A 227405-nucleotide genomic window follows, 5' to 3' on the forward strand; every position below is an offset into this window, starting at 1 on the left:
TCACCATTTTCATTCCGTTCCTGATCATCGACCTGGTGGTGGCCAGCGTGCTGATGGCCCTGGGCATGATGATGGTGCCACCGGCCACCATTTCCCTGCCGTTCAAGTTGATGTTGTTCGTGTTGGTGGATGGCTGGCAGTTGATTATCGGGTCGCTGGCGCAGAGTTTCTTTGTTTAAGCCGGTTATCAAAGCACGGTCGCTATGAAAGCACGGTAGGAGCGACTTCAGTCGCGATGGTTTTTGATCGTGACTTTATCGCGACTGAAGTCGCTCCTACGGGTTGCGTTGGGAGAAACAAATGACACCGGAAACCGTCATGTCCATCGCCTACCAGGCGATGATGACCACGCTTTACCTGGGCGCGCCGCTGCTGCTCACGGCGCTGGCCGTTGGTTTGCTGGTGAGCCTGTTCCAGGCCGCCACCCAGATCAATGAGATGACCCTGTCGTTCATTCCCAAGATCCTGGCGGTGTTCGCGGTGCTGGTGATCACCGGGCCCTGGCTTCTCAGTCTGATCACCGACTTCACCCGCACCCTGTTTCAGAACATTCCGTTTCTGATCCAATGATCGGGGTTTCCTTCGATCAACTGCACGCCTGGCTGACCGCCTTTCTGTGGCCGTTCATGCGCCTGTCCGGATTCTTTCTGGCGGCGCCGCTGCTCGGCCACAGCGCCGTGCCCCGCCAGGTCAAGGTGGGCCTGGCGGTGTTGATCAGCGTGGTGGTGGCGCCGCTGCTGCCGCCCATGCCGGCGGCGCCGGTGTGGTCCTGGGCGGGGCTGGGGATCGTGGTCGAGCAGTTGCTGATCGGCATCGCCATGGGGCTGGCGTTGCGGGTCACCTTCACCGCCGTGCAGGCCGCCGGCGAATACATCGGCCTGCAGATGGGGCTGGCGTTCGCCACCTTCGTCACCCCGGACGGGGTCAACACCATGATTCTGTCGCGGCTGTTCTACATGATCACGCTGCTGATGTTCCTGGCGGTGAACGGCCACCTGATGGTCATCGATCTGCTCGCCACCAGCTTCCGCACCCTGCCCATCGGCACCGCCGGCCTCAACCCGCGCGCCTTTGAAATGCTGGTGCGCTACGGCGGCACCATCTTCGTCTCCGGTCTACTGCTGGCCCTGCCCCTGGTGGCGCCGCTGCTGATCGTCAATCTGTCCCTGGGCATCCTCAACCGCTCCGCGCCCCAGCTCACCGTGTTCTCGGTGGGCTTCCCCACTTCCCTCACCCTGGGTCTGTTCCTGCTCACCGTTTTGATGACCGACTTCGGCCGCTTTTTGCAGGGGTTGTTCGGGCAGGGTTTGGATTTTCTTCAGGCGTTGGTTGTGGCTTTGGCGGGGGGTTAAGCAAGCTGCAAGCCAGGATAGCGTTTCGGCTGGGTTGTGCCGGTCAAGGGGCCAGTTGAAAGTTAAAAGTTGAAAGGTCGCGGCTGGGAGGCGGTGCCGCGGCCTGCGGCCGGCGGGCCTTTGGCTTGAAGCTTGGCGCTTGAAGCTTGAGGCCCGCCGGCCGACCGGCTGTTATAGCCGATCGAACAGGCTGGTTCCTTTGATGTCCACGAAGGCTTTGCGGGCGGCTTCCAGGCTGACCTGGCGCAGGCTGTATTCGGACACCACTTCGGCGAAGGTGGCCGGGTTGCTGAGGTCGCCCATCAGGTTGGAGAGGTTTTCGGTGTAGTTGAGCTTGCGGTTGGCGCCCACCGAGTCCACCACGTCCAGTTCGTTGAGCCGTGCCCCCACCGAGGCGCGCACGGTGAGAACGTTGTCCAGGCTGTTGTCCAGTTCGCGCATTACCGTGTTGATGGTGTTCGAGCGGGCCGCCTTCTGGGCGTCGGTGCCGGCGGGTTGTTCGAGCACCGCCAGGGCTTTTTCGAAGGTCTTGAACAGGTCCGTGTTCATGTTGCTGGCCCGGTCCATGGTCACGCTGTCGTTGTCCGCCGGGGTGCCTTTAAGGGTGATGGACAGGCCGCCCACGGTGATCGGCGCGCCGTCCTCGTAGGGCTGGGGCGCGCCCCCGTTGACGGTGTAGGTGGTGGCGCCGGCGGCCACCTGGAAGTCGATCTGGAAGGCGTTGCCGAACGCCGGGTCGCTTTCGTCGATGATGCGCGGCCCGTTGAAGGTGACGTTACCGGCGTTACCGTCGGCGGCCTCGGCCACATAGCCGGCGCTGCTGTGAACGCTCTGGAAAATGGTCTTGCCGTTATCGGTCACCGGCAGCGTGCGGGAGGCGTCAATGCGTTGCTGGCGAACATTGGTGTCGCCCACGTAGCTCACCGAACCGTCGGCGGCGCGCACGAACGGCTCGCTGGCGTCCTGGTAGCCGCCGAACAGGTGGCGGCCATTGCCGTCGGTGGCGTTGGCCTGGCCAATCAGGGTTTCGTAGATGCCACGCAGGTCGCTGGCCACGGAATCCCGGTCCGCGTCGCTGAGGGTGTCGCTGGCGGCGCGGATCATCTGGGTCTTGGCGCTGGCGATGGCGTCGCCGACGCTGTCCAGCACGCTCTCTTCCTGGGACAGGGCGTTGCGGGCACTGACCCGGGCATCGGCGTACTGGCCGGTGACCGCCAGGGACTGGGCCACCTGCACCGCCCGGGAGGCGGCCTGGGGATCATCGGACGGGTTGACCACCCGACGGCCGGTGGCGATCTGCTGGCCCACCCGGGTGAACTCGCCCTGCTGGCGGTTGAGGGCGCTGAGGCTCTGTTCGTACATGGTGACGGTGCTGATACGCATGTCTGGTTCCCTGTTAACGCAGGCCGAGAATGGCGTCCATCAGAGTGGCGCCGGTCTGAATCACCTTGGCGTTGGCCTGATAATACTGTTGGTAACGGATCAGGTTGGCGGCTTCCTCGTCCAGGTTGACCCCGGACTCGGACTGCTGCACCGCCCGCAGCTGTTCGCTGAGGCCCTGCTGGGCCTGCAAATTGGCCTTGACGATATTGGTGCGGTTGCCCACATCGCCGACCATGGAGGCGTAGGCGCCGTTGAGCGTGGCGCCGCCGCCCACCAGCAGGGCGTCCTGCAGGTCCTGCATGGCCAGGGCGTTTTCGTTGTCGCCACTGCCGCCCCCCTGGCCGGCGGCGATCAGCGCGGAGTCGTGGATCAGGTTTTCCATCTTGCCGGCGGCCTGGCGGGTGGGCTGCAGGGTGAAGCGGTCGCCGTCGCTCAGGGTGCCGGCATTGCCGATGGTGACCACGGTGCCGCCAATGGCCATCTCGCCGTTGCCGTCCAGGGTGGCGGTGAAGCGCTCGCCAGTATCCCGGCGGGTGACCTGGAATTCACCGGCGGCGGCGTCACTGACCACCAGGTCGAAGTCGCTGGCGGTGAGTTGACTGATGTCGCCGTAGACGGCGCTGATCGAGGCGCCACCGGTGTTCTTCTCATTCGTGAAAGCACGGGGCTGCCCCACCTCGAACAGAGCCTGCCCGGCATCCCCGTTAAGGTCGGTGCCGGCCTGGTGCTGGTCGTTGAAGGCGCTGGCCAGGGACACCGCCAGCCGGCCAAGCTGGTTCTGGGTCTTGTCCAGGGTTTCGGAGCGGAACGCCAGCAACCCGCCCAGGGAGCCGGCTTTCAGCCCGTCTTCCGCGAGTTCGTTGATGTTGCCGGCGGAATCCCGGTAACCCACCACCGTGCGGGTCGGATCGCCGGAGGAGGTGACCGCTTCCAGGGAGAAGCTGCGGGTGCCGGCCACGATCGGCTGGCCATTGCCGATGGACAGGTTGTAGGTGCCGCTTTCCTGCACGGTCAGACGCACATCCACCCGTTTACTGATGTCGGCCACCAGCTGGTCACGCTGGTTGAGCAGGCTGTTCGGAGCCTCCCCGTTCTTGGCCTTGGCCAGGGCGATCTCCCGGTTCAGGGAGGCGAGCTGGTCGGCGCTGTTGTTGATCTGGGTGATCTCATCACGGATCTTGCCGTCGATGCCGTTTTGCATGTCCTGCAGGTAGGAATGGAAGGCACGGAACTGGGCCGTCAGGGTATCGGCGGCGCCCATCACGCCCTGGCGGGCGGCGGGATCGGACGGCGTGGAAGCCAGATCCTCCATGGACGAAAAGAATTTTTGCATCAGCGGCGCCAGGCCCGCGTCCTGATCCGCCAGCAAATTGTCGATCTGGCTGATCTGGGTCTGATAACTGCTCAGGCCGCTGGCTTTGCTGTTGGCGGCGTTGAGCTGATCGGCCACGTAATGGTCGAACTGGCGCTGGATATCATTGACCCGCACCCCGCCGCCGGCATTGCGCTCGCCCAGCACGGTCAGCTCCCGGTTATAGCCCGGGGTATAGACGTTGCTGATGTTGTTGCTGGTGGTGTTGAGCGCGTTCTGCGCGGCGTTCAGACCGCTCAGACCAATGGTGAAAAGACTCATGTCCGCCTTCCTTTATTCGATGTACCGGTTATCGGCCCGGACGCCGTTTTCTTTAATCCGGGATCGCGGCTGAAGCCGCTCCTACGGCGCGGAAATCGGGGCAGTGGTTTCCGCCGCGATCAGGCGTTCATCACCCGCCATGGCGCCGATCTGATCCATCAACCGCACCAGTTTGTCCGCGTAGGCCGGATCGGTGGCGTAACCGCCGCGCTGCAGGGCGCGGGCGGCGTCGGCGGGATCAGCGGCGGCGGCCACGCCGGCATAGCGTTGGTTGCCGGTGAGCAGGCGGCCGTGGTCGGCGAACGCATCCTGATAGGAGTCATACACCCGGAAGCGTTCCACCCGCCGTACCCGCTGGCCGTCGATGTATTCATGGGTGGTCACTTCGGTGGTGCGGCCGCGCCACCCGGAACCGGCCTTGATACCGAACAGGTTATGGCTGTCGGCGCCGTCCTCGGTGGTGATGCGGTGGCGGCCCCAGCCGGTTTCCAGAGCCGCCTGGGCCAGGATCAGCGGTGCCGGCACGCCGGTGCGGCGGGCCGCGTCCCGGGCCGGGGTCAGCAGCTCATTGATGAAAGCTTCGGGGGCGGACTGGCCCGCCGACGCCGGGGTATTGGCGGCGGCCCGCAGCGGCGGGCGCGGGGCATCCACGGCGCGCCGTTCAACCGCGTCCGCGGCGGGCCGGGCCGGGGCCGCTGACGGCGCGGCGGCGCCGGCCGCCGACACGCCGGGCAGTGCCCGGGGCGTGCCCTGGGCGATGTCCGCTTTGTCCACGTACTTGGAAAGCTGCGCCACCAGTTGGTCCGCCAGCCCCACGCCCCGGCCGGCCAGGTGCTGGGACAACTGCTGGTCGTAGAGGGATTCGTAGAAGCGCATCTGCGAGCTGTCGGTGAGACCGGAGCGTGGCACCGCGTCACGCATGGCCTGGATCATGCGGTGCAGGAACAGCCCTTCGAATTGGTTGGCGGCCTCGCGCAACTGGCCACCCGGGTCCCGGGCGGCGCCTTGCTTGAGGCGCTCCAGGCCCTGCATGTCCAGCGCGAAACGCGCCTGGGTGGGATCGCCGTTGATCATCAGATGATCTCCAGTTCCGCGCGCAGGGCCCCGGCGGCCTTGAGCGCTTCCAGAATCGACATCAGGTCCTGGGGCGTGGCGCCCAGGGCATTGAGGGCATCCACCACTTCCATCAGGTCGGCGCCTTCCACCATTCTCAGGGTGCCCGGTTGCTGACGGATGCTGATGTCGCTGTCCGGCACCACGGTGGTGTCACCCTGGCCGAACGGTGCCGGCTGGCTGACGCCGAAGCGGGTGTCGATCACCACCGACAGGCTGCCGTGGGCCACCGCCGCCGGCTTCAGGGTGACGCGGCCGTTCAGCACCACCGAGCCGGTACGCGCGTTGATCACCACCCGGGCCGGCGCCTCCGTGGGCGTCACGTAGACGCGCTCCACCCGGGCCATGAACGACACCCGGTCGTCGGCGGTGGTGGGGCCCTGCAAACGGATGGTGCGGGCGTTGGCGGCGCTGGCCACGGTGTCGCCGAATTCCGCGTTAATGGCGCGCACGGCGCGCTCGGCGGTGCCGAAGTCCGCCTCCCGCAGTTGCAGCTCCAATATGCCGTTGGCTTCGCCCAGGGCCAGCGGCACTTCCCGCTCCACCTGGGCACCGTTGGCGATGCGGCCACTGGCCTGCTGGTTGATCTGCACGCTGCTGCCACCGGACTCGGCGCCGGCGCCGCCCACCAGCAGGTTGCCCTGGGCCAGGGCGTAGGTGGCACCGTCGGCGCCTTTCAGGGGGGTCATCAACAGGGTGCCGCCGCGCAGGCTGCGGGCGTTGCCCAGGGACGACACCACCACGTCGATGCGCTGCCCCGGCGCCGCGAACGGCGGCAGGTTGGCGGTGACCATCACCCCGGCCACGTTGCGCAGCTGCATGTTGGTGCCCGGCGGAATGGTGATGCCGAGCTGGTTGAACATGTTGGTCAGGCTCTGGGTGGTGAACGGCGTCTGCATGGTCTGGTCACCGGTGCCGTCCAGGCCCACCACCAGGCCGTAGCCGATCAGCACGTTGTCGCGCACGCCGGCGAAGTCGGCCAGTTCACGCAGTGACTCGGCCCGTGCCACCGGCACCGCCAGCACCGTTAGCGCGGCGGCGGTGAGCAGCAACCGGCACAGCCGTTTCGGAAAAGATGCCATGGAGCCCGGCCCTCGCCGTCAGAAAGGGGAAATGTTCAGGAAGAAACGTTGCAACCAGCCCATGGTCTGGGCCTCGTTGATGTAGCCGTCGCCCACGTACTCGATGCGCGCGTCCGCCACCTGGGTGGAGGCCACCCGGTTGCCGGCGGTGATTTCCATGGGGTCCACCACGCCGGAGAAGCGAATGAACTCGGTGCCCTGGTTGATCAGAATCTGCTTCTCGCCGCGCACCCGCAGATTGCCGTTGCCGAGTACCTCCAGCACGGTGACGGTGATGGTGCCGCTGAAGGTGTTCTGCGCCTGGGAACCACCGCCGCCCTGGAAGGTGTTCTGCCCGGTGACGTCGAAGCCATAGTCGTTCAGATCCTCCAGCCCCTTGGGCACCGCCGTGGGGGTGAGCGCCGCCGAGCCGTTCCGGTCCGCGTTGCTCTGCGAACTCTTCGAGGCGCTGACCTGTTCGTCGAGCACCACGGTGAGCATATCGCCGATCATCACCGGACGGCGGTCCTCGAACAGCGGCCGGTAGCCGCGCCGGGCCTGGAACAGGGAACCGTTGGGCTCCGCCGGGGGCGGCTGGGGAATCGCCACCTTTTCCTGCTCCCCCACCACCGAGGGCCGGGGCAGCTGGGCACAACCGGACAGCGCCAGGATGGCGATAACAACGGGGACCATTACAGGGGCGACGGGCTTCATCCGCTTCATCCGTTCAAGATCAGAGCTGGGCCAGACGCGACAGCATTTCGTCGGAGGTCTGCACCGCCTTGCTGTTGATTTCGTAGGCGCGCTGGGTCTGGATCATGTTCACCATTTCCTCCACCACATTGACGTTGGAGGTTTCCACATAGGCCTGGTAAAGGCTGCCGGCGCCGTTCAGGCCGGGGGTGGTTTCGGTGCGCATGCCGGAGGCGGAGGTTTCCAGGTACAGGTTCTCACCCACGCTTTCCAGGCCGGCCGGATTGACGAAGGTGGACAGGGTCAGCTGGCCCACCTGGGTGCTCTGGTTGGAGCCCGGCTCGGTGATGGTCACCAGGCCGTCCTTGCCCACCGTCACCGACAGGGCGTTGTCGGGAATCAGCACCGCCGGTTCCAGGGGGTAACCGCTGGAGGTCACCATCTGACCGTTCTGGTCGAGCTGGAAACTGCCGTCACGGGTATAGGCGATGTTGCCGTCGGGCATCCGCACCTGGAAAAAGCCCTTGCCGTTGATGGCCAGGTCCCGGGAGTTGCCGGTGTTTTCCAGACCGCCCTGGCTGTGCAGCCGTTCGGTGGCCACCGGGCGCACCCCGGAGCCAACCTGCATGCCGGACGGCAGATTGTTCTGCACGTCATTGGCGCCGCCGGGCTGACGCAGGTTCTGATAGAGCAGATCCTCGAACACGGCGCGGGTTTTCTTGAAACCGTTGGTGCTGACGTTGGCCAGGTTGTTGGCGATTACGTCCATCTTGACCTGTTGGGATTCAAGACCGGTTTTCGCCGTCCACAGTGATTTAATCATGGCGTTTCCTCGTGCTTAACTCAGTTGATCGACAGCAGGCTGTTGGCCCGCTGGTCGTTCTGGTCGGCGCTTTCAATCACTTTCATCTGCATTTCGTAGCGGCGACCGTTGTCGATCATCGCCACCATGCTTTCGATCGGGCTGACGTTGCTGCCTTCCAGGGCTCCGGACACCAGCTTTGCTTCCTCGTCGCGGCCCAGCGGGTTGCCGTTGGCGGCGCGGAACAGGCCGTCCTCGCCCCGGCGCAGATCGCCGGCATCGCCGTCCACCAGCTTGAGGCGGCCAATGCGCACCAGCGCGTCCGGGTCCTCGCCGGCGCCGATGGCGCTGAGCGTGCCGTCGGCGCCCATCGACAGGCTGGCGCCCAGCGGCACCAGGATCGGGCCGTTCTCGCCGACCACCGGGCGGCCGGCGCTGGTCAGCACACCGTCGCCGTTCACCTGCAGGTCGCCCCGGCGGGTGTAGGCTTCGCCGCCACCGTCCGGCTGCACCGCCAGCCAGGCATTGCCCTGCAGCGCCACGTCCAGATCCCGCCCGGTGGCGTTCACCGGGCCGGCGCTGAAGTCCGACCCGGGGGTCGAGGCCATCACCGAGGTGCGGGTGGGCAGCAGGCCATCGCCCTGCACCGGCACCGCCCGCAGCGCGTGCAGCTGGGCGCGGAAGCCGGCGGTGCTGGTGTTGGCCAGGTTGTTGCTCACCACCGACTGGCGATCCATGGTTTGCTTGGCACCGCTCATGGCGGTGTAGAGGATGCGGTCCATGGGATTACCTCAGGTTGACGGCGCTCTGCAGCACTTCGTCCTGCACCTTGATGGTCTGGGTGTTGGCCTGGTAGTTACGCTGGGCCACGATCAGATCCACCAGCGCGGAGGTCAGGTCCACGTTGGAGTTCTCCAGGGAACCGGGCTCCAGGCTGCCGAACTGGCCCTGGCCCGCCAGGCCCAGCAGTGCCTGGCCGGAGGCGCCGCTTTCCACCCAGGCGTTGTCGCCCACCATCTCCAGGCCTTCCGGGTTACGGAAGTTGGCCAGGGCGATGGTGCCCAGCACCTGGGATTTCTCGTTGGAGTAGTTGCCGATGATGTTGCCGACCTCATCGAAGGTCACGCCCACCAGGGCGCCGGCGGTGTAGCCGTTCTGGGTCAGGGAGTCGAGCGCGAAGTCCTGGCCGAACTGGGTGGTGCCGTCGAAGTCCAGGCTGAAGTTCAGCGCATCGGCGCCACCGCCCGGAGTGAAGGTGTAGTTGCCGTAGTTGCTGGCCACTTCGTCCAGGGTACCGTTGCCGTTGAACACCAGCTGGCCCACATTGGCGTTGTCCGGGTTGCCGTCCACCGCCACCCGTACTTCCCAGGTGTTGTCGGCGGTCTTGGTGAAGTAGGTGGTCATGGTGCGCTGCACGCCCAGGGAATCGTAGGCGGTGCCGGTGTTGGCATAGGTATAGCTGTCGGAATCGGTGGCGTCGAACGGCACCGTGGCACGGTCCACATTGGGGCTGGTGGCGTCCAGGTTGAAGGACGCCTTCACCGCGCTGGTGGGTACCGCCTGCATGGAGCCGGCGGGCACCTGCAGCACGCCCGGCTGGCCGCCGGTGCCGACCCCGGCGGGGAAGCCGGTGAGGCGCGCGCCCTGGGCGTTTTCCAGGTAACCGTCGGCGGTCAGGGAGAACTGGCCGTTACGGGAATAGACCACCTGTTCCCCCTGCTGGAAGCGGAAGAAGCCGCCACCATTGATGCCCAGGTCCAGGTTACGGCCGGTGGATTCCAGGGTGCCGTTGGAAAAATCCTGCAGCACCGCCGCCACCCGCACGCCCTGGCCGGCCAGGGCCCCGGTGTACACGTCGGCGAACTGGGTGGTGGAGCCTTTGAAGCCCACGGTTTGAGAGTTGGCGATGTTGTTGCCGACCACGTCCAGGTTGGTGGCGGCGGCATTAAGACCGCTCAGTGCCTGTGAAAAACCCATCTGTCTGCTCCTCGGAGTTGCGGAATGCGGGTCAGAGAATCTGGCGGATATCCGCCAGCTTCACCGGTTCGGAAATGCCGCCCAGATCCAGGCGCGGCGCCCCCTGGGGGTCCAGGCTCACGCCGTTCACCAGGGCATAGTTAAGCTGCGTGACGGGCACGTCCTCACCGTCGGCGGTGGCTTCCACGGAAACGCTGTAGGCCCCCTTCGGCGCGATCTCGCCGTCGTCCATCTCACCGTTCCAGGTGAAGGATTCCACCCCGGCGTCCATGGCGAAGGGATCGAACCGGCGCACCACCTCGCCATTGCCGTTGCGAATGGTGATGCGGACTTCCTCGGCGGCGCCGCCCAGTTCGATACCGAACGGCGTGGAGGAACCGTCCTCACCCATCAGAATCCGCTCGCCGGGCACCAGCACGCCCTTGCCGATCAGACCGGCGGCCTGGATCGCCTGGCCGGCGTCCAGCTGCCCGGTGATCGCTTCCAGGGTGGTGTTGAGTTCCTTGATGCCGCTGACCGTGTTGATCTGCGCCAGCTGGGAGGTCATCTCCGCGTTCTCCATGGGGTTCATGGGGTCCTGGTTACGCAGCTGGGTGACCAGCAGGGTCATGAAACTGTCCTGCAGATCGTCGGCGTCGGTGCCGTAGCTGGCGGCGGAGGCGGCGCGGCCGTTGATGGCGTTAAGGGTGCTGGTGTCGATGGCGCTCATCAGTTCTCTCCCAGGGTCAGCGTCTTCATCATCAGCTGCTTGCTGGTATTGAGGACTTCCACGTTGGCTTGATAGGAGCGGGACGCGGAGATCATGTTGACCATCTCGTGCACCGGTTCCACGTTGGGCATGGTCACGTAACCTTCCTCGTCGGCCAGCGGGTGCCGCGGCTGGTACTCCCGCCGCATCGGCGCGTTGTCCTCCACCACGCCGCGCACCGCCACGCCGCCCACGCCGCTGCCGTTCTGGTCGCGGGCCTCGAACATCACCTGCTTGGCGCGGTAGGGCTGGCCATCCGGCCCGGCCACGCTGTCGGCGTTGGCCATATTGCTGGCGGTCACGTTCATACGCTGGGCCTGGGCACTCATGGCCGAGCCGGAAATCTCAAAAATCGAAAACATGGACATGGTTGTCTCCTTGGGCGCTGGCCGTTATTCCGACTGCATCGCCGACTTGAGTCCCTGGATGCGGCTGTTGAGCATGGACAGCGCGGTCTGGTAACGCACCGAGTTGTCCACGAACTGCACCCGTTCCACATCCATATTGACGGTGTTGCCGTCCAGGCTGGGCTGGTCCGGCACCCGGTAGAGCAGATCCCCCACCGTCGAAGAGGGGCCGTGGCCGGCCAGGTGCCGCGCCGAGGTGGTGCGCATGGCCAGACCACCCTGGCCGGGCTGTTCCGGGCCCATGGCCCGGGACAGCTCACGGCCGAAATCAAAATCACGCGCCTTGAAGTTGGGCGTGTCGGCGTTGGCGATATTGTTCGCCAGCACCTGCTGCCGTTGGTGGCGCAGCCCCAGCGCCTGCTGGTCGTAGTCAAGGGCGGCGGCGAGCCGGTCGATCATGCCGGGACTCCTCGATCAAAAGGGAATGGACCACTGCCATACTGGCAACAAAGCGGTCCGTGCAAAGGCGAAAACAAACCGCGATTTGCCCCCCATTTCCAATCTTCGTCCGTTCGCCAACGGCCTAGAATGGACCCATGATTGGTGAAACCCCCGGAGGCCCACACCCATGTTCCGTTGCCTGGCGCGCCTGCTGACATTGATACTGTGCCTGTGCCTGTGGTGCGGCGCGGCGCCGGGCGCCGATGCGGCCCCGGCGAATAGCGACGATCCGGTGGCGGAGGTGGCACGGGTTTTCCTCACGCAACGGGCCCAGGCGCTGGACGGCACCGTGACCGTGACGGTGGCGCCGGCCACCGCCACCCTGCCGCCCTGCCCGGCGCCCCGGGCGTTCCTGCCCGGCCAGGGCCAGCCGCTGGCCGGCCGGGTGACGGTGGGCATACGTTGCCAGGACAGCGGCGCCACGGTGCGCTATCGGCGGGCACGGGTGTCGGTGAGCGGCGACTACTGGGTGACCGCCCGGGCGCTGGACGCCGGCACGGTGATCGGCGCGGATATGCTGGAACAGCGGCACGGCGATCTGGCCGGGCTGCCGGACCAGGCATTGACGCGGCGGGACCAGTTGCTGGGGCTGGAGACGCGCCGGCCGCTGGCCGCCGGCGTGGTGCCGCAAAGCCACCAGCTGCGCCGGCCCCCGCTGATCGAACGGCGCCAGCCGGTGACCCTGGTGGCCGGTGGCGAGGGGTTCCGGATCACCCGCGAGGGCCGGGCCCTGGACGAGGCCGGCCTGGGTGGCCAGGTGCGGGTGCGGCTGCCCGACCGTCAGGTGGTCACCGCCCGGGTCACCGGCCCCGGCGAAGCACGGGTACAATATTGAGTGGCCGGGATTGAAGCCCCGGGCCTTTGAATATGCAAAATGTGACCTTGGTCACCCGCGACCGTTAAAGTTGGAGCGCGCCCGGCCGATACTCGGAGGGAACGCGTGATGGAGGCTCTCCCTTGAAAATCGACAACATCTCTCCGCTGACCCAACCCGGTTCGGTAGTACCCGGCAAGGCCAGCGACAAGGTCACGGCGCAAGGCACCCCCGCGGAAAAGGGCGCCGGCGAAATCGCACACCTGCGGCCGCCCACCGGCGACGGCCAGGACATCGACACCGCCCGGGTGGAGGAACTGCGTCAGGCGATCGCCGACGGCACCCTGGAAATCCACGCCGACCGCATCGCCGATGGCCTTATCGACAGCGTACGGGATATGCTTGGCGAAGCCGACGGTCAGGAAGGCTGATATGGGCCTGGCGGCGCACCTGCGCGATCACCGCGCCCGCCTGGACGCCCTGGTCACCTTGCTTGACCAGGAGCGCGCCCTGCTGGCCGACGGCCGCGTGGACGGCGAGCAGCTGGCCCGGGTGGCCGAGCACAAGAGTGCCGCCCTGGCCGAGCTGGAGCGGTTCGAACGGCACCGGCGCCAGGTGCAGCAGCGGCTCGGCTACAGCGACGACCGGCAGGGCGACCAGCGCGCCGCCGCGGACGCCGGGTGCGCCGAGCTGTGGCATGGTATTCTTGATGCCGCCCGTCACGCCGCGCGGTTGAACCGTGATAACGGCACCATGATCGGCGTGCGCATGGAGCACAACCAACGCCTGCTCAACGTGTTGCGGGATCAGGCGGAAGGCGGGCTGTACGGCCCGGACGGCCAGGCCCGGGGCAACGGCCGTCGGCTCGACCAGCGCGTCTGACTTCGAACATCAGGAATTCCGCTTCGTGAGTAAAACCCGCGTTCTCCTTGAGAAAGAACAGAAGCTCGAGGTACTGCTCGCCTGTCGCCCGATCTATACCCGGGGCCAGGACGTGGCGGCCCTGCAATTGCTGGTGCAGGGAGAAAACGGCAAGGAGGCCTCCCTGGCCGACCTGGAGCACAGTGGCCCGATCATCCTCGGCACCTACACCTCCCTGTTTCAGAAAGGACGCATCAAATCGGTGCCCAGCTTCCTGCGCGTCACCGAGGAAATGCTGATGTCGCCGTCGCTGCCCTCCCTGCCGCGCCGGCAATACATCCTGGAAATTCCCGGCGAACTGGTGCTGACCTCGGATCTGGTGGAGCGCCTGCGCGACCTGGCACGCCGGGGCTACCGGCTGGCCCTGGCCGACTATGACCCGGACGACGACGAGCTGGACGTGCTGCTCGACATCATCCATATCGTCAAGGTCAACACCCGCGCCCTGGACCAGGCCGGCGTGGAGCGCGCCGCCGAGCGCCTGCGCCGCCACGGCGTGGAGCGGCTGGCCGACCACCTGGACGACCGGGAGGTGTTCCGCCGCTGCCTGGATCTGGGGTTCGACTATTACCAGGGTGATTTCCTCAGCACCCCGGAACCGGTCAAGGGCAAGAAGATCGCCGCCAGCAATCTGCTGCTGCTGCAGCTGCTCTCCGAACTGCACAATCCGGATGCCTCACCGGCCCGTCTGGAACAGATCGCCATGAAGGACGCGCAGCTTACCTGGCGCATCCTCAAAAGCGTCAATTCCGCCGCCATGGGGCTGCGCCGGGAAGTGAACACCCTGTCCCACGCCATCGCCCTGCTGGGGATGGACGAACTGCGCCGCTGGGCCAATCTGTTCCTGGTGGAGGGCGCGCCGGACAAGCCGGAAGCCCTGGCCCGGGAGATGCTGATACGCGGGCGCATGTGCGAGACCCTGTCGGAACTGTGCGACCGGCCGGACCCGGTGGACCACTTTATCGTCGGCCTGCTGTCCCAGCTCGACACCCTGCTGGACATCGGCATGGAAGAGCTGATGGACCAGGTGCCGCTGAACCAGTCGATCAAGCTGGCGCTGCTTACCCGCGCCGGCGGCCTGGGGGAAATTCTCACCGAGGTGGAGGCCTACCAGGCCGGCCGTTTCGACGAGCTGCACCTGCTCAAGGAGCGCGCCTACTACGAGGTGGCGTACCGGCACAGCGTGGCCTGGGCTCGCCAGGTGCAGCAGGTGATGCGCCTGCCCCGTCGTTAAGGCCGCTGTCCGCGCAGTCAGCGGCGGCCGGGCCGGCGGGCCATGTCCGGCCGCCGTGTCCATGCTACAGTGGCGCGCCACGCCCGTATCGACGGATGCCACAACAGCAATAACAAGGATGCCCCATGCGCGCGCTCTCCCTGGCCGGTCTGCTGGCCCTGATGACCCTGCTGGCCGCCTGTAGCCAAAGCCCCGACGGCGACGTTGTCCGCGATGCCCTGAACCGGGAATTGCAGGACGCCCACCTCAATGAACTGCTGGAAGTCACCGAGGTGGAAGTGGTCAAGACCTACCCCCAGGAAGACGAAAACCAGTACACCCTGGACGTGCTCTATACCCTGGAAGCCCGCCAGGGCCTGTCGGAATATACCCGCACCATCAAGCAGGACGAGGAACGCAACGCCATGGACCGGTTCGCCATGATCATGGCGCTGGCGGCGGTGCGGGTGGAATTCGGCAACTTCGAGGCCGGCGATACCTTCCGCCAGGAGCGGCGGCTGGACCTTCAGCGCGGCGAGGACGGCTGGCGCATTCCCCGCCCCGGCAAGTGATCGCCCCGGCGTTATTTATGAGCGCCGGTGATCTCCACCATCATCAGTACCGCGTCCTCGCGCTCCTCGCCACGGGTGCGGTAGTAGGCCTTGCGCCGCCCGGTCTCCTGAAACCCCAGTTCCCGATATAGCCGCCGCGCCGGCTGATTGCCGTCGCGCACCTCCAGAAACATCAGCGACAGGCCGGCGTCGTCGGCCTCGGCCAGGGCCTGGCGCAGCATCCAGCGGGCCAGGCCCCGGCGCTGCCAGGCCGGCGCCACGGCGATGTTCAGCAGATGGCTTTCGTCGAGCACGCAGGAAAGAATCATGAAGGCCACCGGCTCGCCGTCCACCGTCGCCACCCGGCAGCGGTAGCCACTGTGCAGACAGTCGCGGAAATTGCCGGCGGTCCAGGGGGTCGGCTGGCTGGCCTCCTCGATGGTCAGCACGGCGTCCAGATCGGTGCTGGTCAGGGTGCGCAGCCGCGCCCCACCGGGGCCCTCGATCATACCCGGGCCCCGCCGAAGCCCTCGCTGCGCATGGCCCGCCAGCTGGCGCTCTTGTGCCGCACCGGGTCAGCCAGCATTTCCTGCAGGGAACTGACCGCCAGGGCCGGCCGGTCGCCGAGGCGAAACCCTTCATAGCGGCCGGCGTCGAACAGCGCCCGGCTCAGTGCCTCGCCCACGCAAAACAGCACCCGCTGGCCGCCGTAGCGGCCGGCCAGGCCGTCGAGAAAGGCGCGCAGGGCCTGGCCGGCCTCCGCCGCCGTGGTGGGCTGACCGGCCAGCGGACAATAGAAGCGCCGGGGCCGCTCCGGGGTAGCGCCGTACACCGCCAGCAGCGACGCCGCCAGAACCCCGGTGTGGCGGCCCAACTCCGGGGCCTGGGCGTCTTCCTGCTCAAACGCCACCCAGGTATCGCCGGCCAGATGCACTTCCAGGGTGAACACCAGCGCCTGGTTCTGGCCGGTGGATTGCGAGCGGGCCGGCGCCGGCGGCGCGTCCGTCCGGGCCGGAGTTTCCACTGGAGCGGAGGGCTCTTTTGTCCGAGCTGAGGGCTCTTCTATACCGGCTGAGGGCTCTTCTGTCCGCGCTGAGGGCTGTTCTATCGACGCTGAAGGCTCCTCCCGCCGATTATCCGCCGGTCGCGGCACCGAGGTGGCGGGCACCGCGTCGGCCATGGGCGTGGGCCGGTGGTCGGTTTCCGCCTCCCAATCCAGGGCCTCACTGGGCGCGGCGCCGGGCAGCGGCACCCGCGCCACCCAGGGGGTCAGCCCCAGGGCTCGCAGATAGCTTTGGCGTTGCGCTTCGTTCATGGGCGGCTCGGCGAAAAAACGGATGACGCGCAGCTTAGCAAATTCATGCCGGCGGCTGTATCGCGGAACCCGCAAAGCGGGCGCGCAGGCCGATGGCCGCCGCCAGCAAGGCGCCGCTCAGGGCCCCGTAGAGGTGGGCGTTGACGTAGACCCGGCCGTGAATCCAGTGGCGCAGATAATCCAGGTCGTAGCCCGGCGTCTGCTCCCAGATCAGCCGGCCCACCACCAGCGCCAGCACCAGCGAGTGCAGCCCCGGGTGGCCGCGCCAGCCGAGCAGCAGGCACAGCACCAGCAACCCCTGCAGCAGCCCGGACAGGCCCACATACCAGTCCAGCGCCGGGTCCAGCAGCAACATGGCCAGGCTGGTGAGCGGCGCGCACACCGCCAGCCACAGCCAAAACCGCCGGCGGTCCAGCAGATCGCGGAAAAACCACAGGATCAGCCCCAGCCCGGCCAGGTTCATCAGCGTGTGCCAATGATTCAGGTGCACCAGATGCGCGCTGAATAGCCGCCACAGCTGCCCGTCCAGCAGCGCCGCCCGTTCATAGCGCAGCAGCGGGTTGACCCACTGGTGGGCCAGGCCCAGCAGCAGCACCAGGGCGGCGAACAGGCCGGCATGGACAAGCAGTTTCGGATCGCGGGGAGTCATCGGCGCAGGATACGCAGTTTTATCGCCGGACGGGAGCGTCGCCGGGCATTTTCACGGCCCGCCCCCTGCACGCGAGCGCCCGGCTTGGGTAAAATCGCCTGCTCCGCCCGTACCCCTGGGCACCAACGACCGCAAAACGGGTTTTCCATGTCTTCAAATGCTTCCCCCGCCACCGCCGGCAAGGCCGCCCGTATCGGGCTCTGGTTGGGCCCTCTTTGGTTGCTCATCACTCTGCTGGCCCCGGCGCCGGCGGGCCTCTCCGACCCGGCCTGGGCCTGTGTCGGCCTGGCCCTGCTGATGGCCACCTGGTGGGCCACCGAGGCGCTGCCGATCCCGGCCACCGCCCTGCTGCCCCTGGCCCTGGCGCCGCCCCTGGGCATCACTGAAATGGGCCGCACCGCCAGTGCCTACGCCAACCCGGTGGTGTTTCTGTTCTTCGGCGGCTTCCTGCTGGGCCTGGCCATGCAGCACTGGCACCTGCACCGGCGGCTGGCCCTGCAGGTGCTGCGTCTGGTCGGCGCCAAGCCACGCCGGCAGATCGGCGGCTTCATGATCGCCACCGGCTTTCTCAGCATGTGGGTGTCGAACACCGCCACCGCCATCATGATGCTGCCCATCGGCATGTCGGTGATCAGCCTGCTGGACGGCGGCGACGAGCGCGAGGTGAACCGCTACGCCACCGCCCTGCTGCTGGCCATCGCCTACGCCGCCAGCATCGGCGGCGTGGCCACCCTGATCGGCACGCCGCCCAATTCGCTGCTGGCCGGTTACCTGAGCGACAACCAGGGCATCGAGCTGGGCTTCGCGCAATGGATGATCGTGGGCGTGCCGATCAGCGTCACCATGATGCTGTTCGCCTGGTGGTGGCTGACCCGGGGCGGCTTCAAGCTGGACAACGAGAACAGCGACACCATGATCCGCGACGAACTGGCCAAGATGGGTCCGATCAGCCGCGCCGAAAAGCGGGTGGCGATCATCTTCGCCCTGGCGGCGCTCACCTGGATCGCCCGCCCGTTGCTGGTGCACCGCTACGGCCTGGATTGGCTCAGCGACACCGGCATCGCCATCGCCGCCGGCCTGCTTATGTTCCTGATCCCCAGCGGCGGCCGCCGCGGCGAACGCCTGCTCACCTGGGAAGCGGCCCGCGACCTGCCCTGGGGGGTGCTGCTGCTGTTCGGTGGCGGCCTGTCCCTGGCCGCCGCCATCTCGGACTCCGGCCTGGCGCAATGGATCGCCGAACAACTGCAGGTGCTGGAAGGCTTCCCGATTCTGGTGCTGATCGGGCTGGTGGTGCTGGTGATCCTGTTCCTCACCGAGGTCACCTCCAACACCGCCACCGCCGCCGCCTTCCTGCCGCTGCTGGGCGCCCTGGCGGTGTCGCAGAACATCTCGCCGCTGCTGGCCACGGTGCCGGCGGCCCTGGCCGCCAGCTGCGCCTTCATGATGCCGGTGGCCACGCCACCCAACGCCATCGTGTTCGCCGCCGGCCACATGCGCATCCAGTCCATGATCCGCGCCGGCTTCGTGCTCAACCTGGTGGCGGCGGTGCTGATCACCCTGCTGGCCCTGCCGCTGATGAAGTTGATGTAGGGAGGGCCGGGCCCTCCATCGGGGCCGCGTCGCGCGCGGCTCCGCCTTCCGGGAACGCCGTGAACCCGTCCATGGGGGCTCCCTTTCGAACGTCCTGTTCTCAAGGGTCCCGGACGAGACGCTACGAGGTAGCGCCAAGCGCGGCTCCGTAGGTTGTCGTTGTTGTAGGAGCGACTTCAGTCGCGATAAGGCCGCTTACGCCCTTGTTCGATCAGTGCAGACCGGACGCGGCATACACACTCTGGCCACCGCCGTAATAGCTGGTCATCAAGTGGTGGAACGCCGCTTCGCATTTTTCGTTATAAAGCGGCTCGTCGAAGCTTGAGGGCAGACCCAGGTCGAAAGCGACCTCAAGGGTGCGGCGAACATCGCCCTTGGCCTGGGCTTTCTTGCGCCAGTCCAGTACCAGCTTTTCCTTTTTGAGGGTCGCCAGCAGCTCACGACACATACCCTTCACTCGCGCCACTTCCTTGTCGCTCATCTCCGGTGCGGGCTTGGTGATGATATCAAAAAGGGCCAACTCCTCTTCGGTCAGCCCCTCACGGATGGCCCGTTGGTCTTCCTGCTGCAGCTCTCCGGTGAACGTCATGAGTTGCTTAAAGAACGCCTCGATGTTCAGGCTTCCGGCGTTGTACTTCTCAATCAGCTCCTGCAACTTTTCCATGAAGTCGGAGCGGCTCGGATTCCTTGCCACCATGCTTTCCAGCTTCCGGTTCAGCAGCGCACGCAGTTTCTCGGCCTCGGTACGCTTCTTGCCCTTGTCGAATCTTTCCTTCAGCTTTTCGAAGTCGATCTTGCTAAGATCGAAAAGCTTCTCCTGGTCGGTTTCCTCAATGAAGTAGGGCACTGGGGCCACCGACTGGTCGAGCAGATCGTCAACCTCCTTCATCACCTTGGAGATATCCACCTCAGGGTCCAACGCCTTGATCTTCTGAGCCAGCACCGAGAGCAGCACCGCATCGGGGGCCAGCGCATTAGCCGACGGATCAGGGAGGATGGCCCTGAAAACCCGTGCATTGGCTCTGGCAAGGTTCAGGAAAGCCTTTTTGGTTTCCTCGTTCTCCAGCAGTTTCTCCACTGCATCATCGAGCAAGGCCACCTTGTTGAAGCCCGTGGCGGCCTTGATCGCCTCGGCGTCGATCTGCCTCTCTGTCAGGAAGGCGATCCCTTGGGCGAGCAAATGCTTGAGGTATTCCACCAGCTCGCTCTTCTGGTGGATCGGCGTGCCGCCGTCCGTGGGGGATGAACCATCGTAGCTGGCACCCGGGTCGGCAATTTCGGGGGAAGCACCACCGTAGATAGCCAATGCGTCCTGCAGCCTGCGAAAGACCCCGGCATAATCCACGATCAGCCCCGCTTCCTTGCCGGGGTACTTGCGGTTGGCCCTGGCGATGGTCTGCATCAGGGTGTGGTTCTTCATCGGTTTGTCGAGGTAAATGGTGGAACAGGAAGGCACATCAAAACCGGTGATCCACATGGCGCAAACGAACACCAGCCGTAGCGGTCCGTCCGGGTCCTTGAACTGCTCATCCAGGTCTTCCTCCACCAGGCGCTTACGGTGGGGCACGATATCCAGCCCCTTGTCCGCCAGCTGCTTCACCTCGTTTTGCCCCTGAGACACCACCACCGCAATGTCGGTGCTCTCCAACACCTTGATCTTATGCTTGAGCGCCTCCTGCTGGTCCTGGGGCGCGGATGCCAAATCGTCCTGGAGGCGGGCCAAATAGCTATTCCAGTGGGCCTGTACCTTGTCGTACATCCTCACGGCGGTGGCCTTGTCAATGCAGACCATCATCGCCTTGCCCTGGTGGCCCCTACCGACAAAATGGCGCACCAGATCCTCGGCGATGGCTTCCAGGCGATCATCACGGGTGATCAGGTGATACTCACGGGCGAACACCCGTTCGACTTTCTTTTCCTGATCCTCGTCCAACTCAGCCTCTTCCAGCAGGCGGGTCAGGTCGTCGTTGAGGCTCTCGTTGATCAGTTGCAGCTCGGGAATGCGGTTCTCGTAATAGAGCGGCACCGTGGCCCCATCGGCGATGGACTGGCCAAAGTCGTAGACCGAGATGTAATCACCGAACACCTCCTTGGTCTTCTCTTCGCCGGCCATCAACGGCGTACCGGTGAAGCCCAGAAAGGCCGCCCGGGGCAGCGCGGCTCGCATGTTCATGGCCAGGGTGTCGTACTGCGACCGGTGCGCCTCGTCGGTGATGACAATGATGTCCTGGCGATCGGAAAGCTTGGGGTAGGTCTCCCCCTGCCGGGTGCCGAATTTCTGGATCAGCGTGAAAACGTAGCGGTGATCCTCGCCGAGCAGTTGCTTGAGGTGGGCCCCGCTCTCGGCATGAGCCTCCACCTCATTGACCGCGCCGGTGGCGACGAAGGTCTTGTAGATCTGATCGTCCAGATCGTTGCGGTCGGTGACGATTACGAAGGTCCAATTGCCGGGAATGGTGCGGTGGATCTTCTGGGTGAAGAACACCATGGAAAGCGACTTGCCCGAACCCTGCGTATGCCAGAACACGCCCAGACGCCCCGCCTCACCGGCAGCACGATCCTTGATCCGCAAAAGCTCGGCGATGGCCTTGTTCACCCCGAGGTATTGGTGGTTTTTAGCGATCTTCTTGATGGTGCCACCCCGGGCCTCCTCGAACACAGTGAAGTTCTCCACGATGTCCAATAGCCGCGCTGGCTCAGCGATACCCCGGATGGCGGTCTCCAAGGACACTACGCCCTTCTCGCCCTCATCGTTGATACGCTTCCACTCGAACAGGTGCTCCCAGGGCGAGAAAGTGCCACCGACCAGTGTTTGGCTACCATTGGAGAGCATCACCAAGGCGTTGTAGGTGAACAACTGGGGGATCAGCGAGCGGTAGTCTGTGAGATTGTTGTCGTAGGCGGCCTTGAGGGTCTTATGGCTGGCCTTCAGCTCCACGAACAAGAGCGGCAAGCCGTTAACGAAGCCAACCAGATCCGTGCGCCGGGTATGCAGCTCCCCGCGCACCCAGAACTGGGAGGCCAGCAGAAAGTCGTTCTGCTCGGGTTGATTCCAATCGATCGCCCGCACCGTCTCGATGGAGGTGCCATCGTTGTCATCCGCCATTTCCACCTTCACACCATCCTTGAGCAGCCGGTAGACCTCCAGGTTGGCGTTAACCGCAAGCAGCGTGGCGCGGTCGCGGGTGAGCGCTTCGATGGCCTTTTCCATAGCCTCGCCAGGCAACCCGGGATTGAGTTTCTCCAGGGCCGCCCGCAGCCGAGGCACCAGCACCACCTCATGCTGAGTCTGCCTTCCCTCGCTAGACACCGTACCCGACCATTCCCCGTGCAGATTGGCGGTCTCCCAGCCCAGCTCAGCGAACAGCTTGATGGCGGGCTGCTCGACCAGAGCATCCTCGGAGTAGGCCTGCGCGGGGGATGGCGGGGGTGTCATGCGGCTTCGACCTCCTTGTCGTCGGGCATGGGGATGTCGGATACGTCGATCTCGCCCGAGACCAGCTTGGGCAGGAGCAGGTCGCGTTGGGCATGGAGGTTGCTGTTCTTTAGTGCCAATGTGCGTGCTTGCTTGAAAAACGGCGACACGAAACGCTGGAAAGTTTCCAAGGTCGCGCTGTCAGGTTGAACCACCGGAAAATCCACCAAACTCTCGACCCGAACTCGCTGCCTTCCAGTAGCACCTGACATGCTTTTGATAGCGACATCACGGAACCGGTCACTTCTCGCGAGTAAGTAAACCATTTCTGGGCACAAACTGATTGAACGCAAAACGATGAATTCGGTGGAACCACAAGCGGTTGGCTGGTCTTCAGGAAGGAAATCAACAAATCCGGTCTTTCCGTTCTCTAGACAAGGCGTAATCCGAGCAACCAGGGTATCGGCATTCTGAAATTTTGCACCACTGTTGCCGGGTTTCCTCTCCAAGTTGCCAACAATCATGCTCGATTCTGATAACGCGCGCATCGGCACAAACCACTTCTCTCCGACCTTGGGAACCTTTGTGCGTGGATTTAAAGCTACCGTATCCTCAAGTCGACGAACCTCCCACCCCTGAGGAATCTCCCCAAGCTCACTCTCCTTGAAGCTCACCTCATCATGACCAGGGAAGCGGAAGTGGACGAACCACTCCTCGTACAACCGCCGAGCCATTTCCTCAAGAATCTCGATGCGGCGCATGTTGTTCTCGATGAGGTCGTCGTAGGCGACCAGGATGGAGGCGACTCTTTCCTGTGTCTCATAATCAGGCGCAGATACTTCTAGCTGATGAAGATGGTTCCTGTTTAGTCCCGGTACAGCTCCTGCTGCATTGCTACTTGCAAGGCCAAGAGAGCCTAAGAAATATGCAATAAACCTTGGATGATTTCTCTTGAAGTCCCTCACATACAAGCTGGTGTTGAGCGGCCAGAAGTCTTCTTTGAGATAGAAAACCTGTCCCAATGTGCCATATCGGCCAGTCACGACTCCGGGGGCTTTGACCTTGGCTTCTACATGCGTACCGGAAATTCCGCTGGACGAAACTATAGGATAGTCCCCAGGAATCCTGGAAGATGTTGGAAGATCATATCCCCTTTTCAGCTCGACGAGATCACCAAGCAAACACTTTTTCCACTGGCCACTCATCATTGCACTCCGATCAGAGCAGATGTGTTCAGTGCAATTCTCTCCTCTAGCTCTTTCGCCTCAGAGTTCAGCACCTCCAGCTCCTCAGCCAGTTCGTCCAGCCTCTCCGTGAAGTCCACATCCTCGGCTTCTCTTGCCGCTGCCCCGACATATCGACCTGGGTTCAGCGACCAGCCCTGCGCCTCGATTTCATCGCGAGTCGCTAACTTGCAGAGCCCAGGCACATCGGCATAGCCCTCGGCCAGCCCCTTCTCGGCCAGCAGCGGCTCATTGCCCTGACCCAGCTCGATGTCTTCGCCACGGTAGAGGCGGACAATATTGGCCAGGAACTCAATCTGCTCCGGCAGCCAGTCGCGGTGCGCCCGGTCGATCTGGTTGTAGATGTGGCGGGCGTCGACAAACAGCACCTTGTCGCCCCGCTCGGTCTCGCTCTTGGCGCGGTCGAAGAACCAGAGGGTGCAGGGTAACGTGACGGTGTAGAAGAAGTTCGTTCCCACCGAGACGATCACGTCCACGGCACCGGACTCGATCAGCTTCTGGCGGATTGCCTGTTCGCTGCCCCGGGCGTCTCCCGCCGAGTTGGCCATTACGAATCCGGCCCGCCCGGTAGGATTGAGCGAAGCATAGAAGAGTTGAATCCAGAGGTAGTTGGCGTTGTCGGTCTTGGGCAAGCCAAAAGGGAACCTGGGGTCGCCCTCCAAGCGCTCCTTGTCCACCCCCGAGACATTAAACGGGGGGTTGGCCATCACGAAGTCGAAGAAACCGTCCCCGTTATGGTGGATGACGCCGAAGGGGTCCTCGTAGTAGGTGTTGGACACCCGCACATCGCCGGAGAGGCCATGCACCGCCAGGTTCATCTTGTTGAGGTTGACGGTGGTCTGATCCTTCTCGGTGCCGAAGATGGAGATTTCCTCCATGGCGGCCTTGTGGTGGCGCTGCACGAAGTCCGCCGAGTGCACGAACATGCCGCCGGAGCCACAGGCCGGGTCGAAAATCCGCCCGTGGTAGGGCTCGATGATCTCCACGATCAGTTTGACGATGGACTCCGGGGTGTAGAAAACACCACCTTTCTGGCCTTCCTTGAGGGCGAAATTACCGAGAAAGTACTCGTAAACCTTGCCAAAGGCATCCCCGGACAGGTCCACCGGGGCGAGCTGCTTAAGCAACTCCTGCAGCACCCAGTTTTCCAGGCCGGTATAGTTGCGCGGCAGAGCGCCCTTGAGATCGGGATTCTCCGCTTCGATGGCCTTCATGGCCTCGTTGACGGCCTTGCCGATGTTGTCGCCCTCGGTAAGCGACAGAAGATAGGAAAATCGGGCAGTCTCCGGCAGGAAGATGACCCCTTCGGCCAGGTAGTCGTCCTTACTTACCTTGCGGCGGCGGCCGGAACCCACAGGCCCGATCCGCTCCTCGGCGGCGGTATAATTCCTGTCGGCGTACTTCAGGAAGATCAGCCCCAGCACCGGGGCCGAGAATTCGGCGGGCTTGAGGCCGGTGTTGGCCCATAGCTGGTCAGCCGCCGCCCATAGGCGCTTCCCCACGTCTCCGTTCACCAAGGTGTACTGCTCCTAATGCCTATTTATCACAGGGTGTGATAGTAGCGGTGCATGTCAGCCCTGCAAAGGCCGCCATACGGTTGCCTTGTATGAGGGCTGGTCGGGCGGCATTTCGCTTCGGCGACGATCTTGGGCCGTGCCGGCTTCATCGCGACTGAAGTCGCTCCTACAGCAGCGTGCAGTGCCACAGCGGGACGCTTGCGCTACCTCGAAGCGTCTCGTCGTGGTCCCCCTTCCGGGACCCTGAGAACAGGACGTTCGAAAGGGAGCCCCCATGGACGGGTTCACGGCGTTCCCGGGAGGGGGACCACTACGAGACGCGGCCCGGATGGAGGGTTCGACCTCCGCTTACAGCTCACGGACAAGCAGGCATAAAAAAACCCCGCCGAAGCGGGGTTTTTTATTGGGTCGGTGTGACCGGGGAGGCTTACATCATGCCGCCCATGCCACCCATACCGCCCATGCCACCCATGTCCGGGGCGCCGCCGCCGTTTTCTTCCGGCTTGTCGGCCACCATGGCTTCGGTGGTGATCATCAGGCCGGCGATGGAAGCCGCCGCCTGCAGCGCGGAACGGGTTACCTTGGCGGGGTCCAGGATGCCCATTTCCAGCATGTCACCGTACTCGCCGGTGGCGGCGTTGTAGCCGTAGTTGCCGGAACCGTTCTTGACTTCCTGTACCACCACGGACGGCTCGCCGCCGGCGTTGTGGACGATCTGGCGCAACGGGGACTCGAGGGCGCGGATCACCAGCGCGATGCCGGCGTTCTGCTCTTCGTTGTCACCTTTCAGGTTGCCAATGCTGGTCAGGGCGCGCACCAGGGCCACGCCGCCGCCGGGCACCACGCCTTCTTCCACCGCCGCACGGGTCGCGTGCAGGGCGTCGTCGACGCGGGCTTTCTTCTCTTTCATTTCCACTTCGGTGGCGGCACCGATCTTGATCACGGCCACGCCGCCGGCCAGCTTGGCCACGCGTTCTTGCAGCTTCTCGCGGTCGTAGTCGGAAGAAGAGTTGTCGATTTCCTTGCGGATCTGCTCGACACGGGCGTCGATGTCGCCCTGCTCGCCTTTACCGCCCACCACGGTGGTGTTTTCCTTGTCGATGTTGACCTTCTTGGCGGAACCCAGGTCTTCCAGGGCTACGTTTTCCAGGCTCAGACCGACTTCTTCGGAAATCACGGTACCGCCGCTGAGGATCGCCAGATCCTGCAGCATGGCTTTACGGCGGTCGCCGAAGCCGGGCGCTTTCACGGCGGCGCACTTGATGATGCCGCGCATGTTGTTGACCACCAGGGTGGCCAGCGCTTCGCCTTCGATGTCCTCGGCGATGATCATCAGCGGACGACCGGCCTTGGCCACGTTCTCCAGTACCGGCAGCAGTTCGCGGATGTTGGAGATTTTCTTGTCAACCAGCAGGATGTAGGGGTCTTCCAGCTCGACCTGCATCTTTTCCTGGTTGTTGATGAAGTACGGGCTCAGGTAGCCGCGGTCGAACTGCATGCCTTCCACGACTTCCAGTTCGTTGGCCAGGGACTGGCCTTCTTCCACGGTGATGACGCCTTCCTGACCCACTTTCTCCATGGCCTGGGCGATGATTTCACCCACGGACTTGTCGGAGTTGGCGGAGATGGTGCCCACCTGCTCAATGCTCTTGGTGGTGTCACACGGGGTGGACAGGGACTTGATCTGCTCGACGATGGCGTCGGTGGCCTTGTCGATGCCGCGCTTCAGGTCCATCGGGTTCATGCCGGCGGCAACCGCCTTGAGGCCTTCGTTAACGATGGACTGGGCCAGTACGGTGGCGGTGGTGGTGCCGTCACCGGCTTCGTCGTTGGCCTTGGAAGCCACTTCCTTCACCAGTTGGGCGCCCATGTTCTCGAACTTGTCTTCCAGTTCGATTTCCTTGGCCACGGACACGCCGTCCTTGGTGATGGTGGGCGCGCCGAAGGATTTCTCCAGCACCACGTTGCGGCCTTTCGGGCCCAGGGTCACCTTGACCGCGTCAGCCAGGGTGTTGACGCCTTTGGCCATGCGTTGGCGGGCGGCATCACGGAACAATACTTCTTTAGCCATTATCTGTTACCTCTGCAAATTCGTTGTTACCGGCCAATGGTCACCGGCACGACCGGAGCGGGTCCGGCGGCCTTGCCTCGACGGTCGATCAGCCTTCGATGACGGCCAGGATCTCGGCTTCGCTCATGATCAGCAGCTCTTCGCCATCCACCTTCACGGTGTTGCCGGAGTACTGACCGAAGATCACCTTGTCACCCACCTTCACGTCCAGGGGGCGCACTTCGCCGCTGTCCTGGATCTTGCCGTTGCCGGCGGCGATCACTTCGCCACGGGACGGCTTCTCGGCGGCGGAACCGGGCAGCACGATACCGCCGGCGGTCTTGGTCTCTTCCTCCTCGCGGCGCACCAGCACGCGATCATGCAAAGGACGGATTTTCATGGTCTCCATTCTCCAACGTCGTATTCAAAGGTCAGCGGGATTACCCGAAAACCGGAAAGGAGCTTGCGCGGCGTTGCCCGGAGGCTCCTTAGCACTCTCTCGGTTTGAGTGCTAATCATAGTGACCGCGACTTGCCAGTCAATAGGGGGCGCACCGAAAGGTGTACGCCACCGTGTCCCGCGAGATGGGGGCGGGATGCGTGGTTTCAAGCGGCAAGCCTGCCCGCTCACTCCAGACCCTCCCCCTGAATCCTGTATCCTGCTTCCTGCACCGGGCGGCCCCGCCGCCCTTCCGTCCGACGAGGAGCAACCCATGGATCTGAACAACAAAGTGGTGGTGGTTACCGGCGCAGGGCGCGGGCTGGGCCGCGCCATCGCCGTGAATCTGGCGGGCCGGGGCGCGCGGCTGGCCTGCGTGGACCTGAACCAGGACGACCTGGACGAGACCCTGGCCCAGTGCGAGCGCGCCGGCGGCGCGGCCCGGGCCTACCTGGCCAATGTGGCCCGGGAGGAAGAGGTGGTGGCCCTGTTCGAGCAGGTGGTGGCGGATTCCGGCGCCCTACACGGGGTGGTCAACAACGCCGGCATCACCCGCGACGGGCTGCTGGTGAAGTACAAGGACGGCGAGCTGCAATCCAGCATGAGCCTGCAACAGTGGCAGGCGGTGATCGACGTGAACCTGACCGGGGTGTTCCTGTGTGGCCGCGAAGCCGCCCGGCACATAATCGAGACTGGCGCCGACGAAGGGGTGATCGTCAATATCTCCTCCATCGCTCGCCACGGCAGCTTCGGGCAGACCAACTACGCCGCCGCCAAGGCCGGGGTGGTGGCCATGGCCGAGGTCTGGGCCCGGGAACTGGCCCGCTACAACATCCGCACCGGGGTGGTGGCGCCGGGCACCATCAACACCGACATGATCGCCGCCATGAAACCGGAAGCCCGCGACCGCCTGGTGGCCGGGGTACCGCTCAAGCGCCTGGGTGAACCGGAGCACATCGCTCTGTCCGTGCGCTTCATCTTCGAGAACGATTACTTTACCGGCCGGGTGATCGAGACCGATGGTGGATTGCGGTAGAAGACACAAGTTGCAAGTTACAAGTTGAAGAGAGGTTGGGTGCGGCGGAAGGATTCCTGGTCCGCGCCCCTTGCGTTTGATCCAAAATTCGCACTGCAAGTACGCAAGACCTTCCGCTCACGCCAAGCCCGACCCTTGTATCCTGCATCCTGTATCCTGCGTCGGGGCGGCTTAGCCGCCCCTGTCCCTTTTCACTTTCAACTTGTAACTTTCAACCCCATGACCCCTGAATTCCGCGACGCCGTCTACCAGATCGTCGGTGCCATCCCCGCCGGCACCGTGGCCAGCTATGGCCAGGTGGCGGCGATGGCGGGCTGGCCCCGTCATGCGCGCTTCGTGGGACGGCTGATGAGCACCCTGCCCGAGGGCACCGCCCTGCCCTGGCACCGGGTGATCCGTGGCGACGGCGGCCTACCCCTGGCGGGCACGCCCAGCGGCGAGCTGCAGGTGCGCCGGCTGGCGGAAGAAGGCGTGGCGGTGGTGGGCAACCGGGTGCCTCGGCGGTGTTTCTGGGTGCCTTGAAAGCGGATCGCGACTGAAGTCGCTCCTACAGGGAGGCGCTACCAAATGTAGGAGCGACTTCAGTCGCGATCCGCCTGCGCCGCCGGCGGGTAGCGCCGGCGTATCCACCACAGCGTCAGCAGGATCGCCGGCACCCCCAGCAACGCCGCGTAGTTGAAGAACACCGGGTAACCGGCGGCCTTGACCACCTCGCCGGAGAAGCCGCCGATAAACTTACCCGGCAGGGTCATCAGGGAGCTGAAGATAGCGAACTGGGTGGCGCTGAAGTTGCGGTTGGTCAGGCTCGACATAAAGGCGATCAGGGCCACGTTGGAGAAACCACCGAACAGGTTATCGGCGCTGATCACCGCCGCCAGCCAGGCCAGCGCGCCCCAGCGCACCTGTTCCGGGTCCAACGGCAGCCCCAGCACCGGCAGTATCGGCAGCGGGGTCACCGGCGAGTAGGCGGCCATCACCGCGAACAGCATATTGGTGGCGGCCACGCCCACGGCGCCCACCAGCATGGAACGCCCCAGCCCCCAGCGCAGCACCGCCAGGCCGCCCACGGCGGAGCCCAGAATGGTCATGAAGAAACCGAAGAACTTGGCCACCGTGGCGATTTCGTTCTTGGTGTAGCCGATGTCCAGATAGAAGGGGTTGGCCATCACGCCCATGGTGATATCACTGATCCGATAGATCGCCACCAGCGCCAGCAGCCCCAGGGCCAGAGCCCCGTAGCGGCTGAAAAAATCCCGGAACGGGGCGATCAGGGCGGTTTCCAGCCATTGCGCCGGCTGCCGGCCGAAGCTTTGCCGGGGCGGGGTGTCCGGTTCACGGATGATCAGGGTGGTGATGACGCCCACGCCCATCAGCCAGGCCATGGCGTGGTAGGCCCCGTTCCAGGAGTCGTAACTGGCGATGTAGAAGGCGCCGGCGCCGGCCACCAGCATCGCCACCCGGTAACCCAGGATATAGGTGGCGGCCATGGCGCCCTGGAAGGATTCGTCGGCGGAATCGATGCGGTAGGCGTCGATGCAGATGTCCTGGGTGGCGGAGCAGAACGCCACCAGCAGGGCCAGTTGCGCGAACCGTTCCAGATGGCCCACCGGCTCCACCAGGGCCATGGCCGCCAGCGACAGGCCGATGCCCACCTGGGCCAGCAACATCCAACTGCGCCGCTGGCCCAGCAGACGCCCCAGCAGCGGCAGCTTGAGCCGGTCCACCACCGGCGCCCAGAACACCTTGATGGAAAACAGAATGCCCACCCAGCTGAAATAACCGATGGCGGCCCGGTCCACGTCCGCGTCCGCCAGCCAGGCGGACAGGGTGGAAAACACCAGCAGGTAGGGCAACCCGGCGGAAAAACCGAGGAACAGCATCACCAGAACCCGCGGGTGGCGGTACAGGCGCCAGGCGGATCGGAGGGTATCACGCAATTCAGGCATCGGGGCTCAGTTCCATCAAAGCGCTCATGGTCCCGGTTTCCCGGGCCGGGCACAACCGGCGACGTGCCCCTTCGCACCACCGTGGCGTCCGCCGCCGGCAACGCCTAGCATAGCGCCATGATCTGCTCCCCGGACGTTCCTTTCTGGTATCTGGCCGGTGCCGGCAACATGGGCACCCTGGCCGCCTGCTACCTGCGCGCCGCCGGTTTTCCGGTGGCGCTGCCCCGGCGGGACGGCGGCCCGCCGGCGCCGTTGCGCAAAACCCTGACCTTCGAGGATGGCCGCGCGCCGCTTGCCCTGGAACTGCCGGCGGCCCCGGCGGCGCCGATCCGGCACCTGGTGGTGGCCTGCAAGACGCCCTACTCCGATGCCGCCCTGGCGGACCTGCCGCTGGCGCCGGACGTCACCGTGCTGCGGCTGCAGAACGGCCTGGGCAGCCTGGACGGCCGGCTCCCGGAGGGTGCCGACCTGATCGAGGTGGTGACCACCTCGGCGGTGAAAGGGCGCCATCCCAGCCATCATCTGGTGGCGGAGAACCAGACCTGGATGGGCCGCGCCCGGGGCGGGCCGGCGCCGGCCTGGTTCCAAACCCTGGCGCGGCACTGGCCGGGCCTGGAGTGGGCAGAACCGATCCGCGACCGGCAATGGCGCAAGCTGGTGGCCAACGCGGTGATCAATCCGCTCACCGGCCTGTACGACGTGGCCAACGGGCGGTTGCTGGAAGACCCGGAACTGAGCGCCCGGGCCCGGCGGCTGGCGGACGAGGCGGACACCCTGCTGGGCGCCCTGGACCCGGCCTGGCCCGGCGGCTCCTGGGATCAGGTGGCGGCGGTGGCCGCCGCCACCGCCGGCAATACCTCCTCCATGCGCGCGGATATGCAACGGGGCGCGGGCACCGAGATCGACGCCATCAACGGCTGGTTGTTGCGCGAGGCCCGGCGGCTGGGCCTGGAGCTGCCGGCCCATCGGGAGGTGGTCGCCGCCGTGCGGGGCCGCACCCTCTCCGCCCCCTAGGTGCGGTCGGGCGGCGTACCGCTTCAGCGGCGATTAGAGCGGGTGGCGACGCCAGCGTTGATCGCGGCTGAAGCCGCTCCTACACCCGGCGCGGCGGCCGGACCTTAGCGGTCCCGGCGCGGCAGCCACTGGGGTTCGGGTGTTTCAGTGCGCTGGTTGATCAGGCGCGCCATCACGAACAGCAGGTCGCCCAGGCGGTTGAGCACCGCCCGGCTCACCGGGTTGATGTCGTCCACGGCGGCCAGGGTCACCAGGTCCCGCTCGGCGCGGCGGGCCAGGGCGCGGCAGTGGTGGCACCAGGCCGCGTCCGGATGGCCGCCGGGCAGCACGAATTCTTCCAGGGGTGGCAGCTCCGCATTCAGGGTGTCCGCCTGGGACTCCACTTCCACCAGGTCCCCGTCGGTGAGGGTGCTGGTGCCCGGCACCGCCAGCTCGCCGCCCAGATCGAACAGCAGCTGCTGCAGGTTTTCCAGCAGCCGGTCCAGGTCCGCGTCCAGCTCCCGGGCGCGCAGCACGCCCAGCTCGCTGTTCAACTCGTCCAGGGTGCCCAGCGCCTGGATACGCGGGTGATCCTTGGCCACCCGCGACCCGTCCGCCAGACCGGTCCGCCCATCGTCGCCGCTGCGCGTGATCACGCGGTTGATACGGGTTTTGGCCTTGCCGTCATCGCTCATAACATACCGTCCGGGTTGGCTGTCAGTGGGCATTTATTAGACCTGGATAGGGGGGAAGTTGGAAGGTCGGTATTCTCAGTTGAAAGTTTAAAGTTAAAAGTTGAAACGCGGGGCCGCACCGGGGGTACTGACAGCAGCGGTGCCCGCGCTCATAAGGAGAGCCAGCACCGATGGGCCGCCCGGCCGTAGGCCGCGGGAAGGCCAGGCGGCGGCGACCTTTCAACTTTTAACTTTAAACTTTCAACTGCCGCCCCCTCCCCTCCACCCCCAAGATATTGAAAGAATGTGCAAGACACTGGGGCCGGCGAAGCGCGCCGACTAAACTGACCGCTCATTCCCGGCCAGGCCTCCGCCGTCATGGGCATCCGCAAAAAACTCTTTGTGACTTTTCTGGCTACCTTTCTGGTGCTGATTCTGGCCGCCGGCGGGTTCTTCTTTTTTGCCTTCGAGAAGAGTCTGAGCAAGTACATCGACGAACGTCAGCAGGCCCAGGTGGAGCGGCTCGCCGAGCATCTCGGCGTGCTCTACACCCAGCGTGGCAGCTGGCATTTCCTGCTCGACGAGCCACGGCTGCTGACCCGGCTTTACTGGCTGGCCGGTGACCGGGAGGCGCGGCTGGAGCGCGACGGCGGCCCGCGCCGTGACCGGGACGCGCCGCGCCATCTGACCCTGCTGAGCCCGGACAAGCGCCCCCTGCTGGGTCCGCCACCGCCTTCCCGCCTTAGCGAGCAGGTGCCGATCCGGGTGGGCGACACCCTGGTGGGCTGGCTCGCCTACCCCGACCAGGAGGCGATCCGCGACAAGCTGGACCAGCGCTTCCAGGAGCGGCTACTGCGCTTTATGTCGACCATGGCGCTGGTGGGGCTGGCCCTGTCGCTGCTGGTGTCCTGGCTGCTGGCCCGGCACCTGGTGGCGCCGGTCACCGCGCTGACCCGCCATACCCGGCGGCTGCGCGAAGGCGAGTACGAGGCGCGCCTTACCAGCGCCCGCCGCGACGAGATCGGCCAGCTGATCCATCACGTCAACGGTCTCGGCGAGCGCCTGGATCAGGGCCGGCGCGCCCGGCAGCGCTGGTTCTCGGACATCGCCCATGAACTGCGCACGCCCCTGTCGGTGTTGCAGGGTGAACTGGAAGCCATGGTGGACGGCGTGCGCCCGCTCAATCAGGACGGCATCGCCGCCCTGGAATCCCAGGTGCGCCAGCTCACCCATCTGGTCAATGATCTGCACGATCTGGCCCTGGCCGATGCCGGCAACCTGCGCTATCACTTCCGCCAGGTGGACCTGGATACGCTCTGCGAGGATGCCCTGGACGCGCTGCGCCCGGCCCTGGGCCGGCGCCGGGTCACGGTGCACACCACCCTGGCGCCGGCGCGGCTGGGCGGCGATCCGGTGCGCCTGCGGCAACTGCTGGACAATCTGCTGCAGAACAGTCTCAAGTACACCGACGAGGGCGGCCAGCTACGCCTGGACTTGGCCGCCGATGGCGATCAATGGTGCCTGACCCTGGACGACAGTGCCCCGGGGGTGCCCGACGAGGCGCTGCCGAAACTGTTCGACCACCTGTACCGGGTGGAGAGCTCGCGCAACCGGGAGACCGGCGGCGCCGGCCTGGGCCTGGCCATCGGCCAGCGCATCGTCGAGGCCCACGGCGGCACCATGAGCGCGGATCACAGCCCGCTGGGCGGCCTGCGCATCACCGTGCGCCTGCCGCGCGGTTCGTAGGAGCGGCTTCAGCCGCGATTGGCCGGGGCCGACCACATCAATCGCGGCTGAAGCCGCTCCTACGGGGGGTGGTGCGGAGACCGTTTCCATGTCGGATCGGGTTCACTGAAGGAAAATAGCATGGCGAACATTCTGATCGTGGAGGACGAGCCCCGGCTCGCCCAGCTGCTGGCCGATTACCTGCGCCACAGCCATTTCGAGCCGACCCACACCGCCAGTGCCCGGGAGGCGGAGCAGCGGGTGCGCGACGGCCACTTCGACGCGGTGTTGCTGGACCTGATGCTGCCGGACGGCGACGGCATGGAGGTGTGCAAGGCGATCCGCCGTTTCTCCGACGTGCCGGTGCTGATGATCACCGCCCGGGTGGAGGAAGTGGACCGCTTGCTGGGTCTGGAGATCGGCGCCGACGACTACATCTGCAAGCCGTTCAGCCCCCGGGAAGTGGTGGCCCGGGTCAAGGCGGTGCTGCGCCGGGCCCGGGGCGAACAGCGCGACGACCGCCCGGGGCTGGTGCTGGACCGGCACCGTTTCGAGGCGGTGCACGAAGGCGCCCGGGTACCGCTTACCGCCATCGAATTCGAACTGCTGGCCACCCTGGCCCGCCAACCCGGCCGCATCTGGAGCCGCGACCAGCTGATGGACGTGATCTATCCGGACCACCGGGTGGTGTCCGACCGCACCATCGACAGCCATATCCGCAAGCTGAGACGCAAGCTCAGCGAAGGCCTGACCGGCGAGCACGATTGGATCGGCAGCGTCTACGGGGTGGGGTACCGGCTGCAAACGCCGGACGACGACGTTTAGCAACCCATCGCGACTGAAGTCGCTCCTACAAACCCACCCCCTCTGTAGGAGCGACTTCAGTCGCGATACGCGGGGGGAGGTGTGGTGTACGAGCGATGTCAGTCGCGATCAGCGAGGGTGTAGGAGCGACTTCAGTCGCGATGGGTTTTCACGTTTCCTGCATTCTGTCTGCACATTTCCCGGCGACACTGATGTTGAATCAAGTCGCTTCAAGGAGAAGCCCCATGAAGAAAATCACTACCCTCGCCCTGGCCCTGGTCACAGGGGCCGCTCTCGCCGGTCCGGTAATGGCCGCCCCGAAACCCGGCCCGAATCCGGATCGTATGGTCGAACACATGGCCAAGGAGCTGGACCTGAACGCCGACCAGCAGGCGCGCATCAAGACCATCATGGAGGAGCAGGGAAAGAAGATGCGTGCGCTCCACGATGAAACCGAAAGCCGGGTCAAGGCGGTGCTGACGCCGGAACAGCAGGCGAAAGCCGAGGCAATGCGCGACAAGCGCCGGGAGAAATGGGAAGAACGGAAGGAAAAAATGCAGGAGCGTCGCGGTAAGGAATAAACCGGTCGCGTTGCAAAAAAATCGCGGCTGAAGCCGCTCCTACACAGACCGTAGGAGCGGCTTCAGCCGCGATGGTTTTAACGACCCGGCGTTACAACAAAGCCCGCCGCATATCGCTCAGCAGCTGACTCAGATAGCTGGTGAAGCGGGCCGCGTCGGCGCCGTCGATGACCCGGTGATCGTAGGACAACGACAACGGCAGGGTCAGGCGCGGCTGGAACGCCTTGCCGTCCCACACCGGTTTGGTGTCGGAGCGGCTGACACCCAGGATCGCCACCTCGGGCCAGTTGACGATGGGGGTGAAGGCGGTGCCGCCAATGCCACCCAGCGACGAGATGCTGAAGGTGGCGCCCTTCATGTCCGCCGGTGACAGCTTGCGGTCCCGGGCCTTGCCGGCCAGCTCGCCCATTTCCAGGGCGATTTCCTTAAGCCCTTTCTTGTCGGCGTCGCGGATCACCGGCACCACCAGACCATTGGGCGTATCCACGGCGATGCCGATGTGCACGTAGTCCTTCATGATCAGGGCTTCGCCGCTCACTTCCAGGGAACTGTTGAAGCGCGGAAATTCCCTTAGCGCGTTGGCGCAGGCCTTGACCAGGAACGCCAGCATGGTGAGTTTGACGCCTTCTTTTTCCAGGGCCTTGTTCTGGCTCTTGCGGAAGGCTTCCAGCTCGGTGATGTCCGCTTCGTCGAACTGGGTCACATGGGGAATGGTGACCCAGCTGCGGTGCAGGTTCCTGGCCGCCACCTTGCGCAGCTTGTTGAGCTCCTGACGTTCCACCGGGCCGAACTCGCTGAAGTCGATCTCCGGCAGGTCCGGCGCCCCGCCACCGGCGGCGACGGGCGGATTTTCCAGCCGCTGCTTGATCAGGGCGTGCACGTCTTCCTTGAGAATGCGTTCCTTGGGCCCGCTGGGCGCCACGTCCGCCAGATCGATGCCGGTTTCCCGGGCCAGCTTGCGCACCGCCGGGCCGGCGTGCACCGAGGCGGACGGTTTGCCCTGGGAGCGCTCGGGGGTTTCCGGGGGAACGTTCTGACGGCCGGCTTCCGACGGTTTCTCGTCCAGATCGGACTTCCGGGAGCCGCTGGATTTGGCGGCGCCGTCTTGTTTGGAGGCCGCTTTTTCCGATGCCTCTTTCTTCGCGGCCGGTTTCTCCGACGCGCCTTTATCGGACGATTTCTCTTCGCCAGCCGACCCGTCGCTCTGGCCGCCGCCGGCGGTTTCCAGTTCCAGCAGGTCGGTGCCGGTGCCGATCTTGTCGCCCACCTTCACCAGCAGCTTCTTCACCGTACCCGCTTCCGGACAGGGCACTTCCAGGGACGCCTTGTCGGACTCGATCACCAGAATGGTCTGCTCGGCCTCGACGCTGTCGCCCTCGGCCACGTTGATCTCGATGATCTCCGCTTCGTCGATATCGCCCAGGTCCGGTGCCGGCACCGTGCGGGTGCCGCCTTTGGGGGCCGGGGCTGCGTCGGCGCTGTCGTTGTCGGCGCTGTCGTTTTCGCGACTGAAGTCGCTCCTACCGGCCTGCTCATCGGCCACGGACTCTTCTGTAGGAGCGGCTTCAGCCGCGATATCCGCCTCGCCGCCGTCCTCACCGGCCACGTCCAGCTCCAGGAGCGGGTCGCCCTCCTTCACCTGGTCACCGGCTTTCACTTTCAGTTCCAGGACCGTGCCCGCCTTGGGACAGGGTACTTCCAGCGACGCCTTGTCCGATTCCAGCACCACGATGGTGTCTTCGGCTTCGACGCTGTCGCCTTTCTTAACGGATACCTCGATAACGTCAACAGGATCACTGCTGCCGATATCGGGTACCCGGATGGTTTCCTTGCTCACAGGTCACTCCTTCTGAGAGTTCAGTGCGTCACCGGATAGGGTTTTTCCGGATCAATACCGTATTTCTTGATCGCCTCCTTGACGGTGGCGGCGTCCAGTTCGCCCTGGTCGCGCAGCGCGCTCAGTGCCGCCAGCACCACGAAGTGGCGGTCCACCTCGAAGAAGCTGCGCAGCTTGGCGCGGGAGTCGCTGCGGCCGTAACCGTCGGTGCCGAGCACGGTATAGGGTGCTTTCACCCAGGGACGGATCTGGTCGGCGTAGGCCTTGATGTAGTCGGTGGAGGCGATCACCGGTCCCTGGCGCTTGTCCAGGCACTGTTCCACCCAGGTGGGCGCCACTTTCAGGTCCGGCTTGAGCAGGCGGTCGCGGTCAGCGCGCAGCCCTTCCCGGCGCAGCTCGTTGAAGCTGGTCACGCTCCAGACATCGGCGGCCACGCCAAAGTCCTCGCGCAGCAGTTCGGCGGCCGCTTCCACTTCACGCAGAATGGTGCCGGAGCCCAGCAGTTGCACCCGCTTGGCTTTCTTGCCGCCCTTGCCCTTGCCTTCGCGCAGCAGATACATGCCCTTGCGGATGCCTTCCTCGGCCCCCTTGGGCATGGCGCCGTGCTGGTAGTTCTCGTTCATCAGGGTGAGGTAGTAGTACACATTCTCATGGTCCTGATACATGCGGCGCAGGCCATCGTGCAGGATCACCGCCAGCTCGTAGGCGTAGGTGGGATCGTAGCTGATGCAGTTGGGAATGGTGCTGGTGAGGATGTGGCTGTGGCCGTCCTGGTGCTGCAGGCCCTCGCCGTTGAGCGTGGTACGCCCGGCGGTGCCACCCAGCAGGAAGCCCCGGGCCTGGCTGTCGCCGGCGGCCCACCACAGGTCGCCGGTACGCTGCGGCCCGAACATGGAGTAGTAGATAAAGAACGGGATCAGCGTGAAGTCGTGCACGCTGTAGCTGGTGGCGGCGGCGATCCAGGCGCTCATGGCGCCGGCCTCGTTGATGCCTTCCTCCAGAATCTGGCCCTTCTTGTCTTCCCGGTAGAACATCATCTGGCCGGCGTCCTCGGGCTCGTATTGCTGGCCCTTGGAGGAGTAGATGCCCAGTTGCCGGAACATGCCCTCCATGCCGAAGGTGCGCGCCTCGTCGGGAACGATGGGCACCACCCGCTTGCCGATGTTCTTGTCCTTGATCAGGGCGCTGAGCATGCGCACGAACGCCATGGTGGTGGACAGTTCCCGGTCGCCGCTGCCTTCCAGGAAGTTCTGGAACATATCCAGGCCCGGCATGGTCAGCGACTGGCTGGCCTCGCGCCGGCGCACCGGCATGTAACCGCCCAGCTTTTCGCGCTGCTCGTTCATGTAGCGCATTTCCGGGGAGTCGTCGCCGGGATGGTAGTAGGGGAAGTCCTTGAGCTGTTCGTCCTTGAGCGGAATGTCGAAGCGGTCGCGGAATTCCTTGAGGCTGTCCAGATCCATTTTCTTCATCTGGTGGGCCTTGTTGACCGCCTCGCCGGCGCCGGTGGCGTAGCCTTTCACGGTCTTCGCCAGGATCACCGTGGGCCGCCCTTCGGTGTTCACCGCCTCATGATAGGCCGCGTACACCTTGAACGGGTCGTGGCCGCCGCGGTTCAGGCGGTACACGTCCTCGTCGCTCATGTGCTCGACCATTTTCTTCAGCTCCGGGTATTTGCCGAAGAAATGCTCGCGGGTGTAGGCGCCGCCCTCTTTCTTATAGGCCTGGTATTCGCCATCCACCGCTTCTTCCATGCGGCGGCGCAGCAGACCTTCGCTGTCTTTCTCCAGCAGCGGGTCCCAGAGCCGGCCCCAGACCACCTTGATCACGTTCCAGCCGGCGCCACGGAACAGGCCTTCCAGTTCCTGGATGATCTTGCCGTTGCCGCGAACCGGGCCGTCCAGACGCTGCAGGTTACAGTTGACCACGAACACCAGATTGTCGAGCTGCTCGCGGCCGGCCATGGACAGCGCGCCCAGGGATTCCGGTTCGTCCATTTCGCCGTCGCCGAGGAAGGCCCATACCTTGCGTTTGCGGTCGGGGATCAATTCCCGGTTCTGCAGGTACTTCATCACGTAGGCCTGGTAAATGGCCTGCATCGGGCCGAGGCCCATGGACACCGTGGGGAACTGCCAGAAATCCGGCATCAGCCAGGGGTGCGGGTAGGAGGAAAGCCCCTTGCCGTCCACCTCGCGGCGGAAATTGTCCATCTGGTCTTCGCTGACGCGACCTTCCAGATAGGCCCGCGCGTAAATGCCCGGCGCGGAGTGCCCCTGGTAATAGACCAGGTCACCGGGATTGTCGTCGTGGGGAGCGTGGAAGAAGTGGCTGAAGCCAATGTCGTAAAGGGTCGCCGAGGACGCGAAGCTGGCGATGTGGCCGCCCAGTTCGTCGTCGTTCATGTTGGCTTTGGCCACCATCGCCAGGGCGTTCCAGCGGATCAGGGAACGAATCCGGCGTTCCATGTAGATATCGCCGGGAATCGGCGCTTCGTCCTTGGGCGCGATGGTGTTCAGGTAGGGCGTATTGAGGTGGGCGCGGATGGCACCCTGCTCCTGGGCTTCATTGGTGAGGGTTTCCAGCAGCCAGACGGCGCGTTCCGGTCCCTCCCGCTCAAGCACCGATTCCAGCGCCTCAAGCCACTCCCGCGTTTCCGCCGGGTCCGAGTCATCGAAGAAACTTCTTTTTTGCATGGGCGTGCGTCCTTTATCGCGTTGCCAAGGCCGGCGCGGGATCACCACACCGGCAAGGATAAGGAAACGGCCTGGGTAAATAGACCGTCTCGGTATACTACCAGTTTGCGTGACTGCCCGGCCACGCACCGCCGGGCCGGAAATTGCAACAAGATCGCCGGCCCGATCCGCCGGCTCAGGTGGGCAGCAGCACCCACAGGGCGGCGAAGATCAGCCACACCGCCAGAGCCCGCAACAGCAGGCCCTGCAGGGCTTCCAGGCGGTCCACGCCATGCTGGAACGAGGGCTCCCGGGGTGCCGTTTCCCGGGCCAGGGCGGCGGCGGCCACCGCGCCGAGCAGCTCGTGGCCGTCATCGAGCCGCCACAGACGGCCGGCGGCGGCGCCGATCACGGCACCAAAGTGCCCCACCAGAGCCAGGGCCAGCACGGTCAGCCGCGCCGGTATCCAGCACAGCGCCGCGTCCAGGCTCCGCGCCCAGTCTCCGGCCTGGGGATCCCGGCGCAGCCAGGCCCGGTTGAGCACCAGCAGCACCACCGCGCCGAAGCCCAGCACCGACAGCCAGAACACCACCGCGAACAGCAGGGCCGCCTGCTCCAGCACCCGGGCACAAAGGCCGTCGAACCAATCCCCGTCGCAGGGGCCGGCGGGCTGGTCGAAGGACTCGGCGGCGCCCGTCGTGAGGCCCTCCTGATCCTGCATGCGGCCCTTGACCAGCAAGGTATCCAGGCGCCGGAATTCGCTGTGCACGCCCACCAGCCACAGCAACAGGGGCGTGCCCAACAGCAGCGTGGCCAGGCCACCACCGACACCATGGAACCAGGCGAACAGCAGGGCCACCAGCAGCGCCGGCAGGGCCACCGCCAGCCACCAGCCGACCACGCCACCGGGGGCCAGGGCCGCCAGAAAACGGCGGTGACGATCATCACGGCTCAGCCAGGCGGGCCAGCCACCATCCCGGCGGCGCAGGGCCAGCGCCAGCAACAACACCAAGAGTTTCATTATCGCGGATCTCCGAACGGACCGTTTTCCGCATCATACGGCACCGGCCGGCGAGCCGCGATTGCCGCCACCGGGCGGCGGATGCAGTGTAGGAGCGGCTTCAGCCGCGATCCGGCGCCGCACGGTGTATCGCGGCTGAAGCCGCTCCTACCTGGGCGACAGGCGGGTCCAGTCGAAGGCCGGGCCGGGGTCGGTTTTGCGGCCCGGGGCGATGTGTTCGTGGCCGGTGAGGGTATCCCGGGAGAGCCGGGGATAGTGGGCGATCAGGGTGCCCAGCAGCCCGTTCAGCCGGTGGTACTGGGCCTCTTCGTAGGGAATATGGTCGGCGCCCTCCAGCTCGATGCCCAGGGAGAAGTCGTTGCAGTTGTCCCGCCCGCGCCAGCGGGACACACCGGCGTGCCAGGCGCGCTGGTGGCAGGCCACGAACTGGACCAGCTCGCCGTCCCGGCGGATCAGAAAGTGGGACGACACCTTGAGGTCGCGGAGGGTCTGGAAATAGGGATCGGCGTCGCTATCCAGGCGGTTCTGGAAAAACGCCTCGATCCACGGCCCCCCGAACCGCTCCGGCGGCAGACTGATATTGTGGATCACCACCAGGGCGATATCCTCCGGGTCCGGTCGCTCATTGAAATTCGGCGACGGCACCCGGCGCGCCTGGTCGATCCAGTGGTCGGTGAGGGTCAGCATGGGAGGTAGTTTCGGGTGGCAAGCGGCAAGCTGCAAGCGCCGGGCAGCCCCCGGCGCAGTTGAAAGTTGAAAGTTGAAAGTTGAAAGTTGAAAGTTGAAAGTTGAAAGTTGAAAGTTGAAAGTTGAAAGTTGAAAGTTGAAACGCGGCATGGGTTTGGTGGGGCGGCTAGGGTGTGCCCCGCGTTCACCGGGCTACAAGCTACAAGCAGACCTTCCGGGTCGGCTCTTTTAACTTTTAACTTTCAACTTTTTCAACTTTCAACTATCGCCAACCGTTCCCTGATGCCGCCGCCGCAGGTCCCCGATCACCGCCTCCAGCGCCCGGTCGAACAAAGCGCCTTCCTCGATCAGGCGCACTTCGCCGCGTTCCAGGGCGGCGGCCAGGCCGGCGGCGGTGTATTCGCACAGTTTGATGCCACGGCGGTTAATAAAGACCAGCTTGGCGCCGTCGCGGATATTGGCGGCCAGCTTGGCCCGGCGGGCTTCGTCGCCGTCACCCAGTTCCACCCACTGCCCGGGGCGCAGCGCCCGGGCCCGGACCACCTGTTCATGGTCGTCGGGCAGCTCCGGGGTTTCCGGAGGCGGCGTGCGCACCGTCTCCGGCACCGTGACCCGTTCGGTTTCCAGTCCTTCCAGCAGCGCATTGTGCACGCCGGCCAGGTCGTCCAGCAGGGCGCGGGCTTCCACCGGGTCGTACTCGATGCCGCGCAGGCCATGCTCCAGCGCCCGCCGCAGCTTCGGCGCCAGGTCGCCGAGCCGTTGCAGATCCGCCTGCCCCCGGTGGGGCAGCACGCTCCAGATCACCGCGTCCACCACCTTGGCCTGGCGGCGCCAGGCGTCGCTGTCCGGGCCCTCGCGCAACCAGGTCAGGTAAAGCACCTGCTGCCAGCCCTGGCGCAGCAACCGCACCACCACGTCGGGTACCGAGCGGCCGTCCAGCCGGCCGGCCAACAGGGTCTGCACCGCCGCGCCGGCCTGCTCGGCCAGCGCCTTGCCCTCTTCCGCCTCGCGGACCCGTTCGGCCACCCGCTCGGCGCGGTCGTGCTGGGCGCGGAAGTAAGCGTCGAACTGGTCGAGCAAATCGCGGAACAGGCCGGCGTCTTCGTCGTAATCGTCGATGATGGCGTGCACTGACCGGTGGATGTGCTGATACAGCTCATCGTCGCGGCCCTGCTGGGGGTCCCACTGGCTGCCCGCCCGGGCCAGGGTGTTGAGCAGCAGCCGGGCTTCGTGTTCCTCGTTGCTGAAAAAGGTCTTGTCGGCGATGGCGACCTTGAGCAGCGGAATCTGCAGGCGGCCGATCAGGGCCTTGATCTCCGACGGCAGGCCGTCGTCGTCGAGAATGAAATCGAACAGCATGGACACCAGGTTGATGACATCGTCATCCGCCTGTTCCAGGGCGTGGATGGCCTCGCCGTGCTCGCCGTCCAGCAGCTCGCTGAGTTCACCCTTGAGGTCACGGTCAACCGGCGGCGCCCCTTCCAGCGCCTGCTCCAGCCGCTGCAGCCGGGTCAGCAGGCCAAACAGGTCCTGGCTGCTGACCGCTTCCACATGGGCGTCGCCGGCCAGCGGCGCGCCGTTGAAATACGCCACCCCATTCTGCAGCACGGCCATGCCGGAGGCCGGCGGCGGGCCCGCCGGGGCGCTGATACCGGCCGGCGCGCCGGGGACCGGCCCCAGACCGCGCAGGGTGGTGAGCAGCTCCTGCAGCAGGCCGAACATCTGGTCGTCACCGGCCGGCGCCCCGCCGGCGGCGGAGCCTGGCGCCGCCGTGGAGGTGTCGGCGCCGGGCTGGCCCTGGGCCGGGGTCCGTCCGCCGGCGCCGGAGGGCGCCGGACGGGTGCCGGTGGGCAGCGGCGCGCTCTTCATGGTCGGCAGCACCCCGGCGTCGGCCATCAGGCGATTGGACTCGGTCACCAGGGCACAGGCCTCATCCATCACCACCCGCTCGAACAGCTTGATCACGATCAGGCGGGCGCGGATATCCAGGGACAGCCGCTCCAGACCGGCGGCGAAGCAGACCGCCAGGTTGCGCGGCTCCAGCGGGTTGTTCTTTTCGGTAATGCGGCGCTGCCCCTCGAACAGGTATTCCACCCGGTGGCGGAAAGCGCCCAGGGCGTCCTCGCAGCCGTTGCGGGCGCGGCGGCCCAGGTTGTCCAGGGCCACCGAGATTTCCAGCTCGTCGTGCTGGACCAGGGACAGGTTCTCCACGTCCACCGGGTCGCTGACCCGGGGCCCGGATTCCGGGTTCTGCCCGGTGGCCTGAAACAGATCGATCAGGGCGCGGCGGAAACCGGCTTCAATGCCGGTGCGCTGAATGCGCAGCTCTCGCATGGCATCGAAATAGCGATCCCGCTCACTGTCGGTTTCTTTCTCCGCCAGGCCGAAAAGGGTGTCATCGGCGCCATCCAGCATGTCCGACAACATCACGCCGCAGCGTTGAACCACATGGTCCCGCACCCCTTCCAGGGGACGGGGCAAATCGCGGACAGGGCGCGCCTGTTCGGCGCGCTTGCCGCCTTCCACCGGTTTTAATCGCGTTACCTTGGCCATGGGTCAGGTCTTCCTTCGCGCGTGGCGATGGTCGTGGCGGAGAGGGAGAAAGGATGGCACGGGGACCCGGGGGTGCCCGTCGTCGTCGCTAACGTATCGCTCAAACCTTCCTCACACGGATAGCACGGTAGCACGCCGTCCGCATCGGTATATTGAACCAGTTTGCACCTTCACCCTTTTATCTGATGATTGCGGCGCCGCTTTCACCCGGCGGCGGATTTACCTACTCTTGGGTCCGTCGCCGCGCAGCCGATGGGCGCCGGCGCCATCCCATAATAATGCCCACCAGTATCGGGGAAGGTCCACCCATGAGCGAACTGATCACCACCCTGAAGGCCATCAGCGAAGTGCTATGGGGTTGGCCGGCGCTGATTCTGATCGCCGGCACCGGCATCTATCTGACCCTGCGCCTGGCGTTTCTGCCGCTGCGGCGGCTGGGCTTCGGCTTCCGGCAGATCTTCGCGCCATCCACCGGCGAGGGCACCATCGCCGCCGGCGCTGCCCTGGCCACTTCGCTGTCGGCCACCATCGGCACCGGCAACATTGTCGGCGTGGCCACCGCCATCCACTCCGGCGGCCCCGGGGCACTGGTATGGATGTGGCTGATCGCCCTGGTGGGCATGGCCACCAAATACGCCGAAGCGGTACTGGCGGTGCACTACCGGGAGAAGGACAAACGTGGCCAGTATGTGGGCGGCCCGATGTACTACATCCGCAACGGCCTGGGCCAGAACTGGGCCTGGCTGGCGCTGATCTTCGCGTTTTTCGGCATGTTCGCCGGGTTCGGCATCGGCAATACGGTGCAGGCCAATTCCGTGGCCCACGGCCTGAGCAGCAGCTTCGGCGTGCCCACCTGGGTGACCGGCCTGGTTCTGGCGGTGCTGGTGGCCCTGGTGGTGCTGGGCGGGGTCAAGCGGATCGCCCGGGTGGCCACCTTTATCGTTCCGTTCATGGCCCTGGCCTACCTGTTGGCCGGCCTGGTGGTGCTCGCCGACCACGCCGCCCAGCTGCCGGCGGCCCTGGCCCTGTGTTTCAACGACGCCTTCACCGGCACCGCCGCCGCCGGTGGCTTCGCCGGCGCCGCCGTCAAGGAGGCGATCCGGTTCGGCATGGCCCGTGGCATTTTCTCCAACGAGGCCGGCCTGGGCAGCGCGCCCATCGCCCATGCCTCCGCCAATACCGACCACCCCGCCCGCCAGGGCAGCATCGCCATGCTGGGCACTTTTATCGATACCATCGTGGTATGCTCCGTCACCGGTCTGGCGATCATCGCCTCCGGCGCCTGGACCAGCGGTGAAAAGGGCGCGCCCCTGTCCACCCTGGCGTTCTCCAGCACCTTCGGCGATTTCGGTGACGTGGTGGTGGTCTGCGGCCTGGCGGTGTTCGCCTTCACCACCCTGCTGGGTTGGAGCCTGTACAGCGAACGCTGCACCCAGTATCTGTTTGGCGAGCGGGCGGTGACGCCGTTCCGCGTGATCTGGGTACTGATGGTGCCGGTGGGCGCCGTGGTCGGCCTGGACCTGGTGTGGGCACTGGCCGACATCATGAACGTTCTGATGGCCGTCCCCAACCTGATCGCCCTGTTATTGTTGGCACCCGTGGTGGTGCGCCTGAGCAAAGAGTTTTTTGAACGACATGAGTGATACCGCCCCCCAGCCCGAGACAACGCGGACCGGCATTCCGCTGCCCGAGTACGCTCGGCGCCATCTGCAACGCACCGTGGCGTTCGCCATCGAGGAAGACCTGGGCGACGGTGACCTCACCGCCGGCCTGATCCCCGAACACGGCACCGCCACCGCCAGCATTCTCACCCGCGAACCGGCGGTGCTGTGCGGCAGCGCCTGGGCCGAGGAAGTGTTCCGCCAGCTCGGCGGCGTCACCCTGGAATGGCACGCCCACGACGGCGACCTGCTGGAGGCCGGCACCACCTTCTGCACCCTGCGCGGCAATACCCGGCGCATTCTCACCGGTGAACGCATCGCCCTGAACTTCCTGCAGACCCTGATGGCCATCGCCACCACCGCCCGCCGCTACGCGGACGCCGTGGCCGGCACTCGGGTGACCATCCTGGACACCCGCAAGACCCTGCCGGGCCTGCGCGATGCGCAGAAATACGCGGTGCTGTGCGGCGGCTGCCAGAATCACCGCCTGGGCCTGTACGACGCCTTCCTGATCAAGGAAAACCACATCACCGCCTGCGGCTCTATCACCGCGGCGATCCGCGCCGCCCGCGAACAGGGCCCGGGCAAGAAGATCATCGTGGAAGTGGAAAATCTGGACGAGCTGCGCGAGGCCGCCGCCCTGGAACCGGACCAGATCATGCTCGATAACTTCAGCCCGGCGATGATCGCCGAGGCCATGGATCTGGCCCCGCAAAGCGCCCTGGAGGTATCCGGTAACCGCACCCTGGAGGACGCCGTCGCCCTGCCCGGCCAGCGCGACCTTTACCTGTCCTCCGGCGCCCTGACCAAGAACGTGCAGGCGGTGGACCTGTCGCTGCGGCTGGTCGCCCCACCACTTTGACGGGCAAGCAACGACGGGTAGTATCAGAATCTCGACTTGCCTCCCGATGGCGAACCTTATGGGCCATGATCTTGATGCGCTGGTAGACCTGCTCCGCGATACCGTCGCCGAGCTACGCGCCGTCTTCCTGTTCGGCAGCGCGGCGGACCACACCGACGGCAAGGACAGCGACCTGGATATCGCACTTTTAAGCAACCAGCCCCTTGATCCCCTGCTGCTATGGGAGCTGTCCTCAACGCTGGCTGATCTGGCCGGATGCCCGGTGGATCTGGTGGACCTGAGACAGGCCAGCACCGTCATGAAATATCAGGTGGTCAGTAAAGGACAGGTGTTGTGGCAGGCCGATCATGCCGGCGACCTTTTTGTCTCCGTCGCCCAGCGCGAATACTGGGACTGGGAAATTACCCGGCGCCCGATTATGGAACGGATCCGGGAAACGGGGTCCGTCTATGGTCGATGACGTTATTGTCAATAAAGCCGCCACCATTGAGCATTGCTGCAATCGGGCCCGGGAAGAGTATCGCAACGCCGGCCGGCATTTTCCGCAAGATTTCACCCGGCAGGACGCGGCGATTCTGAACATACAACGTGCCTGCGAAGCCGCCATTGATCTGGCCGCCTACCTGGTGAAACGGGATCGTCTGGGCGTGCCGCAAAGTTCCGGAGACCTGTTCAACCTGCTGGCCGACAGCGCTTATATCGAAGGCAGGCTGGGCGAAGTGCTCCGGAAGATGGTCGGCTTTCGAAATACCGCCGTGCACAATTATCAGAAGATGCAGCTGCCCATCGTGGTGGCCATCATCGAGCGCCACCTGGATGATCTGGTGGAATTCGCGCGTATCGCACTGCAACAACCGGACTGACCCCAGTCGACCGCTTAAAACCCTGTTAAACCGCGACACCGCCCGCTGGCTCACCGGCGGGCGAGCTTCTATGATAAAAGCCTGTGACAGGCTGGCCTTTCGCCAAGGAGCCCCACCATGCGACCGCCTTTTCCCCGTACCCTCGCCACGCTGACCCTCGGCACCCTGCTGCTCAGCGCCTGCGCCTCCACCGACCGCGTTATCGTTGATAAGCAGAACGTGGACGAAGCCCGATACCAACAGGATCTGGCCGAGTGCCAGGCCACCGCCGACCAGGTTGGCACCGGCCGTGACGCCGCAGAAGGCGCCGTGGGCGGCGCCGTCATCGGCGGCCTGCTCGGCGCCATCTTCGGCAACTCCGGCACCGCCGCCACCATGGCCGGCGGCGGCGCGGTGGTCGGCGGCGCCAGCAAGGCCGGCGGCGCCCAACAGGAGAAGGAACAGGTGCTGAAGAACTGTATGCGTGGGCGGGGTTATCGGGTGTTGAACTGAGGTGAAATCGCGCCATTGAGGCGCTGATTACCCGCCATACCCGCCCTGTTCGCGTGTTTCCACGATTCGGGTAACATGAGAACGACACTCGGTATAGCGAATCCGGCAATGCGACTCAGCGACACCCAGGTCGAAACGATCAAAAGCGCCGTGGCGGAAATTTTCGGCACCCAGGCACGGGTGCGCCTGTTCGGGTCGCGACTGGACGATCAGGCCCGCGGCGGCGATATAGATCTGATCGTCACCCTTCCACACCCCTGCACCCAACGTGTGGAAAAAGAGTTGAGACTCGCCGCCCGGCTGCAACTTCGGCTAGGCGATCAGCCTTTCGACATTCTGGTGGTTGACCCGGATGTTGTACTCAACCCCGTTCACGACCACGCCCTGGCCACCGGACGACCTCTATGACGGACACCAAATCGTGGTCGCAGCTGCTTCCAGTGGATCGTCTGCTGTGGACCCTGGATCTGGTCCAACGGGAGGGTGCGCACCTTCTCTATAGCTGGCGAAGTCTATTCTCGGGCGATCTCGACCCTGACCTGAACTGGGTGAAGGCCCTTGAAGAGCACCCGGAGGAGGCCGTCCGACTGGAAGCCTTCGTGTCCCGGTTTGGCCGAATGCAGGACACGATGGCCGATAAGCTGATTCCCCGATGGCTGGACGCGCTTGCCGAATCACCCGGTAGTCAGATCGAGAACTTGAACCGTGCTGAACGGCTTCAAGTTATTGAAAGCACCGAGGAGTGGCTGATGGCCCGCAAACTCCGCAACCGGCTGGTGCATGAATATATGCGTAACGCTCGGGATTTCGCTGAAGCACTCCAGCAAGCTCGGAGCCAGTCGTTGATGCTTATTGACAGTTACAACCGTCTCCGCGCGGACATTATCAAGCGTCTTGCCATTAACGAAGATCGGCTTCCTAAGCCTCTCTGAGCCGCCCTTGGTAAGCAAAAACCACTATACAATCATCTCGTTACGGTGGTCCGACCCTGAATTACTGCCCTGAATTACTCTGAATTACTGAATGACTCCTGCATGCGCGGGCGCGGCTATCGGGTTCTTAGCTGAGCGCCGGCCGGCGATAACCAGGTTTCCGTGCCACCCTGTAACCAGAACCTGGGCTTTTGCAGTACCTGGCCATCAATCGCCTGCCAGTAGCTGATAACCATGAACAGGTAGCAGGCCGCCAGCGCCGCACCGGCCAAGGTGCCGGTGATCAACCGGGCGGGCGGCAGGGCGGGCGCGGCCATCGGCCAGGACGACGCCACGAACCCTACCGCGATCGTCACCATCAACATGGTGGCCGGAATCATCGGCAATCCGCTGAATTGGCTGTGTACCGCGAACGCCACCAGAACGGCCAGCCCCGGCAGCCCCACCGGGTTGGCCATGATCCGCTCCCTGGCCCGCCAGAGAACGGCGCCCATGAACGCCAGAATACCCAGAATCAGCGCCGTGCAAACAAAGCCCACTTCGTACAGCGTGGTCAGAATAGTATTGTGGGCGTGCCCGAGAAGCTCCCCGGAGATCCCCGCATAACTTAGCGGGCCATGCCCCAGCCAAGGAGATTCCAGGGCCCCGTTCCAGGCCTTCAGGTAAAGCTCAATACGACCGCTGTCTTCGGTGAGCGGCCGCGCACTTGGAAAGGCATGGGCACTGGTCAGCAATAATGCGATACGCAACAGCCCGTAAAGCAGCAAGCCGCCTGCCACGGCGACCAACTGGCCCCGCAGGTAACCGCTCACCTGTTTTTGGTGCCGGTGCAGCAGACACAAACCCGCCACCACCAGCCAGGCCAGAAAAGAACCTCGGGAACCGATCGCCAGCAAAAGAAACGCGATCCATACGGAGAGCAGGTTAATGATGTGGCGGACCGCCCGCCGCTCTGCTGGAAAGGGCGAGGCAAGGCCTGGCAGGATCAACAGGGTCGCCAGCAAAAAGCCGGCGGCATGATTGACGTTTGAAAAACCGAAGACCAGGTACACCTTGGAAAACACGCCGGAGAGCGCCAGCGCGGCCGCGCCGAGTACGGAATAAAGCAGATAAACGCCGAGCCCGAACAGTACCGTGGCCGAGAACGCCCTCTTGAGCGAAACACCACTCCCCGCCCAGGCGTGCCCGAACCCCACCATCAGGGAAATATACAGAACGGGCCGGAGAACCGCTGCCCACAGGAAGCTGACACCATAGGCATGCCAGGCTGAGAGAAGCGCACCCAGCACCACCGCCAGGACCACGACGGAGAGCACGGGACGATCAGCCCATCGTGCCACCAGATAAGGAAAGGAAAGCGCCCCCGCAAACACCAGCCAGAACACCTCCACCCAGCGCTGGAAGTCGAATTCCTGGACCGACACCACCCTCAACCAGGGCTGAAGAATGACCAGCAGCCCGGCGGCGACAGTGAAAAGCAGGGCCGCGCCAGCCCACCGAAATGGCCGCGACGGGGACAGAGCGGTCAGCCCCCGTCCTTCAGTGACTCGACCATTTTGCTGATTACCGACACCGGCTGGTAGCCACTGACCACGGAGCCGTCCTCGAAAATCAGGGTCGGGGTACCTTGCAGACCAATTTGCTGGCCCAGCAGGTACTGCTGTTTGACCGGATTATCGCAGGCCGGGGCCTTGATGCGATTATCATCCATAGCCCTGGAGAACTCTTTCCGGCGGTCCTTGGAGCACCAGACAGCCACCATGGTATCGAAGGCGTCCGACTTCAGGCCCTGCCTCGGGTAAGCCAGGTAGCGCACGGTGATACCCGCCTCATTGAGGTCTTCCATTTCTTCATGCAGCTTGTGACAGAAAGGACAGGTGGTATCGGTGAAGACGGTAACCACCGCCTTCTCATCGTCAGCGGGGAACACGATCATATCGGACTCGTCCAGGCCGGCGATGCTACGGGCAATACCTTCCCGTTCCTGCTGGTCGGTCAGATTGATGGTTCCGCCGTCGGTGGCCTGATAGAGCCGGCCATGCAGGAAGAAACCACCGTCCGCACTGGCGTACAGAACCCGGCCACCTTCCAGACCAACGGTGTAAAGCCCTGGCATTTTGCTGGGCTTGATAAACTCGATTTTGGCGCCCAGTTGGGAGCGCTCCATGGACTTCCGGATAATCTCGGCGTTGTCGTCGGCCAGTGCCAACCCGGCAAAGCCGCCTATGAACAACAGCAGAAAAATTCGCATATCCTCTCCAAATAAAAAGGCGCCTCAAGGGCGCCTTTTTATTTAACACTCAGGGATTAAGAACGGAAGTTAGCCGGCACATATTTCGGCTCACAATCGGAGCTGCCGGTCCAGCCGGTGATCGGGCTGCCGTTGGCATCCGCGCCGACCGGAGTCAGGACCAGATCACAGGCGGTACCCACGCCGGCGCCAGCTTTCACTTTCACGCGAATGTCGGTGCCGTCAACCACCGCGTCCTCGCAGTACTGGGAACCATTGCTAGCGGTCTGAGAGGTACATCCCGCAACGGAAGCGGAGGTCGGCATGGAAGTCTGGGAAGAGTAGTACTCGGTAACCGCGGTCTTACAGGCGGAAATCATGCCCACACACTCGCTCACCTTGGCGCGGGTGGTGTAGTCCTGATAAGCCGGCAGCGCCACGGCCGCCAGAATGCCGATGATCGCCACCACGATCATCAGTTCGATCAGCGTAAAACCCTTCTGCACTTGTTTCATAACAGTCTCTCCGCACTGGAAACTTTTTTATACGTGCTCACCCCCGAGGCGAGCGCCTGCATCCACTTTATGCAGCTATTGGGCCAACTCCTTCACGCCCGGTTTGTCCGGCATCGCGGGGCGCATAGGGCCTGTCGGGGTGCCTTTTTTTGTCACCCGGTGACAGGGTTTGTCAGGTGCCTTGACCTTCAGCGTCAGCTTCAGGCGTCTTCGCAGCTGTGTTCGCCAAATGTCTGATTACACGCCCTTTACAGCTTCCGGCAAGGCTGCCAATCTCTTGCCCGGGGGTAAGACCTTTTTCCCATAACCAGACTATTGTTCCGACCATCGCCCATGAATAGTTCCGTATCGTCCCTGAGCGGCCTCGCCCGCCGCCTGGTAAAGGAAGGACATCTGTCCATGGAGGCGGCGCAGACCGCCACGACGGAGGCCCGCGATGCCAGGACACCCCTGGTTCATCATCTGGTGGCCACCGGCAAGGTGCCGGCCATGGCCGTGGCGCGCTCGGCGGCGGAGGAGTTCGGCGACCCACTGCTCGACCTGAATGCCTTCTCCCGGGAAAACGTGATCAAGGACATCGTCGACCCCAGGCTGGTGACCAAGCACACCATCCTGCCCTTGATGCGCCGTGGCAGCCGCCTGTTCGTGGCGGTGTCCGATCCCACCAACCTGCCCGCACTGGAAGAGATCCGCTTCAACACCGGCCTCAATGTGGAAACGGTGATCGTCGAGGACGACAAGTTGCGGCGCTGGATCGACCAGGTGGAGTCGGAGCAGGAAGGCAAGGCGTTCGAGAACCTGGACGATGATCTGGACAACCTGGAAACCGCCGATACGGCGCCGGCGCCCAGCGGTGGCGAGGACGCCGGGGCCGGCGCCGATGACGCGCCGATCGTGCGTTTCGTCAACAAGCTGCTGCTGGATGCCATCAAGGGCGGCGCCTCGGACCTGCACTTCGAACCCTATGAAAAGAACTACCGGGTGCGGTTCCGCCAGGACGGCATCCTGCAGACCGTTTCCAAGCCGCCGGTGAACATCGCCAGCAAGCTGGCGGCCCGCCTCAAGGTGATGGCGCGCCTGGATATTTCCGAGCGGCGCGTGCCCCAGGACGGGCGCATCAAGCTGAAGATTTCCAAGACCCGGGCCATCGATTTCCGGGTCAATACCTGCCCGACCCTGTTCGGCGAAAAGATCGTACTGCGTATTCTGGACCCGGAAAGCGCCAAGATGGGCATCGATGCCCTGGGCTATGAGCCGGAACAGAAACAGATGTACATGGACGCCCTGGAAAAACCCCAGGGCATGATTCTGGTCACCGGCCCCACCGGCTCGGGGAAAACCGTTTCTCTTTATACCGGCGTGAATATTCTGAACACGCCGGAGCGCAATATTTCCACCGCCGAGGATCCGGTGGAGATCAACCTGGAAGGGGTCAACCAGGTCAACGTCAATCCCAAACAGGGGCTGGATTTTTCCTCCGCCCTGCGGGCGTTCCTGCGTCAGGACCCGGACGTGGTGCTGGTGGGGGAGATCCGTGACCTGGAGACCGCGGAGATCGCGGTGAAAGCCGCCCAGACCGGTCACCTGGTATTGTCCACCCTGCACACCAACAGCGCTCCGGAAACGCTGACCCGGCTGCGCAACATGGGCGTGCCGTCCTTTAATATCGCCACCTCGGTGATCCTGATCATCGCCCAGCGCCTGGCTCGCCGGCTCTGTGAGCACTGCAAGGAGAAGGTGGACGTGCCCGCTCAGTCCCTGCTTGAGATGGGTTTCACGGACGCCGACCTGCAAACCGGTTTTACTGTGTACGGCCCCCATGCCGAGGGTTGTGATAAATGCAGGGGGGGCTACAAGGGGCGAGTGGGGATCTACGAAGTCGTCCGCATTACAGACGGCATCAGCCGCATCATCATGGAAGAAGGTAATTCCATCCAGATTGGCGATCAGTGCCGTCGGGAAGGCTTCAATGATCTTTACCGATCCGGCCTGATCAAGGTCATGCACGGTGTCACCAGCCTTGAGGAGGTGAGCCGCGTGACCAGCGGCCATTAATCGGGGGCAAGGGTAAATACATGGCGAAAACCGCGGCACAGGAAAAGACGGCGACCTTTGTCTATGAAGGTATCGACCGCAAGGGCGCCCGGGTAAAGGGCGAGGTCTCCGGCAAGGGCCCGGCGCTGGTGCGCGCGGAACTGCGCAAACAGGGTATCCAGGCCAAGAAGGTGGTCAAGAAGCGGGAGATGTCCCTGCTCGGTGGCAAGAAGAAAATCAAGCCCATCGACATTGCCCTGTTCACCCGCCAGATGGCCACCATGATGAAGGCCGGCGTGCCTCTGGTGCAGGCGTTCGAGATCGTCGCCGATGGCCTGGACAACCCTTCCATGCGCGACGTGGTGCTGAAGCTGAAGGTGGACGTGGAGGGCGGCAACAATTTCGCCGGCGCCCTGCGCCAGCACCCGCGCCTGTTCGACGATCTGTACTGCAGCCTGATCGAGTCCGGCGAGGCCTCCGGTTCCCTGGAGACCATGCTGGATCGGGTGGCCCTGTATAAAGAAAAAACCGAAGCCCTGAAGGCGAAGATCAAAAAGGCGGTGAAATACCCCATCGCCGTGATCGTGGTGGCGGTGATCGTCACCGGCATTCTGCTGGTTAAAGTGGTACCGACTTTTCAGGAATTGTTCGAGGGGTTTGGCGCCGAGCTGCCCGCCTTCACCCAGTTCGTGATCGGGCTGTCGGAAGGGCTGCAGGCCAATTTCCTGCTTATCCTGCTGATCACCGCCGGGCTGATCTTCGGCTTCGTGGAGGGACGCAAGCGCTCCAGGGGCTTCCACGATGCGGTGGACCGCCTGCTGCTGCGACTGCCGATCATCGGCCCCATTACCCATAAGGCCACCGTGGCCCGCTTCGCCCGCACCCTGTCCACCACCTTCGCCGCCGGGGTGCCGCTGATCGAGGCCCTGGATGCCTGCGCCGGCGCCACCGGCAACGTGGTCTATCGCAAGGCGGTGCTGACGGTGAAGGACGACGTGGCCACCGGCCAGCAGTTGCAGTTCGCCATGCGTGCCACCGGCGTGTTCCCGGCCATGGCGCTGCAGATGACCGCCATCGGCGAGGAGTCCGGTTCCCTGGACGCCATGCTCGCCAAGGTGGCCACCTATTACGAGGACGAGGTGGATAATATGGTGGACGGCCTGACCAGCATGCTGGAGCCGCTGATCATGGCGGTACTGGGGGTGCTGATCGGCGGGCTGATCATCGCCATGTACCTGCCCATCTTCCAGCTCGGCCAGGTGGTATAAACGGTGACGCCTCTGCAGTATCTCGCCGCCAGCCCCACCGCGCTGATCATCGTTACCGCCCTGTTCGGTCTGCTGGTGGGCAGTTTTCTGAACGTGGTGATCCACCGGATACCGAAAATGATGGAGGCCGGCTGGCAAAGGGAGGCCCGGGAACTGCTCGGCCAGCCCGCCGAGGACCAGCCGGTGTTCAACCTGGTGGTGCCCCGCTCCCGTTGCCCCCATTGCGGCCATGGCATCCGCTGGCACGAGAACATTCCGGTGGTCAGCTGGCTGGCGCTCAAGGGCCGCTGCAGCCAGTGTGACGCGCCCATCGGCAAGCGCTATCCGGTGGTCGAGCTGCTCACCGCCCTGGTGGCGGCGCTGTGCGCCTGGCGATTCGGTTACGGCATCTGGCTGGTGTTTACCCTGTACGCCAGCTTTACCCTGCTGGCGCTGGCGGTGATCGATCTGGACACCACCCTGCTGCCGGACGACCTGACCTATCCGCTGCTGTGGGCCGGCCTGCTGGCGGCGCTGGTCGGGGTGTCCCCGGTGCCCCTGCCGGATGCGGTGATCGGCGCCATGGCCGGCTACCTGTCCCTGTGGAGCCTGTACTGGGTGTTCAAGCTGGTCACCGGCAAGGAAGGCATGGGCTACGGCGACTTCAAGCTGCTCGCCGCCCTGGGCGCCTGGCTGGGCTGGCAGTACCTGCCCCTGGTGATCCTGCTGTCGTCGCTGGTGGGGCTGGTGTTCGCCCTGTCGATGATGGCCACCGGCGCCGTCAAACGGGGCCAGGGCATTCCCTTCGGCCCCTACCTGGCCATCGCCGGCTGGATCGCGTTGCTGTGGGGCGAGGAAATCGTCAGCGGTTATCTGGGGCTGTTCGCACTGTAACGCCTATCGCGGCTGAAGCCGCTCCTACCCCACCCGCGTAGGAGCGGCTTCAGCCGCGATCCCCCTGTATCCTGTATCCTGCATCCTGTATCGTCTTCGCTTTTCCGAGGAGCCTTCCATGTTCGTAGTGGGACTGACCGGCGGCATCGGAAGCGGCAAGACCGCCGCCACCGATTATCTGGCCAGGCGCGGCATTGCCGTGGTGGACGCGGACCTGGCTTCGCGCCGGGTGGTGGAGCCGGGGCAACCGGCCCTGGACGCCATCGTCGACCGCTTCGGCGAGCCCGTGCTGCAAACCGACGGTACCTTGAACCGCCGTGCCCTGCGTGACATCGTGTTCAGCGACGAGGCCGCCCGCCGGGATCTGGAGGCCATCACCCATCCGGCCATCGGCGAGGAGCTGCGCCGCCAGATTCTGGCCAGCAGCACCCCTTACACGGTGCTGGTGTCACCGCTGCTGCTGGAAGGCAGTCAGAAGGACATGGTGCACCGGATTCTGGTGATCGATGTGCCGCCGGACGTTCAGGTGGCCCGCACCGTGGCCCGTGACCAGGTGCCCGACACCCAGGTGGCGGCGATCATGAAAGCGCAGATGCAGCGCGACCAACGCCGCGCCCTGGCCCACGACGTGGTGGAAAACCACGGCCCGCTGGCGCTGCTCCACGAACGCCTGGAAGCGCTGCACCAAACCTATCTGAAACTCGCGGAACGACATGGCGGATAAACCCACTCGCATCTACCCCTGCCCCCAATGCAAGAAACCCACCCGCTGGGACGACAATCCCTGGCGGCCGTTCTGCAGTGAACGCTGCAAGCTGATCGATCTGGGTGAATGGGCTTCGGAACGTCACAGCATTCCCGGCGACCCGGACGCGCCCACGGACGATCTGGACGATTTGAGCTGATCGCGGTTGAAGCCGCTCCTACGGTAAGGCGGCGACCTGTAGGAGCGGTTTCAACCGCGATCCAAAACGCCCGTCAAACGCCGGGCCAGAGCCCGCGAATACCGGCCACGCCATAGGCGCCGTGTTCCCGGGCGGTGGCCAGGTCCTCGGGGCCGACACCGCCGAGCGCATAGAACACCAGCGGGTTACCCGCCACTAATTCCTGGAAGTCTTGCCACCCCAGCGGCGAGGCATCCGGATGGGTGGGGGTGGCGCGCACCGGCGACAGGGTGGCCATGTCAGCCCCCACCGCCATGGCCTGGGCGATTTGCGTGGCGTCGTGGCACGCCACCGACAGAAGCCCGTCGAACGCCGGGCGTCCTTCTTCGGCCGCCCGGGCCAGAGCCGGGCCGTTAAGGTGCAACCCGAACGCCCCCTCCCGGGTGGCCAGAGCCGCGTCGTTACGCACCCAGAACCGCAAGCCCCGCTCACGGCAGGCGGCGGTCACGCCGGGGTGAGTGCTCCAGCCCCGCAGGTACACGCCCTGGCGGGCCGCATCCAGACGGCCCAGGCCGGCGATCACCGTCGCCTCGTCCAGGTCCTCAGGGGGAATCACCCACTCCGGCGGCAGTTGCAGCGCCACCGCCACCGGCCGGTTGGCCTCGGGAAAGGCGCGGGCGGAGAGTTCCGTGCGCGGCACCCATTCCACCGGCTGGCCCTCCCGGCCATGGGGCTCGCCGGTAAAGGCGGTGACTTCGCGGAAATGCAGGGTGACCCGCAGGTCCGGGTAGCGATGGCGCACGGTGAGAAACGGGCGGGAGCGCACCGCATCCAGGCCCAGCTCTTCGTGCAGCTCCCGGGCCAGGGCGTGGTCAAGCGCCTCGCCGGGCTCCACCTTGCCGCCGGGGAATTCCCAGAGGCCACCCTGGTGCTTGTGCTCCGGGCGCCGGCTCAGGCACAGGCGGTCATGGCCATCGGGAATGATCCCGGCGACAACGACGATTTCGGGGAGGGGGGAGGACATGGGGTGTGGGGCTCCGGGACGTTGGGCTTGGTCGCGGCTGCGCTGAAGCGGATCGCGGCTGAAGCCGCTCCTACGGCGGGGTGGGTGGAGCCGTAGGCGGCTTCAGCCGCGATCCAGCGGTCAGGTGCGGTATTCGGCGTTGATCTTCACGTAGTCGTAGCTGAAGTCGCAGGTCCACACCTGGCCCTGGCCCTGGCCGGTGCCCAGGTCCACGCGGATGGTGATATCCGGGCGGGCCATCACCCGGGCGCCCTGCTCTTCCGTGTAGCTGTCGGCCACGCCGCCTTCGGCGACGATCCGCACGTCGTCCAGCCACACCGACACCTTGCGCACATCCAGGCGCTCGATGGGGGCGCGGCCGACGGCGGCGAGAATCCGCCCCCAGTTGGGGTCGGAGGCGAACAGCGCGGTTTTCACCAGCGGCGAGTGGCCAATGGTTTCCGCCACGACCTGGGCATCCCGGTCGCTGTCGGCGCCGGACACCTGGATCGATACGAACTTGCTGGCCCCTTCCGCGTCCCGGATCAGGGCCTGGGCCAGTTCCACGAACACCGCTTCCAGCGCTTCGTAGAGCATGGCCGCCGACCGGGAATCACCATCCTCGATGGTCACTCCGCTGCGCCCCGAGGCGATCAGCACGCAGGCGTCGTTGGTGGAGGTGTCGCCGTCCACGGTGATGCGGTTGAAGGACACGTCGGCCAGGCTTTTCAGCCAGCGGTCCAGCAGCGGCTGGGCAACGCCGGCGTCGGTGGCGATAAAGCCCAGCATGGTGGCCATGTTCGGCTTGATCATGCCGGCGCCCTTGGCCATGCCGGTCAGGGTCACGGTTTCGCCGTCCAGCTCAATGCGACGGCTGGCCACCTTGGGCACCGTGTCGGTGGTCATGATGCCTTCCGCGGCCCGGCCCCAGCCGTGCTCATCCAGGCTTTCCAGAGCCCGCGGCAAGCCTTCCTCGAAGGGTTTCATGGGAAAGGCCTGGCCAATCACACCGGTGGAGAACGGCAGCACCTCCGAGGGCGCGCAATGGGCCAGCTCGGACAATAACAGGCAGGTTTCCTCGCAATAGGCGAAGCCCTTGTCGCCGGTGCCGGCGTTGGCGTAGCCGGTGTTGATCATCAGATAGCGCGGCGCGCTTTCCTTGAGATTGCGCCGCGCCACCTGCACCGGCGCCGCCTGAAAGCGGTTGGTGGTGAACACGCCGGCGGTACGGCTGCCTTCGGCCAGCTCAATCACCACCAAATCCTTGCGGTTGGCCTTCTTGATACCCGCTTCAATGGCGGCCAGTTTGACCCCGGCCACCGGGAACCATTGCGTCTGTGTCATGATCAGGATTCCAGCTTACCGTGGCACTGCTTGTATTTTTTGCCGGAGCCGCAGGGGCAGGGCTCGTTGCGGCCGATCTTGCGACCTTCCCGAACCACCGTGCGCGTTGCCTCGTCGCCCTGCGGGGCGGCCGCCGGCGCGGCGCCGTCGGTGCTCGGGGCGGCCAGCTGCTCCTGCCGGGCGTTCATTTTTTCCGCCTGCTCACGGGCTTCCTCGCGGCGTTGCTCTTCAAGACGCTCCACCTCGTCGTCGCGACGCACCTCGAAGCTGTGCACCACCCGGATCAGCTCATGCTGAATCTGGTTGAGCATGGTCTGGAACAGTTCGAACGCTTCCTTCTTGTACTCCTGCTTGGGGTTCTTCTGGGCATAGCCCCGCAGGTGGATGCCCTGGCGCAGGTGGTCCATGCTGGCCAGGTGTTCCTTCCAGTGGCGGTCGAGAATCTGCAGCATCAGGTGTTTCTCGATCTGGCGCAGGGTGTCCGCGCCGATGTCCGCCCGCTTGCGCTCGTACTGGGCTTCCATCTGTTCGATAACACGCTCGGTGATGCCTTCGATGTGCAGGCCCTTGTCCTCGTCCAGCCAGCGCTGGATCGGCACATCGCAGCCGTATTCGGCGTACAGGGTCTTTTCCAGGCCCTCCGCGTCCCACTGGTCTTCCACGGAGCCCGGCGGCATATGGTTGTGCACCACCTCCGGCACCACGTCGCGGCGGATGCTTTCCACCGATGAGGCCAGATCCTCGCTTTCCAGAATCTGCTCCCGCTGGCTGTAGACCACCTTGCGCTGGTCGTTGGCCACGTTGTCGTATTCCAGCAGGTTCTTACGAATGTCGAAGTTGCGCGCTTCCACCTTGCGCTGGGCGTTCTCAATGGCGCGGGTGACCCAGCGGTGCTCGATGGCCTCGCCGTCCTTCAGCCCCAGGGAGCGCATCATGTTGCGCACCCGGTCGGACGCGAAGATGCGCATCAGATCATCTTCCATGGACAGGAAGAAGCGGGTGTAGCCCGGGTCGCCCTGACGGCCGGCCCGGCCGCGCAGCTGGTTGTCGATGCGCCGGGATTCGTGGCGCTCGGTGCCGATGATGTGCAGGCCGCCGGCCTCCAGCACCTTCTTGTGGTTCTCCTCCCATTCGGAGCGGATCTTCTCCGCCAGCTCCTCGGAGGGCTCGTCCATGTGCTTGATTTCTTCCTCGGCGTTACCGCCGAGCATGATGTCGGTACCGCGACCGGCCATGTTGGTGGCGATGGTCACGGTGCCCGGCCGGCCGGCCTGGGCGATCACCTGCGCCTCGCGCTGGTGCTGTTTGGCGTTGAGCACCTGGTGCTTGATCTTTTCCTGGGTGAGCCGCTGGGCCAGATACTCGGAGGCCTCGATGGTGGCGGTACCCACCAGCACCGGCGCGCCACGCTCCACGCAGTCGCGCACCGCCTCGACGATGGCGTCGAATTTCTCCTGCAGGGTCAGGTAGACCAGATCGTTGGCGTCCTTACGGACCATCGGCCGGTTGGTGGGAATCACCACCACGTCCATACCGTAAATCTGGCGGAATTCCACCGCCTCGGTGTCGGCGGTACCGGTCATGCCGGCCAGCTTCTCGTAGAGCCGGAAATAGTTCTGGAAGGTGGTGGAGGCCAGCGTCTGGTTTTCCTGCTGGATGCGCACCCCTTCCTTGGCTTCCACCGCCTGGTGAATGCCCTCGGACCAGCGGCGGCCGGGCATGGTGCGGCCGGTGTGCTCGTCGACGATCACGATCTGGCCGTTCTGCACCACGTATTCGCGGTCCTTGTGGAACAGCGCGTGGGCCTTGAGCGCCGCGTGCACGTGGTGCAGCAGGGTCAGGTTATGGGCGGCGTAGAGGCTTTCGCCCTCCTCCAGGATGTTGTTTTCCACCAGCAGCGACTCGATCAGCTGGTGGCCTTCCTCGGTGAGCTCCACCTGGCGCTGTTTCTCATCGATGAAATAGTCGCCTTCGTCTTCCTCGGTCTGCGCCTTGAGCCGGGGAATCAGCACGTTCATCTGCTTGTACAGCTCGGAGGAGTCCGCCGCCGGGCCGGAAATGATCAACGGCGTGCGCGCCTCGTCGATCAGGATCGAGTCCACCTCATCGACAATGGCGTAATAGAGCGGCCGCTGCACCCGGTCTTCCAGACGGAACGCCATGTTGTCGCGCAGATAGTCGAAGCCGAATTCGTTGTTGGTGCCGTAGGTCACGTCGCAGGCGTAGGCTTCGCGTTTCTGTTCCTGGGGCTGCTGGGAAAAGATCACGCCCACGCTCAGGCCCAGGAATTCGTACAGCGGACGCATCCAGTTGGCGTCCCGCTCGGCCAGATAGTCGTTCACCGTGACCACATGCACGCCGCTGCCGGTGAGGGCGTTCAGGTAGGTGGGCAGGGTGGCGGTCAGGGTTTTACCTTCCCCGGTGCGCATCTCGGCGATGCGGCCCTCATGCAGGGCGATGCCCCCCATCAACTGGACATCGAAATGGCGCATGCCCATCACCCGGGTGGCGGCTTCGCGGCATACCGCGAAGGCTTCCGGGAGCAGCTCGTCGAGAGTCTTGCCTTCGGCGTGGGCGGCCTTCAGTTCGGCGGTCTTGGCCTGCAACGCGGCGTCGTCCAGTTGCGCGATCTCATCGGTGCGGGCGTTGACCGCCGTCACCACACGGCGGATCCGCTTGAGCTCGCGGTCGTTCTTGGTCCCGAAGACTGTCTTGACGATGGTAGCCAGCATGAAACGTCCGTTCTTATATCAATGGGTAGGGCGAAAAGAAGCCATTCTAAACACAATAGACCAGGGAGATAAGGTGTGAGGGCAGAGTTTCAAGTTGCAAGTGAAAAGTTGAAAGGGGCTCCTCTTGCACCCGCAACGCCGGGGGCGGCCAGCAGCGGGCATGCGCGGGCAAGGCTCGGCCCCTGGCATGGCCGGGCCCGCGTTTCAACTTGCAACTTGTAACTGCTTTTCAGCGGCGGGCGCGGTAAATATAGGGGTGCGGATTGACCTGACGCCCGTCCTTGAGCACTTCGTAGTGGACATGGGGGCCGGTGGAGCGGCCGGAGGAGCCCATCAGGGCCACCACGTCGCCGGTGCGCACGATGTCACCCACCTTCACCCGTACTTCCTTGGCGTGGCCGTAGCGGGTGCTGATGCCATTGCCGTGGTTGATTTCCACCAGCCGGCCGTAGCCGGTGCGCTCGCCGGCGTAGGTGACCACGCCGGCGGCGGTGGCCACCACCTCGGAGCCGTCCTTGCCGGCGAAATCCACGCCGCCGTGCCAGGCCAGCTTGCCGGAGAACGGGTCGGCGCGGCGGCCGAAGCGGCTGGACATCCAGCCGTGCACGATGGGGCGCCCGGCCAGGAAGGTTTCACTCTCCAGGTGCCGGTCGGCGAGCAGGTTCTCAAGGATGTTGAGTTGTTGTTCGCGGCGTTCCAGGGTGTCGGTGAGGGCGTTCAGTTCCTGCAGGAAGGACGGCGGGGTAAAGGCACTGCCCTCCTCGGTTTCCGGGCCACCCACCGCCATGCCGCCACCGAAGTCGAATTCTTCGCTGTCGATGCCGGCCACGTCCACCAGCCGCTCGCCGAGGGCGTCCAGCCGGGTGAGCCGGGCCTGGGCATCCGCCAGCTTCAGGGTCAGAGCGCGGATCTGCTCCTCGCTGAGCCGCTTCAGCTCGGAGACTTCGTGGGCCTGGGTGTTCAGGTGATCCTGGAAGCGGGCGGCCACCGCGTCGGTGTAGGACGGCGGCGCCCAGCGATAGCTGACCCAATAGGCACCCACTCCCAACAGCACCGGAATCACCACCAGCAGCGCCAGCAGCATCAACGGCAGATGACGCGGCAGCGACAACGTTCGGGAGTGGCCCCGCTTGCTGTTCAACAATATGATGTTCATGGAATGGCGAACCACCTCTTCACTCGCGGAACCTTTGCTCCGACCGATTCGGGGGAAAGGGGTTCAAAAACGGGCCATCACGGGCGCGCCCGCGGCTCGCCCGGGTAGATCCATGGCCGTGAAGCGCCCCCCGGAGGGTGAAACAAAAGGTGCCTTAAATGATTTTTTACAATCGCAGGGTAGCGTAAGGAAAAGGCATGAGCAAGAAAACCCTGCCGGACGAACTCCAGGGGCTGATCCATGCCCATCCGGCCCTGGCGCGCCTGGCGCGGGCCGCCAACCGCCAGCAACAGGGCACCCACGGCGACCCGCGGGAGTGCCTGCCGCCGGCCCTGCGCGACCGGGTGCGATTGGTGGAGCAGGAACAGCGCTGGCTGGCTTTGGTGGAAACCAGCGCCACCGCCCATCTGCTGCGCTTCCACCTGCCGCGCCTGGAGCGCGCCCTGCCCTCCGGCCAGGCGGTGAAGATCGTGGTCACCGGGCGCCGCGAGCTGGGCGCCTCGGCGCCGGGGGCGGCGCCCGCCGCCGGCCCCACCCTGGACGCCGGCAGTGCCCGGCATCTGCGCCAGGCGGCGGATTATATTGATGATCCGGACCTGGCGGCGGCTCTACGTCGGTTGGCGGGTCGGGCGGGGTCGAGTGATCGCGGCTGAAGCCGCTCCTGCGGGCGGGGGCGGCGGCCCAAAATAAGAGCGCCCCGGTCGCGGGAGACGACCGGGGCGCACAGGGAAGCATCCACCGTGATCCGTCACGGCGTGCCTGGGGCGGAGCGGGTTACTCCGCGGCCATGATTGGCTTCACGTAGGAGATCGGCGCGGTGTCCGCGTCCTCGAACGTGACCAATTCCCAGGCGTCCTCCTGCTTGAGCAGCTCACGCAGCAGGGCGTTGTTCAGGGCATGGCCGGATTTGTGACCCACGAATTCGCCGATCAGGCTGTGGCCCAGCTGATACAGGTCGCCGATGGCGTCCAGCATCTTGTGCTTGACGAATTCATCGTCGTAACGCAGACCGTCCTCGTTGAGGATGCGAAACTCGTCCACCACGATGGCGTTGTCGACACTGCCACCGAGGGCCAGGTTCTGGCTGCGCAGGAATTCGATGTCACGCATGAACCCGAAGGTCCGGGCCCGCGCCACTTCCTTCACGAAGGACGTGGAGGAGAAGTCGATGCTGGCCAGCTGGCTGCGTTCCTCGAACACCGGGTGGTCGAAGTCGATGGAGAAGGTCACCTTGAAGCCATCGAACGGCACGAAGGTGGCCACTTTGTCCTGCTCGCGGACGGTGACTTCCTTCTTGATGCGGATGAACTTCTTGGCGGCTTCCTGCTCCTTGATGCCGGCGGACTGCAGCAGGAACACGAAGGGCCCGGCGCTGCCGTCCATGATCGGCACTTCCGGCGCCGACAACTCCACATAGGCGTTGTCGATACCCAGGCCAGCCATGGCCGAGAGCAGATGTTCCACGGTACCGACCTTGACCCCATCCTTCACCAGGGTGGTGGACAGGGTGGTCTCGCCCACGTTCTCGGCGCCGGTGGAGATTTCCACCACCGGGTTCAGGTCCACCCGACGGAACACGATGCCCGTGTCGGCCGGTGCCGGCCGCACCGTCAAATAGACCTTCTCACCGGTGTGCAAACCCACGCCGGTGGCGCGGATCACGTTTTTGAGGGTTCGTTGTCTGATCATTGATCCGTCACAAAATTCCGGTATCCGTTAAGGATACAGCCATCCTCAACGCAAATAGGGGGCGATCATAACAAAAATCCCTTTTGCGCACCACGTATCCGCCGCCGTCAGTCAGCCTGACGGCGCAGGAACGTCGGAATATCAATGAAATCCAGGTCTTCCGCGGTGTTGACCGCCTGCCGGCCACCGCCAGCCGCCTGCTGCTGGGCGCGCTTGCGCTCCACCGCGGGGCGGTCCAGGTCGTTGTAGTCCACACGACCGTCGGCACCCAGGGGGGTTTGACGGCCACGCACCACCTTCAGTTCCTGCTGGGCGGCGCCCAGGCCGGTGGCGACCACGGTGACGGAGATATTGTCGCCCATATCCGGGTCGATGGCCGTGCCGATGATCACATTGGCGTCTTCGCTGGCCAGTTCGCTGACGATATCACCCACTTCGGAGAACTCGTCCAGGGCGATGGACTCGTTGGCGGTGATGTTGATCAGGATGCCGCGGGCGCCGCGCAGGTCCACGTCTTCCAGCAGCGGGCTGGAAATCGCCGCCTGGGCCGCTTCCGCCGCCCGGTTGTCGCCGCTGGCGATGCCGGTGCCCATCATCGCGGTGCCCATTTCGCTCATCACGGTGCGCACGTCGGCGAAGTCCACGTTGATCATGCCCGGGCGCACGATCAGATCGGCGATGCCCTTGACCGCGCCCTGCAGCACCTCGTTGGCCGCCTTGAAGGCGTCCAGCAGGGTGGTGGAGCCGCCCAGCACGGACTGCAGCTTCTCGTTGGGGATGGTGATCAGCGAGTGCACGTGCTCCTTGAGCGCCTCGATGCCTTCCTGGGCGGAGCGCATGCGCTTCTTGCCCTCGAACGGGAACGGCTTGGTGACCACCGCCACGGTGAGGATGCCCAGTTCCTTGGCGATCTCGGCCACCACCGGCGCCGCGCCGGTACCGGTGCCGCCGCCCATGCCGGCGGTGACGAACACCATATCGGCGCCGTCCAGCAGCTCGGCGATGCGCTCACGATCTTCCAGCGCGGATTGCCGGCCGATGTCCGGGTTGGCGCCGGCGCCCAGGCCCTTGGTGACCTGGCTGCCCAGCTGAATCACGGTTTTCGCCGAGGAATTGCGCAGTGCCTGCGCGTCGGTGTTGGCGCAGATGAAATCCACGCCTTCCACGTTTGAGCGCACCATGTGGTCCACGGCGTTGCCGCCGCCACCACCAACGCCCACTACCTTGATGACCGCGCCATGGGGTACGGAATCTTCGAGTTTGAATTGCATGGTTGATCTCCCGTTGATGCTTCCCTGTTTACTGCTTCTTTCAATCCCGTCCGGACCATCCGGGCGGGTTCGAAACCGTTTTGTTCGCGGTTTTCACCGCGATCCTCACAAATTGCCCTGGAACCACTTCTTGAAGCGTTCCAGCCAGTTCACTTCGCCACCGCCGGCCTGGGCCCGGGGGCTGCGTCCTTCTTTCTCCATGCGCTGGCCGTACAGCAGCAGGCCCACGGAGGTGGAATAAATCGGATTGCGCACCACGTCGGTGAGGCCCGCCACGCCCTGGGGCGTGCCCAGCCGCACCGGCATGTGGAAAATCTCCTCCGCCAGCTCCACCGCGCCCTCGATCTTGGAGGAGCCACCGGTGAGTACGATGCCGCCGGGGATCATGTCCTCGAACCCGGAACGGCGGATTTCCGCCTGGATCAGGGTGAACAGCTCGTCGTAGCGCGGCTCCACCACCTCGGCCAGGTTCTGGCGGCTGAGGGTGCGCGGCGGCCGGTCGCCAACGCTGGGCACCTTGATGGTCTCGTCGGCGCCGGCCAGCTGGGTCAGCGCGCAGGCGTACTTGATCTTGATCTCGTCGGCGTGCTGCTTGGGCGTGCGCAGCGCCATGGCGATGTCGTTGGTGACCTGGTCGCCGGCGATGGGGATATTGGCGGTGTGGCGGATCGCCCCTTCGGTGAAGATGGCGATGTCGGTGGTGCCGCCGCCGATATCAACGATGCACACGCCCAGCTCGCGCTCGTCCTCGGTGAGCACGGAATGGGCGCTGGCCAGCTGCTCGAGGATGATGTCCTCCACCTCCAGGCCGCAGCGGCGCACGCACTTCTCGATGTTCTGGGCGGCGTTCACCGCGCAGGTCACCAGATGCACCTTGGCTTCCAGGCGCACACCGCTCATGCCCACCGGCTCGCGCACGCCTTCCTGGTTGTCCACCACGTATTCCTGGGGCAGCACGTGCAGGGTCTTCTGGTCCGCCGGAATCGCCACCGCCTGGGCCGCGTCGATGACCCGGTCGATGTCCGCCTGGGTCACTTCCCGGTCGCGGATGGCGACGATGCCGTGGGAGTTGAGGCTGCGCACGTGGGACCCGGCGATGCCGGCGTACACGGAATGGATCTGGCAGCCGGCCATCAGCTCCGCCTCTTCCACCGCGCGCTGAATCGAGCGCACGGTGGCCTCGATGTCCACCACCACGCCCTTCTTCATCCCCCGCGACGGCTGGGAGCCGAGGCCCACCACTTCCACGGTGCCCTCCTCGGTGACCTGACCGACGATGGCCACCACCTTGGAGGTGCCGATGTCGAGGCCCACGATCATGTTGTCCACTGCGTTCGCCATTAGAGGTGCGTCCCCTGTTTGCTCATGCCTTTTGATCCCGCCAGGTCACCGCTATGCCATCGGCATAGCGCAGGTCGACCCGGGCCACTCCGCGGCTGTCGGTGCTCAGCACGCCACGGTAAAGCCGCGTGAAGCGGCGTAATTTGCCCACGTAATTTTCCCGGTCCACCACCACCTGCATCTGGTTGTCCAGGGTCAGGCGGGCGGTGAGCCGCGCGTTGACTTCCATGCGTTCGATGTTCAGGCCCACTTCCCGCAGCAGCTTGCTCATGCTGTGGTAGAAGCCCATTACCGCCTCCAGCCGCTGGTCCGGCCCGTTCAGGCGCGGCAGACCGGTCAGGTCGTACTGTTTCAGCGCCTGGAACGGCTCGCCGTTGCGCGACACCAGCACGCTGTCGTTCCACACCGCCACCGGCTCGCGCTCGGTGATGATCAGCTTGACGGTGTCCGGCCACTGACGGCGTACCGACACGTCCGACACCCAGCTGAGGCTGGCGGCGCGCTGGTAGATCGCTTCCAGCGGCAGCGAAAAATAGTTGGCGTCGCGCACCAGGGCCGCCAGCGCCGTCTGTACCTGTTGCTGACGGCGCACGTCGGTGACCCCGTCCACGCCGACCTTGCGGATCGGGTACTGATCCAGCACCCGGGGCAACCAGATCACGGCGGCCACCAGCACCACCGCCACCAACGAAGCCAGCACACCGGGCACCGCCCCCGCCAGCCGCTCGCGCAGCGGCACACGGGGCGGTTTGGCTACCTGGCGGCGGGCGCCGCGTTGGGGCGCCGCGTTGCGGGCACCGCGCTTGGCGCCCCTGGAACCCACTAAACGATCCAACGCCGCAGGAGCGGCTTTAGCCGCGATTCCGGCCGCGCGCAAGAACCCCATCGCGGCTAAAGCCGCTGCTACCGCGATTCGCAGGGCTCTAGGCATCATGGCGCGCCACCTCGCGGTCCACCGCCTCGAGCAGAATCCTCGCCACCAGGGTGGCGAAATCGTCACCGGCGGCCTTGGCGGCCATCGGCACCAGGCTGTGATCGGTCATGCCCGGCACCGTGTTCACTTCCAGCAGTTGCCACTGGCCGTGTTCGTCACGCATCACGTCCACCCGGCCCCAGCCCTGGCAGCCGACCACCCGGAAAGCGCGCAGGGCCAGCTCACGCAGGGCCTGCTCGTCGGCCTCGTCGAGACCGGCCGGGCACAGGTACTCGGTGCTGTCGGACTGATACTTGGCCTCGAAGTCGTAGAAGGCGTGGGGCGTTTTCAGGCGAATCGCCGGCAACGCCTGCTCGCCCACCACCGCCACCGTGTACTCAGGCCCACGTACCCAGGCTTCCACCAGCACTTCGCTGTCGTAGCGCCGGGCGGCGGCCAGGGCGGCGGCCAGATCCGCTTCGCCGTCCACCTTGGCCATGCCGATGGAGGAGCCTTCGTGGGACGGTTTGACCATGCGCGGGAAGCCCATGGTCGCCGGCGCCTCGGACACCCCGTCCACATAGAAATCCGGAGTGGGCAGGCCGGCGCCCTTCCACAGTTGTTTGGTGCGCACCTTGTCCATGCCGATGGCCGAGGCCATCACGCCGGAACCGGTGTAGGGCACGCCCAGGTGCTCCAGCAGCCCCTGGATCACGCCGTCCTCGCCACCGCGACCGTGCAAGGCGATAAAGGCCACGTCGAAGCCCTTCAGGGTGCTCACGCCGCTGTCCGCCGGGTCCACCAGTTCGGCGATCAGGCCCAGCTGGCGCAACGCCTGGTGCACGGCGGCGCCGCTCTTCAGGGACACCGGCCGCTCGGCGGAGTCGCCGCCGGCCAACACCGCCACCCGGCCAATGCGGGCCAGCCGTTGTTTCATGGCGTTGTCCAGGCGATTAACCACGATCACTGTCTCCTTGCGCCCCGCCATTGACCTGCGCGGCCAGATCCCGGGCGATGGCGCCCACGTTACCGGCGCCCTGGGTGACCAGCAGATCGCCGTCCTTCAATACCTGTTGCAGCAGACCGGGCAGCTTGGCCGGGTCGTCCACGTACAAGGGTTCCACCCGGGCGCGCTGGCGCAGGCTGCGCATCAGCGCGCGGCTGTCGGCGCCGGGAATCGGCTCCTCGCCGGCTCCGTAGACCTCCAGCAGCAGCAATTGATCCACCTCGCCAAGCACATCCACGAAATCCTCGTACAGGTCCCGGGTGCGGGTGTAGCGATGGGGCTGGAACAGCATCACCAGCCGCCGTTGCGGCCAGCCCTGACGGATCGCCGCCACGGTGGCGGCCACTTCGCGGGGGTGGTGGCCGTAGTCGTCCACCAGGGTGGCGCTGCCGCCTTCGCAGGGGTATTCGCCGAGCACGTCGAAGCGGCGCCCCACGCCGCCGAAGCCGTTCAGGCCGCGCACGATGGCGTCGTCGGCGGCGCCTTCGTCGGCGGCCACGGCGATCGCCGCCAGGGCATTGAGCACGTTGTGCCGGCCGGGCATGTTCAGGGTGATGTCCAGCGGCTCACCTTCGCTGCGCACCACCCGGAAGCGGGTGCGCATGCCGTCCTGCACCACGCTCTCGGCGCGCAGGTCGGCGTCCTCGCTGAAGCCGTAGCGGATCACCTGACGGTTGACCCGGGGCAGCAGCTTGCGCACCACCGGGTCGTCCACGCACATCACCGCCACGCCATAGAACGGCAGGTTGTGCAGAAACTCGATAAAGGTGTTCTCCAGCCGCGCGAAGTCGCCGCCGTAGGTGTGCATATGATCCGCGTCGATGTTGGTGACGATGGCGCTCATCGGCTGCAGGTGCAGGAAGCTGGCATCGGACTCGTCGGCCTCGGCCACCAGATAGCGGCTCTGCCCCAGGCCCGCGTTGGCGCCGGCGCTGTTAAGCCGGCCACCGATCACGAAGGTCGGGTCCAGGCCCGCTTCCGCCAGGATCGAAGCGACCATGGAGGTGGTGGTGGTCTTGCCGTGGGTGCCGGCCACGGCGATGCCGTGGCGGAAGCGCATCAGCTCGGCCAGCATTTCCGCCCGGGGCACCACCGGAATACGGCGTTCGTGGGCGGCGCTCACTTCCACGTTGTCGGTTTTCACCGCCGTGGAGGTGACCACCACGTCCGCGTTCTCCACATTCTCGGCGCGGTGGCCGATGTCCACGCGCACGCCCATCTCACGCAGGCGTGCCACCACCGGCGACTCCTTGATGTCGCTGCCGCTCACCGTATAGCCCTGGTTGGCCAGGACCTCGGCGATGCCGCACATGCCGGCGCCACCGATGCCGACGAAATGGATACCACGGATGCGGCGCATCTCCGGCACGATGTGCACGGCTTCCCGTTTCATGTCACTAGCGGCCATGGGCCACCTCCTCGCACAATCTCGCCACCCGGGCGGCGCTGTCCGGCACCGCCAGCTGGCGGGCCCGGCTCGCGATCTGCGCCAGGGCGTCCCGTTCGGTCATGCCGGCCAGGCTGCGCGCCAGGGCGCCGGCATTCATATCGTTCTGCGCCATCATCAGGGCGGCGCCCCGGTCCACCAGCCAGCGGGCGTTGAGGGTCTGGTGGTCGTCCACCGCGGTGGGCAGTGGCACGAACAGCGCGGCCACGCCGGCGGCGGCCACTTCCGCCACCGTCAGGGCACCGGCCCGGCACACCACCAGGTCCGCCCAGGCATAGGCCTCGGCCATGTCATCGATGAATTCGCTGACCCGGGCATTGAGGCCCAGGGCCTTGTACACCGGCAGCGCCTCGTCCTCGCGCCCGGCGCCGCACTGGTGGCGCACCTCCAGATGGTTGCCCAGCGCCGCCATCAGCAGCTCCGGCAGGTCCTGATTGAGCGCCAGGGCGCCCTGGCTGCCGCCCAGCACCAGCACCCGCAGGGCGCCCCGGCGGGCCTGGTAACGTTCCGCCGGCTCCATCAGGGTGGCGATCTCGGCGCGAACCGGGTTGCCCACCCAGACGCCGCCGGGCATGGCGCCCTCGAAGCCCTCCAGGGTTTCGTTGGCGAAGCGCGACAGCAGGCGGTTGGTCATCCCCGGCACCGCGTTCTGCTCGTGCACCACCAGCGGCACGCCGGCCATGCGCGCGGCCAGGCCGCCGGGGGCGCTGACGAAACCGCCAAAGCCCACCGCCAGCACCGGCTTGACCCGGCGAATCAAACGCCGGGCCTGCCACAGGGCGCGCAGCAACTGCAGCGGCCCGAGCACCTTGCGCTTGAGGCCGCCGCCGCGCAGCCGGCCCACGCCCAGGGTGGCCACCTGGAAGCCGTGCTTGGGCACCAGCCGGGCCTCCATGCCGCCCTCGGCGCCCAGCCACAGAATCTGGTAGCCCGCGTCGGTGAGCTCCCGGGCCACCGCCAGCGCCGGGAACACGTGCCCGCCGGTGCCGCCGGCCATGATCAGAACCGTTCCCTTACTCATTGCGCCCTCCCCCTGGCCTGCAGACGGGATTGCTCGGCGCCGGCGCGCAGCACCAGCGCCACCATGGCCGCCGAGATCAGCAGCGACGAGCCGCCATAGCTGACGAACGGCAGGGTCAGGCCCTTGGTGGGCAACACGCCCATGTTCACGCCCACGTTGATGAACGCCTGGGCGCAGAACACCAGCGCGCAGCCGTACACCAGATAGGCGTGATAGAGGAAACCGCGCTCTTCCAGGCGGTGGCCGATGCGGAACACCCGCCAGCCCAGCACGGTGAAGCCGGCCAGCATGGCGACCACGCCCAGCAGGCCCCACTCCTCGGCCAGCACCGCGAATACGAAATCGGTGTGCGCCTCGGGCAGGTAGAACAGTTTTTGCACGCTGTTGCCCAGGCCCACGCCCAGGAAATGGCCCCGGCCAAAGGCGATCAGGCTCTGGGTCAGCTGATAGCCGGCACCGTACTGGTCCGCCCAGGGGTCCGTGAAGCTCATCAGGCGGGCCACCCGGTAGGGTTCCGCCAGCGCCACCACCGCCGCCAGCACCACCGCCACCAGACCGATCAGCAGGAAGCGCAGGGTCGGCACCCCGGCCAGGAACAACATGCCCATGGCGGTAATGCCGAGCACCACCACGGCGCCGAAGTCCGGCTGCAGCAGCAGCAGGAAGGTGAGTGCGCCGAGCACGCCCAGCGGGATCAGAAACGCCTTCCAGCGGCTTTCCAGGGCGGCCTTGTGCTGGGCGATGTAGCCGGCCAGATACAGGATGAAGCACAGCTTCACCACCTCGGAGGCCTGAATGGTCAGGCCCGGCAGGGCGATCCAGCGGGTGGAGCCATTCACTTCCCGGCCCAGCCCCGGCACGAACACCAGCAGCAACACCACCACCGCCACCGGCAACACCGCGAAGCGCAGCCGTTCCAGCAGCCCCAGCGGCACGCAGCAATAAACGAACAGGCCCACGCCAACGCCGGCCAGCAGATACAGGCCGTGGCGCATGCCGTAGTAAAACGGGTTGCCAAGCCGGGTCTCGCCGATCTGCAGCGAGGCGGAGGTGACGATCACCAGCCCGGCCAGGCTCAACAGCGCCACCGCCCACAGCAGAGGCCGGTCCACGCCAGGCTGGCGCAGCGACATCAGCGGATTGGGGTGCAGGGACGCTTTAGCCACCGGCCACCTCCTTGGCCCGGGCGGTGAAGTCATCGCCACGGGCGGTGTAACCGCTGTACATGTCGAACGACGCGCAGGCCGGTGACAGCAGCACCGCGTCACCGGGCTGCGCCAGTTGCCGCGCCCGGTCCACCGCCGCGGCCATGTCGGTGACCCGCTCATAGGGCACGCCGGCCAGGCCCTCGGCCACCTTGTCCGCGTCCTGACCCAGCAGCAGGGCGGCACGCAGGTATTGGCGGGCCGGCTCGCCCATGGGCGAGAAGTCCTGGCCCTTGCCCTGGCCGCCGGCGATCAGGATCACCTTGCCGGGGATCACTTCGCCGATGCCGGTCAGCGCCGCCAGGGTGGCCCCCACGTTGGTGGCCTTGGAATCGTTGATCCAGCGCACTTCGCCGGCTTCCGCCACCAACTGGCAGCGGTGCGGCAGGCCCTTGAAGGCCTTGATGGTGGCCAGGGCGGTGGCGCGGTCGAAGCCCAGCGCATCGCTCATGGCCAGCACCGCCAGCACATTCATGGCGTTGTGGTGGCCGGTGAGCGCCAGCTCATCCAGATGCAGCAGCACCTGGCCCTGGTGGATCAGGGTGCGCCGCTCCGCGTCCAGCCGGTAATGGGCTTCCGGGTGGCTGCCGAAGGTGACCTCCCGGGGGGCCGGATTCTGGGGCCGGGTGGCCAGGTCGTCCCGGTTCCACACCGCCACCTGACAGCCGTCGTAAATGCGCTGCTTGGCGGCCACGTAATCGCTGAACGTGGTGTAACGGTCCAGGTGGTCCTGGGACACATTGAGGATGCTGGCCACCTGGGCGTTGAGGCTGTAGGTGGTCTCCAGCTGGAAGCTGGACAGTTCCAGCACGAACAGCTCCGCCTCGTCGCGCAGCAGGTCCAGGGCCGGCACGCCCAGGTTGCCGCCCACCCCGGGGCGGGCGTCGCAGGCCTGCGCCACTTCGCCCAACAGGGTGACCACGGTGCTCTTGGCGTTGGAACCGGTGATCGCCACCAGCGGCCGGCTGGCGGCCCGGGCGAACAGCTCGATGTCGCCGATCACTTCCTTGCCCTCGGCGGCCTGCTCGGCGATGGCCGGGGTGGACACCGCCACCCCCGGGCTGACGATCAGCCGGCGGGCCCGTTTCATCCAGCCGCTCTTGAAGCCGCCGGTATGAATCTTGAGTTTCGGGTATTCGGCCCGCAGGTCGTCCAGTCCGGCCGGAGCTTCGCGGGTGTCCAGAGCGCGCGCGGCCATGCCCTGATCCGCCAGATAGCGGATCACGGAGTGCCCGGTAACCCCGAGACCAATGACCAGATCGAACGCGTCTTTCGCCATATATTTCTTATTCCGCCCTTTAGCGAATTTTCAGGGTCGCGAGACCCACCAGTACAAGAATCACGGTGATGATCCAGAACCGCACGATGATCTTCGGCTCCGGCCATCCTTTCAGTTCAAAGTGGTGATGGATCGGCGCCATGCGGAAAATGCGCCGGCCGGTGAGCTTGAACGAGGCCACCTGCAACATTACCGATACGGTCTCCATCACGAACACACCGCCCATGATGAACAGCACGATTTCCTGGCGAACGATCACCGCCATCACGCCCAGCACCGCGCCCAGGGACAGGGCGCCCACGTCGCCCATGAACACCTGTGCCGGGTAGGCGTTGAACCACAGAAAACCAAGCCCGGCGCCACACAGACCGGCGACGATCACCACCAGTTCGCCGGCCCCGGCGATATAGGGAATCTGCAGGTAAGTGGCGAACTCCGCGTGGCCGCTGGCGTAGGCGAAGATGCCCAGGGCCGCCGCCACCAGCACGGTGGGCATGATCGCCAGACCGTCCAGGCCGTCGGTGAGGTTGACTGCGTTGGAGGCGCCGGTGATCACGAAATAGGTGAGCACCACATAGAACAGGCCCATGTTGATCGCCACGGTTTTGAAAAACGGCACGATCAGTTGGGTTTCCGCCGGGCTCTGGGCGGTGAAATACAAGGCCAGGCCGGCGCCCAGGGCGCCCACGGACTGCCAGAAATACTTCCAGCGGGCCGGCAGGCCGCGCGGGTTTTTCTCCACCACCTTGCGCCAGTCGTCCACCCAGCCCACCGCGCCAAACACGGTGAGCACCGCCAGGGTGATCCACACGAAACGGTTGCCCAGGTCCGCCCACAGCAGGGTGGCGATGGCGATGGACACCAGAATCAGGCCGCCGCCCATGGTCGGCGTGCCGGCCTTGCTCAGATGGCTTTTCGGGCCGTCGTCGCGGATCGCCTGGCCGACCTGTTTTTCCTGCAGTTTGCGAATCATCACCGGGCCGATCCAGAACGCCAGGAACAGCGCCGTCAGCACCGCCAGAATGGCGCGCAGGGTGATGTACTGGAACACCGTGAAGCCGTTGTAGAGTCCGCTCAGTTGTTCCGCCAGCCAAAGCAGCATCAGTGCTGTCCCCCGTCATTATTGGTGAGCCGTTGCACCACTTGCTCCATGCGGGCGAAACGCGACCCCTTGACCAGTACCGTGCCGCCGGCGGCGAGAATCTCGCGCGCCAGGTCGGCGGCCTGGTCGTGGTTGTCCACCGGCCGGGCGCCGTCGCCGAAGCCGCGCGCGGCGGATTCGGCGCCGGGCACCGTGATCAGTGTGTCGAGACCGGCCTGTTTGGCGTCTTCGCCCAGTTCGCCGATCAGTTTTTCCGCGTCCGGGCCCAGCTCGCCAATCGGCCCCAGTACCAGGGCGCGCGGTGCCGGGCGGTCCGCCAGCCAGGCAATGGCGGCGCGCACCGAGCCCGGGTTGGCGTTGTAGGCGTCGTCCACCAGGGTGCCGCCGCCATTGGCGATCACGTTCATGCGGCCGGACACCGGCTTGAGCGCGGCCAGCCGCGGCGCGGCGGCGGCCAGGTCGTCACCGAGGGCGGAGGCCGCCGCCAGTGCCAGCAGCGCGTTACCCACCTGATGGGCGCCCACCAGCGACAGGCGCACCGTCAGGCCCAGCGGCTGCACCACGAAGGAGGCGCCTTGCTCGTCCAGCCGCACCGACTCCGCGTACAGATCGCAGCCGTCGGTGTGGCGCACGCCCACCCGCTGAACCCGCAGGCCGTGCTCGGCGGCACGGGCGGCGAAGAAATCCGCGTAGTGGTCGTCGTTGTTGATGATGGCGGTGGCGCCTTCGGCGCAGTCGGTGAAGATCTCCGCCTTGGCCCGGGCGATGCCGTCCATGCTGCCGAAGCCTTCCAGATGGGCGCCGGTCACATTGGTGATCAGCGCCACCTGGGGTTTCACCAGCGACACGGTCCAGGCGATTTCGCCCGGGGCGCTGGCGCCCAGTTCGATCACCGCGCGGCGGTGTTCCGGCCCCAGGCGCAGCAACGTCAGCGGCACGCCGATGTCGTTGTTGAGGTTGCCGGTGGTGGCCAGGGTGCCCTGGCCGAGCAAGGCGGCGATCATTTCCTTGACGCTGGTCTTGCCGGCGTTGCCGGTCACCGCCACCCGCGGAATCGGGAAGCGGGCGGCGTGGCCGGCGGCCAGCCGGCCCAGGCCCTGGCGGGTGTCAGCCACGCGCACCTGGCGCTCGAACACGTCCTGGTCCCGGTCCACCAGCACCGCGCGGGCACCGGCGGCGCGGGCCTGCTCCAGATAGTCATGGCCGTCGAAGCGGTCGCCGCGCAGGGCCACGAACAGGCTGCCGTCCACCAGCGCCCGGGTGTCGGTGCAGACCGCGCCGATTTGCAGGTCGTCGCCGCGCAGCTCGCCGCCGGTCCAGTCTCGAATGTCGCTGAGGCGCATCATGCCGGGCCTCCCTGATCGCTCCACAGGGCCAGCGCGTCGCGGGCCAGTTCCCGATCATCCAGGGGGATACGCTCGCCCTGGATCTCTTGGTAATCCTCATGGCCCTTGCCGGCCACCAGCACCACGTCGCCGGCCTCGGCACCGATCACCGCGCGGCGCACCGCCTCACGGCGGTCCACCCGGGTATCCACCCGGGCCGGGTCGCGGACGCCGGCCAGCATGGCATCGAGAATCGCCTGGGGGTCCTCGCCACGGGGGTTGTCGCTGGTCAGCATCACCCGGTCGGCGCCGGCCTCGGCCACCGCCGCCATCAACGGCCGCTTGCCGGTATCCCGGTCGCCGCCGCAACCGACCACGCAGTGCAGGCGCCCGGAGAAATGCTCGCGCACCGCCGCCAGGGCCTTTTCCAGCCCATCCGGGGTGTGCGCGTAATCGACGATCACGGTGGGCTTGCCGGCCTCAAGAATCGGCTGCATGCGGCCCGGCACCGGCGTGACCGCGCCCAGGGCCATCTGCAGCTGTTGCGGGTCAATGCCGAAACCGTGCAGCACCCCGGCCACCGCCATCAGGTTGCTGCGGTTGAAGGTGCCGAACAGCGGCACCGACACATTCACCGCCTCGCCGCCCACGGTCAGCCGCAGGTCCATGCCGTCCGGGTGCGGCAGGCAGGCCACGCAGCGCACGGTGGCGCCGGGCTGGCCGCCGAAGGTAATGCAGCGCACGCCGTCGTTGAGCCGCGCCAGCAGCGCCTGGGAGGCCGGGTCATCGCCATTGATCACCGCCTGGGCCAGATTCGGGCGCGTGAACAGGGCCACCTTGGCGAGCAGATAGGAGTCCATGTCGCCGTGGTAATCCAGGTGATCGCGGCTCAGGTTGCTGAATACCGCGGCGCGGATCGGGGTGTCGCCCAGCCGGTGCTGGTCGAGGGCGTGGGAAGACACTTCCATGGCCACCGCGTCGGCGCCGTCCAGGCACAGGTCGCGCAGCCCCTGCTGCAGGCTGATGGGGTCCGGCGTGGTGTGGCCGGTGCTCCGTTCGTGGCCTTTCAGGCCCACGCCCAGGGTGCCCATCAGGCCGCAATGGAAACCCAGCGCATCCAGGGCATCGCGCAGGAACCAGGTAATGCTGGTCTTGCCGTTGGTGCCGGTGACGCCGATCACCTTGAGCCGCTGGCCGGGCTGCTCGTAGAAACGGGCCGCCAGCACGCCGACCTGGCGGCGCAGATCCGGAATCACCAGGTGGGCCACCGGCTGGCTGGCACGCACCATGAAGGTGTCACCCTGTTCCAGAACGATGGCGGCGCCGGCCCGCAGGGCGGCATCGATAAAGCGGCGCCCGTCGGCCTGATGGCCGGGCACCGCCAGAAACAGATCGCCGGGCCGCACCGCGCGGCTGTCCAGGCGCAGGGCCGGCACCGGCAGGTCGCCCAGCGCCGCCGGCAGCGGGTAATCGGGCAGCAGTTGGCTCAGCGTGCTCATGAGCGGCCCTCCCCGTCCAGGTCGCCGGCGATCAGGCCGTCGGTCTTGTCCGGCGGTACGTGCAGGGTGCGCAGCACGCCGCTGACGATGGCGGAGAACACCGGCGCCGCCACCAGGCCGCCGTAGTAGGCCTTGCCGCGCGGGTCGTCGATCACCACCACCGCCGCGATGCGCGGGTTGGAGGCCGGGGCGATGCCGGCGAACAGGCCGATATAGCGGTCGTCGGCGTAACCGTGACGGGTGATTTTGTGCACCGTGCCGGTCTTGCCGGCCACCTGATAGCCCGGGATGCGCGCGCGGCTGGCGGTGCCTTCCAGGCTGACCACGGTTTCCAGCATGCGCACCAGGGAATCGGCGGTGTCCGCCGCGATCACCGCTTCGCCCTTGGGCGGTTTGTCCACCTTGACCAGGGACAGCGGCACCTTGCGGCCGTGGTTGGCCATGATCGCGTAGGCCTGGGCCAGTTGCAGGGCGGACACGCTGACGCCGTAGCCGTAGGACAGCGCCGCCCGCTCCACATCACGCCAGCGGGCGCGCAGCGGCAGCATGCCCTGGCTTTCCCCGGGGAAAGAGATGCCGGTGGGTTGGCCGAAACCGAAACGCTCCAGATAGCTGGGCAGCACCTGCGGCTCCATGGACAGCGCCAGCTTGCTGGTGCCCACGTTGGAGCTCTTGGTAAGCACCGTGGTCACGTCGATGACGCCGTAATCCCGGTGGTCACGGATGGTTTTGGGGCCCACGCGCAGGTAACCCGGATGGGTATTGATCACCGTGGTCGGGGTGACCAGGCCCTGTTCCAGGGCGGCGGCCACGGTGAACGGCTTCATGGTGGAACCCGGCTCGAACAGATCGGTGACCGCCCGGTTGCGCAGGCTGGCGGTGTCCAGGTTGCCCCGGTTGTTGGGGTTGTAGGCCGGCTGGTTGACCATCGCCAGAATCTCGCCGGTCTTCACGTCCAACACCACGGCGGAGCCACCGGCGGCCTTGAAGCGGCGGGTGGCGGCCAGCAGTTCCTTATAGGCCAGATACTGCAGGCGCAGGTCCAGGCTCAGGGTCACGTCCTGGCCCGGCTCCGCCGGTTCCAGCACCTCGATGTCCTGGATCACCCGGCCGAGCAGATCGCGCACCACCTGCTTGCGGCCGGCCTTGCCGGACAGCCGGTCCTCGAACGCCAGCTCCACGCCTTCCTGGCCGCGCTCGTCGATATTGGTGAAACCGACCACATGGCTGGTGACCTCGCCGGCCGGGTAATAGCGGCGGTATTCGGTGAGCCGGTGGATGCCGGGGATGCCCTTGTCGAGAATGGTGGCCGCCTGTTCCGGCGCCAGCCCCCGGGCCAGATAGATGAATTCCTTGTTCTTGTGGCGCTCGATGCGCTCGGCGAAGGCGGCCCGGTCGATGATCGGGTTGTTGCCCAGCAGCGCCCATTTCTCCGGGTGCTCCAATGCCTCGCTGGGGTTCGCCCACAGGGTAATCACCGGGGTGCTGACAGCCAGGGGCCGGCCTTCGCGATCACGGATCACGCCACGGTGGGCAGCCACCGGCTCCACCCGCAGGTTGCGGATCTCGCCCTGGTGCGCCAGGAAGCCGTGCTCAACCACCTGCAGCTGTACCGCCCGCGCCACCAGCACCGAGCCACACAGCACCCAGAAGCCCAGCACGAAGCGCCAGCGCAGCGTCCGGTTGGCTTGGCGTTTGGCCTTTTGTGACGTTCGGCGCGCCCCTCTCATGGCCGTATCAATACTCGCTCGTCGGTTTCCGGTAATTTCATGCCCAGGTCCTCGCGGGCCAGGCGCTCCACCCGGGCGTAACTGCCCCAGGTACTGTGTTCCAGCAGCAGCTGGCCCCAACGGGTTTCCAGCCGTGCCTGCTCGCTGAGCAATTGCTGGGTGCGGTCGGTGAGCCGGCGCGCCTCATGGACGCTGTAGGCCACGCCCAGGGCCGAACCCACCACCAGCATCAATAGCAACGGCGCCAGCCAGCGGGCTCTCATGCCACTTTCTCCGCCACCCGCAGCACCGCGCTGCGGCTGCGTGCGTTGACGCGCACTTCGGCGTCGCCGGCCCGGCGCGCCTTGCCCAGCGGCCGCAGCTGCTCGGGCGGTTCCTCCATCATCGGCAGGCCACCCCGCCCCTTCGGGGCCAGGCCGGAGTGATCACGGATAAAACGTTTCACCAGCCGGTCTTCCAGGGAATGGAAGCTGATAATGGCGAGACGCCCGCCGATGGCGAGCGTCTCGAGGGTCTGGTCCAGCACGTTGCGCAAGGCGTCCAGCTCCCCGTTTATATGTATGCGCAGGGCCTGGAAGCTGCGCGTGGCCGGGTGCTTGCCCGGCTCGCCACGCCCCAGCGCCGACTCGATCAACGCCGCCAGCTCGCCGGTGGTGCGCAGCGGCTGCTGCTCCCGCCGTTCGCAGATGCGGCGCGCGATGCGGCGCGATTTACGTTCTTCGCCGTACTGATAGAGCACATCGGCGATGGCTTTTTCATCGGCGTGGGCCAGCCAGTCGGCCACGCTCTCGCCGTGCTCCGGGTCCATGCGCATGTCCAGGGGACCGTCGCGCAGAAAACTGAAGCCCCGGGAGGCGTCGTCCAGTTGCGGCGACGACACGCCCAGGTCCAGCAGCAGACCGTCGATGGCGCGGCCCTCGGCGGCGACCAGTTCCGGCAGACAGTCGAACCGGGCACGGTGAATGCGGAACCGGCCATCCTCGGCGGCCAGCCGTTCGCCGGTGGCCACTGCCTGCGGGTCCCGGTCCACGCCCACCAACCGGGCGGCGGCATCGAGACGGGCCAGCAGCGCGCGGCTATGACCGCCACGGCCGAAGGTGCCGTCCACGTAAAAACCGTCCGCGCGGGTGGGCCACATTTCCAGTACCTCCTCCAGCATTACCGGCTGGTGTTCGTACTGCTTGTTGTCGTTGCTCATACCCGCCGCCCTGACGACCCTAGAAGGACAGGGCCTGCACGCTTTCGGGCATGGCCTCCTGATCCAGGCTCTGTTGTTCCAATTGGTTCCAGGTGTCCTCGGCCCAGATTTCAAAACGGTGCATCAAGCCCACCAGCATGGCGCGCTTTTCCAGACCAACCACGTCACGCAGTTCCGGCGGCACCAACAGACGGCCGTTGCCGTCCATTTCCATCTCCGCGGCCTGCCCCAGGAAACGCCGTTTAAGGGCGCGCACCTGGGCGTGGGCATCGCTCTGGCTCGCCACCTGCCGGGCGATGTCCCGCCACTCCGGGGCCGGATACATCACCAGGCAAGCGTCATAGGGGTGTTGAGTGAGCACGACACGGCCACCGCAAGCGCTGTTCAGCGACTCGCGGTATCGGGTCGGCACGGTCAGCCGACCTTTTGCATCCAGATTGAGCGCCGTACGCCCGTTGAACACTGGCCTTCCCCTCTCTCGGGTTGAGTGCGGATCCTTCCCACTTCATGCCACCGGATGAGCGTTTTTCTCCACTTCATCCCACTTTTCACCACATTGCGACACTCTAGGTCCACGGGAATCGGCAAGTCAAGCTTGGCGGGAGAGGCGAATGTAAAAGAAAATCTTTGAAAATCAGTTTGTTAGCTGCGTCACAGAGGGGCGCGAGGGGGCATGGGAAGGGGAGTTCTGAACGGAATCAGACGCCTGAACGGCGTTTCCGAGAAAGCACTTTAAGTGTTAGATTATTTTGTTATATAAAACAGACAGAAAAGAGGACGTGGGAATCATTCCGGGTAAGCACTGACTCGCGGCGGAAGCCGGTACTGGCGGGCCTCCATCACATCCGGGCCGCATTCCAGCTGTTCAAGCCAGCTCAAAAAGGCGGACACGGTGTCCGGCCGGTCGAAATAGCCGCCGTGCTGGGGCACGATCATCGCCGGCGCCAATTCACGGACCATCCGCACCCACAGCCGGCAGGCCCGGTTGCCCGCCATATAACGGCGGTGGAACCCGGCCATGGACGGCACATGGCGCTCAAAGCTGGCCACCGCGCCCTCCTCCCCATCCAGGGAGGCGCCGATATCACCGGAGAACAGAATCCGGCTGGTCGGATCGAAGAAGCTGAAATTGCCCACCGAGTGCAGGAAGTGGGCGGGCAGCGCCCAAAGCTCCGTATCCCCGAACGGCAACCGGGCGCCCTCATCCGGCAACGGCAGAATGCGCGCCTGCCACTGCTCGCCCACCCGGCTGGTGACAAAGGTGGAGGCCAGATGCGGCAGGAACCGGGACCACAGGCGCGACACCGCCACCTTGCAATCGGAATGCAGCATCCAGCGCGGCAACGACGCGATGATGTCCGGGTCCTGGTGGGACGCCAGAATATAGTCCAGGGATTTGAGGTTGAAGTGACGGCTCAATTCGATGGTCAGGGGCGTGAAGGTGAGATCGCCGCCGGGATCGATCAGCGCGCCATGGCTACCATGACGGATGGCGAACTGGTTGGCCTGGATACCCTCGCCTTTCACCAGGTCCGCGTAACGCACCACCCGGTGGTCCTCACTCTCGAAAAGAATATCCGCTTTGGCCATGATTCCCCGTCACCCCCGTTGGTCTGCCACGGAGGATAGCCGCCGGCGGCGGCCGGCGGACTGATCGGGGTCAAGACAGAGACAGTTGAAAGTTAAAAGTTAAAAGCGCGCGGGCCACGCCGTGCCGACTTGCGGTTTATCACCGCGCGGACGTCACAACCGGCGCCACTTCGCGTATCCGGCGTCATGGAGTCAGCCTTACCAATCCCGCGCCTTCAACTTTCAACTTGTAACTTTCAACTGCCCTTAATGTTCAGGTGGACCGGTCGATAAGCCGGGTTCTGTCGTGGGCAGCCATTCATCTGGGACCCGCGTCGCCGCGGGCCTCTAGCGACCTACCCGGATCCAGCGCGGGCCACGCCATTGGATCCCTATTTGGTCTTGCTCCGGGTGGGGTTTACCCTGCCACCGCTGTTGCCAGCGGCGCGGTGCGCTCTTACCGCACCTTTTCACCCTTACCCGCTTGCGAACAAGCGGGCGGTCTGTTTTCTGCGGCACTTGCCGTGACCGCGCCGTCGCCAGCGCGGCCCCCAGGCGTTACCTGGCACCCTGCCCTATGGAGCCCGGACTTTCCTCCAGTGACGTAACGCCACCAGCGGCTGCCTGACCGGTCCGGCGCGGAGCATAGCACGACAACCCCCTCCCGTAGGAGCGACTTGTAGGAGCGACTTGTAGGAGCGACTTGTAGGAGCGACTTGTAGGAGCGACTTGTAGGAGCGACTTGTAGGAGCGACTTCAGTCGCGATAAACCATCGCGCGAACCTGATCGCGACTGAAGTCGCTCCTACACATACCCGTGCGGCCCCGCGATCATGGATCACAAGGTTTCCAGGTAGGTGTAAAGCGCCTGCCGCTTGAGGCCGGTGTGGGCGGCGAGAATGCGCGCCGCCCGGGACAGCGGCAGCTCCTCCAGCAACGCCCGGGCCAGGGCCCGGTCCCGCTCACCCAGCTCATCCCCCCGGGCCGCCGGGCCCAGCACCAGCACCAGTTCGCCACGACGCTGGTCCTTGTCGCCGCGTACCCATTCGAGAATCTCCGCCACCGGGCCCCGGCGCACGGTCTCGAACCTTTTGGTCAGTTCCCGGCACAGGGTCAGTTCCCGCTCCGGGGCAACGCGGGGCGCCAGCGCCTCCAACAGCGACAGCACCCGGTGCGGGGCTTCATAGATAAGGGTGGTGACCTCACTGCCGGCCAGCCGCTCCAGGGCCCGTTCCCGGGCGGCGCCCTTGGCCGGCAGGAAACCCTCGAACAGGAAGCGGTCGCTGGGCTGGCCGGCCACCGCCAGCGCCGCCAGCAGCGCCGAGGCGCCGGGCACCGGCACCACTTTCACGCCGGCGTCCTGGCAGGCGCGCACCAGGCGATAGCCCGGGTCGCTGACCAGCGGCGTGCCGGCGTCGCTGATCAGCGCGCCCTGGTCGCCGTCCGCCAGCCGCTGGATCAGTTCCGGGGTGCGCTGGGCCTCGTTATGGTCGTGGTAACTGATCAACCGGGTGGCGACGCCGATATGCTCCAGCAGCGATTGGCTGTGGCGGGTGTCCTCGGCGGCGATCCAGTCCACCTGGTCCAGCACCGCCAGGGCGCGGCGGGTAATGTCGTCCAGGTGACCGATGGGAGTACTGACCACATACAGGGTGCCGCTCATGAAGAGGTTCCAGAGGTAGTGTAAAAGTTGGCGACTGTCAGGGTGATTCGAGCGCCGCAAAACGCCTACAATACCGGCTCCGTTCCCGTAGTCGCAAAGGGTTGCCCCACCGTCATGGATTTTAGACCGGCCCGCCTGGCCGCGATGGCACTGATCGTGCTCGTCACCGGCTGTCAGTTACCCGCCCCTCAGGGCAACACTTCCGACCGGGACCGGGCCGCCCCCGCCCGGGAAGCCCCGCAACAGGTCAGCACCGCCAACCAGCGGCTGACGCAGTTGGCCGAACCGGTGCGCACCGACACCGCCCTGGCCTGGGCCCGCTATTACCTGATCAACGACCGCGCCGCCGACGCCGGTGAGCTGCTCGATCAGGTGGACGATGGCAATGCCCAGACCCAGGATCAGCGCTACCACTGGCTGCGCCTGCGCACCCAGGCCTGGCTGGCGGCCCAGCAACCGCGCCGCGCCCTGGAGCTGCTCGACCAGCGCCAGGCCACGCTCAACGGCTTCGACGCCGCCCGCCAGGCACGCATGAAACTGCTGCGCGCCGACGCCCTGGCGCTGGACAACCAGTTGCTGGAAAGCCTGCGCCAGCGGGTGGCGGTGGACGCGCTGCTGGACAGCGACGATCAGCGCTACAACCGCAAGCTGATCTGGGAAGCCCTGATGAGCCTGCCGCTGGAAACCCTGGAAAGCCGCTCCGAGGAAGCCACCGGCGACCTGCGCGGCTGGATGGAACTGGCGCTGCTCTACCGCGACCCCCAGGCCAACATCGATGCCCAGGTGCAACGGCTGAATGCCTGGCGTGAGACCTGGCAAAACCATCCCGCCGCCCGCCAGCTGCCGGAAATGGTCGGCGCCCTGCAGCAGGCGGCCCGGGAACGTCCCCAGCGGGTGGCCGTGCTGCTGCCGGAAAGCGGCCCCCTGGCCCCGGCGGCCGAGGCCATCCGCGATGGCATGATGACCGCCTTCTACAGCGCCGAGCAGGCCGGCAACCCGACGCCGGACCTGCGCTTCTATGACGTCAGCGGCGCGGACATGGCCACCCTGTTGCAGCGTGCCGTGGACGACGGCGCCCAGTTGGTGATCGGCCCGCTGGACAAGGAAAAGGTGGCGGAGTTGGCCGCCCTGGGCACCCCGCCGGTGACCGTGCTGGCCCTCAACTACCTGGACCAGGGCAGCCGCCAGGCGCCGCTGTTCCAGTTCGGCCTGGCGCCGGAAGACGAGGCCCGGCAGATCGCCGAACAGGCCTGGCGGGAAGGCCACCGGCAGGCCGGCGTGCTATACCCGCACAGCGAGTGGGGCCACCGGGTGAGCGAAGCCTTTATCAGCGCCTGGCAGGATCAGGGCGGCCAGGTGGTGGTGGAAAGCACCTTCAATGACGACGACCTGGGCGACACCGTCAAGAATCTGATGGCCACCGTGCGCCGCCACGACGGCAGTGCCGGCCGGCGCACCGAGTACCGTCCGGTGCGCGGCGACAACATGAGCTTCCTGTTCATGGTGGCCAGCCCCAATCAGGGCCGCCAATTGAAGCCGCTGCTGAATTTCCACTACGCGCGCAATCTGCCGGTGTACGCCACCTCCTACATCTATGACGGCACCCCGGCACCGCGCCGCGACCAGGACCTGGACGGCGTGCGTTTCGTGGACATGCCCTGGGTTCTTTATCAGGATACCCGTTTGCACCATCTGGCCAGGGAAACCTGGCCGGACGGCCACGGCCGCTATAACCGCCTGTTCGCCATGGGCCTGGACGCCTACCGTCTGCAGGCGCGGCTGTACCTGCTGCGCACGGTGACCGGCAGCGACCTGCCCGGGGTCACCGGCAATCTGCACCTGGACGGTGCCCGACTGGTGCGCCAGTCCGACTGGGCCGAGTTCCGGCGCGGCGAACCGGTGCCGCTGCCCCGCTTCGGCGGCGGCGCCGATCTGGACAACAACAGCTTCGACTGAAGGAACACCCGCATCGACCGACTCTTTCCAGGGAGGGAAAGACGCCATGGAAGGCAACAACAAGGATTGGCGCAGGCAACGGGGCCTGCGCGCCGAGCGACGTGTGCTGGACTGGCTGCGCGAGCGCGGCCTGACACCGCTGGTGGCCAACTACCGCTGCCGGCTGGGGGAAGTGGATCTGATCATGGAACATGGCGACACGCTGGTGTTCGTGGAAGTGCGCTGGCGCGCCGGCCACGGTTACGGCGGCGCCCTGGCCTCCGTGGACACCCGCAAGCAGCGCCGCCTGGTGCGCGCCGCCCGCCATTACCTCGGACGCCACCCGCTGCAGGCCCGCCGGCCTTGCCGCTTCGACGTGGTGGGCCTGGAACCGGATGATCGGGGCATGGTCCGCTATGATTGGATACAGAACGCTTTTTACGGAGACGGATAAATGAGTGTGGAGCGCATCAGACAGTTGTTCGCCGAGAGTCTGGAGACCAAGGCCAAGGCCGGCGAGGTGTTGCCCGAGGTGATCGCCGCCGCCGGTCAGGTGATGGTGGAATGCCTGCTCAACGGCGGCAAGATCCTGAGCTGCGGCAACGGCGGCTCCGCCGGCGACGCCCAGCATTTCTCCTCCGAACTGCTCAACCGTTTCGAGATGGAGCGGCCGGCGCTGCCGGCGGTGGCGCTGACCACCGATTCGTCCACGCTTACCTCGATCGCCAACGATTACAGCTACAACGAGATCTTCTCCAAGCAGGTGCGCGCCCTGGGCAACGCCGGCGACGTGCTGCTGGCGATCTCCACCAGCGGCAATTCCGCCAACGTGATCCAGGCGATTCAGGCCGCCCACGACCGGGAAATGAAGGTGGTCGCCATGACCGGCAAGGAAGGCGGCGAGATGGTGAACCTTTACGGCCCCGGCGACATCGAAGTGCGGGTACCGGCCACGTCCACTGCCCGCATTCAGGAAGTGCACCTGCTGGTGATCCACGCGCTTTGCGATTTCATCGACCAACAACTGTTTGGAGGCCCGTAATGCGTCACCTCGGCCTGATGGCCCTGCTGGCCACCCTGCTGCTGTCCGGCTGCGCCGCCCTGACCAAGAACATGTCCCAGGAGCCGGTGGACGCCGACCACGGCTCGCGCACCTTCGGCGCCTTTGTCGAGGACGGCAATATCGAGCGCAAGATCAAGATCAACCTGGCCCGCACCAGCGCCGATCTGGATGAAAGCCATATCGTGGTGGTGAGCTTCAACGGCAATGTGCTGCTGGCCGGTGAAGTGGCCAGCGACGACCTGCGCGTGCAGGCCGGCAACATCGCCGAGCGGGTACGCCATGTGCGCCATGTGCACAACGAGCTGAAAGTGTCCGGCAAGACCGGCGCCCTGGCCCGCACCAACGACAGCTGGCTGACCACCAAGGTCAAAAGCCGGCTGCTGACCCACAGCGAAACGCCGGGCTGGCGCACCAAGGTGGTGACGGTGAACGGCGTGGTCTACCTGATGGGCCTGCTGAGCCGCGCCGAGGCCGACGCGGTGGTGGCCCAGGTGCAGCAGGTGGGCGGCGTGCAGAAGATCGTCAAGATCATCGAATACATCAACTGATCAAGGCTTATCGCGGCTGAAGCCGCTCCTGCAAAACCACAGTAGGAGCGGCTTCAGCCGCGAAAGGTCTATTGCCCGCCAGCCACCCGGTAATCCTCCAGGCCGGCCAGCCCGTCCAGGGGCCCGATGCCGGGCGCGTCCCCAAGGGTGGCGACACCCTCTTCCACCCGATTGAGCGCGGCGGCCAGGTCGGTGCGCAGCGGGTTGGGATTGGAGTCCACTTCCAGGGCGCCCTCGCCGCCCACCGCCGCCAGCAGGTGGCCGGAGGCCAGCAGGCCGATGCCGCCGCCCAGATAATGGGGATAGTAGCGCAGCCCGGCGTCGTTGATGGCCCGGGCCAGCGGCAGGCCACGGCTGATACCCCCCCACTTGGCGGCGTCCGGCTGCAGGATCGACAGCGCGCCGCTGTCGATGGCGTCGTGGAAGCGCTGCTCGCCCATCAGGTTCTCGCCGGCGGACACCGGAATGTCGGTGAGCCCGGCCAACGCCCGCCAGTCCGACCAGGGCGCGGTGCACAGCAACGGCTCCTCGATCCACTTCAGCCCCAGCGGGTTCAGGGCCGGTAACTGTTGCCGGGCCTGCTCCAGGGTCCAGCCCTGGTTCACGTCCACCATCAGCGCCGCCGATTCTCCCAGGGTGTCACGCAACGCCGCCAGGTTGGCCAGGTCGCGCTCGGCGCCAAAGCCGATCTTGAGCTTGAAGCGGGTGTAGCCCCGCGCCGCCATTTGCCCGGCCAGCCGTTCCGGCGCGGTGGGATTCAGGCCACTGGCGTACACCGGAATGCGGTCGCTTTGTCCGCCCAGGTAACGCCACAGCGGCTCACCGGCGCGGCGGGCGCACAGGTCCCAAAGCGCCAGGTCGATGCCGGACAAACACTGGGCGAACGGCCCGGGCTCCGCGCATTGCAGGGCCAGCACCCGGGTGCCCGCTTCCAGCGCCAGGAAGGCCGCCTCCGGCGAACTGAACTCCCGGCCCACCAATTGCGCGCGGAACACACTCTCCACCAGCCGGGCCCGGTGCTCCGCCCCCACCATGGGAAAGTTGCACCAGATTTCGCCCCAGCCCTGATGGCCGTCCTGGTCGGTCACCCGCACCACCACCATGGGCCGGTCCAGCATGGTGCCGAAGGAGGTTTCCACCGGCGTTTCCAGCGGGCAACGGTAAACGAAGGTATCGAGGGCGCGGACGGCGACCGGATGGTTCATGCTTTCAGATCCATTTCCAAATGAATGTAATCGCCGCGATAGGTGGCTTCGGCCACATAGACGATGGTGTTGTCGGCGTCCACCAGTACCCGCCGCACATTGGCGATCGGGTCGCCCAGCGGCATGTCCAGCAGACTCGCCACCTCCAGATCCGCCTTGGCGATGGTGATGCTCTGTTTGGCCTGCGCCACGGTCAGGTCCAGGGACATCAGCACCGGCAAAATGATCTCGTTGCGAAAGCGTTTCTCCGCTTTCTTGAACACGCTCTTTTCCAGATAGATGGAGATCACGCAGTACTTCACGCCCTGGCGGGCATGCACCCGGCGCAGGTGGTGGTAGTGCGCCGCCGGCGTGCCGTCGGCCTCGGTGAGGCTGGGCGGGGTGCTGGAGTCGGAAATATTGGTGACCACCGGAGTGTCGCCCCGGTAGGCCTCCACCAGTGCCTGGAGGGTGGTTTCCACCTTCACCGGGTGCGGGCCGGTGCCGGCCTGCAGCACCAGGGTGCCGACGCCGCGCTGCACCTTGATCAGCCCGGAGCGGGCCAGCAACTGCAGGGCCTGGCGCACCGTCACCCGGGACACCGAGAACTCCTTCATCAGCACCTCGATGGGCGGCAGCATACTGCCCTCCGCCCACACGCCCCGGCCGATCCGGTAGCGGATAATGTCCGCCACCTGCACGTACAGCGGTATCGGGCTGGCGTTCAGCAACCCGCGGTCATCATTGTGATCAGCCATCCATTCCCTTCCCTTTGCTTCCCGGCAAACGCTTGACAGGAAACCTAGCATGTGGAAACGTTCGCATCAACTGATGTCCTAACATTAGGACTTCATGACTTCTCACCGCAAGGAGTACACGGTGTCAGACCAACAATACGACTACATCGTGGTGGGCGCCGGTTCAGCCGGCTGCATCGTCGCGAACCGGCTGTCCGCGAACCGCGATCACAAGGTGCTGCTGCTTGAAGCGGGGGGCTGGGACCGCAATTTCTGGCTGCATTTTCCGGTGGGCTACTACCGCTCGATTTACGATACCCGGGTGTCCCGCCTGTTCGACACCGAGCCCTGTGAGGGCAGCGGCGGACGCAATATCGTCTGGCCCCGGGGCAAGGTGATCGGCGGCTCCAGCTCTATCAACGGGCTGATCTTTATTCGCGGCCAGCGCGAGGATTTCGACGGCTGGGCCGAACAGGGCGCCACCGGCTGGTCCTACGACGAGGTGCTGCCCTACTTCCGTCGGCTGGAGCGTTACACCGGCGCCGCCGACCCAAGTCGCGGCGACCGGGGCGAGCTGGAAGTCTCGGACATGCGCACCAACAATCCGGCCTGCCAGGCCTGGCTGCGCGCCGCCGGGGAATACGGCCTGCCCTTCAACCCGGACATGAACAGCAGCGACAACCGGGGCGTGGGCCCCTATCAGCTGAGCCTCAAGGGCCGCTGGCGTTGCAGCGCCGCCAAGGCCTTCCTGACGCCGATCAAGGACCGCCCCAACCTGACCATCATCACCAATGCCCCGGCCAACCGGGTGGTGTTCGAGGGCAACCGGGCGGTGGCGGTGGAGTGGCGCCAGAACGGCCAGGTCCACCGGGCCGAGGCCCACCGGGAAGTGGTGCTGTGCGCCGGCGCCATCCAAACGCCCCAGCTGCTGCAGCTGTCCGGCGTGGGCCCCGCCGAGTTGCTGCAACGGCACGGCATCACGCCGGTCCATGATGCGCCGGAGGTGGGCGCCAACCTGCAGGATCACTATCAGGTGCGGGCCATCTACCGGCTCAAGCGCAAGCTGTCCCTGAACACCGACATCCGCAATCCCTTCAAGCTGGCCAGCATGGGCCTGGAATGGCTGCTGCGTGCCTCCGGTTCGCTGACCGTGGGCGCCGGCCAGGTGGGCGGCAGCGCCCGCACCCGCTATGCCGAGGGCGACCGTCCGGATGTGCAGTTCAACGTAATGCCGCTGTCCGTGGACAAGCCGGGCACGCCCCTGCACCGCTACCCGGGCTTCACCGCCTCGGTGTGGCAGTGCCATCCCCGTTCCCGGGGGCAGGTGCGCATCGCCTCCGCCGACCCGGCGGCGGCGCCGACCATCGAGCCCCGTTATTTCTCCGACCCGCACGACCGCAAGGTAATCGTGGAGGGCATGAAAATTCTCCGCGACATCGCCCGCCAACCGGCGTTCCGCGACCTGTGGGATGTGGAGATGGAACCCGGAGAGCAAGTCGACGGCGACGAGGCTCTGTGGGAGTCCGCCCGCCAGCGCGGCGGCACCGTGTTCCATTGCGTGGGCACCTGCCGCATGGGCAGCGACGACGGCGCCGTGGTCGACCCGCGCCTGCGCGTGCGCGGCGTGCAGGGTCTGCGCGTGGTGGACGCCTCGGTGATGCCCCAGGTGACCTCCGCCAACACCAACGCGCCCTCGCTGATGATCGGCGAGAAAGGCGCTGCCCTGATTCTTGAAGACGCCAATCCGGAGTCCCAACCATGAAATTCGATTACCAAAATCATCTCGGAGGGGGCACGCCCTTCCATACCGTGAACCCGGCGCACCCCGATCAGGTGGTGGGCGGCTACGCGGAAGTGACCGCCCGGGAAACCGTGGACCAGGTGCTCGACCAGGCCGCCCGCGCCCAGCGCGAATGGGCCCAGGTACCGCCGGTGGAACGGGGCGACCGGCTGTTGGCGTTCCTGGAAGAGGTGGTGGCGAACGTGGACCGGATCGCCGAGGCCATCACCCTGGAACAGGGCAAGCCGCTCAATGAGGCCCGCAATGAGACCCTCAAGGGCTGCGCCGAAGGCCGCTTCATGGCCGGCGAGGCGGCCCGCCAGCAACTGCAGACCAGCGCCGCCGCCCGCCCACGGGTGCGCAATCTGATCCTGCGCCGCCCGCGCGGCACCCTGCTGGCCATCTGCCCGTGGAACTTCCCGGCGATGACGCCGCTGCGCAAGCTGTGCCCGGCCATCGCCTTCGGCAACGCGCTGGTGATCAAGCCGTCCCAATTCACCCCGGCGGCGGCGTTCCTGCTGGCGGAAATCGCCGAGCGCCACTTTCCCGCCGGGCTGGTGCAGGTGCTGCCCTGCGGCGGCGCCTTCGCCAGCCAGCTCACCGCCGCCGGCCGCTTCGATGGCGTCAGCTTTACCGGCTCCGTGGCGGTGGGCCGCAAGGTCGGCCTGGCCGCCGCCGAGGGCCTGGTGCCGGCGCAACTGGAACTGGGTGGCAAGAACGGCGTGATCATCAATGACAGCGCCGACCTGGACGGCTGCCTGGACCAGGTGTTCGGCGCCGCCTTCCAGACCGGCGGCCAGCGTTGCACCAGCCTCAGCCGGGTGATCGTGCACCGCGATCTGCACCAGGCGGTGGTCCGGGGGCTCGCCGAGCGGGCCCGGGCCCTGCGTCCCGGCGATGGCCTGCAAGACACCACCACCCTGGGCCCGCTGTGCAACGCCGCCCATTTCGACAGCGTCAAAACGCTCACCGCCCGTGCCGTGGAGGAAGGCGCCACCCTGGTCACCGGCGGCGAACCGGCCACGGTACCCGGCTGCGAGGGCGGCTATTTCTTCGCGCCCACGCTGCTCGACAACGCCGGCGTCTCCGACACCGCCAGCCGCCAGGAAATCTTCGGCCCGGTGCTGTCGGTACTGCCCTACGACGACGCCGACCAGGCCCTGTCGATTCTCAACGACACCGAATACGGGCTCACCTCCAGCCTGTTCTCGGACTCCCATGCGCTGATCCAGCGCTTCCTGGACGAAAGCCGCAACGGAATGCTGCACGTGAACAACGGCACGGTGCCGGACGTGAACATGCCGTTCGGCGGCATGAAGCATTCCGGCCTGGGCGCCTACTCGGTGGGCGCTTCGGCGTCGACCTTCTACACCATCGAACAGGCCGCCTACCTGGCCTGGTAAATAACAACAGGGTGATAATCATGAGAACAATCGCCAAGCTGGCCATGCTGGCCGCCGTTTTGTGGACCACCACGGTGGCCGCCGACACCCCCAATCCATTCGACTACCGGTCGGTGCCCAAGCAAAGCGACCAGATCACCATGCGTCTGGCCCACTCCCTGAACATGGAGTGGAGCTCCCAGACCGTGGCCCTGAAACGCTTCGCGGAGCTGGTCGCCATCTACAGCAACAACCGCATCCGGCCGGTGATCTTTCCGGGCTCGCAGCTCGGCAGTGAAAAGGAAATGCTGCAACAGGCCCGCCAGGGCGTGATTCAGGTGACGCTGCCGGCCACCAACAACATGGCCCAGGTGGCGCCCAGCCTGAACGTGCTGCTGCTGCCCTATCTGACCCAGAGCACCGGGGAATCCAACTACCTGCTGGACAACATCACGCCGATCTTGCAGCCGCGCGTGATCGAGGAAGCCGGGGTGCGTATCGTCGGCTGGGAAAACACCGGCTGGCGACATTTCTTCTATAACGCGCCGGAGCCGATCCAGGTGCCGGCGGATCTGGCGCCGCTGAAAATGCGCGTGCCGCCCAACGCCATCATGCTCGGCACCTACAAATCCTGGAACGCCTCGCCGGCGCCGATTGCCTGGAACGAACTCTACAGCGCCCTGCAGCAGGGCGTGGTGGAAGGCGGCGACAGCCCGGTGAGCGACATTATCGGCATGAAGTTCGACGAAGTGATCAGCCGCATTTCGCGGCTGCATTACACCATTCTCACCCACCCCATCGTGGTCTCCGAACGCTGGTTCCAGGATCTCGACCCGGAACTCCAGGAGGTGGTGCTGCGCGCCGGCCGGGAAACCACCGAGTACGTGCGCTGGTGGCAGCCCCTGGACGAAGCCCGTTGGTGGAAGCTGGCCGAGGAAGCCGGCGTGCAGGTCACCGACATCGAGGACGAAACGCCGTGGGCCGAGAAGGCGCGCGCCGCCTGGCCGAACTATTACCACCTGATCGGTAAGGACGGCGAGGCCCTCGCCGACAAAGCGTCGGCCATTCTTGAGTCCTACAAGGCCGACCAACAATAAAACAATCCGCCCGACGCCGGGGCGACACCAGTCGCTCCGGCGGGAGAAGAACCATGTATAACTTGCTGAGAAAGTCCCAACTGGCCCTGTGCCATCTGTTGCTGTCGGGCATGGTGCTGGCCCTGCTGCTGCAGATTTTTGGCCGCAGCTTCAATGCCGGCCTGGAATGGACCGAGGAACTGTCCCGGTTCGCCTTTATTTCCTTTGTTTTCATCAGCGCCAGCTATTCGTCGCTTATGCGCGCGGACCTGCGCATCGGCGTGTTCTCCGACTGGCTGGGCCGGCGCCTGGGCCGGGGCGTGGTGGAAGGTGTCACCACCGCCCTGCTGCTGTTGTTCGATGTGCTGATGATCATTTACTGCTACCGCAACGTGATCGACGGCATCAAGTACCCCAGCGTTTCACCGGTGCTCGGCATCAACACCAACTATCTGTTCGTGGTGTTGATCCTGGCGTTCGTGCTGTCCGCGCTGGGCCGGCTGTGTGGGCGTAATGCCCGGGGCGAGGCCGGGGAGGGTCTGGCATGACCACCGTACAATGGGTATTGATTGTCATGCTGCCGGCGCTGCTGCTTCTGGGCGTGCCGATCTACGCGGCGCTGGGCCTGACCGGTTTCGCCGCCGCCTGGGTGCTTGGCGCCGACCTGGTGTTCGCCGCGCAGAGCATCTTCAACGGCGTGGACAACTTCGCGCTGCTGGCGATTCCCGCTTTTATCCTGGCCGGCAACATCATGGAAAAAGGCGGCCTGACCCACGACATCATCCGCATCTTCCGGCGCATGTTCGGGCATATTCCCGGCAGCCTGGGCATGGTGACGATTCTGTCGTGCATGTTCTTCGCCGCCATTTCCGGCTCCGGCCCGGGCACCGTGGCGGCCATCGGTTCGATCATGATTCCGTCCATGGTGCGCTACGGCTACCCGGCGCCCTACGCCGCCTCGGTCACCGCCACCGGCGGCACCCTGGGGATTCTGATTCCGCCCAGTAACCCGATGATCATCTACGCCATCATCGCCAACGTCTCCATCGCCGACGTGTTCGCCGCCGGCCTGCTGCCGGGTCTGTTGATGGGCGTGGTGCTGGTATTCACCGCCTATGTGATGGCCAAACGTTCCGGCGCGGTGGTCAACCCGGTGCACGAACAGGAGGATGAGGACGAAAGCCTGGGGTCGCTGATCTGGCAGGCCAAGTTTGCCCTGTTCCTGCCGGTGCTGATTCTCGGCGGCATCTACTCCGGCCTGTTCACGCCGGTGGAAGCCTCGGTGGTGGCGGTGTTCTATGCGCTGGTGGTGGCCCGCTTCGTCTACCGGCAACTGGACGCCCGGGCGCTGCACGAAGCCTTCGAGCAGACCCACCGCATCTCCGGCGCGCTGATGATCGTGGTGGCCTGTTCGGCGCTGCTGGCCAAGGTGATCACCCTGGAAACCATCCCGCAGCAAATCTCCGCGGTGATGTCCGGCGTGTCCACCAACCCGCTGGTGATTCTGCTGTGGATCAACGTGTTCCTGATCCTGGTGGGCACCTTCATGGAAACCATGTCGGCGATCATCATCCTGGCGCCGATCCTGGTGCCCCTGGTCACCGCCTTCGGCATCAACCCGGTGCACTTCGGCATCATCCTGGTGACCAATATCCAGATCGCCTTCCTGACACCGCCCCTGGGGGTCAACCTGTTCGTATCCAGTCAGATATCCGGGGTACCGGTGGAGAAGATCATTCGCAGCATCTGGCCGTTCCTGCTGGCGCTGCTGGGGGTGCTGACGCTGGTGACCCTGTTCCCGCAGATCAGCCTGTGGCTGCCGGACCTGCTCAGATCGTTGCGCTGAGCTTCCTTCGACCCGCCTCTCCGGCGGGTCTTTTTTCTTCAGCGCCCAAAACCGCCAACAGGCACATCAAAGCGGGTCTGTGTTACGCCCTTCCGGGACCCTTGAGAACAGGACGTTCGAAAGGGAGCCTACAGGGACGTACTTGCGGCGTTCCCGGAAGGGAGTAACACAGACCCGCGCCCCCGATGGAGGGTGCTCAAGGTTGGTTGTGGCGAAGCATATAGCGGGCGGTCTGGTAGTAGCCTTCCAGCATCGCCTTGCGTTGCTCCAGCAGTTCCGGACGGACTTCGTTGACCGGCTCATTCAGGGCCGGGTTCCGCAGATCGTACAACCGTGGCCGGTCGCCGTCGTACTGCATGCTCATATGGTAATCGTCACCCAGCAGCCCGATCAGCGGGTCCTGGCTGCGGTTGCCGCCGAACGTCAGGGCGTAGAACGGCGCCTTGGTGTGCAGCAGGTCGCGGCCCAGGGTGCGGTTCTCGTAGGGCAGCCCGACGATGCCCAGGGCGGTGGGCATGATGTCCACCAGGCTGGCCGGATGCTCGATCACCCGGGGGCCGTCCAGCACGCCGGGGCCGTACAGGATCAACGGCACATGGTGCTTGTCCAGGCCCAGGGACTCGCTGTAACCCATATGGTTTGACGACTCGGAGCGGTCGTTATGATCGCCATAGAGGATGTACAGGGTGTTATCGCCGTAGGCTTCGCTGGCGGCCAGTTCGTTGATGAAGCGGCCCACGTTGTGGTCCAGCAGCCGCACCGCGTTGTACTGGTCGTTGCCCAGAAAGCTGTGCTTCTGAACTTCCCCTTCCGGCGGCTGTTTGGTTTCGAACTCGGAGCCGTCGTCGGGAATGGTGAAAGGACGATGGTTGCCGGCGGTCTGGATAAAGGCAATGAACGGCTGGTCCGGGTCCAGTTCGCTGAGGCGCCGGTGGGCGGCGTCGAACAGGGAGCGGTCGGAGATGCCCCATACGTCCACGTTGGGCGCGTCGTAGTCGCCGGCCTCGTGCAGCTCCAGGTCGCGGATATTGTTGGTCAGCAGGCCACTGATGTTGGCCCAGCCCGCGTTGCCGCCGATAAAGTAGAACCGCTGGTAGCCCTTGAAGGCGTTCACCAGGGTGTATTGATTGACGATCTGCGGATTGCGCGAAGCGGTGGACCCGCCCCAGGTCACGTCGGGAATGCCGGTGACCAGGCCGAACACGGTGCGCGCCGTGCCGCTGGACGGCACCATGAAGTTGGGGAAAAAGTAGCCCTGGTGGCCGAACGCGTCCAGGTTGGGCGTGGCCTCCATGGGGTTGCCGTACAGACCCAGCCGGTTGGCGCCCATGGATTCCAGGTGGATCAGGACCACATTGGGCGGCCGGCCATCGCGCCGGTGCCCGGCCACCTGGCGGGCGAAGTTGAACTGGCCGTCTTCGCCGTGGCGTGCGTCCTTGGGCACGCCCAGGTAGTCCGCCATCCACTCATAGTGGCGGGCCAAAGCGTCCGGGTCGTGCTTGCGGGTGCCGGTGGTCAGGGTGTCGTAGAAGAACACCGCCGGGTTCAGACCCAGGGCGGCCACTTCCTGGTTGTTGGCGAAATAGGCATCGCTCCAGCGCAGTGGCACTTCGCCGAACTGCCCCATGATGCCGAGCGCGTAAAGATAGGTGCAGGCCACGCCCACCAGGGTACCGGCCAGCCAACCCCGGCGCGGCGGGCTGGCGGCGGTGAAGCGGCCGATCCAGCGGCGGCCGGCCCAGCCGCACAGCAGAGCGGCGGCGAGCAACAGCAGCGCCAGCGGAATCACCGGGTAGCTTTCCCACACCATCAGCAGCGAATCCCGGCGGTCCTCGAAGAAACGCAGCACCGAGCTGTTCAGGCGCTCGGCCAGATAGCTGTAATGGGCGAAGTCCGCCACATAGATCAGGGTGAGAGCGGCGCCGGCCAGGGCCAGCCAGGCCACCGCCAGCCGCCGGGCGATGCGGCCCCGGCGCAGACCGGCCACGCCGGGCAGCAGGCTGAGCAGGGCCACCGGCAGGGTCACCAGCAAGGCCACGCGCAGATCGAAGCGCGCGCCGATACCGAAGGCCCGCCACAGTTCCTGGTGATTCAGGTCCTGGCCGGCCAGGAAGGTGAGGAAAAACGCCGCGCGCAGGATCAGCAGTGCGACAAGGGTGACCAGCGCCACCCCCAGAACCAGCCGCAGACGCGGCGACAGTCGCATTATTTGACGACCTTCAGATGACTGGCGCGGGCCGGTTTATCGGCCTCGCCCTCGTCGGTATCCGGAGTCGGCGGTTCCGGCGGCGGTTCCACCGGTTCGAACGCCATGCCCTGGCCGTTCTCCCGGGCGAACACCGCCATCACCGCTTCCACCGGCACCCGCACCGTGTGCGGCACGCCGCCGAAGCGGGCGGAGAAGGAAATTTCCTGATTGCCCGCTTCGAAGGCGGTGACCGCCCGCGGCGCGATATTCAGTACGATCTGGCCGTCCTGGACGAACTCCTGCGGCACCTCGGCGCCGGGGTAACGGGCGTCCACCGCCAGATGGGTGGTCAGGCCGTTATCGCAGATCCATTCGTGCATCGCCCGTATCAGATACGGGCGATTGGGGGTCATCTCGTCACTCATGGCTTACAGTTGCTGACGCAGTTCGCGCTCGGCCTCGGACAGGCTGACCTGGAAGGCATCCCGGTCAAACAGGCGCTCGGCGTAGTCGATCAGCGGCTTGGCCTGCTTGGCGGGCAGATCCACGCCCATGGCCGGCAGCCGCCACAGGATCGGGCCGATCACGCAGTCCACCAGGGTGAACTCCTCGCTCATGAAGAACGGCAGCTCACTGAAGATCGGTGCCGTGGCGATCAGGCTTTCACGCAGTTCCTTGCGGCGCTTGTTCAGGGAGGCTTCTTTCTCCTCGCCGATCAGCAGCGCGTCCACGTGATGGCACCAGTCGCGCTCGATGCGGTGAATCAGCAGCCGGCTTTGCGCCCGGGCCACCGGATACACCGGCAACAGCGGCGGATGCGGGAAGCGTTCGTCCAGGTACTCCATGATCACCGTGGACTGATACAGCGTCAGCTCCCGGTCCACCAGGGTCGGCACCTCGTTATAAGGGTTCAGCGAGGCCAGGTCTTCCGGCTTGTCACCGTTGTCCACGTCGACGATGTCCACGGTTACACCCTTTTCCGCCAGAACGATGCGTACCCGATGGCAATAATGATCGTTCGGGGAAGAAAAGAAGGTCATCGAGGAACGTTTGGTCACCACACCCATGGTCGAGTCATCTCCACGCTATATCGCAATAACACAAACAGGGTAGCCGCTCGCGCGGTTACCCTGTTGCTCGCTGGAACAGGTTCCAGGCGGGAGTAAACCCGCCTAGTGAACGTCCTTCCAGTATTCCTTTTTCAGCAGGTATGCCGGAATCAGCAGAATCGCCAGGAACACCAGCACATATACACCGATCCGTTCGCGGGTGGGGGCAATGGGCTCCGCCGCGTAGGTCAGGAAGTTGGTGATGTCGCCCATATTGGACTCGAACTCTTCCTCGCTCAAATCCTGCTGCATGCCGGCCATCACGTGGGGCATGCCCACGCTCGGGAATACGTGGTTGTTGTACCCGTAGGGACGGGCATCATCCTCATAGAACCCGATCAGATAGGAGTAGATCCAATCCGAGGAGCGATGGCGGGCGGCCAGGCTCAGATCCGGCGGCGGGTTGCCGAACCAGGCCTTGCCGTCCTCGGCGCTCATGCCGTTCTTCATCTGATCACCGATCTTGTCGGTGGTGAAGTTCAGATACTTCAGCGTCAGCGCGTCGGGCATACCCAGGTCATCGGCCATGCGGCCGTAACGCAGGTACTCCAGGCTGTGACAGCCCATGCAATAGTTGACGAACAGTTTGGCGCCATTTTGCAGGCTTACCTTGTCCTGCAGATTCACCGGCGCTTTTTCCAACTCCACATCGTGGCCGCCGGCCGCGCTGGCGAACGCGGGCAGGCAACTGAAAAGCAACGCAACAACCAGCTTCTTCATCAGTGACCCCCCGTTACACGTTCAGGAACCGGCTTGGACTTCTCGAATCGGTGTGCCAGCGGCAGACCAATGAAGAAGAACAGGAAGTAGTAGACCGTGCCAATCTGCGCCAGGGTCTTGTACAGACCGGAGGCCGGCTGGGTGCCCAGGAAACCGAGCATCAGGAAGTCCAGCGCGAAGATCAGCAGCAGGGTCTTGCTCAGCCAGCCCTTGTAACGGATGGATTTCACCGGATGGCGGTCCAGCCAGGGCAGCAGGAACAGCACCACGATGCCGCCGCCCATGGCGATCAGACCCCAGGACTTGGCGGACATGCTGAACCATTCAATGGTGGTGGCCCGCAGCATGGCGTAGTAAGGCCCGTAGTACCACACCGGCGCGATGTGATCCGGCGTCTTCAACGGGTTGGCCGCCACGAAGTTGGGCTTCTCGATCAGATAACCGCCGCCGGTGGGGAAGAAGAAGATCACCACCGCGAAGATCATCAGGAACACGATCACGCCCGGCAGATCCTTCACCGTGTAGTACGGATGGAACGGGATGCCGTCGCGGGGGATGCCGTTCTCGTCCTTGTTCTGCTTGATCTCGACGCCGTCCGGGTTGTTGGAACCCACTTCGTGCAGCGCCAGGATGTGCAGGAACACCAGGGCCACCAGCACCAGCGGGATCGCCACCACGTGCAGGGCGAAGAACTTGTTCACCGTGGCGGTGGACAGCAGATAGTCGCCGCGCACCCAGGTGGTGAGCGCCTCACCGATTTCCTTGGCGTCCTTGGCGTCGATGAACGGCAGCATGTCGAAGGGAATGGCACCGGCCAGGGAGATGATCACCTGGGCGCCCCAGTAGGACATGTTGCCCCAGGGCAGCACGTAACCGAGGAAGCCTTCCGCCATCAGCGCCACGTAGATCAGCATGCCGAAGATCCACACCAGCTCGCGGGGCGGCTTGTAGGAGCCGTACAGCAGGCCGCGGAACATGTGCAGGTAGACCACCGCGAAGAAGGCCGAGGCGCCCACCGCGTGCATGTAGCGGATCAGCCAGCCCCATTGCACGTCGCGCATGATGTATTCCACCGAGCCGAAGCCGTCGGACGGGGAATAGAACATGGTCAGCCAGATGCCGGTGAGCAGCTGGTTGATCAGTACCACCATGGAGAGCACGCCAAAGTAGTACCAGAAGTTGAAGTTCTTCGGAGCGTAGTACTCCGACATGTGCTTTTTGTAAGTGTTGACGACGGGGAGACGGGCATCCACCCAGTCGATCAAACCGTTCACCAATCTCATGCCTTGGTCTCCCCTTCCTCGGAACCGACGATGATCACGGCATCACTGACGTAGGAGTGAGGCGGCACCACCAGGTTGGTGGGGGCCGGCACGCCCTGATAGACACGGCCGGCCAAGTCGAACTTGGAACCGTGACAAGGGCAGAAGAAGCCGCCGTACTTGAGTTCCACGGTGGGCTCTTCCTCGAACAGAGGCGAACAACCCAGGTGGGTACAGATACCGATCAGCACCAGATATTCTTTTTTGATGGAGCGCCACTCATTGGCCGCGTAGGGCGGCTGCTGGTCCTCTTTGGACTGCGGGTCCTTGAGCTCACCGTTGAGTTTGTCCAGGTTGGCGATCATGTCGTCGGTGCGACGCACCACCCAGATCGGCTGGCCACGCCATTCGGCCACCACGCGCTGCCCCATCTCGAGTTTGCTGGCATCCACCTCCACGGGGGCGCCGGCATTCTCAGCTTTCGCGCTGGGTTGCCAGGATTTGACAAAAGGTACCGCCGCGCCGATGGCACCCACCGCACCGACCGCTGAGGTCAGGCCGATCAAAAAGGTGCGGCGGCTGGTATTTACGCCGTCATTGCTCATTGAATTATTCTCCCCTTAGATCCCACGCTCGGGGGGTGATCCGAGACTCGAGGTCGGTGCTCGTGCTCCGGGCGGAGTAAGGCGGCGGAAATGGTAATGAAAAAGACCACATCTGACAACCGGTTATTGCTTGTCAGCGCCTTGCTAAACCACTGATTTATGCACAAAAAAAGCCCAGCAGTGCCGGGCTTTTTCGGGGTTCGACAACGCCGGGCGTCGTCTTACCGCTTGGAGTACTGCGGACGCTTACGCGCTTTATGCAGACCCACTTTCTTACGCTCAACCTCACGGGCATCACGAGTCACGTAGCCGGCACGACGCAGGGCGCCACGCAGCTCGCCGTCGTATTCCATCAGCGCACGGGTGATACCGTGACGGATGGCGCCGGCCTGACCGTTGTTGCCGCCGCCACTGACGGTGACGTAGACGTCGAAGCGCTCAACGGCGTCCACCAGCTCCAGCGGCTGACGCACCACCATGCGGTTGGTCTCACGACCAAAGAACACGTCCAGCGGACGGCCGTTAACGGTAATGTTACCGCTGCCGGGGCGCAGGAATACACGAGCGGCGGCCGTCTTGCGGCGACCGGTTCCGTAATCGGCGTTTGCAGTTGCCATCGACTGACCTCTTAAAGTTCGAGCTGCTGCGGCTGCTGAGCAGTATGCGGATGCTCGGTGCCGGCGTAGACTTTGAGTTTGCGCAACATGTCGCGACCCAGCGGGTTGCGCGGCATCATGCCCTTCACGGCTTTCTCGATCACCATCTGCGGTTTTTCGCGGATCAGGGTCTCGAAATTGGCTTCCTTGATGCCGCCCGGGTAACCACTGTGGCGATAGTACATCTTGTTGGAAGCTTTTTTGCCGGTCACGGCCACTTTTTCCGCGTTGATCACGACGATGTAGTCGCCGGTATCCACGTGCGGCGTGTATTCCGGCTTATGCTTGCCGCGCAGACGGCTGGCGATTTCCGCGGCCAGCCGGCCCAGCGTTTTGCCGGAGGCGTCCACCACATACCAGTCGCGCTTTACGCTTTCCGGTTTCGCGCTGAAGGTCTTCATGGGAGTCTTCCCTAAAATTTGTGCCCTGAATTCAATACGTTACGGGTTCAATCAACCCTCCGGCGAGAGCCCGCCGGGCAAGAGGGTGCGAATTGTACTTAACCGCCCCGATAAAGACAAGCGGAAAGACAGCCTCACGGCAAAGGCTGCAAGCGGCGCGCCGGAATGCCCCAAAGAAGGCCCCCACCAGCAGCAAACCAGCCACACTCCACCCCCTCCACAACCCGCTTTCCGCTTGTAGCCTGTAGCTTGTGGCTTGTCACTCTCCCCCTGCTATAGTCGGGGCCTTTCCGCCGGCCCGAGCCGGCATTTGAATCGTAGGAGAGAGCAATGGAGTACCGCCCGCTGGGTAATACCGACCTGAAGGTCAGCAGCATTTGCCTGGGCACCATGACCTGGGGCAATCAGAACACCGCCGAGGAAGGCTTCGCGCAGATGGAACTGGCCCTGGCCCGTGGCGTCAACTTCTTCGACACCGCGGAAATGTACGCGGTGCCCGCCAGCCCGGAGACCTCGTTCCGCACCGAGGAGATCATCGGCGAGTGGTTCGCCCGCACCGGCAACCGGGACAAGGTGGTGCTGGCCACCAAGGCCGCCGGCCCCGGCGAGTACGTCAAACACATCCGTGGCGGCCCGCGCTTCACCGCCGACAGCCTGCGCGACGCCGTGGAAGGCAGCCTCAAGCGGCTGCGCACCGATGTTATCGACCTATATCAGCTGCACTGGCCGGAACGGCCCACCAATTTCTTCGGCCGGCTCAACTACAAACATAAGGAAGCGCCGGAAGCGGTGCCCATCGCCGACACCGTGGCCGGCCTCAAGGCACTGGTGGACGCCGGCAAGATCCGCCATTGGGGCCTGTCCAACGAAACCCCCTGGGGCACCATGACCTTCCTGCGCGAAGCGGAGAAGATCGGCCTGGCGCCGCCGGTGTCGATCCAGAACCCCTACTCCCTGCTCAACCGCAGCTTCGAGGTGGGCCTGGCGGAGGTGGCGCACCAGGAGAAGGTGGGTCTGCTGGCCTACTCCCCGCTGGCCTTCGGCATGCTGACCGGCAAATACCGCAACGGCCAATGGCCCGCCAATGCCCGCCTGACCCTGTTCAAACAGTTCGCCCGCTATAACGGCGAGCAGGCCGTGGCCGCCACCGAGGCCTACTGCCGCCTGGCGGAAGAACGCGGCGTCAGCCCCACACAGCTGGCCCTGCAGTTCGTCACCACCCGCCCGTTCGTGACCAGCAACATCATCGGCGCCACCAACCTCAACCAGCTCCGCGAAAACCTGGACAGCGTCGACCTGGCCTGGGACAAGGACCTGGAACAGGCCCTGGAAGACATCCACACCCGCTTCCCGATCCCCGCGCCCTAAACCCGCGCCGCCTCTATTGTAGGAGCGACCGTAGGAGCGACTTCAGTCGCGATAGACGCCCCCACACACGTCAATCGCGGCTGAAGCCGCTCCTACAGTTCCACCGACTGCCCCACCGGCCGCCTTGACGCCCCCGCCAAACCGGCGCAATGTGCACAGTGTGTACTTTCAGGGAGCGAACCCATGGCAAGTCCTCAACCCAGCAGCCTGCGCGTCGGCCGCCGCTACCGCGCCAACCGCCTCGACGGCCCCTACGACGCCCTGGTGATCGGCTCCGGCATCGGTGGCCTGACCGCCGCCGCCTGCCTCAGCAAGATGGGCTGGAAGGTGGCCGTGTTCGAACAGCACTACACCGCCGGCGGCTTTACCCACAGCTACGAACGCAACGGCTATGAATGGGATGTGGGCGTTCACTACATCGGTGACATGGGCCGCTCGGATACCCTGGGCCGGCGCCTGTTCGACCACATCACCGACGGCCAACTGCAATGGGTACCCATGGACCCCTGCTACGACCGCATCCATCTGGGCGACCGCCACTATGATCTGATGGCCGGCCCGGAGGCGTTCCGCGCCGAGCTGCAACGGGCCTTTCCCGACGAACACGACGCCATCGACACCTACCTGCGCGCCATCAAAAAGGCCGCCGGCGCGATCCAGCCGCTCACCGTCACCCGGATGCTGCCCGGGGCCCTGGCCAAGGTCGCCCGCATGGGCCTGGATCGCGGTGCCCTGGGGCGCTACAACCGCACCACCCGGGCGGTGCTCGAGGAGATCACCGACAACCAGGAGCTGATCGCCGTGCTCACCGGCCAGTGGGGCGACAATGGCCTGCCGCCTTCGCGCTCCAGCTTCCTGATCCACGCGCTGATCGCCAGCCATTACCTGCACGGCGGCTACTACCCGGTGGGCGGCGCCTCGCAGATCGCGCGCACCGTGATTCCGGTGATCCAGCAAAGCGGCGGCGACGTTTTCACCTACGCCGATGTCACCGAGGTGCTGGTGGAGAACGGCCGGGCCACCGGCGTGCGCCTGGCGGACGGCCACGAAGAGCGGGCCCCCTGCGTGATCAGCGACGCCGGCGTGTTCAACACCTTCACCGAACTGCTGCCGGAACACGCCCCCGCCCACGCCTTTTACCAGTGCAAGCTGGCCGGCGTGCAGCGGTCCATGGCCAGCGCCTGCCTCTATATCGGCCTGAACGACAGCGCCGAAAACCTGGGCCTGCCGAAAACCAACTACTGGATCTACCCGGACAACGACTACGAAGCGCGGCTGGACCAGGCCCTGGCCGACCCGGACGGGCACGACATTCCGCTCACCTATATTTCGTTCCCCAGCGCCAAGGACCCGGATTTCGCCCGCCGCTACCCGGGCCGCGCCACTGTGGAAATCGTCGCCGCCGCCCCTTATGACTGGTACCGGGAATGGGACGGCACCACCTGGGGCCAGCGCGGCGAGGACTACGAAGCCCACAAGGAAGCCTTCGCCCGGCGCCTGCTGGAAAAACTGTTCGAGAAACACCCCCACCTGCGCGACCACCTGGACTACTACGAGCTGTCCACGCCGCTCTCCACCGCCTGGTTCTGCCGCTACCCCACCGGGGAAATCTACGGGCTGGACCACGACCCGCAACGCTTCGACCAGGACTGGCTGCGCCCGAAAACCCGGGTGCCGGGCCTGTACCTGACCGGCCAGGACATCCTCACCTGCGGCGTGGTGGGCGCCCTGGTGTCCGGCCTCACCACCACCCTGGCGGTGACCGGCCGCAAGGGCCTGCCGCTGGCCCGCAGCATGTTCGTGGGCTGAGACAGTGCGCTTCTGGCTCGCCCTGGTGCTGCTCGCCCCGCTGCTGTTCTGGCAGGGCCGCCGCGCCCGACGCAACACCCCGCGCCTGCCGGAAGCCGGCGGCGCCGACCACGGCCAGGCCGGCACCGGCCCGGCGCCGCTGCGGCTGCTGGTGGTGGGGGAATCCACCGCCGTGGGGGTGGGCGTGGGGGAGCATCATCAGGGACTGGGCGGGCAACTGGCCCGGGTACTTCAGCAACGGCTGCACCGCCCGGTAAGCTGGCGGGTGGACGGCGTCAACGGCATCCGCGCCGGCGATCTCGCCACCCGGCTCGCCCACCGACCGGCGCCCGGCGAAGATCTGGTGGTGGTCAGCCTGGGGGTCAACGACACCACCGGCCTGTCCTCTCCGAGCAGCTACCGGCGCGACCTGGAACGGCTGATCGCCACCCTGCGACGGGAGCGGCCGAAGCTGCCGGTGGTGCTCCTGGCGGTGCCGCCAATGCAGCACTTCACCGCCCTGCCGCGCCCGCTCCGTGATGTGCTGGGCCTGCGCGCCGGCCAGCTCGACCGTGCCCAGCGGGCCCTGGCGGCGCGCCTGCCCGACACCCACCATCTGACCTACCCGGTGATCGCCAACCCGGCCGGGTTGGCCGAGGACGGCTACCACCCCGGCGAAACCGGCTACGCCCACATGGCCGAGGGCGTGGCACCGGCGCTCACCGACCTGCTGACGCCCCCGGCGGCCAGGCCGCCGCCGACAAATGATCCCATGGCTGTCCCGCCCTCGCGGACGGCGCCCCCTCACTCCCCTGCTCGCTCCCGGTAAAAGCGCAAAGCACCCGCGCCGAGTCCTCATCCAGGATCGCCAGAGGCAGCGACTCCCCGTTATCCGGGTGGGCACACCACACGTCGGGCCCGTAAAGAGTGCGCCTCGGCCGGGCGCCGCGATAGGGACATTCACTGCAACACATCAACATCTTCCCGGGCCTCCCTTTCCGTTTCGATCGATTCCAAGCGCATGGCAACGGCGGCATCCGGCCGCACCATCCAACCAGCTTGTCAGAGCCCCACCGCACCCGTAAAGGGGCCCCACGGGAACCGGAAAACGCCAAGCAACATGCCCGAGCGGTTCCAAAACGCGGGACAACTCAAAAAGATGCAGAATAGCCACCGACCGACCGGCCCTACGGTCAAGTGAAACAGTTCACATAAGGTGATATTTTGAGCAAATAAGAAAAACCCAGCACTCTACCGCCCCTGGGGTTAAGCATGGACTCGCTTATCGTCAACCTGTGTTCGGACGACCAACCCGACAAAGCCTTTCAATGTGACGCCATCCGAATGGAAGGCGTAATCTGCCTGGTTCCCGAATGGGTCTACTCAGCGGACGGCCGTGACCGCGTCCCGGCCCGACTGATCCGCCTGCTCGATCTGCCACTGGAGCGACTGCCCGGCTACCGGGAAAGCTACCACCTGCAACGGCCCCTGCCCCGCCGCGTGCTGGCCGGTCAGGTGCCGGCGGAACTGGACGGCAAGATTGACGTGGTGTTCGTGCCGTTGCGGTTCGCGGGCAAGGCTCCGCCGTAATCCCCACCGCTCCCGCCGAACAAAAAAAGCGGGCCCGAAGGCCCGCTTTCTCGTTTCGCTTTAGCGAACGGCGTTTAGAACTGGTAGTTCAGCTGCGCGCCGATCACGTTGGCGTCCAGTTCGTAGGTGCCAGCCAGCGGCGGCTTGGTGCCGTCCTGACGACGGATGTCCGCGTCATCCACCCAGATATGGGCGTAGGCCACGTCGATGCTGAGGTTGTCGGTGGGCTGGAAGCCCGCGCCGATGGTCGCCCACACCCGGTCGGAGTCCGGGGAGATCGCGGAGCGATTATCGGTGCTCTGGGTGGACTCTTCCTTGGCCAGGCCAAAGCGCAGCACGGTATCGCTGGGCAGGGTATGGCGCAGGCCGATGGAATAACGGGTGGTGTCGTCCCAGTTAAAATTCTCCACCGCGGGATTCGGCAACGGTGCCGGACCGGCATGGTCGATCACCAGACGGTCCAGGCTGTGCCAGTACATGTGCTCAACGCCCAGCAGCAGTTGAGTGCGGTCGTTCAGCTCACCCGCGTAGGACAACTGCAGGGTCGCCGGCAGATCCAGATCCGTCTTACCTGCAAACTTCAGGGGGGCCGGCGCACCGGTCACCGGGGGCTTGAAGGTAATATCGCCGTCGATGTCATAGCTGATTTCGGAGCGATAGGCGATGCCGAAGTGGTTCTTATCATCGGCGCTGTAAGTCAGGCCCAGGTTCCAGCCGAACGCATCGTCATCACCTTCCAGACGGGTCGCCGCGTTTTCGATATCGGCATCGATCCGCTGATAGCTGACGCCGGCGCCGAGGCGGAGGTTGTCGGTGATCTGAATGCCCACCGCCGGGTTGACGTTAATGGTCTTAACGTCTGATTTCTGCGCGTAGAAATCACCGGAGGTGACGCCGGGCGCGACTTGATTACCCCAGTTGTCCTGGTACTCGATCTTGGTGCCGAACGGGGCATTGATGCCCAGGCCGAAGGTCACCCGGTCGTTGAACGGTACCGCCAGGAATACGCTGCCCACGAAGGGTTCCACGTCGTCGAAGTCGCCGGGGCCGGCGGGGCCGTCGGCTTTAAAGCTGGTGTCGATCCAGACCTGGTGGGTGGCCACGGAAAACTGGGCGGATGAAAGTCCGGCCAGGGTGGCGGGGTTGTACCATTGGTTGGTGGCGTCCTCGCTGAGCACACCGGAGCCGGCATAGGCGGTACCCATGGCGGACACGGACTGGTAGGAAACGCCAAAACCGGAAGCGAGGGCTGTGCCGGAAGCCAGCGACAGCACGGAACCCGCGAGCAACGCGCCTCTTCTTTTCATCATATTGTTCTCCATCGTATCGAGCCGGAGGCGTCGGGCCGCTTCATCCACACAGGCCCGGACACCCGGAAAAAGTCGGTATACACCGACGGTGTAAGAATAAACTTGCAAGACGGGGGCGAGAAGCCGGCGAATGTAAAACCGGCCGTTTTTTCGACAAAAAAGGCGACCACCCGGTCGCCTTTTCCGTAACACCGGGCCGTGACCGTCAGTCCGCCAGCACCGCCCGGGCCACGATGGTCTTCATGATCTCGTTGGTGCCGCCATAGATGCGCTGCACCCGGGCGTCGGCGAACATGCGCGCGATGGGGTATTCCCACATATAGCCGTAACCGCCGTGCAATTGCACGCACTCATCGATGATCTCGCACTGCAGGTCGGTGACCCAGTACTTGGCGCCGGCGGCGGTGGGGATATCCAGTTCCTTCTTGAGGTGCAGCTCCAGGCAGCGGTCCACGTAGGCCCGGGCCACGTCCAGCTTGGTGCGCATTTCCGCCAGTTTGAACTGGGTGTTCTGGAAGCCGGAGATGGGCTGGCCGAAGGCCTTGCGCTCCTTCACGTAGTCGACCGTGTGCCGGAACGCGCTCTCGGCCATGGCCAGGCCGTTGATGGCGATGCCCAGGCGCTCCTGGGGCAGTTCCTGCATCAGGTAGACGAAGCCCATGCCTTCCTGGCCGATCAGGTTCTCGGCGGGCACCTTCACGTCCTGGAAGAACAGCTCGGAGGTGTCCTGGGCTTTCATGCCCACTTTTTTCAGGTTCTTGCCCTTCTCGAAGCCTTCCATGCCCTCTTCGACGATGATCAGGCTGGTGCCCTTGGCGCCTTTCGCCGGGTCGGTCTTGGCCACCACGATGACGATATCGGCGTTCTGGCCGTTGGTGATAAAGGTCTTGGAGCCGTTCAGGATGTAGTGGTCGCCGTCCTTGACGGCGGTGGTCTTGACGCCCTGCAGGTCGGAGCCGGCGCCGGGTTCACTCATGGCGATGGCGCCGATCATCTCGCCGCTGACCATCTTGGGCAGGAACTTCTGCTTGAGCGCCTCGGAGCCGTAGTGCTCGATATAGGGCGCCACGATCTCGGTGTGCAGCCCCCAGCCGATGCCGGTGAGACCGGCCCGGGAGATTTCCTCGCTGATCACCACGCTGTACAGGAAGTCGGTGGCCAGGCCGCCGTATTCCTCGCTGACCATGGGGCACAGAAAGCCCTGTTCACCGGCCTTGCGCCACAGCGCCTTGGGCACCTGGCCGTCCTGCTCCCACTGTTCATGGTGGGGCACGGCCTCGTTTTCCAGAAAACGGCGAACGGTATCGCGGAGCGCTTCGTGGTCGGAATTGAACAGGGTACGCGGGATCATGGCTGTCTCCGGTTGTATGGAACGGGAAACAGAGTGTCTAACCGGCCGGAATCAGGGGCAATGACCAAAACGCTCAGGCATTGGTGCAAGCTGCAAGCTGCAAGCTGCAAGCTGCAAGCTGCAAGCTGCAAGCTGCAAGCTGCAAGCTGCAAGCTGCAAGCTGCAAGCTGCAAGCCAGGACAGGGTGGCGGCGGGGTGGTGCCGGTCAATCGCCGGTTGAAAGTTAAAAGTTAAAAGTTAAAAGTTAAAAGTTGAAACGCGGGTGGGGCCTTGGGGGTTGGGAGGCCGTGCCCGCGGGCCGGGGCCGGGGGCGGTTTAGCTTGTAGCTTGCGGCTTGTAGCTTGTAGCTTCTTCACCTGGCTAGGCCAGATGTTCCCGGGTGAGGTATTCCTGGGATTGCATTTCCAGCAGCCTGGAGCGGGTGCGTTCGAATTCGAAGCCCAGGCGGTCGCCGGCGTAGAGGTCCTCGATGGGGGTTTCGGCGGTGATCACCAGTTTCACGCCCCGGTCGTAGAATTCGTCCACCAGGTTGATAAAGCGGCGTGCCCGGTCGTCGCTGCCGGCGCCCATGCGTTGTACGTCGGAGACCAGCACGGTGTGGAATTCCCGGGCGATTTCGATGTAGTCGTTCTGGCTGCGCGGGCCGTCGCAGAGCGCGGTGAATTCGAACCAGACCACGTCGTCGGTGGATTTCACCGTGGCGATCTTGCGCCCTTCCACCAGGATGTTGCCGTTGGCGCGGTGGCGGCCGTGCTCCGAGGACAGCGCCGCGAAGCGTTCCTCCATGAAGCGGTCCGCCTCGGCGCCCAGGGGGCAGTGAAACAGCTCCGCCTGCTCCAGCACCCGCAGCCGGTAGTCATGGCCACCGTCCACGTTCATCACCCGGGTGTGCTGCTTGAGCAGTTCGATGGCGGGCAGGAAGCGGGCGCGCTGCAGGCCGTCCCGGTACAGGCCGTCCGGCTCGATGTTGGAGGTGGCCACCAGGGTCACGCCCTCGTCGAACAGGGTCTGCATCAGGGTGGCCAGAATCATGGCGTCGGTGATGTCGGTGACGAAGAATTCGTCGAAGCACAGCACCCGGTAGCGGCTGGCGAATTCCCGGGCGATGCTGGTGAGCGGGTTTTTCTCGCCCTGGCGCTCGCGCATCTGGCGGTGCACTTTCTGCATGAAGCGGTGGAAGTGCATGCGCCGCTTTTCCTCGAACGGCAGGCATTGGAAAAACACGTCCATCAGGTAGGTCTTGCCACGCCCTACCCCACCCCACATGTAGAGGCCCTTTTCCGGCGTGCGCTTCTGCTTGCGCAGCTTCGCCAGCAACCCCGCCGGGGGACGCGCCTGACACAGCTTGTGATGGAGATGGTCCAGGGCACGCACCGCCTGCTCTTGGGCGGCGTCATGGACAAACTCGGGGCGCGTCAGGTCGGCCTGGTATTTCTCAAGGGGCGTCATGGTGTCCAAAGGGTGAACGAACGGCGGGTCAATGTAGCGTTCCGTAAGCGGCCTGACAATAACGCCGGGACCAAAGGGTCGCAGGGGATCGCGGCTGAAGCCGCTCCTACAAGGCGCCAGCCGCGCTCGAAGGCGCCACGGGATTCAGGGCAGCCGCGACGCCGCCACTTCCTTCAGGTCCACCAGCTTGCCGTGGAAGAAGTGCCCGCTGTCCGGGAAGCGGATCAGGTCCGGGGTCAGCGGCGTGTGCTCGGCCCAGCGGAACACCTGCTCGGCGGGCACCACTTCGTCGTCCTCGCCCTGCACCACGGTCACCGGGCAGCCGGCGTTCTCGATGCCCTCGAAGTCAAAATGGTGCACCGGGGGCGCCACCAGCATCAGTGCCTTGGGGGCCTGGCCGTTGGCGGCCAGCACCTCGGCGCCCCGGGCCGCCACGAAGCTGCCGAAGGAGAACCCGGCCAGCCACAGCGGGCGGTCCGGAAACTCCCGGGTCAGCCAGCGGTGCACGGCGATCAGGTCCTCGGTTTCACCGATGCCCTCGCTGAACGCGCCCTGGCTGTTACCCACGCCCCGGAAGTTGAACCGCAGCACCGCCGCGCCGGCGTCCCGGGCGGCCCGCGCCAGGGTGGTGACCACTTTGTTGTCCATGGTGCCGCCGAACAGAGGATGGGGGTGGCAGACGATGGCGATCATCGTCGGGTTGTCGGCATCGCCCTCCAGGGCCGCCTCCAGGGTGCCCTCCGGGCCCTCCAGGGCCAGACGATCACGGCTCATGTTTCCTCCCGATACAATTTACTCTGCGGTTCGCTTGGCGCGGCCACGGGTCTGTGCTGCAATGTGGCTGCTTGAGGAGTATGACATGGATACGCTGACAACCCACCTGCTCACCTTTTTCGCCGGCCTGATCGTGGGCGCCGGCCTGCTGTATTGGCTGATGCCGGCGCGCCGCCAGGCCAGCCAGGTGATTCGAGATCGTGACGAGGCCCGCAACGCCCTCAACCATTACCGCGACCGGGTGGATCACCATTTCCTGGAAACCGCCGACCTGATCAACGATCTGACCCAGTCCTATCGGGCGGTGCATCAGCATCTGTCCCGGGGTGCCCACGATCTGTGCAGCGAAACCGGCCGCAAGAAGGCCGCCGCCAAGAGCCTGGACGCCGCCTACGAGCCGGAGGCGCCGCTCTCCCAGCCGCTGGATTACGCCCCCAAGGCCCAGGGCACCCTGTCCGAGGATTTCGGCCTGCAAAAGAAAGCGGACGGTCCATTCAGCCCGGTGAACGTGGGCGACGACGCGCCCTCCACGGTGATGGAGCCGCCCCGCGACTACGCCGATGTGCGTGACGATGAGGACGAGAGCGACCGCCCTCGCTGAGCACCTTCCCGGCCAGCCCCTTCCAGATACGGTAGGAGCGGCTTCAGCCGCGATTCACGCTTGGGTCGGCTTATCGCCAACGGGTGCGAATCGCGGCTGAAGCCGCTCCTACGTTTAGCATGCCTACGTTTAGCATGACGAGACCACCGTGGGCGGGGTCAGTGGATGGCGCCGGGCCAGCCCCGGCGCGGTCGTTCTGTCTTCAGCGGGCGGAGTGCCCTTTCAGTTCCACCTTCACCTTCTCGTGGTCCTGCAGCCCTTCGTAATAGGCGCGCAGCACCGCCAGCACTTCCGGCCGGCTGAAGTTGTCCGGCACATCGCCGCCTTCGCTGAGCAGCTTGCGCAGCTTGGTGCCGCTCACCAGAACCCGGTCCTCGGCGCTGTGCGGGCAGGTGCGCATGCTGGCCATGGTGCCGCATTTGTCGCACCAGAAGGTCCAGTCGATCTTCAACGGCTGGGTGATCAGGGCATCCTCGGGGATTTCGTCGAAGATGTGGTGGGCGTCGAACGGGCCGTAGTAGTCGCCCACGCCGGCGTGGTCACGGCCCACGATCAGGTGCGAGCAGCCGTAGTTCTGGCGGAACAGGGCGTGCAGCAGCGCTTCCCGGGGCCCGGCGTAGCGCATGTCCAGGGGGTAGCCGGACTGCACCACGGTGTTTTCCACGAAGTAGTGTTCCACCAGGGTGCCAATCGCTTCCTGGCGCACCTCGGCGGGGATATCACCGGGTTTCAGGTTGCCCAGCAGGGAGTGGACCATGACACCGTCGCAGATCTCGATGGCGATTTTCGCCAGGTGTTCGTGGGAACGGTGCATGGGGTTGCGGGTCTGGAACGCCGCCACGGTTTTCCAGCCACGGGCCTCGAACATGGCGCGGGTTTCTTCCGGGGTCATGTAGATGCCGGCGTACTTCTCCGGGAACTCGCCCTGGCTGAATACCTTCACCGGCCCGGCCAGGTTCACCTCGCCCTGGGCCATCACCATTTTGACGCCCGGGTGCTCCTCATCTGTGGTTTTGAACACCTGTTGGCATTCGTGGGCCTTGTCGATGGTGTACTTCTCGTTCACCACCATGGAACCCATGATCTCGCCGTCGGCGTCCACCAGCGCCACCTCGCTGCCTTCCGCCAGGCCGTCGGCGGTGACCGCGTCGGTGGAGAGCGTGATGGGAATCGGCCAGAACACCCCGTTGGTCAGGGCCATGTTGTCGCACACGCCCTGCCAGTCGGCTTGGCCCATGAACCCGTCCAGGGGGGTGAAGCCGCCGATCCCGAGCATGATGAGATCACCGCGCTCACGGGAACTGAGGGTGACTTTCGGCAGGTCCGCGGCGGCGGCCAGGGCCTGTTCCCGCTCGGCGCCGTCCAGCAGCAGGATATTCAGCGTATCGCTGCCGTGGGGTTTCACCAGTTGCGACATGTTCACTCCCTAGATAGTTGGTCGTTGGGGTTGGCGGCGGATTATACCGGCGCCGGCGTGACCGCCTCCAGCGCTGCTAAGATCAATCCGTTTGGGGCTTATGCTCGGATCGCGGCTGAAGTCGCTCCTACCACGGCAACGGGTGCAGGAGCGACTTCAGTCGCGAAACGCGCTATGCCCAGGGCACCCGCACCGCCACCGGTTCCGGCTCCAGCTCGATCTCGGCGGGCAGAAAGCCGGCCGGATCGCCGTCGGTCTGCACCGGCTCCAGGCCGGGGGCGGTGATGGTGACGCGCTCGGCGCTCAGTGAGGTGACGCCATCCACCCGCTCCATGCGGCCGAACAGCAACGCGGTCAGGCAGCGCAGCAGAAACAGCCGGCCCGGCCGTTGAAACAGCAACACCTGCACACTGCGGCGGTTGAGATTGGCCTGGCGGCTGAGGATGAAACTGCCACCGTAATAGCGGCCGTTGCTGATCACCGCCGAGAAGCAGTCCAGCGGCCGGCCGTCCACGGTGACCCGAAAGCGCACCTCGCCATAGCGCAGCACCTGCCGCAGCATGCTCAGGGCATAGGCCAGCTTGCCAATACGGCGTTTGGCGATCAGATCCACCTGATCCACCACCCAGGCGTCGTAGCCCACCCCGGCCACCACCAGAAAGCGGCGACCGTTGAGCCGCGCCGGCGTGATCATCAGGGTGCGCCCTTCCAGCACCACGGCGGCGGCGGCCTCCGGCTTGCGCGGCAGGTTCAGCTCCCGCGCCAGCACATTGGCGGTGCCGATGGGGAACAGGGCCAGCGCCACGCCGGGCTTGAGCCCGTTAATCACATCGTTGGTGGTGCCGTCGCCGCCGGCGGCGACCACGCATTCACCCTGGTCGGCCAGCCCGTTCAAATAACGGGTGGCGTCGCCGGGGGCGCGGGTGTGATACAGCCGCACCCTGGCGCCGCCCTGTTCCAGCGCGCGCACGAAATGGCGCAGCCGCCGGTCCCTGCCGCCGCCGGCGGTGGGGTTGAAAATCACGGTGATATTCATGGAATTCCTTGGCGCCGCGCCGCGGCCGCGGGCGGCCTTCGAATCGCGGTTGGCACCGCTGCTACGCTCCGCTTCCGGCAAGCGGCGGATTACACCGGGTTGTCGATGTCGATGAAGATGTGCTCCACCCCGTACTCATTGGCCAGCCATTCCCCCACCGCCTGCACGCCGTAGCGCTCGGTGGCGTGGTGCCCGCAGGCAAAGTAATGGATGCCGGTTTCGCGGGCGAAATGGGTGGTCGGCTCGGAGATCTCACCGCTCAGGTAAGCATCCACGCCGAGGGCCTGGGCCTGTTCGATAAAGCCCTGGGCGGCGCCGGTGCACCAGGCCAGTGTCTCGATCTCGTCCTGGCTGTCGCCGATGTGCAACGCCTGGCGTCCCAGCACCGCTTCCACATGGGCGGCGAAGTCCTCGGCGCTCATCGGTTCGTCCAGCCGCCCCACGTTACCGATGGAGAGCGGGTTGTCCGGCTCCAGACCACCCTCCACATGCAGGCCCAGGCGGCGCGCCAGCTGGGCATTGTTGCCCATCTGCGGATGCGCATCCAGGGGCAGATGGTAGGCGAACAGGTTGATGTCGTGGCGCAGCAGACTTTGCAGGCGCTGCTTTTTCATGCCGCGCACGCGCTGGTCCTCGTTTTTCCAGAAGTAGCCGTGATGCACCAGAATGGCGTCCGCCTCCTCGACGATGGCGGCGTCCACCAGCGCCTGGCAGGCGGTCACGCCGGTGACCAGCCGGCGCACCTGTTCGCGGCCCTCCACCTGCAGTCCGTTGGGACAATAGTCCTTGAAACGATGGGTTTGCAGCGCTTCGTCGAGCACCCGCAGCAAGTGGTCGCGCTTCAGCATCGGCGTTCTCCCCTGTGCTAACATTGCGCGCAGTTTACATGATTCGTGGGGGCAAACTCAGTGCTGAACAAGCTGCTTCGCTTTCTGGCGCCGCCGGTGGTGGCCGGCCTGGCCGTGGGGCTGGCCGTGCTGTGGTGGTATGAGCAGGGCCCGGGCGCGCAGCGGCACGGCGCCGAGGGCGCGCCGCCGGCGGTGGAGAGCTATGCCAGCGCGGTGACCCGGGCGGCGCCGGCGGTGGTCAACGTCTACACCACCCAGATCGTCACCCGTGGCGACAGCGTCAGCGATGACCCTCTGTTCGACCGCTTCATGGAAAGGCCGCGCCGGGAACGGGCCCTGGCCAGCCTGGGCTCCGGCGTGATCGTCTCGCCGGACGGTTATGTAATGACCAGCTATCACGTGATCCGCGACGCCGACGAAATTCTGGTGGCCCTGCGCGATGGCCGGGACGCCCCGGCGCGGGTGGTGGGCACCGACCCGGAAACCGACCTGGCACTGCTGCAGATCGCCCTGGAAAATCTGCCGGTGATCGATCTGAACGGGCCGCAGCCGGTCAATGTGGGCGACGTGGTGCTGGCCATCGGCAACCCCCTGGGCGTGGGCCAGACCGTCTCCATGGGCATCGTCAGCGCCACCGGGCGCACCCATCTGGGCATCGCCACCTTCGAGAATTTCATTCAGACCGACGCCGCCATCAACCGGGGCAATTCCGGTGGCGCCCTGGTGGACACCCGCGGCCACCTGATCGGCATCAACACCGCCATCCTGTCCCAGGACGGCAACTGGCAGGGCATCGGCTTCGCCACCCCGGCCTCCATCGCCCGCGAGGTGATGAGCGACCTGATCGAGCATGGCCGGGTGATCCGTGGCTATCTGGGCGTCAGCGTCCAGGACATCAACCCGACCCTGGCGGAAACCTTCGGCATGCAGGACGTGCGCGGCGGCGTGATCACCGAGGTGGTATCCGGCAGCCCGGCCCAGCAGGCCGGCCTGCAGGCGGAGGACGTGCTGGTGGGCATCAACGGCGAGGCCATGGGCGACGGCTACGAAGCCATGAACCGCATCGCCGGCACCCAGCCCGGCACCACCCTCACCCTCAACGTGCTGAGGAACGGCCAGCCCGTGGATCTGGAAGTGACCATCGGCACCCGCCCGCCAGCCGGGAAATAACGTCCTTTCGCGGCTGAAGCCGCTCCTACAATGGGATGACGATGTAGGAGCGGCTTCAGCCGCGATACCCCCACGATCAAAGCAGCGCTTCAAGCGCCTCAATCAGTGCCTGGTTCTGATCCGGCCGCCCCACGGTGATACGCAGGTGGTCACGGATGCGTTCCGGCTTGCCGAAGTGGCGCACGATAATGCCCTGCTCGCGCAGGGCCGCGGCCAGGTCGGCGCCGGTGTGGGCCGGGTGGCGGCAGAACAGGAAGTTGGCCGCCGAGGGCAGCACCTGGAAGCCCATCTCTTGCAGGGCACGGCGCAGGGTTTCCCGTTCCTCGATAACCAGTTCGCAGCCACGCTGGAACCAGTCTTCGTCCTCGAAGGCGGCCTTGCCGGCGGCGATGGCGAGCCGGTCCAGGGGGTAGGAGTTGAAGCTGTTCTTGATCCGTTCCAGACCTTCGATCAGGGCCGCGTCGCCCACCGCGAAGCCGATGCGCACACCGGCCAGGGCCCGGGATTTGGACAGGGTCTGGGCGACCAGCAGGTTGGGGTAACGGTTCACCAGGGCAATGGCGCTGTCGCCGCCGAAGTCCACGTAGGCCTCGTCCACCACCACCACGGAGTCCGGGTTGGCCTGGAGCACGGTTTCGATGGCGTCCAGCGGCAGCAGGCACCCGGTGGGGGCGTTGGGGTTGGGGAAGATGATGCCGCCGTTGGGGGCGCCATAGTCCGCCGGGTCGATGGCCAGGTCGTCGTCCAGCGGCACCAGCCGGTAGTCGATGTCGTAGAGCCCGCAGTAGACCTTGTAGAAGCTGTAGGTGATGTCCGGAAACAGCAGCGGCCGGTTCTGCTTGAACAGGCCGAAAAAGATGTGCGCCAGCACCTCGTCGGAGCCGTTGCCGACGAACACCTGGGCGGTGTCGACGCCGTAATAGGTGGCGATGGCGCCTTTCAGCTCGCTGGCGTCCGGGTCCGGGTACAGGCGCAGCCGTTCATCGGCGGCGGCGCGGATCGCCTCGATCACTTTCGCCGAGGGGCCCAGCGGGTGCTCGTTGGTGTTGAGCTTCACCAGACGGGTCATTTTCGGCTGTTCGCCGGGCACGTAGGGTTCCAGGTCGCGGACGAACGGGCTCCAGAATTTGCTCATAATGCTTCGCGGCTGAAGCCGCTCCTACTATCGGTGGTGATCGCGGTTGAAGCCGCTCCTGCGATGGGTGGTGATCGCGCCTGCAGCCGCTCCTACGGGGGGTTGTAGGAGCGGCTTTAGCCGCGATACGGGTTTATGGCTTGATCCTCAATTCGGCACTGCGGGCGTGGGCGGTAAGCCGCTCGCCCCGGGCCAGCACCGATGCCACCCGCCCCAGGGCGCTGGCGCCTTCCGGGGAGCAGCCGATCAGCGAGCTGCGCTTCTGGAAGTCGTACACGCCCAGCGGCGAGGAGAAGCGCGCCGTGGCGCTGGTGGGCAGCACGTGGTTGGGCCCGGCGCAGTAGTCGCCCAGGGCCTCCGGCGTATAGCGGCCCAGGAAGATGGCGCCGGCGTGGCGCACTTTTTTCGCCCAGCGGCCGGCGTCGTCCATGGACAGCTCCAGGTGCTCCGGGCTGATCCGGTTGACCACCTCGAAGGCGTCGTCCAGGTCCCGGGCCAGAATCAGCGCGCCCCGGTTGGCCATGGAGGTGCGGATAATCGCCTCGCGCTCCAGGGTCGGCGCCAGACGTTCCATGGCCTCGGCCACCCGCTCCAGGAAGTCCGCGTCCGGGCTGACCAGGATCGCCTGGGCTTCCTCGTCGTGTTCCGCCTGGGAGAACAGGTCCATGGCGATCCAGTCCGGATCGGTGTGGCCGTCGCAGACCACCAGAATCTCGGAGGGGCCGGCGATCATGTCGATGCCCACCTTGCCGAACACCTGGCGCTTGGCCTCGGCCACATAGATGTTGCCCGGGCCGACGATCTTGTCCACCGCCGGAATCGATTCGGTGCCGAACGCCAGCGCCGCCACCGCCTGGGCACCGCCCACGGTGAAGAAGCGTTCCACGCCGGCCACCGCGGCGGCGGCCAGCACCATGTCGTCCAGTTCACCGTCCGGCGCCGGGCTGACCATGACGATCTCGCCGACCCCGGCCACGTGGGCGGGCAGCGCGTTCATCAGCACCGAGCTGGGATAGGCGGCCTTGCCGCCGGGCACGTAGATGCCGGCCCGGTCCAGGGCGGTGACCTGCTGCCCCAGCAGGGTGCCGTCCGCGTCCCGGTAGCTCCAGGAATCCTGCTTCTGGCGTTCGTGGTAATCGCGCACCCGCACGGCGGCGGCTTCCAGGGCCTGGCGCTGCTCGGCGGGCAGCCGCGCCAGGGCCGCTTCCAGGGCGTCGCGCTCCACGGTGAGGTCGGCCAGGGTGGCGGCGTCCCGGCGGTCGAAGCGGTTGGTGTACTCGACCACGGCGGCGTCGCCCCGTTTCGCCACGTCGCGGAGAATGGCGCGCACCCGATCGCCCACCTCCTCGTCGCGCTCCTCGCTCCAGGCGGTGAGGGCGTTCAGGCGTTCGATGAAATCGTTGTCACGGGTGTCGAGGCGGGTGGTTTTCATGCCGGTGTCCGTCGTTTCGCTACCGCTTGTTCCAGTTTATCCAGAATACCCTGAATGTCTCCGTGACGGGTCTTCATGCTGGCGCGGTTGACCACCACCCGGGACGAAATATCGTCGGCGATGATCTCGGTGGGCTCCAGCCCGTTGGCACGCAGGGTGTTGCCGGTGTCGACGATGTCCACGATGCGGTCCGCCAGCCCCACCAGCGGCGCCAGTTCCATGGCGCCGTAGAGTTTGATGATCTCGGCCTGCTTGCCCTGGCGGGCGAAATAGGCGCGCGCCACATTGACGAACTTGGTGGCCACCCGCACCCGGCCACTGACCGGAGGCGCGTCCTTGAGGGCGGCGACCATCAGCTTGCAGCGGGCGATTTCCAGATCCAGGGGCTCGAACAGGCCCTCGGCGCCGTGCTCCATGAGCACGTCCTTGCCGGCCACGCCCAGATCGGCGCCGCCATGTTGCACGTAGGGCGGCACGTCGGTGGCGCGGATCACGATGATGCGCACATCCTCGCGGGTGGTGTCGAAAATCAGCTTGCGCGACGCGGACGGGTCCTCCAGCAGCTCGATGCCGGCTTCCTTGAGCAGCGGCAGCGTCTCCTGGAGGATGCGGCCCTTGGAGAGGGCAATGGTCAGCGGTGTCTCGGTCATTTCAGGCGCGGTCCCAACTCAGCCCGGCACGCGACGGATAATCGCGCCCAGGGATTGCAGTTTTTCCTCGATGCATTCGTAACCACGGTCGATGTGGTAGATGCGGTCCACGGTGGTGTCGCCGGAGGCGGCCAGGCCGGCGATCACCAGGGACGCCGAGGCGCGCAGGTCGGTGGCCATCACCGGCGCGCCGGTGAGGCTTTCCACGCCGCGACAGATGGCGGTGTTGCCCTGCACTTCAATGTCGGCGCCCATGCGGTTCATTTCCTGCACGTGCATGAAGCGGTTCTCGAACACCGTCTCGACGATGGTGCCGGTGCCCTCGGCGATGATGTTGAGGGCCATGAACTGGGCCTGCATGTCGGTGGGCATGGCCGGGTACGGCGCGGTGCGCAGGCTCACCGCCTTGGGCCGGCGGCCTTCCATGTCCAGGCTGATCCAGTCGTCGCCGGTCTCGATGCGGGCACCGGCTTCCTCCAGCTTCTGCAGCACCGCGTCCAGCAGGCTCGGGTCGGTGTCCTTGCACTTGATGCGCCCGCCGGTGATGGCGGCGGCGATCAGATAGGTGCCGGTCTCGATGCGGTCGGAAATCACGTCATGGTGGCAGCCGCCCAGCTTGGCCACGCCTTCGACGACGATGGTGTCCTTGCCGGCGTCACGGACCTTGCCGCCCATGGCGTTGATGAAATTGGCCAGGTCCACCACTTCCGGTTCGCGGGCGGCGTTTTCCAGAATGGTGGTGCCGTCGGCCAGGGCCGCCGCCATCATCAGGTTCTCGGTACCGGTCACGGTGACCGTGTCCATGACGATGCGCGCGCCCTTCAGGCGCCCCTCCACACTGGCGTGCACGTAGCCGTTGGTCACCTCGATGTCGGCGCCCATGGCTTCCAGGCCGCGCAGGTGGATGTCCACCGGCCGCGAGCCGATGGCGCAGCCGCCGGGCAGGGACACCGAGGCGCGGCCGAAGTGGGCCAGCAGCGGGCCCAGCACCAGGATCGAGGCGCGCATGGTCTTGACCAGATCGTAGGGCGCCACGAAGTCCTCGATGCGGGACGCGTCCACCTCCACGTTGAGGCGGTCGTCGATCACCAGCTGCACGCCCATGCGGCCCAGCAGTTCGATCAGGGTGGTCACGTCCTGCAGATGCGGCAGGTTGCCCACCGTCACCGGCTCGCTGGCCAGCAGCGTGGCGGCCAGGATCGGCAGCGACGAGTTCTTGGAACCGGAAATACGAATCTCGCCGTCGAGGCGCTTGCCGCCGGTGATGATCAATTTGTCCATGAATAGTCTCTTAAAACCCGGGCTTCAGGCGATGCCCATCTTCTGGGCTTTGTCCCACTCGGCGCGGGTGAAGGGTTTGAGGGACACGGCGTGGATGCTGTTGTCCTTGATTCGGTCGTTGATGCAGGCGTAGATCAGCTGTTGGCGTTTCACCGGCATCAGCCCTTCGAAGGCGTCGGACACCACGCGGATCAGAAAGCGGTCTCCCTCGCCTTCCACCGCCACATCGGCATCATCGAAACCGGTTTCCACCAGCGCCTTCACGTCGTCGGGATTCATGGTCGCTCCTTATTGCTGAGGGGCGAATGATACGCGAGGGCCACCGGGGTTGTCATGCCGGGACCGGCGGGCGCCGGCCCCGGGGAAAGGCTGCTTACTGGCCGCCCTGGGGGGCGCCTTCGATGTTCACCTTGTCTTCCACGTCGGCGTTCTGGGCGGACCAGTTGTCGATGGCCTGGTCCAGGTCACCGTACTGCTGCATGGACTGGGCGAACTGGGCCTGATAAACGGCGCGCAGGTCCAGGCCGTTGACGAACACGTTCACCACCTTCCACTGGTCACCATCCTGGAACAGGGTGAAGTACACCGGGATCACCTTGCCGTCGTCGGTGGTGCCCTGCACCCGCACCCGGGCGTAATTGCCCTTGCGGTCTTCCTCGCGCATCGGCAGCACCTCGATCTTCTGGCCCTGGTACAGGGTGACGCCGGACGCGTAGGTGTTGATCAGGCTGTTCTTGAACACATCCAGGAAGCGGTATTTCTGGTCCCGGCTGGCATCGTTGAAGTAATCACCCATCACCATGCGGGTGATGCGCTTGAAATCCACCAGCGGCACCAGCTCTTCACGGACCAGCTGGCGGGCGTACTCCGGCTCCTTATTAAGGCGGTCCCGGTTCTGGTCGATCAGAGTGGTCATGCGGTCCAGGGTATCCTGCACCAGCTCGCGGGGGTCCTGGGCGGCCTGCGCCAGGCCCGCCGTGGCCAGCATCAGCAGCGCCAGCACCGCCGCGAAAGGTTGTTTCAAGGTCATACGTCACTCCCTGTCGTTGTCTTGGGCTCCGGTTGTACGGTTTTCGCACCGAAGTGTCCAGGCGTTTACCGTTGGAGTGCGGTTGCCGCCGTCCGGTTCCTCACGTTGGGGGTCGCGGCTGAAGCCGCTCCTACGGCAAAGAGTGTAGGAGCGGCTTCAGCCGCGATAACAACGCGATAACTACAAGCCATCGCGGAACGCAGCCACCCCAAGAGAGGTCCGATCTGGGCCGAGGGCAGTCATCAGCCCGCCCGCCAGTGTATAATCGCCGCCAGCGAGGAGACACGAGACACCATGAGCAACGATCACATCGCCATCGCCCGCCGCGTTCTCGACGAGGAAGCGCGCGCCGTGGCCGCGCTGAGCGAACGCGTCAGCGACGATTTCGTGCGCGCCTGTGAGCGCATTCTCGAATGCAGCGGCCGGGTCATTGTCACCGGCATGGGCAAAAGCGGCCATATCGGCAGCAAGGTGGCCGCCACTCTGGCCAGCACCGGCACCCCCGCCTTTTTCGTCCATCCGGGCGAGGCCTCCCACGGCGATCTGGGCATGATCACCGGCGCCGACGTGGTGCTGGCCCTGTCCAATTCCGGCGAGACCGGCGAAATATTGACCATTCTTCCGGTTATCAAGCGCAAGGGCGCCGGCCTGATCAGCCTGACCGGCCGGCCCGGGTCGTCCCTGGCGCGGCTGTCCGACGTGCATCTGGACGTGGCGGTCCAGGAAGAGGCATGCCCCCATAATCTGGCGCCCACCTCCTCCACCACCGCCACCCTGGCCATGGGCGACGCCCTGGCCATCGCCCTGCTGGAAGCCCGGGGCTTCACCCCGGAGGACTTCGCGCTCAGCCATCCGGGCGGCAGCCTGGGCCGGCGCCTGCTGCTCAAGGTCGACGACATCATGCACACCGGCGAGCAACTGCCCCGGGTGCCCAAGGATGCCAGCCTGCCCCAGGCGCTGCTGGAAATGACCCACAAGGGCCTGGGCATGACCACGGTGGTGGACGACGACGGCCGCCTGATCGGGCTGTTCACCGACGGCGACCTGCGCCGCACCCTGGAAAAGGGCCTGGATATCCGCCAGGCCGGCATCGCCGAGGTGATGTCCCGCCAGCCGGTGACCATGGCCCCGGGCCTGCTGGCCGCCGAGGCCCTGCAAATCATGGAAACCCGCAAGATCAACGGGGTGATCGTCTGTGACCAACAGGGCCGCCCGGTGGGCGCCCTCAACACCCAGGACCTGCTGCGCGCCGGAGTGATGTGATGGGCTTTTCGATTTCCAGCGCCGACGCCCGCGCCCTGCGCCTGATGGCCTTCGACGTGGACGGCGTGATGACCGACGGCCGTCTGCACTACGGCCCGGACGGCGAAACCCTCAAGGTATTCCATGTGCACGACGGCCACGGCCTCAAGAAGCTGGCCGCCAGCGGCGTGACCCTGGCCATCATCACCGGCCGTGACACCCCCATGGTGGCGCGCCGTGCCCGGGAACTAGGCATCGAACATGTGATTCAGGGCCGTGAGGACAAGGCCGAGGCGCTGGCCGCCCTGGCCGCCAGCCTCGGGGTATCCGCCGAGGAAACCGGCTATGTCGGCGACGATGAGCCGGACGTGGGCGCCCTGCGCTGGGCGCGCATCGCCTTCGCCCCGGCCAACGCCCAGGCCTGTGCCCGGGAGGCCGCCGGCCACATCACCGGCGCCCGCGGCGGTGAAGGCGCGGTACGCGAGATCTGCGACGCGCTGCTGACGCTGCGGGAGACACCATGAGACGTCAGGGCCTGCTTAGCGCCTCGGGCATCCTGCTGCTCGGCCTGATCGTGCTGATGACACTGCACGAGTGGGACAACCCGCTGGATGGTGACCGCGAGGCCTTTCTCAGCGCGCCGCTGATCATCGCCGACAACATCACCGCCAAGGCCTACGACCGGGACACCGGCAAGGTCAGCTACGACCTGAAGGCCGAGCACCTGGAGCAGTATCAGCGCGAGGCCCTGACCACGCTCAGCGCGCCGGATCTGCGCATGGAGAACGAAAACGGCGTCTGGACCATCCATTCCAAGCGTGGTGAAGTGCGCGACAATGGCGACCAGATCGTGTTTCTCGACCAGGTTGAAGCGCGCAGCGAAAACAACGGCGTCACGCTCAGCACCGAGCGGCTGGAATACCTGAACGACGCCGGCCAGGTCCGCTCGCCGGGCGCGCTGACCCTGAAACACCGCGACGGCAGCACCCGGGCCGGCAATATGGAATCGAACCTGACCAGCGGCGAAATGACCCTTGGCAAAGGAGTGGTAAGTGAATTCACGGGCAGCAATTAAAGGGATCGGCCTGGCCGGCCTGCTGGTGGCCGGCCTCGCCGGCGCCGCCCAACCCCCCGGCGGCCAGTCCGTGGAGGTGAGCGCCGACAGCGCCACCTTCGAGCAAAGCGCCGGCACCGGGGTCTACCGGGGCAACGCGGAGCTGATTCAGGGCAACCGGCGCATGAATGCCGACGTGATCCGGCTGTTCACCGAGAACAACCAGCTGGTGCGGGTGGAAGCCACCGGCAATCCGGTGCGCATGCGCGAAGGCTCGGAACTGCAGGCGCGCGCCAAGAACCTGGTCTACGACCTGAAAACCCGCCGCCTGGTGCTGACCGGCGATGCCCATGTGGACCACCAGGGCAACACCTTCGAAGGGGCCCGGGTGCAATACAATCTGGATTCCCGGCGGGTGGACGCCAGCAGCGAAGGCGACAAGCGCGTGCGCCTGGTGATCCCGGCCAAGAACACCGAGCAGGGCACCGCCCCGGACAACGGCGAAGAGGGCGCCGGCGACGGCGCCGCCAATGACAACGCCACCCCCAACCCGAACGGCACCGACGGCGGCAAGGCGGAGACCCCCTGAATGGCACACCTGAGCGCCCATAATCTGGCGAAGAGCTACAAGAGCACCCGCGTCATCGAGGACGTGTCCCTGGAAGTGGAAGCCGGCCAGATCGTCGGCCTGCTGGGCCCCAACGGCGCCGGCAAGACCACCTGCTTCTATATGATCGTCGGCCTGGTGGCCGCCGACGCCGGCCGCATCGAGATCAACGGCGACGACATCACCCACCTGCCCATGCACGGCCGCGCCCGCCGGGGCATCGGCTATCTGCCCCAGGAAGCCAGCATTTTCCGCCGGCTCACCGTGGAGCAAAACATCATGGCGATCCTGGAAACCCGCAAGGAAATGTCCAAGGCGCAGCGGGAAGAGCAACTGGAAAGCCTGCTGCAGGAATTCCACATCGACCACATCCGCGACTCCATGGGCATGAGCCTGTCCGGCGGTGAGCGCCGGCGCGCGGAAATCGCCCGGGGGCTGGCCACCAATCCGGATTTCATCCTGCTGGACGAACCCTTCGCCGGCGTCGACCCGATCTCGGTGAACGACATCAAGGGCATCATCCGCCACCTGAAGGAACGGGGCATCGGCGTGCTGATCACCGACCACAATGTGCGCGAAACCCTGGACATCTGCGACACGGCCTATATCGTCAGTACCGGCCACATCATTGCCCAGGGCGACTCCTCCAGCATCCTCGGCAACCAGCAGGTGCGCGACGTTTATCTGGGCGCGGACTTCCGGCTCTGAGCGCCAGCGGCCGCCCCCGGCGGCCCTGCCCTACACCCTCCTCCCACAAAACGCAACACTTGGCATGATTATTGCTTAAAGCAAAATAATGCTGCTATGCTGCCTGTCTTCAAAAGCCAGCAAACCCAGGCAGCATGAAACCCACTCTGCAACTGCAAATCGGCCAGCAGCTGACCATGACGCCCCAGCTGCAGCAGGCAATCCGCCTGCTGCAGCTGTCGACGCTGGATTTGCGCATGGAAATCCAGCAGGCGGTGGAAAACAACCCGCTGCTGGAACTGGAAGAAGGCGCCGAGGAATTCGGCCCCGACGACCTGGACAGCGAGGCCGATAGCGACCTGGACCTGGAGCGCGATGACGCCCTGGATGACCTGGTCGAGGGCAAGGTGGAGACCGACAGCGAGTGGGACGACCTCTATGTGGGCCAGAGTGGTGCGGGCGCCGGTGAAGGCGACGACGCGGACGCCTGGCAACAACGCCACGCCAACCCGGACACCCTGCTCGACCATCTGGAGTGGCAGCTCAACCTGACGCCGATGAGCGACCGCGACCGGGTGATCGCCCAGATCATCCTGGAAGCCCTGGACGAGCGCGGTTATGTCACGGTTTCCCTTGAGGATCTGGTGAGCACCGCCGAAACCCAGATCGCCGACCCGGACGACCCCCTGGAAGAAGACGAAGTGGTGGCGGTGCTGCACCGCCTGCAACAGTTCGATCCGGTGGGCGTGGCCAGCCGCGACCTGGCCGAATGCCTGGGCGTGCAACTGGCCCAACTGGCCGCCGACACCCCCCACCTGGATACCGCCCGCGCCCTGCTCGCCCACCAGGAGCTGCTGGAGAAGCACGACTACGCCGGCCTGCGCCGGGCCCTGGCGGTGAGCGAGGCGGACCTGGTGGAGGCGCTGGCGCTGCTGCGCACCCTGGACCCGGCGCCGGGCCAGCAGATCGGGGGCGACACCGCCGACTACGCGGTGCCGGACGTGGTGGTTCGTGCCCACCGGGGCGGCTGGCGGGTGGAACTCAACGAGGAGGTGCTGCCCAAGGTCAACCTGCAGGCCCAGTACGCGCAGATGGCCCGCCAGGTGGGCGGCGACGACGGCCAGTACCTGCGCAACTGCATGCAGGAAGCCAAGTGGTTCCTGAAAAGCCTGCAGAGCCGCAACGACACCCTGCTCAAGGTGGCCAGCCGTATCGTCGAGGTGCAACAGGACTTCTTCAACTACGGCGAGGAGGCCATGAAGCCGCTGGTTCTGGCGGACATCGCCGAGGCGGTGGAGATGCACGAATCCACCATCAGCCGGGTGACCAACCAGAAATTCATGCTCACCCCCCGGGGCGTGTTCGAGCTTAAATATTTCTTCTCCAGCCACGTGGACACGGACGGCGGCGGTGAGTGTTCCTCCACGGCCATTCGTGCCATCATTAAGAAGCTGGTCGCCGCCGAGAACCCTCGCAAGCCGCTCAGCGACAATAAGCTGGCAAGCCTGCTTAACGATCAGGGCATTCAGGTGGCGCGCCGCACCGTCGCCAAGTACCGTGAGGCGATGCGAATCCCGTCCTCCAGCGCGCGCAAGCGGCTGGTCTAGGCCGGACCGGAACGGATATCTCTTTGATAGAGAGAAGGAGCCAGCTATGCAAATCAACCTCAGTGGCCACCATCTGGACATCACCGACGCCCTGCGTGACTACGTGGACGAGAAATTCGCCAAACTGGAGCGGCACTCCGATCAGATCACCAGCGTTCAGGTGATCCTGTCCCCGGAGCCCAAGAGCCATAAGGCGGAATCCACCATTCATATATCCGGAGCGGACCTGTTCGCCACCGCCCAGGCGGACGACATGTACGCGGCCATTGATGCGCTGACCAGCAAGCTGGACCGGCAAATTCTCAAACATAAGGAAAAGACCGTGGGCCGCAAGCACGGCCACTAGGTCCCCCAGAACCCCATTATGCGAGTACGCGAACTGCTCACCGAGGACCGCACCTACGACGAGGTGGAGGTCACCAGTAAAAAACGGTTGCTCGATCAAATCGCCCAGCTGGCCGCGGCCAGCTGTGGCGGTCTTAACGAGCAAGAAGTCTTCGACGCTCTGGTGGCCCGCGAAAAGCTCGGGTCCACCGGGATCGGCGAAGGCATCGCCATCCCCCATTGCCGGCTGGGTCACTGCGATGCCGCCATCGGACTGCTGCTGAAGCTGTCCGAGCCGGTGGATTTCGACGCGGTGGACGGGCGTCCGGTGGATCTGGTGTTCGTGTTGCTGGTGCCGGAGCAGAATCCGGAACAGCATCTCAAGACCCTCAGCCACCTGGCCAACCTGTTCAACGACGACGACTACCGCAGCGACCTGCGCCACGCCCACGGCAACCTGGGTCTTTATCAGACCGCGGTGGAATCGGAGGCCGAGATCCGTCTGGCCTCCTGACTCTGATCGGCCGGGACCGTCGCACCTTATGAAACTGACCATCCTTAGCGGACGATCGGGATCGGGCAAAACCACCGCCCTGCAGGCTTTGGAAGACCACGGCTACTATTGCGTGGACAACCTGCCCCTGGGCCTGTTGCCGACCCTCGCCGCCCAATTGCAAAAAGAAGACCACGCGCCGGAGCGCGTGGCGGTGGGCGTGGACGCGCGCAACCTGCCGCGCCAGCTGCTGGCCTTCAACCGCACCATCGAGGAGCTGCGCCAGCACCCCCTGGACACCGAGATCATCTTTCTGGAGGCGGAGCCGGCCACCCTGCTCAAGCGCTTCAGCGCCACCCGGCGCCGTCACCCGCTGAGCGGCGACGAGCGCACCCTGGCCGACGCCATTGCCCTGGAAGCCCGGCTGCTCGCCGACATCCGCCAGCTCGCGGACCTGGTGATCGACACCAGCAATCTGGACGTGCACACCCTGCGCAACATGATTCGCCAGCGGGTGGCGCGCCGGGAAGTGCGTCTGTCGCTGCTGATTCAGTCGTTCGGCTATAAGAACGGCCTGCCGCATGACGCCGACCTGGTGTTCGATGTGCGCGCCCTGCCCAACCCCCACTGGCAGGGTGACCTGCGGCCGCTCACCGGCCGCGACGAAAAGGTCGCCGAGTTCCTGCGCGGCCATCCGGAAAGCGAAGACATGCTCGGTGACATCTTCCGGTTTCTGGATCGCTGGCTGCCCGCCTACGGCGCCAACGACCGCAGCTACGTCACCGTGGCGGTGGGCTGCACCGGCGGCCGCCACCGCTCCGTCTACATCGTCGAACAGCTGGCCCACCGGCTGCGCAACCAGGGAGTACCGCTGCATGTGCGCCACCGGGAGCTGGATGGATGATCGAGCGCGACCTGACCATTACCAACAAACTCGGCCTGCACGCCCGCGCCGCCGCCAAGGTGGTGAGCGTGTCCTGCCGCTACAGCTGCACCATTCAGGTTCGCCAAGGCGAGCGGCTGATCGATGCCAAGAGCATCATGGGCCTGCTGACGCTGGGCGCCGCCAAGGGCACCACCCTGACCGTGCAGGTGGACGGCGAGGACGAGGTGCCGGCCATGGACGAACTGGCCGACCTGTTCGAACGTAAATTCGACGAAGGTGAATAGCGGCCTGCCGGCCGCGATACAGCCTGAGTCCTGTATCGCGCCGCGCAGCGGCGCTTGTTGATCGCAGAAGGAGCCCCGATGGCGGAGGAAAGCCAGCACAAGCGCAATCTCAACGCCGTCAACCGGGCCCTGGCCGGGGGCACCTTTTCCCAGGTACGCCAGTTGCTTAACAGCCTGCCCGGCGCTGAAACCGCCCACCTGCTGGAATCCTCGCCGCCCCGGGAACGGGAAATCCTCTGGCGCCTGCTCAGCCAGGAGCAGGAAACGGAAGTGCTGCAGTACCTGGGCGAGGAAGTGCGCGTGGAACTGCTGCGCGACCTGCCCACCGAAGAACTGGTCCCGCTGATCGAGGACCTGGACACCGATGACCTGGCCGACCTGCTGCAGGAATTGCCCGAGCAGGTCACCAGCCAGGTGCTCGCCGCCCTGGATGCACAGAACCGGGAACGGCTGGAACAGGTGCTCAGCTACCCCGAGGACACCGCCGGCGGCCTGATGAACACGGACGTGATCACGGTGCGCCCGGAGATCACCTTCGGGGTGGTGCAGCGCTACCTGCGCCGCCGGGGCGAAATCCCGGAAACCACCGACAACCTGCTGGTGGTGAACCGCAAGAACCAGTTTATCGGTGTGCTGCCGCTCACCCGGGTGCTGATTTCCGACCCGGGCACCACCGTGCGCGAGGCCATGCGCACCGATGTGGAGGCGATCCCCGCCGACCGTTCCGCCGACGACGTGGCCAAGCTGTTTGAACGACTCGATCTGGTCACCGCCGCGGTGGTGGACGAAAACGGCGTGCTGGTGGGCCGGATCACCATTGATGACGTGGTGGACGTGATCCGCGAACAGGCCGATCACTCGTTGATGGGCATGGCCGGCCTGGACGAGGACGAGGACACCTTCGGTTCGGTGTGGCACACGGTGCGCCGCCGATCCCTGTGGCTGGGCATCAACCTGCTCACCGCCCTGGCCGCCTCGGCGGTGATCAGCCTGTTCGAAAACACCCTGGAAAAAGTGGTGGCCCTGGCGGTGCTGATGCCGATCGTGGCCAGCATGGGCGGCATCGCCGGCAGCCAGACCCTGACCCTGGTGATCCGCGCCATGGCCCTGGGCCAGGTGCAGGAGGGCAACACCCGCTATCTGTTCACCAAGGAACTGGCGGTGGGCGCCCTCAACGGCCTGCTGTGGGCCCTGGTGATCGGCGCCACCGCCGCCCTCTGGTTCGATGACACCAGCCTGGGCGTGATCATCGCCTCGGCCATGGTACTCAATCTGGTGGTGGCCGCCGGCGCCGGGGCCCTGATTCCGATCCTGATGAAACGCATGGGCATCGACCCGGCGCTGGCCGGGTCGGTGGTGTTGACCACCATCACGGATGTGGTGGGGTTCTTCGCGTTTCTGGGGCTGGCGACGATTTTGTATGCCAGCCTGCTTTAGGGAGGGGTTGAAAGTTAAAAGTTAAAAGTTAAAAGTTAAAAGTTAAAAGTTAAAAGCGCGCGGAATGGGCCGTGCCAATGCCTGTGTTTCCGTCGCGCGAACACATTTCGCGTGCAGGGCGTCGAATATCAGAACGGCCTCCGGGGCGCGCTTTAAACTTTAAACTTTCAACCGGCGCTCCAGCGCCGTCACAAATCCGGAGTAGCGTCCGGTTCGTCGTCGCCGACGCCGAAGATGTCCCGGAACGAGGCGTAGATCGAGACCATGGTCACGGCCATGAAGAACAGCATCAGCACCAGCGCCAGCAGGCCGGTCAGCACGCCCACCAGCACCATGGCCAGGCTATCCCCGCCGAACACCAGGCTGGCTCCGGCCAGCAGCAACCCGATCACCAACGCCACCAGCAGCATGAACGGCACCGGCACCAGGCCGTACCAGAGCATCGGCCGCCAGTTGCGCAGCACCGCCACCAGGCTTTCCTTCAGCGCCGGCAGGGGCCGGCGGTCGCCGAACAGTACCAGCGGCACCTGGAACCAGATCATCGCCATATAGGGGATCGACACCGCCATCATGATCAGCATGAGCAGTGTGGTTTTGATCACGCTCATCGGTCCCAGGCCGGCCATGGAGGCCGGGTCCACCGGCGCGCTCTGGAAGGCGGCGGAGAACAGGGCGGCGATTTCCGGGCCGAACAGCACCAGCGCCACCACCACCATCACCAGGGTGAACAGGATCTGCAGCACCACCTGGGTGAGTCCGGTCAGAAACAGCGGCCCGGTGCGCACGGAAAAACCGGCGAACAACTGGCCGAAATCGAATTCCTCATCGTGCCAGCGCCGCCAGGCCAGCTGCATCAGCCCGGCCACCAGCACCGGCCCGATCAGCGTGGGCGCGAAATTGCCGAGCACCGGAACGAACAGCCCGACCAGGCTGATGCCCATGACCACCGCCATGAACACCAGCAGCGCCAGACACCACAGCACCCGGTTGGCGGCGGTGAGCCGCCAGGCCCGGCGCCACCACAGCCAGCCATGGCCCATGGGACGGCGCCGGGGCGGACCGACCCGCTCGGCGGCCGGCCCGTCCGGGCCAAGGTCCGCCTCGGGTCCCTGGTAGGGATTGGTCATGACTCGGTGAGGATCTGTTTGAAGGACAGGTAGAAAGCGCCGGCCAGGATCGGCATCACGAACAACCAGCCCAGCAGTGCCGGAATGGCGCCAAGGGCCACGATCACCATGGCCACCAGACCATAGATCAAGATCGGGGCCAGGTTGGCGGTGCAAGCCTTGAAGCTCAGCGCCATGGCCCGGCCCGGGCCGGTGTCGGTGAGCATCACCAGCGGCACGGTGAAGTAGAACAGAAAGGCCACCAGCACCATCACCGCCAGCCCCAACAGGGCCATCAGCAGAACCCCCACGCTCATGCCACCGCTGGCCAGCCCCGGGTCCATGCCCTGGGACATCGCCGCGCCGGTGCCGGCGAACATCAGCACACCAACACCGACCAACAGACCGATGGCGATAAAGACGCCGAGTTGCGCCAGTGACAGCAGCAACAGGGGACCGGTTCTCTGTGAGAAGCCGGCGAACAGATCAGTGAAATCGGACTGGCCGGTGGTGTCGATGCGGTGGAACATTTTCACCAGACCGCCGTACAGCAGCGTCATCAGGAACGGTTGCGCCAGCGGACCGATCAACGGCACGAACTGCACCACCGTGGCGAGCAGAAAAATGACCAGCAAGGCGCCGATCACCACGCCCCAGTGCCCGGAAACCAGTTTCATGCCATCGCCGATCCAGGACATAGCCTGGCCCACGGTGATCTTGTGCGGCCCCCCCAGGGTCATTTGGTCGGGCAGCGCCCCATCGCGCACCACTTCGGCTTCCGGTTGTTGATACGGATTGACTTCACTCATGGATAGCATCCCTTGCATTCAAAAAATGGAACAGAAACAACGATTCAAACGCCGGCCACCTTCATCGGGGCCAGCAAAAGTGATCCGGAGGCAATGTTGCCGCGGCGATCCACATCGGTACCGCTCCCCTGTATGCCGGCAAACATGTCCCCCAGATTTCCGGCAATGGTAAACTCTTGAAGCGGCTTCTGTATGACACCGTTCTCAATCCAGAAACCCGCGGCGCCCCGCGAATAGTCCCCGGTCACCAGATTGACGCCCTGCCCCATCACCTCGGTGACCAGCACGCCGGTGCCCATGCGCCGCAGTAACGCCGCCTGATCCTCGCCGGTGTCGTTGATCGACAGGTTGCGCACGCCGCCACCATTGCCGGTGGGGTCCATGCCGAGCCGGCGGGCGGCATACAGACCCAGCGCGTAGCGCTTAAGCACGCCCTCTTCCACGAACGCCTGGGCGCGGGTGGGCAGGCCATCGGCGTCGAAGCCGGAGGAGCCGTTGCCGCCGGCCAGCAGGGGGTTTTCACGAATCTCGATGCCGGCGGGAAACAGCTTCTCGCCGAGCCGGTCGCGCAGAAAAGAGGCGCGCCGGTACAGGGAGCCGCCGCTGATCGCCGACACGAAATGCGCCAGCAGCGTGGCGGCGATTTCCGGCGACAGCAGCACCGGCCACTGGCCGGTGGAAGGCACCTCGGCACCCAGCCGCGCCAGGGTCCGGCGGCGGGCTTCCTCACCCACCTGCTCCGGGCTGGCGATCAGGTCCGCGCGGCGGTTACCGTCGTACCAGTAGTCGCGCTGCATGCCGTTGGCGTCCTCCGCCACCACCGCGGAGCTGCGCGAGTGGAAGGTGCCGGCGTGGCCCTGCAGAAAACCGGCGCTGGTGCCCAGCACCTGCACGCTGACCCCGGTGCTCACCGAAGCGCCTTCGGAATTGACGATGCGGGCGTCGTCGCGGGCCACGTTTTCGCAGCGCAGGGCTTCCTCGATGGCCTGTTCGGTGGTCAGCGCCCAGGGGTGATACAACCCCAGGTCCGGCTCCGGCCCGGCCAGCTGATCCGCCGCCGCCAGGCCGGCGTGGGGGTCTTCCTCGGTGTGGCGGGCAATGGCGCAGGCGGCGGCCACCGCGTCACGCAGGCTTTGCGGACTGTCGTCGGAGGTACTGGCGTGGCCCTTGCGCTGACCGAAGAACACGGTCACCCCCAGGCCACGGTCGCGGTGGAACTCCACCGTTTCCACCTCGCCGAGGCGCACGTCCACGGACAGGCCCTGGGCCAGATTCAGGCGCGCCTCGGCGGCCGTGGCGCCCTGGCGTTTGGCTTCATCAAGCACGCGCGCGACCAGATCGCGGGCGGCGCCCAGGGAATGAGGACCGAGTTCGGCTGTCACGCTGGCGTTTTCGGACATAAAATACGACTTTCTCTTTTCGCGTTGACGATATGACCGAGTATAACGATCCACCGCCGAGCAAGACACGCCGCAAACTGGAAATGCAGGAACTGCAGGATGTGGGACTGGAACTGATGGCGTTGAAGGCCGCCCAGCAGGCCCGTCTGCCACTCAATGACCCGCTGCGCGCCGCCCTGGAAGAAGCGCGCCGCATCCAGAACCCGGATGCCCGCCGCCGCCACGCGCTGTATGTGGGCCGGCTGATCTACGATTCCGACTACGAGACCCTGCTGGCCGCCCTGGAATCACTGACCGATCCACTGCGCCAGCAGCGTTTGCAGCAATGGACCGAGCAGATCCTGGCCTGCCCCACCGCCCGCGACGCCGAGCCGATCGTGCAGCGGATTCTGGAGTACTACCCGGAGGGCGACCGCCAGGCGCTGCGCAATCAGGTACGCAACCTGCTCAAGGCGCGGCCGGAGGGTGAACTGCACGAGGCGGACCTCGAGCAGCGCGCCCGCCTTAAGCGGGAGCGCAAACGGTTCCTGGGGCTGCTCAACGACCTGGACAAGAACAGCCCGCTCTACTGAGCGTCGTCTTCCCAGGGGCGCGGCGGTGTCACCACCGTTTGCACCACCGGATCGTCCAGGTCCCAGCCGCCGCCCAGGGCGGCGGCCAGCGCGATGGAGGCGTTCAGGCGATCGGCGAGAATCCGCACCCGCGCCCGCCGGGCGTCCAGTTCCAGATCCTGGGCGGTGGCCACTTCCAGGAAGGTGACCATGCCGGCGCGGTAGCGGTTGGTCACCACCCGCAGGTTGTCCCGGGCCAGCGCCAGCAGCGCTTCCTGCTGTTCCCCCTGTTCATCCAGGTAGCGCAACGCCGCCAGGGCGTCCTCCACTTCCCGCAGGCTTTCCAGCACCGTTTGCCGGTACAGCGCCACCTGCTCGTCGTAGCCGGCCAGGGCCAGATCGTTGGCGGCGCGCCGGGCGCCACCATCGAACAGGGTCTGCGCCAGGGACGGCCCCACCGACCACACCCGCACCGGCGCGTTGACCAGGTCCGAGAAACGGTCCGCCTCCACGCCGTAGGAGGCGGTCAGGGTCAGGTCCGGCAGCCAGGCCGCCCGCGCCACGCCGATGCCGGCGTTGGCGCTGGCCACCTGGCGCTCCGCCGCCACCACATCCGGGCGGCGGCTGATCAGCACCGCCGGCAGGGTGGCCGGTAGCACCGGTAATTCAGGCAACCGGTCCACCGGGGCCAGGCCGAAGTCCGAGGGAGCCCGGCCGATCAGCACCGCGATGGCGTTCTCCTCGGCGGCCCGCTGGTTGCGCAGATCGGACAGCTCGGTGCGCAGGGACTGGGCCTGGGTGCGCGCCTGGATCACATCGGAGCGGGCCACGATGCCGGCGTTGTATTGATTGCGGGTCAGCTCCAGGGAGCGGTCGTAGGTCTCCATGGTCTCGCCCAGCAGCGCCATCTGCCGGTCCAGGGCGCGCAGCCGCACATAGCTTTGCGCCAGTGACACCCGCATGCTCAACCGCACCGCCGCCAGATCCGCGGCGCTGGCCTGCAGGCCGGCGCGCTCCGCCTCCACCTGCCGGCGCACCCGCCCCCACAGATCCGGCATCCAGTTGAGATTGAGGCCGGCGCCGTAGGACTCGGTGATGCGACCGCTGCGCACGGTGCTTCCGGTGACCACGCTGCGTGACTGGTCACTGCCACGGCGCTGGCCTTCCACGGAAGCACTGAGCACCGGGCTGTAGCCGGCGCGGGCATCGGCCCAGCGCGCCTCGGCGGCCCGGAAGCGGGCCTCGGCCTGGGCCAGGGTCTGGTTGGCGGCGGCGGCCTGGTCGAGCAGACCGGTCAGCACCGGGTCGTCGAACGCCAGCCACCACTCGCCGCTGGCCTCCCAGCTTCGCGGCGGCACCGTGCGCCAGCCCTGCTCATGTTTGAAAGCGGCGGGCAGGGGCGCCTCGGGACGCTGGTAATCGGGCCCCAGGGTACAGGCGGCCAGCAGCAGGCCGGCGGCGAGAAGCGGAACGAGGTGCAAGGATCGGTGCGGGCTCATGGGGCGGACTTCACGGTGTCGGAGGAACCGGCGCGGCGCAGCGACCACTGCCGCAGCCGTTCCAGGTACAAATAAACCACCGGCGTGGTGTACAGCGTCAACAGCTGGCTGAACGCCAGCCCGCCGATGATGGTGATGCCCAGCGGGCGGCGCAACTCCGACCCTTCCGACAGGCCCAGCACCAACGGCACGGCGCCGAGCAGGCCGGCCAGATTGGTCATCAGGATCGGCCGCAGGCGCAACAGCGCCGCCTGGCGGATCGCCGCCGCCGGGGCCAGCCCCTGGCGGCGCTGGGCGGCCAGGGCGAAATCGATCATCAGGATGGCGTTTTTCATGACGATGCCGATCAGCAGAAACAGACCGAGCAGCGCGATCAGGCTGAACGGCGTGCCGCTGAAGCGCAGCGCCAGCAGCGCGCCGACCCCGGCCGGCGGCAGGGTGGAAAGAATGGTCAGCGGATGCAGGGTGCTTTCGTACAGCACCCCCAGCACCAGGTACACCGCCACCAGCACCGCCAGGATCAGCATCGGCTGGCTCAGTTCACCGGTCAGGTTGGGGCCGCTGCTTTCCGGCGCCACATGCACCTCGGTGGGCAGCATCAGCCGGTTGAGCATGGCGTCGATGGCGGCCTGGGCTTCGGACAGCACCACCCCCGGCGCCAGGGCATAGCCCACCCCCATGGAGGCGAACTGGCCCTCGTGGCGCACCCGGTCCGGCGCCATGCCGTAATGCCAGGTGGCGAAGGTGGACAACGGCACCCGCTGGCCGTCGGCGGTGAGCACCTGCAGCTGGCCCAGCACCGAGGGGTCGGCGGTGTAGCGCGGGTCCAGCTCCATCACCACCCGGTACTGGTTCAGCTCGTCATAGAGGGTGGCCACCTGGCGCTGGGAAAAGGAGTTGTTGAGCACCGTGGCCACGGTGCGCATATCCACCCCGTAGCGGCGCGCCGCTTCCCGGTCGATGTCCAGGGTGATCTGGCGGGTCTCCTCGTTGCCAGCATCATCCACGTCGGTAAGCTCCGGCAGCTGCTGCATGGCATTGGCCACCTTGCGGCCCCAGATATCCAGCGCTTCCAGGGAATCGGAGCGCAGAATCAGTTCGTGCTCGCTGCGGCTGAACGGGCTGCTGAGCATGATGTCCTGGTCCACCATCAGAAACAGAAAACCACCGGCCACCGGCGGCGCCGCCGCCCGCAGCCGGTTCACCACCTGCTGGGCGGACACGCCGCGCTCGGCGCGCGGCTTGAGGCGGATGGTGAGCTGGGCGTTGGTCAGGCCCCGGTCGCCGCCGGAAGTGCCGGTGACATCGGCCACCGCCGGGTCGTCCAGAATCAGTTGCCGGAACGCTTCCACCTTGGGCTGCATCACCTGGAACGAGAAGCCGTCGTCGCCGCGCACGAAGCCGCGAATCTGTCCGGTGTCCTGCTGGGGCAGCGTGGTCTTGGGGATCGCCACGTACAGATAGAGATTGCCGCCGATCACCGCCGCCAGCACCAGTAGGGTCACCACATGGTGGCGCAGGGCCCAATCCAGGCTGCTGGCGTAGCCCTGGCGCAGGTCCTCAAACAGGGCGGCGCTGCGGCGCGCCAGCCGCCCGGGCACCTTGTGGCTTTCATCCTTGAGCCAGCGCGCGCACAGACTGGGCGTCAAGGTCAGCGACAGGGCCAGGGAAATCAGCATGGCCGCCGCCAGGGTCAGGGAAAATTCCCGGAACAGCTTTTCCACCACCCCGCCCATGAACAGAATGGAGACGAACACCACCACCAGCGCCAGGTTCATGGCCAGCAGCGTGAAGCCCACTTCGCGGGCGCCGGTGACCGCCGCCTGCACCGGTGGCAGCCCCGCCTCCCGGTGGCGCTGCACGTTCTCCAGCACCACGATGGCGTCGTCCACCACCAGGCCGGCGGCCACGATCAGCGCCATCAGCGACAGGTTGTTCAGCGAAAAACCGTAAAAGTACATCACCGCGAAACTGCCGATCAGCGACACCGGAATCGCCACCGACGGAATCAGCGCGGTGCGCACGCTGCCCAGAAACAGCCACACCACCAGCACCACCAGCAGCACGGCGATCAGCAGCGTGGTTTGCGCCTCGCTCAGGGAGGCGCGGATGCCCGGCGAGCGGTCCATCACCACCGACAGCTGAGTGTCCGCCGGCATCAAGGCGCGCAGCGCCGGCAACTCCTCCCGGATGGCGTCGATGGTGCTGACGATATTGGCGCCGGGCTGACGGCTGATCTCCACGATCACCGCCGGCCGCTGATTGTGGAAACCGCTGGTGTAACGGTTCTCCACCGAATCGGTGACGGTGGCCACGTCGTCCAGCCGGGTCACCGCGCCGTCGCCGGCCCGCACCACCAGGGGCCGGTATTCGGCGGCCCGGTCCAGGGCCTTGCTGAGGGTGATGCCCCAGCGTTGCCCGCCCTCCTCCACCACGCCCAGGGGCTGCAGAGCATTGGCGGCGCTGATCGCCGCGCCCACCTGGTCCAGGGCGATACCCCGGGACACCAGCGCGCCCGGGTTGAGCTGCACGCGCACCGCCGGCAGCGAGGCGCCGTCCACCCGCACCTCGCCGACGCCGCCAATCTGCGCGATCTTCTGGGCCAGTACCGTGGAGGCGGCGTCATAGAGCTGCGCCGGCGACAGGTTCGGCGAACTCAGCGCCAGCCCCATGATCGGCGCCTGGGACGGATTGATCTTGCGGTACTGCGGGTTGCCGGGCATGCCGGCGGGCAACTGGCCGCGCACCGCATTGATGGCCGCCTGCACTTCGCGGGCGGCCTCGTTCAGATCCCGGTCCAGCTCGAAGATCAGGACGATGTCGGTGGAGCCCTGGCCGCTGCGCGAGGAAATCGAGGTGACCCCGGAGATGCCGCCCAGGGAACGTTCCAGGGGGGTGGCCACATTGGCGGCCATGTTCTCCGGGCTGGCGCCGGGCAGGTTGGCGCTCACCGTGATCACCGGCAGGTCCACCTGGGGCAAAGGCGCCACCGGCAACAGCCGCCAGGCCAGCAGGCCACCGAGCACCACCGCCAGGGCGATCAGCACGCTGGCGATGGGCCGCGCGATGAACAGCGCCGCCGGATTCACCGGGCCGCCTCCCCCCGGCGCCGGGACAGCCGGTCAAAGAACAGGTACACCACCGGGGTGGTGAACAGGGTCAGCACCTGGCTGACCAGCAGCCCGCCCACCATCACCAGGCCCAGCGGCTGACGCAACTCCGCGCCGGACCCGCCGGCCAGCATCAGCGGAATGGCGCCGAACAGGGCCGCCAGGGTGGTCATCAGAATCGGCCGGAAGCGCAGCAGCGCCGCCCGGTGGATCGCCTGGCGCGGATCGAGCCCTTCGTGGCGCTGGGCGTCCAGGGCGAAGTCCACCATCATGATGCCGTTCTTCTTGACCAGCCCGATCAGCAGCACCACGCCGACCACCGCGATCAGATCCAGCGGCCGGCCGGTGAGCAGCAGCGCCAGCAACGCCCCCACCGCCGCCGACGGCAGGGTGGACAGAATGGTGAGCGGGTGGATAAAGCTCTCGTAGAGCACCCCGAGCACGATATACATCACCACCACCGCCGCCAGAATCAGCCACAGGGTGTTGGCCAGGGACGCCCGGAACGCCTCGGCGGCGCCCTGGAAGCGACTCTCCACCTGACCGGGCAGGCCGATCTCCCCCTGCACCTGCTGGATGGCGTCCACCGCTTCGCCCAGGGACGCGCCCGGGGCCAGGTTGAACGACAGGGTGGCGGACGGGAATTGCCCCTGGTGGTTGATCTGCAGGGCGCCGCTGCGTTGGGTGACCCGGGCCAGGGTCGCCAACGGCACCGGCTGGCCGTCGCCGTTGCTTACATAGGTGCGCTCCAGGGCCGGCAGCCCCTGGGCGAAACGGGGGTCCGCCTCCAGGATCACCCGGTACTGGTTGGACTGGGTGAACAGGGTCGCCACCTGGCGCTGCCCGTAGGCGTCGCGCAGGGCATCGGCGATGTCCGCCACGCGGATGCCCAGCCGCGCGGCCATGTCCCGGTCGATATCGATGTAGGCCTGGGGGGCGCGCTGCTGCAGGTCGCTGGCGACGTCACGCAGTTCCGGACGTTCCGCCAGCGCCGCCACCAGCAACGGCACCCATTCCGACAGCACGTCGCTGTCAGGAGTGGTCAGGGAAAACTGGTACTGGGTGCGGCTGACCCGGTCCTCGATGCTCAGCTCCTGCACCGGCTGGAACCAGGCTCGAATACCGTCCACCTTGGCGGCCCGTTCCGACAGGCGGTCCATCACCGTCCGCACCGATTCGTCCCGGTCGCCGTGGGCGGGCAGATTGATCAGCATGCGACCGCTGTTCAGCGCCGTGTTGGTACCGTCCACGCCGATGAACGAGGACAGGCTGGCGATGCCGTCATCTTCCAGCAGCGCCGCCGCCAGCGCCTGCTGGCGCTCACCCATGGCCTGGAACGAAATACTCTGGGGCGCCTCGGTGATCACCTGGATCACGCCGCTGTCCTGCACCGGGAAGAAGTCCTTCTTCACCGCCAGATAAAGCAGGCCGGTGAGCGCGATGGTGGCCACCATCACCAGCAGCGTCAGGGTCTGCCGCGCCAGCACCCAGGTCAGAGCGCGGTCATAGCCCGCCAGCACCCGGTTCATCAGCGACGGGGCCCGCGGGTCCTGGTCCGGCGGCCGGCGCAGCATGCGCGCGCTCATCATCGGCGTCAGCGTCAGCGAGATCAGCAACGACAGGCCGATGGCCACCGCCAGGGTCACCGCGAACTCATGGAACAGCCGCCCCACCACGTCGCCCATGAACAGCAGCGGAATCAGCACCGCGATCAACGACACCGTCAACGACACCAGGGTGAACCCGATCTCCGCCGCGCCACGCAGGGCGGCGTCCAGCGGCGACGCGCCCCGCTCCCGGTGGCGGGCGATGTTCTCCAGCATGACGATGGCGTCGTCGATCACGAAGCCGGTGGCGATGGTCAGCGCCATCAGCGTCAGGTTGTTGATCGAGTAGCCGGCCATGTACATGAACACGAAGGTGCCCACCAGCGACAGCGGCACCGCCACACTGGGAATGATGGTGGCCGGCACACTGCGCAGAAACGCGAAGGTGACCAGCACCACCAGGCCGATGGCGAACAGCAGTTCGGTCTGGGTGGCGCGCACCGAGGCGCGGATGCTCTCGGTGCGGTCGGTGAGCACCGCCACGTCCACCGACGCCGGCAGGGTGGCGGTGAGTTGCGGCAACAGGTCGCGGACACTGTCCGCCACCTCGATCACATTGGCGCCGGGCTGGCGCTGGATGTTCACCAGCACCGCCGGCTGGCGATCCGCCCAGGCCGCCAGGAAGCGGTTCTCGGCGCCATCGACGATGGTGGCCACGTCGCCCAGCCGCAGCGCCACGCCGTCCCGCCAGGCAATGATCAGGTCGCGGTATTCCGCCACCGAGCGGATCTGATCGTTGGCCTCCAGCATGGTGCTGCGGAACGGCCCGTCGAAACTGCCCTTGGGCTGGTTCACGTTGGTGGCGGCGATGGCGGCGCGCACCTCCTCCAGGCTGACGCCGTAGGCGGCCAGCGCCATGGGGTTGGTCTGTACCCGCAGGGCCGGCCGCTGGCCGCCGGCCAGACTCACCAGGCCGACCCCGGACAGCTGCGCCAGCTTCTGGGCGATGCGGGTGTCCACCAGGTCGTGCACCTCGGGCAACGGCAGGGTGGCGGAACTGATCGCCAGGGTCAGGATCGGCGCGTCCGCCGGGTTCACCTTGCGATAAATGGGCGGCGTGGGCAGGTCGCCGGGCAGCAGGTTGTTGGCGGTATTCATGGCCGCCTGCACCTCCTGCTCGGCCACGCCCAGATCCATGGCCAGGTCGAACTGCAGGGTGATCACCGAGGCGCCGGCGGCGCTGGTGGACGACATCTGCTTGAGGCCGGGGATGCGCCCGAGCTGGCGCTCCAGGGGCGCGGTGATGGTGCGGGCGGTGACCTCCGGGCCGGCGCCGGGCTGGAAGGTGAACACCTGGATCACCGGATAATCCACCTGCGGCAGCGCCGCCACCGGCAGCAGCCGCCAGGCCAGCAGGCCGGCCATCAGCAACGCCGCCATCAGCAGCGAGGTGGCCACCGGGCGCAGGATGAACGGGCGCGACATGCTCATGGGCGCCGCCCCCGCCATCGGGCTCGCCGCCGACCCGCGGCGTGCCGGGCAATCACGGACTCGGGCTCGCTTCGGTGATCACCTCACGGCCCTCGCGCAGCCGGTCCAGCCCTTCCAGCACCACCTGCTCGCCACCGCCATCGGGCTCGCCGCCGACCCGCGGCGTGCCGGGCAATCACGGACTCGGGCTCGCTTCGGTGATCACCTCACGGCCCTCGCGCAGCCGGTCCAGCCCTTCCAGCACCACCTGCTCGCCACCGCTCAGCCCCTCTTCCACCGCCACCCGGTCGCCCTCGGTGGGGCCCAGGGTGATGCGGCGCAGGGTCGCCTTGCCGTCTTCCACCAGATACACATAGGTGCCCTGGGAACCGTACTGCACCGCGTCGCTGGGAATCACCACCGCCTCGTCCAGGGCGCGCAGTTTCAGGCGCACATTGACGAACTGATTGGGGAACAGCAGCCCCTCGGCGTTCTCGAAGCGGGCTTTCAGGCGCAGGGTGCCGGTGGCGGTGTCGATGCGGTTGTCCACCGTGGTCAGCTGGCCGCTGGCCAGCACCCGGCTTTCGTCCCGGTCGAGCGCGTCCACGGTCAGCGGCCGGTCGTCGCCGCGGGCTTCCAGCAGTTCCTGCAAACGGGTTTCCGGAATGGTGAATTCCACCGCGATGGGCGCCATCTGGGTGATCGTCACCAGGCCGTCGGTGTCACCGCTGCTGACCAGGTTGCCGGCGTCCACGGCGCGCAGCCCCAGGCGTCCGGAGATCGGCGCCTCGATGCGGGTCCAGGACAGTTTCAATTCGGCGTCGGCCACCGCCGCCCGGTCCGTGGCCACGGTGCCTTCCAGTTGTTTCACCCGGGCCTTTTGCTGATTGAGCTGCTGGCCGGCGATGGAGTCCTGGCGGTCCAGCAACTGGTACAGCTCCAGGTCTTCCCGGGCGCCCTGCAACTCCGCCAGATCCCTCTGGTATTGCCCCCGGGCCTGATCCAGCGCCACCTGATAGGGGCGCGGGTCGATGCGCGCCAGCAGGTCGCCTTTCTCCACCCGGGCGCCTTCCTCGAAGCCCACTTCCACAAGCTGACCGTCCACCCGGCTGCGCACCACCACCGTATTCAGGGAGGTGACGGTGCCGATGGCGCGTACCTCCACAGTGAGCTGCCCGGTGGTGGCGGTCACCGTGCTGACCGCCACCGGGCCGTCCCAGGCGGCACCCCGGTGACCACCGGCCATACCACCATCCGGGGAGCGGCCCAGCAACCACCAGAGTGCCAGCAACAGCACCACCACAACGAGCGCGAGCACCCAGCGACGCCGGCGGGGCCCCGGCCGGGAAGAAAGAGAGGATTCGGACATGGAATCAGACCAGCATGGGCGCGGGTCGGCCCATGGCCGCCCCACCCTTGAACGTATTAGTGACGCACGGACCGCCGGCGCCCCGAAAAATGATAATGAGTTGCATTCTAAGAACGCCCGGCGCCCTCGGCAACCATGCATTCTCCGGACGCTCTATTTACGATCACCGAAACCTTTTCCGGTTCAACCCGGTGGCGTGGCAGCCACCCCGTCCGGCTGGATCGGCGGCCCTTCGGCCACGCGGATGCCGGCCACCGCCTGGGCCACGGTCACCCCCATCAGCAGCCACATGGGCAGCATCCAGTTACCGGACAGGTCATAGAGCGCCCCCAGGGTCACCGGCCCGGTGGCCGCCAGCAGATAGCCCAGGGACTGGCACATGCCGGACAGACCCGCCGCCACCCGGGCGTCGGCGCCGCGCACGCCCATCAGGGTCAGCCCCAGGGCGATCATGCAGCCCTGCCCGAAGCCGAGCAGCACCACCCACACCACCGGGGCGCTGAGCGGTGCCGCCAGCAGCCCGGCCATGCCGATCAGCGGCGGCAGCTGCAGCAGCCCCACCGCCAGCCGGCGGCGCCGGCGCAGCAGGGCGAACAGCAGCGGCGCCAGAAAGTTGGCGGGCATGCCGGTAATGGTGAACAGGGTCAGCAGCCGCCCGGCTTCCGCCTCGCCGAGCCCGGCGTCCACATAGAATTTGGCCAGCCAGGCGGTGAGCGTATAGAACAGCAGGCTCTGGGAACCGAAGAACAGGCTCAGAATCCAGGCATCGCGCTGCCGCCACAGGGACGGGCGAGGGCCGGCCACGGTGCCGCGCAGCGGCTTGACGCGCAGCATCGGCAGCCAGGCCAGGGCCCCCACCAGGGCCACCGCGCCGCTGGCCGCCAGCGGCCAGCGCCAGTCGCCCTGGAACAGATCGCGCACCGGCACCGCCAGCGCCGCCGCCGCCGAGGCCCCGCAGGACATGGTCACCGAATAGAGGGCGGTGACCGCCGCCACCCGGTGGGGGAAGCGCTGGCGCACCAGCCCCGGAGTGAGCACGTTCATCACCGCGATGGCGGCGCCCATCACCAGGGTGCCCCCCACCATCAGCCAGTAGAACCCGAAGGCCCGGGCCATCAACCCGGCCAGCAGCAGCCACAGCACCATCAGCAGCGCCCGCTCCAGGCCCAACCGGTCGCCCAGGCGCGGGGCGAACAGCGACAGCACCGCGAAGCACAGCAACGGCAGAGTGGTCAGCAGCCCCAGGGAGGCGGCATCCAGATTCAGGTCCTCGCCAATGCCGTCGGCGAGCGGCCCCAGCACCACGATACCGGTGCGCATATTGGCCGCCAGCAGCATCAGCGCGACCAGAAAACCCAATAAAGGCCCGCTACGGCGCAGGGCGCCGGGGGTCCGGGAGGATGGAGACATGAACGGCCTCGAAAACAATGAAGTAAATACTTAAAAGCGCAGCACACAAGGATAACGCAAAATCGTTGACCTTTGCGCCCCGAAACGGGTTATTGCCGCGGGTCCTCGGCGTACACCACCAGCCGCAGGTGGCGATCCTCGTCCACGATCAGGGTGCTGTGCTGGTAGACCCGCGGGCCGTCTTCCCCAAGCAGCCGGCGCGCGCCGCTGCACGGCGCCACCACGTCCTGGCTGCGCCACCCTTCCAGAAATTCCGGCGACACCCGCTGCAGGGTTTCCACCAGCCCGGTCATGGCCGGGTCGCTGGCGGCGCGCACGAAATCCCGCCGGAAACTGGCCAGCATGCGCGGCGCATCATCGTGCCAATCCACGAAGCGCCGGCGCAGGCCGTCGTCGGTGAACAGCAACCACAGCAAATTGCGCTGCTCCGCCGGCCATTGCTGGAAGCCGAACAGCGCCTCGGCGGCCCGGTTCCAGGCCAGCACGTCCCAGCGCAGGTTCAGCACATAGGCGGGGTGATCCGGCCAGTCGTCCATCAACCGGCGCACCAGCGGCGGCACCGTGCACCAGGTGCGGCCGGGCTCCACCGGCGGCCGGTTCTGGGCCAGCAGAAACAGATGCCGGCGCTGGGTGCCGTCCAGTTTCAGGACCCGGGCGATGCGTTCCAGCACCGGCGAGGAGACGCCGATGTCACGGCCCTGCTCCAGCCAGGTGTACCAGGTCACCCCCACCCCGGCCAGGGTCGCCACCTCCTCCCGGCGCAGGCCGGGGGTGCGGCGGCGGCCGGACTCCGCCAGCCCCACCTGCGCCGGGGTAATCGCCTCCCGGCGGGCGCGCAGAAAAGCGGCCAGTTCATGGCGGGTTCGTTGCAGGCGCGGCACGGTCATGGGGCCCTCCTCGGGGCGCATTGGGGCTTACCGGGTGTAATAGCATAAACAGCTAAATTGTAATGCGATAACCAGAGCACAGAATAGCGCCTCCCAACTCTTTGTGGAGCATTCCATGGCGTCCCCCCCTCGCGCCGGCGTACCCGGCCTGCCGGTGTTGCTGCTCGGCGGCTTCGTCACCATCTTCGATCTGTTCGTGGTCAATGTGGCCATTCCCAGCCTGCAGCGGGATCTGGACGCCAGCTTCGCCCAGATCGGTTTCGTGCTGGCCGGCTACGAGCTGGCCTTCGGCGCTCTCCTGATCACCGGCGGCCGGCTCGGCGACCGCTTCGGCCGGCGCCGGCTTTATCTGCTCGGCATGGCGCTGTTCACCCTGGCTTCCCTGTGGTGTGGCCTGGCCGGTTCCGCCACCGGGCTGATCGTGGCGCGTTTCTTCCAGGGCGCCGCCGCCGCCCTGCTGTTTCCACAGATTTATGCCTGCCTGCGGGTGCTGTACGCGCCGGAGGCCCAGCGTCGGGCGTTCGCCTGGCTGGGCATGACCCTCGGGCTGGCGGCCATCGCCGGCCAGGTGGTGGGCGGCGCCCTGGTGCATCTGGATGTGGCCGGGCTGGGCTGGCGCACCGTGTTCCTGGTGAATCTGCCCATCGGCCTGGTGACGCTGCTGCTGGGCGGGCGCATCGCGGAAACCCGGCTGGCGGACAAGCCGTCCCTGGACGGCGCCGGTCTGCTGTTGGCCGCCACCGGCCTGACCCTGTTACTGGTGGCGCTGCTGGAAGGGCCGTCCCATCATTGGCCGGCCTGGTCCTGGGCGTTGCTGCTGGCGGCCGGCCTGTTGTTGGCGGCCTTCGTGCGCCAGCAGGCCGGGCGCGGCCGCCAGGGCCGGATGCCGCTGGTGGACATGGCGCTGATGCGCCAGCCTGCCTTCGCCCTGGGCTGCCTGTTGGTGATGCTGGTCTATTCCACCTCCAGTTCCTTTTTCCTGAGCTTCGCGCTGCTGGTGCAAACCGGACTGGGCCTGGACCCGCTCCAGGCCGGCCTGCTGTTCGCGCCGGCCAGCGCCGCCTTCATGGCCTCCTCGCTGCTGGCGGCGCGCTGGGTGGCGCGGGCCGGCACACGGGTGCTGGTGGCCGGCGCCGCTTTCTATGCCCTGGCGCTGGCGGCCATGGTGGCGCAGATCGGGCTGAGCGGGGCCGGCGGCCCGTCAGCCTGGTGGGTGCCGGTGCTGATGCTGGTGGGGTTCGGTCAGGGGCTGGTGATGACGCCGCTGCTCAATCAGGTGCTGGGAGTGGTGGCGCCGGATCGGGCCGGCATGGCCTCCGGCGTGGTGGCCACCCTGCAACAGGTGGGCGCGGCCCTGGGGGTGTGCGTGATGGGCATCCTGTTCATGGGCGGCCTGCGCGACGCCGGCGGGCTGGATCCGGCGACCGCCCATGTGCGGGCGTTCGTGGCGGCCATGCTCTATAACGTGGTGGCGGCGGCGTTGTGTTGCGCGCTGCTGTGGGTGCTGCGCCGGTGGCAGCAGCCGGCCCGGTGAACCGCTACCACCAGTCCAGGAACGCCGGCCCCAGGGACATGCGGGGCCGCGAGCGTTGCCCGTCCTCGATGCCCTGCTCCGTCTCCATGGCCTCCACCCGGGCGCGGGCCGCTTCGAACAGTGCCGCCGGATCGTCCAGGCCCTGACTGTCCAGGGCCTCGCCATAGAGCGCCTCGCTGAACCAGGTGCGTTCCGAGTCGTCACCGCAGCCGAAGGAGGTGCGGTCGCCGGCGGCGGCGGTGAAGATCAGCCGGCGACGGTCCGCCAGGGGTTCGATCCACTGGCCGGAGTAGCAGGCCGACACCACCAGCCACAGATAACGGGGACGCATGGCGTCGAGCCAGCCGTGCAGGTCCGCCGGGGTCAGGTCATTGAGGCGCAGGCCCGGCTGGTTGAGCACCAGCTCGCCATCGCGGCCACCGTGGCTGACCAGATGCACGAAGATCAGATCCTCGCGGGGATCGGCGATGCTATCCAGCGCGGTCAGCGCCTCGTGCACACTGGTGCGGGTGGCCAGCGGCAAACCACCGTGGTCACCGTTGGCCAGGGTCAGCAGGTGGCCCCGTGGGTCCCAGTGGGCGCCCAGGCGTTCCGCCACCCATTGCACTTCGCGGGTGAACACCGTCTGGCGGCCGTCGCCGCCCACCAGCAGCACATAGATATCCCGCTGGCCACGCTTTTGCGGCAATAACGCCGTCAGCGCCCGCTGCAGCCGTCGTTCCTCGGAATAGAGCCGCTGCTCCACGTGCTCGGCGCGCTGCCGGCGGCGTTGCTGGTAGCCGTCCGGTTCGGAGAAAAATTCGCCGTGGGAGAAAAATCCCTGTTCGGTGGTTTCCTTGCCGTCCGCATTGACGGTAATGCGCCGGCCCGGGCCATCCAGAACGCCCTGCTGGAAATGGCCCCGGCGGCGTTCGCCGTCGGCCAGGAACAATTCCCCCTCGCCCTGGAAAAAGCCGTCCTGGAAGCCACCGTGGTAAACCCGCTCGCCGTCGTACAGATAGTCGCCCTGGACGATTTCACCGTCGGCGAAGGTGCCCCGGTAAACGCCGCCCTCGGCGCCGGTCCAGGTGCCTTCACCGTGGGGTTGCCAGTGGCGCAGCGCGCCCTGGTAAATGTCGCCCTGGTCGTACTCCACCCGGCCCTGTACCGGTTCGCCGCCGGCGAAGGTGCCCTGGTAAACCATGCCCTGGCAGACATAGCGGCCCTCGCCCTCCGGCAGGCCGGCGACGAACTGGCCTTCATAGACGCAGCCGTCCGGGTCCTTGAGGCGGCCGTCGCCCTGCATCAGGCCATCCACGAACTGGCCTTGGTAGCGCCGGCCGTTGGGCCAGGTCAGCGTGCCCTGGCCGTGGAAAAGCTGATCGCGGCGTTCACCGTCGTAAACGGCGCCGTCGGGCAACCGGTAGTCGCCGGGCAGTTGCTCCGGCCCGCAGGCGGCCAGCAGCACGGCACCGTAGCACAGCAGAGCGGCAAGCAAAGGGCGTGGCATGGAAGTCCTCTAGGGCAACATGAAGCGGGCCAGCCGCGAGGAAGTCTGGCGCAGGTTCTCGCACAGCAGGCGGGCGATGTTTTCCATCATCAGCGCGGCGGCATGGGGCTGCCGCCGGCGCAATTGTTCGAAGCCCTTACGGGTCAGCACCACCAGGGTGGTGTCCTCGGCGGCCCGTACCGTGGCCGAGCGCGGCTGGTGGTCCACCAGCGCCATTTCGCCGAGGGAGTCGCCGGGGGTCAGGTGGGCGATCACCGCCGCGCCGCCGTCCTCGCCCTGGGCCTTGAGAATATCCAGGCGGCCGCGCACCACGAAACAGACAAAATCGCTGCGGTCGCCTTCCCGGCACACCGTGTCGCCGGCCGCCACCCGGTTGACGAACACCAGCTTCTCGGCGTCCGCCAGCTGTTCCGCGTCCAGGCCGTTGAACAGGCGCATGCGCGCCAGCACTTCGGCCACCGCCACGCTCATCAGGCGGTGCCGCCCACCGTCAGCGCGTTGACCCGCAGGGTGGGCTGGCCCACCCCCACCGGCACCGACTGTCCGTCCTTGCCGCACACGCCGATGCCGGTGTCCAGGGCCAGGTCGTTGCCGACCATGGAGATGTTGTTCATCACTTCCACGCCGCTGCCGATCAGGGTGGCGCCCTTCACCGGGCAGACGATTTTGCCCTTCTCCACCAGGTAGGCCTCGCTGGTGGAAAACACGAAGCGCCCGGAGGTGATGTCCACCTGGCCACCGCCGAAGTTCACCGCGTAGATGCCCCGGTCCAGGCTGGCCAGGATTTCCTCGGGCTCGGATTCGCCGGGCAGCATGTAGGTGTTGGTCATGCGCGGCATGGGCAGGTGCGCGTAGGATTCCCGGCGGCCGTTGCCGGTGGGCGCCACGCCCATCAGCCGGGCATTGGTCTTGTCCTGCATGTGTCCCACCAGGCGGCCCTTTTCGATCAGCACGTTGTAGCCGCTGGGGGTGCCCTCGTCGTCCACGTTCAGGGAACCGCGCCGGTCCGGCAGGGTGCCGTCGTCGACCACGGTGCACAGGTCCGAGGCCACCGGCTGGCCCATCTTCTTGCTGAACATGGAAGTGCCCTTGCGGTTGAAGTCCCCTTCCAGGCCATGGCCCACCGCCTCATGGAGCAGCACGCCGGGCCAGCCGGGGCCGAGCACCACCGGCATGGTGCCCGCCGGCGCCGGCTGGGCTTCCAGGTTCAGCAGCGCCTGACGCACCGCGTCCCGGGTCCAGCTCTCCAGGCGGCCGTCCTGGCGCAGCCAGTCGTAGGCCACCCGGCCACCACCGCCGGCGCTGCCGCGCTCGCGGCGGCCGTCGCGCTCGGCGATCACGGAAATACTGAAGCGGATCAGCGGGCGCACGTCGGCGGCCAGGGTGCCGTCGGTGGCGGCCACCAGCACCACATCCTGCTCGCCGCTGAGGCTGACGGTGACTTCCTTCACCGCCGGGTCCAGGGAGCGCGCCAGGCGGTCCATCTCGCACAGCAGCGCCACTTTCATTTCGCTGCTCCAGCCGGGCAGCGGGTCCAGGGCCTCATAGCGCCGGGGCACCGAGCGCGCCGGTTCGATGCGCACCGGCTTGTCACCGCCCTGGCGGCCGATGGCGGCGGCGGCGTTGCCGGCCTGCCGCAGGGTGTCCAGGGAGATGTCGTCGCTGTACGCGAAGCCGGTCTTGTCGCCACTGACGATGCGCACGCCGGCGCCCCGCTCCAGGTTGAAGCTGGCGTCGCGCACCAGGCCGTCCTCAAGCACCCAGGCTTCATGGCGGCTGTGCTGAAAATAGACGTCGGCGTAGTCGGCGCTGCCCGCCAGCTTGCCGCCCAGCAGCGTTTGCAACTGGTCGGTGCCCAGGTCGGCGGGCGCCAGCAGAATGTCGGACGCCAGGGAAAGGCGTTCGCTGTCAGAGAGCCGTTCTTGGTCAGAGATCCGTTCTTTGTCAAAGCTCATAGGGACCGCTCACTTGGAATCGTTGATGGGTATGCACCGGCAAGCCGGAGCGTACGGTTTCGAGCACCGCCGGGTCCACCAGCCCCAGCACCACGCCGGGTTCGTCGCCGCCCTCGGCCACCACCCGGCCCCAGGGGTCGATCAGCTGCGAGTGCCCGTAACTGGCGCGCCGGTCGCTGTGCCGGCCGCATTGGTTGGCGCCGAGCACGTAGCAGCCGCTGTGGATGGCGGCGGCGCGCAGCAGCACCTGCCAGTGGGCGGCGCCGGTGGTGGCGGTGAAGGCGCTGGGATAAACGATCAGGTCGGCGCCGCCGTCGGCCAGGGCCCGGGTCAGCAGCGGGAAGCGCAGGTCGTAGCAAATCGCCAGGCCCACCCGCAGGCCGGCCACGTCCGCCAGCACCACCTGGTCGCCGGCCTCGAACACGTCGGACTCCCGGTAACGGCCCTGGGCGTCGGCCACGTCGGCGTCGAACAGGTGCAGCTTGTCGTAGCGGGCCTGGATGCGGCCATCCGGGCCGGCCAGCACCGCCCGGGTGCGCACCCGGGGCGCCGGCACGGCGCTGCCGTCCGGCCGGGTCAGGGCCGGCAGGCTGCCGCCCAGTATCCACAGGCCCAGATCCCGGCCCCGTTCGCCCAGCCATTGGCACAGGGCCTCGTGGCGCTCGCCCAAGGCCCGGTAGTCGACCCCGTAACCGGCGAAGTTTTCCGGCAGCACCACCAGCCGGGCGCCGTCCTCGGCGGCCCGGATCAGGGCGCCGTCGGCGGCGGCCAGGTTGGCGTCGGTGTCGGTGCCGCTGGTCATCTGCACCGCGGCCACCCGCGTGGCGTTGCTCGCTTTACTCAAGAAAACCCTCCGTTTCCTTGACCTTGGGCTCGCCCCAGGGCCCGGAAACCTGATATTTCATGGTGGTGGTCTTGTCCAGCTTATCACCCCAAAGGCGCTCCACCACAAAGATGCCGGCGCATACCGCCGGGCCCGCCAGGCAACCGGCGTAGAGGTTGCTGGAAAGCGGCAGGGTCATGCCCACTTCCAGGTCCAGGGTGCGCTTGTCGAGCTGCGCTTCGCCGCTCACCTCGAAGGCCGCCGACGGCGAGGCGATGGCCAGCTTGCGGGTGGTCAGCAGCGGCCCCTGGAAGCGGAAATCGCCGTCGATGCCGTCACAGGACAGGCCTTCCCGGTACAGGTCCGAGAAGTCCAGCCGCAGACGGCGCTGCAGGTTGGCCAGGTTGACGATACCCAGCACTTTCAGCAACGAGGTGCGGCCTTCCGGGTCCGGCAACTGGCATTCGCCGATATCCAGGGTGGCGGTGCCGTTCAGGTCCAGGTAGTCCGGCCGCAGGGGCCAGTCGTTCCAGGCCAGGTCCACGTTGGCCCGGGCGTCGTCGGTGACCACCAGCGCCGGCATGCCCAGCGCCTGCAAGGCGGCCTTCAGATCGTCGGAGGCGATGCTGCCCTGGTAGCGGCTGCGCTGGCCCTGGCCAGCCTCGGTCCAGGTCAGTTGGCCGTCCAGATTCAGGTGGTTCCACTGGCCACGCAGGCCGTCCACGCGCACGCCCCCGTCGATGGGTCGCAGGCGCCCGGACCAAGCGCCCAGGGCCTGGCCGCCCAGGCGCAGGTCGTGCAGGTCCACGTCCATGATCGGCACCCGGGAGGGCTGGATCGGCGGCGCCGGGCGGCCTTCACCGCCATCGCCAGCGGCCTTGTCCTCGCCGCTCAACGGATTGGCCGGCAGTCTCAGCCGATTCACGGTCAGCGCCAGGGGCGTATCACCCCGGGGCCGGTAGTTCTCCGGCAGCCGCACGGTGCCGGCCACCGCCGGGCTGGCCAGCCCCAGTTCCCAATCGCGGCCCCGGGGCGCGGCGCTGAAGCGGGCGCTGGCCAGTTCGCTGCCGAACAGGTCGAGCCGGTCGATGGACAACGTCACCCGGTTGATCAGGTCGCTGGCGCCGTTGCCGCCTTTTTTGCTGCCCGGCCGGCCCGGGTCGCCCGCCGGCGTCAGATTACCGATGAAATCGAGCCAGTCCGCCGCCGACGCCCGCGCCACCCGGCCCTCGATGTTCAAGCCCCGGGCCGGCATCGTTGGCAAATCGCCGCCGCCCAGGCGCAGCGCGCCGGCCAGGCTGTTGTCGCCGAGCACGAAGCGGCCTTCGCCCAGGTCGCCGTAGAACACCGTCAGTTGCTTGGCGCGGCCCTGCTGGCGCCATACCAGGCGGCTGCCGCGGGCCTGATTGGCGGGTTTGCCCAGGGGCGCGGGGGCGTCCACCTTGACCCCTTCCAGGGTGGACCGGCCCTCCAGGCGGAACGGGCGGCCCTGCCAGGGCATGGCCAGTTCCAGTTCCAGCGGCAGGGTGCCCGAGGCCGGCGCCAGCCAGTCCGCGTCCAGCCAGTCGCGCAGCCGCTTCACGTCCACCTTGCCGGTGAGCTGCATCTGGCTGTCCGGGCCCCGGGTCAGCCAGCTGCCCTGGAAACGGGCGCCCAGGGCACGGCCCTCCAGGGTACGCAGAGTGATGCCGCGCTTGAGATGGAAATACACCGGCGCGGTGACCTCGGTGAGGGTCAGATTGAGCGGGTCGTTGCGCAGGGTGATGCCCTCGCCGCCACCGTCCACGATCACCATGGGGGCCGGGCCCGGCCGGGCCAGGGGCAGATCCAGCAACAGGTGGCCGTTGACCCGGCCATCGCGGAACCGCCAGTCCAGCAGGCCGTCGGGCAGTTGCTTGCTCAGGGGGCTGTCGTGGAACAGCCGGTCGAGATCGGCGGCGGGCCCGTTGGCAAGGCCCTGGATCACGATATGACGCTGCTCCGGCGCCGACACCTCCGGCAGATCGATGCTGACGTCGGTCACGTCGCTATTGAGCAACCGCCCGCGATCGGCGTGCCCGGTGACGCGGCGGCCGTCGATCAGCACCTGGGCGTCCACGCCGGTGGCCGCCGGCCAGTCCGGCAGGAACGACAGGGTCACGTCACGGGCCTGGAACAGCATCTGGAAGGTGCGATCCTGCTGGCGCTCCGGTTCGATCTTCACCGGCCCCTGGTAGAGGAACCGGCCCCGCTCCAGCTTGCCGCCCTGGAACGCCTGGGCCAGCCAGTCGCCCAGCGAATCCTTGAGCTTCTCCAGGGGAATATAGTGACTGGCGCGGGCGCCGTTGCCGTCGATCACATCGGCGAGCAGGCGCAGTTCCGGCACCGGCAGGCTTTCGCCGCCGTCCACCCGCAGCATGGCGACGCCCCGGGCGTCGGCGTTGGCGGCGCGCAGTACGCCGCTCTCCAGCCGCCACCGGTCGTCACCGATGTACCAGCGCAGCGGCCCGTTGAAGGCGGCACTGAGCGGGTGATCGTAGAGTCGCGGCACGGTCAGTTGCAGGGGCTCGCCGTTGACCCGGGCCACCCCATGGGTGGCGGTGCCGGCCAGCCAGCCGGTCAGCCCGGCCACCCCCGGCACCCGGTCCAGGGCATCGCTGGCGAGGCCGGCGAAACGGGCCTGCAGGGCATCCACCCGGCCTTCCTCGCCCTGCATATAGACCGCCTCCAACACGCCACGGGGCTCGTGTTCACGGAGCCAGTCGCGCACTTTGTCCAGCCCTTCGGGCAGCACGAACGGCCATTGGGCGAGCTGCCGGGTCAGGGCGTGGATGGCCAGATCGCGGCCCTCTAAATGCCAGCGACGGCGTTCCCCGTCGGTGCGCCAACGCAGCGCCACCGGGCCCGGCGCCACCGCCCCCGCCGGTGTTTCGCCGGTGAGCGATGTCACCGACAGCTGGCTTTCACCGTCGCTGCCATGGCGCCACAGGGCGTCCAGGTTCAGGTCGCTGAGCGGCCATTGGTGGGTGCCGTCGGTGAGGGTGGCGTGCGACCTGGTCAGCCGTACCTGGCCGTCGCTCAGTTGGCCGTCACGCACCCGGCCCCAGGCGCGCACCTGGCCGTTCAGGGTAGCCAGATCCAGGGGCCAGTCGCGGCTCTCCGGCAGCCACTCCTGCAACCGCTCGCCCTGCACGTCCAGGTAGCCCCGGCCGTTGACCTGCTCCAGCGACAGGGGCGCGCCGTCCAGGCTGAGCCGGGCGTCCACCGAGAACGGCCGGTCGCGGGCGGTGACCCGCACCGAAATATCATGCTGGTCGCCATCGTTGACCATGGCCAGGGTCAGGGACGAGGCCGCCAGCGGCGGCAAACCGGGCCAATCCAGGGAAAAACGGGCGTCCTCGATCTGGATACGGTCCTGGCGATAAAGGGTGCGCAGGGCGTCCTTGGGGTCGCCGCCTTCCCGGCGCAGGGCGTCCAGGCCGCGCAGGCGGATGCCGCCGTCGGCGTCACGGACCAGATGCAGGTCGACGCCGCGCACGCTCAGTTCGCGCAGATAGGGTTGGCGGTGCCACAGGGTGGGCAGCACCCGCACGCTGACCGCGACCTGATCCAGGCGCAGGGAGGGTTCGCCGTCGGCGTCCGGCAGGGTCAGACCGCGCACCTGGAAACGGGGCGACAGACCGTCCATCTCGCCGCTCAGGTCCTCGATCTCGATGGGGAAGCCCAGGCGCTGCTCCAGCAGCGTCTCCAGGTCGTGCCGGTAATCCGGCACCAACAACATCAACTGTCGGGCCACCACCACATAGCCGGCAAGCAGCAATACCGGCACCGCCACCAGCCACCAGAGCTGGCGGCGCAGGGTGTTACGCCAGCGCGCGCTGCGGTTCGTCACTGCCAATAGGGAACTCCGGCCCATTCCAGGAGCGATACGGTCTCCGCCAGGGGCAGACCGACCACTCCACTGTAACTGCCCGTTATGGAGGCCACCAGTGCCGCGCCCCGGCCCTGGATGCCGTAGGCGCCGGCCTTGTCCAGGCCCTCGCCGGTGGCGGCGTAGGCGGCCAGGGTGGCGCGGTCCAGCTGGCGCAGACGTACCCGGGTTTCCGACACCGCCAGGCGGTGGTTGTCGGCGAGCCTCACACAGACCGCCGAGATCACCCGGTGTTCCCGGCCGTTGAGCGTTTCCAGGGTGGCCAGGGCGTGGTCGGCGTCGTCGGGCTTGCCGAGAATCCGGTCGCCCAGCACCACCGCGGTGTCGGCGCCCAGTACCGGGCCACCCGCCGGCGCGCCGCTGGCGCCGGCCGCCGCTTTCTCCCGGGCCATGCGCTCCACATAGGCGCGGGGCGACTCACCGGGGGCCGGGGTTTCGTCGATACCGGGGGCGCGCAGCACGGTGAAGGGCACGCCGATCTGGGCCAGCAGCTCGGCCCGCCTCGGCGAACCGGAGGCCAGATAAAGCAGGGAGCGGGTGGCGCTGGCCATCAGCGCACCAGGAAACGCAGCTGTACCCAGCGCAGCAGCCCGCACATGGGGCGCCAGATCACGGCGCTGGCAGCGGCGGAATAGAGAATCGTATAGGGCGGGTAGAAGGTGCGGCCCACGGACTCCTGGATCAGGTAGGCGAGCAGTTGCGCCGACCCCACCAGCAGGAACACCACCGCGCTCTGCTGCAACAGGGGAAACACCCGCATGCGCTTGTAGGCGGCCAGCATGAAGTAGGCCCCCAGGGCATAGGCCAGGGCCCACTGGCCCAGGGTGGTGCCCACCAGCACGTCCTGGTAGAGGCCCACCATGAAGCCCCACAGCACGCCGATACGGTGCGGCAGGGACAGCACCCAATACAGCAGCACCAGCAGCATCCATTCCGGACGCACCCAGTTGAGGGTGTCGTTGAGGGGCACCACTTCCAGCAGCGCCGCCAACAGGAAGGTCACCAGGATCACCCCGGTGCCGGCGGGACGCTCGCTATTGATTCGCATCGGCTCCCTCCGTCGCGCTGGCCTCGGCGCCGCCGTCGGCATTCATATCCGGGGCGCTGACCGGCTCCATGGACTGCACCAGCAGCACATGGCTGACCCGGTCCAGATGGGCGGTGGGCTGTGCCTCGATGTCCGAGAACGAGGCGCCGGATTGGTGGTTCACGCTGACCACCCGGGCCACCGGGTAGCCACGCGGATAGAGCTTGCCCAGGCCGGTGCTGACCAGCAGATCGCCTTCGCGGATGTCGGCGGTGTCCGGCACGTACAGCAGCCGCAGGCGGCTGCCCTGGCCGGTGCCGGCGAGAATGGCGCGCACCCCGTTGCGGTTCACCTGCACGCTCATGGCGTGGCTGGCGTCGGTGATCAGCAGCACCCGGGCGGACAACGGCCCGGTTTCCACCACCTGGCCAATCAGCCCCTCGGAATCCAGCACCGCCTGCCCCTGGGTCACCTCGTCGCGGGCGCCCTTGTTGATCACCAGTTCCTGGCGGTTGGGGTCCGGATCGACGCCGATGATCTCCGCCACCAGCACCGAGGCGTCCAGATTCGCGGACGAGTTGAGCAGCTCGCGCAGGCGGGTGTTTTCCGCCTGCAGCACCGCCAGCCGCTGCACCTTCTGCTCCAGGATCAGTACCTGGCGCTCCAGGCGCTCACGGGATTCCATCAGGCGGGTGCGGGTTTCGGTCAGGCGCATGAAGCTGTTGCCGGCGTCCACGGGCAGGTGCGCCAGATATTGCACCGGCGCGGTGATGTAGCCGAGCACGTACCGCAACGGGTCCACCCAGCGGCTGCGCTGATCCAGGCCGATCAGCACAACCGCCAGGACCAGGGCGATCAGCAGGCGATAGGTGGGGTTGGCGGAGGACATGGGGCTAGGGCCTGTTCACACTACTTGCATCACGCCTGCTGGATATCATTTTGGTCTCCAGCCAGGCGGAGGGAGCGCCGTTTGGTCCTTCCAAATAAGCGACCGACAACGACGCCGGAGGCCAAAAGGGCGCTAGCCCATGGCCAACATGTCCAGACCCTGGGTATCCATCAGTTCCAGCGCCTTGCCGCCGCCACGGGCCACGCAGGTCAGCGGGTCGTCGGCGATGATCACCGGCAGGCCGGTTTCCTCGGACAGCAACCGGTCGATGTCGCGCAGCAGGGCGCCGCCACCGGTGAGCACCAGGCCGCGCTCGGCGATGTCGCTGGCCAGCTCCGGCGGCGAGGCTTCCAGGGCGTTCTTGACCGCATTGACGATCACCGACAACGGGTCCTTGAGCGCTTCCAGGATTTCCTCGGAGTTGAGGGTGAACTGGCGCGGCACGCCCTCGGCCAGGTTACGGCCGCGCACGTCGATTTCCAGGATCTCGCCGCCCGGGTAGGCGGTGCCGATCTCGTGCTTGATGCGCTCGGCGGTGGATTCGCCGATCAGGGAGCCGTATTCCTTGCGCACGAAGGCGACGATGGCCTCGTCGAAGCGGTCACCGCCGGTGCGCACGGATTCGGAGTAGACCACGCCGTTCAGGGAGATCAGGGCGATCTCGGTGGTGCCACCGCCGATGTCCACCACCATGGAACCACGGGCCTCTTCCACCGGCAGGCCGGCGCCGATGGCCGCCGCCACCGGTTCCTCGATCAGGTACACGTCCCGGGCCCCGGCGCCGAAGGCGGAGTCCTGGATGGCGCGGCGTTCCACCTGGGTGGACTTGCACGGCACGCATACCAGCACCCGGGGCGCCGGCGGGAAGAAGCCGGTGTCATGCACTTTTTTGATGAAGTACTGCAGCATCTTCTCGGTGACGTCGAAGTCGGCGATCACGCCGTCCTTCATGGGCCGGATGGCGGTAATGTTGCCCGGGGTTCGCCCCAGCATGCGCTTGGCGTCGGCACCCACCGCCGCGACGCTCTTCTGGGCGCCGTGGTGGCGGATAGCCACTACCGAGGGCTCGTCCAGGACGATGCCGCGGCCGCGCACATAAATAAGGGTGTTGGCGGTGCCAAGGTCGATGGAAAGATCGGTGGAGAACATCCCCCGAATGCGCTTGATCACGGACATCCTGGCCTGTTTCCTGAGAGTTCGAGTAGAAATAGCGGGGCCGCCGGCGGGATCGTCACACGCCAGCAACAAGATGGCGCAACTCTAGCAACGGCGGGGGGAATCGGCAAGGAGAGCCGCCCGGTTGCGCGCCCGGCGTCACCACTTTCGTATCCACAACGGCCCCCTGGATGTGGTATTTTCCCGCCTTTCCCCCGAGATTTGCGGAGAACCCCATGGCGATTGACTCCCAGGTGGTGGCGCGTGTGGCCCATCTGGCCCGTTTGCAGGTGGACGAAGGCGAGCGCGAGGCGCTGTCCGAGCGGCTCAACGAGATCCTCGGCATGGTCGACCAGTTGCAGCAGGCGGACGTGGGCCAGGTGGAACCCCTGGCCCATCCCCTGGAGCTGAGCCAGCCCCTGCGGGACGACCGGGTCGACGAACCGGACGTGCGCGACAAGGTGCTACCCATCGCGCCGGCCAGCGAGGACGGCTGTTTCCTGGTACCGCGGGTGATCGAGTAAGCCAATGCATAACAAGACACTGACCGAACTGAAAGCCGGCCTGCAGGCGAAGGATTTTTCCGCCCGCGAGCTGACCGAGCATTTCCTGGACCGTATCCAGGCCCGCGACGGCGAGCTGAACAGCTTTATCACCGTTACCCGCGAGCAGGCCCTGCAACAGGCGGATGCCGCCGATCAGGCCATCGCCGCCGGTGACCACCGGCTGCTCACCGGCCTGCCCATCGCCCACAAGGACATCTTCTGCACCGAGGGCGTGCGCACCAGCTGCGGCTCGCGGATGCTGGATAACTTCATCGCGCCCTATACCGCCACGGTGGTGGAGAAGATGGCCGGCGAAGGCGCCATCATGCTGGGCAAGACCAATATGGATGAGTTCGCCATGGGCTCCTCCAACGAAACCAGCTTCTATGGGCCGGTGCGTAACCCCTGGGACACCGAGCGGGTGCCCGGCGGCTCCTCCGGCGGCGCCGCCGCCAGCCTGGCGGCACGGCTCGCCCCCGGCGCCACCGGCACCGACACCGGCGGCTCGATCCGCCAGCCGGCGGCCCTGAACGGCGTCACCGGCCTCAAGCCCACCTATGGCCGGGTGTCCCGCTGGGGCATGATCGCCTTCGCCTCCAGCCTGGACCAGGCTGGCCCCCTGGGCCTCAGTGCCGCCGACTGCGCCCTGATGCTGCAAGCCATGGCAGGCCACGACGACAAGGACTCCACCTGCCTCAACGAGCCGGTGGACGATTACCTGGGCGGCCTGGATCAAAACCTGGACGGCCTGCGCATCGGCGTGCCGGAAGAGTTCTTCCCGGACAACCTGGACGGCGCCATCGCCGACAACGCCCGCGCCGCCATGGGCGAGCTGGAAAAACAGGGCGCCAAACTGGTCAAGGTGTCGCTGCCCAGCATCAAACTTTCGGTGCCGGCCTACTACGTGATCGCCCCGGCGGAAGCCAGCTCCAACCTGTCCCGTTTCGATGGCGTGCGCTTCGGCTACCGCTGCGAAGATCCGAAGGATCTGGAAGACCTGTACAAGCGCTCCCGTTCCGAGGGCTTCGGCGCGGAAGTAAAACGCCGCATTCTGGTGGGCACCTACGCCCTCTCCGCCGGCTACTACGACGCCTACTACAAACGCGCCCAGCAGGTTCGCCGGCTGATCCGCGACGACTTCGCCCGCGCCTTCAAGGAAGTGGACGTGCTGATGGGCCCCACCAGCCCGGAAACCGCCTTCAAACTGGGCGCCAAGGCCGACGACCCGGTCAACATGTACATGGCCGACGTGTTCACCATCGCCGTGAACCTGGCCGGCCTGCCGGCGCTGTCCATGCCCAGCGGCTTTATCGATGGCCTGCCCGCCGGCACCCAGGTGATCGGCAATTACTTCCAGGAAGGCCGCATCCTGAACGTGGCGCACCGCTATCAGCTGGCCACCGACTGGCACCAACGGATCCCGGGAGCGTTTCAATGAGTTCCTCTCTTTTCAATGGCTGGGAAGTGGTGATCGGGCTGGAAGTGCACGTGCAGCTGGCCACCCGCTCGAAAATCTTTTCCGGCGCCAGCACCGCCACCGGTGACGAACCGAACCGCCACGCCAGCCTGATCGATCTGGGCATGCCCGGCACCCTGCCAGTGGTCAACAAGGAAGCGATCCGCAACGCGGTGCGTTTCGGCCTGGCGATCAACGCCGAGATCGGCCGTCGCTCGGTGTTCGAACGGAAGAATTATTTTTATCCGGACCTGCCCAAAGGCTACCAGACCACCCAGTTGGCGGAGCCCATCGTCGGCCCCGGCGAGGTGGTGATCCAGCTCGACGACGGCAGCGAAAAAACCGTGCGTATTCATCACGCGCACCTGGAAGAAGACGCCGGCAAGTCGCTCCATGAAGACTTTCATGGCATGACCGGCATCGACCTGAACCGGGCCGGCACGCCGCTGATCGAGATCGTTTCCGAACCGGATATGGGCAACGCCGAGGAAGCGGTGGCCTTCGCCCGCAAGCTGCACGCCATCGTTACCTCGATCGGCGTGTGCGACGGCGACATGTCCCAGGGCAACATGCGCTTCGACGTGAACATTTCCGTGCGCCGCCCCGGCGAGCCCCTGGGCACCCGCACCGAAACCAAGAACCTGAACTCTTTCCGCTTCATGGAAAAAGCCATCAAGCTGGAAGTGGAACGCCAGATCGACGTGCTTGAGGACGGCGGCAAGATCGTTCAGGAAACCCGGCTCTATAACGGCGACACCAACACCGCGCGCTCCATGCGCACCAAGGAAGACGCCAACGATTACCGCTACTTCCCCTGCCCGGACCTGCTGCCGGTACTGGTCAGCGAGGAAGACATCGAGGCCCTGCGCGCCGAGATGCCGGAACTGCCGGACGCCCGCAAGGCGCGCTTTATGGACGCCTATCAACTGTCCGACTACGACGCCGCCCTGCTGGCCTCTTCCATGGCCACCGCCCGCTACTTCGAAACCGCCGCCGACCATGGCGGCGACGCCAAGCTGGCCGCCAACTGGGTAATGGGCGACCTGGCCGCCAAGCTCAACGCCGAGGACTTGGACATCGCCCACTGCCCGGTGTCCGCCGAGCACCTGGGGCAACTGATCCAGCGCATCAAGGACGGCACCATCAGCTCGAAGATCGCCAAGCAGGTGTTCGAAGCCTGCTGGGCCGGCGACGGCAGCCCGGACCAGATCATCGAGTCCCAGGGCCTCAAGCAGATGAGCGACAGCGGTGAACTGGAAAAAATCATCGACCAGATCATCGCCGACAGCCCCGCCCAGGTGGAGGACTACCGCAACGCCGACGACGCCAAACGCAAAAAGAAAATCGGCTACTTCGTCGGCCAGGTCATGAAAGCCACCCAGGGCAAAGCCAACCCGCAGCAGGTCAACGAGCTGCTTCAAGAGAAGCTCTGATCGCGACTGAAGTCGCTCCTACAAGGGCTCCGGGGATGATCGCGGCTGAAGTCGCTCCCGAGCCTCTCGTAGGAGCGGCTTCAGCCGCGATACGGGTTGTATCCTTCATTCTGAATCCTGTATCGCGGGCACGGCCCGCCTGCCTGCCCGAAAGGACTCCCCATGAACGAACCCCGCGTCACCCTTTCCATCGACGAAAACATCGCCACCGTCACCCTGAACCGGCCGGATAAATACAACGGTCTGGATCTGCAAACCCTGGAGGCGTTGGTGAAAACCGCTCGCGTTATCAGGAAAAACCGGGACGTGCGGGTGGTGATTTTGCGTGGCGCGGGCAAGGCATTTTGCGCCGGGTTGGATTTCCCCACGGTGACCAAAACGCCGATGAAAATGCTGCTGGCGTTCACCAAATTCGGGGTCAAGAAAACCAATCTTTTTCAGAAAGCTTGCTGGGCCTGGCGGGAGCTGCCGGTGCCGGTGATCGCCGAGTTGCACGGCTATTGCTACGGCGGCGGCTTGCAGCTGGCGCTGGCGGCGGACTTCCGGGTGGCGGCGCCGGACTGCGAACTGTCGGTGATGGAAATCAAATGGGGCCTGATCCCGGATATGACCGGCACCGTCACCCTGCGCGAACTGGTGCCCCTGGACGTGGCCAAGGAACTGGCCATGACCGGCCGCCGTTTCGACGCGGTGGAAGCCAAACAGCTCAACCTGGTGACCCGGGTCGCCGAGGACCCGCGCGCCGAGAGCCTGGCCCTGGCCCGGGCCCTGCTGGAACGCTCCCCGGACGCGGTGAGCGCCACCAAGGCCCTGTTCCAGCGCACCTGGAACCAGACCGAGGACCAGGCCTTCCACGAGGAATCCCGGCTGCAGTTCAAGCTGCTGCGCGGCAAGAACCAGGGCGAAGCCATGGCCGCCAACTTCAAGAAGCGGGCTCCCGACTTCCGCAACCGGCAACGGGATTACTAGCTAACCCGCCTTGGTGGCCAGCCACACCGCCGCCGGAGCCATGGGGAAATCCCGTTCGCCGCGCCGCTCCACCGTGTCGAAGCCGGCACGTTTCAGCAACATTCCGATCTCCCCCGGGCCCGGCACGAAGTGGCCTGCCAGCATCATCGGCAGGTAAAACGGCAATACCCGGGCGCTGGCCGGCGCCGTGGCGCCGCGCTCGCCGTGGGCGCAGATCAACACCCCGCCCGGGGCCAACGCCTGGTAAACGCGGCGCAGAACCGCCTCCGGCTCGGCCACGAAATGCAACACCGAGGAACACCAGATCACGTCGTAACCCTGGCCCGGGTCGCACACCGTGATGTCGCCGCCCAGGGCCACCACGCGGTCCGCCAGGCCCGCCTCGGCGATATGCTCCCGGGCTACTTCGGCGGTGGCCGGCCAGTCCAGCACGGTGGCACGCAGGTCCGGGAAGGTCTGGGCCAGGGTCAGCGCCACCCGGCCCGGGCCGCCGCCGAGATCCAGCAAATGGCGCCGCCCGGCCAGCTCCGGCCACTCCCGAAACAACGCCACCGCCTCCGGCGCGGTCACCGCCCGCTGCTCCTGGTCGATCTGCCGGCGGGCGCCTTCCGCCCAGGCTTCGCCGGGCGGCGGTGTCGGCGTGGCGCCATGGCGCAGCAACGGCTCCAACTGCGCGGCCGCGCCCTGCAAGCGCGCCAGCCGGTTGCTCCAGGCCCGCCGGCAGTCGCCCTCACCAGGGCGCCAATACCAGGCCGACACCGGGCTCACCCGATAACGGGGCGCCGCGCCTTCGCTGACGCGCTCCAGGCAACCCAGGCTCCACAACATCTCCAACCAGGCCCCGGTGGCCCAGGCATCGAGGCCCAGGTCCCGGGCCACGGCATTGGCGTCCGCCGCCGTCTCCAGGCCGGTGAACAGGTCCAGTTCCAGGGCCAGACGCAGCGCCTCGGCACCTACCGCCGCGCCGGCCAGATTCCAGTAAGGTTGCAATGCATGCATGGGAAAGACCTCGTCATTACAGCGTCACGATGAACGGCGGGCCCCTGGTGACAGGGCACCCGCCAGGGCATGGACAAAGCATAGAGGCGGGGTTAATTTTATTGATTCTTATTCTTATCTGATTCGGACTTTCTGCTATGCGATCCGGTCCTGTCCCCGCACCCGAGCCTTCACCGGGCTGGCAACACCAAGGCCACGCCGACGCCAGCGGCGAGACCCGGATTGCTCGCTACACCGTGGAGCCCGGTTTCACCCTGGTGCGCTCCCAGGTGCGCGGCCACCGGACCCGCCGGGAAAGCAGCCAGCGGCCACCGGGCGAGCGGCTGCTGATCATCACCTACGGCCTGAGCGGCACCTCCTCGTTCCACGAACGCCGGGGCCACCGGCCCCGCTTCCAGGCCGGTTTCACCACCGTCACCGGCTTCGACGACGTGGACGGCGAACGCGTCTTCCCGCCCCAGCAGGAAATCGGCCAGCTGCGCCTGATCCTCACCGAGCAGGCCCTGGCCGGCTATGTGGGCCGCCGCCAGACGGCCACCCTGCTGCAGGCCGGCGCCCCACCCCGCACCCTGGACTTCAGCGCCACCGACCGCGCCAGCCAGGGCCATGTGGCCGCGCTCTACCGGGCCCCGGAGCGACCGCCGCCACATGCGCTGGCGCTCAAGACCACCGCGCTCACCCTGCTTGGCGAACCGCTGCAACGCCTGCTGGAGCGGCACGGTGACACCCAGCCCCATGCCCTGGAAAAGGTGGAACGGGCCGATGCCCTGTTGCGTGATGCTCTGGACCAGCCGCTGTGCCTGACCACCCTGGCGGCCCGGGTCGGGCTCGGCGAGCGCCAGCTCAGGCGAGGTTTTCAACGGGTGTTCGGCGTCAGCCCCCGGCAACGCTTTCAGCGTCTGCGCCTGGAATACGCCCGGCAACTGCTGGCAGGGGGCGCGCCGGTGTCCGGGGTGGCCTACCGGCTTGGCTATGCCCACCCGGCCAATTTCACCGCCGCCTACCGGCGCCATTTCGGCCAGCCCCCCAAATACAGCCGCCGCTGAAGTGGCCGTATTAACGTCCGGGCGTAGCGAATACGGCCAAAAGTGGCCGTATCAAGTTGCTTTCTGGCCGTATCCCCATTAATTTTGGCCGTATATTCCTTTATACGGCCAACTTCCATGTCCAGGGACGACAACAAGGAACGCATTCTGACCGCCCTCCAGGAGCTGGGAGGCCCCGCCAGCCTGCCGGAAATTCTTGAGCGCCTGCCCGCTGACTTCGCCGAGCGTTCCGTACGGCGCTGGCTGGTCCAACTGGTCGAGCAGGGCCGGGTCCGGAAAAGCGGCCGCAAGCGCGGCACCCGCTACCAACTGGCCGAGGCCGGCGCGCCCCTGGCGGTGCGCGAACCGGTGGAGCCGGCCCTGTTTCATTTCAGCGAGGCCGCCCGGCACGCCCTGAATCGGGTCCGCCAGCCCCTGCTGAACCGGGCGCCGGTGAGCTACAACGGCCAGTGGCTGGAGCAATACCGGCCCAACCGCGACCGTTACTTCAGCCAGGCGGACATCGATCTGCTGAGCGACAAGGGTCGCCGCACCGACCACCCGGAACCCGCCGGCACCTATGCGCGGCGCATCTACAACCGCCTGCTCATCGATCTCTCCTACCACTCCTCACGGCTGGAGGGGAACACCTACTCGTTGATCGAAACCCAACGTCTGCTGCTGGAAGGCACCGGCGCCACCGGCAAGCTCGACGAGGAAGCGGTGATGATCCTCAACCACAAGGAGGCGATCCGCTACCTGGTGGAACGGGCCGGCCATCTGGAACCCAGCTACGAGGAAATCTGCACCCTGCACTACCTGCTTTCCGACGGCCTGGTACCGCCCGACGGCTCCGGCAAGGTGCGCGACCACGGCGTGCGCGTGGGGGCCTCCAGTTATATTCCCCTGGACCGGCCCTCCGAGCTGGAACGGCGGCTGCGGCAAATCGCCGACAAGGCCATGGCGATCAACGAACCCTACGAGCAAAGCCTGTTTCTGCTGGTGCACGTGGCCTACCTGCAGGCGTTCACCGACGTGAACAAACGCACCTCGCGGCTGGCCGCCAACATTCCCCTGGTGACGCGCAACCGGGTACCGCTGTCGTTCAACGCCATCGAGAAGGACGACTACGCCTCGGCCATGCTGGCGGTGTACGAACTCAACGACCCGGGCCCGCTCATGGAACTGTACCGGGCCTCCTACCTGCGCGGCTGCCAGGAATACGATGCCACCGCCGAAGCCCTGGGCGTGGACGCGGTACGGGTACGCTACCGCGCGCAGCGGCGTGAGGTGCTACGCGGCGTCATTCAGGAACGTCTGGCCGGCCGGGCCCTGGAGGCACGGCTGCGGGAAGCGGCCGAGGCCATCCCCGGCGCCGACCGGGCCGCCTACCTGGAAGATCTGGAAGAAGACGTGCGCGAACTGTCTCCGCAGCGTCTGGCCGGGCTGGGCGTGACCCGGGAGGAATATCAAAGCTGGCGGGATTGCCAGCCGCAATCGCCCAGCCGCTGAAGCCGTGCCACCGGCAACGGGAGCAACAGCGGCACGGACATCAATCGCGCATTTTGCGCAGCAGCCCCAGGGCCATGACCACCACCAGGCCGGCGCCGAGCAGCAGGATGCCCCACAGCACGATGCGCCGGGTGGGCAGCGGCTCCGGTGCCGGACGCAGCGCCGCTTCGCCACCCAGCTCCCGCACCGGCAGCGCCTCCGCCGGCGCCGCCGGCTCCAGCCGCGCGCAATCGATCACCTGGGCCGGCGGCGCCGTGCCACTGCCATAGGCCAGCAGGAACGGCCCCTCGCCCTGGGCCAGGAACGCCAACTCCAGGGGCGCGTAGCCCAGCTCCAGGCGCACCGGCGCCGAGCCCAGGGATTCGGCGCCGGACAAAATGCGCAACCGCCACAACCGGTCCGGCGGCGTGGCACTGGAGCCGGTGGATTGAGCGCCGGTCAGCGACTGATCCGGGCCGGATGCCACGGTGCCCTGGAAGCGGGTGCGCCACGGCCCGTCGGGGTCGGCCCGGGAACTCAGCGCCACCCGCAATACCCGGTTGGGGCCGGGCAAATCCAGGCGCCACTGCCGCGCCGCCAGCGGCCGTTCCGACCGGAACCGGAGCGCGCCATCGGCATCCGCCGCGCCGGTTTGCGCGGCGGCCACCCAGTTCAGCGCCGGGCCGTCGCCGGCGTCCGGAAGCGGCAACGCGGAAGCGCCCCGCAGCCAGTCCCGGGCGCGCTCATCCAGGGGAATCAGGCGCAGGAAACGATAGCGCCGTTGCGGCAGGGTCACGGTGGCCACCTCCAGGGTGTCGTCCTCCACCCGCAACAGGGTGCTGCGCGGCACCACCGTACGCCACTGGTCCAGGTCTTCGCTGGCCTCCACCCGGATCGGCAATTCCGCGCGGCCTTCCGGCGAGCGCCAGCGCCAGTCCAGGCGCACGCCGGTAAGCTGCGCATCCAGGTCGCGGGCATCGAGAATATATTCGAACGCGCCGGAGGCCGGCACCGGCCCCTGGGAGGGCGCCTCCCGCCAGCGCATGCGCAGGCCGTCGGCGGTCTCGATGGACAGGCCGGCGCCCGCCGCCTGATCGCCGCGCCCCGCCGGCAACCCATGCACCGGCAGCGGCCGGGCGGTGTCCACCGACGGCGCCGGCGGCGAGCAAAGGGCATGCTGCACCACCTGGCCGGCCCGATTGAACACACGCAGGTCGCCAAGATCGTCCCGCGTGCTCAGGGCGTACACCGCGTCCGGCAACGGCAGCCGGTAGGCGCTGGCCGGGGCCGACGCCTGTAACGGGATGCCCTCGGCGAAATCCTCCGGCGCCGGCGCCGCCGCCACGGCCCGCGCCAGCCCCACCGCCATGATTACCACCCATGCCAGACGACCAACCATCAAGACGACTCCTTTGCTCGCGGCGGCATCGGCGAGAAGTACCCCACCACCAGCAGCACCAGACCCACGCCCAGGAACGAAACGGTACGCGCCAGCGTCTCCGTGCCGGCCAGGTCCACCAGAAACAGTTTCACCACCACCACGCCCAGCAAACCCATGCCGGCCATCCACACCCGGCGCCAGCCCTGGCGCGTGGCGGTGATCATGGCCACCAGCCCGAGCAGAGCCCAGAACAGCGACAGGGCCATTTGCACGGTCACCGAACGCATCATGCCGTCAAGGTACAGCGGCGTGCCCACGCCATAGTGCAGCGCCCGCACCAGGGCGGCGCTGAGCCACACAAACACCAGCGCCGCAGCCACCGTGACGCCGGTGCTCCAGCGTGCGGGCCAGGCGGCGCGCCACCAGCCCAGGCTGGCCAGCAGGACCAGGGCCATGCTGATATCGAGTGGATTAAGCAGCGGCACATAGGGCAACGGCGCCGGGTTACCGGGGCTGCCCAGATTCACCACGGCCACCCAGATGGCCAGCCACAACGCCAGCGGCGCCGCCGCCAGAGTGAGGTAAGCGCGGCGGTGATCACGCCATGGCCACAGCGCCGGCGGGCGGGTGCACACCACCAGCAGCAGAGCGGGAATCAGCCCCCAGCCGAGAGCCGGCCAGACACCGGCCAGCGACTGGCCGATCCACCAGGGCAGTTCCCCCAGGGCCACCCAGGCCAGGCTCCATACGCCCAGGGCCATGAGACCCGGCGTGATGCCCGGCAGCCAGGCGCCGGCATCCCGGTCCCGGCGCCACAGCGCGCCATGGTAAACCAGCCACAGCAGCGGCCAGCCCAGCCAGGCGCCGCGCATTAGCGGGTGCTCAAGCACGGTCAGCGCCAAGGTCGCCAACGCCAGGAAAGTGGCGCCCAGCAACGGCGCCACACGCTCACTGGCGGGCCAGGCCAGCCAGCGGCCGAGCAACGCCAACAGGGCCGTGACCAGCGCCGGCACCGCCAGCAACCCGCCGGCTTCGCCGCCCAGGGAAACGAACGCATCCACCTCCCGCACGCCGGCGAGCAACGCCCACGGGATCGACCAGCCCAGCAGCAGCGCCGGCAGGGGCCGCTCGTAGGCGGCGCGCGCATCCCCCAGGCGGAACAGGAACAGCCCGCTCAGGTAACCGGCGATGGCCAGGCCCGCCAACGCCATGAAGGTGCCGTTGAACACCGGCAGGCTGGCCGGCGCGCCGCCGTCATGGGCCCAGGACAACGCCGCCAGCACCTGCAACAGCAGGCCGAAGACCCGCGTCAGCCGGCGCCCCTGGCGGCCGCCCAGCCACACCAGCCCGGCGCCTTCCAGGGCCCAGCTCACGGCGGTGGCTTCACCGGACAGCACCAGCGGCACGGTGAGCGTGGCGAAGATCACGCCGAGGGCGGCGAACGCTTCCGCCATCAAACGCCAGGCGGCACCCCGCCCACGCCACAGCACCGCCGCCAGCACCAGGTAGAACACCGCCAGTGTCAAGGCGCTCCAGGCCAGGGCGTGCTCGATGTGGCCGACCAGGGAGGCGTGCAGGGTGAAGGCGGCCACCGGCAGGCCGAACACCAGGCTGCCGGAGATATAGTCGACTCGGGCGGCGGTGCGCTGGCGGGCGAACAGCAGCGACACCGCCACGTACATCAGGAAGAACAGAACCAGGAAGGCATCGGTGCTGAACAGATGCTCGGCGCCGTAGCCGGTACCACGCCACAGCGCACTGACGCCGAAGGTGAACAGAAAGCCGACCAGGTTCAGCGAACGCCAGGCCCGGAACCAGGCCACCGCGAACACGCCCAGGTTGAGTACCGCGTAATAGCTGAACAGGGTGATGTGGCTGCCGCCGCCCTCGGAGGTCAGCAGCGGCGCCAGGAAGCCACCGGAGAAACCGATCACCGCCAGGGCCAGGGCGTTTTGCGCCACCGCCAGCACCGCCGCCGCCAGCGCCACCACCACCATCAGCGCGAACGCCAGCCCCGCCGGCAGCACGCCGAACAGGCGGAACCCCACATACAAAGTCAGGTACAACAGGGCCACGCCACCGCCTTGCAGAATCAGCGCATAGCCCTGATGCCGCAGGCGCAGCCGCCAGCCCAGGCCGAGCAGGCCCATGCCCAGCAGCGCCACCGCCGCCAGCCGGGCTTCCAGCGGAAACCAGCCGCTCTCGGCGGCGTATTTGGCCAGCAGGGCGGCGCCCACGAACAGCACCACGATGCCCACCCGGGCGATGCTATTGCCGTTGCGGAACCAATCCACCGCGCGCCGCCAGGCGCTGGCCAGGCCGGACGGCGGCGCCTTGGCGGGGGCGGAGCGGGCAACGGCGGGCTGGGCGGGCATAGGCGCCGGCTCGGGCGCGGCGGGAGCCGGCGGCGGTTCCACCGGAGCGGTGTTTTGCGCCGGCTCCGGCGGCGCCGCGGGGGGCGGCTCCGCCGCCTCTGGAGCGGCACTGTCCGTGGAGGTGCTCTTCTTGGTGGTGCTCTCCTTGGTGGTGCTCTCCTTGGTGGTGCTCTCTCGGGCCCCGCCCTCCTCCAGGGCCTGGATCAGGCTCAGCAGACGGTGCTCCGTGGCCCGCACCCGCTCACCGATCAGCGCCACCAGCACCAGGGCGAACCCGACCAGGGCGCCGACACCGGCGAACACCGAGGCGGACACCATGGCCACGGTCCAGGAGCCGGCCCAGCCGCCCAGCAACAGCCCGGGCAGCGCGAACAGCAGCGCGCCGCCAATGGCGCCCACCAGCGACAAAAGTACCGTGGAGAATAGTGGCCAGGCCGCCGGTTGCTGGGCCCTCATGGTCTGCTCCCTGCCCGTCATTGCGATCCCTCTGATTGAATAGATTGCGGCGGCTTATGTCCGGGACCGAGCGCACACCGGGCAGTGCGGGTCCTTGCGAAATGCCATCTCGCGCCAGGCCAGCGTGCGACCATCGAACAACCGCAGACGTGGCGCCACCGGTTTACCGGTAAGCAGATGCAGGGCGAGCAGCGCCTGCAGGGTGCCGATGGTGCCCACCACCGGGCCAAGAATACCGGCCTCGCTGCAGGCCAGGTCGCCATCGGTACCGTCCCCGTAAACGCACGCATAGCAGGCGCTGTCCGGGTCACGCAGATCGAAGGCGGCAAGCTGGCCGTCCAGGCGGATGGCGGCGCCGCTCACCAGCGGTTTGCGGTGGCGTACGCAGGCGGCGTTGATGGCCTGGCGGGTGGCGAAGTTGTCACAGCAGTCCAGCACCAGATCCACGGCGGGCAAGTGTTGGTCGAGCCAGTCATCGCCGGCCATGGCGGCGTGGGGTTCCACCTTAACGTCCGGGTTCAGGGCGTTGAGCTGGGCGGCGAGAGCAGCGGCCTTGCCCTGCCCCACCTGGTCGCCCCGGAAGGCGATCTGGCGGTGCAGGTTGCTGGTGTCCACGGTGTCGTCGTCCACCAGCACCAGCCGCCCCACCCCGGCGCCGGCCAGGTACAGGGCGGCGGGATTGGCCAGCCCACCGCAGCCCACCAGCAGCACGGTGGCGCCGGCGATGGCCTCCTGGCCGTCCAGGTCGAAGTCCGCCACCAGCAGTTGCCGGCTGTAGCGTTGCAGTTGCTCGTCGCTGAGCAGGTTCTGGTTAGACATGTCCCAAGGTTACCCTGTCGTTGCCGCCCAGGTCGCCACGGGTGGTGACGTCCTGGAAGCCGTGTTCGGCAAGCAGGCGGCGCACCACGCCGCCCTGGTCGTGGCCATGTTCCAGCATCAACCAGCCGCCGTCGGTGAGCCGCTCGCGGGCCTGGGCGGCGATCACGCGCAGGTCCGCCAGGCCCCGGTCGTGGGCGGCCAGGGCCGAGCGTGGTTCGAAACGCACATCGCCCTGCTCCAGATGGTGGTCGTCCGGGTCCACGTAGGGCGGGTTGCTGACGATCAGATCGAAGGGTCCGGCCAGGGCCTTGAGCCAGTCGCCGCGCACCAGGGTCACGGCGGCGCCCAGCGCCTCCGCATTGTCCCGGGCCACCGCCAGGGCGGCGGCGCTGGCATCGGTGAGGGTCACCCGCCAGTCGCGCCGCTCCAGGGCCAGGCTGATGCCCACGGCGCCGGTGCCGGTGCCCAGGTCCACCACCCGGGCCGGGCCATCCGGCAGGGTTTCCAGCGCCGCCTCCACCAGGGTCTCGGTGTCCGGGCGCGGAATCAGGGTGGCGGCGGTGACCACGAAGCGGCGGCCATAGAATTCCCGTTCGCCGGTGAGGTGGGCCACCGGTTCGCCGGCGGCGCGGCGTTTCACCAGCAGATCGAACAGCCGCTGCTGGTCGCCGTTAAGGGGCTTTTCCGGCCAGGCGTAGAAGTAGCTCCGGTCCCGGCCGAGTACCCGGCTGAGCAGCAATTCCGCGTCCAGGCGGGCGGTCGGTGATGCCGCCAGCGCATCCCGGGCCGCGCGCAGCGCCTCGTCGATGCGCATGGCGTCAGCCCTGGCCCTCGGCCAGCGCCGCCAGTTGCTCCGCCTGGTGCTCGGCGAGCAACGCGCCCACCACCTCGTCCAGGTCGCCGGCGACGATTTCGTTGAGGCGGTACAGGGTCAGGTTGATGCGGTGGTCGGTGAGCCGGCCCTGGGGAAAATTGTAGGTGCGGATGCGCTCGGAGCGATCGCCGGAACCAACCAGGGATTTGCGCTCCGCCGCCTGTTCGGCGTGGGCGGCGCTTTCGCGGGCGTCCAGCAGGCGCGCCTTGAGCAGCGACATGGCCTTGGCCTTGTTCTTGTGCTGGCTGCGCTCGTCCTGGCATTCCACCACCACGCCGGTGGGCAGGTGGGTGATGCGCACCGCCGAGTCGGTGGTGTTAACGTGCTGGCCGCCGGCGCCGGAGGAGCGGTAAGTATCGATGCGCAGATCCTCGTTGCGGATCTCCAGGTCGCCGGCTTCCTCGGCCTCGGCGAGGATCGCCACGGTGCAGGCGGAGGTGTGAATGCGGCCCTGGGACTCGGTGGCCGGTACCCGCTGCACCCGGTGGGCGCCGGATTCGAATTTCAGGCGCGAGTAAACGCCGTCGCCGGCGATGCGCGCGATCACTTCTTTATAGCCGCCGTGCTCGCCTTCGCTGGCGCTGATCAGTTCCACCTTCCAGCCCATCTGGTCGGCATAGCGGGAATACATACGGAACAGATCGCCGGCGAACAGGGCCGCCTCGTCACCCCCGGTGCCGGCGCGGATTTCCAGGTAGACGCTGGCGCGGTCGCGGGGGTCCCGGGGCAGCATCAGGCGCTGCAGTTCGTCTTCCAGGTCCTGGGCGCGCTGTTCCCCTTCGCGCACTTCCTCGGCGCCCATCTCGCGCATTTCCGGATCGCTGTCGTCGAGCATGGCCCGGGCGGCGTTCAGGTTTTCCAGGGTGGCGCGGTAGGCGCGGTAGGCGCCGACCACGTCTTCCAGTTCCGCGTATTCCTTGGACAGGGCACGGAAGCGGTTCTGCTCGCCGATCACCTCCGGGTCCGCCAGCAGGCCACTGATTTCCTCGAACCGCTCCATCAGCCGGTTCAGTTTGCCCTCTAACGACGCCTTCATGATTCCTCGCTGGACGCTTCGCCGTCCTGATCAAGCAGAATTTCCCGGGCCATCAGCAATGCTTCGGCACGATCCTCGGCGGCCAGCCGGCGCAGGGTGACACTGGGCCGGTGCAGCCATTTGTTCACCAGATTGTGCTTGAAGCGGCGCAGCACCTGCTCCGGGTCACCGCCCTGCTGCAACTGCGACAGCGCCCGCTCCAGCTCCTGATCGGCCAGTTCGGTGCGCTGGCGCCGGTAATCGCGCAGCACGCCCACGGCGCGTTTTTCCCGCCGCGAACGGTGGTGCTGGGTGACCGCCTCGGCGATCAGGCCGGCGGCCTCCTCGGCGGCCTGCTCGCGGGCGCGCACGTTCTCCTGGATCGCCTCTTGCAGGTGGTCGACGGTATAAAGATAGACGTCGTCCATCTCGCCCACCTCCGGCTCGATGTCCCGGGGCACGGCGATGTCGACCATGAACATCGGCTTGTGGCGGCGCCGCTTGAGGGCCCGCTCCACGATGCCCTTGCCCAGGATCGGGATCGGCGCGGCGGTGCAGGCAATCAGAATATCCGCGTGTTCCAGGGCCACCGGCAACTCATCCAGGGCGATGCCCCGGCCGCCCACCTGATCGGCCAGGGCCCGGGCGCGCTCGGCGGTGCGGTTGGCGATAACGATTTCACGGACCTGCTGCTCTTCCAGATGGCGGGCCACCAGCTCGATCATCTCGCCGGCGCCGATCAGCAATGCCCGGCTTTTTTTCAGGTCGGCGAAAATATGCCGCGCGAACGACACCGCCGCATAGGCCACCGACACCGGGTTGGCGCCGATGCCGGTTTCCGTGCGGATGCGTTTGGCCACCGAGAACACGTCCTGGAACACCCGCCCCAGGTCGCCATTGATCAGGCCGGCCTCATGGGCACGGGCGTAGGCTTCCCGCATTTGCCCGAGAATCTGCGGCTCGCCCAGCACCAGGGAATCCAGGCCGCCGGCCACGCGCATCATATGTTCCAGGGCGCGGTCACCGTGGTGCTGATAGAGGGCCTGGCGCAGGGACGCCGACGGCATGCGCCGCTCGGCGGCCAGCCAGTCGCCGAAGTCCGGCGCCTCGCCTTCCACCAGGCAATACAGCTCGGTGCGGTTGCAGGTCGACAGCAGGGCCGCCTCGCGGACCCCGGGCAGTTGCTCACGCAGCCGCTCCAGCGCCCGGTCGGCCTGGTCCGCGGAAAACGCCAGTTGCTCACGCAACTCCACGGCCGCGGTGGTGTGATTAACGCCAACTGCGATGAGATTCATAGGAAAATGACGACGACCCGATGGGATGCCCAGACACGCGCAAGGGTGACGCATTTTGCGCGAATTGGCCCTTTAAAACAATGTGGTAGCCCGGAAGGGGGGCACCGTGAACGCCGCGACGATCCTTGGGTGCGACCGGCGGGTGTGCAATGATAGCGGCTCGAAACGAGGACCGTATCGCCGATGAATGCACGCCCATCGCTTGTTGTCGCCGCCCTCCTGACCTTGGCGGGCTGCGCCCAGACCCCGCCCGCGCCGGCTCCCACGCCGGCCCCGGAACCCCGTGACCTGCCTCCGATTCAGTACGATGGCGAAACCCTCGGCGATCTGCTGGTGGCGGAAAGCGCCGCCCAGCGGCAAAGCCTGACGGTGACCCTGGACTACTATGACCGGGCCGCGCGTACCACCAACGACCCGGTGGTGATCGCCCAGGCCACCAAGCTGGCCACCTACCTGGAACAATCCCGGCGTGCCCGGGAACTGGCCGACCTGTGGCTGAACCTGGAACCGAACAACGCCGACGCCCTGCGGCTGGCCGCCCTGGCGGCCATCCGCGAAGGGGACAGCGACGGCGCCGCCACGCTGATCGACCGGCTGCTGGCCGGCCACGGCAGTGATGCGCTGCTGCCGCTGGTGGCCGAAGCCAGCAATATGAACGACGCGGACAACCAGGAATTGCTGGAAGCGCTGTCGAAACTGGCCGACCGTTATCCCCACCAGGCGCCGCTGTGGTACGCCCGGGCCCTGGAGCGGCGTCAACAGCAGGACCTGCCCGGCGCCCTGGACGCGGTGAAACGGGCGCTCAAGGAAGACCCGGATCACCTGGAAGCGGGCCTGCTGCAGGGGCAACTGCTGTTCGAAGCCGGCCAACCGGAAAAAGCCCTCAAGCGGGTGGCGCGGCAGGTGGCGGACCACCCGGACAGCCGCCGCGCGCGCATCGCCTATGTGCGGCTGCTGCTGGCCGCCGGTGACTACGACGGCGCCCGCGAACAGCTGGACGTACTGGCCGAGCAGAATCCCCAGGACCTGGACCTGCAGTATTCCCTGGCCCTGCTGGCCCTGGAGGCCGGCGCCGAACCGGCCGCCGAGGAAATTCTGCAGCGGCTGCTGCGCCAGGGTTACCGCCCCGACGAAATGCGCCTGCACCTGGGGCAGGCGGCGGAGGCCCGCGGCGCCGTGGACGAGGCCATCGACGACTATCTCCAGGTCAAGGGGCCCGACGCCCTGCAGGCCCGGGTGCAGGCCGCCCGTCTGCTCTATGCCAGCGAGCGCGGTGAGCGCGGGCACGCGCTGATCAACGATCTGATCAACCAGTTCCCCGGCCGCACCATCGTGCTGCGCATCAGCGAGGCGGAAATGCTGGTCGATGCCGGCGACCCGGAAAGCGCCCTGGCGCTGCTCGACAAGGCCCTGGAAGCCACCCCGGACAGCACCAATCTGCTCTATGCCCGGGCCATGACCGCCGGCCAGGCCGGCCGCCCGGAGCAAATGGAAGCCGACCTGCGCCGGGTACTGGAACTGACCCCGGACGACGCCGCCACCCTCAATGCCCTGGGTTACACCTGGGCGGACCGGGGCATCCACCTGGAGCAGGCCCACGACATGATCCGCCGCGCCCTGGATATGCACCCCGAGGACCCGGCGATCCTGGATTCCATGGGTTGGGTGCTGTACCGGCTGGGCCGCCCGGCGGAGGCGCTGCCTTACCTGCGCCGCGCCTACCAGCAACAGCCCGACGCGGAAGTCAGTGCTCACTATGGCGAAGTGCTCTGGGTCCTGGATCAGCGCGACGCGGCGCTGCGGGTGTGGCGCGCGGCCCTGGCCAACGACCCGGATTCCACCCTGCTGCTCGACACCCTGCAACGCCTGGAGGTGACCCCGTGACCCGGCTTTGGTGGCTGCCGCTGCTGGCGTTACTGCTCAGCGCCTGCCAGACCCGGCCGGTGACGACCACGGACTTCACCCGCCCGGAGCAGATCCAGCGCTGGGAAATGAACGGCAAGCTCGGCTACCGCACCCCGCAAGACGGCGGCTCCGCCACCTTCGACTGGGATCAGACCCCGCGCCACGGCGCCATTCATTTTTCCGGCCCGCTGGGCTTCGGCAGCGCCGAACTGACCTGGCGGCCGGGCAGTGCCCGGCTGGAAACCGGCAAGGGAGAATGGCGGGCCCGTTCACCGGGCGAGCTGGCCTGGCACCTGACCGGGTTCTGGCTGCCGGTATCGGCGCTGGAATACTGGAGCCGGGGCCTGGTCTGGCCCGGCGCCCCGGCGCAGGCCGAGGAAGACGACAGCGGCCGGCTGGTGCGCCTGCGGCAATTGGGCTGGAATCTGGAATTCGACCGCTATCAGGCGGTCGGCCAGGTGACCCTGCCCCACCGCATCAAAGCCAGGCAGGACGATAATCACTTCACCCTGCTGATCCGGGAGTGGCGACCGCTGCCATGACCGATACCACCGTTCACCGGCCCGCCACCGGGGCCGGCTTTGCGCTGCCGGCGCCGGCCAAGTTGAATCTGCTTCTTCATATCACCGGCCGGCGCGCCGACGGCTATCACGACCTGCAAACCCTGTTCGTGCTGCTCGACCACGGCGACACCCTGCACTTCCAGGCCGACCCGGCGCTGACCCTGACCTGCGACCATCCGCACCTGCCGGTGGACGATGACAACCTGGTGCTGCGCGCCGCCCGTCTGCTGCGCGACGCCACCGGCTGCCAGCGGGGCGCGCGCATGCATCTGCAAAAGCGTCTGCCCGCCGGCGGCGGCGTCGGCGGCGGCTCCTCGGACGCGGCCACCGCCCTGCTCGGCCTCAACCATCTGTGGCAACTGAATCTGGGGCTGGATCAGTTGGCGACGCTGGGTCTGCGGCTGGGCGCCGACGTGCCGGTATTCGTGCGTGGCCGCAACGCCTGGGCGGAGGGCGTGGGCGAACGTCTGCAAGCCGTTGATCTGCCGCCACTCTGGTTTCTGGTGGTGGATCCGGGCGTAGCCGTTTCAACCGCTCGAATTTTCGGCGACGGGGAATTGACAAGGCACACCCCCGCCATTACATTACCGGCCTCGCTTGGGGCGGCCACTTTCGAGGCCCTTCTCAACAACGGGCACAACGACTGCGAAGCCGTGGCCCGGCGCCTTTTTCCCCCTGTGGATCAAGCGCTTGAGTGGCTCCAACGCGAAGCGGGCAACGCCCGCATGACCGGCACCGGCGCCTGCTGTTTCGCACGCCTTGCCGGGGCGCAAGCGGCCCGCGATCTGAAGCGGCGCTTGCCAGAAAACTGGACAGCTTTTGTGGCTCGAAGCACTGAACTCTCACCTCTCCACGAGGCACTGGCGACGCTTCGAGCCAAACAACATCCAGGTCCGGCGTTCAACGACAACGCCACCTGACCGGTTAGTGTTGGGGTATAGCCAAGTTGGTAAGGCAGCGGGTTTTGATCCCGTCATTCCCAGGTTCGAGTCCTGGTACCCCAGCCATCTTCTTTATACGTTCTTCTATATAAGGGAACGTGAGTTCCTGAAACCCACTTCCTGATAGTCAGGGGACGCCAGTGTCCAAACTCGTGGTTTTTTCCGGTAGCGCCAACCCCGACCTGGCCAAGGCCATGGTCAAGCAGCTCAATATTCCGCTTGGCGATGCCGACGTGGGCATTTTCAGCGACGGCGAAGTGTCCGTGGACATTCAGGAAAACGTGCGTGGCAAGGACGTGTTCATCGTCCAGTCCACCTGCAACCCCACCAACGATCACCTGATGGAACTGCTGGTCATGGCGGACGCCCTGCGCCGCTCCTCCGCCGGCCGCATCACCGCCGTGATGCCCTACTTCGGCTACGCCCGTCAGGACCGCCGGGTACGTTCCGCGCGGGTACCGATCACCGCCAAGGTGGTGGCCGACATGATCACCGCCGTGGGCATCGACCGGGTGGTGACCGTGGACCTGCACGCCGACCAGATCCAGGGCTTCTTCGATATTCCGGTGGACAACGTCTACGGCACGCCCCTGTTCGTGGCCGATATCGAGCGCCAGAAACACGACGACCTGATGGTGGTGAGCCCGGACGTGGGCGGCGTGGTGCGCGCCCGCGCCCTGGCCAAGCAGCTCAACGACGCGGACCTGGCGATCATCGACAAACGCCGGCCCAAGGCCAACGAATCCCAGGTGATGCACATCATCGGTGAAGTGGAAGGCCGCACCTGCGTGCTGGTGGACGACATCGTCGACACCGCCGGCACCCTGTGCAAAGCCGCCCAGGCCCTCAAGGACCACGGCGCCGCCAAGGTCTACGCCTACTGCACCCACCCGGTGCTGTCCGGCCCGGCCATCGACAACATCAGCAACAGCGCCATGGACCAGCTGGTGGTCACCGACACCATCCCGCTGTCAGAGCAGGGCCGCCAGTGCGACAAGATCCGCGTACTGCGCCTGGCTCCGATGCTCGCCGAGACCGTGCGCCGGGTGAACAACGAGGAATCGTTGTCCGCCATGTTTGATCGCCTGGAACTGGTCTGACCCCTCCTTCACCGCTGTAGGAGCGGCTTTAGCCGCGATCCGGAGCCTGATTCCGGCGCCCATCCCGGCTCAAGCCACTCCTACATCAACTTCTGGCCTGCCGGCCAGATTTCGGGCATAATCCGGCCCCCTTTATCAACCCTTCCCATCGCACCTGGTCGCGGGGCGGCGGGGAGCTTTACGGAGACATCACCATGTCCAACGAATTCGAACTGACCGCGGAAAGCCGCAGCGACGCGGGGAAAGGTGCGAGCCGCCGCCTGCGTCGTCTGCAAGGTCGGGTTCCGGGCATCATCTACGGTGGCGAAGGCGAGCCGCAGATGATTTCCCTGGAAGCCCGCGAGCTGAAGAAAGCCCTGGAAACCGAGGCCTTCTACAGCCACATCCTGAAGATCAAACTGGACGGCAAGACCCAGCAGGCGGTACTGCGCGATCTGCAGCGCGACCCGGCCCGCGGCTTCCCGATCCACGCCGACTTCATGCGCGTTGACGCCTCCCACAAGATCACCATGGTGGTACCGCTGCACTTCACCAACGAAGAAGCCTGCATCGGCGTCAAGAAGCAAGGCGGCGAGATCCACCGCAACATTTCCGAAGTGGAAGTGAGCTGTCTGCCCAAGGATCTGCCGGAATATCTGGAAGTGAACATGCTCGCCGTGGAGCTGGATCAGGTGATTCACCTGTCCGAGATCAAGCTGCCCGGCGGCGTGGAAATCGTCGAGCTGACCCATGGCGAAGACCATGACCAGCCGGTGGTTGCCGTGCACAAACCGAAGGTCCGCGCCGAGGAAGAAGACGGCGAGGAAGGCGGTGAGGAAAGCACCGGCGACGACAAGGCCGACCAGGAATAATTCTGGCCGTGGCGGATCCGGTACGACTGATCGTGGGCCTGGGCAATCCGGGCCCCGAATACGACGCTACCCGCCACAACGCCGGTGTCTGGTACATCGATGCCCTGGCCCGTGCCCAGGGCATTTTCCTTTCCGAGGAAAAGAAATACTTCGGCCTCACCGGCACCTTCCAGTTCGAGGGCGAGACCGTGCGTCTTTTGGTGCCCTCCACCTATATGAACCGCAGCGGCCAGGCCACCTCGGCGCTGGCGAACTTCTTCAAGATTCCCGTCACGCAAATGCTGGTGGCCCATGACGAGCTGGACCTGCCCCCGGGCGTGGCCCGCTTCAAGCAGGGCGGCGGCCACGGCGGCCATAACGGTCTGCGCGACATCATTGCCCGCCACGGCAACAGCAGGGATTTTCACCGCCTGCGTATCGGCATCGGCCATCCCGGCAGCGCCGACCTGGTCACCCCCCATGTGTTGAGCAAGCCCCCCGCCCGGGACCGCGATCTGATCGAGCGGGCCATCGACGAGGCGGTGCGCTTCACGCCGGATCTGCTGCGTGGCGAGCTGAATAGCGCCATGAACGGGCTGAACGGCTTCCGCGCCTGATTTAAAGCGCCGGTATCGCGGCTAAAGCTGCTCCTACAACGCGGCGCTGTGCGAACTCCCGCGATACCGGCGCCCGTTGTAAGTTGTAGGAGCGGCTTCAGCCGCGATCCCCAAACACCTCAACGATCGCTGCGATAACGCTCCAGAATCCACTGTCCCGCCGGCCGTTCCCGCATGTCCTTGAGCTTCTTTTGCAACGCCGGCGACAGGGTGCTCTCGTCGAACACATCCCAGGGCGTGCCCGGCGGGCTGACCAGCGGCGCCAGCAAACTGGCGGCGCTGATGTCCGCCAGGGTCAGCCGGTCGTCCACCAGGTAATCGCCGCCGCCCTTGGCCAGCGCCTCTTCCACCAGGGCCAGGCCCTCCTCCACGCGCTGCTCTGAATACACCACCGCCTTGGGCTTGATGGCGTACAGCCGCCGCACCCCTTCCCGGGTGAGCGGCACCAGGGCGCGCTTCAGCGGCCCGGGCAGATGGTAGGGGTCGAGCATGGCATCCATGATTTCCGGCCGGTTCAGCAACTGCCCGTAGAGCCAGCGGCGCACGTGCACGCCGATGCGGTCGAAATGCTGCTCCAGCTCGATCATGCGCCCCCGGCTGTCCGGGTCCTGGGGCACCAGCGGCCGCTCCGGATAATACTTCTCCAGGTAGTAGGCGATCTTGGTGGAATCCCCCACGTTACGGTCGCCGTCGCGCAGGATCGGCAGGGTGTTGATGCGCGCCAGCCACTGGGTGCGCAACCGGTGGGGGCCGGGCAGCAGATTGCGCGGCCGGTAGTCGAGGCCCTTGTAATCCAACTGCCAGCGGGTCTTCTCGCAATAGTGGGAGATGGGGAACTGATACAGAATTCGCATGATCGTCGTGCCGCCGGCTTTCGTGACTCCTCAGTCTAGCCAAACCCGGCGCCCGCGCTCCCGGCATCAGAGCCCCGCCCTGGCGGCTCCCTGGCAATTGGCCCCGGCGCCGGGCAAAGGCGTCGCGGTGCCGCTTCCGGTCGCATTTTGGGCGCACCTTGAGTAGCATTGCGCCCTCGAAAACGGAGGTGCAGTTATGGGTATTCAGTGCGGTATCGTGGGCCTGCCCAATGTGGGCAAATCCACTCTTTTCAACGCCTTGACCAAGGCCGGCATCGATGCCGAGAACTTCCCGTTCTGCACCATCGAACCGAACACCGGGGTGGTACCGGTGCCGGACCCGCGTCTGGACGCGCTGTCCGCCATCGTCAATCCGGAACGGGTAATGCCGGCGACCATGGAATTCGTCGACATCGCCGGGCTGGTGGCCGGCGCCTCCAAGGGTGAAGGCCTGGGCAACCAATTCCTGGCCAATATCCGCGACACCGACGCCATCGCCCACGTGGTGCGCTGCTTCGACGACGAGAACGTGATCCACGTGGCCGGCAAGGTATCGCCCCTGGATGACATCTCGGTGATCAACACCGAGCTGGCCCTGGCCGACCTGGACTCCGTGGAACGTGCCCTGCAACGGGCCCAGAAAGCCGCCAAGGGCCAGAACAAGGACGCCCAGGCGATGATCCCGGTGCTGGAAAAGCTGCTGCCCCTGCTCAGCGAAGGCGAACCGGCCCGCGCCGCCGACCTGAACGCCGATGAGCGCAAGGTCATCCGCAGCCTCAATCTGCTCACCCTCAAACCCACCATGTACATCGCCAACGTGGAAGAGGACGGCTTCGACAACAACCCGCTGCTGGACATCGTGCACCAGCAGGCGGAGAAGGAAAACGCCTCGGTGGTACCGATCTGCGCCAAGATCGAATCCGAGATCGCCGAACTGGATGACGAGGAAAAAGCGGACTTCCTGGCCGACCTGGGCATGGAAGAACCGGGCCTCAACCGGGTGATCCGCGCCGGCTACCAACTGCTCGGCCTGCAAACCTACTTCACCGCCGGCAAGAAGGAAGTGCGCGCCTGGACCATCAAGGTCGGCGCCACCGCCCCCCAGGCCGCCGGTGTGATCCACACCGACTTCGAGAAGGGCTTTATCCGCGCCCAGACCATCGCCTACGAAGACTTTATCGCCGGCAACGGCGAGCAGGGCGCCAAGGAAGCCGGCAAAATGCGCGCCGAGGGCAAGGACTACGTGGTCCACGACGGCGACGTACTGAACTTCCTGTTCAACGTCTGATCCCGGAATCGAGGGCGCCATGGCTTCCAATACCGGGAAAGGCACCGCCCTCGCGTTGCTGGCCAGCGCGCAATGGGGCGCCACTGGTATTTGGGTGGCGCTGCTGCGCGACCTGCCCACCGGCACCACCCTGGTGTTCCGGTTTCTTACCGCCACCCTGCTGCTCACCGTGCTGCTGGCCGCCCTGCGCGGTTTCCGCCGCCCCAACCGGGCGGCGCTGGAAGGGGGTGTGCTGCTGGCCGCTTACTATGTGCTGGCCACGGTGGGCTTTTATCTGAGCGACGTGGTCACGGTGTCGCTGCTGGTGGCCACCTCCCCGTTCTTCGTGATGTTGCTGCGGCTGCTGCGCCGTGAGGGGCTGCACGGCCGGGAGGTGCTGGGCGGGCTGCTGGCGTTCGCCGGGGTGGCCATGGTGCTGCTGCTGGGTGGCCCGGCCTCCGCTGAGAGTCATCTGGTCGGCGACCTGTGCGGCCTGGGCGCGGCCCTGGTGATGGCGTTGTATTCCCGGGCCGGCGACCGGCTGCGCGGCCAGGGCTGGAACGTGGTGTGGATCGCCTGTGCCCTGGGGCTGCTGGTCAGCGTGCCGTTCGCCGACCCCATGGCGTCGGTGCCGGACGGGGGCCAATGGGCCCTGTTCTTGGGCCTGGCGGCGTTTTCCACCCTGGCGCCGGGCTACCTCTATCCCCTCGCCTGCCAGCACATCAGCGCCACCTCGGCCACGGTGGTGCGGCTGAGCACGCCATTTTTCACCGCCCTGTTCGCATTGCTGGTGCTGGGCAGCGCCCTGGGCGTGCAGCACCTGCTGGGCGCGCCGCTGGTCCTGGTCGGCGTTTACCTGACCCTGCCGAGACGCTAGCGACAGATTCCGAACCCGCGCAGGCCGAAATGAAAATGGTCCCCGTGGGCGGCGTTGTAATCCGGGCCCAGGGACGTGCCAAAGAACCGGCAGGCGCCGTCGAAGGCGTCGTGCAGAAAGGCGCCTTTCTCCCCGTTGTCGTCCCAGTGCCGCTGCACCGAAATACGGGTGCCGTCACGCAATGACAGCGCCGCCACATCCAGGGCCGAGGCGGTGGCGTGGTCGCTGCGGCGGTCGTCCTTGCGATGGTAGATATTGCGGCAGGCGAAGGTGCCGTAATGCCAGACCTCCGCCACCGGCTGACCGAAATGCGCCCTTGCCAGTGGCTGCAGCTGGTTGCGCTCATAAAGGACCCAGGCCGCCACCAGCGGGCAACGGGCCACGAAGCGGTTGTTGAAGTCCACGCCGGTGGCGCGCACTCGCACCACGTTGGTCAGCGGGCAGCTTTCCACCGGGGTGTAATCCTCCAGGGGCAGATAATCCAGCGTGCCCTCCGGGGCGGTGCGCAACGCCGCCAGACAGGCCTGGGGATCGTCACCCAACCGCCGCAGCTTCCAGCGTGTCACCGGCGTCACCGGGTCTTCAAGATGCAGCGCCATGAACGGGTTCCAGTGGCGCGGCACCGGCCACCACTGTTGTTTGAGGCCGGCGATGAACAGGCCGGTGGCCAGCGCCAGAATCAGAATCACCGCGAGAAAACGTCCCATCACCACAGTGTACCGGGCCGGCTTTCAGATTGAACGCCGGCTTTCAATCTGCATCCATGGAGCCGCCAGCACCAACCCTCCAACCATTTGATTTTCAAGAAGAAAAAATCACACGCCGATTGGCCCGTATCTTGCCTTCATAGTCATCAACGACGACGGAGGACCTATGAGTAAAAAAATCAAAGTCATCATTCCGATCCCCATGGACCAGGCCGGTGTCGACGCCCGCGCCGCCCAGTTGCCCGCCGGCTTTCTGCCGGACGACTACCAGGTCGTGTTCGAACCGGTGAAGGCGGGAGCGGCCCTCGCGGACAGTTACCACGACACCCTGCTGATGGATGTCAGCGTCACCGAGGCCGGCCTGCGCGCCGAGGAGGAAGGCTACGACGCCATCTGTATCGATACGGTCAGCGATTCGGCGCTCAATGCCCTGCGCTCCTGCCTGACCATTCCGGTGATCGCGCCGGGCGCGTCCAGCTTCTATCTGGCCTGCAATCTGGGAAAACGCTTCGGCATCGTCACCATGTGGGACGAATGGTTCCACCTTTATGAAAAGACGCTGACCGAATACCACCTGTGGGACAGACTGGCGGGGATGCGTTCCATCAATACCCGGCCGGATCTGGCCGAGCTGCTGGCCGGCAAGGAAGAAGTGGTGTTTGGGAAACTGCTGGAAGCGTGCGAAGCGTTGATCCACGAGGACGGCGCCGACGTGATCATTCTCGGCTCCACCACCATGCACCAATCCCACGGTTTTCTGGCGGAGCGCTTGCCGGTACCAGTGCTCAATCCCGGCCAGGTGAGCTTCAAGACCTGCCAGATGATGCTGGAACTGCAGCTTACGCACAGCAAGCGCGCCTATCCGGCGCCGGAAGTGCCGCGCCACGACCTGTTTCATGCTCTGGTAGGGGCCTGACCCCGCCCGTCTTTTCGCCGACCCACAGGAGTCAACAATGAAGAAACTGAATCGACAACAACTGATCGACCTGGCGACGCAGAGCTACTTCGCCAATGTGGACAAGAAGGACATGGACGCGGTACTCGCCAACTTCCACGACGACGCGGTGTTCACCATCCCCACGGACCCCATTGTCCATGAAGGGAAGCAGGGCATCCGCGCCATGTTTGAGAATCTGTTCGGCGGCTTCGAGGAAGTGTGGCACGGGGATTTCGAGTGCACCGCCGACGAAGAAAGCCAGAGCGTGTCCGCGCGTTTCAACGTTTATCTGAAAACCGCCGATGGCACCGAAGTGCGCCTTTCCAACTGCAATTTCTGGTACGTGGAAGACGGCAAGTTCTCCCGCGTGTTCGTATTCATGAGCGGCGACAACGTTCTGAAATAGGCAACTCCACTTAGATGCCTTTCCATCACGGCGCCTTCATGGCGCCGCTTTTTTAACATCGCCGTTCAGCGCCCCCCTTTTTGTAGGAGCGACTTCAGTCGCGATAACGACGGCTCCGGGGTTGATCGCGGCTAAAGCCGCTCCTACGGCAATCCCAAGCCAACACCTCGATAAACCTCCCGCCCCCTCTTTTGTAGGAGCGACTTCAGTCGCGATGACGACGGCACCGGGGTTGATCGCGGCTGAAGCCGCTCCTACGGCAATTCCAAGCCGACGCCTCGATACACCTCCCACCCCCTCTTTGTAGGAGCGACTTCAGTCGCGATAACGATGGCACCGGGGTTGATCGCGGCTGAAGCCGCTCCTACGGCAATCTCAAGCCGACGTCTCGATACACCTCCCGCCCCTCCTTGTAGGAGCGACTTCAGTCGCGATAACGATGGCACCGGGATTGATCGCGGCTGAAGCCGCTCCTACAGGAATCTCAAGCCGGCGCCTCGATAAACCTTCCGCCCCCTCTTTTGTAGGAGCGACTTCAGTCGCGATAACGATGGCACCGCGTTTGATCGCGGCTGAAGCCGCTCCTACGGCAATTCCAAGCCGGCGCCTCGATACACCTTCCGCCCCTCCTTGGTCGCGATAACGCGGCTCGGGGGGAGAGGCTGTTAGCCCGACTGCTTTTTCTTGTCCAGTTCCTTGAGGCGGCGCCACAGGGTGGTCTGGCTGATGCCCAGATATTCCGCCGCCTGGCCCCGGTTGCCGTTGAACTGCTCCAGCACGCGCAGAATCTCCTCCTGCTCTTTTTGCCGCAGGTGGCCCTGGTCACCGCCACCGGGGGAGCCGGGCTCGAACAGCTCCGGGGCCAGGTGGCGGATGGCGACGCCGAATTCGTTCAGGTCCTCGTACATGGACGAGGACACCAGCAACCGTTCCAGCAAATTCTCAAGCTGACGCACGTTACCCGGCCACTGGTAGGGCTTGAACACCGGCAACAGCACCTGGCAGAAGGCGTCTTCCTCGATATCCAGCTGATAACGGCGGGACAGGCGCTGGATGAAGTAACGGGTCAGCGGCTCGATGTCCTCCGGCCGCTCGCGCAGGGAGGGCAGCTGCACCGTGAACACATTCAGGCGGTAATAAAGGTCCTCGCGGAAGCGACCGGCGCGCACTTCTTCGAGCAGATCGTGGTTGCAGGCAGCCACGAACTTGATGTTCAGGGCCACCGACTTGCGTGAGCCCACCGGGCGCACTTCCCGGTCCTGCAGCACCCGCAGCAGCTTGGCCTGCTGGGGCATGGGCAGGGAGTTGATTTCATCCATGAAGAAGGTGCCGTTGTTGGCCGCTTCCAGCAGCCCGGACTTGCCGCCACTGCGGGCATGGGTGAAGGCACCGTCGGCGTAACCGAACAGCTCCGCCTCGAACAGTTCACTGGGAATGGCGGCACAGTTGATGGCCACGAAAGGGCCGTCCCGGTTGACGCTGGCCTGGTGCACTTCCCGGGCGGCCAGTTCCTTGCCGCTGCCGGTTTCCCCACGCAGCAGCACCGAGCCGGGGGTGGCGCCGTAGACGCTGAGCAGGCGGGTCGCTTCGTGCATGCGCCGCGAGCAGAACACCAGTTCCACCCGGTCGCGCCCCTCCTCCACCCGGGAAACCGGCGCCGCCTTGATGGAATAGATATGGCCGACCCGTTCCTCGTCCACATCGAAGGCGCGCTTGCTGACCCGGCACAGCCGTTCATTGAGCAGAATGCCCTCGGCCACGGTGTCGTCGGTGTCCAGGAAGCGCTTGTCGAGCAACTTGTCGATGCGCCGCCCCCGGTAGAGGTTGCTGAGCAATTCGCGGGCCTGCTCATTGAAGGCGATTACCCGCTCCTCCCGGTTGGTCACCAGGGTGGCGGTGCCGGTGTTGGCGAGCAGGAAATCGGCGAATGCCTGCTGCTGGCGTTCCCGCTTGTACTCGCCGGCCAGATTGATGGCGCGCCGCAGCAGCAGCCGGCAGGAGGCCCGCGAGTAGATCATCACATAGGGAATGCCCGCCTGTTCCGCCAGGTCACAGATGTAGCTGGAGCCGACCACGGCGCCAAAACCCTGCTGGCGAAGGCTGTGGAAGATGTTGTTGGCGTCATCGGCGGTGACATAGCTTTTCTGAACAATCTCCACCCCGGGCAGGTAGGAAAGCATCTCCCACTCCACCGCCTGGTCCTCATGGAGCAGGATCAGAATTTTGTGGGAGATGGCCCGCGCCTTGAGCACCGCGCTGATCAGATCGCTTTGCCGGATTTTCAGCGCCACCACCGGCACCGGCAGGGTGTTCTTCAGGTAGTAGGCATTGGCGCCGGCGCTGACAAAGATGTCCACGTTGCCGCGCTCCACCAGATCCCGGGCGGACAACAGGGCGTCGCTGAAGATGTTGTCGATAATCGAAATGTCCGCCGCCGCCTGAAACTCGGGAATCAGCGAATGCACCATCTTGCTGAGCTTGGAATTACCGATCAGGCAGACCCGGGCCCGCGACAATTCGGCGTTCTCGAACTCCATAGGTTTCTCCCGGCCATTATCGTCCCGCCATATGGAACAGCCAAGGCTCCTCGCGGCGGCGTCTGGCTTCGTATTGTTGTATTTTTTCGGCCCGTTCAAGGGTGATGCCAATGTCGTCCAGACCGGCCAGCAAGGCTTCCCGGCGGGCCGGGTCGACCTGGAACGACCAGCTCTCATCACCCCAGGATACCTGGTTTTCCTGGAGGTCCACGCTTATTTGCTGCTCCGGCTGGCGCCCGCAAAGCTCGAACAGTTGCTCGATCTCGGACTCGGGAAGCACAATCGGCAGCACGCCATTATTAAAACAATTATTGTGAAATATCTCACCAAAGGACGGCGCGATCACCACCCGGATTCCGAAATCCTGCAACGCCCACACCGCGTGCTCCCGGCTGGAACCACACCCGAAATTGGCCTGCGCCAGCAGCACACTGCCCCGCCGATAGGGTTCCTGGTTAAGAATGAAGTCCGGATTGGGCCGGCGCTGATCCAGCGGGGTGTCCACATCGCCCGGGTCCAGATAGCGTTCGTCGTCGAACAGGTGGGCACCGAAACCTTCCTTGTCGATCTTCTTCAGATACTGTTTTGGCAGAATCGCGTCGGTGTCCACATTGCGCCGTGGCAGCGGAATCACCACGCCGGCATGTTGCGTGAAGGCCTGCATATCAAAGTCCCCGGACGTCGGTGATCACGCCGGCAAGGGCGGCGGCCGCCGCCATCGCCGGACTCATCAAATGGGTACGGCCGCCCTTGCCCTGGCGCCCCTCGAAGTTACGGTTGGAGGTGGAGGCGCAGCGCTCTCCGGGGGCCAGCCGGTCGTCGTTCATGCCCAGGCACATGGAGCAGCCGGCGGCGCGCCATTCAAAGCCGGCGCATTCGAAAATGTCCGCCAGCCCTTCCCGCTCCGCCTGCAGCCGCACCAGCCCCGAGCCCGGCACGATGATCGCCTGCTTGATCCGTGGCGACAGCCGATGACCGCGCACCAGGCTGGCCACCTGGCGCAGGTCCTCGATGCGCGCATTGGTGCAGGAGCCGATAAAAACGCGGTCAATCGGCAGCCCTTCCAGGGGCTGCCCGGGCGTTAGTCCCATGTAGGCCAGCGCCCGCTCCAGCTCGCCCCGGGCGCCGGCGGGCAGAGTGCGGGGGTCCGGTGTCTGGCCGGTGACCGGCACCACCATTTCCGGTGAGGTGCCCCAGGTCACCTGGGGTTCCAGCGCGCCGGCGTCGAACACTTCTTCCCGGTCGAAGCGCGCCCGCGGGTCACTGACCAGCCCGCGCCAGTGGGCGGTGGCCTGGTCCCACTCGGCGCCGTCCGGCGCGCCGGGGCGATCGCGGACATAGGCTTCGGTGACCGCGTCGTAGGCCACCAGGCCGGCCCGGGCGCCGGCTTCGATGCTCATATTGCACAGCGTCATGCGGGCTTCCACGGACAGCTGTTCCACCGTCTCGCCGGCGTACTCGATGGCGTAGCCGGTGGCGCCGGCGGTGCCCAGCCGGCCGATCATGGCCAGCACCATGTCCTTGGCGGTGACGCCTTCGTCCAGCTCGCCATGGAACAGTACCCGCAGGGTCTTCAGCTTGCGGGTGCGCAGCGTCTGGGTGGCCAGCACATGCTCCACTTCGCTGGTACCGATGCCCATGGACAGCGTGGCCAGGGCGCCGTGGGTGGAGGTGTGCGAGTCACCGCACACCAGGGTGATGCCGGGCAGGGTCAGGCCCTGCTCCGGGCCGACCACGTGCACGATGCCCTGGCGCTGGTCGGTGAGGTTGATCAACGGAATGCGCAGGTCCCGGCAGTTGTCCTCCAGCCGGCGCACCTGCTGACGGGCCAGGCCGTCACGGATGCCGGGCACGCCCAGTTCCCGGTTGCGGGTGGGCACGGCGTGGTCCGGCACCGCCATGTTGGCGTCCGGGCGCCAGGCCGGCCGCTGCTTTTCGCGCAGGGAGGCGAACGCCTGGGGCGATGACACCTCATGGATCAGGTGCCGGTCGATGTACAGCAGCGCTTCTCCGCCGGGCAGGGTATCCACCACATGGCGGTCCCAAAGTTTTTCGTACAGGGTTTGTTGTGTCATGGCGATTCCTCGGTGCGCGCGGCGCCGCCCGGCGGCGGCCAGGCCACCCAGCGGTACAGGTTCGGCCCGTCCCGGTCCGGCAGGCGAAACCCGCACCAGCTGTCCAGCTTGCCGCCCTGGAGCGGCTCGATAATGCAGCGCGGCCGGCTGCACTGGTCGGCGTCGAGACCCTGGTCGGCCAACTCCCGGCGCAGGCGTTCCAGCTCCTGGCGGGCGCCAGTCTCGGCCGCCTCGTCGTGACGGCTGAGCGCCGCCACATGGCGGTGGAAGGCACGCACATAGTGATTGCGATAGGCCTGGCAGGCGGCCGGTTCGGCGGCCAGCCGGGTGGCCAGCTCCGCCGGTATCCCGCCGTCCGCCGGCGGCCCGTGCCGGCAGCCGGCGAGCAGCGCGACGGCCAGACTAATCCAACAGAGCCAGGGTCTCGTCCAGCGACAGCACGTCCGCATACTTGATTCCCAAATCCTTGAGGTTGGCCTGGTGGGCGTCCGGGTCCCGGTCGCCCACCGCTTCCCGGGGGACCACGGTGCGAAAGTCGTTCTGCAACGCATCCAGGGCGGTGGCGCGCACGCAGCCGCTGGTGGTGAGGCCGGTGACCACCACGCCATCCACATCGGCGGCGCGCAGGCGCGCCGCCAGATCGGTGGCGAAGAAGCCACTGGCCCAGTGCTTGACCAGCACCGGCTCGCCCTCCCGGGGGGCCACCCGGAGGTCGATGTCCTCCAGGCCGGAGCCAGCGCGTAGCACCTCCAGGCCGGGCAGCTTGTCGCGGAACACCCGCGCCTGATCGTCCCGGTGATAGGCCACCGTGGTGTAGAACACCGGCAGCGACCGTTGCCGGAACGCCGCCAGCAGGCGAACGTTGGCGTTGACCACGTCGTCGGCCTGGCTGGCCAGCGGACTGAGCGCCGGGTTGGTGAAACCCAGGCTCAGATCCACCAGCACCAGGGCGTAGCGGCGGGCGGCGGCGAGGCGCCGTGTTTGCAGCGTCATGGCGCCCCCTCAGCTTTCCCAGACCGGCGTGCGAGGCGCCGGCAGGCCGGTTTCCTCCAGACAGCGCGCCTTGATTTCCTCCAGCGTGCCGCCCCGGTTGAACACCTCCTCGATGGGGCCGCGCTGCTCCGCCATCTCCTTGCGCAGGGTCTCGGTGGCGGCCTGATCCACCCGCCCCCGGCCATCGCAGACCACGCCGTAGCGGCGCGCGCCGCCCACCGTGACCAGGCCGCGCAGCACATCGGTGCCCACCGCCGCCGGGTCCCGTTCCAGGGGGTCGCCCCAGCCACCGCCGCCCCAGGTGTCGAAAATCACCAGGTCGCCCTTGGCCACCTTGATGTTGTCGCACTTGGAAGGCAGCACCTGGCGCTCGCCGTTGGCGCGTACCAGTTCCTTGCGGCTGCGCTGGCCGGGCAGGCCGCCGTTAACGCCCCAGGGATAGGTGAGCCAGCGGTCGTCGTGGATCGACACCTCGCCGTCCGCCAGCAGTCGATAGCCCACGCGGATGCCGTTACCGCCCCGGTGCTGGCCGGCGCCGCCGGAGTCGGCGATGGATTCGTAGGTTTCGATGCGCAGCGGGAAGTAGGCCTCCACGAACTCGTTGGGCACGTTGGTGAAGCCCGGCCACAGGCTGTGGCCGTCCGGACCATCGCCCAGGGGCCGGCCGGGAATGCCGCCGAAGCCGATCTGGAACAGCTGGAACCATTCGCCGTTGTCGTCATAACCGGAGTACATGAAGTGCGGCGAGTCGGAGAAACCGGCGCCGCTCATCGCTTCCGGCGTGCCCTGGCCAAGCAGACCGCCCATCACGTCGAAGATGCGGCCCAGCAAGTGGGTGCGGCAGGACAGCGCCGCCGGGAAGTCCGGCTTGAGAATCGAGCCCTGGGGAATGCGCACTTCCACCAGATCATAGAAGCCGTCGTTGAACAGAATGGACGGGTCGAACAGGTTGATGGTGTAGGCGCCGAAGAACATCTTGAACATCTCCTCGTTGAGGTAGAAGTTCACCGAGGACGGCGCCTGGGGATCGGTGCCCTCGAAGTCGAAGATCGCCTTGTCCCCTTCCCGCCACAGGGTGCAGCGGATGGTGTAGGGGCCGATGCCGGCGCCGTCGTCGCAGATGTAATCCTCGAAGGATTGGCGGGTTTCCGGCACCACCTTGCGAATGATTTCGCGCATCGCCGTGTAGTTGCGGTCCAGCATCATCTGCAGGGCGCTGACGTAACAGTCGTCGCCGAAGCGCTCGGCCATGTCCAGGCAGCGGCGGCCGGCGGTGCGGCAGGCGGCGACGATGGCGTTGAAGTCGGAGCGGTTCCAGCTCGGCATGCGCACGTTGTGCAGGATCAGATCCAGCACGTCGTTGTTCAGCTCGCCGTTGCGGTAAATCTTCAGCGGCGGAATGCGAATGCCTTCCTCGTAGATGCTCTTGGCGTCGGTGGGCAGACTGCCGGGCACCTTGCCGCCCACGTCGGACATATGGCCGAACATGGCGGCCCAGTTGATCAGGCGGCCGTCCTTGAAGATCGGCACCATCACCAGCCAGTCCGGCAGGTGACTGACGGCGCCGTCGCACATGTAGGGGTCGTTGGTGAGGAACACATCGCCCTCTTCCACGGTGCCCTGGTAGGACTGCATGAAGCCGTAGATGAAGGAGCCGAACTGGCCCACCACCATCTTGCCGTCCTGGTTGGCGATCATCGGAAAGGCATCACCCTGCTCACGGATACCCGGCGACATGGCGGTGCGGAACAGTACCGCGTCCATCTCGTTGCGGGCGTTGGCCATGGCGTTCTCGATGATGTCCAGGGTCACCGTGTCCACGTCCTGACGTTGGAACGGCTGGTTGTTGGTCTGTATCAAAGTGGCAGCCATGGTTCACTCCTTCTCGTTGTTATCGGCCGGTTCGATCAGCAGGTTGCCGACACCGTCCACCCGCGCCCCGTAGCCGGGGAAAATCACCGTGGTGGAGTCCATTTCCATGACGATGGCGGGGCCCGCCAGCTGGTGCCCCGGCCACAACCGGGCGCGGTCGTACAGCACCGCGTCGTAATCGGCGCCCTGGAAATAAATCTGACTTTCGCCCACCACCGCGTCCTGCAACGGCGCCGCGTCGCCGCCGTAATCGCGCTCGGCGATGTTGGGGCGCGGCGCCCGGGCAATGGCACGCAGGTTGACCAGCTCGTGCTCCTCGTCCAGGGCGAAGTTGAACAGCTGCTCGTGCTCGCCATCGAAGGTCTCGCCGATCAGCGCCAACCCCCGTTGCGCCAGCTGTTCCCGATCCAGATCCTGGGTCAGCAACAGGGCCTGGCCCTGATAGCGCACGTCCGCCTGCCAGGTGATGGTTTGGTCGGCGGTTTCGATGCCCTGGTGGGAGAGCGAGTCGGTGACCTGGCCGGTGAGCTGCTCAAGGATGTGCGTCACTTCCTCGATGGACAGCTGGGAGAAGCCTTTCACCAGGGAGCGGGACGCTTCGTCCTTGACCCGGGTGGTGGCGTCGCCGTAGGCGCACAGCACCCCCGGCGACGGCGGCACGATCACCGGCCAGGCGTTCATTAGTATGCCCAGGGCGTTGGCGTGCAACGGGCCGGCGCCACCGAACCCGCACAGGGCGAAGTCGCGGGGGTCGTAGCCCTGTTCCACGGAGATCAGCCGCAGCGCCCCGAACATGTGCTCGTTGGCGATGCGCACCACCCCCTCGGCGGCCTCCTTGAGCGACAGGCCCATGGGTTCGGCCACCTTGGCCATGGCCTTCTCCGCCAGGTCCCGGCGGATTTCCATGTCGCCGCCCAGCTTCTGGTCGGCGGGCAGGTAACCGAGCACCACGTTGGCGTCGGTCACCGTGGGCAGCTCGCCACCCTTGTTGTAGGCCGCCGGGCCGGGATCGGCACCGGCGCTGTCCGGCCCCACCCGCAGGGCCTTGGTTAGTTCCGGCACGAAGGCGATGGAGCCGCCGCCGGCACCCACGGTGCGCACGTCCACGGAGGGCGCGCGCACCGCCACGTCACCGACCCGGGTTTCCCGGCGCAGGCGGGCGCTGTTGTTCTCGATCAGCGCCACGTCCGTGGAGGTGCCGCCCACGTCAAAGGTGAGAACCTTGTCGTAGCCACCCCGGGAACAGAACCAGATGGCCCCGGCCACGCCACCGGCGGGCCCGGAGAGCAGCAGGTTCACCGGGGTGTCGCCGGCCAGATCGCAGGCGGACAGGCCGCCGTCGGAACGCAGGATCGACAGGGAGACGTCGTCGGCCAGCCGCTTCTCCAACTCGCGGGCCAGGTTGTCCAGGTAACGGGACACCTCCGGCCGCACATAGCTGTTCACCACGGTGGTCTCGGTGCGCTCGTACTCCTGCATTTCCGGCACCACCCGGGAGGAAATCGACACCGGGATTTCCGGCATGATCTCCCGGGCGATGGCGGCGATGCGTTCCTCGTGCTCACCATTGGCATAGGCGTTGATCAGGCACACGGTCAACGCTTCGATGCCGTCTTCCTTGAGCGCCTTCAGGTTGTCGCGCAGGCTTGCTTCATCCAGCGGCGTGACCACGGCGCCGTCGGCGCCGATACGCTCGTCGGCCTCGATGGTGTCTTCCAGGGCCGCCAGCACCGGCTGCTTGTTGAAGATCACCCAGCCGCCGATACCGCCCGGCACATAGGAGCGGGCGATATGCAGCACCTGTTTGTAGCCACGGGTGGTGACCAGGCCGACGCGGGCGCCGCGCCGGGTCAGGATGGCGTTGGTGGCCACCGTGGTGCCGTGCATCACCTTGTCGATGTCACGGGGGTTCACGCCGGAGGTACGGCAAATCTTGTCGATGCCGTTGAGCACACCGATCGACGAGTCGCTCGGCGTGGACGGTACCTTGGCGGTATAGGTGGCGCCGGTGTCATCGTTGATCAACAGCAGGTCGGTGAAGGTGCCACCCACATCAACACCCAATCGATAACTCATTCTTCGTCTCCGTTACTTATTCTTACGAGGCTTTGTTAACCGGCCTCAGCGCACCGCCGCCTGTTCCAGTTCACGCAGGCTGATATCGCCGGGATCGACCCCGGGGGTATTCAGCCGTGCATCCGGGCTGAGAATGAAAATGGTGGCGTGGCGGCGTTGGTAGTCGATGGTGAAACCGGCGGAGGACACGATGCCGGTGTCACCGTCCTCGGTCTGGATGGTCTTGAGGTGGTAGTCAAACCACTTCCAGAACTCCCCCTTCTTGTCGTAGACGTCGGCCATGTAGAAGCGCGGGAACTGGGTGTCCATGTACATGATTTTCTTGCTGTACGGATGCTCCGGCGGCGCGATGGCCTCGATTACCCATACCTCACGGGGTTCCCACTTGTCGAGGGGATTCCAGTGCGGCGCGTTGGCCAGATCCACCACCGGGAACTCGGCGTCACCCTTGGCACCTTGGTCCCAGGCTTTCACGGAGCTGTGCGCCACCGCCAGCACGGTGCGCTTGCCGAGCAGCTTGTACTCCGGGTACCAGGTGGGGTGGGCGTTGAAGATCTCGATATCGTCGTTGAGCTGGTCGGTACCGCCAATGGGGTCCATCCAGGTGCCACCGGACAGGCGGCGCGTACGACGCACGGACTTCAGATAGGCCCAGCTGTCATCCAGCTGCGGGCCGTCGTAACGCACGGTGTACAGGCCCAGGCCACGGATGTCGTTGGGGTAGGTGGCGTACAGAAGCTGCTTGAACAGGGTTTTGCCGTCACCGACCTCGGTGCTCTCTTCACCCAGGCGCCCCTTGGTATAGAAGCGCTTGAACACCCACTCCTGACGACGTTCCAGGCCACGGCTGTCGTCCACGAACAGATAGGCGAACTTCGGATAGTCCTGGAAGTTCTTGGTGGGCTGGGCCACGTGGTGGTTCCAGATCAGCTTCTCGGCGGCGTAGGGGGTGTCCTCGGTAATGTTCGGGAACGGCATGCCCGCCTTCCAGCCTTTCATCAGCCGGGTGTCCGGGTCGTAGGTCACGGCGCCGGAATATTTTTTGGTGGCGGCCAGGTAGTCCTTGCCCAGCTTCACCGGTTCGGAGTGCTTGAGGGTAATCACCAGACCCTCGTCACGGATCAGACGCTTCTGCACATCGGTTAGAAGGCTGTCGATGCTGTGACCTTCGAAGGTGTCCTGCAGGCGGCCGTCCAGGTTGCCCGCGTTCAGGGTATCGCCGGCGGACAGCTCGGCGGCCAGGGCCGGCGTGGCGGCGAACGCAGCCAGCGACAGCAGCGCCACGGAAAGATGCTTGATTATTGTCATGATGATCTCCTCAGAACTGATAGGTGAGCCGGGCCACGAGCTGGTCGTTACCCGCGAAATAACCGAACAGATTGGTGTCGTTGAAATCCTGCAGCGGACGGTCCTGGTCCTGGCGGTCGAAGAAGATGTCCGCCTCCAGACGCACGCGGATGTGGTCGCCGTAGACGAATTCCACGGACGGAATCACGAAGCCGCCGCCATAGGTCAGGTCGCTGCCCACCGCCAGGGTCGGGTTGATCTGATCGTTGGCGTAGTTGGTGGCCAGGACGGCGGTGACGATGCTGCTGAATTCCTTGGTGTCGCCGCTGAAGCCGGCGGTGTTGACCAGTTGCTCATCCTTTTCGAAATCGGCGATCCAGTTGTTGAACACCTGCACCGACAGGAACGAGGGACGGCTGGTACCGAGCACGCCGGTCAGGTCCACCTGCTTGTCCAGGCGGAACATGGAGCGGAACAGGTTCTTCTCCTCGATGCCGCAGAAGCCCGGGAAAAAACCGCAACCGCGGCCCTGGCTGTTGCTCATGATGCCGGCGTTGTAGGGCGCGTTGGGGATATAGGCCAGCTCGGTGCTGAACACCACGTCCAGGGACTGGAAGTAGTTATTGGCGGACACCCCGAACACATCGATATACGGATAGATGAACTCACCCGCTTCGCCCGGCCCACCTTCATAGGTGCCCTCGTAGGGGCCCCGGAAAAGCTCCGGAGCGGCGTTGTTGGTGGCCGGGTTGGGGTTGGCCACCGGGTTCGGGTTGGGGCCGTGGAACCAGGCCAGGGAGTAACCCCAGTCACCGGCCAGGCCGTTCCAGCGCAGACCGTAGGAGTCGTCGTCCATGTCCGCGTCCGGGTGGTGATAGTTGTAGCGCACGTTGGCGCCGAACGGCGCGGTGGCGAACGGTACGCCCCGGTTGGGTTGGTTGGCCCAGCGGCCACCTTCCACATCGTAGCTGTTGCCCCGGTCTTCCTCGTCGTTGAGCCGGCCGGGAATGTAGATCAGCTGCAGGCTGCCACCGGCGTCGTCGAAGCGCTGGGTCAGATTGACCATATTGAGCGGCTTGCGCAGTTCTTCGTTCTCCGGCTCCAGGAACGAGCGCCAGCGGAAATCGTAACCGTGGATCACGTCCATCAGCTGGAAGAAGTCGGTCTCGCCCCAGACCACCTGCTGGCGGCCGATCTTCAGGTTGAGGCTGTCGGTGAGATCCCCTTGCAGCCAGAACTCACGCAGTTGCTCGTCGTCGTAGCTGTCGTCGATCAGGTCCACGGAGGATTCCGATACACCGCCGGTGCGTGCCCAGGCGTCGGCCACGTCCTGCACATCGTCCAGGTAGCTGGTGGACGCTTCCCGGGACACCCGGCCGGTGGCTTTGAAACGCACCGCGCCGAAGTCGCGGAAAATATTGAGTTTGCCCACCGTGCGCACCATCGACAGGTCGCCCCGGTAATCGCCTTCCTGACGACCATCCAGACCATTGGGTCCGGGCCCGATCAGCGTCGGGTTCTCCAGGTTCCAGGACAGGTACTGGCGGGCGTAGCCGCTGATTTCCCAGTCCTTGGTGAGCCAGTTATCGTCGTCGGCATGGACCGTGGAGGTCGCCGCCAAAGCGGCGACCAGAGCCAACCGGCCCGGCAGGCGCCGCTCCGGTCTATACGATTTCTTATTGTTGAATCCATACATGGCAATTACCCCGTGTTGTTGCTCGATGGCGTTTTATTTACTCGTTGACAAAGAAGCCGATTCCACCGATGTCTTGGACTCGGCGTTTTGTTTCGGCGGATCGAAAATGAAAGCGGGCTTGAGAATGCGCACCAGCGACGGCATCACCAGCAGCGACGTGAACGCCGACACCAGCAGCCAGAGGCCGATCAGCATCCCCATCTCGGCCTGGAAGCGCAGCGAGGAAGCGGCCCACAGCAGCACCCCGGCGGCCAGCGTCACCGAGGTGAGCAGCACGCCCCGGCCGGCGGAAAACAGCGCCTGGCGGATGGCATCGCGGGGGTCCGCGTCCGGGTACTTCTCCAGGTATTCCTTGATCGAATCGACGATATAGAAGGCGTAGTCCACCCCCAGGCCGATCCCCAGGGCCACCACCGGCAGGGTGCTGATGCTCATGCCGATGCCCTGCCAGGCCATGAACGCGAAGGTCACCACGTTGGAGATCAGCACCGGCACGATGAAGAACACACCGCTGGCGGAGGAGCGATAAACCAGCAGGCAGGACACGATCACCACCAGCAGCGCCAGGGCGATGGCCTCGATCTGGTCGGACAGCAGCACCTCGTTGATGGCGGCGGTGATGCCCATCGAACCGCCGGCCATGCGGATCTTGAAACCGTCCAGCGGGTTCTCGTCGATAAAGTGCTTAATCTGATAGATCGCCTGGCGCAGGGTGTCGCCGCGCCGGTCGCGCAGCATCAGCAGCACCGAGCCGTTCTGGAACAGCGGGTCGGCGAACTGGGCCAGGTCGTCCGGCGCCGCGCCCTGCATATAGAAGCTGATCAGCTCGCCGTTCTCGATCTGCGAAGCGCCCAGTTCCCGGTAGCGCGGATTGCCTTCGTACAGGTTGCGGCGCACGTCCACCACGATGTCCGCCAGGGACACGCTGCCGCCCACCTGGGGCAGCCGTTCCATGCGGCGCTGGAAGCGTTGCATCCAATCCAGGGCATCGACCCGCTTGAGGGCGTCGGTGCGGTCCCCTTCCAGCACCACGAACATCTGCTCGGTGCCCGGATAACGCTTATTAATCAGCGCGCTGTCCTGATTGAAGCTCGCCTGCGGCCACAGGATCGGCGAGCCAGGCGCCGCGTCACCGATGGTCAGCCCGGTGGCCTTGGCCAGCAGCAACGCCACCAGAATGATGGTCACCGGCAGCACCATATAGGCGCCCCGGCCGGCGGCCAGCCGATAGGCCACGCCCAGCACCGCGTCGAGAATGAAGCGCAGGTTCAGCGGATGGGCGTAGCGCAGCGGCACCTTCACCCAGCTCAGCAGCACCGGCGTCAGCACCACCGCGGAGAACATGATGGTCATCACCCAGATGGCGCCGATGATGGACACCTTCTGCAGCAACGGAATCGGCGTGAGCAGCACACACAGAATGGCGCCGGCATCGGAAATCAGCCCCAGCAGGCCGGGCCGGAACAGCTCCTTCATGGTGGCTTCCGCCGCCGCCCGGGGCGCCAGGCCGTCGCCGTCACAGATATCGTCGAAGCGTGTGATCAACTGCACCGAGTGGCTGAAGCAGCGGGCGGTAATGATAAAGGCCACCACGATCACCAACGGGTCGAAGTTGAAACCCAGCATCACGCCGATGGCCAGCGCCCAGATCGCCGACACGGTACCGCTGAGCAGGGGCAGCAAAGCGCCGCGCCAGGTGCGGTTGAGCAGGAACAGGGCCAGCAGCATGGACCCCAGCGACAGCAGCGCGATCACCACGGTTTCATCCAGATAGTGATCCACCCAGCCGTACAGGATCGGCTCGCCCACCAAGTGATAGGACACCTGATCCGGGATCGGCGAGGCATCGAAGATGGCGTTGATCTGCGGAAAGATTTTTCCGTAATCCACCTTCTGGTCGTAGAAATCCACCTGGATCAGCGCGGACTCCAGATCCCGGTCCACGTAGATGCCATACACCAGCGGGTTATTGATCACCGCCTCGCGCAGTTGGCGGATACCGGCGGCATCGGCGGGCACGTCCGGCCACATCAGCGGCAGGCTCTCGATGCCCATGGAGGAGGCGTTAACGGACTTCAGTTTGCGTGAGGCCAGCGAGACGATCTGAAACGGATTGACGCCGCTGACCTTGGCCAGCTCCCGGGTGACACGCTGGATTTCCGCGAGGACGGCCGGCTGAAAAATTTCGCCGTCCTCACTTTTCACCACGATGGTGACCTTGTTGCTGCCACCGAAGGTCTCCTTGTACTGCTCGTGAACCTCCACGTAGGGATGCCCCTTGGGCACCATGTCGCTGAACACGGTGCGCACGTCGATGCGCAGCAGCACCAGCGACATCAACAGGGTGATGCCCATAATCAAAGCCACCACCAGACGACGGTGACGAATGCACAGCTCGGACAGGCCGATGGCGAAACGGCTCATTGACATTATTTTTTCTCCTCCGCCGGCCAGGCGGTCCAGGTGTTCCCGCTCACCAGGCCCAGGTCTTCCCCGGTAACCACCAGCCCCCGGGCCACGGGCAGCGCCCGGGTGTGATAGCCGTTACTGAAACCACGGGCCGCCAGCGGCGACCAATGGCGCCCCTGATCGGAGGCCAGCAGCACGCCGCCGGCCCCCACCGCCAGCCAGCGCCGGCCGTCGTAAACCACGTCGTAGAGATGTTCATGGGTGCCGCTGTCCACCGGCTGCCAGGAGACGCCGGTGTCCTCGGTGAGATAGATGCGGCCCTGGTTGCCCACGGCCACGCCGCGCGGCCCGTGAAAGGCCACTGCCTGCAGGGTTTCGCCCTGCAGTTCACGGCGCTGCCAGGTCTGGCCCTGGTCGTTGGACTGGAACAGGTTGCCGAATTCGGCGGCGATCCAGAGGCTGCCATCATCGGCCCGGGCGATGTCGTTGAGGCCCACGTCGGTGTCCAGGCTCAGGGCCTGCCAGGGGCCCTGCCCATCGCCGCGAAAGATCACGCCCATCTCGCCGGTGATCCAGAACGCCTGGTTCAGGTAGTGCACGCTGATCAGCTTGCCGGCGAAGTCGGACACCGGCAGTTTCTCCCCTTGCCAGCCGTTGCCGTCGTCGACGAACACCCACCCCTGGTTGCCCACCGCCACCACGCGGCCGTCCCCTTCGGCGATGCCTTGCAGGTTCACCGGCTGTTGCAGTGCCAGCCGATGCCAGTGGCCGTCGGCGTCGCGGCTCAGCACGGTGCCGGCGTTGCCGGCGAACCAGAGCGCGCCGTTACCGTCGCCGGCCACATCCAGGAAATGATCCCGGGGCTCCACCAGCGGCTGCGGCAGCGGCAGCGGCTCCACCGTGGGTTTCACAAAGGCCGCCGCGTAACCCAGGCCGACAACGATGGCCCAGGGTGCGATACGGGCGACCCAGCTCAGCAGCTTAGCGATCATCGCCCTGCCCTCCCCCGGTCTTGGCGTATTGACCGCTCAGCCAGCGGAACGCCTTGCCGCCCAGGGTGGCGCCGGTGAGGCGCTCCGCTTCACGCACCACCGGCACCAGATCCAGCACCTGAATGCCGGTATCGAAGCCCATGCTTTGCAGCATCAGCGCCACGTCCTCGGTGGCCACGTTGCCGCTGGCCCCCGGCGAGAACGGGCAGCCGCCCAGGCCGCCAATGGAAGCGTCGAACTCGCGCACGCCGGCCAGCACGGCGGCGTGGATATTGGCCAGCGCCATACCCCGGGTATCGTGGAAATGGCAGGACACCCGCGCCACCTCCACCTGCTCCAGCAGCAGACCCAGCACCGCGTCCACCTTGGCCGGGTCGGCGGCGCCAATGGTATCGGCGACGATCACCTTGCCGGCGCCGGCGTCGTTCATGCGCTTGCCGTAATGGGCCACCACCCGCGGGGCCACCGGCCCCTCGAACGGACATTCGAAAGCCACCGCCAGATAGGCCTGGGCATTGACGCCCTCGTCGGCGGCCCGCGCCACGATCTGCTCGCAGACCTCGGCGGTGCGCTCCAGGGACATGTTGATGTTCTTGCGGTTCATGGTCTCGGTGACCGAGAGCACCACGTTGACGGTGCGCGCGCCGGCGGCCACCGCCCGTTCATAGCCCTTCATGTTGGGCACCAGGGCGGCGTACTGAATGCGTTCCGGCGACGGCAGCCGGGGAAACAGGTCCTCGGTGCCGGCCATTTGCGGCACCGCCTTGGGCGACACGAAACTGCCGGCTTCCATGAAGCGCAGGCCGGCACCGGCCAGTGCCTGTGCCAGCTGCAACCGTTCGTCCACGGTCAGGGTCTTGCCCTGGCTTTGCAGGCCGTCGCGCAGCCCCACTTCATTGATGCGGATATCCATGGTCCCCTCCTATCCGATCACGCCCTGGGCCATGAGCTCCTCGACTTGCGACTCGCTGTAACCGAGCGCACGCAGGACCTCACGGGTGTGTTGGCCAAGACCGGGCGGGGTGGTGAAGGCTTCCTCGGAATCCACCGACAGCTTGATCGGATTACCCGGCGCCTTGACCGCGCCGCCGTCGCTCTGCGGAATGTCCACCACCATGTTGCGGAACAGCACCTGGGGATCACTGAGCGCTTCGGAGAATTTGTTCACCGGCGCGCAGGGGATGCGCGCGCTGGACAGCAGATCCACCCAATGGGCGGTGGTGTTGGTGACCAACAGTTCCTTGAGGATGCCGTTGATCTTGTCCTTGTCGGCGAAGCGGCCGGGCTGGGTTTTGTACTTTTCATCGCGCAGTTCAGCGATGTCGAGCAGCGCCACCAGGTTGTCCCAGAAGCTGTCGAAGATCACCGCGATGATCACGAAGCCATCGCTGGTCGGGAAGGCGTCGTAGGGCACATGCACGAAGTGGGAATTGCCGATCGGCTTGGGATCATCGCCGCTCAGGAAATACATGGTGGCCATGTAGTTGAGCATGGAGATCTGGCAATCCAGCATGGAGATATCCACGTGCTGGCCGTAGCCCCGTTTCTCCCGGGCGTGCAGCGCGGACAGCACGCCCATGACGGCGAACATGCCGCCGCCCAGATCGCCGATGGGAATGCCGGCGCGGGCCGGATGGTCCTGGTCGTGGCCGGTGATCGACATGCCACCGCCGATGCCCTGCACCACCTGATCAAACGCCGGCCGCTGGAAGTTGGGCCCGGCCTGACCAAAGCCGGTCACGGAGCAGGTGATGATGCGAGGATTGATCTTGGAAAGATGGTCGAAATCGATCTTCAGTTTGGCGGGAACGCCGGCGGAAAAGTTGTCGAGGACAATGTCCGCGTCTTTCACCAGGTCATAGAAAACCTGCAGACCCGCCTCGCTTTTCAGGTCGATACAGACGCTTTTCTTGTTGCGGTTCAGGGTAAGAAAGTAAGCGCCCTGACCGCCGTAGGAATTGTTCGGGTCTTTTGCAAGCAGGCTACGGGTGCCCTCGCCTTTAAGGGGCTCAACCTTGACGGAATCGGCGCCGAGGTCGGCGAGAATCATGCCGGCGTAGGGACCGGAAAGCATGTGCGTCAGATCGAGAATCCGGACGCCTTCTAATGGTTTTGTCATATGTCGTCAGCATGTTGTGTTTGTTGAAGGGTCTGCCCTCCCTATCGCAAACACGGTGCCAACTTTTCCAAAACCCACCGCCGATTGATTAGACGCCTGTTTTTAAAGTCTTTTTTACAATGGCGGCGCGGCGCACCCCAAGCGCCCCCGGACAACCGGCGCTTTCATTCGGAAATCACCACCTTTCAGCCTGAAAGAAAAACCGCCGCCGCCCGGACGGCCGCCTGAACGCCGGGGCGCGGCGGCCACGCCACCGCCAGCACGTTCAATTTGAAAGGCCTCTATGCCCTCTGAAAGACGCCGGGCCCCGGGTCCGACCCCGCCTTTTTTGGAAAAAGGCTTGTGATTCATCCGGTTATTTCAATATCGCCAAACTGGCATGTGTCTTGCCCTTTCCCTTGTCACCGCCGCCCTTTTCATCCGGCGCCGATTCAATAACAGCAACAAAAGGAAAGACACATCATGAGCGACTCCCTAGCCAGCGCCCGCTACCCGCATCTGTTGAGTCCGTTGAAAATCGGCAACGTCACGGTCCGCAACCGGCTGATGCAAACCGCCCACGCCAAGGGTTTCCACGCCGGCAATGGCCTCACCAACGACCGCGACATTTACTATCAGGCGGAGCGCGCCAAGGGCGGCATCGGCCTGATCGTTACCGGCGCCCGCCACACCCATCCCCATTCCACCGGCCCGGGCCGCACCCTGGCCCGGGGCAACCGCGAGGAAATCATCGAGCGGGACCGGGAGATGTGCCAGGCGGTGCAGGCCCAGGGCGGGCGCATCGTCGCCCAGCTGATTCACTTCGGCCCCCAGGGCCGCAGCGGCGCCCTGGATGACTACCGGGTGCTGTGGGCGCCCTCCACCATGAAGTCCCCGGCCTATAACGAGTGGGCCAAGGAAATGACCAAGGCGGAGATGGACGAGGTGTCGGAGAACTTCGCGCTCACCGCCCGCTATTCCAAGGAAGCCGGCTTCGACGGCGTGGAGCTGCACTACTCCCATGGCTACCTGCACCAGCAATTCCTGTCGTTCGTCTACAACAAACGCACCGACGAATATGGCGGCAGCCTGGAAAACATCGTGCGCTTTCCCATCGAAACCCTGCAGCGGGTACGGGACGAAGTGGGCCCGGATTTCATGGTCGGCATCCGCGTGTCCATGGACGAATGCACCGTGGACGGCATGCACGCCGACCAGGCCATCGAGATGACCCGGCTGATGGTGCGCACCGGTCTGGTGGACTATGTAAGCGCCACCGCCGGCACCTACGCCGCCCACGCGGACCAGATTCCGCCTGGTGACTACCCGGAGAACTGGCTGGTGAAGGACGGCGCGCGCATGCGCCAGGCGATCCGCGAGGAAGCGGACATTCCCATGTTTATCGTCGGTCATATCGTCGACCCGGAGGCAGCGGACCAGCTGGTGGCCAACGGCGCCGCCGACATGGTGGCCATGACCCGCACCCAGATCGCCGATCCGGAATTCGCCAATAAGCTGCGCGACGGCCGCGAAGACGAGATCAACCACTGCATCCGCTGCAATCAGGCCTGCATCGCCCGGCTGATGGTGGGCAACGCCATTTCCTGCGTGGTCAATCCCGCCGCCGGCCGCGAGCGCCGCTTCGGCGCCCATACCCTGATGGCGGCGACCACGCCGGCCCACTGGCTGGTGATCGGCGGCGGACCTGCTGGCATGAAGGCGGCCCTGGTGCTGCGCCAGCGCGGCCACCGGGTGACCCTGGTGGAAGCCGGCGACCGCTTGGGCGGCCAGCTCAATCTGGCGGCGCGGCTGCCGCGCCGGGAGAAGTTCGGCTTCCTGCCCCGGGACCTGGAGCGCCAACTGCGCAAGGCCGGCGTGGAGATCCGGCTCAACACCCGCCTGGACGCGGACCAGGTGGCGGCGTTCGGCGCCGACGGCGTGATCGTGGCCACCGGCTCCCGGCCGCTGAAAACCGGCTTCACCTCCACCCGGCCGGCGGTGGACCGGGTGCCCGGTCTGGACCAGGACAATGTGCTGAGCGTGGTGGAAGTGCTGGAAAACCCGGACGCGGTGGGCCGGCGGGTGGTGCTGTTCGACGAGGACGGTGGCCGCTACGCCCTGGGCACCGCCGAGTTCCTGCTCGACCGGGGCCATGAGGTGCATCTGGTCAGCCGCTTCAACGCCCTCTCTCCCAATCTGGCACTGACCCTGGACCTGCCGGTGAACTACCGGCACGTGTTCGAGAAAGGGCTGGAATACACCATTAACAGCTGGGTGCGTTCGGTGGACGGCCAGCGCGCGCAACTGTTCAACCTGTTCACCGACAAGAACAGCCAGGTGCTGGAAGCGGACACCTTCGTGATCGCCGCCGGCCACGCCGCCGAGAACACGCTTTATCAATCATTGCAGGACCGGGTGAGCAATCTGCATTGCATCGGCGACGCACTGCTGCCCCGCCCGCTCCAGGACGTGATCTACGAAGGCATGCTGGCCGGCCGCGAGATGCTCAACGACCCGGACCGCTTTATCGAGCAGGGCGAACTGGAAAGCTTCGACCACGACTGGCGCGAGACGCTGGGCACCCAGGCGCAATAGGAGACAGCACATCATGACTCAGGAACGTTATCCGCATCTGTTCCGCCCGCTGCGAGTGGGCAACATCGAGATTCGTAACCGGCTGATGCAGTCCGCCCACGCCATGGCGTTCAACACCCGCGACGGCCTCACCACCAACCGGGACATCGAGTACCACGCCGCCCGCGCCCGCGGCGGCATCGGCCTGATGATCACCGGCAACCGCCTGATCCACCCCACCTCCAACACCTTCTGCCGGGGCTACGCCTACGGCTACCGGGATGAAATGGTGGAGCGGGACCGGGCCCTGACCCGGGCGGTGCATGACCACGGCGCGCGCATCTTCGCCCAGCTCAACCACTTCGGCGTGATGGGCGAAACCCACGCCATGGACGACTACCGGGTGCTGTGGTCGTCGTCCAACATCAAGTCGCCGGTGTTCGGTGAAATGGCCAAGGCCATGGAGCGCCAGGACATGGACGAAGTGGTGGAAGGCTGGACCCGCTCCGCCGAGTACGCCAAGGCGGCGGGCTTCGACGGAGTGGAAGTGCATCTGGCGCACAGCTACCTGCTGCATCAATTCATCTCGCCGCTGTTCAACAAGCGCACCGACCAGTACGGCGGCGCCTTCGAAAACCGCATGCGCTTTCCGCTGGAAGTGGTGCGCGCGGTGCGCGAGCGGGTGGGCCGGGATTTCGTGGTGGGCGTGCGCCTGACCCTGGACGAGATGGTGCCCGGCGGCCTGCAAGTGGACGACTGGATCAAGGTGGCGCGCACCGTGGAAGCCACCGGCTGCATCGACTACATCATGACCACTGCCGGCGTGTACCAGTCCGCCAGCTACATCATGCCGCCGGCCGACGTACCCAACGGCTGGCTGGCCGACCCGGCGGCGCGCCTCAAGCAGGCGGTGGACCTGCCGGTGTTCGCGGTGTCCGGCATCACCACCGCCGCCGAGGCGGAAGCGATCCTGGCCCGGGACGGCGCCGACATGGTGGCCATGACCCGGGCACAGATCGCCGATCCGGATTTCGCCAACAAGACCCGCGAGGGCCGCGAGAACGACATCTACCACTGCCTGCGCTGCAACCAGGGCTGCGTGGCGCGGTTGTTCTACGGCACCTCCATGACCTGCCAGGTGAACCCGGCCACCGGCCGCGAGGAACGCTTCGCCCCGCACACCGAGGTCCCGGCGGCCACGCCCGGCCACTGGGTGGTGGTGGGCGGCGGCCCCGGCGGCATGAAGGCGGCGGAAGGCCTGGCCCGCCGTGGTCACCGGGTGACACTGCTGGAGAAAGAGGACCGGCTGGGCGGCCAGGTGAACCAGATGGTCAAGCTGCCGCGCCGGGACAGCTTCGCCTGGATCACCAAGGACCTGGGCAGCCAGTTGGAGAAACTGGGCGTGGACGTGCGCCTGAATACCGAGGCGGACGTGGACGGCGTGCTGGCCCTGCAACCGGACGGCGTGATCGTGGCCACCGGCTCCACCCCGGACCGCAGCGGCTACTCCGATATCAACCCGCTGGTGCCGAAGATTCCCGGCATCGACGCGCCCCATGTGCTGACCACCGTGGACGTGCTGGAAGGCGCCGAGGTGGGCAAACGGGTGCTGGTGCTGGACGAGGAAGGCAACCGATATTCCGCGGGCATCACCGAGTATCTGGTGGAGCGGGGTCATCACGTGCACCTGGTGACCCGCTGGAACGCCCTGTTCCATAAGCTGGCCCAGACCCTGGATCAACCGGTGGTGTACGGCAAGCTGCCCGGCGACCGGTTCCAGGCCACCCTGAACAGCTGGGTGAGCAGCTTCGAGAACGGCAAGGTGGATCTGTACCAGCTCTACACCGGCGAAACCCACACCCTGGACGACGTGGATACCGTGGTTCTGGCGGTGCGCCATCTGCCCCTGGAGGCGCTCTACCTGGACCTGGCGGCGCGTCACCCCAAGGTGCACCGGGTGGGCGACTGCCAGGCGCCGCGCAAGACCGACCATGCCATCTTCGAAGGCTTCCTGGCCGGCCGGGAGGAATTCGACAACTGGACCCGCTACGTGGAACCGGGCGCCCTGGAACAGTTCGACCCGACCCTGCCGGAACGGCTCAAGGTCCTGCAGGCCTGAGGCTCAGCCCCGGGGTTCATCCCCGGGGTTACGGCGCCGCCAGTACCAGGCCAGCAATGAGCCGGACAGGTTGTGCCACACACTGAACAGGGCCCCGGGCAAGGCGGCGCCGGCGGAGAAATGCTTCACCGCCAGCGCCACCGCCAACCCGGAATTCTGCATCCCCACCTCGATGGCCAGGGTACGCGCCCGCGCCACATCCAACCGCAACAGCCGGGCACCGCCATAGCCCAGGCCCAGCCCCAGCAGGTTGTGCAGCACCACCGCCAGCATCACCAGCAGGCCACCGGTGGCGATGCGCTCCCGGTTGAGCGCCACGATCACGCCGATCACCAGCACGATGGCCACCACCGACACCAGCGGGAAGACATTGCGCACCGGCCCCAGCCGGGCACTGAAAAGGCTGTTCAGAAAGGTGCCCGCCGCCACCGGCAGCAGGATGATCTTGACCAGGGAACCGAGCATGGACGCCACCGGCACATCGATGGCCTGGCCCTGGTAGAGCCACACCAGCAGCGGCGTGGCCACCACCGCCAGCAGGGTGGACACCGAGGTCATGGCGATGGAAAGCGCCACGTCCGCCCGCGCCAGATAACAAATCACATTGGAGGCGGTGCCGCCCGGGCAGGCGCCCACCAGCACCAGCCCCAACACCCACTCCGGCGGCAGGCGCAGCAACGCCCCCACCAGCAACCCCACCAGGGGCATGATCAGGAACTGCAACGCCACCCCGGCGCCGATCACCGCCGGGCGCTTGCCCACATCGGCGAAATCCGCCCAGGTCAGGGTCATGCCCATGCCGAACATGATCAACATCAGCAGCGGCACGATGGCCCAGGACAGGGTGGCCAGGCCATCGGGAAAGGCGAACGCGAAGGCGGAGAACAGCAGCGCCCAAAGCGGGAACAGGCGCGTGAGGGTTTGTATCATTGGTGGCCTCCATCGAGCCCGCGTCCGCCGGCGAGCGGTATATGCAGGAGCGACTTCAGTCGCGATCATCGACGGCCCTGGTCGCGGGGCCGTGTGTTGATGATCGCGTGATGATCGCGACTGAAGTCGCTCCTACAAAGGCGCTCTTACAAAGGCGCTCCTACAGTGTGTCTGGGCGGGTCAGTCGTTGCCGCCGCGGGCCTTCACCGACTCGAAATCCTCGCTTCTCAGCTCCGGCAGCTTTTCGTCGCAGCCCTGGATGCCCTGGCGGCGCAGGTTGTCGCACACCCGGTCCAGCTTGCCGTCCACCGCGTGCAGGTGGTCCAGCAGCGCGCCGATGGCCTCGGCCACCGGGTCGGGCATGTCGTTGCTGACGCCGTAGGCCTGGAAGCCGATTTTGTCCGCCATTTCCTTGCGGTTCTTTTCCTGCTCGGTGGCCGGCTGGCCGATTACCCGGCCGGGGATGCCGACCACGGTGGCGCCCTCCGGCACCTCCTTGGTGACCACCGAGTTGGAGCCGATCTTGGCGTTCTTGTGCACCGTGAACGGGCCCAGCACCTTGGCGCCGGCGCCCACCACCACGCCGTCTTCCAGGGTCGGGTGGCGCTTGCCCTTGTTCCAGCTGGTGCCGCCCAGGGTGACGCCGTGATAGAGGGTCACATCGTCGCCGATCTCGGCGGTCTCGCCGATCACCACGCCCATGCCGTGGTCGATGAAGAAGCGCCGGCCGATGCGCGCACCCGGGTGGATCTCGATGCCGGTGAGCCAGCGGCTGAAGGTGGAGATCAGCCGCGCCAGCTGCTTGATGTTCCGTTGCCACAGCCAGTGGGCCAGGCGGTGGAACAGCACCGCGTGCAGCCCCGGGTAGTTGAGCAGCACTTCCAGGGTGTTACGCGCCGCCGGGTCGCGGTGAAAAACGGACGCCACGTCCTCTTTGATCTGCTTTAGCATAATTACCTCGAATCCGGGCCCCGCAGGCGCTTCTCCAAAGCCACCAGGGTGCCACGCAGAATACTGATCTCCATTTTGTCCGGGCGGGCGCGCAGGAACAATCGCCGCATGCGCGTCATTACCTGGCCGGGCTGCTCCGGGTCCAGGAACCCGCTGCCTTCCATGACCCGCTGCAAGTGATCCAGGAACTGCTGCACCGCCTGGTTGCTGGCCGCCGGCTCGTCCCAGAACATCTCCGGCAGCGGCATCTGCGACCGGCGCGAGCGCGCCTCCGGCAGGTCCGCCTCCTCGCCCACCAGCGCCAGGCGCAGTTCATAGGCGATCAGCTGCATGGCCGACGCCACATTGAGCACGCCATAGTCCGGGTTGGTGGGCACGGACACGTGCAAATTGCAGCGGTGCAGCTCGTCGTTGGTGAGCCCCCGGTCCTCTCGGCCGAACAGCACCGCGATGCGGGTGTCCTCCGGTTCCCGGGACAATTGCGCGGTGAGCTGGCGCGGCGTCAGGCAGGGCCAGGGAATGCGCCGCTGCCGGGCACTGGTGCCGATCACCAGGGTGGCGCCTTCCAGGGCCTCGTCCAGGGTGGCGCACACCTGCGCCGCGGCCAGCACATCACCGGCGCCGGAGGCCCGGGCGGTGGCCTCGGCACTGGGATGAATCTTCGGCGCCACCAGGCGCAAATCACCCAGGCCCATGGTCTTCATGGCCCGGGCGGCGGCGCCGATGTTTCCCGGATGGGTGGTTTCCACCATCACCATCCGCACCTTGTCGAGCATGTCGGTTGTCCGCATCGATAGTGGGGGCGGGATTCTAGCAGATAACGGCCTGCCCTCCTTCCTTCCGCTCTGTTACAATCCGCCTCCCATCCGGCCCCACCCCTCCGTGGAGCCCGCTCTTTCAAACCGATAGGATGATTGCATGCACGCGCCGCAAGTGAATATTGCCCTGCGAGCCGCCCGCCAGGCGGGCACCCTGATCCGCCGCGCCGCGGAGAACAGCGACCCGCTCAAGGTGGATCGCAAGGGCGCCAACGACTTCGTCACCCAGGTGGACAAAGCCGCCGAGGCACGCATCATCGAGGTGATCCGCAAGGCCTACCCGGACCACGGCATCCTGGCCGAGGAAGGCGGCGAACAGCCCGGCCGTGGTGATGGCGCCGATTACCTGTGGGTGATCGACCCGCTCGACGGCACCACCAACTTCATCCATGGTTTTCCCCAGTACGCGGTGTCCATCGCCCTGAAAATCAAGGGCCGGGTGGAGCACGCGGTGGTCTACGACCCGCTGCGCGAAGAGGAATTCACCGCCAGCCGGGGCCGTGGCGCGGCGCTCAACGGCCGCCGCCTGCGGGTCACCGCCCGTGCCAGCCTGGAAGGCGCCCTGATCGGCACCGGCTTCCCGTTCCGCCCGGATCAGCTGGCCTATCTGGATGCCTATATGGGCATGTTCCGCGCCATCGCCGAGGACGCCGCCGGCCTGCGCCGCCCCGGCGCCGCCGCCCTGGACCTGGCCTGGCTGGCCGCCGGCCGCACCGACGGCTTCTTCGAACTGGGCCTGCAGGAATGGGACATGGCCGCCGGCACCCTGCTGATCACCGAAGCCGGCGGTCTGGTCGGCGACCTGGTCGGTGGCCACAACCACCTGAGCCGCGGCAACCTGGTCGCCGGCACCCCCAAGGTGTTCAAGGGCCTGCTGCAGAAGATCAAGCCCCACCTTACCGACAGCCTCAAGCGCGGCTGAGCCGCGCTCGCCCCCCGACCTGCCTCCTCGTAGGAGCGGCTTTAGCCGCGATAGCGCCGTCCAATCACGGGAAGCTATCGCGGCTAAAGCCGCTCCTACGCCGTTTAGAGACGTAAAAGCCTGCTTCAAGGGATAGGACTCACCGCCAAGCTCTGCTAGCGTTAAACCCATTAAGTTTGCACGAAGATGCTTCTTCAGGAGAGCCCGATGAGTCAGTTTCAACTGAAAGACAAAGACCTGTTCCGCCAGCAGTGCTACATCAATGGCCAGTGGTGTGATGCCGAGGACGGCGCCACCATTGACGTGGACAACCCCTCCACCGGCGACATCATCGGCCAGGTACCGCGCATGCGGGAAGCGGACACCCTGCAGGCCATCGCCGCCGCCGACCGGGCGTTCCCGGCGTGGCGCGACAAGACCGCCGACGAGCGCGCCCAGCTGCTGTACCGCTGGTATGAACTGATGATGGAGCACCAGGACGACCTGGGCGCCATCATGACCCTGGAGCAGGGCAAACCGCTGGCGGAATCCAAGGGCGAGATCGCCTACGCCGCGTCCTTCCTGAAGTGGTTCGCGGAAGAAGCCCGCCGCGTTTACGGCGACACCATCCCCGCCGCCAAGCCGGGCCAGCACATCGTGGTGATCAAGCAGCCGGTGGGCGTCACCGCCGCCATCACCCCGTGGAACTTCCCCGCATCGATGATCACCCGCAAGGCCGGCGCCGCCCTGGCCGCCGGCTGCACCATGGTGGTCAAGCCGGCCAGCGCCACCCCCTACTCGGCCCTGGCCCTGGGCGAGCTGGCCACCCGCGCCGGCATTCCCGCCGGCGTGATCAATGTGATCACCGGGTCCGCCGCCGCCATCTCCTCCACCATCACCAGCTCGCCGGTGGTGCGCAAGGTCAGCTTCACCGGCTCCACCGAGGTGGGCAGCCAGCTGATGTCCCAGTGCGCCGAGCACATTCAGAAGGTGTCGCTGGAACTGGGCGGCAACGCCCCCTTCCTGGTGTTCGATGACGCCGACCTGGACAAGGCGGTGGAAGGCGCCATCGCCTCCAAGTTCCGCAACACCGGCCAGACCTGCGTGTGCGTGAACCGCTTCCTGGTGCAGGACGGCGTGCACGATGCCTTCGTGGAAAAACTCAAGGCCGCCATCGAGAGACTGAAGGTGGGCGACGGTTTCGAGGACGGCGTCACCCAGGCACCGCTGATCAACAAGGGTGCCGTGGACAAGGTGCTGGAGCACATCAAGGATGCCCGCGAAAAAGGCGGCAAGGTGATCCTTGGCGGCGAAGCCCACGAGCGCGGCGGCAACTTCGTGCAGCCCACCCTGATCGTGGACGCCACCCAGGACATGGAGTTCTGCGTGGAGGAAACATTCGGCCCGCTGGCGGCGGTGATCCGCTTCCAGGACGAGCAGGAAGGCATCCGCCTGGCCAACGACACCCCGTTCGGTCTGGCCTCCTACTTCTACAGCGAGAACATCCACCGCGTATGGCGGGTGGCGGAAGCCCTGGAAGCCGGCATGGTGGGCATCAACGAAGGCCTGATCTCCAACGCGGCGGCGCCGTTCGGCGGGGTCAAGGAATCCGGCCTGGGCCGCGAGGGCTCCAAATACGGCATCGAGGAATACTGCGAGGTGAAATACCTCTGCATGGGGTAAGCCAGCTGCAAGCTGCAAGCTGCAAGCTGCAAGCTGCAAGCTGCAAGCTGCAAGCTGCAAGCTGCAAGCTGCAAGCCAGGACAGCGTGACGGCCCACCAAAGCCCGTCAAACCATCCTGGAGGTGTTTCGCTTGTAGCTTGCGGCTTGAAGCTTGTAGCTCCCCTCCCGCCACTGATACGAGGACATCACCATGCCCCTTCAACACCGCATCGCGCTGTTACCCGGCGACGGCATCGGCCCGGAGGTGATGGCGGTGGCCGAGGCGGTGTTGAAGACACTGATCCACGGCCACCGGCTGCCGCTGGAGTACGACGTTCTGCCCTGGCCGGCCACCGACTGGCATCGCCGCCATGGTGAGATGATGCCCGAGGACGCCCTGCAGCGCCTGCGCGCCTATGACGCCCTGCTGCTGGGCGCCCTGGGCGACCCCGGCCCCCTCAACGACCCGGGCCGCTACCGGCTGCCGGACGGCGTCTCCCTGGCGCCGCTGCTGACCCTGCGCAAGGGCCTGAACCTGTGGGCCTGCGAGCGACCGGCCCGCTTCTACCCCGGCACCGTCCAGTACCTGGCCGATCCCCGCGCCCGGGACCTGGACATGCTGGTGATCCGTGAAAACAGCGAAGGCGAGTACGCCGGCCAGGGCGGCCGGCTGCGCGCCGGCACCCGCGACGAAATCGCCACGCAACTGGAAGTGTTCACCTACGCCGCCACCGAGCGGCTGATCCGCCATGCCTTCGAGCGCGCCCGGGCGCGCCGGGACGAACGGCAACAAACACAACGCCCGCGCACCTTCACCCTGCCCGATGGCGACACCCGCCAGGCCCAGGTGTGCCTGATCACCAAGCGCAATGCCCAGGCCTTCTGGGGCGATCTCTACGACCGGGTGTTCGAGGAGGTGGCGGCGGACTACCCGGACATCGCCACCCACCATGAACTGGTGGACGCCGCCGCCATGAAATTCGTGCAGGCCCCCTGGCGCTTCGACGTGGTGGTGGCCAGCAACCTGCACGGCGATATCCTCACCGACCTGGCGGCGGTGCTGGCCGGCGGCCTGGGCGTGGCGCCCTCCGCCAACCTCGATCCTTCCGATCCGGACCAGCCCGCCCTGTTCGAGCCCACCCACGGCTCGGCGCCGGACATCGCCGGCCAGGGCGTGGCGGACCCCCGCGCCACCCTGTTCAGCCTGGCCCTGCTGCTGCACTGGCTGGGTGAAAAAAACGCGATTTTCTATGGCGCGGCGCGTCATTTGCATGAGACGCTGACAGCAGACCTGGCCGGAGAACATCCGGCAAGCGGCACCGATGCGGTCGGTGTGCGGATTCAAGGCGCCCTGGGCGGGAACCTGTAAATCCGGTCTTTACGCAAGGCCGGCCTCCCCGCCCGGGTTCATGACGTGGGAGGAGCAAGCCATGAATCACCTGTCTCCATTGCTGGTGCAATCCAGCGGGATTTGCGCGGAACGCGGCGAAGGAAGCTGGCTCTACGACGGTGAAGGTCGTCGCTGGCTGGACTTCACCTCCGGTATCGGTGTCACCGCCACCGGCCATTGCCACCCCAAGGTGGTGGAAGCGGCGCAACGGCAGGTCGCCACCCTGGTACACGCCCAGTACACCACCGTGACCCACCCCAATATGCTGCGGCTCACCGACCGCCTCTACGAGCACCTGCCGCGCTCGCTGGACGCGGTGGCGTTCGCCAATTCCGGCAGCGAGGCGGTGGAAACCGCCCTGCGGCTGGCCCGCCAGGCCACCGGCCGCCCCAACATCATCGCCTTCACCGGCGGCTTCCACGGCCGCACCCTGGCGGCGGCCTCGATGACCACCTCCACCACCAAGGTGCGCAGCGGCTGGCATCCGCTGATGGCCGGGGTCTGCTTCAGCCCGTTCCCGCACAGCTACCGCTACGGCTGGAGCGAGGAGGAAACCGTCGATTTCTGTCTGCGCGAGCTGGACCACCTGTTCCTGACCCAGACGCTGCCGACGGAAGTGGCCGCCATGATCATCGAACCGGTGCAGGGCGAATACGGCTACTACCCGGCGGGGGCACGGTTCATGCAAGGCCTGCGTGAGCGCTGCGACCGCCACGGCATTCTGCTGATCGCCGATGAAATCCAGGCCGGCTACGGCCGCACCGGCCGCTTCTGGAGCCATCAGCACTTCGACGTGCAGCCGGATCTGCTGGTCACCGCCAAGGGCCTGGCCAGCGGCTACCCGCTGTCGGCGGTGGCCGGCAGCCGCGCCCTGATGGCGGAAGGCTGGCCCGGCTCCCAGGGCGGCACCTACGGCGCCAACGCGGTGGCCTGCGCCGCCGCCCTGGCGACCCTGGATGTGATCGAGCAGGAAGACCTGGTGGCCCGGGCCGCCGAGCATGGCGACCACCTGGCGCAACGGCTGGACGGTCTGAAAACCGAGTACGACTGCGTCGACGAGGTACGCGGCATGGGCCTGATGCGTGGCATGGAAATCGGCCAGGGCCCGCGCCAGCCGGACGGCGAGCGCGCCGCCGCCCTGCTCAAGGCCGCCGAACGCAACGGCCTGCTGCTGCTGCGCTGCGGCACCCACGGCCAGATCGTGCGCTGGCTGCCGCCGCTCACCGTCAGCCGTGAGGAAATCGACCGCGCCGTGGACCTGTTCCGCGACGCCCTGGAGGACACCGCATGAGTGACACCCGGGTGACCGTGCTGCTGGCGCCTGACGAACCGCCGCTGCCGGGCCTCAAGGCCCTGGAAGGCCAGGCCCGGGTGCGCCAGTTGCAGGGCGACGACGGCCTCGCCGAGGCGCTCGCCGACACCGATGTGCTGGTGGTCACCGACTTCCGGGTGGAGGCGCTGGAAGCGGCCTGGCCCGATCCCTGCCCGATCCGCTGGGTGCACGCCACCAGCGCCGGCGTGGACGCGCTGATGATCGCGCCGATCCGCGACGGCGACTTTCCGGTGACCAACGCCGCCGGCATTTTCGACCGGGGCATCGCCGAGTACGTGCTGGGCGCGGTGCTGCTGTTTGCCAAGGACACTCTCACCAACCTTTCCCGGCAGCGCCAGCGCCGCTGGGACCACCGGGAAACCGCCCTGATCCGGGGCGCCCGCGCCCTGGTGGTGGGGGCCGGTTCCATTGGCCGGGAAGTGGCCACGGTGCTGGGCGCCGTGGGCATGGACCTGATCGGCACCGCCCGCCGGCCCCGGGACGACGACCCGGCATTTTCGCGGGTGTACGGCCAGGAGGAGCTGCCGGCGCTGCTCGGTGACGCCGACTACGTGATCGTCACCGCGCCACTGACTCCGGACACCGAAGGGCTGTTCGACCACGACCACTTTCTGCGCATGAAGCCCGGCGCGGTGTTCATCAACGTGGGGCGCGGCGCCATCGTCCGCACCAAGGCGCTGATGGATGCCCTGGACGGCCACCTGGCCGGCGCCGCCCTGGACGTATTCGAACAGGAACCCCTGCCGGCGGACCACCCGCTGTGGGGCTTCGACAATGTGATGCTTTCCGCTCATATGGCCGGCGACTTTATCGGTTGGCGCCGGGCCCTGGGTGAGCAGTTCGTGGACAACTTCAACCGCTGGCGGCTCGGCGAGCCGCTGGCTAACCCGGTGGACACGGCGCGCGGATATGGACGCCGTTGAAGGAGGAGAAAAGCCATGGCCGAAGATATCAGGGCACTCACCGCCACGGCGCTGAAACGCGCCTTCGAAAGCGGCGAACTGTCGCCGGTGGAGGTGGCCGCCGGCCTGCTTGACCATGTGCAGCATAACGATCACAGCATCAATGCCTGGTGCCTGATCGACCGGGAAACCACCCTGGCCGAGGCCGGCGCCGCCGAAGCGCGCTACCGCAAGGGTGAACCCCTGGGCCTGCTGGACGGCATCCCGGTGGCGGTAAAGGACGTGTTCCTCACCCCCATGTGGCCCACCGTCAAGGGCTCGCGCACCATCGACCCGCAAAGCACCTTGAACAAGCGCTCGCCGGCGGTGGCGGCGCTGGAGCGCCACGGCTATGTGCCCCTGGGCAAGACCACCACGCCGGAGTTCGGCTGGAAGGGCATCACCGACAGTCCTATGTGCGGACCCACCAACAACCCCTGGAACCCGGAGAAAACCGCCGGCGGTTCCAGCGGCGGCTCGGCGGCGGCGGTGTCGGCGGGCATGGCGCCGCTGGCCCTGGGCACCGACGCCGGCGGTTCGATCCGCATTCCCGCCGCCTTCTGCGGCATCGTCGGCCACAAGCCCACCTTCGGCGAAGTGCCGCACTGGCCGGCCAGCCCCTTCGGCACCCTGGCCCACGCCGGGCCCATGACCCGCACGGTCGAGGACTGCGCCCTGATGATGCAGGTGCTCACCGAGGCGGACAGCCGTGATTCCCAGGCGGCGCCGCGCCGCCAGGTGGATTATCTGGCCGCCCTGCCCGGTGACCTGAAGGGCCTGCGCATCGCCTACAGCAACAACCTGGGCTATGTGGACGTGGACCCGGAGATCGAGCGGGCCACCGCCGACGCCATGGCGGTGTTCCGCGACCTGGGCGCCACCGTGGTGGAAGTGGACCCGGGCTTCAGCAATCCCCTGGCCGCCTTCGGCCATCTGTTCTATGGCGGCGCCGCCAATGCCTGCCGGGACCTGGGACCACGCAGCCGGGCACAGATGGACCCGGGGCTGGTGCAGGTGGTGGAAAAGGCCGAGAAGCTGTCGATGCTGGATTATCTGGCGGCGGTCAATGAGCGCATGGCGCTGTCGGAGCGGATGGCGGTGTTCCATCAGAAGTACGACCTGCTGCTCACCCCCACCTTGCCGATCACCGCCTTCGACACCAACCGGGAGGTGCCCCGGGACTGGCCCAACACCCGCTGGCCCACCTGGACGCCCTTCACCTACCCGTTCAACCTGACCGGCCAGCCGGCCCTGTCGCTGCCCCTGGGGCTGGCCTCCGACGGCCTGCCCATGGGCCTGCAGATCGTCGGCCGGCGCTTCCAGGACGAGCTGGTGCTCAAGGCCGGCCATCAGTTCGAACAAACCCGGCCGTTTACCGGCCGCCCACCGTTGGCCACCGCCGGCCGGGAGGCGTGACCATGAGCAACATCAATCTGGACACCGACTTCTACGAAACCGAGGACCCGATCTGGAACCCGGCGCTGCTCACCATTCCGGTGCCGGGCATCCGTCGCATGGTCAACCTGGCGGCGACCATGGACGATGTGATCCATCTGTCCATCGGCCAGCCGGACCTGAAGCCGCCGGAACATGTGGTGCAGGCCACGGTGGACGCCCTGCAGGCGGGCCAGACTGGCTACACCATGGACGCCGGCCTGCCGGAACTGCTGGAGGCCCTGGCCGAGTACTACGGGGAGCGCTATAACCGCACCCTGGTGCCGGAAAACATCATGATCACCACCGGCGCCACCGAGGCCATCTATCTGGCGCTCACCGCCACCTCGGCGCCGGGCCGCGAGTTCATCGTGCCGGAGCCGTCGTTCATGCTGTACGCGCCGCTGATCCGCATGAACGGCGGCGTGGTCAAGACCATCCCCACCCGCGCCGAGAACCAGCACCAGCTCGATCCCCAGGAAGTGATCGACGCCATCGGCGCCAATACCTACGCCATCGTGCTGAACTCACCCAGTAACCCCACCGGCACCGTCTATCCCCGGGAAACCGTGGAGGCGATTGTCCAGGAGGCGGCCTACCGGGGGGTCTATGTGATCAGCGACGAGGTCTATGACCATCTGCTCTATGACGGCCGGGAATACCCCAGCGTGCTGTCATGCTGCTCGGACCTGGACCACGTCATGGTGGTCTCCAGCTTTTCCAAGACCTTCAGCATGGCGGGCATGCGCATTGGCTGGCTGATGGCCAGCCAGGGGGCGATCAAGAAACTGCGCCGCTACCATATGTTCACCACCACGGTGGCGAACACGCCCTGCCAATGGGCCGGGGTGGCCGCCCTGCGCGGCGACCGCACCTTTATCGACGATATGCTCACCGAGTATCAGCGTCGCCGGGACCGGCTGGTGGACCTGGTGGAACAGACCCCGCACCTGACCGGCTACCGGCCGGACGGCGCCTTCTACCTGTTCCCGTCGCTGCCCGAAGGGGTCAACGGCGGCAATGTGGCGCTGAAACTGCTGCGAGAAACCGGGGTGTGCACGGTGGCCGGGGAGACCTTCGGCGACAGCTGCGCCAACGCGCTGCGCATCAGCTATTCCACCTCCCTGGATCAGATCGAGGCGGCGTTCGAGCGCATCATTCCGTGGATGGAAAAGCAGGACTGGTAGGAAAGGAAAGGAGACCGCCGTAGGAGCGGCTGGGAGGCATTCCGCTTCAGCCGCGATCGGGTCAGACGGTGATCGCGGCTGAAGCCGCTCCTACGACAGAGTGGGCGGGGCCCGCCCTCAGGGCATCTCGTCGATTTCTTCCTTCTCGGGGATCAGGAAATCTTCCTTGGAAACGCCCAGGGTGAACAGCAGGTTGGCGACCACATAGATGGACGAATAGGTACCCACGAAAATACCCACCAGCAGCGCCTCGGAGAAGGCCCGCATCACCTCGCCGCCGAAGAAGAACAGCGCCACCAGCACCAGCATGGTGGTGAATGAAGTGTTGATGGTACGGGTCAGCGTCTCGTTGATGGCGCCGTTGACGATCACATGGGGATCGGTTTCCCGGGTGTTGCGGAAGTTCTCGCGGATGCGGTCGGCGACCACGATGGAATCGTTCAGCGAGTAACCGATCAGCGCCAGCACCGCCGCCAGCACCGTCAGGTCGAACGGCCAGCGCAGCAGCGAGAACAGCCCCAGCACGATGATCACGTCGTGGAGCAGCGCCGCCACCGTGGCGATACCGAATTTGTTGGTGAAGCGGAACCACACGTACACCAGCATCAGCCCCAGGGCCATCAGCAGCGCCAGGCCGGACTGGTCACGCAGTTCATCACCCACCTGGGGGCCGACGAATTCCACCTGCTTGAGCTGCAGCTCCCCGACCTTGCCTTCCAGGGTCTGGAACACCCGTTGCCCGACCTGATCCGCCTCGATGCCCTCCTGGGGCGGCACGCGGATGCTGAGATCCCGCGACGAGCCGTATTGCTGCACCACCGCGTCCTCGAAACCGGCCTGCTCCAGGGTCTGGCGGGCCTTGGCGATGTCGATGTCGGTGCTGCTTTCCACCACCACGTTGGTGCCGCCGGTGAAATCCAGGCCCAGATTCAGGCCCCGGGTGGCGAGCAGGATGATGGAGCCGATCACCAGGCAGATCGACATGATGCCGAGTACCTTGCGCGCCCCCATGAAGTTGATCATTTTCTTGCTCCCGGACATAACCACCTCAGATGCTCAGTTTGGACGGCGCGCGAGCGCCGCGACCATAGGTCATTTCCACCAGCGCACGGGTGCCGATGATGGCCGTGAACATGGACGAGAGAATGCCGATGAACAGTGTCACGGCGAAGCCCTGCACCGAGCCGGTACCGGCGGAGAACAGGATCACGGCAACGATCATGGTGGTGATGTTGGCGTCCAGAATGGTGGTGAAGGCGCGGTTGTAGCCTTCATCGATGGCCTCACGGGGACGGCGCCCGTTGCGCAGTTCCTCGCGGATGCGTTCGTAGATCAGCACGTTGGCGTCCACCGCCATACCCACCGTCAGCACGATACCGGCGATGCCCGGCAGGGTCAGGGTAGCGCCCGGGATCAGTGACATAACACCGACGATGATCACCAGGTTACCGAGCAGGGCGATATTGGCGAAGATGCCAAAAACCTTGTACCACAGCAGCATGAACACCAGCACCAGGGCCATGCCCAGCACCATGGACTTGAGGCCCGCTTCGATGTTCTCGCGGCCCAGGCTCGGGCCGATGGTGCGTTCCTCGACGATGGTCACCGGCGCCGCCAGCGAACCGGCGCGCAGCAACAGCGCCAGCTCGGAAGCCTCCGCCGGGCTGTCCAGGCCGGTGATGCGGAAGCGGCTGCCCAGGGTATCCTGGATGGTGGCCACGTTGATCACATAGCGGTCGGTGGTGCTTTCCGGCACCTGGCGGCGCTCGCCGTTCTCGTCCTCGACGGTCTTCATGTCCGTCTTGGTTTCGATGAACAGCACCGCCATCGGGTTGCCCACGTTCTTGGAGGTCACCCGCTGCATGCTGCGGGCACCGGTGGAGTCCAGCTCCACGTTGACCTGGGGCGTGCCGCTCTGCTGATCGAAGCCCATCTGCGCGTTGGTGACCTGATCGCCGGTGGCGATCTTGGATTTCTCCAGAATCACCGGCCGGTTGTTCTGATCACGGAACGGGAAAATCTCGGTGCCCGGGGGGGCGATGCCGGTGGCGGCCCGCTGGGCGGAATACTGATCCGCCACCAGACGGAATTCCAGGGTGGCGGTGCGGCCCAGAATACGCCGCGCCTGGGAGGCGTCCTGCACGCCCGGCAACTGCACCACGATGCGGTCGGCGCCCTGGCGCTGCACCACCGCCTCGGCCACGCCCAGCTCGTTGACCCGGTTGTTGAGGGCGGTGCGGTTCTGCTCCACCGCGTAGTCCTGCAGTTCTTCCAGGGTCGAGGCGTTCAGGGTCAGCGTCAGGCGAGGGGTTTCCTCGGCCTGGTTCAGGGTGAACTCCGGCAGCGCCTTGCGCAGCGGCGCCCGGGCCGCGTCGGCGGCCACCTGGTCATCGAAGGTGGCCACCAGCTTGCGGCCGTCGATGGCCACATCGCGGTAGCGGATGCCCTCGTCGCGCAGCGCCATCTTGGCCTGGCCGGACCAGGCTTCCATGCGCTGCCCGATCACCGTTTCCATGTCCACCTGCAGCAGGAAATGCACCCCGCCGCGCAGGTCGAGACCCAGGTTCATGGGCGACGCGCCCACCGCGCGCAACCACTGCGGCGTGGTGGGGGCCAGGTTGAGGGCCACCACATAGTCGTCGCCGAGGCGGTCACTGATCAGTTGCCGTGCCCGCAGCTGGTCGTTGGTGCTGTCCAGCCTTACCAGCCAGGAAGTGTTAACGGTCTCGCCCGGGCCATGTTCCATGCCGGCCTGGTCCAGGGTCTCGGCCACCTGACGGCGTACCGACGCGGGCACTTCCTCACCGGCGGCATTGGCGCTGATCTGGACGGCGGGCACATCCGGAAAGATGTTCGGCAGGGCGTACAGGCCGCACCCCAAAAGCACGGCCAACAACAGAAAAAACTTCCAACGCGGATAGCGGGTCATAAGGCGTTACTTCAAATTGATTTGATGGTGCCCTTGGGCAGCGTGGCCTGGACACTCTGTTTTTGCAGCTTGATTTCCAGATTGTTGGCGATCTCGAGCACCACGAAGTCATCGGTGACCTTGGTGACGCGGCCGAGGATGCCGCCACTGGTCATCACTTCGTCGCCTTTATTCAGGCTCTGCACCAGATTCTTGTGCTCTTTGGCGCGCTTTTGCTGGGGGCGGATCAGGAAGAAGTAGAACACCACCACCATTACCACCAGCATGATCAGCTCAATGCCACCGCCGCCGGGTGCGGCGCCGCCAGCCTGAGCGTGGGCGGGAGAAATCAACCAATTCATTTACGTTACTCCACGTTATCGTCGTTAAAGCGCGGGTACGGGACGGCCCAGGGCCGCGTAGAAGTCACTTATAAAGGCGCTCAATGTACCCGCTTCGATTGCCCCCCGCAATCCAGCCATCAGGCGCTGATAGTAGCGCAGATTGTGGATTGTATTGAGCTGCGCGCCGAGCATCTCGTTGCAGCGATCCAGGTGATGCAGATAGCTGCGCGAGAAGTTCTGGCAGGTATAACAGTCGCAGTCTTGCTCGAGGGGCCCCAGATCGTGACGGTGCCGGGCGTTGCGAATCTTGATCACGCCCTCGGCGGTGAACAGATGACCATTGCGCGCGTTGCGCGTCGGCATCACGCAGTCAAACATGTCCACGCCACGGCGCACCGCCTCGACAATGTCCTCCGGCCGCCCCACCCCCATCAGGTATCGCGGCCGTTCACCGGGCATGTGCGGCGTTAGTTCGCCCAGGGTACGCAGCATTTCTTCCGGCGGTTCACCGACACTGAGCCCGCCGATGGCGTAGCCGTCGAAGCCGATATCGGTGAGTCCGGCCAGCGATTCCCGGCGCAGGTCGTCGTACATGCCCCCCTGTACGATGCCGAAACAGGCCGCATCGTTCCCGAGATCATCGAAATGGGCCCGTTTGGACCGCTCCGCCCAGCGCAGGGACAGCCGCATGGAGTCCGCCGCTTCCTTTTCGGTGGCCGGGAAGGGGGTGCATTCGTCGAAGATCATGCAGATATCGCTGCCCAGATCCCGCTGCACGCGCATGGCGATTTCCGGACCCAGCTCGATGCGGTCACCGTTGATCGGGCTGCGGAACACCACACCCTGTTCGCTGATCTTGCGCAATTCGCCCAGGCTGAACACCTGGAAGCCACCGGAGTCGGTGAGAATCGGCTTGTCCCAGCGCATGAAGCCGTGCAGGCCACCGTGGGCGCCGATCACCTCGGTACCCGGCCGCAGCATCAGGTGGAAGGTGTTGCCCAGGCAGATTTCCGCGCCAATATCGGCCAGATCCCGGGGCAGCATGGCCTTCACCGTGCCGTAGGTGCCCACCGGCATGAACGCCGGCGTTTCCACGGTGCCGCGCGGAAAGGTCAGGCGGCCGCGCCGGGCGCGGCCGTCGTTGCCCAACAGATCGAAGGTCATTCGTGACATCAGGCTTCCTCTTCGCCGTGGCCGGCGCGTTCGATGAACATGGCATCCCCATAGCTGAAGAACCGGTATTGCTCGCGCACCGCCTCCCGGTAGGCCGCCAGCACCGGCTCGCGGCCGGCGAAGGCGCTGATCAGCATCAGCAGCGTGGACCGGGGCAGGTGAAAATTGGTGACCAGGGCGTCCACCTGCCGGAACCGGTAGCCGGGATAGATAAAGATGTCGGTTTCCGCCTCGCCGGCGCGCAGGGCGCCGTCCGCCGAGGCCGCCTCCAGGGCACGCAGGGCGGTGGTGCCCACCGCCACCACCCGGCCACCCCGGGCCCGGGCCGCCGCCACCTGCTCCACCAGCGCTTCGGGAATACGGAAACGCTCGCTGTGCATATGGTGGTCTTCCACCCGGTCCACGCGCACCGGCTGGAAGGTGCCGGCGCCCACGTGCAGGGTGGCGAAGCCGGTGTCCACCCCCTGGCCACGGAGCTGCTCCAGGAAGGGCTGATCGAAATGCAGGCCGGCGGTGGGCGCCGCCACGGCGCCCGGTTCCCGGGCATAAACCGTCTGGTAGCGTTCCAGGTCGGCGGCCTCGTCGGGCCGGTCTATATAAGGTGGCAGCGGCACATGGCCGATTCGCTCCAGGGCATCCAGCACACTGTCGCAGCCGGTGAACAGCAAATGGAACAGCTCGCCGCGCCGGCCCCGAACCTGGGCGGCCACGCCCTGCTCAAAATGCAGCCAGCCGCCGGGCTTCGGCGACTTGGAGGCGCGCACATGGGCCAGCGCCTCGTGGCCTTCCAACAGGCGCTCCACCAGCACTTCCACCCGGCCGCCACTGTCTTTCTGCCCGTGCAGCCGGGCCGGGATCACCCGGGTATCGTTGAACACCAGCAGATCGCCGGGACGCAAATGGGTGGCCAGATCCGGGAACCGGCGGTGGCCCAGACCGTCCCCGGTCAGGGTCAGCAGCCGGGCGTCGCGGCGCTCGGCGGGCGGATGACGCGCGATCAGCGCATCGGGCAGCTCGAAATCGAAGTCGTCTACACGCACGGAACCGTCCTCACCGCTTGCCGCTTTTTCCGCTCTTGCCCTTCGCGCCGCCCTTGGCGGCGGCGCCGGGCCGGGGCAACACCACGGTGGCGGTGAGCGACAGGCGGTCATGCAGGGTCTGGTGCGGGTGCACCAGCACCACCAGATAACCGGCGCCGAGGGTCAGCCAGGACAGCCCGGCGGCGGCGAAACGGGCCACCGTCTGCCAGAAACGCATGGGGCCGCCCCGGTAGTCGCGCACCTGCAGGCGCCAGGCGCGCATGCCCAGGGTCTGGCCGCCGTGCAGCCAGAACCAGGCGTAAAAGGCCCAGGTTTCCAGGATCAGCAGCGGGAACAGCACGCCGCGCAGCACCATCGGGTCGGCGCGGGTGACGCCGTTGATGTCCTGCACCGGCAGGCCGGTATGGTTATAGAGAAGCACGAACAGGCCGGCGCTGACGAACCACAGGGCGATCACCAGGAAGCCGTCGTAAACCAGGGCCATAAAGCGTTTGAGCAAACCGGCGGGTTTGGCGTCTTCAATCATGGGGGCTCCGACGGGCGGACCAGCGTCTGGCGACGAACGGATACGGAATAAAAAGCCCGCGTTTAGCGGGAGCTTCGTTTCATGCTGGGTAGCAGAGCGGGACTTGGCCCAATGCGCGAGTGTAGCAGAAACCGATTCAAAACCGCCAATGATCCGCCACCGGGCGCCTCTTGCCCAGACCCACTTCTGGCGAACTTTCTGTCGTGATCAATCCAAAGACCGCGCCTTGCCGGAGCGGGGTTCACCGAGGCGCCGATGCTCCGGGGCCTGACGTTAGAGCCATAGGGGCGCCGATCAACCGTATTCAGTCCGCACATCGTGCCGGCGCTCCTTTAGCACCGCGTCCCGGATCATGCGCCAGACAAAATCACCTATCTCCTCTAGCGTGTAGCGACCATCGTCGCTAAACCAGGTGGCTACCCAGTTGAGCGCGCCGAGGCCTATAAGCCGCAGCAAATCAAGATCCACTTCCTTTCGAATTACCCCTTTCTCCGCCAGTGACTTGAGCATAGTCGCCCAGAGGGACTCATAACGGTCGCGCAACTTGATCATCTCCTTACGTGCCTCGCCGCGCAGAGAACGCCACTCAAACAACAGTACATAGACCATGTCCGAGCCGCTGACCAGCATCTGAAGGTGCGCATTGATGCCTCTACGCAACTGCTCCACGGGTTCCGCCGCACCGGCCACGGCTTCGGAGACAGCAGTCGAGGTTTGCTCCAAACCAAGGCGCATCAGATCAACAAGAATATCCT

At 66.1% G+C, this 227405-nt stretch carries 207 protein-coding genes, 1 tRNA gene and 1 other RNA gene (2 of these 209 only partly in view); 83 read left to right on the top strand and 126 right to left on the bottom strand.

The genetic code is table 11. The features are described 5' to 3' along the window. The 3 genes from fliP to fliR all read left to right on the top strand — a co-directional run. On the top strand, positions 1-179 hold the 3' end of the coding sequence (gene fliP, locus FGS76_RS18095; RefSeq protein ID WP_138774060.1) for a flagellar type III secretion system pore protein FliP. Its footprint begins 574 nt before the window's first position; 179 of the gene's 753 nt are visible here — the last part of the coding sequence; its start codon lies beyond the left edge, outside the window; its stop codon occupies positions 177-179. A 121-nt stretch (positions 180-300) separates the two neighbouring features. Next, positions 301-570, top strand: a complete 270-nt coding sequence (gene fliQ, locus FGS76_RS18100; protein WP_138774061.1) for a flagellar biosynthesis protein FliQ — start codon at positions 301-303, stop codon at positions 568-570. Next, positions 567-1352: a flagellar biosynthetic protein FliR gene (gene fliR / locus FGS76_RS18105; protein ID WP_138774062.1), complete on the top strand. Its 786-nt coding sequence runs from the start codon at positions 567-569 to the stop codon at positions 1350-1352. The genes fliQ and fliR overlap by 4 nt, the downstream gene beginning before the upstream one ends. A gap of 171 nt (positions 1353-1523) precedes the next feature. On the opposite strand, the gene flgL is transcribed toward fliR, so the two are convergent. From flgL to flgB, 11 genes are all read right to left on the bottom strand, one after another. Beyond that, positions 1524-2735 carry a flagellar hook-associated protein FlgL gene (flgL, locus tag FGS76_RS18110; RefSeq protein ID WP_138774063.1) on the bottom strand — a complete coding sequence of 404 codons (1212 nt, stop codon included), beginning with the start codon at positions 2733-2735 and terminating at the stop codon, positions 1524-1526. 13 nt (positions 2736-2748) lie between these two features. After that, on the bottom strand, positions 2749-4368 hold the full coding sequence (flgK, locus tag FGS76_RS18115; protein ID WP_138774064.1) for a flagellar hook-associated protein FlgK: 1620 nt from the start codon (positions 4366-4368) through the stop codon (positions 2749-2751). 81 nt (positions 4369-4449) lie between these two features. Further along, entirely contained in the window at positions 4450-5442 is a 993-nt protein-coding gene (gene flgJ, locus FGS76_RS18120) for a flagellar assembly peptidoglycan hydrolase FlgJ (protein WP_138774065.1), read from the bottom strand. Continuing rightward, on the bottom strand, positions 5442-6563 hold the full coding sequence (locus FGS76_RS18125) for a flagellar basal body P-ring protein FlgI (RefSeq protein ID WP_138774066.1): 1122 nt from the start codon (positions 6561-6563) through the stop codon (positions 5442-5444). The genes flgJ and FGS76_RS18125 overlap by 1 nt, the downstream gene beginning before the upstream one ends. A gap of 18 nt (positions 6564-6581) precedes the next feature. Then, the gene (locus FGS76_RS18130; RefSeq protein WP_240692596.1) at positions 6582-7235 is read right to left on the bottom strand and encodes a flagellar basal body L-ring protein FlgH; all 654 of its coding nucleotides are present in this window, start codon (positions 7233-7235) and stop codon (positions 6582-6584) included. A gap of 40 nt (positions 7236-7275) precedes the next feature. Then, entirely contained in the window at positions 7276-8058 is a 783-nt protein-coding gene (flgG, locus tag FGS76_RS18135; RefSeq protein WP_138774068.1) for a flagellar basal-body rod protein FlgG, read from the bottom strand. A gap of 20 nt (positions 8059-8078) precedes the next feature. Continuing rightward, complete coding sequence (locus tag FGS76_RS18140) at positions 8079-8819, bottom strand: flagellar basal body rod protein FlgF (RefSeq protein WP_138774069.1); 741 nt, start codon at positions 8817-8819, stop codon at positions 8079-8081. 4 nt (positions 8820-8823) lie between these two features. Continuing rightward, the gene (flgE, locus tag FGS76_RS18145) at positions 8824-10014 is read right to left on the bottom strand and encodes a flagellar hook protein FlgE (RefSeq protein ID WP_138774070.1); all 1191 of its coding nucleotides are present in this window, start codon (positions 10012-10014) and stop codon (positions 8824-8826) included. 31 nt (positions 10015-10045) lie between these two features. After that, on the bottom strand, positions 10046-10723 hold the full coding sequence (locus FGS76_RS18150; RefSeq protein WP_138774071.1) for a flagellar hook assembly protein FlgD: 678 nt from the start codon (positions 10721-10723) through the stop codon (positions 10046-10048). After that, positions 10723-11130 carry a flagellar basal body rod protein FlgC gene (gene flgC / locus FGS76_RS18155; protein WP_138774072.1) on the bottom strand — a complete coding sequence of 136 codons (408 nt, stop codon included), beginning with the start codon at positions 11128-11130 and terminating at the stop codon, positions 10723-10725. Before flgC ends, FGS76_RS18150 begins: the two co-directional genes overlap by 1 nt. Before the next feature lie 24 nt (positions 11131-11154). Further along, on the bottom strand, positions 11155-11568 hold the full coding sequence (flgB, locus tag FGS76_RS18160; protein ID WP_138774073.1) for a flagellar basal body rod protein FlgB: 414 nt from the start codon (positions 11566-11568) through the stop codon (positions 11155-11157). Positions 11569-11737: 169 nt separating this feature from the next. Between flgB and flgA the strand changes: the two genes are divergently transcribed. From flgA to FGS76_RS18185, 5 genes are all read left to right on the top strand, one after another. Beyond that, entirely contained in the window at positions 11738-12445 is a 708-nt protein-coding gene (gene flgA / locus FGS76_RS18165) for a flagellar basal body P-ring formation chaperone FlgA (protein ID WP_138774074.1), read from the top strand. Between the two features lie 122 nt (positions 12446-12567). Beyond that, positions 12568-12855 carry a flagellar biosynthesis anti-sigma factor FlgM gene (gene flgM / locus FGS76_RS18170; RefSeq protein WP_205717290.1) on the top strand — a complete coding sequence of 96 codons (288 nt, stop codon included), beginning with the start codon at positions 12568-12570 and terminating at the stop codon, positions 12853-12855. Position 12856: 1 nt separating this feature from the next. Then, on the top strand, positions 12857-13306 hold the full coding sequence (locus tag FGS76_RS18175; RefSeq protein ID WP_170214513.1) for a flagella synthesis protein FlgN: 450 nt from the start codon (positions 12857-12859) through the stop codon (positions 13304-13306). Between the two features lie 25 nt (positions 13307-13331). Further along, positions 13332-14579, top strand: coding sequence for an EAL and HDOD domain-containing protein (locus tag FGS76_RS18180; RefSeq protein WP_138774076.1), 1248 nt, complete (start codon positions 13332-13334; stop codon positions 14577-14579). A gap of 125 nt (positions 14580-14704) precedes the next feature. Beyond that, positions 14705-15130: a hypothetical protein gene (locus tag FGS76_RS18185; protein WP_240692597.1), complete on the top strand. Its 426-nt coding sequence runs from the start codon at positions 14705-14707 to the stop codon at positions 15128-15130. An 11-nt stretch (positions 15131-15141) separates the two neighbouring features. Here the strand turns inward: FGS76_RS18185 and rimI are convergent, their stop codons facing one another. Genes rimI through rrtA form a run of 3 tightly spaced genes read right to left on the bottom strand, consistent with a single transcriptional unit; the run spans position 15142 to position 17073 of the window. Beyond that, positions 15142-15618, bottom strand: coding sequence for a ribosomal protein S18-alanine N-acetyltransferase (gene rimI, locus FGS76_RS18190; RefSeq protein WP_138774077.1), 477 nt, complete (start codon positions 15616-15618; stop codon positions 15142-15144). After that, a complete protein-coding gene (locus FGS76_RS18195) occupies positions 15615-16424 on the bottom strand; it encodes a hypothetical protein (protein WP_138774078.1) in 810 nt (269 codons plus the stop codon). The genes rimI and FGS76_RS18195 overlap by 4 nt, the downstream gene beginning before the upstream one ends. A 43-nt stretch (positions 16425-16467) precedes the next feature. Beyond that, positions 16468-17073, bottom strand: coding sequence for a rhombosortase (rrtA, locus tag FGS76_RS18200; RefSeq protein ID WP_138774079.1), 606 nt, complete (start codon positions 17071-17073; stop codon positions 16468-16470). A 147-nt stretch (positions 17074-17220) separates the two neighbouring features. Between rrtA and FGS76_RS18205 the strand changes: the two genes are divergently transcribed. Beyond that, the gene (locus FGS76_RS18205; RefSeq protein ID WP_138774080.1) at positions 17221-18663 is read left to right on the top strand and encodes an SLC13 family permease; all 1443 of its coding nucleotides are present in this window, start codon (positions 17221-17223) and stop codon (positions 18661-18663) included. 211 nt (positions 18664-18874) lie between these two features. Here the strand turns inward: FGS76_RS18205 and FGS76_RS18210 are convergent, their stop codons facing one another. The 5 genes from FGS76_RS18210 to FGS76_RS18230 all read right to left on the bottom strand — a co-directional run bounded on the left by FGS76_RS18210 (position 18875) and on the right by FGS76_RS18230 (position 27289). After that, positions 18875-22099, bottom strand: coding sequence for a type I restriction endonuclease subunit R (locus FGS76_RS18210; RefSeq protein WP_138774081.1), 3225 nt, complete (start codon positions 22097-22099; stop codon positions 18875-18877). Next, a complete protein-coding gene (locus FGS76_RS18215; protein ID WP_170214514.1) occupies positions 22096-23283 on the bottom strand; it encodes a restriction endonuclease subunit S in 1188 nt (395 codons plus the stop codon). Before FGS76_RS18215 ends, FGS76_RS18210 begins: the two co-directional genes overlap by 4 nt. Then, complete coding sequence (locus tag FGS76_RS18220) at positions 23283-24836, bottom strand: class I SAM-dependent DNA methyltransferase (RefSeq protein WP_240692611.1); 1554 nt, start codon at positions 24834-24836, stop codon at positions 23283-23285. Before FGS76_RS18220 ends, FGS76_RS18215 begins: the two co-directional genes overlap by 1 nt. 430 nt (positions 24837-25266) lie before the next feature. Then, the gene (gene groL, locus FGS76_RS18225) at positions 25267-26910 is read right to left on the bottom strand and encodes a chaperonin GroEL (RefSeq protein ID WP_138774084.1); all 1644 of its coding nucleotides are present in this window, start codon (positions 26908-26910) and stop codon (positions 25267-25269) included. A gap of 88 nt (positions 26911-26998) precedes the next feature. Beyond that, positions 26999-27289: a co-chaperone GroES gene (locus tag FGS76_RS18230; RefSeq protein ID WP_138774085.1), complete on the bottom strand. Its 291-nt coding sequence runs from the start codon at positions 27287-27289 to the stop codon at positions 26999-27001. A 312-nt stretch (positions 27290-27601) separates the two neighbouring features. On the opposite strand from FGS76_RS18230, the gene FGS76_RS18235 reads away from it, so the two are divergent. After that, on the top strand, positions 27602-28363 hold the full coding sequence (locus tag FGS76_RS18235) for an SDR family oxidoreductase (RefSeq protein WP_138774086.1): 762 nt from the start codon (positions 27602-27604) through the stop codon (positions 28361-28363). 219 nt (positions 28364-28582) lie between these two features. Then, positions 28583-28885, top strand: coding sequence for an MGMT family protein (locus tag FGS76_RS18240; protein ID WP_138774087.1), 303 nt, complete (start codon positions 28583-28585; stop codon positions 28883-28885). A 59-nt stretch (positions 28886-28944) separates the two neighbouring features. On the opposite strand, the gene FGS76_RS18245 is transcribed toward FGS76_RS18240, so the two are convergent. Continuing rightward, complete coding sequence (locus FGS76_RS18245) at positions 28945-30309, bottom strand: AmpG family muropeptide MFS transporter (protein ID WP_205717291.1); 1365 nt, start codon at positions 30307-30309, stop codon at positions 28945-28947. A 117-nt stretch (positions 30310-30426) separates the two neighbouring features. On the opposite strand from FGS76_RS18245, the gene FGS76_RS18250 reads away from it, so the two are divergent. After that, positions 30427-31323, top strand: a complete 897-nt coding sequence (locus tag FGS76_RS18250; protein WP_138774088.1) for a ketopantoate reductase family protein — start codon at positions 30427-30429, stop codon at positions 31321-31323. Positions 31324-31427: 104 nt separating this feature from the next. Here FGS76_RS18250 and FGS76_RS18255 read toward each other — a convergent pair whose 3' ends face one another. Beyond that, the gene (locus tag FGS76_RS18255) at positions 31428-31997 is read right to left on the bottom strand and encodes a cob(I)yrinic acid a,c-diamide adenosyltransferase (RefSeq protein WP_138774089.1); all 570 of its coding nucleotides are present in this window, start codon (positions 31995-31997) and stop codon (positions 31428-31430) included. A 381-nt stretch (positions 31998-32378) separates the two neighbouring features. Here FGS76_RS18255 and FGS76_RS18260 point away from each other — a divergent pair, with 381 nt between their 5' ends. The 3 genes from FGS76_RS18260 (at position 32379) to FGS76_RS18270 (ending at position 35086) form a co-directional block, all read left to right on the top strand. Then, entirely contained in the window at positions 32379-33722 is a 1344-nt protein-coding gene (locus FGS76_RS18260; RefSeq protein ID WP_240692598.1) for an ATP-binding protein, read from the top strand. Positions 33723-33842: 120 nt separating this feature from the next. After that, on the top strand, positions 33843-34526 hold the full coding sequence (locus FGS76_RS18265) for a response regulator (RefSeq protein WP_138774091.1): 684 nt from the start codon (positions 33843-33845) through the stop codon (positions 34524-34526). Positions 34527-34750: 224 nt separating this feature from the next. Beyond that, entirely contained in the window at positions 34751-35086 is a 336-nt protein-coding gene (locus FGS76_RS18270) for a Spy/CpxP family protein refolding chaperone (RefSeq protein ID WP_138774092.1), read from the top strand. 91 nt (positions 35087-35177) lie between these two features. On the opposite strand, the gene aceF is transcribed toward FGS76_RS18270, so the two are convergent. The 5 genes from aceF to FGS76_RS18295 form a co-directional block, all read right to left on the bottom strand. Continuing rightward, positions 35178-36923: a dihydrolipoyllysine-residue acetyltransferase gene (gene aceF / locus FGS76_RS18275; RefSeq protein ID WP_138774093.1), complete on the bottom strand. Its 1746-nt coding sequence runs from the start codon at positions 36921-36923 to the stop codon at positions 35178-35180. Positions 36924-36943: 20 nt separating this feature from the next. Further along, positions 36944-39616 carry a pyruvate dehydrogenase (acetyl-transferring), homodimeric type gene (gene aceE, locus FGS76_RS18280; RefSeq protein WP_138774094.1) on the bottom strand — a complete coding sequence of 891 codons (2673 nt, stop codon included), beginning with the start codon at positions 39614-39616 and terminating at the stop codon, positions 36944-36946. Between the two features lie 175 nt (positions 39617-39791). After that, positions 39792-40616, bottom strand: a complete 825-nt coding sequence (locus FGS76_RS18285) for a CobD/CbiB family protein (protein WP_138774095.1) — start codon at positions 40614-40616, stop codon at positions 39792-39794. A 147-nt stretch (positions 40617-40763) separates the two neighbouring features. Next, entirely contained in the window at positions 40764-41303 is a 540-nt protein-coding gene (gene ampD, locus FGS76_RS18290) for a 1,6-anhydro-N-acetylmuramyl-L-alanine amidase AmpD (protein ID WP_138774281.1), read from the bottom strand. A gap of 258 nt (positions 41304-41561) precedes the next feature. After that, entirely contained in the window at positions 41562-43856 is a 2295-nt protein-coding gene (locus tag FGS76_RS18295) for a DUF1631 domain-containing protein (protein ID WP_138774096.1), read from the bottom strand. A 308-nt stretch (positions 43857-44164) separates the two neighbouring features. Here FGS76_RS18295 and FGS76_RS18300 point away from each other — a divergent pair, with 308 nt between their 5' ends. From FGS76_RS18300 to FGS76_RS18330, 7 genes are all read left to right on the top strand, one after another. Beyond that, entirely contained in the window at positions 44165-45499 is a 1335-nt protein-coding gene (locus tag FGS76_RS18300; RefSeq protein ID WP_138774097.1) for an alanine/glycine:cation symporter family protein, read from the top strand. Then, positions 45492-46379 carry a carboxylating nicotinate-nucleotide diphosphorylase gene (gene nadC / locus FGS76_RS18305; RefSeq protein ID WP_138774098.1) on the top strand — a complete coding sequence of 296 codons (888 nt, stop codon included), beginning with the start codon at positions 45492-45494 and terminating at the stop codon, positions 46377-46379. Before FGS76_RS18300 ends, nadC begins: the two co-directional genes overlap by 8 nt. A 58-nt stretch (positions 46380-46437) precedes the next feature. After that, positions 46438-46839, top strand: coding sequence for a type VII toxin-antitoxin system MntA family adenylyltransferase antitoxin (gene mntA / locus FGS76_RS18310; RefSeq protein ID WP_170214515.1), 402 nt, complete (start codon positions 46438-46440; stop codon positions 46837-46839). Then, entirely contained in the window at positions 46829-47242 is a 414-nt protein-coding gene (hepT, locus tag FGS76_RS18315) for a type VII toxin-antitoxin system HepT family RNase toxin (RefSeq protein ID WP_138774100.1), read from the top strand. Before mntA ends, hepT begins: the two co-directional genes overlap by 11 nt. A 117-nt stretch (positions 47243-47359) precedes the next feature. Continuing rightward, the gene (locus FGS76_RS18320) at positions 47360-47734 is read left to right on the top strand and encodes a glycine zipper family protein (protein ID WP_138774101.1); all 375 of its coding nucleotides are present in this window, start codon (positions 47360-47362) and stop codon (positions 47732-47734) included. A gap of 108 nt (positions 47735-47842) precedes the next feature. Next, a complete protein-coding gene (locus tag FGS76_RS18325; protein WP_138774102.1) occupies positions 47843-48142 on the top strand; it encodes a nucleotidyltransferase domain-containing protein in 300 nt (99 codons plus the stop codon). Continuing rightward, positions 48139-48666 (top strand): hypothetical protein, encoded by a 528-nt coding sequence (locus FGS76_RS18330; protein WP_138774103.1) that lies wholly within the window; start codon positions 48139-48141, stop codon positions 48664-48666. The genes FGS76_RS18325 and FGS76_RS18330 overlap by 4 nt, the downstream gene beginning before the upstream one ends. Positions 48667-48782: 116 nt before the next feature. Here the strand turns inward: FGS76_RS18330 and FGS76_RS18335 are convergent, their stop codons facing one another. The 3 genes from FGS76_RS18335 to FGS76_RS18345 all read right to left on the bottom strand — a co-directional run bounded on the left by FGS76_RS18335 (position 48783) and on the right by FGS76_RS18345 (position 51411). Continuing rightward, complete coding sequence (locus tag FGS76_RS18335) at positions 48783-50090, bottom strand: O-antigen ligase family protein (RefSeq protein ID WP_138774104.1); 1308 nt, start codon at positions 50088-50090, stop codon at positions 48783-48785. A gap of 101 nt (positions 50091-50191) precedes the next feature. Next, positions 50192-50917: a bifunctional protein-disulfide isomerase/oxidoreductase DsbC gene (dsbC, locus tag FGS76_RS18340; protein ID WP_138774105.1), complete on the bottom strand. Its 726-nt coding sequence runs from the start codon at positions 50915-50917 to the stop codon at positions 50192-50194. Positions 50918-50973: 56 nt separating this feature from the next. Next, positions 50974-51411, bottom strand: a complete 438-nt coding sequence (locus FGS76_RS18345; RefSeq protein ID WP_138774106.1) for a pilin — start codon at positions 51409-51411, stop codon at positions 50974-50976. Positions 51412-51744: 333 nt separating this feature from the next. Here FGS76_RS18345 and pilB point away from each other — a divergent pair, with 333 nt between their 5' ends. The 5 genes from pilB (at position 51745) to FGS76_RS18370 (ending at position 56491) form a co-directional block, all read left to right on the top strand. Further along, entirely contained in the window at positions 51745-53466 is a 1722-nt protein-coding gene (gene pilB / locus FGS76_RS18350) for a type IV-A pilus assembly ATPase PilB (protein ID WP_138774107.1), read from the top strand. A gap of 20 nt (positions 53467-53486) precedes the next feature. After that, on the top strand, positions 53487-54713 hold the full coding sequence (locus FGS76_RS18355; protein WP_138774108.1) for a type II secretion system F family protein: 1227 nt from the start codon (positions 53487-53489) through the stop codon (positions 54711-54713). A 3-nt stretch (positions 54714-54716) separates the two neighbouring features. After that, the gene (locus tag FGS76_RS18360) at positions 54717-55586 is read left to right on the top strand and encodes a prepilin peptidase (protein WP_138774109.1); all 870 of its coding nucleotides are present in this window, start codon (positions 54717-54719) and stop codon (positions 55584-55586) included. Positions 55587-55704: 118 nt separating this feature from the next. Next, positions 55705-56310: a dephospho-CoA kinase gene (gene coaE, locus FGS76_RS18365; RefSeq protein WP_138774110.1), complete on the top strand. Its 606-nt coding sequence runs from the start codon at positions 55705-55707 to the stop codon at positions 56308-56310. Then, entirely contained in the window at positions 56300-56491 is a 192-nt protein-coding gene (locus tag FGS76_RS18370; RefSeq protein ID WP_138774111.1) for a DNA gyrase inhibitor YacG, read from the top strand. Before coaE ends, FGS76_RS18370 begins: the two co-directional genes overlap by 11 nt. Positions 56492-56564: 73 nt before the next feature. On the opposite strand, the gene FGS76_RS18375 is transcribed toward FGS76_RS18370, so the two are convergent. From FGS76_RS18375 to FGS76_RS18390, 4 genes are all read right to left on the bottom strand, one after another. Continuing rightward, positions 56565-57494, bottom strand: a complete 930-nt coding sequence (locus tag FGS76_RS18375) for a Nudix family hydrolase (RefSeq protein WP_138774112.1) — start codon at positions 57492-57494, stop codon at positions 56565-56567. Positions 57495-57614: 120 nt separating this feature from the next. Further along, the gene (argJ, locus tag FGS76_RS18380) at positions 57615-58817 is read right to left on the bottom strand and encodes a bifunctional glutamate N-acetyltransferase/amino-acid acetyltransferase ArgJ (RefSeq protein ID WP_138774113.1); all 1203 of its coding nucleotides are present in this window, start codon (positions 58815-58817) and stop codon (positions 57615-57617) included. 2 nt (positions 58818-58819) lie between these two features. Next, complete coding sequence (gene secA, locus FGS76_RS18385) at positions 58820-61549, bottom strand: preprotein translocase subunit SecA (RefSeq protein ID WP_138774114.1); 2730 nt, start codon at positions 61547-61549, stop codon at positions 58820-58822. A gap of 229 nt (positions 61550-61778) precedes the next feature. Next, complete coding sequence (locus tag FGS76_RS18390) at positions 61779-62705, bottom strand: M23 family metallopeptidase (protein ID WP_138774115.1); 927 nt, start codon at positions 62703-62705, stop codon at positions 61779-61781. 197 nt (positions 62706-62902) lie between these two features. Between FGS76_RS18390 and FGS76_RS18395 the strand changes: the two genes are divergently transcribed. Further along, a complete protein-coding gene (locus tag FGS76_RS18395; RefSeq protein ID WP_170214516.1) occupies positions 62903-63358 on the top strand; it encodes a hypothetical protein in 456 nt (151 codons plus the stop codon). A 121-nt stretch (positions 63359-63479) separates the two neighbouring features. Here the strand turns inward: FGS76_RS18395 and lpxC are convergent, their stop codons facing one another. The 19 genes from lpxC to rsmI all read right to left on the bottom strand — a co-directional run bounded on the left by lpxC (position 63480) and on the right by rsmI (position 83963). Continuing rightward, entirely contained in the window at positions 63480-64394 is a 915-nt protein-coding gene (gene lpxC / locus FGS76_RS18400) for a UDP-3-O-acyl-N-acetylglucosamine deacetylase (protein ID WP_138774116.1), read from the bottom strand. Positions 64395-64501: 107 nt separating this feature from the next. Next, positions 64502-65665: a cell division protein FtsZ gene (gene ftsZ, locus FGS76_RS18405; protein WP_138774117.1), complete on the bottom strand. Its 1164-nt coding sequence runs from the start codon at positions 65663-65665 to the stop codon at positions 64502-64504. Between the two features lie 105 nt (positions 65666-65770). Next, the gene (ftsA, locus tag FGS76_RS18410; protein WP_138774118.1) at positions 65771-67006 is read right to left on the bottom strand and encodes a cell division protein FtsA; all 1236 of its coding nucleotides are present in this window, start codon (positions 67004-67006) and stop codon (positions 65771-65773) included. A gap of 22 nt (positions 67007-67028) precedes the next feature. Further along, positions 67029-67829, bottom strand: coding sequence for a cell division protein FtsQ/DivIB (locus tag FGS76_RS18415; RefSeq protein ID WP_240692599.1), 801 nt, complete (start codon positions 67827-67829; stop codon positions 67029-67031). 100 nt (positions 67830-67929) lie between these two features. Continuing rightward, the gene (locus FGS76_RS18420) at positions 67930-68856 is read right to left on the bottom strand and encodes a D-alanine--D-alanine ligase (RefSeq protein WP_377900308.1); all 927 of its coding nucleotides are present in this window, start codon (positions 68854-68856) and stop codon (positions 67930-67932) included. A gap of 16 nt (positions 68857-68872) precedes the next feature. After that, positions 68873-70333: a UDP-N-acetylmuramate--L-alanine ligase gene (gene murC / locus FGS76_RS18425; RefSeq protein ID WP_138774120.1), complete on the bottom strand. Its 1461-nt coding sequence runs from the start codon at positions 70331-70333 to the stop codon at positions 68873-68875. After that, positions 70323-71393, bottom strand: coding sequence for an undecaprenyldiphospho-muramoylpentapeptide beta-N-acetylglucosaminyltransferase (gene murG, locus FGS76_RS18430; protein ID WP_138774121.1), 1071 nt, complete (start codon positions 71391-71393; stop codon positions 70323-70325). The genes murC and murG overlap by 11 nt, the downstream gene beginning before the upstream one ends. Continuing rightward, entirely contained in the window at positions 71390-72526 is a 1137-nt protein-coding gene (gene ftsW, locus FGS76_RS18435) for a putative lipid II flippase FtsW (RefSeq protein WP_138774284.1), read from the bottom strand. Before ftsW ends, murG begins: the two co-directional genes overlap by 4 nt. Before the next feature lie 25 nt (positions 72527-72551). Beyond that, positions 72552-73877 (bottom strand): UDP-N-acetylmuramoyl-L-alanine--D-glutamate ligase, encoded by a 1326-nt coding sequence (gene murD / locus FGS76_RS18440; RefSeq protein ID WP_138774122.1) that lies wholly within the window; start codon positions 73875-73877, stop codon positions 72552-72554. Between the two features lie 19 nt (positions 73878-73896). Next, positions 73897-74979, bottom strand: coding sequence for a phospho-N-acetylmuramoyl-pentapeptide-transferase (gene mraY, locus FGS76_RS18445; RefSeq protein WP_138774123.1), 1083 nt, complete (start codon positions 74977-74979; stop codon positions 73897-73899). Then, a complete protein-coding gene (locus tag FGS76_RS18450; protein WP_138774124.1) occupies positions 74979-76325 on the bottom strand; it encodes a UDP-N-acetylmuramoyl-tripeptide--D-alanyl-D-alanine ligase in 1347 nt (448 codons plus the stop codon). Before FGS76_RS18450 ends, mraY begins: the two co-directional genes overlap by 1 nt. Continuing rightward, positions 76322-77803: a UDP-N-acetylmuramoyl-L-alanyl-D-glutamate--2,6-diaminopimelate ligase gene (locus FGS76_RS18455; protein ID WP_138774125.1), complete on the bottom strand. Its 1482-nt coding sequence runs from the start codon at positions 77801-77803 to the stop codon at positions 76322-76324. The genes FGS76_RS18450 and FGS76_RS18455 overlap by 4 nt, the downstream gene beginning before the upstream one ends. Continuing rightward, positions 77800-79533, bottom strand: coding sequence for a peptidoglycan D,D-transpeptidase FtsI family protein (locus FGS76_RS18460; RefSeq protein ID WP_138774126.1), 1734 nt, complete (start codon positions 79531-79533; stop codon positions 77800-77802). The genes FGS76_RS18455 and FGS76_RS18460 overlap by 4 nt, the downstream gene beginning before the upstream one ends. Beyond that, positions 79530-79796: a cell division protein FtsL gene (ftsL, locus tag FGS76_RS18465; RefSeq protein ID WP_138774127.1), complete on the bottom strand. Its 267-nt coding sequence runs from the start codon at positions 79794-79796 to the stop codon at positions 79530-79532. The genes FGS76_RS18460 and ftsL overlap by 4 nt, the downstream gene beginning before the upstream one ends. Further along, complete coding sequence (gene rsmH, locus FGS76_RS18470; protein WP_138774128.1) at positions 79793-80731, bottom strand: 16S rRNA (cytosine(1402)-N(4))-methyltransferase RsmH; 939 nt, start codon at positions 80729-80731, stop codon at positions 79793-79795. Before rsmH ends, ftsL begins: the two co-directional genes overlap by 4 nt. 19 nt (positions 80732-80750) lie before the next feature. After that, a complete protein-coding gene (mraZ, locus tag FGS76_RS18475) occupies positions 80751-81194 on the bottom strand; it encodes a division/cell wall cluster transcriptional repressor MraZ (protein ID WP_138774129.1) in 444 nt (147 codons plus the stop codon). Between the two features lie 323 nt (positions 81195-81517). Continuing rightward, positions 81518-82321: an oxygen-binding di-iron domain-containing protein gene (locus FGS76_RS18480; RefSeq protein WP_138774130.1), complete on the bottom strand. Its 804-nt coding sequence runs from the start codon at positions 82319-82321 to the stop codon at positions 81518-81520. A 254-nt stretch (positions 82322-82575) separates the two neighbouring features. Next, positions 82576-82936, bottom strand: an RNA gene (gene rnpB, locus FGS76_RS18485) — RNase P RNA component class A. A 202-nt stretch (positions 82937-83138) separates the two neighbouring features. Next, on the bottom strand, positions 83139-83963 hold the full coding sequence (gene rsmI / locus FGS76_RS18490) for a 16S rRNA (cytidine(1402)-2'-O)-methyltransferase (protein WP_138774131.1): 825 nt from the start codon (positions 83961-83963) through the stop codon (positions 83139-83141). A 114-nt stretch (positions 83964-84077) separates the two neighbouring features. Between rsmI and FGS76_RS18495 the strand changes: the two genes are divergently transcribed. From FGS76_RS18495 to FGS76_RS18510, 4 genes are read left to right on the top strand one after another with little or no spacing between them, the layout of a single operon-like run. After that, positions 84078-85919 (top strand): penicillin-binding protein activator, encoded by a 1842-nt coding sequence (locus FGS76_RS18495; RefSeq protein ID WP_138774132.1) that lies wholly within the window; start codon positions 84078-84080, stop codon positions 85917-85919. Between the two features lie 46 nt (positions 85920-85965). Next, complete coding sequence (locus tag FGS76_RS18500; protein WP_138774133.1) at positions 85966-86352, top strand: YraN family protein; 387 nt, start codon at positions 85966-85968, stop codon at positions 86350-86352. After that, complete coding sequence (locus FGS76_RS18505; RefSeq protein ID WP_138774134.1) at positions 86353-86940, top strand: phosphoheptose isomerase; 588 nt, start codon at positions 86353-86355, stop codon at positions 86938-86940. Beyond that, positions 86940-87509, top strand: a complete 570-nt coding sequence (locus FGS76_RS18510; RefSeq protein WP_138774135.1) for a BON domain-containing protein — start codon at positions 86940-86942, stop codon at positions 87507-87509. Before FGS76_RS18505 ends, FGS76_RS18510 begins: the two co-directional genes overlap by 1 nt. 68 nt (positions 87510-87577) lie before the next feature. Here FGS76_RS18510 and FGS76_RS18515 read toward each other — a convergent pair whose 3' ends face one another. Further along, the gene (locus FGS76_RS18515; protein ID WP_138774136.1) at positions 87578-88714 is read right to left on the bottom strand and encodes a mandelate racemase/muconate lactonizing enzyme family protein; all 1137 of its coding nucleotides are present in this window, start codon (positions 88712-88714) and stop codon (positions 87578-87580) included. Continuing rightward, the gene (locus FGS76_RS18520; protein WP_138774137.1) at positions 88711-89451 is read right to left on the bottom strand and encodes a GntR family transcriptional regulator; all 741 of its coding nucleotides are present in this window, start codon (positions 89449-89451) and stop codon (positions 88711-88713) included. Before FGS76_RS18520 ends, FGS76_RS18515 begins: the two co-directional genes overlap by 4 nt. Before the next feature lie 121 nt (positions 89452-89572). Here FGS76_RS18520 and FGS76_RS18525 point away from each other — a divergent pair, with 121 nt between their 5' ends. From FGS76_RS18525 to FGS76_RS18545, 5 genes are read left to right on the top strand one after another with little or no spacing between them, the layout of a single operon-like run. Then, entirely contained in the window at positions 89573-91192 is a 1620-nt protein-coding gene (locus tag FGS76_RS18525; protein ID WP_240692601.1) for a GMC family oxidoreductase, read from the top strand. Beyond that, positions 91189-92613 (top strand): aldehyde dehydrogenase family protein, encoded by a 1425-nt coding sequence (locus FGS76_RS18530; RefSeq protein ID WP_138774139.1) that lies wholly within the window; start codon positions 91189-91191, stop codon positions 92611-92613. Before FGS76_RS18525 ends, FGS76_RS18530 begins: the two co-directional genes overlap by 4 nt. A 20-nt stretch (positions 92614-92633) precedes the next feature. Continuing rightward, on the top strand, positions 92634-93689 hold the full coding sequence (locus FGS76_RS18535; RefSeq protein WP_138774140.1) for a TRAP transporter substrate-binding protein: 1056 nt from the start codon (positions 92634-92636) through the stop codon (positions 93687-93689). A gap of 53 nt (positions 93690-93742) precedes the next feature. After that, the gene (locus tag FGS76_RS18540) at positions 93743-94216 is read left to right on the top strand and encodes a TRAP transporter small permease (protein ID WP_138774141.1); all 474 of its coding nucleotides are present in this window, start codon (positions 93743-93745) and stop codon (positions 94214-94216) included. Continuing rightward, positions 94213-95514: a TRAP transporter large permease gene (locus FGS76_RS18545; protein WP_138774142.1), complete on the top strand. Its 1302-nt coding sequence runs from the start codon at positions 94213-94215 to the stop codon at positions 95512-95514. Before FGS76_RS18540 ends, FGS76_RS18545 begins: the two co-directional genes overlap by 4 nt. Positions 95515-95710: 196 nt before the next feature. On the opposite strand, the gene FGS76_RS18550 is transcribed toward FGS76_RS18545, so the two are convergent. From FGS76_RS18550 to rplM, 8 genes are all read right to left on the bottom strand, one after another. Beyond that, positions 95711-97720, bottom strand: a complete 2010-nt coding sequence (locus FGS76_RS18550) for an LTA synthase family protein (RefSeq protein WP_138774143.1) — start codon at positions 97718-97720, stop codon at positions 95711-95713. After that, on the bottom strand, positions 97720-98127 hold the full coding sequence (locus tag FGS76_RS18555) for a ClpXP protease specificity-enhancing factor (RefSeq protein WP_240692602.1): 408 nt from the start codon (positions 98125-98127) through the stop codon (positions 97720-97722). Before FGS76_RS18555 ends, FGS76_RS18550 begins: the two co-directional genes overlap by 1 nt. A 3-nt stretch (positions 98128-98130) precedes the next feature. Then, the gene (locus tag FGS76_RS18560; RefSeq protein ID WP_138774145.1) at positions 98131-98769 is read right to left on the bottom strand and encodes a glutathione S-transferase N-terminal domain-containing protein; all 639 of its coding nucleotides are present in this window, start codon (positions 98767-98769) and stop codon (positions 98131-98133) included. Between the two features lie 105 nt (positions 98770-98874). Next, positions 98875-99531 carry a cytochrome c1 gene (locus FGS76_RS18565; RefSeq protein ID WP_138774146.1) on the bottom strand — a complete coding sequence of 219 codons (657 nt, stop codon included), beginning with the start codon at positions 99529-99531 and terminating at the stop codon, positions 98875-98877. Then, positions 99531-100814: a cytochrome b gene (locus FGS76_RS18570; protein ID WP_205717292.1), complete on the bottom strand. Its 1284-nt coding sequence runs from the start codon at positions 100812-100814 to the stop codon at positions 99531-99533. The genes FGS76_RS18565 and FGS76_RS18570 overlap by 1 nt, the downstream gene beginning before the upstream one ends. Continuing rightward, complete coding sequence (gene petA, locus FGS76_RS18575) at positions 100811-101398, bottom strand: ubiquinol-cytochrome c reductase iron-sulfur subunit (protein WP_138774147.1); 588 nt, start codon at positions 101396-101398, stop codon at positions 100811-100813. Before petA ends, FGS76_RS18570 begins: the two co-directional genes overlap by 4 nt. A 221-nt stretch (positions 101399-101619) precedes the next feature. Further along, positions 101620-102015, bottom strand: a complete 396-nt coding sequence (gene rpsI, locus FGS76_RS18580; RefSeq protein ID WP_138774148.1) for a 30S ribosomal protein S9 — start codon at positions 102013-102015, stop codon at positions 101620-101622. Positions 102016-102026: 11 nt separating this feature from the next. Next, positions 102027-102455: a 50S ribosomal protein L13 gene (gene rplM, locus FGS76_RS18585; protein ID WP_138774149.1), complete on the bottom strand. Its 429-nt coding sequence runs from the start codon at positions 102453-102455 to the stop codon at positions 102027-102029. A 330-nt stretch (positions 102456-102785) separates the two neighbouring features. On the opposite strand from rplM, the gene FGS76_RS18590 reads away from it, so the two are divergent. From FGS76_RS18590 to FGS76_RS18605, 4 genes are all read left to right on the top strand, one after another. After that, on the top strand, positions 102786-103823 hold the full coding sequence (locus tag FGS76_RS18590) for an aldo/keto reductase (RefSeq protein WP_138774150.1): 1038 nt from the start codon (positions 102786-102788) through the stop codon (positions 103821-103823). A 183-nt stretch (positions 103824-104006) separates the two neighbouring features. Then, positions 104007-105632 carry a phytoene desaturase family protein gene (locus tag FGS76_RS18595; RefSeq protein WP_138774151.1) on the top strand — a complete coding sequence of 542 codons (1626 nt, stop codon included), beginning with the start codon at positions 104007-104009 and terminating at the stop codon, positions 105630-105632. 4 nt (positions 105633-105636) lie between these two features. Next, positions 105637-106440, top strand: a complete 804-nt coding sequence (locus tag FGS76_RS18600; RefSeq protein ID WP_138774152.1) for an SGNH/GDSL hydrolase family protein — start codon at positions 105637-105639, stop codon at positions 106438-106440. A 443-nt stretch (positions 106441-106883) separates the two neighbouring features. Further along, entirely contained in the window at positions 106884-107201 is a 318-nt protein-coding gene (locus FGS76_RS18605) for a hypothetical protein (RefSeq protein WP_138774153.1), read from the top strand. A gap of 74 nt (positions 107202-107275) precedes the next feature. Here FGS76_RS18605 and FGS76_RS18610 read toward each other — a convergent pair whose 3' ends face one another. Both FGS76_RS18610 and FGS76_RS18615 read right to left on the bottom strand, forming a co-directional pair. Then, positions 107276-108511, bottom strand: a complete 1236-nt coding sequence (locus FGS76_RS18610; protein ID WP_240692603.1) for an OmpP1/FadL family transporter — start codon at positions 108509-108511, stop codon at positions 107276-107278. 205 nt (positions 108512-108716) lie between these two features. Further along, a complete protein-coding gene (locus FGS76_RS18615) occupies positions 108717-109862 on the bottom strand; it encodes an acyl-CoA dehydrogenase family protein (RefSeq protein WP_138774155.1) in 1146 nt (381 codons plus the stop codon). Between the two features lie 60 nt (positions 109863-109922). Between FGS76_RS18615 and FGS76_RS19500 the strand changes: the two genes are divergently transcribed. Further along, the gene (locus FGS76_RS19500) at positions 109923-110096 is read left to right on the top strand and encodes a hypothetical protein (RefSeq protein ID WP_170214517.1); all 174 of its coding nucleotides are present in this window, start codon (positions 109923-109925) and stop codon (positions 110094-110096) included. Positions 110097-110222: 126 nt separating this feature from the next. Here the strand turns inward: FGS76_RS19500 and zapE are convergent, their stop codons facing one another. Continuing rightward, the gene (zapE, locus tag FGS76_RS18620; protein WP_138774156.1) at positions 110223-111311 is read right to left on the bottom strand and encodes a cell division protein ZapE; all 1089 of its coding nucleotides are present in this window, start codon (positions 111309-111311) and stop codon (positions 110223-110225) included. Positions 111312-111455: 144 nt separating this feature from the next. Beyond that, positions 111456-112085: an alpha/beta hydrolase gene (locus FGS76_RS18625; protein ID WP_138774157.1), complete on the bottom strand. Its 630-nt coding sequence runs from the start codon at positions 112083-112085 to the stop codon at positions 111456-111458. An 85-nt stretch (positions 112086-112170) separates the two neighbouring features. On the opposite strand from FGS76_RS18625, the gene FGS76_RS18630 reads away from it, so the two are divergent. Beyond that, positions 112171-112686 (top strand): Z-ring associated ZapG family protein, encoded by a 516-nt coding sequence (locus FGS76_RS18630; RefSeq protein WP_138774158.1) that lies wholly within the window; start codon positions 112171-112173, stop codon positions 112684-112686. A gap of 202 nt (positions 112687-112888) precedes the next feature. On the opposite strand, the gene sat is transcribed toward FGS76_RS18630, so the two are convergent. The 3 genes from sat to FGS76_RS18645 all read right to left on the bottom strand — a co-directional run bounded on the left by sat (position 112889) and on the right by FGS76_RS18645 (position 115987). Then, positions 112889-114103 (bottom strand): sulfate adenylyltransferase, encoded by a 1215-nt coding sequence (gene sat, locus FGS76_RS18635; RefSeq protein ID WP_138774159.1) that lies wholly within the window; start codon positions 114101-114103, stop codon positions 112889-112891. Between the two features lie 172 nt (positions 114104-114275). Then, entirely contained in the window at positions 114276-115139 is an 864-nt protein-coding gene (locus tag FGS76_RS18640; RefSeq protein ID WP_138774160.1) for a diacylglycerol/lipid kinase family protein, read from the bottom strand. 89 nt (positions 115140-115228) lie between these two features. After that, positions 115229-115987 (bottom strand): Nif3-like dinuclear metal center hexameric protein, encoded by a 759-nt coding sequence (locus tag FGS76_RS18645; RefSeq protein ID WP_138774161.1) that lies wholly within the window; start codon positions 115985-115987, stop codon positions 115229-115231. 63 nt (positions 115988-116050) lie between these two features. Here FGS76_RS18645 and FGS76_RS18650 point away from each other — a divergent pair, with 63 nt between their 5' ends. Beyond that, positions 116051-117157 carry a trypsin-like peptidase domain-containing protein gene (locus FGS76_RS18650; protein WP_138774286.1) on the top strand — a complete coding sequence of 369 codons (1107 nt, stop codon included), beginning with the start codon at positions 116051-116053 and terminating at the stop codon, positions 117155-117157. 76 nt (positions 117158-117233) lie between these two features. Here FGS76_RS18650 and hisC read toward each other — a convergent pair whose 3' ends face one another. The 6 genes from hisC to FGS76_RS18680 form a co-directional block, all read right to left on the bottom strand. Further along, on the bottom strand, positions 117234-118292 hold the full coding sequence (hisC, locus tag FGS76_RS18655; protein WP_138774162.1) for a histidinol-phosphate transaminase: 1059 nt from the start codon (positions 118290-118292) through the stop codon (positions 117234-117236). 133 nt (positions 118293-118425) lie between these two features. Further along, positions 118426-119724 (bottom strand): histidinol dehydrogenase, encoded by a 1299-nt coding sequence (gene hisD, locus FGS76_RS18660; protein WP_138774163.1) that lies wholly within the window; start codon positions 119722-119724, stop codon positions 118426-118428. Beyond that, positions 119721-120374 carry an ATP phosphoribosyltransferase gene (gene hisG / locus FGS76_RS18665; protein WP_138774164.1) on the bottom strand — a complete coding sequence of 218 codons (654 nt, stop codon included), beginning with the start codon at positions 120372-120374 and terminating at the stop codon, positions 119721-119723. Before hisG ends, hisD begins: the two co-directional genes overlap by 4 nt. A gap of 18 nt (positions 120375-120392) precedes the next feature. After that, complete coding sequence (murA, locus tag FGS76_RS18670; protein ID WP_138774165.1) at positions 120393-121655, bottom strand: UDP-N-acetylglucosamine 1-carboxyvinyltransferase; 1263 nt, start codon at positions 121653-121655, stop codon at positions 120393-120395. Between the two features lie 24 nt (positions 121656-121679). Then, positions 121680-121934: a BolA family protein gene (locus tag FGS76_RS18675; protein ID WP_138774166.1), complete on the bottom strand. Its 255-nt coding sequence runs from the start codon at positions 121932-121934 to the stop codon at positions 121680-121682. A gap of 94 nt (positions 121935-122028) precedes the next feature. Further along, complete coding sequence (locus FGS76_RS18680) at positions 122029-122685, bottom strand: MlaC/ttg2D family ABC transporter substrate-binding protein (RefSeq protein WP_138774167.1); 657 nt, start codon at positions 122683-122685, stop codon at positions 122029-122031. Between the two features lie 294 nt (positions 122686-122979). Here FGS76_RS18680 and FGS76_RS18685 point away from each other — a divergent pair, with 294 nt between their 5' ends. From FGS76_RS18685 to mgtE, 11 genes are all read left to right on the top strand, one after another. Then, positions 122980-123948 (top strand): KpsF/GutQ family sugar-phosphate isomerase, encoded by a 969-nt coding sequence (locus FGS76_RS18685; protein ID WP_138774168.1) that lies wholly within the window; start codon positions 122980-122982, stop codon positions 123946-123948. Then, positions 123948-124451 carry a KdsC family phosphatase gene (locus FGS76_RS18690; RefSeq protein ID WP_138774169.1) on the top strand — a complete coding sequence of 168 codons (504 nt, stop codon included), beginning with the start codon at positions 123948-123950 and terminating at the stop codon, positions 124449-124451. Before FGS76_RS18685 ends, FGS76_RS18690 begins: the two co-directional genes overlap by 1 nt. Continuing rightward, on the top strand, positions 124448-125002 hold the full coding sequence (gene lptC, locus FGS76_RS18695; protein WP_138774170.1) for an LPS export ABC transporter periplasmic protein LptC: 555 nt from the start codon (positions 124448-124450) through the stop codon (positions 125000-125002). The genes FGS76_RS18690 and lptC overlap by 4 nt, the downstream gene beginning before the upstream one ends. Continuing rightward, entirely contained in the window at positions 124980-125570 is a 591-nt protein-coding gene (gene lptA, locus FGS76_RS18700) for a lipopolysaccharide transport periplasmic protein LptA (protein WP_138774171.1), read from the top strand. Before lptC ends, lptA begins: the two co-directional genes overlap by 23 nt. After that, positions 125571-126296 (top strand): LPS export ABC transporter ATP-binding protein, encoded by a 726-nt coding sequence (gene lptB, locus FGS76_RS18705; RefSeq protein ID WP_138774172.1) that lies wholly within the window; start codon positions 125571-125573, stop codon positions 126294-126296. It abuts the gene before it with no gap. Positions 126297-126430: 134 nt separating this feature from the next. Then, positions 126431-127882: an RNA polymerase factor sigma-54 gene (locus FGS76_RS18710; protein WP_138774173.1), complete on the top strand. Its 1452-nt coding sequence runs from the start codon at positions 126431-126433 to the stop codon at positions 127880-127882. 46 nt (positions 127883-127928) lie between these two features. Continuing rightward, positions 127929-128228 (top strand): ribosome hibernation-promoting factor, HPF/YfiA family, encoded by a 300-nt coding sequence (gene hpf / locus FGS76_RS18715; RefSeq protein ID WP_138774174.1) that lies wholly within the window; start codon positions 127929-127931, stop codon positions 128226-128228. Between the two features lie 18 nt (positions 128229-128246). Continuing rightward, positions 128247-128720: a PTS IIA-like nitrogen regulatory protein PtsN gene (gene ptsN, locus FGS76_RS18720; protein ID WP_138774175.1), complete on the top strand. Its 474-nt coding sequence runs from the start codon at positions 128247-128249 to the stop codon at positions 128718-128720. A gap of 28 nt (positions 128721-128748) precedes the next feature. Further along, positions 128749-129603, top strand: a complete 855-nt coding sequence (gene rapZ, locus FGS76_RS18725; RefSeq protein ID WP_138774176.1) for an RNase adapter RapZ — start codon at positions 128749-128751, stop codon at positions 129601-129603. Next, entirely contained in the window at positions 129600-129869 is a 270-nt protein-coding gene (locus FGS76_RS18730; RefSeq protein WP_138774177.1) for an HPr family phosphocarrier protein, read from the top strand. The genes rapZ and FGS76_RS18730 overlap by 4 nt, the downstream gene beginning before the upstream one ends. 78 nt (positions 129870-129947) lie before the next feature. Continuing rightward, positions 129948-131306: a magnesium transporter gene (mgtE, locus tag FGS76_RS18735; RefSeq protein WP_138774178.1), complete on the top strand. Its 1359-nt coding sequence runs from the start codon at positions 129948-129950 to the stop codon at positions 131304-131306. A gap of 188 nt (positions 131307-131494) precedes the next feature. Here mgtE and FGS76_RS18740 read toward each other — a convergent pair whose 3' ends face one another. From FGS76_RS18740 to pmbA, 3 genes are read right to left on the bottom strand one after another with little or no spacing between them, the layout of a single operon-like run. Next, positions 131495-132433 carry a BPSS1780 family membrane protein gene (locus tag FGS76_RS18740; RefSeq protein ID WP_138774179.1) on the bottom strand — a complete coding sequence of 313 codons (939 nt, stop codon included), beginning with the start codon at positions 132431-132433 and terminating at the stop codon, positions 131495-131497. Further along, positions 132430-133221, bottom strand: a complete 792-nt coding sequence (locus tag FGS76_RS18745) for a BPSS1780 family membrane protein (RefSeq protein ID WP_138774180.1) — start codon at positions 133219-133221, stop codon at positions 132430-132432. The genes FGS76_RS18740 and FGS76_RS18745 overlap by 4 nt, the downstream gene beginning before the upstream one ends. Positions 133222-133265: 44 nt before the next feature. Beyond that, positions 133266-134603, bottom strand: coding sequence for a metalloprotease PmbA (gene pmbA / locus FGS76_RS18750; RefSeq protein WP_338081339.1), 1338 nt, complete (start codon positions 134601-134603; stop codon positions 133266-133268). Between the two features lie 50 nt (positions 134604-134653). Between pmbA and yjgA the strand changes: the two genes are divergently transcribed. Continuing rightward, on the top strand, positions 134654-135193 hold the full coding sequence (yjgA, locus tag FGS76_RS18755; protein ID WP_138774182.1) for a ribosome biogenesis factor YjgA: 540 nt from the start codon (positions 134654-134656) through the stop codon (positions 135191-135193). Here the strand turns inward: yjgA and FGS76_RS18760 are convergent. The 7 genes from FGS76_RS18760 to FGS76_RS18785 all read right to left on the bottom strand — a co-directional run bounded on the left by FGS76_RS18760 (position 135187) and on the right by FGS76_RS18785 (position 146464). Further along, positions 135187-136653, bottom strand: coding sequence for an efflux transporter outer membrane subunit (locus FGS76_RS18760; protein WP_240692604.1), 1467 nt, complete (start codon positions 136651-136653; stop codon positions 135187-135189). The genes yjgA and FGS76_RS18760 overlap by 7 nt on opposite strands. Before the next feature lie 14 nt (positions 136654-136667). After that, the gene (locus FGS76_RS18765; protein WP_138774184.1) at positions 136668-139760 is read right to left on the bottom strand and encodes an efflux RND transporter permease subunit; all 3093 of its coding nucleotides are present in this window, start codon (positions 139758-139760) and stop codon (positions 136668-136670) included. Then, positions 139757-142819 carry a multidrug efflux RND transporter permease subunit gene (locus FGS76_RS18770; protein ID WP_138774185.1) on the bottom strand — a complete coding sequence of 1021 codons (3063 nt, stop codon included), beginning with the start codon at positions 142817-142819 and terminating at the stop codon, positions 139757-139759. The genes FGS76_RS18765 and FGS76_RS18770 overlap by 4 nt, the downstream gene beginning before the upstream one ends. A gap of 52 nt (positions 142820-142871) precedes the next feature. After that, positions 142872-142994, bottom strand: coding sequence for a hypothetical protein (locus FGS76_RS19820; RefSeq protein WP_276607940.1), 123 nt, complete (start codon positions 142992-142994; stop codon positions 142872-142874). After that, positions 142995-144116 (bottom strand): efflux RND transporter periplasmic adaptor subunit, encoded by a 1122-nt coding sequence (locus FGS76_RS18775; RefSeq protein ID WP_240692605.1) that lies wholly within the window; start codon positions 144114-144116, stop codon positions 142995-142997. Between the two features lie 234 nt (positions 144117-144350). Beyond that, positions 144351-145577, bottom strand: a complete 1227-nt coding sequence (locus tag FGS76_RS18780) for an MFS transporter (RefSeq protein ID WP_138774187.1) — start codon at positions 145575-145577, stop codon at positions 144351-144353. Between the two features lie 89 nt (positions 145578-145666). After that, entirely contained in the window at positions 145667-146464 is a 798-nt protein-coding gene (locus tag FGS76_RS18785) for a helix-turn-helix transcriptional regulator (protein WP_138774188.1), read from the bottom strand. A gap of 115 nt (positions 146465-146579) precedes the next feature. On the opposite strand from FGS76_RS18785, the gene FGS76_RS18790 reads away from it, so the two are divergent. Beyond that, entirely contained in the window at positions 146580-147998 is a 1419-nt protein-coding gene (locus FGS76_RS18790; protein ID WP_138774189.1) for an MFS transporter, read from the top strand. A 4-nt stretch (positions 147999-148002) separates the two neighbouring features. Here FGS76_RS18790 and FGS76_RS18795 read toward each other — a convergent pair whose 3' ends face one another. The 9 genes from FGS76_RS18795 to FGS76_RS18835 form a co-directional block, all read right to left on the bottom strand. Next, positions 148003-149487 (bottom strand): C13 family peptidase, encoded by a 1485-nt coding sequence (locus FGS76_RS18795; protein ID WP_138774190.1) that lies wholly within the window; start codon positions 149485-149487, stop codon positions 148003-148005. Between the two features lie 9 nt (positions 149488-149496). Further along, entirely contained in the window at positions 149497-149958 is a 462-nt protein-coding gene (locus FGS76_RS18800) for a cyclic nucleotide-binding domain-containing protein (RefSeq protein WP_138774191.1), read from the bottom strand. Further along, positions 149958-151442 (bottom strand): metalloprotease TldD, encoded by a 1485-nt coding sequence (gene tldD, locus FGS76_RS18805; protein WP_138774192.1) that lies wholly within the window; start codon positions 151440-151442, stop codon positions 149958-149960. Before tldD ends, FGS76_RS18800 begins: the two co-directional genes overlap by 1 nt. Continuing rightward, positions 151432-152286, bottom strand: a complete 855-nt coding sequence (locus FGS76_RS18810) for a carbon-nitrogen hydrolase family protein (RefSeq protein ID WP_138774193.1) — start codon at positions 152284-152286, stop codon at positions 151432-151434. Before FGS76_RS18810 ends, tldD begins: the two co-directional genes overlap by 11 nt. Beyond that, positions 152279-156136 carry a YhdP family protein gene (locus FGS76_RS18815; protein WP_170214518.1) on the bottom strand — a complete coding sequence of 1286 codons (3858 nt, stop codon included), beginning with the start codon at positions 156134-156136 and terminating at the stop codon, positions 152279-152281. The genes FGS76_RS18810 and FGS76_RS18815 overlap by 8 nt, the downstream gene beginning before the upstream one ends. Next, a complete protein-coding gene (locus tag FGS76_RS18820) occupies positions 156133-156726 on the bottom strand; it encodes a Maf family protein (RefSeq protein WP_138774195.1) in 594 nt (197 codons plus the stop codon). Before FGS76_RS18820 ends, FGS76_RS18815 begins: the two co-directional genes overlap by 4 nt. Continuing rightward, the gene (mreD, locus tag FGS76_RS18825) at positions 156726-157223 is read right to left on the bottom strand and encodes a rod shape-determining protein MreD (protein WP_240692606.1); all 498 of its coding nucleotides are present in this window, start codon (positions 157221-157223) and stop codon (positions 156726-156728) included. Before mreD ends, FGS76_RS18820 begins: the two co-directional genes overlap by 1 nt. Continuing rightward, positions 157210-158091, bottom strand: coding sequence for a rod shape-determining protein MreC (gene mreC / locus FGS76_RS18830; protein WP_138774196.1), 882 nt, complete (start codon positions 158089-158091; stop codon positions 157210-157212). Before mreC ends, mreD begins: the two co-directional genes overlap by 14 nt. A 132-nt stretch (positions 158092-158223) precedes the next feature. Beyond that, a complete protein-coding gene (locus FGS76_RS18835) occupies positions 158224-159261 on the bottom strand; it encodes a rod shape-determining protein (RefSeq protein WP_138774288.1) in 1038 nt (345 codons plus the stop codon). A 221-nt stretch (positions 159262-159482) separates the two neighbouring features. On the opposite strand from FGS76_RS18835, the gene gatC reads away from it, so the two are divergent. The 4 genes from gatC to FGS76_RS18855 all read left to right on the top strand — a co-directional run bounded on the left by gatC (position 159483) and on the right by FGS76_RS18855 (position 163649). Then, positions 159483-159770: an Asp-tRNA(Asn)/Glu-tRNA(Gln) amidotransferase subunit GatC gene (gene gatC / locus FGS76_RS18840; RefSeq protein WP_138774197.1), complete on the top strand. Its 288-nt coding sequence runs from the start codon at positions 159483-159485 to the stop codon at positions 159768-159770. Between the two features lie 4 nt (positions 159771-159774). Beyond that, a complete protein-coding gene (gatA, locus tag FGS76_RS18845; protein ID WP_138774198.1) occupies positions 159775-161229 on the top strand; it encodes an Asp-tRNA(Asn)/Glu-tRNA(Gln) amidotransferase subunit GatA in 1455 nt (484 codons plus the stop codon). Then, positions 161226-162680, top strand: a complete 1455-nt coding sequence (gene gatB / locus FGS76_RS18850) for an Asp-tRNA(Asn)/Glu-tRNA(Gln) amidotransferase subunit GatB (protein ID WP_138774199.1) — start codon at positions 161226-161228, stop codon at positions 162678-162680. Before gatA ends, gatB begins: the two co-directional genes overlap by 4 nt. A gap of 162 nt (positions 162681-162842) precedes the next feature. Continuing rightward, complete coding sequence (locus tag FGS76_RS18855) at positions 162843-163649, top strand: crotonase/enoyl-CoA hydratase family protein (protein WP_138774200.1); 807 nt, start codon at positions 162843-162845, stop codon at positions 163647-163649. On the opposite strand, the gene FGS76_RS18860 is transcribed toward FGS76_RS18855, so the two are convergent. After that, positions 163650-164648, bottom strand: coding sequence for a class I SAM-dependent methyltransferase (locus tag FGS76_RS18860; RefSeq protein ID WP_138774201.1), 999 nt, complete (start codon positions 164646-164648; stop codon positions 163650-163652). A 137-nt stretch (positions 164649-164785) separates the two neighbouring features. Between FGS76_RS18860 and FGS76_RS18865 the strand changes: the two genes are divergently transcribed. Both FGS76_RS18865 and FGS76_RS18870 read left to right on the top strand, forming a co-directional pair. Beyond that, entirely contained in the window at positions 164786-165694 is a 909-nt protein-coding gene (locus tag FGS76_RS18865; RefSeq protein ID WP_138774202.1) for an AraC family transcriptional regulator, read from the top strand. 117 nt (positions 165695-165811) lie between these two features. Beyond that, positions 165812-167185 (top strand): Fic family protein, encoded by a 1374-nt coding sequence (locus tag FGS76_RS18870; protein WP_138774203.1) that lies wholly within the window; start codon positions 165812-165814, stop codon positions 167183-167185. Positions 167186-167225: 40 nt separating this feature from the next. On the opposite strand, the gene FGS76_RS18875 is transcribed toward FGS76_RS18870, so the two are convergent. From FGS76_RS18875 to hemA, 6 genes are read right to left on the bottom strand one after another with little or no spacing between them, the layout of a single operon-like run. Further along, on the bottom strand, positions 167226-168563 hold the full coding sequence (locus FGS76_RS18875; protein WP_138774204.1) for a DUF3999 domain-containing protein: 1338 nt from the start codon (positions 168561-168563) through the stop codon (positions 167226-167228). Beyond that, the gene (locus tag FGS76_RS18880; protein ID WP_138774205.1) at positions 168563-171376 is read right to left on the bottom strand and encodes a DUF2339 domain-containing protein; all 2814 of its coding nucleotides are present in this window, start codon (positions 171374-171376) and stop codon (positions 168563-168565) included. The genes FGS76_RS18875 and FGS76_RS18880 overlap by 1 nt, the downstream gene beginning before the upstream one ends. A 54-nt stretch (positions 171377-171430) precedes the next feature. After that, positions 171431-172180, bottom strand: coding sequence for a HesA/MoeB/ThiF family protein (locus FGS76_RS18885; RefSeq protein ID WP_138774289.1), 750 nt, complete (start codon positions 172178-172180; stop codon positions 171431-171433). A 7-nt stretch (positions 172181-172187) separates the two neighbouring features. Continuing rightward, a complete protein-coding gene (gene prmC / locus FGS76_RS18890) occupies positions 172188-173009 on the bottom strand; it encodes a peptide chain release factor N(5)-glutamine methyltransferase (RefSeq protein ID WP_138774206.1) in 822 nt (273 codons plus the stop codon). Positions 173010-173013: 4 nt separating this feature from the next. Further along, on the bottom strand, positions 173014-174105 hold the full coding sequence (gene prfA, locus FGS76_RS18895) for a peptide chain release factor 1 (protein WP_138774207.1): 1092 nt from the start codon (positions 174103-174105) through the stop codon (positions 173014-173016). Further along, positions 174102-175379: a glutamyl-tRNA reductase gene (hemA, locus tag FGS76_RS18900; RefSeq protein ID WP_138774208.1), complete on the bottom strand. Its 1278-nt coding sequence runs from the start codon at positions 175377-175379 to the stop codon at positions 174102-174104. Before hemA ends, prfA begins: the two co-directional genes overlap by 4 nt. A gap of 183 nt (positions 175380-175562) precedes the next feature. Between hemA and FGS76_RS18905 the strand changes: the two genes are divergently transcribed. The 7 genes from FGS76_RS18905 (at position 175563) to pth (ending at position 181335) form a co-directional block, all read left to right on the top strand. Then, positions 175563-177263 carry a tetratricopeptide repeat protein gene (locus tag FGS76_RS18905; protein ID WP_138774209.1) on the top strand — a complete coding sequence of 567 codons (1701 nt, stop codon included), beginning with the start codon at positions 175563-175565 and terminating at the stop codon, positions 177261-177263. Next, entirely contained in the window at positions 177260-177826 is a 567-nt protein-coding gene (lolB, locus tag FGS76_RS18910) for a lipoprotein insertase outer membrane protein LolB (protein WP_138774210.1), read from the top strand. The genes FGS76_RS18905 and lolB overlap by 4 nt, the downstream gene beginning before the upstream one ends. Beyond that, positions 177823-178767, top strand: coding sequence for a 4-(cytidine 5'-diphospho)-2-C-methyl-D-erythritol kinase (gene ispE, locus FGS76_RS18915; protein ID WP_138774211.1), 945 nt, complete (start codon positions 177823-177825; stop codon positions 178765-178767). The genes lolB and ispE overlap by 4 nt, the downstream gene beginning before the upstream one ends. An 11-nt stretch (positions 178768-178778) precedes the next feature. Next, positions 178779-178854, top strand: a tRNA-Gln gene (locus FGS76_RS18920). A gap of 74 nt (positions 178855-178928) precedes the next feature. Continuing rightward, positions 178929-179888, top strand: coding sequence for a ribose-phosphate pyrophosphokinase (locus FGS76_RS18925; protein WP_138774212.1), 960 nt, complete (start codon positions 178929-178931; stop codon positions 179886-179888). A 194-nt stretch (positions 179889-180082) separates the two neighbouring features. Beyond that, positions 180083-180739, top strand: a complete 657-nt coding sequence (locus FGS76_RS18930; protein WP_138774213.1) for a 50S ribosomal protein L25/general stress protein Ctc — start codon at positions 180083-180085, stop codon at positions 180737-180739. Positions 180740-180747: 8 nt separating this feature from the next. After that, positions 180748-181335 carry an aminoacyl-tRNA hydrolase gene (gene pth, locus FGS76_RS18935; RefSeq protein WP_138774214.1) on the top strand — a complete coding sequence of 196 codons (588 nt, stop codon included), beginning with the start codon at positions 180748-180750 and terminating at the stop codon, positions 181333-181335. A gap of 119 nt (positions 181336-181454) precedes the next feature. Here pth and FGS76_RS18940 read toward each other — a convergent pair whose 3' ends face one another. After that, positions 181455-182189, bottom strand: a complete 735-nt coding sequence (locus tag FGS76_RS18940; protein WP_138774215.1) for a glutathione S-transferase family protein — start codon at positions 182187-182189, stop codon at positions 181455-181457. A 196-nt stretch (positions 182190-182385) separates the two neighbouring features. Here FGS76_RS18940 and ychF point away from each other — a divergent pair, with 196 nt between their 5' ends. Continuing rightward, positions 182386-183477, top strand: coding sequence for a redox-regulated ATPase YchF (gene ychF / locus FGS76_RS18945; protein WP_138774216.1), 1092 nt, complete (start codon positions 182386-182388; stop codon positions 183475-183477). 19 nt (positions 183478-183496) lie between these two features. Next, a complete protein-coding gene (locus FGS76_RS18950) occupies positions 183497-184333 on the top strand; it encodes a DMT family transporter (protein ID WP_138774217.1) in 837 nt (278 codons plus the stop codon). Here the strand turns inward: FGS76_RS18950 and FGS76_RS18955 are convergent. Continuing rightward, positions 184330-185040 (bottom strand): extensin-like domain-containing protein, encoded by a 711-nt coding sequence (locus tag FGS76_RS18955; protein WP_138774218.1) that lies wholly within the window; start codon positions 185038-185040, stop codon positions 184330-184332. The two genes, FGS76_RS18950 and FGS76_RS18955, sit on opposite strands and share 4 nt — an antisense overlap. A 166-nt stretch (positions 185041-185206) precedes the next feature. Here FGS76_RS18955 and FGS76_RS18960 point away from each other — a divergent pair, with 166 nt between their 5' ends. Continuing rightward, a complete protein-coding gene (locus FGS76_RS18960; protein WP_138774219.1) occupies positions 185207-185956 on the top strand; it encodes an aspartate/glutamate racemase family protein in 750 nt (249 codons plus the stop codon). 37 nt (positions 185957-185993) lie between these two features. Beyond that, positions 185994-186383 (top strand): nuclear transport factor 2 family protein, encoded by a 390-nt coding sequence (locus tag FGS76_RS18965; protein ID WP_138774220.1) that lies wholly within the window; start codon positions 185994-185996, stop codon positions 186381-186383. A 665-nt stretch (positions 186384-187048) separates the two neighbouring features. On the opposite strand, the gene FGS76_RS18970 is transcribed toward FGS76_RS18965, so the two are convergent. From FGS76_RS18970 to FGS76_RS19030, 13 genes are read right to left on the bottom strand one after another with little or no spacing between them, the layout of a single operon-like run. Then, positions 187049-188920, bottom strand: coding sequence for a sigma 54-interacting transcriptional regulator (locus tag FGS76_RS18970; RefSeq protein ID WP_138774221.1), 1872 nt, complete (start codon positions 188918-188920; stop codon positions 187049-187051). A 16-nt stretch (positions 188921-188936) separates the two neighbouring features. After that, positions 188937-189584: a 3-isopropylmalate dehydratase small subunit gene (leuD, locus tag FGS76_RS18975; protein ID WP_138774222.1), complete on the bottom strand. Its 648-nt coding sequence runs from the start codon at positions 189582-189584 to the stop codon at positions 188937-188939. A 1-nt stretch (position 189585) separates the two neighbouring features. Continuing rightward, the gene (leuC, locus tag FGS76_RS18980; RefSeq protein WP_138774223.1) at positions 189586-190995 is read right to left on the bottom strand and encodes a 3-isopropylmalate dehydratase large subunit; all 1410 of its coding nucleotides are present in this window, start codon (positions 190993-190995) and stop codon (positions 189586-189588) included. Then, a complete protein-coding gene (locus FGS76_RS18985; RefSeq protein WP_138774224.1) occupies positions 190992-191444 on the bottom strand; it encodes an isopropylmalate isomerase in 453 nt (150 codons plus the stop codon). The genes leuC and FGS76_RS18985 overlap by 4 nt, the downstream gene beginning before the upstream one ends. Next, positions 191398-191988: an isochorismatase family protein gene (locus FGS76_RS18990; protein WP_138774225.1), complete on the bottom strand. Its 591-nt coding sequence runs from the start codon at positions 191986-191988 to the stop codon at positions 191398-191400. The genes FGS76_RS18985 and FGS76_RS18990 overlap by 47 nt, the downstream gene beginning before the upstream one ends. Positions 191989-191997: 9 nt before the next feature. After that, a complete protein-coding gene (locus FGS76_RS18995; RefSeq protein WP_138774226.1) occupies positions 191998-193860 on the bottom strand; it encodes a hydantoinase B/oxoprolinase family protein in 1863 nt (620 codons plus the stop codon). Positions 193861-193863: 3 nt separating this feature from the next. Next, entirely contained in the window at positions 193864-195936 is a 2073-nt protein-coding gene (locus FGS76_RS19000) for a hydantoinase/oxoprolinase family protein (protein WP_138774227.1), read from the bottom strand. A gap of 45 nt (positions 195937-195981) precedes the next feature. Next, positions 195982-197244, bottom strand: coding sequence for a DUF1329 domain-containing protein (locus FGS76_RS19005; RefSeq protein WP_138774228.1), 1263 nt, complete (start codon positions 197242-197244; stop codon positions 195982-195984). 10 nt (positions 197245-197254) lie between these two features. Continuing rightward, complete coding sequence (locus tag FGS76_RS19010; protein ID WP_138774229.1) at positions 197255-198919, bottom strand: DUF1302 family protein; 1665 nt, start codon at positions 198917-198919, stop codon at positions 197255-197257. Between the two features lie 33 nt (positions 198920-198952). Further along, a complete protein-coding gene (locus FGS76_RS19015) occupies positions 198953-201349 on the bottom strand; it encodes an efflux RND transporter permease subunit (RefSeq protein WP_205717293.1) in 2397 nt (798 codons plus the stop codon). Next, positions 201349-202320 carry a WD40/YVTN/BNR-like repeat-containing protein gene (locus tag FGS76_RS19020; RefSeq protein ID WP_138774230.1) on the bottom strand — a complete coding sequence of 324 codons (972 nt, stop codon included), beginning with the start codon at positions 202318-202320 and terminating at the stop codon, positions 201349-201351. The genes FGS76_RS19015 and FGS76_RS19020 overlap by 1 nt, the downstream gene beginning before the upstream one ends. Continuing rightward, a complete protein-coding gene (locus FGS76_RS19025; RefSeq protein ID WP_138774231.1) occupies positions 202310-203233 on the bottom strand; it encodes a hydroxymethylglutaryl-CoA lyase in 924 nt (307 codons plus the stop codon). The genes FGS76_RS19020 and FGS76_RS19025 overlap by 11 nt, the downstream gene beginning before the upstream one ends. A 9-nt stretch (positions 203234-203242) precedes the next feature. Continuing rightward, on the bottom strand, positions 203243-204439 hold the full coding sequence (locus FGS76_RS19030; protein WP_138774232.1) for a CaiB/BaiF CoA transferase family protein: 1197 nt from the start codon (positions 204437-204439) through the stop codon (positions 203243-203245). Between the two features lie 462 nt (positions 204440-204901). Between FGS76_RS19030 and FGS76_RS19035 the strand changes: the two genes are divergently transcribed. Together FGS76_RS19035 and FGS76_RS19040 are read left to right on the top strand one after the other, a co-directional pair. Next, the gene (locus FGS76_RS19035; RefSeq protein ID WP_138774233.1) at positions 204902-207013 is read left to right on the top strand and encodes an oxidoreductase; all 2112 of its coding nucleotides are present in this window, start codon (positions 204902-204904) and stop codon (positions 207011-207013) included. A gap of 13 nt (positions 207014-207026) precedes the next feature. After that, positions 207027-209111, top strand: a complete 2085-nt coding sequence (locus FGS76_RS19040) for an oxidoreductase (RefSeq protein WP_138774234.1) — start codon at positions 207027-207029, stop codon at positions 209109-209111. 3 nt (positions 209112-209114) lie between these two features. On the opposite strand, the gene FGS76_RS19045 is transcribed toward FGS76_RS19040, so the two are convergent. The 3 genes from FGS76_RS19045 to FGS76_RS19055 all read right to left on the bottom strand — a co-directional run bounded on the left by FGS76_RS19045 (position 209115) and on the right by FGS76_RS19055 (position 211768). Continuing rightward, positions 209115-210041: a bile acid:sodium symporter family protein gene (locus FGS76_RS19045; RefSeq protein WP_138774235.1), complete on the bottom strand. Its 927-nt coding sequence runs from the start codon at positions 210039-210041 to the stop codon at positions 209115-209117. A gap of 180 nt (positions 210042-210221) precedes the next feature. Further along, the gene (gene cysE / locus FGS76_RS19050) at positions 210222-210992 is read right to left on the bottom strand and encodes a serine O-acetyltransferase (RefSeq protein WP_138774236.1); all 771 of its coding nucleotides are present in this window, start codon (positions 210990-210992) and stop codon (positions 210222-210224) included. A 2-nt stretch (positions 210993-210994) separates the two neighbouring features. Next, the gene (locus FGS76_RS19055) at positions 210995-211768 is read right to left on the bottom strand and encodes an RNA methyltransferase (RefSeq protein WP_138774237.1); all 774 of its coding nucleotides are present in this window, start codon (positions 211766-211768) and stop codon (positions 210995-210997) included. 142 nt (positions 211769-211910) lie between these two features. On the opposite strand from FGS76_RS19055, the gene suhB reads away from it, so the two are divergent. The 7 genes from suhB to FGS76_RS19090 all read left to right on the top strand — a co-directional run bounded on the left by suhB (position 211911) and on the right by FGS76_RS19090 (position 220659). Beyond that, positions 211911-212732: an inositol-1-monophosphatase gene (suhB, locus tag FGS76_RS19060; RefSeq protein WP_138774238.1), complete on the top strand. Its 822-nt coding sequence runs from the start codon at positions 211911-211913 to the stop codon at positions 212730-212732. Between the two features lie 207 nt (positions 212733-212939). Then, positions 212940-214394 carry an NAD-dependent succinate-semialdehyde dehydrogenase gene (locus tag FGS76_RS19065; protein WP_138774239.1) on the top strand — a complete coding sequence of 485 codons (1455 nt, stop codon included), beginning with the start codon at positions 212940-212942 and terminating at the stop codon, positions 214392-214394. A gap of 191 nt (positions 214395-214585) precedes the next feature. Beyond that, complete coding sequence (locus tag FGS76_RS19070) at positions 214586-215743, top strand: isocitrate/isopropylmalate dehydrogenase family protein (protein WP_138774240.1); 1158 nt, start codon at positions 214586-214588, stop codon at positions 215741-215743. Positions 215744-215804: 61 nt separating this feature from the next. Then, entirely contained in the window at positions 215805-217055 is a 1251-nt protein-coding gene (locus FGS76_RS19075; protein WP_138774241.1) for an aspartate aminotransferase family protein, read from the top strand. Then, positions 217052-218020, top strand: a complete 969-nt coding sequence (locus tag FGS76_RS19080) for a D-2-hydroxyacid dehydrogenase (RefSeq protein WP_138774242.1) — start codon at positions 217052-217054, stop codon at positions 218018-218020. Before FGS76_RS19075 ends, FGS76_RS19080 begins: the two co-directional genes overlap by 4 nt. A gap of 15 nt (positions 218021-218035) precedes the next feature. Beyond that, positions 218036-219454 (top strand): amidase, encoded by a 1419-nt coding sequence (locus FGS76_RS19085; protein ID WP_138774243.1) that lies wholly within the window; start codon positions 218036-218038, stop codon positions 219452-219454. A gap of 2 nt (positions 219455-219456) precedes the next feature. Then, a complete protein-coding gene (locus FGS76_RS19090) occupies positions 219457-220659 on the top strand; it encodes a pyridoxal phosphate-dependent aminotransferase (protein ID WP_138774244.1) in 1203 nt (400 codons plus the stop codon). A 117-nt stretch (positions 220660-220776) separates the two neighbouring features. On the opposite strand, the gene secF is transcribed toward FGS76_RS19090, so the two are convergent. From secF to FGS76_RS19125, 7 genes are all read right to left on the bottom strand, one after another. Beyond that, positions 220777-221682, bottom strand: coding sequence for a protein translocase subunit SecF (secF, locus tag FGS76_RS19095; RefSeq protein ID WP_240692607.1), 906 nt, complete (start codon positions 221680-221682; stop codon positions 220777-220779). Between the two features lie 25 nt (positions 221683-221707). Next, positions 221708-223588 (bottom strand): protein translocase subunit SecD, encoded by a 1881-nt coding sequence (gene secD / locus FGS76_RS19100; protein WP_138774246.1) that lies wholly within the window; start codon positions 223586-223588, stop codon positions 221708-221710. Between the two features lie 11 nt (positions 223589-223599). Next, positions 223600-223929: a preprotein translocase subunit YajC gene (yajC, locus tag FGS76_RS19105; RefSeq protein ID WP_138774247.1), complete on the bottom strand. Its 330-nt coding sequence runs from the start codon at positions 223927-223929 to the stop codon at positions 223600-223602. Between the two features lie 24 nt (positions 223930-223953). Then, positions 223954-225075, bottom strand: coding sequence for a tRNA guanosine(34) transglycosylase Tgt (tgt, locus tag FGS76_RS19110; protein WP_138774291.1), 1122 nt, complete (start codon positions 225073-225075; stop codon positions 223954-223956). A gap of 8 nt (positions 225076-225083) precedes the next feature. Next, positions 225084-226124 (bottom strand): tRNA preQ1(34) S-adenosylmethionine ribosyltransferase-isomerase QueA, encoded by a 1041-nt coding sequence (gene queA / locus FGS76_RS19115; protein WP_138774248.1) that lies wholly within the window; start codon positions 226122-226124, stop codon positions 225084-225086. Positions 226125-226134: 10 nt separating this feature from the next. Beyond that, on the bottom strand, positions 226135-226650 hold the full coding sequence (locus FGS76_RS19120; RefSeq protein ID WP_138774249.1) for an RDD family protein: 516 nt from the start codon (positions 226648-226650) through the stop codon (positions 226135-226137). Positions 226651-226944: 294 nt separating this feature from the next. Next, a protein-coding gene (locus FGS76_RS19125) for a TetR/AcrR family transcriptional regulator (RefSeq protein ID WP_138774250.1) crosses the window boundary here: on the bottom strand, positions 226945-227405 show its 3' portion. Its footprint extends 169 nt past the window's final position; the window shows 461 of its 630 coding nt (coding positions 170-630); the start codon falls outside the window, past its right edge; the stop codon is at positions 226945-226947.

Source organism: Alloalcanivorax gelatiniphagus, assembly GCF_005938655.1.
Lineage (GTDB): Bacteria > Pseudomonadota > Gammaproteobacteria > Pseudomonadales > Alcanivoracaceae > Alloalcanivorax > Alloalcanivorax gelatiniphagus.

What these genes read in the sequence shown, in the direction of transcription:
- FGS76_RS18875 (WP_138774204.1), bottom strand. Translation starts at nt 168,563, where the DNA reads ATGGTTGGTCGTCTGGCATGGGTGGTAATCATGGCGGTGGGGCTGGCG.
- FGS76_RS18570 (WP_205717292.1), bottom strand. Translation starts at nt 100,814, where the DNA reads ATGAGATTGGTGAACGGTTTGATCGACTGGGTGGATGCCCGTCTCCCC.
- FGS76_RS18990 (WP_138774225.1), bottom strand. Translation starts at nt 191,988, where the DNA reads ATGACGCTGCAAACACGGCGCCTCGCCGCCGCCCGCCGCTACGCCCTG.
- zapE (WP_138774156.1), bottom strand. Translation starts at nt 111,311, where the DNA reads ATGACGCCCCTTGAGAAATACCAGGCCGACCTGACGCGCCCCGAGTTT.
- FGS76_RS18355 (WP_138774108.1), top strand. Translation starts at nt 53,487, where the DNA reads ATGGCGAAAACCGCGGCACAGGAAAAGACGGCGACCTTTGTCTATGAA.
- rsmI (WP_138774131.1), bottom strand. Translation starts at nt 83,963, where the DNA reads ATGAGCGGCACCCTGTATGTGGTCAGTACTCCCATCGGTCACCTGGAC.
- flgL (WP_138774063.1), bottom strand. Translation starts at nt 2,735, where the DNA reads ATGCGTATCAGCACCGTCACCATGTACGAACAGAGCCTCAGCGCCCTC.
- flgC (WP_138774072.1), bottom strand. Translation starts at nt 11,130, where the DNA reads ATGTCCATGTTTTCGATTTTTGAGATTTCCGGCTCGGCCATGAGTGCC.
- hepT (WP_138774100.1), top strand. Translation starts at nt 46,829, where the DNA reads ATGGTCGATGACGTTATTGTCAATAAAGCCGCCACCATTGAGCATTGC.
- FGS76_RS18370 (WP_138774111.1), top strand. Translation starts at nt 56,300, where the DNA reads ATGGCGGATAAACCCACTCGCATCTACCCCTGCCCCCAATGCAAGAAA.
- FGS76_RS18420 (WP_377900308.1), bottom strand. Translation starts at nt 68,856, where the DNA reads ATGAAACAACGGCTGGCCCGCATTGGCCGGGTGGCGGTGTTGGCCGGC.
- FGS76_RS18210 (WP_138774081.1), bottom strand. Translation starts at nt 22,099, where the DNA reads ATGACACCCCCGCCATCCCCCGCGCAGGCCTACTCCGAGGATGCTCTG.
- FGS76_RS18130 (WP_240692596.1), bottom strand. Translation starts at nt 7,235, where the DNA reads ATGGTCCCCGTTGTTATCGCCATCCTGGCGCTGTCCGGTTGTGCCCAG.
- FGS76_RS18150 (WP_138774071.1), bottom strand. Translation starts at nt 10,723, where the DNA reads ATGAGCGCCATCGACACCAGCACCCTTAACGCCATCAACGGCCGCGCC.
- FGS76_RS18965 (WP_138774220.1), top strand. Translation starts at nt 185,994, where the DNA reads ATGAAGAAACTGAATCGACAACAACTGATCGACCTGGCGACGCAGAGC.
- FGS76_RS18390 (WP_138774115.1), bottom strand. Translation starts at nt 62,705, where the DNA reads ATGAACATCATATTGTTGAACAGCAAGCGGGGCCACTCCCGAACGTTG.
- secF (WP_240692607.1), bottom strand. Translation starts at nt 221,682, where the DNA reads ATGATCAACTTCATGGGGGCGCGCAAGGTACTCGGCATCATGTCGATC.
- FGS76_RS18780 (WP_138774187.1), bottom strand. Translation starts at nt 145,577, where the DNA reads ATGTCTCCATCCTCCCGGACCCCCGGCGCCCTGCGCCGTAGCGGGCCT.
- lptB (WP_138774172.1), top strand. Translation starts at nt 125,571, where the DNA reads ATGGCACACCTGAGCGCCCATAATCTGGCGAAGAGCTACAAGAGCACC.
- FGS76_RS18300 (WP_138774097.1), top strand. Translation starts at nt 44,165, where the DNA reads ATGAGCGAACTGATCACCACCCTGAAGGCCATCAGCGAAGTGCTATGG.
- flgG (WP_138774068.1), bottom strand. Translation starts at nt 8,058, where the DNA reads ATGATTAAATCACTGTGGACGGCGAAAACCGGTCTTGAATCCCAACAG.
- FGS76_RS18245 (WP_205717291.1), bottom strand. Translation starts at nt 30,309, where the DNA reads ATGCCTGAATTGCGTGATACCCTCCGATCCGCCTGGCGCCTGTACCGC.
- FGS76_RS18740 (WP_138774179.1), bottom strand. Translation starts at nt 132,433, where the DNA reads ATGACCAATCCCTACCAGGGACCCGAGGCGGACCTTGGCCCGGACGGG.
- pilB (WP_138774107.1), top strand. Translation starts at nt 51,745, where the DNA reads ATGAATAGTTCCGTATCGTCCCTGAGCGGCCTCGCCCGCCGCCTGGTA.
- FGS76_RS19085 (WP_138774243.1), top strand. Translation starts at nt 218,036, where the DNA reads ATGGCCGAAGATATCAGGGCACTCACCGCCACGGCGCTGAAACGCGCC.
- FGS76_RS18505 (WP_138774134.1), top strand. Translation starts at nt 86,353, where the DNA reads ATGAGTGTGGAGCGCATCAGACAGTTGTTCGCCGAGAGTCTGGAGACC.
- ftsZ (WP_138774117.1), bottom strand. Translation starts at nt 65,665, where the DNA reads ATGCAATTCAAACTCGAAGATTCCGTACCCCATGGCGCGGTCATCAAG.
- FGS76_RS19005 (WP_138774228.1), bottom strand. Translation starts at nt 197,244, where the DNA reads ATGACAATAATCAAGCATCTTTCCGTGGCGCTGCTGTCGCTGGCTGCG.
- mreD (WP_240692606.1), bottom strand. Translation starts at nt 157,223, where the DNA reads ATGCGAATCAATAGCGAGCGTCCCGCCGGCACCGGGGTGATCCTGGTG.
- FGS76_RS18530 (WP_138774139.1), top strand. Translation starts at nt 91,189, where the DNA reads ATGAAATTCGATTACCAAAATCATCTCGGAGGGGGCACGCCCTTCCAT.
- coaE (WP_138774110.1), top strand. Translation starts at nt 55,705, where the DNA reads ATGTTCGTAGTGGGACTGACCGGCGGCATCGGAAGCGGCAAGACCGCC.
- FGS76_RS18880 (WP_138774205.1), bottom strand. Translation starts at nt 171,376, where the DNA reads ATGAGGGCCCAGCAACCGGCGGCCTGGCCACTATTCTCCACGGTACTT.
- FGS76_RS18770 (WP_138774185.1), bottom strand. Translation starts at nt 142,819, where the DNA reads ATGAGCATGTCGCGCCCGTTCATCCTGCGCCCGGTGGCCACCTCGCTG.
- ftsL (WP_138774127.1), bottom strand. Translation starts at nt 79,796, where the DNA reads ATGAGAGCCCGCTGGCTGGCGCCGTTGCTATTGATGCTGGTGGTGGGT.
- FGS76_RS18195 (WP_138774078.1), bottom strand. Translation starts at nt 16,424, where the DNA reads ATGAACGAAGCGCAACGCCAAAGCTATCTGCGAGCCCTGGGGCTGACC.
- rrtA (WP_138774079.1), bottom strand. Translation starts at nt 17,073, where the DNA reads ATGACTCCCCGCGATCCGAAACTGCTTGTCCATGCCGGCCTGTTCGCC.
- FGS76_RS18855 (WP_138774200.1), top strand. Translation starts at nt 162,843, where the DNA reads ATGAACGAACCCCGCGTCACCCTTTCCATCGACGAAAACATCGCCACC.
- FGS76_RS19025 (WP_138774231.1), bottom strand. Translation starts at nt 203,233, where the DNA reads ATGGATATCCGCATCAATGAAGTGGGGCTGCGCGACGGCCTGCAAAGC.
- petA (WP_138774147.1), bottom strand. Translation starts at nt 101,398, where the DNA reads ATGAGCAATGACGGCGTAAATACCAGCCGCCGCACCTTTTTGATCGGC.
- hisD (WP_138774163.1), bottom strand. Translation starts at nt 119,724, where the DNA reads ATGAAAACCACCCGCCTCGACACCCGTGACAACGATTTCATCGAACGC.
- FGS76_RS19015 (WP_205717293.1), bottom strand. Translation starts at nt 201,349, where the DNA reads ATGTCAATGAGCCGTTTCGCCATCGGCCTGTCCGAGCTGTGCATTCGT.
- FGS76_RS18865 (WP_138774202.1), top strand. Translation starts at nt 164,786, where the DNA reads ATGCGATCCGGTCCTGTCCCCGCACCCGAGCCTTCACCGGGCTGGCAA.
- FGS76_RS18555 (WP_240692602.1), bottom strand. Translation starts at nt 98,127, where the DNA reads ATGAGTGACGAGATGACCCCCAATCGCCCGTATCTGATACGGGCGATG.
- sat (WP_138774159.1), bottom strand. Translation starts at nt 114,103, where the DNA reads ATGTCGCAACTGGTGAAACCCCACGGCAGCGATACGCTGAATATCCTG.
- FGS76_RS19500 (WP_170214517.1), top strand. Translation starts at nt 109,923, where the DNA reads ATGACCAAAACGCTCAGGCATTGGTGCAAGCTGCAAGCTGCAAGCTGC.
- FGS76_RS18985 (WP_138774224.1), bottom strand. Translation starts at nt 191,444, where the DNA reads ATGCGGACGTGCTGTCGCTGGACGAGACCCTGGCTCTGTTGGATTAGT.
- mraY (WP_138774123.1), bottom strand. Translation starts at nt 74,979, where the DNA reads ATGCTGCTTTGGCTGGCGGAACAACTGAGCGGACTCTACAACGGCTTC.
- FGS76_RS18800 (WP_138774191.1), bottom strand. Translation starts at nt 149,958, where the DNA reads ATGAGCGTGGCGGTGGCCGAAGTGCTGGCGCGCATGCGCCTGTTCAAC.
- FGS76_RS18185 (WP_240692597.1), top strand. Translation starts at nt 14,705, where the DNA reads ATGCGCGCGCTCTCCCTGGCCGGTCTGCTGGCCCTGATGACCCTGCTG.
- hisC (WP_138774162.1), bottom strand. Translation starts at nt 118,292, where the DNA reads ATGAGCAAATTCTGGAGCCCGTTCGTCCGCGACCTGGAACCCTACGTG.
- FGS76_RS19030 (WP_138774232.1), bottom strand. Translation starts at nt 204,439, where the DNA reads ATGACAAAACCATTAGAAGGCGTCCGGATTCTCGATCTGACGCACATG.
- cysE (WP_138774236.1), bottom strand. Translation starts at nt 210,992, where the DNA reads ATGCTAAAGCAGATCAAAGAGGACGTGGCGTCCGTTTTTCACCGCGAC.
- prmC (WP_138774206.1), bottom strand. Translation starts at nt 173,009, where the DNA reads ATGCGCATCGACGAGGCGCTGCGCGCGGCCCGGGATGCGCTGGCGGCA.
- FGS76_RS18790 (WP_138774189.1), top strand. Translation starts at nt 146,580, where the DNA reads ATGGCGTCCCCCCCTCGCGCCGGCGTACCCGGCCTGCCGGTGTTGCTG.
- FGS76_RS18450 (WP_138774124.1), bottom strand. Translation starts at nt 76,325, where the DNA reads ATGATGCGCCTCAGCGACATTCGAGACTGGACCGGCGGCGAGCTGCGC.
- FGS76_RS18325 (WP_138774102.1), top strand. Translation starts at nt 47,843, where the DNA reads ATGCGACTCAGCGACACCCAGGTCGAAACGATCAAAAGCGCCGTGGCG.
- gatB (WP_138774199.1), top strand. Translation starts at nt 161,226, where the DNA reads ATGAGTTCCTCTCTTTTCAATGGCTGGGAAGTGGTGATCGGGCTGGAA.
- FGS76_RS18995 (WP_138774226.1), bottom strand. Translation starts at nt 193,860, where the DNA reads ATGGCTGCCACTTTGATACAGACCAACAACCAGCCGTTCCAACGTCAG.
- FGS76_RS18395 (WP_170214516.1), top strand. Translation starts at nt 62,903, where the DNA reads ATGAGCAAGAAAACCCTGCCGGACGAACTCCAGGGGCTGATCCATGCC.
- ispE (WP_138774211.1), top strand. Translation starts at nt 177,823, where the DNA reads ATGACCGATACCACCGTTCACCGGCCCGCCACCGGGGCCGGCTTTGCG.
- rimI (WP_138774077.1), bottom strand. Translation starts at nt 15,618, where the DNA reads ATGATCGAGGGCCCCGGTGGGGCGCGGCTGCGCACCCTGACCAGCACC.
- FGS76_RS18235 (WP_138774086.1), top strand. Translation starts at nt 27,602, where the DNA reads ATGGATCTGAACAACAAAGTGGTGGTGGTTACCGGCGCAGGGCGCGGG.
- FGS76_RS18205 (WP_138774080.1), top strand. Translation starts at nt 17,221, where the DNA reads ATGTCTTCAAATGCTTCCCCCGCCACCGCCGGCAAGGCCGCCCGTATC.
- FGS76_RS18460 (WP_138774126.1), bottom strand. Translation starts at nt 79,533, where the DNA reads ATGAGAGGGGCGCGCCGAACGTCACAAAAGGCCAAACGCCAAGCCAAC.
- FGS76_RS18820 (WP_138774195.1), bottom strand. Translation starts at nt 156,726, where the DNA reads ATGGCCAGCGCCACCCGCTCCCTGCTTTATCTGGCCTCCGGTTCGCCG.
- FGS76_RS18140 (WP_138774069.1), bottom strand. Translation starts at nt 8,819, where the DNA reads ATGGACCGCATCCTCTACACCGCCATGAGCGGTGCCAAGCAAACCATG.
- ptsN (WP_138774175.1), top strand. Translation starts at nt 128,247, where the DNA reads ATGCGAGTACGCGAACTGCTCACCGAGGACCGCACCTACGACGAGGTG.
- FGS76_RS18595 (WP_138774151.1), top strand. Translation starts at nt 104,007, where the DNA reads ATGGCAAGTCCTCAACCCAGCAGCCTGCGCGTCGGCCGCCGCTACCGC.
- secA (WP_138774114.1), bottom strand. Translation starts at nt 61,549, where the DNA reads ATGCTGGCTACCATCGTCAAGACAGTCTTCGGGACCAAGAACGACCGC.
- FGS76_RS18125 (WP_138774066.1), bottom strand. Translation starts at nt 6,563, where the DNA reads ATGGCATCTTTTCCGAAACGGCTGTGCCGGTTGCTGCTCACCGCCGCC.
- tldD (WP_138774192.1), bottom strand. Translation starts at nt 151,442, where the DNA reads ATGAGCTTTGACAAAGAACGGATCTCTGACCAAGAACGGCTCTCTGAC.
- FGS76_RS19010 (WP_138774229.1), bottom strand. Translation starts at nt 198,919, where the DNA reads ATGTATGGATTCAACAATAAGAAATCGTATAGACCGGAGCGGCGCCTG.
- FGS76_RS19020 (WP_138774230.1), bottom strand. Translation starts at nt 202,320, where the DNA reads ATGATCGCTAAGCTGCTGAGCTGGGTCGCCCGTATCGCACCCTGGGCC.
- nadC (WP_138774098.1), top strand. Translation starts at nt 45,492, where the DNA reads ATGAGTGATACCGCCCCCCAGCCCGAGACAACGCGGACCGGCATTCCG.
- gatA (WP_138774198.1), top strand. Translation starts at nt 159,775, where the DNA reads ATGCATAACAAGACACTGACCGAACTGAAAGCCGGCCTGCAGGCGAAG.
- flgJ (WP_138774065.1), bottom strand. Translation starts at nt 5,442, where the DNA reads ATGATCAACGGCGATCCCACCCAGGCGCGTTTCGCGCTGGACATGCAG.
- yajC (WP_138774247.1), bottom strand. Translation starts at nt 223,929, where the DNA reads ATGAATTGGTTGATTTCTCCCGCCCACGCTCAGGCTGGCGGCGCCGCA.
- hpf (WP_138774174.1), top strand. Translation starts at nt 127,929, where the DNA reads ATGCAAATCAACCTCAGTGGCCACCATCTGGACATCACCGACGCCCTG.
- hisG (WP_138774164.1), bottom strand. Translation starts at nt 120,374, where the DNA reads ATGACCGAGACACCGCTGACCATTGCCCTCTCCAAGGGCCGCATCCTC.
- FGS76_RS19080 (WP_138774242.1), top strand. Translation starts at nt 217,052, where the DNA reads ATGAGTGACACCCGGGTGACCGTGCTGCTGGCGCCTGACGAACCGCCG.
- FGS76_RS18510 (WP_138774135.1), top strand. Translation starts at nt 86,940, where the DNA reads ATGCGTCACCTCGGCCTGATGGCCCTGCTGGCCACCCTGCTGCTGTCC.
- FGS76_RS18285 (WP_138774095.1), bottom strand. Translation starts at nt 40,616, where the DNA reads ATGAAACTCTTGGTGTTGTTGCTGGCGCTGGCCCTGCGCCGCCGGGAT.
- FGS76_RS18455 (WP_138774125.1), bottom strand. Translation starts at nt 77,803, where the DNA reads ATGAGCACGCTGAGCCAACTGCTGCCCGATTACCCGCTGCCGGCGGCG.
- groL (WP_138774084.1), bottom strand. Translation starts at nt 26,910, where the DNA reads ATGGCTAAAGAAGTATTGTTCCGTGATGCCGCCCGCCAACGCATGGCC.
- FGS76_RS18590 (WP_138774150.1), top strand. Translation starts at nt 102,786, where the DNA reads ATGGAGTACCGCCCGCTGGGTAATACCGACCTGAAGGTCAGCAGCATT.
- FGS76_RS18565 (WP_138774146.1), bottom strand. Translation starts at nt 99,531, where the DNA reads ATGAAGAAGCTGGTTGTTGCGTTGCTTTTCAGTTGCCTGCCCGCGTTC.
- FGS76_RS18625 (WP_138774157.1), bottom strand. Translation starts at nt 112,085, where the DNA reads ATGAGCCGTGATCGTCTGGCCCTGGAGGGCCCGGAGGGCACCCTGGAG.
- FGS76_RS18535 (WP_138774140.1), top strand. Translation starts at nt 92,634, where the DNA reads ATGAGAACAATCGCCAAGCTGGCCATGCTGGCCGCCGTTTTGTGGACC.
- ampD (WP_138774281.1), bottom strand. Translation starts at nt 41,303, where the DNA reads ATGCTGACCCTCACCGACCACTGGATCGACCAGGCGCGCCGGGTGCCG.
- FGS76_RS18795 (WP_138774190.1), bottom strand. Translation starts at nt 149,487, where the DNA reads ATGCCACGCCCTTTGCTTGCCGCTCTGCTGTGCTACGGTGCCGTGCTG.
- aceE (WP_138774094.1), bottom strand. Translation starts at nt 39,616, where the DNA reads ATGCAAAAAAGAAGTTTCTTCGATGACTCGGACCCGGCGGAAACGCGG.
- FGS76_RS18630 (WP_138774158.1), top strand. Translation starts at nt 112,171, where the DNA reads ATGGATACGCTGACAACCCACCTGCTCACCTTTTTCGCCGGCCTGATC.
- mreC (WP_138774196.1), bottom strand. Translation starts at nt 158,091, where the DNA reads ATGTCCTCCGCCAACCCCACCTATCGCCTGCTGATCGCCCTGGTCCTG.
- suhB (WP_138774238.1), top strand. Translation starts at nt 211,911, where the DNA reads ATGCACGCGCCGCAAGTGAATATTGCCCTGCGAGCCGCCCGCCAGGCG.
- FGS76_RS18690 (WP_138774169.1), top strand. Translation starts at nt 123,948, where the DNA reads ATGGGCTTTTCGATTTCCAGCGCCGACGCCCGCGCCCTGCGCCTGATG.
- FGS76_RS18270 (WP_138774092.1), top strand. Translation starts at nt 34,751, where the DNA reads ATGAAGAAAATCACTACCCTCGCCCTGGCCCTGGTCACAGGGGCCGCT.
- FGS76_RS18930 (WP_138774213.1), top strand. Translation starts at nt 180,083, where the DNA reads ATGTCCAACGAATTCGAACTGACCGCGGAAAGCCGCAGCGACGCGGGG.
- FGS76_RS18295 (WP_138774096.1), bottom strand. Translation starts at nt 43,856, where the DNA reads ATGGCCAAGGTAACGCGATTAAAACCGGTGGAAGGCGGCAAGCGCGCC.
- ftsW (WP_138774284.1), bottom strand. Translation starts at nt 72,526, where the DNA reads ATGTCGCTGCGCCAGCCTGGCGTGGACCGGCCTCTGCTGTGGGCGGTG.
- flgE (WP_138774070.1), bottom strand. Translation starts at nt 10,014, where the DNA reads ATGGGTTTTTCACAGGCACTGAGCGGTCTTAATGCCGCCGCCACCAAC.
- FGS76_RS18940 (WP_138774215.1), bottom strand. Translation starts at nt 182,189, where the DNA reads ATGCGAATTCTGTATCAGTTCCCCATCTCCCACTATTGCGAGAAGACC.
- FGS76_RS19045 (WP_138774235.1), bottom strand. Translation starts at nt 210,041, where the DNA reads ATGATACAAACCCTCACGCGCCTGTTCCCGCTTTGGGCGCTGCTGTTC.
- mgtE (WP_138774178.1), top strand. Translation starts at nt 129,948, where the DNA reads ATGGCGGAGGAAAGCCAGCACAAGCGCAATCTCAACGCCGTCAACCGG.
- FGS76_RS18545 (WP_138774142.1), top strand. Translation starts at nt 94,213, where the DNA reads ATGACCACCGTACAATGGGTATTGATTGTCATGCTGCCGGCGCTGCTG.
- FGS76_RS18640 (WP_138774160.1), bottom strand. Translation starts at nt 115,139, where the DNA reads ATGAATATCACCGTGATTTTCAACCCCACCGCCGGCGGCGGCAGGGAC.
- FGS76_RS18955 (WP_138774218.1), bottom strand. Translation starts at nt 185,040, where the DNA reads ATGGGACGTTTTCTCGCGGTGATTCTGATTCTGGCGCTGGCCACCGGC.
- FGS76_RS18495 (WP_138774132.1), top strand. Translation starts at nt 84,078, where the DNA reads ATGGATTTTAGACCGGCCCGCCTGGCCGCGATGGCACTGATCGTGCTC.
- FGS76_RS18645 (WP_138774161.1), bottom strand. Translation starts at nt 115,987, where the DNA reads ATGCTGAAGCGCGACCACTTGCTGCGGGTGCTCGACGAAGCGCTGCAA.
- dsbC (WP_138774105.1), bottom strand. Translation starts at nt 50,917, where the DNA reads ATGCGAATTTTTCTGCTGTTGTTCATAGGCGGCTTTGCCGGGTTGGCA.
- murC (WP_138774120.1), bottom strand. Translation starts at nt 70,333, where the DNA reads ATGGCCGCTAGTGACATGAAACGGGAAGCCGTGCACATCGTGCCGGAG.
- murD (WP_138774122.1), bottom strand. Translation starts at nt 73,877, where the DNA reads ATGGCGAAAGACGCGTTCGATCTGGTCATTGGTCTCGGGGTTACCGGG.
- FGS76_RS18515 (WP_138774136.1), bottom strand. Translation starts at nt 88,714, where the DNA reads ATGAACCATCCGGTCGCCGTCCGCGCCCTCGATACCTTCGTTTACCGT.
- FGS76_RS18610 (WP_240692603.1), bottom strand. Translation starts at nt 108,511, where the DNA reads ATGATGAAAAGAAGAGGCGCGTTGCTCGCGGGTTCCGTGCTGTCGCTG.
- FGS76_RS18175 (WP_170214513.1), top strand. Translation starts at nt 12,857, where the DNA reads ATGGGCCTGGCGGCGCACCTGCGCGATCACCGCGCCCGCCTGGACGCC.
- FGS76_RS18480 (WP_138774130.1), bottom strand. Translation starts at nt 82,321, where the DNA reads ATGGCCAAAGCGGATATTCTTTTCGAGAGTGAGGACCACCGGGTGGTG.
- FGS76_RS18950 (WP_138774217.1), top strand. Translation starts at nt 183,497, where the DNA reads ATGGCTTCCAATACCGGGAAAGGCACCGCCCTCGCGTTGCTGGCCAGC.
- FGS76_RS19090 (WP_138774244.1), top strand. Translation starts at nt 219,457, where the DNA reads ATGAGCAACATCAATCTGGACACCGACTTCTACGAAACCGAGGACCCG.
- rpsI (WP_138774148.1), bottom strand. Translation starts at nt 102,015, where the DNA reads ATGGCAACTGCAAACGCCGATTACGGAACCGGTCGCCGCAAGACGGCC.
- fliR (WP_138774062.1), top strand. Translation starts at nt 567, where the DNA reads ATGATCGGGGTTTCCTTCGATCAACTGCACGCCTGGCTGACCGCCTTT.
- FGS76_RS19120 (WP_138774249.1), bottom strand. Translation starts at nt 226,650, where the DNA reads ATGATTGAAGACGCCAAACCCGCCGGTTTGCTCAAACGCTTTATGGCC.
- FGS76_RS18500 (WP_138774133.1), top strand. Translation starts at nt 85,966, where the DNA reads ATGGAAGGCAACAACAAGGATTGGCGCAGGCAACGGGGCCTGCGCGCC.
- FGS76_RS18970 (WP_138774221.1), bottom strand. Translation starts at nt 188,920, where the DNA reads ATGGAGTTCGAGAACGCCGAATTGTCGCGGGCCCGGGTCTGCCTGATC.
- flgB (WP_138774073.1), bottom strand. Translation starts at nt 11,568, where the DNA reads ATGATCGACCGGCTCGCCGCCGCCCTTGACTACGACCAGCAGGCGCTG.
- flgK (WP_138774064.1), bottom strand. Translation starts at nt 4,368, where the DNA reads ATGAGTCTTTTCACCATTGGTCTGAGCGGTCTGAACGCCGCGCAGAAC.
- flgA (WP_138774074.1), top strand. Translation starts at nt 11,738, where the DNA reads ATGTTCCGTTGCCTGGCGCGCCTGCTGACATTGATACTGTGCCTGTGC.
- FGS76_RS18905 (WP_138774209.1), top strand. Translation starts at nt 175,563, where the DNA reads ATGAATGCACGCCCATCGCTTGTTGTCGCCGCCCTCCTGACCTTGGCG.
- FGS76_RS19055 (WP_138774237.1), bottom strand. Translation starts at nt 211,768, where the DNA reads ATGCTCGACAAGGTGCGGATGGTGATGGTGGAAACCACCCATCCGGGA.
- leuD (WP_138774222.1), bottom strand. Translation starts at nt 189,584, where the DNA reads ATGCAGGCCTTCACGCAACATGCCGGCGTGGTGATTCCGCTGCCACGG.
- FGS76_RS18250 (WP_138774088.1), top strand. Translation starts at nt 30,427, where the DNA reads ATGATCTGCTCCCCGGACGTTCCTTTCTGGTATCTGGCCGGTGCCGGC.
- murA (WP_138774165.1), bottom strand. Translation starts at nt 121,655, where the DNA reads ATGGACAAATTGATCATCACCGGCGGCAAGCGCCTCGACGGCGAGATT.
- FGS76_RS18230 (WP_138774085.1), bottom strand. Translation starts at nt 27,289, where the DNA reads ATGAAAATCCGTCCTTTGCATGATCGCGTGCTGGTGCGCCGCGAGGAG.
- mntA (WP_170214515.1), top strand. Translation starts at nt 46,438, where the DNA reads ATGGGCCATGATCTTGATGCGCTGGTAGACCTGCTCCGCGATACCGTC.
- secD (WP_138774246.1), bottom strand. Translation starts at nt 223,588, where the DNA reads ATGACCCGCTATCCGCGTTGGAAGTTTTTTCTGTTGTTGGCCGTGCTT.
- fliQ (WP_138774061.1), top strand. Translation starts at nt 301, where the DNA reads ATGACACCGGAAACCGTCATGTCCATCGCCTACCAGGCGATGATGACC.
- FGS76_RS19000 (WP_138774227.1), bottom strand. Translation starts at nt 195,936, where the DNA reads ATGAGTTATCGATTGGGTGTTGATGTGGGTGGCACCTTCACCGACCTG.
- FGS76_RS18685 (WP_138774168.1), top strand. Translation starts at nt 122,980, where the DNA reads ATGAGCAACGATCACATCGCCATCGCCCGCCGCGTTCTCGACGAGGAA.
- FGS76_RS18860 (WP_138774201.1), bottom strand. Translation starts at nt 164,648, where the DNA reads ATGCATGCATTGCAACCTTACTGGAATCTGGCCGGCGCGGCGGTAGGT.
- yjgA (WP_138774182.1), top strand. Translation starts at nt 134,654, where the DNA reads ATGACCGAGTATAACGATCCACCGCCGAGCAAGACACGCCGCAAACTG.
- FGS76_RS18255 (WP_138774089.1), bottom strand. Translation starts at nt 31,997, where the DNA reads ATGAGCGATGACGGCAAGGCCAAAACCCGTATCAACCGCGTGATCACG.
- FGS76_RS19075 (WP_138774241.1), top strand. Translation starts at nt 215,805, where the DNA reads ATGAATCACCTGTCTCCATTGCTGGTGCAATCCAGCGGGATTTGCGCG.
- FGS76_RS18605 (WP_138774153.1), top strand. Translation starts at nt 106,884, where the DNA reads ATGGACTCGCTTATCGTCAACCTGTGTTCGGACGACCAACCCGACAAA.
- FGS76_RS18615 (WP_138774155.1), bottom strand. Translation starts at nt 109,862, where the DNA reads ATGATCCCGCGTACCCTGTTCAATTCCGACCACGAAGCGCTCCGCGAT.
- FGS76_RS18540 (WP_138774141.1), top strand. Translation starts at nt 93,743, where the DNA reads ATGTATAACTTGCTGAGAAAGTCCCAACTGGCCCTGTGCCATCTGTTG.
- FGS76_RS18345 (WP_138774106.1), bottom strand. Translation starts at nt 51,411, where the DNA reads ATGAAACAAGTGCAGAAGGGTTTTACGCTGATCGAACTGATGATCGTG.
- FGS76_RS19065 (WP_138774239.1), top strand. Translation starts at nt 212,940, where the DNA reads ATGAGTCAGTTTCAACTGAAAGACAAAGACCTGTTCCGCCAGCAGTGC.
- lptC (WP_138774170.1), top strand. Translation starts at nt 124,448, where the DNA reads ATGAGACGTCAGGGCCTGCTTAGCGCCTCGGGCATCCTGCTGCTCGGC.
- ftsA (WP_138774118.1), bottom strand. Translation starts at nt 67,006, where the DNA reads ATGGCGAACGCAGTGGACAACATGATCGTGGGCCTCGACATCGGCACC.
- FGS76_RS18960 (WP_138774219.1), top strand. Translation starts at nt 185,207, where the DNA reads ATGAGTAAAAAAATCAAAGTCATCATTCCGATCCCCATGGACCAGGCC.
- FGS76_RS18730 (WP_138774177.1), top strand. Translation starts at nt 129,600, where the DNA reads ATGATCGAGCGCGACCTGACCATTACCAACAAACTCGGCCTGCACGCC.
- rsmH (WP_138774128.1), bottom strand. Translation starts at nt 80,731, where the DNA reads ATGAGCAACGACAACAAGCAGTACGAACACCAGCCGGTAATGCTGGAG.
- rapZ (WP_138774176.1), top strand. Translation starts at nt 128,749, where the DNA reads ATGAAACTGACCATCCTTAGCGGACGATCGGGATCGGGCAAAACCACC.
- FGS76_RS19040 (WP_138774234.1), top strand. Translation starts at nt 207,027, where the DNA reads ATGACTCAGGAACGTTATCCGCATCTGTTCCGCCCGCTGCGAGTGGGC.
- FGS76_RS18745 (WP_138774180.1), bottom strand. Translation starts at nt 133,221, where the DNA reads ATGAGTGAAGTCAATCCGTATCAACAACCGGAAGCCGAAGTGGTGCGC.
- lpxC (WP_138774116.1), bottom strand. Translation starts at nt 64,394, where the DNA reads ATGATCAGACAACGAACCCTCAAAAACGTGATCCGCGCCACCGGCGTG.
- FGS76_RS18265 (WP_138774091.1), top strand. Translation starts at nt 33,843, where the DNA reads ATGGCGAACATTCTGATCGTGGAGGACGAGCCCCGGCTCGCCCAGCTG.
- FGS76_RS19070 (WP_138774240.1), top strand. Translation starts at nt 214,586, where the DNA reads ATGCCCCTTCAACACCGCATCGCGCTGTTACCCGGCGACGGCATCGGC.
- FGS76_RS18560 (WP_138774145.1), bottom strand. Translation starts at nt 98,769, where the DNA reads ATGGGTGTGGTGACCAAACGTTCCTCGATGACCTTCTTTTCTTCCCCG.
- FGS76_RS18240 (WP_138774087.1), top strand. Translation starts at nt 28,583, where the DNA reads ATGACCCCTGAATTCCGCGACGCCGTCTACCAGATCGTCGGTGCCATC.
- rplM (WP_138774149.1), bottom strand. Translation starts at nt 102,455, where the DNA reads ATGAAGACCTTCAGCGCGAAACCGGAAAGCGTAAAGCGCGACTGGTAT.
- FGS76_RS18680 (WP_138774167.1), bottom strand. Translation starts at nt 122,685, where the DNA reads ATGACCTTGAAACAACCTTTCGCGGCGGTGCTGGCGCTGCTGATGCTG.
- tgt (WP_138774291.1), bottom strand. Translation starts at nt 225,075, where the DNA reads ATGACCTTCGATCTGTTGGGCAACGACGGCCGCGCCCGGCGCGGCCGC.
- argJ (WP_138774113.1), bottom strand. Translation starts at nt 58,817, where the DNA reads ATGACACAGACGCAATGGTTCCCGGTGGCCGGGGTCAAACTGGCCGCC.
- FGS76_RS18710 (WP_138774173.1), top strand. Translation starts at nt 126,431, where the DNA reads ATGAAACCCACTCTGCAACTGCAAATCGGCCAGCAGCTGACCATGACG.
- FGS76_RS18550 (WP_138774143.1), bottom strand. Translation starts at nt 97,720, where the DNA reads ATGCGACTGTCGCCGCGTCTGCGGCTGGTTCTGGGGGTGGCGCTGGTC.
- FGS76_RS18330 (WP_138774103.1), top strand. Translation starts at nt 48,139, where the DNA reads ATGACGGACACCAAATCGTGGTCGCAGCTGCTTCCAGTGGATCGTCTG.
- murG (WP_138774121.1), bottom strand. Translation starts at nt 71,393, where the DNA reads ATGAGTAAGGGAACGGTTCTGATCATGGCCGGCGGCACCGGCGGGCAC.
- FGS76_RS18320 (WP_138774101.1), top strand. Translation starts at nt 47,360, where the DNA reads ATGCGACCGCCTTTTCCCCGTACCCTCGCCACGCTGACCCTCGGCACC.
- FGS76_RS18375 (WP_138774112.1), bottom strand. Translation starts at nt 57,494, where the DNA reads ATGTCCTCCCCCCTCCCCGAAATCGTCGTTGTCGCCGGGATCATTCCC.
- FGS76_RS18785 (WP_138774188.1), bottom strand. Translation starts at nt 146,464, where the DNA reads ATGACCGTGCCGCGCCTGCAACGAACCCGCCATGAACTGGCCGCTTTT.
- leuC (WP_138774223.1), bottom strand. Translation starts at nt 190,995, where the DNA reads ATGACACAACAAACCCTGTACGAAAAACTTTGGGACCGCCATGTGGTG.
- ychF (WP_138774216.1), top strand. Translation starts at nt 182,386, where the DNA reads ATGGGTATTCAGTGCGGTATCGTGGGCCTGCCCAATGTGGGCAAATCC.
- FGS76_RS19035 (WP_138774233.1), top strand. Translation starts at nt 204,902, where the DNA reads ATGAGCGACTCCCTAGCCAGCGCCCGCTACCCGCATCTGTTGAGTCCG.
- gatC (WP_138774197.1), top strand. Translation starts at nt 159,483, where the DNA reads ATGGCGATTGACTCCCAGGTGGTGGCGCGTGTGGCCCATCTGGCCCGT.
- prfA (WP_138774207.1), bottom strand. Translation starts at nt 174,105, where the DNA reads ATGAAGGCGTCGTTAGAGGGCAAACTGAACCGGCTGATGGAGCGGTTC.
- FGS76_RS18675 (WP_138774166.1), bottom strand. Translation starts at nt 121,934, where the DNA reads ATGAATCCCGACGACGTGAAGGCGCTGGTGGAAACCGGTTTCGATGAT.
- FGS76_RS18520 (WP_138774137.1), bottom strand. Translation starts at nt 89,451, where the DNA reads ATGGCTGATCACAATGATGACCGCGGGTTGCTGAACGCCAGCCCGATA.
- hemA (WP_138774208.1), bottom strand. Translation starts at nt 175,379, where the DNA reads ATGAATCTCATCGCAGTTGGCGTTAATCACACCACCGCGGCCGTGGAG.
- FGS76_RS18215 (WP_170214514.1), bottom strand. Translation starts at nt 23,283, where the DNA reads ATGAGTGGCCAGTGGAAAAAGTGTTTGCTTGGTGATCTCGTCGAGCTG.
- FGS76_RS18870 (WP_138774203.1), top strand. Translation starts at nt 165,812, where the DNA reads ATGTCCAGGGACGACAACAAGGAACGCATTCTGACCGCCCTCCAGGAG.